A 166,709-nucleotide genomic window follows, 5' to 3' on the forward strand; every position below is an offset into this window, starting at 1 on the left:
GGATTTGCATGTGCGTCAACCCCATCAAATCAAAAAACTCAAAACTCCCATTTGACCTGCCGTGCACCAGGCCTGGAGCCTCTGTGAATCTCTATATATAGAGAAGGGAGCCAGCGCATTGCCCGCACTGGATCCTCCTGACGCAAAAAACAACCTGCAACAAATGCCAGGCTATCAACAGATAGCAGGATTCAGATCGAAGGAAATGCAGCAGAGAGAAAAGCGGATGTCTTGTAGATAGCACTAAACGCCATGGCAGGCGTTCAGTCTATAAAGATGGTGTCCCAGGGCCGGTTCGAACGGCCAACCTTCCCCTTAGGAGGGGGATGCTCTATCCAATTGAGCTACTGGGACAAATGACAAGCGCGTCACGGATGAGACCAGCGACAGACGGCGTGCATATTAACGGTCGAGGTAGTTTTTGTCATGTCGTCCTTAGGCATTTTGCTTGTAGGGCGATCCTTGCACATATCTTTATAGCTTCACCCAGTAAACACGGGGACTTGCAGTGATCGTGCAAATTGCATTACCTCAAAATGCCATCATTGCAAACTGCAACCCGAAACCCCCACATAGGCAAATCAACCAATTGATTTTAAAGGGAAAATAGTTTGGCACGGCATCTGCAATGCTCTTTGCATAAACCAAGCGAACCAAGCACCGCGGAGAACATGACCATGAATAGCATCCTACTATTAGCTCTCAATGCCGTAGCCCTGGCCGCACTGGTGATATTTCATTTCCAGCCAGTCAATACTCAAGATGCCGCACTGGCCAGCCAAGCAGTTCCCCATCATCTGCAACAACGCCCCCAGCTGGCGGTAGCCACTGCTACCGAGCAGTCACCCGTTCTCCTGACCCAAGAAACACAAGCAGCACCTACATCCGAGCACTGGGTTTTCTGAGATAACTATCAATGTCCAAACCTGCCTGGTTTTTTCTATGCTTGACCCTCATGGCAGGCTTTCTGGCCCTCGCTACTGACTCCCCTGGAGTTCAAGCCACCGCTTTCATCGTCAGCGCCGTGTTTGGTAGCTTACTGATGTTGGCCCTCATCGCCGGTCGCCGAATCAAGTTCGATCCATTGCTGCGCTAACCCCCTCCCCCCCTACCTTATGTCGAATCACCCTAGCAAATCGGCAAACTGCCACTAGGCTTAAGACTGAGGGCAAAAGGCCATATTGCGCTGCGCCCTTCAACCCAGATGCGCCGTAGCCCTGCGCGTTGATGGACTAGCACTGCATCAGCGCCAAAGTTTTCAAACCAGTCCGCAAAAATGCAATTCAGTACTGGCACAAAGCCTTTAGGCGGTTCAATATTTGTCACAGAATTGACGCCAATGAAATGGCAAATCTGAGGCATGATGCGGCCTCTTTGCAATTCGGGTTGAACTTTGGTCGTGAGCCTTGTCTTAACACTCATCTTGCGGCCAATTCCAGAAACCGCTCCCCTGAACTAACCGGTTAAATATATGCGCCCATTGAAACAGGCAATTTATTCCAGCCGTACGGCTGACAAATTCGTCGTACGTCTGCCAGACGGAATGCGGGAACGCATTGCCGAGGTGGCTCGCAATCATCACCGCAGCATGAACTCTGAAATCATCGCACGCCTGGAACAAAGCCTTATTCAGGAAGGTGCCTTGGGTGAAGAGTTGAGCATGCGCCTGGATAGCCCGGAGCTGTCACTGCACGAACGCGAACTGCTGCAGCGTTTTCGTCAGCTCTCCCACCGCCAGCAAAACGCCCTCGTCTCGCTTATCGCTCACGATGTTGAGGCGGCCGCAGAAGCCAATTGATTGACACTGAAAGCCGAAGCCAGCCATGTGCTGGCTTTTTTTTGCCTGAATTTTGGAGATGGGAAGCAAAGCGGGGGCAGACATGCCCCCGCAGAAAGGATCAGAGCAGGAAGATCGTTGCCAGGCCCAGGAAGATGAAGAAGCCACCACTGTCAGTCATGGCAGTAATCATCACGCTGGCTCCCATGGCGGGATCGCGACCAAGGCGCGCGAGCGTCATAGGGATCAATACCCCCATCAAGGCAGCCAGCAGCAGGTTGAGGGTCATGGCGGCCGTCATCACTACACCCAAGGACCAACTGCCATAAAGGAGATAGGCCACCACACCAATCACTCCACCCCACACCAGGCCGTTGATAAGGCCCACAGCCAGCTCCTTGCGCAGTAGGCGTGAAGAGTTGGCCGTACTCACCTGATCCAGCGCCATGGCCCGCACGATCATGGTGATGGTCTGGTTACCGGAGTTACCGCCGATACCCGCCACAATCGGCATCAACGCTGCCAATGCCACCAGCTTTTCGATTGAACCTTCAAACAACCCGATGACACGAGACGCGATAAATGCCGTGATCAGGTTAACCGCCAGCCAGGCCCAGCGGTTATGCAGAGAACGCCAGACTGACGCAAAAATGTCTTCCTCTTCACGCAAACCCGCCATGTTGAGGACTTCGGTTTCACTCTCTTCACGGATCAAGTCAACGATTTCATCGATGGTCAGACGACCGATCAACTTGCCGTTCTTGTCGACCACCGGAGCCGAGATCAAGTCGTAACGCTCAAAGGCCTGGGCCGCGTCGTAGGCATCTTCGTCAGGATGGAAGCTGACGGTATCGCTGGCCATCAGGTCAGCTACTTTCTTCTCTGGATCATTTACCAGCAGGCGCTTGATCGGCAATACGCCTTTGAGAATTCCCTCGTAGTCGACCACGAACAGCTTGTCGGTATGGCCCGGCAGCTCTTTGAGGCGACGCAAGTAACGCAGTACCACTTCCAGACTGACGTCTTCGCGGATGGTGACCATCTCGAAATCCATCAGCGCACCGACCTGGTCCTCGTCATAGGACAGCGCCGATCGCACGCGCTCACGCTGCTGCGTATCGAGCGCCTCCATCAACTCATGGACAACATCCCGGGGCAGCTCAGGTGCCAGGTCGGCCAGTTCGTCCGCATCCATCTCCTTGGCGGCGGCCAGGAGCTCATGATCATCCATGTCGGCGATCAGCGTTTCACGGACCGAGTCAGACACCTCCAGGAGGATGTCACCGTCGCGATCGGCCTTGACCAACTGCCAAAGGGTCAGTCGATCATCCAGCGGCAAAGCTTCGAGGATGTAGGCAACGTCGGCGGAGTGCAGGTCATCGAGCTTGCGTTGTAACTCGACGAGGTTTTGCCGGTGAACCAGGTTTTCAACGCGGTCGTGGTTCGGACCTTCCTGGCGGTGCGTGAGGTCTTCGACCACGCGCTGGCGCTGCAGCAGCTCGATGACTTGAGCCAGACGATCCTGCAGGCTTTCTTGTGTTTTCTTTACTTCTACTTCGGTCATAGGCGAACTCCACTCCCAGCAGCGGGGCACGCCGGAAGGATCAATCAGTCAATTCATGATTGGTAAAACGGGGTACTGAGTCACTACTGGGTAAGTCCATGGAGGTATTCCACAAGCCCCGACGGGGCTGACGGGCGCATGATACACCGCCCGGCCGTTTTAAACGTTAAAAAACTGGAAAGAACAAGCGCTTGCGAGCCAATGTTCAGTATTGGCTGCACCTATAGAAATGCGACGACACGCAGGAGAGGGAAAACACATGGGAAAGATAAAAAGACCCACACCAGGATAAAACCTACATAAACCCCAGACGGCAAAAAGCCCGCACTAGGCGGGCTTTTTGTTTGTATGGTGCACTCGACAGGATTCGAACCTGTGACCGCTCGGTTCGTAGCCGAGTACTCTATCCAGCTGAGCTACGAGTGCAGATTGTGTTTTTAGACCAGATCACAACTGGTTGAAGCCGAGTTACCTGCATCGCTGCAACTAACTCTTAAATGGTGCACTCGACAGGATTCGAACCTGTGACCGCTCGGTTCGTAGCCGAGTACTCTATCCAGCTGAGCTACGAGTGCATTTGTTGCCGCGCATTATAGGCCGTTCAATCTCTATGTAAAGCTATTTTTTCGAGTATTTTCAACAACTTACCGAAAAAACCAGATTGCAACGTACTAAGCAAATAATGGCGGAGAACGGGGGATTCGAACCCCCGACACCCTTTTGAGGTGTACTCCCTTAGCAGGGGAGCGCCTTCGGCCACTCGGCCAGCTCTCCGCAACACGGGGCGTATATTAACCACGTTCATCCCCGTTTGCAAACATAAAAAACGATAAAAATTAAAGGCTTGGTTCTTCGTCCTTCTCTTTCTTGATCCGCAGGTAGATTTCCTCGCGGTGAACCGCTACCTCTTTTGGAGCGTTAACCCCAATACGCACTTGATTGCCTTTGACGCCGAGCACGGTCACGGTGATTTCGCCATCACCGATAATCAGGCTTTCTGCGCAACGACGAGTCAGAATCAGCATGCCTTTCTCCTCACGCATTTCAGTTCAGGAACAACAGTCTGCAAAAAAAAGGCATTCGACCTACAACCCAAAAGCCGTAGCCCTACACACCTAAGTATTGTCGAGCCCACGCAAAAGAACATGCGCCCCACAAAAAAATGAAAGGCGCGGTAAACCGCGCCTTCCTGGCAATACATCACTCGCCCTGTCGGGCCGGAGCGTCAAGCTCAAAAGCGGTATGCAGCGCGCGTACAGCCAGTTCCAGGTACTTCTCTTCGAGCACTACCGAGACTTTGATTTCCGAAGTGGAAATCATCTGGATGTTGATGCCTTCCTTGGCAAGGGCCCCGAACATACGGCTGGCAACGCCGGCATGGGAACGCATGCCCACCCCTACGATCGATACCTTGGCAATCTTGGTATCGCCGACCACTTCACGGGCGCCAATCTCGCTCGCTGTGTTCTGCAGGATTTTCAATGCCGCATCGTATTCGTTGCGGTGCACGGTGAAGGTGAAATCGGTGGTGTTATCGTGCGAAACGTTCTGCACGATCATGTCGACTTCAACATTCGCATCGCTGACAGGACCCAGAATCTTGAAAGCCACGCCCGGGGTGTCTGGCACGCCACGGATCGTCAGCTTGGCTTCATCGCGGTTGAAAGCGATGCCGGAAATGATCGGCTGTTCCATGGATTCCTCTTCATCAATAGTAATGAGGGTGCCCGGACCCTCCTTGAAGCTGTGCAATACGCGCAGCGGAACGTTGTACTTGCCGGCGAACTCCACCGCGCGAATCTGCAGCACCTTGGAACCAAGGCTGGCCATTTCCAGCATTTCTTCAAAGGTGATCTTGTCCAGGCGCTGGGCCACTGGCACGACGCGCGGGTCAGTGGTGTAGACGCCATCCACGTCGGTATAGATCTGGCATTCGTCAGCCTTGAGCGCTGCCGCCAGTGCCACACCCGTGGTGTCAGAACCGCCACGCCCGAGGGTGGTGATGTTGCCTTGCTCGTCCACACCTTGGAAACCCGCTACAACTACCACGCGCCCAGCCTTCAGATCAGTACGAATTTTCTGATCATCAATCTGCAGGATACGCGCCTTGGTGTGCGCGCTGTCGGTGAGAATGCGCACCTGGCTGCCCGTGTAGGACACCGCTGGCACGCCACGCTTGTTCAGAGCCATGGCCAACAGCGCAATGGTTACCTGCTCGCCCGTGGACACAATCACATCCAGCTCACGTGGCAACGGCTGTTGATCCCCACTGATAGCCTTGGCCAGGTCGATCAGGCGATTGGTCTCGCCGCTCATGGCTGACAGCACCACTACCAGGTCATCGCCGGCATCGCGGAATTTCTTAACCTTGTCGGCGACCTGCTCGATTCTTTCTACAGAGCCGACCGAGGTGCCTCCAAATTTCTGTACGATCAAAGCCATTTCCAAGCCGCCTCAGCCCGTAAAGGGGCGCCTAATATCCAATCCACCCGCACTGAACAAGCCCGTGACTAGACCACGGGCCGATTAACAGTGCCTTAAATACCTGCCTCGACAAACGGCACGGTCAAGGCCAGGGCCGCATCCAGGGCACCGGCATCTGCACCACCGCCTTGTGCCATGTCCGGACGACCACCGCCCTTGCCGCCCACTGCCGCAGCGGCTTGCTTCATCAAATCACCGGCCTTGAGTTGGCCAGTCAGGTCTTTGGTTACACCGGCAACCAGAACGACCTTATCCTCATGGACACTGCCGAGCAGGATCACTGCGCGGCCGAGCTTGTTCTTCAACTGATCGACCAAGGCCAACAACGCCTTGCCGTCCTGACCGTCCAGGCGCGCCGCCAGAACTTTCACATCCTTGACGTCAACCGCCGAGGCCGACAGATCATCGCCCGCAGCGCTGGCCGCCTTGGCCTGCAACTGCTCCAGCTGTTTCTCCAGCGCACGGTTGCGCTCCAGCACGGCAGACAGTTTGTCGATCAGATTGTCACGGCTGCCCTTGACCAGGCTGGCCGCTTCCTTGAGTTGTTCTTCGGCGGCATTGAGGTAAGCCAGGGCCGCAGCACCGGTCACCGCCTCGATACGACGCACACCGGACGCCACACCACCTTCGCTGATGATTTTCAGCAGGCCGATATCGCCGGTACGGTTAGCGTGGATACCACCACACAGCTCGACCGAGAAGCTACCACCCATGCTCAGCACGCGAACTTCGTCGCCGTACTTCTCGCCAAACAACGCCATGGCGCCCTTGGCCTTGGCGGTTTCGATGTCGGTTTCTTCAGTTTCTACCGGCGTGTTCTTGCGCACCTCGGCGTTGACAATATCTTCCAGCGCCTTGATCTGCTCAGGCTTGATTGCTTCAAAGTGGCTGAAGTCAAACCGCAGGCGCTGGCTGTCGACCAGCGAGCCCTTTTGCTGAACATGCTCGCCCAGCACTTGACGCAAGGCAGCGTGGAGCAAGTGAGTGGCCGAGTGGTTCAATGCAGTTGCATGCCGTACGTCGGCATCGACCTGGGTATCCACTGGCGCGCCGACGGTCAGGCTGCCCAGCACCAACACACCGTGATGCAGGAAAGCACCGCCGGTCTTGGTGGTGTCGCGCACCTCGAAACGGCCGGACGTCGAGCTGAGGAAACCACAATCACCAATCTGGCCACCCGATTCAGCGTAGAAAGGGGTCTGGTCCAGCACCACCACGGCTTCTTCGCCTTCGTTCAATACATCGACCGACTTGCCGTCTTTATAGATGGCAACGATCTTGGCCGAGCCGGCGGTAGCCTTGTAGCCGATGAACTCGGTGGGCACGTCCACCTTGACCAGGGTGTTGTAGTCCAGGCCAAAGGAGCTGGCGGAACGCGCACGCACACGCTGGGCTTCCATCTCACGCTCAAACCCGGCTTCATCGATGGTCAGCTCGCGTTCACGGGCGATATCGGCGGTCAGGTCCATCGGGAAACCGTAGGTGTCGTAAAGCTTGAACACCACGTCGCCCGGTACCACAGAGCCTTTGAGCTCAGCCAGGTCCTGCTCGAGAATCTTCAGGCCATGCTCCAGTGTCTTGGAGAACTGCTCCTCCTCGGCCTTGAGTACGCGCTCGATATTGCTCTGCTGCTGCTTGAGTTCCGGGAAGGCATCGCCCATCTCGGCAACCAGTGCAGCCACGATTTTGTAGAAGAAGCTGCCGGTGGCACCCAGCTTGTTACCGTGACGGCAGGCGCGACGGATGATGCGACGCAGCACGTAGCCACGCCCTTCATTGGACGGCAACACACCATCGGCAATCAGGAAGCCACAGGAACGGATGTGGTCCGATACCACTTTGAGCGACGACTGGCCTTCATTGGTGCAACCAATGGCCGTAGCCGAAGCGCTCAGCAGGTTGGTGAACAGGTCGATTTCATAGTTGGAATGAACGTGCTGCATGACCGCACTGATCCGCTCCAGGCCCATGCCGGTGTCCACCGACGGCGCCGGCAGCGGATGCAACACGCCATCGGCGGTGCGATTGAACTGCATGAACACGTTGTTCCAGATTTCGATGTAACGGTCACCGTCTTCATCCGGCGAGCCGGGTGGGCCACCCCAGATGTCCGCACCGTGATCGTAGAAGATCTCGGTGCAAGGGCCGCACGGGCCGGTATCGCCCATGGTCCAGAAGTTATCGGAAGCGTAAGGCGCACCCTTGTTGTCGCCGATGCGAATCATGCGCTCGGCAGGTACACCGATTTGCTGGGTCCAGATGTCATAGGCTTCGTCGTCCGTCGCGTAGACGGTAACCCAGAGTTTTTCCTTGGGCAGTTTCAGCACGCCGGTCAGGAAGGTCCAGGCGAAGGTAATCGCATCCTTCTTGAAATAGTCGCCGAAACTGAAGTTACCCAGCATTTCGAAGAACGTGTGGTGACGCGCGGTGTAACCGACGTTTTCCAGGTCGCTGTTCTTGCCGCCGGCGCGTACGCACTTCTGGCTGCTGGTGGCGCGAGTATAGGCGCGCTTTTCCTGGCCCAGGAAACAGTCCTTGAACTGGTTCATCCCCGCGTTAGTGAACAGCAGGGTGGGGTCATTGCCTGGGATCAAGGAGCTGGAGGCTACACGGGTGTGACCTTGCTCTTCGAAGAAGCGAAGGAAGGCTTCACGGATTTCTGCGCTTTTCATTAGGTTCTTCCACGGAGGCTGCGGCCAAAGGCCAGTGCGCAACATCATCAGACGGAGCGACGGCAAAGGGCCGCATTATATCGGCCCTTCGCCGGTGGTACAGCGTGTTTATGTGATAGAAACAGTCAATTAGACGGTCTGCACTGTCATTTCTGCGAAAATGCGACGAATGTCTGCACGACTTGCTCGATCTGTGCCCGGCTGACATCCAAATGGGTGACCATACGCAGGCGCGGCGCGGCACTCAACTTGATCCCGCGCTCTGCGGCAAAGGCTTTCAACGCCTGCGCCTGCTCGCCAATTTGTACATAGACCATGTTGGTCTGCACCGGCTCCACCGTGTAACCGACCTTGCGCAGCTCATCACCCAGCCACTGCGCGTTGGCGTGGTCCTCGGCCAGGCGCTGTACCTGATGTTCCAGGGCATACAGCCCCGCTGCCGCCAACGAACCTGCCTGACGCATTCCGCCACCGACCATCTTGCGCAGGCGCCGGGCCTTGGCGATCAACGCCGTGGAACCGCACAGCACCGAGCCGACCGGTGCGCCAAGGCCCTTGGACAGGCACACCGACACCGAATCGAAATGCTTGGCGATGTCACGCGCATCCACCCCCAGCTTGATCGCTGCGTTGTAGATCCGCGCCCCGTCCAGGTGCAAGGCCAGGCCATGCTCACGGGTAAACGCACGCGCCTTGGCCAGGTACTCCATCGGCAGGACCTTGCCTTGCATGGTGTTTTCCAGCGCCAGCAAGCGCGTGCGGGCAAAGTGGAAATCGTCAGGCTTGATCGCCGCCAGCACGTGGTCAAGGTCCAGGGAACCGTCCGCTTGCACTTCCAGCGGCTGCGGCTGGATCGAACCCAGCACGGCCGCCCCGCCGCCTTCGTATTTGTAGGTATGGGCCTGCTGGCCGACGATATATTCCTCGCCGCGCTCACAGTGGGCCATCAATGCCAGCAAATTGCTCATGGTGCCAGTGGGCACGAACAGCGCGGCGGCGAAGCCCAGACGCTTGGCCAGTTCCGCCTCCAGCTTGTTGACGCTGGGGTCTTCGCCATAGACGTCATCACCGCTGACGGCGCCGGCCATCGCGTCGAGCATACCGGGGGTGGGTTGGGTCACGGTGTCGCTGCGCAGGTCAATCACGGTCATGAAGGGGGCCTCTAACGGAATGGATAAGTCCTTTTGTGTGTGATTACTGCGGGCAAAGCCACGCAATATCAAGCCCCCACTGCATTCAATCGAATACCAACCAAACAAACCGATATAGCTTATCGATACGGCAACCGTGCAGTTTTTGAAAAACCGTGTTAAAAACTCTCCGCCGCCAGGGTTCTGGCGGCAACGTTCTCAGGGCGGGGTGCAATTCCCCACCGGCGGTAATTGCACGCAATGTGCATAGCCCGCGAGCGCTTGGCGCCTCGAACTGCTCCGGCAGGACGGCGACAAGGTCAGCAGACCCGGTGTGATCCCGGGGCCGACGGTCATAGTCCGGATGAAGAGAGAACGGGATTGGCACCTAAGGGCCGCGCACTGACCTCATGCTTGCATGACGCCGTTGTGCATACCCTTAAATCCCATTCGATTCATAACGCCCTGTTTTTTTCTTAAACAGGAGTCAGAACATGCAACCCACCGCAATCGACAGCAAAAGCAAAAACCATCACGGCGAGCGCATCGCGTTTGTCCAGGCCTGCTGGCACAAGGATATCGTCGACCAATCGCGCAAAGGCTTTCTTGCCGAACTGATCGCCCAGGGCTATCAGGAATCGGACATCGACTTCTTTGAAGTCGGCGGTGCCTTTGAATTGCCCCTGCACGCCAAGTTGCTGGCCAAGACCGGTCGCTACGCCGGCATCGTCGCCGCCGCGCTGGTGGTGGATGGTGGCATCTACCGGCACGAATTCGTCGCCCAGTCAGTGGTCAGCGGTTTGATGCAGGTTCAACTGGAAACTGAAGTGCCGGTGTTCTCGGTGTCCCTGACGCCGCATCACTTCCACGCCGGCAGCGAGCACACCACGTTCTTCTATGAACACTTCGTGCACAAGGGTCAGGAAGCTGCGCGTACCTGCGCCGATACCCTGCACAAGGTGCGGGCGATCCGCCGTAGTGAGCCGCGTGCTGTAGCGGTCTAAGCAACACTGCAAAACAACATGTGGGAGGGGGCTTGCCCCCGATGGCGGTGAGTCAGTTGCAGATGGGCTGACTGGTATACGGCTATCGGGGGCAAGTCGAAACGTCGCACCGCCCCTCCCACATTTGGATCCAGTTGGGCTTAAGATTTAAGCCAACCCAGCATCCGTGGCAGGCACGATAAGAATCCCTGCGCGCAAACCATTCTTCACCTTCGGGTTGGGGAAGATGATGCGGGCACCCTCCTCCTCGATCACCCAGCGCGTCTTGGCCACGTCTTCGGCCAGCAGATAACCCTTTTCCAATTGCGAAAAGTTTTCCACATCCGCCGGCAGGTGCATCAGGAAGGCGTCGCTGTGCTTGATGACCTCGCGAGAGACGGCAAACAGTTGCAGGCCGTCCAGGCTTTCTGTCGGCGGCTCATCGCCTTCAATGATGTGCTTGAGGCGTGCCTCCAGCCGGGACACGTCCACGCTCTGGTTCTGCCCGAACGGCCGGGCCTTGCCCAGTTCCAGGGTGAAGGCTTCGGCTTCCAACTGTTCGTAGGTAAACGCAGTGAAAGTGATCGAGGTTTTGTTCTGCAGCAATACCGCTTGCATACCGCCGGCGTTCAGGCGCGCCAGTTCACGGCGCGAATGCTGACGCCCCTCCTTCCAAGGGTAGAGGGCAAACTGCTCGATCTTAGAACCACGAATCGCGGTGTGCAGGTCGTAGTGCAGGCGTGATCGACCGGGCTGGCTGAAAAAACTGCGCGCCAGTTGCTCGAGTTCGGCAGCGCGCATGGCCTCGGGGCCAATGTTGCTTTCATGCCGGCCGTTGAACAGCCGGTTGATGTCCAGTTCGAGATAACGCTCGCCGCGGCGCATGGCCTCGGGGTTGCCGAACAGGAACAGAATACGGGAGCGGGGTTTGATTTCCCCACGGGCGATGCCATGCAACAGGCGATCGAGCAGTTCGATCGGCGCGGTTTCGTTGCCATGGATGCCGGACGACAGCAGCAGGTCGCTGCCATTGTCCCGAGCCTCAGGGGGGCGCACTTCGAGCGCGCCCTCGCTGAGCCAGCGCATCTGCACGCCGTCGACAGTCAGTTGAATTTTTTGCGCCGGTTCGCGACCGGCGAGGGTCAGTTCAAGCAGTTTGCCGAGGGCGAGCATAAGCAGCTTCCTTAGTGGTTGCAGCCAGGACCATGGACGTGATCGTCATCATCACCCTCAACGTCGGCCGGTTCCATTTCCAGTTGCAGGCTCATCAGGTTGGTCGCCAAGGGACGCATCAGCAGGTTGGCGTACTCGGCGTCGCCCTCTTCGACGTCCACACCAATCAGCAGTTGGCCACGGCCGTCGTGCTGGATCCAGATCTCCTTGCCCTGCCAGACCACGGCAACGCGAGTGCAGGACGTTTCCAGCTGGGTGCCGTCGGTGTCTTCAAGGATCAGTTTCAGGGTGTCGGTCATAAATAAAATATCTCAGCCGTATGGCGTTAATTGATCTGGAAAGGATAAACCGAGCCCAGTTTAAGGATTTGCGTCAGTTCATCCAGTGCCGTCCGGCACTCAAGCAGCAACTGCGGGTCAGCCAGGTCGGTTTCGCGCAGGCTGTCGCGGTAGTGCTTGCCAACCCATTGGGTCAGGGTTTCGTACAGTGGCGCGGTCATGATAACGCCTGGATTCACCGCCGCCAGTTCGGTTTCGTTCAAGGCGACGCGCAAACGCAGGCACGCCGGGCCGCCGCCGTTCTGCATACTTTGCTTGAGGTCGAAAACGTTGACTTCGCGGATCAGCCCACCGGAGCTGGTCAGGCCCTGCAGGTAGTGCCACACACGCTCATTGCTGCGGCACTCTTCCGGCACAATCAGCAGCATCGAACCGTCAGGGCGGGTCAGCAACTGGCTGTTGAACAGGTAGGAACGCACCGCGTCCTCGACACTGACCTGGGCACGGGGTACGCAGACGGATTGGAAGTTGCCGCCCAGCTTGCCCAACTTGGCTTGCAGCTCGGCGAGCATCTGTTCGGTGTTGAGGAATGCGTCCTCGTGGTAGAACAGCATCTCGCCGTTGCCCACCGCGATTACATCGTTGTGGAACACGCCGGCATCGATCACCGCCGGGTTCTGCTGGGCGTAGACCACGCCGTCATCCTTCAAGCCGTGCAGGCGCGCGACTGCCTGGGATGCTTCAAGGGTCTGGCGCGCCGGGTACTTCTGCGGGGCCGGATAACGGCTGTCGAAGGCACTGCGGCCAAACACGAAGAACTCAACACCCGCCTCACCGTACTCACGGCAAAAGCGCGTGTGGTTGGCCGCGCCCTCATCACCGAACTGCGCCACCGCCGGCAAGGCGGCGTGGTGGGCAAAGTGCTTTGCATCGGCGAACATCGCGCCCAGCACGCGGCTGGTGGTGGGGTGTTCGATGCTGCGATGGTACTTGCAGTTGAGGTTGGCGGCGGTGAAATGCACGCGACCGTCTGCGGTATCAGCGCTCGGGCTGACAGTGGCCGCGTTGGCTACCCACATGCTGGAAGCCGAGCAGCTCGCTACCAGCAACGGCATGGCCTGCTTGGCCGCTTGCTGAATTACCTGGGCGTCGGTTCCGCTGAAACCCAGGTTACGCAAAGCAGCCACATCCGGGCGTTCCTGGGGCGCCAACACACCTTGCACAAAGCCCATGTCCATCAGGGCTTTCATTTTCTGCAGGCCCTGCAACGCCGCTTCCTTGGGGTTGGAATGTTGCTGGCTGTTGCTTTGGGATGCGACGTTGCCGAAAGACAAACCGCCGTAGTTATGGGTCGGCCCCACTAGACCGTCAAAATTGACTTCACAGGATTTCATCGGCGAGGCTCCACGAACATCTGTTTTTATAGGCATCAAATTACTGAATACACCACAGTTCAAATGTGGGAGGGCGCTTGCTCCCGATAGCAGGGTGTCAGTTGACTAATTAGGTGACTGACACACCGCCATCGGGAGCAAGCCCCCTCCCACGTTCAGATCAGTGTAATGCCAGGGGTCAACGTGGCTGGCACCACCAGGCTCGGCGTTTCCAGCGACGCCACCGGATACGCACAATAATCGGCCGCGTAATACGCACTGGCCCGATGGTTACCCGAGGCCCCTACCCCGCCAAACGGTGCGGTACTGGCGGCGCCGGTCAACTGCTTGTTCCAGTTGACGATACCGGCACGGCTTTCCAGCCAGAACTGCTGGTAACGCGCTTCGCTATCCGACAACAGGCCAGCGGCCAGGCCGTATTGGGTGTTGTTGGCCTCTGCGATTGCCTCGGCGAAATCCGCGTAGCGAATCACCTGCAACAGCGGGCCGAACAGTTCTTCGTCTTCGCGCTCGGTTACGCCGGTCACGTCGATGATGCCTGGGGTCAGCAATGCGGCCTGATCCTGTGGCTGGGTCATTTCCAGCAGCGCTACGGCGCCATTGGCCAACATCAATTCCTGGGCGTCCATCAAGGCTTTCGCCGCGCCAAGGGAGATTACCGAGCCCATGAACGGCGGCGGTTGCTGGTCGAACGCACCGACTTCAATCGTTGCGCTCACCGCCACCAACCGCGCCAGCAATGCATCGCCCCAGGCGCCTTCCGGCACCAACAAGCGACGGGCGCAGGTGCAACGCTGACCAGCCGAGATAAACGCAGACTGGATGATGGCGTAGACCGCCGCATCCACATCGGCCACTTCATCCACGACCAGCGGGTTGTTGCCGCCCATTTCCAGGGCGAGGATTTTGTCCGGGCGTCCCGAAAACTGCTGATGCAGATGATTGCCGGTGCGGCTGGACCCGGTGAAGAACAAGCCGTCTATGCCGGGGTTGGCGGCCAGGGCGATGCCGGTTTCCCGCGCGCCTTGCAGCAGGTTCAACACGCCCGCCGGCAGCCCGGCTTCGATCCAGCATTGCACGGTCAGCTCGGCAACTTTCGGGGTCAGCTCGCTGGGTTTGAACAGCACGGTATTACCCGCCAGCAAGGCCGGGACGATATGGCCGTTGGGCAAATGCCCGGGGAAGTTGTACGGGCCGAACACCGCCACCACGCCGTGAGGCTTGTGACGCAATACCGCGGTGGCATCACCCAATGGGCCGCTCTTTTCGCCGGTGCGCTCACGATAACTCTGCACCGAGATGGCGATCTTGTTGGCCATGCTGGTGACTTCGGTAGCCGATTCCCACAAGGGTTTACCGGTTTCCTCACCAATGCAGCGGGCAATTTCATCGGCACGGCTTTTCAGGGTGCTGGCAAAGGCTTCCAGCACGCTGATGCGTTCTTCCAACGGCAGACGAGCCCACGCGGGGAATGCCTGGCGTGCCGCCTGCACGGCGGACTCGACCTGCTCGGCGGTGGCGCCGTTGCCGGCCCACAATACCTGCTGGGTCACCGGGTTGCGCGATTCGAACAACTCACCCTGGCCAGCCAGCCAGCTACCTGCGATATACAGCGAATTCATTACTTGGACTCCCGAGCAGCAGACAACGGTACGGCACGCACTTGATCACCCACCACCAGCTGCAGGCGCTTGGCGGTCTGCGGATCGACCACCAGGGTACCTGCCGCCAGCCGGGCCGGAGCAGCAGTGATACGGCACTCCTCGCGCTTGCGGTTATGGATCAGGAACGGCGTGGCGTCGTCCCCAGGCGTGCCGATGGCCAACACCAGCGACTGGCTGTCGCGCACCGCACGGATTTTGCTGGTTTCACACTCTACCGCTGGGCCTGCATCGAAGATATCGACATAGCCCTGATAGCTGAACCCTTCGCTCTTGAGCATACTCAGGGCCGGCTCGGTGTCCGGATGGACCTTGCCGATCACGTTGCGCGCATCCTCGGACAGGAAGCAGCTGTACAGCGGAAACTTCGGCATCAGCTCGGCGATAAACGCCTTGTTGCCCACACCGGTAAGGTAATCGGCCTGGCTGAACTCCATTTTGAAGAAGTGTCGACCCAGGCTTTCCCAGAACGGCGAACGCCCGGCGTCGTTGGATACGCCGCGCATCTCGGCAATGATCTTGTTGCCGAACAATTGCGGGAACTCCGCGATAAACAACATGCGCGCCTTGGCCAACATGCGGCCGTTAAGACCGTTGCGATAATCGGCATGCAAAAACAACGAGCACAATTCGGAATTGCCGGTGAGGTCGTTGGCCAGAAACAGCGTCGGAATCTCGCGGTAGATATTCAGCTCCTGGGAGGCGCTGACGGTCAGCCCGACCCGGAAGTTGTACCAGGGCTCACGCAGGCCCACGGCACCGGCAATGGCAGAAATGCCGACCACGCGGCCTTCATCGTTTTCCAGCACGAACAGGTAGTCGGCATCGCCGCGCCCGGCTTCGCCGCGAAAGGTTTTTTCCGCCCAGCCAACCCGGTGGGTCAGGCGCTCTTCGTTGGCCGGCAAAGTGGTGAGGCCGGTGCCGGTGCTGCGCGCCAGATCAATCAGGGCCGGTAAATCGCTGCTGCGTACGGGACGAACGATCATGCTATCTCCTCGAACGGGCCGCTGTTGTCAGCCACCCGCGAAACTCTGTTTTTATACCGCAACCAAACGCACGCTCGCGCCTTCGCCAACGCCCAGGGCTTCGGCGGCCGCCAGGTCCAGGGTTACTGGCTTACCAGGCGCATAGTCCAGCTCCAGCATCACCGCGCGGTAATCCTGCAACTGCGCGTTACTCACCAAGTACTGGCGACCGACGCCCTTGACCATCTCGCCGATCTTCACCGGTACCACGCGGCTCTGGGCGATCGAGCGAATACCCGAAACCCGTGCATGTAGCGTCGGGCCACCGTCGAAGATGTCGATGTAGTGATCGGTCTCGAAACCTTCGCGCATCAGGATATCGAAGGTGATCTGCGCACGCGGGTGCACCTGGCCCATGGCTTCCTGGGCTTCGTCCGGCAACAGCGGCACGTAGATCGGGTAATGCGGCATTAGCTCGGCGAGAAAGGTGCGGCTTTTCAGCCCGCACAGGCGCTCGGCGGCAGCATAGTTGAGGTCGAAGAAGTTGCGACCGATGGCGTCCCAGAACGGCGAATCACCGTTTTCGTCGCTGTAGCCGACAATCTCGGTTACCACCGAATCGGCAAAGCGCTCGGGGTGGCTGGCAACGAACAACAGGCGGCCACGGGAGTTAAGTTCCGACCAGGGCGATCCGACCAATTCCGGCACCACGTAGAAACTGGTGAGCAGGCTGTTCCCGGTCAGGTCATGGCACTGGGAAAGCACGTGGATCTTGTTATGGATCTTCAGCTCTCGGGAGGCGTGCACGAAGGTTTCGTTACGGAAACTGTAGAACGGCTCGGAGTAGCCGGCTGAAGCAACGATGGCCGAGCAACCGGCGAGCTTGCCGGTATCGGTGTCTTCAAGCACGAAGAAATAGCTCTCTTCACCGTTGAAGCTTACCTCGGCCGCGAAAGAAGCTTCGCTGGCGGCGATCTTGTCGCTCAGGCGTTCCACATCGTCTGGCAAGGACGTAACACCAATCGGGCTGTCTGCAGCCAGACGCTGTACCTCGCCCAGATCAGCCATTTGCGCGGGGCGCATCACCAGCATGGTGTTACTCCTTAACTCGAAAAACTCATAGAAAAAAATACCGGACAGGTCAGGAACAACACTGTTCCTAATGTGGGAGGGGGCAAGCCCCCTCCCACATTTGATCCGGTCCGGCAGATAGATTTGTATCAGGCTTGGGTCAACGTCTTCACAGCACGCTCAAAACGATCCAGCCCTTCGTTGATATCCGCCTCTTCCACCACCAGGCTCGGCGCAAAACGCACCACGTCCGGGCCAGCTTGCAGGATCATCAGATTCTCTTTTTCGGCCGCGTTGAACACGTCCTTGGCCTTGCCCTTGAAGGCATCGCTGAGCACGCAACCGATCAGCAGGCCCATGCCACGCACCTCGGTGAAGATGCCGTATTGCGTGCCGATCTGCTCCAGGCGCGCCTTGAACAAGTCATGCTTGGCATTAACGCCGGCCAATACTTCTGGCGTATTGATCACGTCGATCACCGCTTCGGCCACTGCGCACGCCAGCGGGTTGCCGCCGTAGGTGGTGCCGTGGGTGCCGACCACCAGGTGCTTGGCCAAGTCTTCACGGGTAAGCATCGCCGCAATCGGGAAACCGCCGCCCAGGCTCTTGGCGCTGGTAAGGATGTCCGGCGTCACACCGTAATGCTGGTAGGCAAACAGGTGGCCGCTGCGGCCCATGCCGGTTTGCACTTCGTCGAACACCAGCAGCGCGTCGTTCGCGTCGCACAGTTCGCGGGCACCTTGCAGGTAAGCCAGTTCAGCCGGCAGTACGCCGCCTTCACCCTGGATCGGTTCCAGCACTACGGCGCAGGTCTTGCCCGACACAGCGGCCTTCAGCGCAGCCAGATCGTTATAAGGAACGTGGGTGATGCCGGTGATTTTAGGCCCGAAACCATCGGAGTACTTGGACTGGCCGCCGACGTTGACGGTGAACAGGGTACGGCCGTGGAAGCTGTTCAGCGCGGCGATAATCTCGTATTTCTCGCTGCCGAAACGGTCAAAGGCCACACGACGGGCCAGCTTGAACGCAGCCTCATTGGCCTCGGCGCCGGAGTTGCAGAAGAACACGCGATCGGCAAAAGTGGCGTCGATCAGCTTGTGGGCCAGGCGCAGCGCCGGCTCGTTAGTAAAGACGTTGGACACATGCCACAACTTGTTGGCCTGTTCGGTCAGTGCACCGACCAGCGCCGGGTGGGCGTGGCCCAACACGTTGACCGCGATGCCGCCGGCAAAGTCGATCAGCTCACGACCTGCTTGATCCCACACGCGCGAACCTTGGCCACGCACAGGGATAAAGGCGGCAGGTGCATAGTTAGGCACCATTACTTGGTCGAAATCGGCACGTTGCACCGGGGCTTGCTCAACGGACATCGGAGTCTCCTGAAGAGGAACGCCTGCCTGGAACTGGCGGGCGATGCAGGGATTGTAAGGACAGTTTTCAGTAGGGCCTTGCCGCCAAGCGACAACTTCTTATAGCGCCAACCCGCGTTTTTAGCGGGTTTACGCCAATGCGACAAATAGCGTCGCAATGGCGCAGTTTAAACGCTGCGCCAGGTTTGCGTCAGGGTTATCCAGTGAAAGGGTTGCGCCCCCTAACTATCTAAAGTCCCCCCTCTGCAACCGGCTGGTTTACTGCGGGCTTCATGACTTGCACGGACCCGCTCCATGACGAACCTCGATTATTCCGATACCCGCCTGCCCGACAGCCACTATCAATTGTTGACCGACACCCTGCCCTCCTGGCTCGGCAATGCCTGCGCCGACAAACGCCAGGCACTTGCCGCCACCCAGCCACAACAGCTACCGGGCAGTGCCGAACAACGCGCCGCGCTCGCGCGACTGACCGGTGCCCACTGGGAGGCACAGAACAGCGTAGATCGGGCATTGCAGCACCTGCAGGACGCCAAGGCGTTCGCCAAGCCGATTCTCGAACAGGCATTGAAAGCCGATTACGGCCTGGACCTGAACGTCGAGACAACCTATTTACGCCTGTATATCCCTGATCGTACCCCCTGGTTCCCGATACGCTCCGGCGCAGCGCGCACCTGGACGGTTTCGCTGCTCGACGCCGCCCTGCATAACTTTGAGCTCAAGGAAACCCTGGCTGACGCCTACGAGCCGGCCTCGACCTTTATCACGCAGCCTTCGGCCAGCGGGCAATTCGACACTTTGCCGCAGATCAAACGCGTGCTATCGATCCAGGCATTCGCCAGCCTGTGCCGTGACCTGGACATGGGTGCCCGCTACGCCCGCTACCTCAACGATGAGCTGGGCATGTCCAACCCGGTTGCCGCTGCGGTATTGCGCCTGAAGGTCGACGCCAGCCAGAAAGCCGCCCTGCATGCAGCCGTGCAACTGGCACGTATCAAGGACGATATCAGCGACGACTATGCTGACTTGATCGAAGGGCTGGTAGCTGGCACGCCCAACCTCAGGCTCAACGGCCAACCGTTGCGCTGTCAGGAGCTGCGCATGATGGACATTGCGCTGACCGGCATTCAACTGTTCTCTCCCGACCTTGAGAGACCGCGCTCGCCGCAACGCCTGGTGGCATACGTTCCAGATGATCCGCAGCACCCGCTCAAGGAATACGCCTCGCCTTTGGCATTCAAACAGGAACTGACCCGGCAACTACGCGACCGCGATTACCAGACCTTCTTCAGCCGCTTTGTACCCCACGCCCAACGCGGGGTGTTTTTTTCCGGCTTGAGCCAGCGCCTGGTGCGCATCACCTGGCACCCGCCGGTCAGGGGCAGCGGCCAATCGCCGTGGCGCAGCACCCCCATCGAAGACCCCAAGCTACAGTTTGATGCGCAGCCTGTCTGGGGCGATCCCTGGTTGCATCTGTACCGTCGCAAACTCGACAAGATTCTCAACGACGCCCGCACACTGGCCGTCTCCACCGCCAGCGTCGATCGTGAGGCGCGCTGGCGGCTTTGGGACTCTTTCGTCGATGTGGCTTCCTCGATCCTCAACGCCGCACTGATGGTGGTCGCCCCCTTCGTGCCGGGCCTGGGCGAATTGATGCTGGGATACATGGCTTATCAACTGCTCGATGACGTGTTCGAAGGCGTGATCGACTGGGCTGAAGGCCTGGGCAATGAAGCCTTCGGTCATCTGATGAGCGTGCTGGAATCCCTGGTGCAGATGGGTGCTTTCGCTGCGGGCACCCAAATTGGCCCGACCGAACTGCGTAAAGTGCTGCCCGAAAACGTCCTCGCGTACATTGACAGCTTCAAACCGGTGAGCCTGGCCAACGGCGCCAAACGCTACTGGAAACCGGACCTGGCGCCCTATGAGTACCCATCATCGTTGCCAACGCGCCTGGGTATCAACGAGCTGGGCCTGCACGAGGTACGCAAGGAAACAATCCTGCCACTGGAAAACAAGCTGTACACCGTGGAAGAAAGTCCGGACAGTGATTTTTACTACATCAAACACCCCAGCCGCCCTGACGCCTATCGCCCGATTGTGCGACACAACGGCGCCGGCGCGTGGCACACCGAACTCGAACAGCCCTTGCAGTGGGACAAGCACACGTTGCTGCGCAGACTGGGGCACAGCGTGCAGGATTTAAGCGAAGCGGACCGGGAACTGGGCTTGCACATCAGCGGCGTGGATGAGGGTGTCGTGCGCAAAATGCACCTCAACAGCGAGCCTCTATCGCCGCTACTGGACGATACCTTGAGTCGTCTGCGCATCGACCGCAGCATCCAGCGGCTGATCGATCAGCTACGCAGCGACGACCCGGCGGTGTACCACCTGATTGACCCACAAGATACCTTGCAAGTGTTGACCACCCACGGCTCGTGGCCGCCCACCAAAGCCTTGCGCATCGTCAACGACAAGGGGCAAACAGCCTGGGAGTTCGGTGATGAGCGCATGCCAGTGATTCAGGTATTTGAGGCCCAACTGGAGAACGGCGACTTGCTGAAGACCGTCCTGCGTGGGATGAGCAGCGAAGAAATCCGTGCGCCGTTCGGTGAGCGCGCCAGCGATCCCGAACTCAGCCTGGATCGCCGCGCCCAACTGCTACGCCATAAGCTCGCGGACATTGCCGATAGCCAGCGCAGCGCGTTGTTCGACTCGCGTTATGCGACGTTGCAAGCCACCACCGAACCGCTTACCCAGCAATTGCTCACCACCACGCCTGAACTGCCTATAAGCGTTGCGAAAACACTTGTGAGCGAGGCCAGCGGTGCAGAACTTGAAGCACTGCATGAACGAAACACGCCCCCGCGCCTGGCCGAACTGGCACGCACCGCGTTGAATGAAGTACGGATCAACCGTGCCTATGAGGGTCAGCACTTGAATACGCCGCCCTCCCTGGACACTGATCGCCTGGCACTGAACTCCCTGCGCGCACTGCCAGGCTGGTCTGGCGAGGTACAGCTAGAGGCTCGTCACCACTCGCAAACCGGACCGAGCTGGCTGCGGATCGGTCCAGATGACGCCCCGATCCAGCGCACGTTGGTGCGTACTGAAGCCGGCCGCTACCAGCCCCACAATGAACAGGGTGCCCTCTCCAGCGAGACCGACCTGTACTCAGCCGTTTTAAGTGCCCTACCCGATAAGCAGCGTGACCAGCTCGGCCTTGGCATCCACGACGGCGCACAACTCAAGCAGCGCCTGCGGCAAGCGCCGCTGCCACGCAGTGAACTGCGCACACTACTCACCCCTGATAGCAAGCCGGAAAGTGTCACTGAAGCCCTGCGCCTGCTGGGCAGCGACAACGGCTATCGTGCCCAGGCGCCGGCGCCGTTAAGACCTGTGAACTTGCTTCAACGCGCGCACGACCTGTACCCCAGACTTCGCGAACGCCAATTGACTACCCTGGTGAACCACTTGCACTCACAGCCTGGCGGTGCACTCGAAGGCGTTGAGGCGCTGCGCATCGAATACAACCAACTGGAACATGACCTGAATGCCTGGCAACGCGACATTCCGCTTCGGCCCCCCGGAAACGGCGCCCTACTCAGCGCACACCAGCGTCTGTACGAGCAACGCAATCGCAGACTCATTGCCCGCGAACTCAAACGCTGCTGGCGCAGGGAGTTACCCCTCGATGACTACTTCGAAGACCCGGCGCGCGACGGCTACCGAATGAACCTGCGTTACCCTATTCGTGGCGAACTGCCGCGACTGTCCGCCAACTTCGATCACGTATCAATGCTGACGCTGTCAGGCAGCAACCACACGCAAGGAGCCGCCGCGTTCCTGGGTAACTTTCCCCGATTGCGTCACTTGATCGTTGACAGTATTCCCTTGGGCAACCTGCCCCCAGCCGTACTTCAGATGCGCAGCTTGAACGCATTGAGCCTGAGCGACTGCGCAATTACCCTGACGCCGCACAGCCAAACCCAGCTCGCCTCGATGACCCAATTGCAAACCCTGGACCTGCATAAAAACCCCTTGGGTCGGGTGCCCACTGTGGAAGCGATGACCGAGCTGAACACACTGGACCTGTCCGAAACCGGCATCGATCGCCTCCCTCCCGGTTTGCTCACCCGCAACGACCTTAGCGCAGCCTTTCTCAGCGGCAACCAGATCGGAGAATTACCGGAAGCACTGTTCGATCTTCCGTCACATACCAGCGCTGCCTTCGACCTATCTGACAACCCACTGTCATCGGCCACCCTCGAGCGCGTTAAAGCCTATTACCAGCAGCACGGCACCTACTGGGAGGCCGATGCTCCGGCAGTGGATGTGCGCGACGCAAAAATGCTGTATCCCTCACTGGACACCGACCAGATCAACCAGTTTATCTACAGCCTCCCAGGCGACCTGGAAGCGGGTAGGCGCGAGCTGGCAAGGTTGGCCGGTGAACTGGATACGCTAAAGTCCGAGCTCAACCACTGGACGCAACAGCCGCAGTTGCAGCCATCGGAAGCCACCCGGCGAAGCGAGCTCAGCACATTACTTGAGCAAAGCTGGCGCAGGGAAACACCCCAGGACACTCAATTCGTCCATTTGCTGGAAATCCCCGCGACGCTCGCAGGCGAGCTGCCCACGCTGAGCGCGCACTTCAAGCATGTTGGCTCACTGACCATCAAAGGCAATGGTAGCCCGATGGGGTCAACCGCCTTTATCGACAGCTTCCCGGCCCTAAGTATCCTGGACATCAACAACGTGAGGCTCGGCGACATCCCTGCCCAAGTGCTCAACCGGCAGGCACTATCCATTCTGGGGCTGCCACGCTGCTCAATAGAACTCAGCCCTACCAGCGTAGCGGGGTTGCAAGGCATGACCAGCCTCGAATATTTATACCTGGACCACAACCCGCTGGGCCGTACTCCGGATTTCAGTCACCTGCCCAATCTGAGCACAATCTCGCTGAAAGACACCGGTTTGACACAGGTACCCCCTAGCCTGCTGGGCGGCCCGCCACGCCAGTCGGTCAACTTGAGCAAAAACGCCATTGAGCAACTGCCCGAGGCACTTTTTTCCATGCCGGCCTCAACCACCAGTGGCCTGGTCCTTTCCGCAAACCCCTTGACACCTCAAACCCTGGAGTCGATCAAACGCTACTGCCAGCGCACCGGGGAGAGTTTCGCCGCCCAGGCATCCGAATCACAACGCATGCGCACGCAGCGGCTATACCCGTCGTTTCTGGATAACGAGGCAGACCGTTTCATCTTCCGCCTGCCCGGCGACATGGCGGCAATCGAACCTACGTTGGCGCGCCTGGAAGCTGAATACGAGCAACTGAACAACGACCTGCAGGTGTGGGTGCAGGCTGTACCGGATCGGCACCCCATCCTGAATGTGCCTATTGACGAACAAACCCGCGCCCAGGACCAACTGAGGCGGCGCAACTTCAAGACACTGCTGGAGCAGGCGTGGCGACGAGAAGCCCCCGAGGATGAAGAAAGCCTGGACGATGAGCTGACCCACCAGGTCTTACTCGACACACCAGTGCTGGGCGACTTGCCGGAATTGAACGCCAACTTCGACCACGTAACCTCGTTCCAACTGGACGGCAACGGCACCACGACTGGTGTCGACGGTACGTTGCGCAGCTTCAGCCATTTGCAAACCCTCAAACTGAGCAAGTGCTCCCTGGGCACCCTGCCTGAGGCGATCCAGCACATGCCCAAACTGTCCACATTGGATATAACGGAATGCGCAATCCGGCTGACACCCGAAACCCGAGGCGTGCTAACGGGGTTGACCGAACTTGAGTTTGTTAATTTGAGCAACAACCCCCTGGGTCACGCCCCTGACGTCGGCTCGCTGAACCAACTGGTTGCGCTGTACCTGAGCAACGCGGCACTGAGCGAAGTTCCAGAGGGCGTATTTGGCCTGGATCAACTGCAAACGCTGGACCTGAGCAATAACGCGATCCGGGAGATACCGCAGGACTTGCTGGAGACGTCAGCAACCTTCAATGGCGACAGCGACTTGAGCGGCAACCCACTGTCGGCGCAAAGCATGGAGCGCTTGCGTCAGTACTACCAACGCACAGGTGTGGACTTCCAGGTCGCGGCCGCCACCGTGGACTCCCAAGGCACGCCGCTGGTGGCAGCTCTGCCAGTGCCAGAAGAAGACTAACTGTTTAATCAGCCGCGCTCTGAGGGCACCGACGACAACTCGAAGGGGCTGCTGCTGCGCCGCTGGTTGCGGTCTTCGCGCGGCGTGGCGCCAAAGAAATTGCGGTAAGCGCTGGAGAAATGCGGCCCCGAGGAGAAGCCGCACGACAGGCCGATCTGGATGATCGACTTGCTGGTTTGCATCAACATCTGGCGCGCCTTGTTCAGGCGCAGTTCCAGGTAGTACTGGCTGGGGACGCGATTGAGGTATTGCTTGAAAATCCGTTCCAGTTGTCGTCGCGACACGCACACGTGCTGGGCGATCTCGTCGGTGGTCAGCGGCTCTTCGATATTGGCTTCCATCAACAGCACCGCCTGGGTCAGCTTGGGATGGCTGGAGCCCAGGCGGTTTTGCAGTGGAATACGTTGGCGCTCACCGCCTTCGCGGATGCGCTCCACCACCAATTCCTCGGACACAGCACCGGCCAACTCCGCGCCGTGATCGCGGGCCAGCACCGCCAGCAGCAGGTCGAGTACCGACATGCCGCCACAAGCGGTCAGGCGATCACGGTCCCAGTCGAACAAATGGCTGGTGGCGATGACCTTGGGGAAGCGCTCGGCAAAGTCATCCTGCCAGCGCCAATGCACGGCAGCACGATAACCATCCAACAGACCAAGCTGGGCCAACGGGTACACACCCGCCGATAACCCACCGATCACGCACCCGGCCCGAACCAGCTGCTTGAGCGCAGTGCTGAGCTGCGACGCAATGACGGTAGGCGGCTCATCCGCCAGCAGGAACAGTTTCTGAAAGCCTTCCAACTTGCCGGCCCACGGCTCGCCCGGCAACTGCCAGGCCCCCTCGGTTTGCGGCTCGGCCTGCAGAAAAGACAACTCGTAGACCACATCCGGATGCACCCGCTGAGCAACGCGCAAGGCCTCCTCAGCCAGCGCAAGCGTGAGTGCTTTTGTGCTGGGCCAAATCAGGAAACCAATTTTGTGGGCGGTCATGGAGTGCTATCCGGAGCGAAAACAGTGAAAGAAGCCGTGGGCCAATGCTAGCCCGTAATCAATTACAAATCCCAAAACAAACAGAGATCAAAAGTGGGAGCTGGCTTGCCTGCGATGACGGTGGGTCAGTTAACACATCATTGACTGATGCATCGCTATCGCAGGCAAGCCAGCTCCCACAAGAGATCGGGGCTAACCTCAAGACTGCGGAGCATGCACTATCCCGGTGCACAAAAGCAGCCTTGACTATTTCAAACTGCCAGAGAGGAACTGCTGCAACCGTTCGGACTGCGGGTTCACCAGCACTTCCCGCGGATTACCACGCTCTTCAACAATGCCTTTGTGCAAAAACACCAACTGGTTCGACACTTCACGGGCAAAGCCCATTTCGTGGGTCACCACTACCATGGTGCGGCCTTCCTGGGCCAGGTCCTGCATGACCTTGAGCACTTCGCCCACCAGCTCCGGATCCAGCGCCGAAGTAGGCTCATCGAACAGCATTACCTCGGGCTCCATCGCCAGCGCACGGGCAATCGCCACACGCTGCTGTTCGCCACCGGACATGTGGCCGGGGAACGCATCCTTACGATGGCCCACGCCGACCTTGGCCAGGTAATGCTCGGCCTTTTCACGGGCCTCTTTCTTCGACATGCCCAGCACGTGCACCGGGGCTTCCATCACGTTTTCAAGCGCGGTCATATGCGACCACAGGTTGAAATGCTGGAACACCATGGACAGGCGTGAACGCATACGTTGCAGTTGCTTTGGGTCGGCAGCCTTCATGGCGCCATCCTTGTTGGCCACCAGTTTCAGCTCTTCGTTATTGAGCAGAATCTTGCCGGCGTGGGGCTGCTCCAGCAGGTTGATGCAGCGCAAAAAGGTACTTTTGCCCGAACCGCTGGAACCGATGATGCTGATCACATCACCGGCCGCTGCGGCCAAGGACACACCTTTGAGCACTTCATGACTGCCATAGCGTTTATGCAGGTCTTGGACTTCAAGCTTGTACATGCGGTCGGTTCTCACAAAAACAGGTGGTCAGTCGTTGAGCAAGCGCCCGTGACGCAGCGCTTCGCGCCCCGCCACCTTGGCCAGCCAGAAACCCGCTTGGGCATAACGTAGCCGTTCAACGGCAAACAACACCCCCGAGGTGCCCGCACAAATGGTGCTTACGCGGTCGGTCAGGGGGTCAATCACTTCAAAAATCTCGTCGCCGGTTTCTACCCAGTCGCCAGCTTTACGCAGATAACTGATCACACCGGCATGGGGGGCGAACAGCAACTCGGTGCCTTCGAAGGGCATGCCTTCACAAGGTTCATGTTGCGGTGCGGGCCATTGGCCCCTGATCAAGCCCTGTTCGGCGAGAAATGCCAGAATGCCTTCGGCGTGGAAGATCGCTTCATCACGGCCGGTGTCGGCCTGGCCGCCCAACTCCAACGTTGTTGCCAGACAGGCCAACGGAATCTGGGCCTCGGGGAACAGGCGCGACAAACGCAGCCACGGCAACGAGCACGCCTCGTCGAACGAACTGCCGCCGGAATCTTCCGCCAGCAGGCCGACCTTCACATTCAAATGCGCTGACAGCGACCGCCACTGCGGCCAGTGCTGCGGCAGCGCATACATGTGCAGCGCAGCTTCGGCATCGCAATGCAGGTCCAGCACCACATCGGCGGTGCAGGCATGGCTCAGCAGAATGCGCTGCATGCCTTGCAACTGGCTGCTCGGCTCGGGCAAGGCGGTGAGCGTATCGCTCATGGCCTGGCGAATCATGCGCACATTGGCGTGCGGGTCATCGCTCAGTTTGTCTTGCAGCAACGCAGCGACCGGCTCGCTCAACTCAACGAAGTCGCGATTGAAATTCTTGCCGCTGCCCACTTCGAAACGCCCCTGATGGCTGCCTTGCAACAGCTGGCCAAGGCCCATCGGGTTGGCCACCGGCACCAGCTCGATCACGCCGTTGAGGGCGCCCTGCTGTTCCAGCTCGGTGAGGCGTTTTTTCAGTTCCCATGCGGCACGCATACCCGGCAACTCATCAGCGTGCAGGCTGGCCTGGATATAGGCTTTGCGCTCGCCGCTGCCGAAGCGAAATACGCTCAGTTGGCGCTCACAGCCCAGGTGCCCCCAGGGCAACAGATGATCGATACGTTCCATATCAGTGCTTCCGTGGAGCCAGATAGCTCAGCCAGCGGCGCTCGGCCAACTTGAACAGGCGCACCAGAATGAAGGTCAGGCACAGGTAGAACACGCCGGCGGTGATGTAGGCTTCGAACGGCAGGTAATACTGGGCATTGACCGTACGCGCGGCACCGGTGATGTCGATCAGCGTGACGATGGACGCCAGGCTGGTGGTCTGCAGCATCATGATCACTTCATTGCTGTACTGCGGCAGCGCACGGCGCAGGGCCGATGGCAACAGGATGCGGCGGTACAGCTTGTAGCGCGACATGCCCATGGCCTTGGCCGCTTCGATCTCACCGTTAGGCGTGGCCTTGAGGCTACCGGCGATAATCTCGGCGGTGTAGGCGCTGGTGTTGATCGCAAAGGCCAGGCAGGCGCAGAAGGTCGCGCTGGACAGCAGTGGCCACAGGAAGCTCTCGCGTACTGTTTCGAACTGCGCCAGGCCGTAGTAGATCAAAAACAGCTGCACCAGCATCGGCGTGCCGCGGATCACGTAGGTGTAGAGCCAGGCCACGCCGTTGACGATTGGCTGCTTGGACACGCGCATCAAGCCCAGGGGCAAGGCCGCGAGCAGGCCGAAGAACAGCGAAATGGCAAGCAGTTTCAGGGTGGTCAGCAGGCCGCCAAGGTACAGCGGCATGGCCTCCCAGATGACGTTGTAGTCGAAGATCATAGATCAGCCGCCCTTACGCCTACCGAGTAGCGCTTCTCAAGATGACGCAAGGCCAGCAACGACACACTGGTGATCACCAGGTACATCGCCGCCACTGCGAGGAAGAAGGTAAAAGGTTCGCGGGTGGCATCGGCCGCCTGCTTGGCCTTGAACATCATGTCTTGCAAACCCACCACCGAAATCAGCGCGGTGGCCTTGGTCAATACCAGCCAGTTGTTGGTAAACCCGGGGATCGCCAGCCGGATCATCTGCGGCACCATCACCCGGAAAAACACCTGGAAGCTGCTCATGCCATACGCCAGGCCGGCTTCAGCCTGGCCCTTGGGAATGGCCATGAAGGCGCCACGGAAAGTTTCCGAAAGGTAGGCGCCAAAGATGAAACCCAGGGTGCCGATACCGGCGGCCAAGGGGTTCAAGTCGATATAGTCGTCAAAGCCCAATAGCGGCGCGACGCGGTTGAGCAAGTCCTGGCCGCCATAGAAAATCAGCAGGATCAGCACCAGGTCGGGGATCCCGCGGATCACCGTGGAGTACAAGTCACCCAGCCAAGCCAACCAGCGCACCGGCGACAGGCGTAACGCGACCCCGATCAGACCCAGAACAATGGCCAAGGCCATGGACGACAAGGCGAGCTGAAGCGTCAACCATGCGCCATCGAGGATAACGGCCCCGTAGCCTTTCAACATGATTCAGGTCCTCGAAAAGGGGGATGAAAAAATGGCGCAAACTTCAGGATGACTGGTGCTTGCGCCATTTCGGACAGACAGCTGCGACTATTTACTTGGCATCAGCGCCGTAAATATCGAAATCGAAGTACTTGTCCTGGATTTTCTTGTATTCGCCGTTGGCACGGATCGCGGCAATCGCTGCGTTGATACGCTCAAGGTTTTCCTTGTCGCCTTTGCGCACTGCGATACCAATACCGTCGCCGAAGTATTTGGCTTCGGTGAACGACGGGCCTACAAACGCGTAGCCTTTGCCGGCGTCGGTTTTCAGGAAGCCGTCCTGCAGCAGGGTAGCGTCAGCCACGGTACCGTCGAGACGACCGGCGGCCACGTCCAGGTAGATTTCGTTCTGGGTGCTGTAACCCTTGATATCCGCACCTTTTGGCGCCAGGACTTCACGGGCGAAACGGTCGTGGATCGAACCGCGCTGCACACCGATCTTCTTGCCCTTCAACTCATCCAGGCTGTCGCTGACGGTGGTGCCTTCCTTCATCACCAGACGCGCTGGGGACAGGTAATAGCGAGTGGTGAAGTCCACGGACTTCTTGCGGTCTTCGGTGATGGACATGGACGACAGGATCGCGTCGATCTTGCGCACTTTCAGTGCAGGGATCAGGCCGTCGAACTCTTGCTCGACCCAAGTGCACTTGACGTCCATCTGCTTGCACAGCGCATTGCCGATGTCGTAGTCAAACCCGACGATGCTGCCGTCCGGTGCCTTCGAAGCAAACGGAGGGTAAGCCGCTTCGATACCAATTTTCAGTGGCTTGCCTTCGGCGAAAGCCTGCATGGACAGCACGGACAGCGCCAGGGCGCCCAACAGCACGAGTTTCTTCATCTTGGGACTCCATCGGTATAGGGCAAAAACAGCAGTATGAGCCATGGCCCACGATGCGCGAAGGTGTAACCGAATAGCGGGGCTGCGTCCTGCGCGGGCGACACCTGCGACGACGAGCGAGTGATCGGCATTCTAACGACAGGCCGGAAGCCGATATTTCCTCAATGCGACAACAATTTACAGAAGCACTGAGAAAGCGGTTCCAGCTCATTGACAGCCTCTGAGATTTATGCAGAGACAAAAGATATTAAACCTGATGATGCTGCAAATTGCGGGCCTATTATTCGCAAACCCTTCTAGCACGGCAAGTGTGGCGTTTAATCTAATTTATCAGGGGGTCTAAAACGCGGTTTTCAGGGGCGCAAGCGTGGTCCATCGCCTCAGGTTTTGATGCGGGGTTACACATTTGCACCAGCCGGTAACATTCTGAAACGTCCCACAGCAAAAACCGATATTTATTGGCTTGGTGGTTAAAATGCGCTCCAAATGTGAGAGGGGGCTTGCTCCCGATAGCGGCGGGTCAGCCAGTATATTTGGCACAGACCTGATGCTATCGGGAGCAAGCCCCCTCCCACACTGGATATCTGGTGATTGTTAGATCCCGTAGAAAAGCCCCATCCGGCTTAAACCGGATGGGGCTTTATTTGACTATCCGCGCTTACGCGACGTTCATGGTCTTGTGCGTCTCAATCAAATGCGCCACCACACTTGGATCCGCCAGGGTGGAAATATCCCCCAGCCCATCGTATTCAGCCGTAGCGATCTTGCGCAAAATGCGGCGCATGATTTTCCCCGACCGTGTCTTCGGCAGCCCCGGCGCCCACTGGATCACATCCGGTGAAGCAATCGGGCCGATTTCCTTGCGCACCCAGTTTTTCAGCTCCAGGCGCAGCGCTTCGTTGGGCTCTTCGCCATTCTTGAGCGTGACATACACATAGATGCCCTGCCCCTTGATGTCGTGCGGCACACCCACCACCGCGGCTTCGGCGACTTTCGGGTGGGCAACCATGGCGCTTTCAATCTCGGCAGTGCCCATGCGGTGGCCGGACACGTTCAACACATCATCCACACGACCGGTGATCCACCAGTAGCCATCTTCATCGCGACGGGCGCCATCACCAGTGAAGTACATGCCGCGGAAGGTCTTGAAATAGGTATCGACAAAACGGTCATGGTCGCCGTACAGGGTACGCGCCTGGCCAGGCCACGAATCGAGGATCACCAGATTGCCTTCGGCAGCGCCTTCAATAATGTTACCGAGGTTGTCCACCAGCGCCGGCACTACACCAAAGAAAGGCCGCGCGGCCGAGCCTGGCTTGAGCGCGTGGGCGCCCGGCAATGGGCTCATCAGGGTCGCGCCGGTTTCAGTCTGCCACCAGGTATCGACAATCGGGCATCGGGATTGGCCGACATTCTTGTAGTACCAGTCCCAGGCTTCTGGGTTGATCGGCTCGCCCACCGAACCGAGCAGGCGCAGGCTGCTGCCGTCGGCGCCTTCGCAGGCGGCAGTGCCGGAGGCCATCATGGCGCGGATCGCAGTGGGTGCGGTGTAGAGGATGTTGACCTTGTGCTTGTCGACGATCTTCGCCACCCGGGTGATGTCCGGGTAGTTCGGCACGCCTTCGAACAGCAGCGTAGTCGCGCCATTGGCCAACGGGCCGTAGACGATATAGGTGTGGCCGGTGACCCAACCAACGTCGGCGGTGCACCAGTAGATTTCGCCGGGGCGGTAGTCGAACACTCGCTCGTGGGTCAGGGCGGCATACAGCAAGTAGCCGCCGGTGGTGTGCTGCACGCCTTTAGGCTTGCCGGTAGAGCCGGAGGTATAGAGGATAAACAGCGCTTCTTCGGCGCCCATCTCTTTTGGCGCACACACGGTGCCCGCCACTTTCATCAAGTCTTCGTACCAGATGTCGCGATGCTGGTTCCACTTGATCGCGCCATTGGTGCGCTTGCACACAATAACCTTCTGGATGCTGCTGGTTTCCGGGTTGGTCAGCGCATCGTCGACGTTAGCCTTAAGCGGAATCTTCTTACCGGCGCGGATGCCTTCGTCAGCGGTGATCACCACTTTCGACTTACAGTCGATAATGCGACCGGCCAGGGCTTCCGGGGAAAAACCGCCGAACACCACCGAATGGATCGCACCGATGCGGGTACAGGCCAGCATGGCGACCACGGCTTCGGGGATCATCGGCATATAGATAGTCACCACGTCGCCGCGATGCACATCCTGGCCACGCAAGGCGTTGGCGAACTTGCAGACTTCTTCATGCAGCTCGCGGTAGGTGATATTGCGGCTCTCGGCAGGGTCATCGCCCTCCCAGATGATCGCGATCTGATCGCCACGTTCGGCAAGGTGACGGTCCAGGCAGTTGTAGGAAACGTTCAAGGTGCCATCGGCAAACCATTTGATGTCGACATGGTGGTCGTCGAAAGAGGTCTGCTTCACCGCGGTGAAAGGCTTGACCCAGTCAAGGCGCTTGGCTTGCTCACGCCAGAAGCCATCGGGGTTGACCACCGACTGCTGGTACATGGCCTTGTAGGTTGCCTCGTCGGTCAGCGTGTTGGCTGCTACTTCGGGGCGAACAGGGTACAGGGAAGCCGCACTCATCTTTCTTACCTCGGTGACATAGTTGTTGTTGTATGGCCCCTGTTGTAGCCGGGGTGGGCCTATAGAACCATTCGACGATGGTAGTAACAAGACCCTACAAATTGCCCTGCTATGCCTGCTTGCTGCTCTGGCCCGCGGCCTGCGGTGCGTTGCGGGTAACTGAAAAAACGTTGATCGACCGATTGTTACAAAAACCGCCAAAGGTGTTTATCAAAAGCACGGGTATATGAATATAACGCGCAGGCTTAGAATCACTTACGCCAACCAAGGCACTGTGATTAACACCGTAACAGCCCCCACGAAGGCACGTTAATCCGAACTTCCCAACTTTTAAGTTACACACGCGGCCTCACAAGGGCCCCGTGACCCCTTTCGCCCTGAAGAAGGTAATGAAGAAATGAAAGCTCTATTAGTTATGGCCCTCAGCAGCTTGTGCGCCACCGCCGCCCTGGCCGACGAAGCCCCGACTGAGCTGGCCGGCCAGAATGCACCGATCGTTGAGGACTACACCTATAGCACTCACTTGGATGTGGCTAAAGTATTGTCCATGAGCAGTATTCCGGAAGTCTGTGAAGTTGTTCCGGTAAAGATGGAATATGAAGACTCCCAAGGTCAACGACACATCCTCAACTATCAAGTGATGGGCAATGGTTGCTCTAACGGATAACAACTTGGTTATTTAGATTCAACCCGGATCTTGGTCGCCGCAAGAAATCAATCTTGCGGCCAAGAACCCACCTCGAATACACCGCAAATCAAATGTGGGAGCTGGCTTGCCTGCGATGGCGGTTTCAGCCACGACGTCCCATACAGCCCTTCTCACCTGCTCCCTCCCCTCCCCATAAAATTTCTCCCAACACCCGCCAGAAATTTCCATCCCCAGCAAAGCCTTGCAAACACTCGCTCTGGCCGAAAACCACGTCATTTTGGCGCGCTCAAGTGACCATCCGCCGCAACACAAACCCAAATTTTTCCCTATAATGCGCGGGTAAATCGGGCCTGCAATATCCCTTTACACTGGGACGAAGAGCCAGACCTGAGGCATCCCGCGCGAGCTTGCACCTACCGCTGCGCACCTCAAGCCTCACGCAGAGCACCCGTAGCCCTATTCCGTTTAATGCGTGCGCTAGCTGCAACAAACGATTCCTTAAGATCCACCGCGGCCATTGGGCCGTGTGAACACCCAACCATCCGGTTTCACACGGGCACCTTTGAGCCCTCACGCAGGAGACGACACGTCATGCTGAGCTGGGACGAATTCGACAAAGAAGAAGAAGGCGAAGTAGCCACCAAAGGCGCCAACGCCGGCCACGCCACCGAAGCCAACATGGACCGCCTTGACGGTGCCGGCGCCGCTGCCGCCATCGAAGCCCGCGCCGTCACCGCCAGTGATTCGGCCGCCATCGTGCGCGCCAAGGCCGCCCTGGACAAACTCGACGTCGCCGAAGGCCTCGCCGAGCTGGAAGGCTCCGCCGCCCGCGTCGCCGTTGACGAAAAACGCATGATCAACTGCCGCGCCGACCTCAACCAACTCGTGCCCTTCAAGTACGACTGGGCCTGGCAGAAATACCTCGACGGCTGCGCCAACCACTGGATGCCGCAAGAGGTCAACATGACCGCCGACATCGCCCTGTGGAAAAACCCTGAAGGCCTGACTGACGACGAACGCCGCATCGTCATGCGTAACCTCGGCTTCTTCTCCACCGCCGACTCGTTGGTCGCCAACAACCTGGTGCTGGCCGTGTACCGCCTGATCACCAACCCGGAATGCCGCCAGTACATCCTGCGCCAGGCATTCGAAGAGGCGATCCACACCCACGCCTACCAGTACTGCATCGAATCGCTGGCCATGGATGAAGGCGAGATCTTCAACATGTACCACGAGATTCCATCGGTCGCTAAGAAAGCGGCTTGGGGCCTGAAGTACACCCGTTCGATCTCCGATCCGAAGTTCGAAACCGGCACCGTCGAGACCGACAAGGAACTGCTGCGAAACCTGGTGGCGTACTACTGCGTGCTGGAAGGCATCTTCTTCTACTGCGGTTTCACCCAGATTTTGTCCATGGGCCGCCGCAACAAAATGACCGGCGTGGCCGAGCAGTTCCAGTACATCCTGCGTGACGAATCGATGCACCTGAACTTCGGTATCGATGTGATCAACCAGATCAAAATCGAAAACCCGCATTTGTGGGATGCCGAGATGAAGGAAGAAGCGACCCAGATGATTCTGCAAGGGACTCAGCTGGAGATCGAGTACGCTCGCGACACTATGCCTCGCGGTGTTCTCGGCATGAACGCGGCGATGATGGAGGACTATCTCAAGTTCATCGCCAACCGTCGCCTGTCGCAGATTGGCTTGAAGGAAGAGTACCCAGGCACCACCAACCCGTTCCCTTGGATGAGCGAGATCATGGACTTGAAGAAAGAGAAAAACTTCTTCGAGACCCGTGTGATCGAGTACCAGACCGGCGGCGCGCTGAGCTGGGATTGATCCCTAAGCCAAGCAACACGATGAAGCCCTGACTTGTTCAGGGCTTTTTAATGCACGGTGAATTGCCACTTTTTGAAGCACATCGCGTCAAGCACCTTGCCCAGAAGGGTTCGGATCGCATCACCAATGCTGTAGCCTTGTGCCCCAACTGCCATCAGCGTTGTCACCGGTCGAGTGATCGGGACGCTTTCACCGAAGGGCTTTACGCCAAAATCGGAAGATTGGCACGGGAGTAGACTCCTGCTGTCACACCTGATGCACGCACAAAAAATACTAGATAGGACCGAGGCCAACCCGTGAACCCAGACATGCTCGAAGCCGGCCCCATCGACGCCAAAGTACTCTCCGTCTTTGACTTCGACGGCACCCTCACCCACCACGACAGTTTCGTGCCCTTCCTCAAGTTTGCCTTTGGCCCCGGTGAGTTTTATGGCCGGATGGTCAAGCTGGCGGTGCCTGGGCTGCGCTTCTTGGTGCGGCAGATCAGCCGGGATGAGTTGAAGGCGCAGTTGATTCGCACCTTTATGACCGGGGTGCAGAAGACGTGGGTGCAGCAGAAGGCCGAGGAGTATTGCCAGCGTAATTGGGCGCGGTTGATGCGCCCGGCGGGCGTGCTGTCGGTGGAGCAGGAGTTGGGCTCGGGCGCGGTGGTGACGCTGTGCTCGGCGTCGCCGGCGTTGGTGTTGCAGCCGTTTGCCGATCGGCTTGGGATCAAGTTGATCGGGACTGAGCTTGAGGTGGTCGACGGGGTGTTGACCGGCAAGCTCACCGGGAATAACTGCCGTTGTGAGAATAAGGTGCTGCGGCTTGAGGCCGTGTATGGCGACCTGGGGGAGTATCGGCTCAGGGCCTGGGGCGATACGCGTGGGGATCGGGAGTTGTTGGCCGCGGCGCAGGATGCGCATTTTCGGCATTTTCACGCGAAGAAGAAAAAGCGGGCTCGGTTGCAGCGGTGATGCGGGTGGGTGGGGTTGGCGGAGGGGACCGAGGCGATCCCTTCGCAGCCTCGCTGGGGCTCGACAGCTCCCACATTTGATCCGTGCATCTCAGTGGAATGGTGTTTACGTTGTGGTTTTGGGGTCTACGCCGAGAGCCGTTGCAGACGCTTTTACCGTCAGGCTTCTTGAGCGGACGACGCGTTGCAGGTTCTTGCTGATATTTACACAGGATCCGGCTATTAATAGCCAAATTCCCACGGACCGAGCCCCATGAAATTCGACACGGCCTACAGCCTGGCTCTCGATGACAAGTTGTCGATCTACGACGTACGAGAGCTGAATTTCGACGAAACCGCTGACTTCGATTCCGACAAGGACCGCTTCCTCTGCCCCAACGACGCGTGCCGCGCAGCGTTCGACGCCGGCAATGTGTTGAGCACCTTCAACGCCAAGAACGTCAATTACCTGCGCACCCCACACTTCAAGAACAAACCCGGCACCCGGCATATCGAAGGCTGTCGCTATGCCAGCAGCCAAAAGACCGCGGCCGGTGAAAGTGAGGACGAGCGCGAGGACAACTTCCCATCGGAATTGGTACTGACACGCCGTCAGTACGAACGTAAAACACCTGCTGCCGGCATCGATGGAGGCGCCCCACAAGAGCCAACGAAAACGCCTTCAAATCGCGTTGAGAAATCCCATGTCAGCAGCGACACAACCCCGGACAAAACCAGCGTGTTCGCCCATCCGGTGGAATGCTATGTGTCGAACATCGATGACAAGGACAAGCTCAAGGCCATGCCCTTGAAGATTGGTGAGCACACGGCGACTTACTGGTCGTTCTTCAAGAAAATCGAATACCTGCAAGACAACAAGGGCCTGATCTACTGGGGCAAGATCAAGGAAGTCAAAGACTACACCAGCAGCTTTCGCATCGATTTCGAAAAGAAAGTGTGGCTCGACAAGAAGCCTTATTCGGTCAACGCCTATCTGAACAAAAAGCTCATCGAAAGCTACCGCAAGCGCACGGTTTTCCTGGAGCAGATCAAGGCAGCGGCCAGCAGCGAGCGACCGCTGTATTGTTTCTTCTACGGAGTGACACCGGAACTCAAGCATGTTCCCAGCAAGAAAAACCCCGAGCAAACGTTCGGGGTATTCAGTGCGAATATCGAGAACCTGGATCATCTGATTATCCGGGAGGCGTCGGGAATGGAATAACTGGGCGTTGAAACAGCGACGAAAAAATCCAGATGATGAGCGGTACAAACAACTGTACAAAAACACAGTATAGTTGCGCCTCCCCCGTCGAACCTGGAGAACCCCCATGTCCTCTCTGGCAATGAGCTCTTTCGTAGAACAGCAGATCGTCCTGCACCAATTCACCGCCAAACACTGCGCACAGGCCCGCGTTATGCTGGGCTGGAGCCGCGAACATTTGGCTCGCCAGGCGGGCGTGGCGGTAGAGGCGATTCAACAATTGGAGGCCCACGGCGAAGTCGACGATGAAACCCGCCTGATCCTGGCGTTTTGCCTGGAGGCGCAAGGGCTGGTGTTCTTCCCGGGGTTTGCGCCGGGGTGGGGCATGAGTGTGCGCCGGTTTGACACCGTAACCGCCGAGCCCACAGCACCAGGCCTCATTTCTCGGTTGATGGGTTCAACAACGGCGTCAGTTGATTCACCAACTCCTCAACCGAATGGTGCGTAGCGTCCAGCCGGATCACCGGGCAGCTCAACGGTTTCAACCAGGTTTCATGCCGACGCAGGCTACGTAGGCTGTGATTGCCAGTATCGTAGCGTGCGGCCCAGGTGAGAAAGGCGACACTGTTTTGATGGCGGCTGCCACCTTCCAGGATCTGCTCCCCGTAGCGCTGCGCTTCTCGCAGGCGCAGGCGTTGCAGGCGCACTTGCGGTTCTACGCGCAGGAACACCACATGGGTGAATAGCGGGATCATCGCGTCGCCCCAGCCGCAGAGTGACCCCGACAATACCCAGCCTTGATGGCCGGCGGTGTGTTCCTGCAGCAGGCGGAGGCGTTCGTCCCGGAGCCGGGCGATGGAAAAGGGTTCGAGGGTTTGCTGCCAGTAATAGAAATCGGAGTCGAAACAGGCAATATTCAGGTGCTCGGCCAATACCTTGCCCAAGGTAGTGCAACCGGTGCCCGCTGCGCCGAGGATATGAATTCTGTATGCCATGGCGTCCCTCCATGGCATTGAGTGTAAACCGTGAAGTTTCAGGCCGGCAGGTTCAGTGCCCGGCACTCCTTTTGCGATGCAAAATGACCTGACCGATCAAAGCCCAGGCTTGGTTGCCGTTTGTGCGGCCTGCTCATACCCGTGGGCCACCGCCAACAACGTGGGCTCGCTCCAACGGGTGCCGAAGAAGTGGGCGGCCGTGGGTAAACCGTCTTCGTTCGTGCCGGAGGGTACGGTGATACCTGGGTAGCCGGCCGCTGCTACGCCGAAGTAACTGTTGGTATCAAAATCCGACACTATGGCGTCCAGTTTATAAGTCTTGATCGGCTCATCCACGCTGCTGCGAAAATCCTCGATCAGTTTTTCCCACGCCCTTTCGCGCTGTTCTGGCGCCAGTGTGGAGGCATTGATCTGCTTGAGCAGGGGCTGATGATCGGTATCCGTGCCGTCACGGTCTTCGTTGAACTTGATCAGCTCAGCCAGTGACTTGACTGGCAATCCCGTGCGCTTGGCCAAGTAGCCATTCAACTCTTCGTTTACATCCGATAACAACAGTTCTTCATAGCGTGACTCATCTGCCATACGCAGGTTAATCGGCACTAAAACCGCCCCTTGTGCCTCAAGCACCTCCAGTGCTTTGCTGAATTGCGCACTATTTTCCACAGCCTGAACTTCACCGTTTGCAGAAAACGTCTTGGGATATCCAATACGCTTGCCCTTCAACGCACCAGGTACCAATAACTGCGTGTAATCAACCCCTTCTGGAGCGCCCACGCTCGCCGGATCGTGGAGGTCGCGGCCAGACATGGCGTTGAGCATCAGCGCCGCATCGAACACCGACCGTGCCATCGGGCCCGGTGTGTCCTGGTGCTGGCTAGCCGGGATAATGCCATTGCGGTCCAACAAACCGACGCTGGGCTTGAGCCCAACCACACCATTGAATGCTGCGGGCACGATGATCGAGCCGTTGGTTTCGGCCCCCACCGCCAAGGGGGCCAACCCTGCGGCGACAGCTGCGGCCGAGCCGGAACTGGAGCCACCCACCTGCGCGTCCGGATGATGTGGGTTGCGAGTCTGACCACCGCGGGTACTCCAGCCATCGGGAGCGCCGCGAAAACCGGCCAGCTCCGTCATGTTGGTTTTACCGAGAATCACGGCGCCCTGGCTGATCAGGTATTCAACTAATGGAGCGTTTTTACCCGCCGCCTCCCCTACCAGAGCAAAGGCACCTGCACTGGTTTGCATGCCTGCAGTCTCAATGGTGTCTTTGAGCAAGATAGGTATTCCGTGCAGTGGTCCGCGCACCCTGCCATTGGCCCGTTCCTGGTCCAGCGTGCGGGCGCTTTCAAGCGCTTGGGGGTTGAGTTCAATAACAGAACTCAGTTGCGGATCCAGCGTGCGAATGCGCTCCTGCAAATAATTGACCAGCCCTTGCGAGGTGATGCCCCCCGGTCGCGACATCTGCTCAGCCAGTTCGCACACACTGGCATATTCCGTCCCGGCGGGGATCGGTTTTGAAATCGCTGGCGACGATTGAACAGGTAAAGTGTTATGCGAGTAGTTAACAAAAAAACTTACACCAGAGCCAATACCAAACATGAAACATCTCCTGCGAGAGGAAGAAATGGCGAAGGATCCCGATTGATCCAGGCGCCAGTCTAAAAACTCCCCTCCCGCCAAGAAGCGCGACATCGGTAGTTCATCCAGTTGGATTGTTCAGCACCTCCTGTACTCCCACAAGACGTCGAGCACTGCGGTACCCCAGTACGAGTGCCGTAAGCGAATCCTTCGACCACCGCGCACCGTAGAACCACAACACTGCACCATCCTCAAGCGGTTCGTTAAGCCTTGGGTAGCCACTCCAGCATGCGTCTTGGAAGGCGGCGTTATGGCTATCGGTCACCAGAGCGTCCAGTTGGTACGTGCGCACAAGCTCATCGATTTCATTGCCGCCAGAGCGCGGATCATCGGCGTGGCGCGCAGGCACCGGCACCAAGTTGGTTCCGGCCCGGCGCAGAACATCCAACGCGCGCAAGAATGCCACCCCGTGTTCGATCGGTGTTTGATCATGCCCCCACCGCTGGGCGAACCCCACGCGCCTGCCGCTCAACGTCGAGGCAGCGCTGAAAGTGCTGTTGTTCTGTACCAGCGGCACCTCGACCATCACCGGCCCTGAGGGCTCCAGGCCGCTCAAGGCAATCAACGACAACGAGGGATCGCGCGTAGGTTTCAGGGGAAGAGCCGGTGCGTTATAGCCGGGGATTGGTATGCTGGTGGCCAAAGCAGGATCGGCACCAAAAGCGATGCTGCGTGAGTTTGTAGGGCCAGTAGCAGGATGGATACTCGCAGCGGGCTCCTCGAGCCCCGGCGCCAATTGCTTGGATGGGCACGCCATGCCGACTCGCCAATATTTGCTACATTCACTTTCCATCGGAACTACCCCGAAAATAGATTCTCGGAGATCATCGCACCCTTGACTGGCGCCTGTCGCAGCCTTGAAACAGCTTGAAAACTCCTTTTTCCGCGGCCATTGCTGTCAGCTGGCGAGGCGCTCCTGCGTACCCTCAGTCTCCACCTCCAACCACCACGCATGGCCGCGCTCGGGCTGGTTCAAGCGAAACGCCTGCCCCATCGCCGGGGTGGTGATCGATACATTGCGCTCCCAGGCCAGGGCCATGATGCGGTCGAAGGGTTCGTGCCAGGCATGGAATGCCAGATCGAAGGTGCCGTTGTGAATGGGCAACAACCAGCGCCCTTTGAGATCGATATGCGCCTGCAAGGTTTGCTCCGGTTGCATGTGCACATGGGGCCAATCGACGTTGTAGGCGCCGGTCTCCATCAGGGTCAGGTCAAACGGGCCATACTGCTCGCCAATGCGCTTGAAACCATCGAAATAGCCAGTGTCGCCACTGAAGAAGATGCGCCGCGCATCGTCGATCATCACCCAGGAACACCACAGGGTCTGGTTGCTATCAAACAGGCCGCGTCCGGAAAAATGCTGTGCCGGGGTAGCGATAAAACGAATGCCATCGACTTCCGTGCCCTGCCACCAATCCAGCTGACGGACTTTATTGGCATCGATCCCCCATTTGATCAGCGTCTCGCCCACGCCCAGGGGCGCCAGGAAGTAGCGGGTCTTACCAGCCAGTTGCACCACAGCCTCGTGGTCAAGATGGTCATAGTGGTTGTGGGAAAGAATCACCGCCTCCAGCGGTGGCAACGCTTCAAGGCTGATAGGTGGGGCGTGGAAACGCTTGGGGCCTGCCCAACTGAACGGTGACGCGCGCTCGGCGAATACCGGATCGGTGACCCAGAATTTACCGCGCATCTTCAGCAGTACCGTCGAATGCCCAAGGCGGAACACCGTGTGGTCGGGTGCCGCCAACAACTGCTCGCGTGTCAGTGGCTGCACCGGGATCGGCCCCACTGGCCGCGTAGTGCGTGGTTTGTTGAACAGCATGTTCCAGAAAATGCGCAAGGTTTTGCCAAAACCGCCGTGTTGCACCGGGGCGTCATTGGTGAAGTGCCCCTGGTCCTGCCCGGCAGGCTGGAGCGCTGCAGGCGCAGGGTCGACACGGGTTGAAATCGTGGCCATTACCGAGTGACTCCTACAGTACGAAGAAGAATTACACTGCACAGTGTAGTTTCTAGATTGCAACAAAATCCGGAGCAAGTAAACTGCTGAGTGTAATTTCCTGATTGAGTCGAATGCCATCCATGACTGCCCCCAAGCGCCTCACCGAGCGTAAACGCGACGCCATCGTGGCGGCGGCGATTGCCGAATTTCGCGAGAACGGTTTCGAGGTCACCAGCATGGACAAAGTTGCCGCCACCGCCGGCGTTTCCAAGCGCACGGTGTACAACCACTTCCCCAGCAAGGAAGAGCTGTTCGCCGAGATCCTGAGCCAACTGTGGGCCAGCAGCGTTGCCCAACTGGACGTGAACTACGCCAGCGACCAGCCGCTGCGCGATCAACTGCGCAAGTTGCTGGAAGCAAAAATGAAGATGATGTCGGACGCCAACTTCCTCGACCTGGCACGCGTGGCCATTGCTGCCACCATCCATTCGCCCGAACGTGCGCAAGATATGGTCAATCGCCTCAGCGCACGGGAAGAAGGTTTTACCCAATGGGTGCGCGCTGCCCAGGAAGACGGCCGCCTCAACTGTACCGATCCAGCTTTCGCGGCTCACCAGATCCAGAGCCTGCTCAAGGCCTTTGCCTTCTGGCCGCAAATCACGCTCGGCCAGCCCACCCTCGATGTGGCCGCCCAGGCCAACGTCATCGAATCTGCAATCGACCTGTTCCTCGCTGGCTACGAAGTGCGCACCCCGCCCCTGCATCAGGACCTGTTGCCGGGGCGACATTAAAGGTCGCTTTTGGCGCATTCACCCGCTGTTTTGCGCAAATGGCCTGAAAGGACACTGATTATTCCTACAGGAATAATCGACAATATCGGCCGCTATTATCCGATCATCGACGCCGACCGTTGACGCACGCTGTCGCACCTGCAAAAACAAAAAACAGCTGACCCAGGACACTATGGAAAACAGACGAGGCAAAGGGCTTTCATTTGCCAGACGTATCTACAAGCCAAGGATCATCGGCCTGGGTATCGGTAGCATCAGCGTAATCGGCGCGTTGTATCCCTTGTCAATGCCAGGCTGGGTATGGGCGTTGTTGTTGTTCAATGGCCTTGCCTGGCCGCACGTGGCTTATCTGATCTCGACCCATTCGCCGTTTCCCTATCAGGCCGAACGGCGCAACCTGCTGTATGACTCATTGTCGGGCGGTTTCTGGGCAGCGGCCACCCAGTTTTCGCCACTGACGGCCGTCACCATTCTTTCGATGATGGCCATGAATAACGTCGCTGCCGGTGGCACACGCTTGCTCCTGCATGGGCTGCTCGCACAAGCCGCCGGCATCGCGATAGCCTGGAGCCTGTTCGGGGTCAAGTTCGATTCCAGCGTCAGCCTTTCCGAGGTCTACACCTGCTTGCCGATGCTGACGCTCTACCCGATGGCCATCGGCATGGTCTGTTATCAGTTGGCAATCAAACTGTCGCAACATAAACGCGCCCTCAGCGCCCTGAGCCGTATCGACAGCCTGACCGGCCTGCTCAACCATGGCTCATGGAAAGACCTGCTGAACCTCAAGTTCCATAAGTGCCAACAGCAACAAAGCCAGGCGACCATTGCCCTGATCGATATCGACCACTTCAAGCGTATCAACGATATGCACGGCCATACCGTCGGGGATGCGGTACTGCGCCAGTTGAGCCAGGAATTACGCCAGCACCTGCGCGAAGAAGACCTCGCCGGCCGCTACGGAGGTGACGAGTTCTGTGTGATCCTTCCGAAAATGCCCTTGCAAGATGCTGCGCGACTCATGGAACAGATGCGCGAAAAATTCAGTAGCTACCGCACTGCGCAGATCCCCGAATTACGCGTGAGCCTGAGCATCGGCCTGGCGGATTTTCAACCGGCCTTCAAGGATGCGGTCATGTGGCTCAACGCTGCGGATCGCGCGCTGTACGCTGCCAAGAACAGCGGCCGCAACCGCGTCAGGACCAGCGATCGAAGATCGCCTGTTCAGCCGCAGTTGTCTGATAACACCTCGTCCGAATCTTCGTCGGCGGGCCTGCCGCAATAGCATAATGCCGCCATTGGTCGGCTACCCGAAAATGCCCCTGCTCAAGCAGCGAACTTCTGGGCCGGCCGATCACTCTGAACCCCTTGTTCCACCCCCTCTGTCAGCATCAGGAAGCTGGCAATGAGCAAGTCAACCGTAAGGCCTGGGGCCCTACGGGGTCAGGCGCAAATACATGGATACCGCATATGCTTGCATGCCCGAGCCCTCTAACATGCTATTTAACACCCACAAGAAAACCATCAGCACCCTGCAACACAGCATTGCCCAACAGGCCAGCCTGCTGGATGCCATCGAGCGCTCCATGGCCGTCATCGAATTCGACCTGCAAGGCACTGTGCTGCGGGCCAATGAGAACTTCTTCAAGACCATGGGTTACCGCGCCGAACAGGTCCTGGGCCAGTCCCACCGGATGTTCTGCACCCCCGCGTTCGCCCGCAGCGCCGAGTACAACCAACTGTGGACGCAGCTGCGCAACGGCCAATTTCAGTCAGGCACCTTTGAGCGGGTGGGTGCCAAGGGTGATTCGGTGTGGCTGGAAGCCAGCTACAACCCGGTACGCGATGAAGCCGGTCACGTGACCAAAGTGGTGAAGTACGCCATGGATGTCACCCCACGCCTGCAAGCTGAAAGTGAAGCCAACGCCAAGCTGCAAGCCATCGACCGCGCCATGGCGATGATCGAGTTCAACCTCGATGGCACCATTATCACAGCCAACGCAAACTTCCTGCAGCGCATGGGGTACAGCCTGACGCAGATCCAGGGCAAGCATCACCGCCTGTTCTGCACACCCGAACTGGCCAACAGTGCAGCCTACAGCGAGTTCTGGAAACGCTTGAACCAGGGCGAGCTGTTCAATGGCCAGTTCGAGCGGGTGGATAAAAACGGCCAGGTGGTGTGGCTGGAAGCCAACTACAACCCGGTGTACGACGCCAGCGGGCGCCTGTGCAAAGTGGTGAAGTTCGCCTCCGATGTTACCGCCCGGGTACAACAACATGCCACCGAGGCGCAGAGCGCGGCCCAGGCTTATCACCTGTCATTGAGCACCCAGGAGATGGCCGAAAAAGGCGCCGAAGTGATCCAGAAAACCGCCACCGGTATGCGCGAAATTGCTCGGGATATCGACACATCCTCGCAACTGATCGCCAAGCTCGGCGAGCGCTCGCAGCAGATCACCGCCATCGTCAACACCATTCGCGGCATCGCCGACCAGACCAACCTGCTGGCTCTCAACGCCGCCATCGAAGCCGCACGCGCCGGCGAGCAGGGCCGTGGCTTTGCCGTGGTTGCCGATGAAGTGCGGCAGTTGGCGGCGCGCACCAGCGGATCCACCGCCGAAATTTCCGGCATGATCGCCATGATCCAGGACGAAACCCGCCAAGCCATCGACAGCATGGACGCCACCCGCGACCGTGCCGCCCACGGCGTAGAACTGGCCAACCAGGCGGGCACAGTGATCCTGCAGATTCGCGAAGGCACCGGCGAAGCGGTCCAGGCGGTGAGCGCGTTCGCCAACGACCGGGGCAATCGCTGACCGGTTCTTCATGTCGGTGGCTGGTGGGCTCGGTCTATAGTGTTGGTTGTCTTTACGCTAAGCACTCGAGCCCGCCATGACCCCAGACAAACCCGAATCCGCCCCCACCGACCACTTGCGTTTCCACCGTGGTCACGCGCACCTGGCGCCGACCTTTGGCAACGACACCTTTGCCCTCAAAGCCGAGGCCTTCGCACGCTTTTTTGGTACCCCGACCTTCCTGGGCGCACAAACCGCGATCGTCGTGTTGTGGGTGGTGCTGAATATGACCGGCGTCACCCACTTCGACGTCTACCCGTTCATCCTGCTCAACCTGGCCTTCAGCCTGCAATCGGCTTATGCCGCGCCGCTGATCCTGCTGGCCCAGACGCGCCAGGCTGCGCGGGATAAAGCTCAGTCCGACGCCGACGCACAGCATCGCGAAGCCCTCGCCACCGCCAACACCGAACGCCAGGCCCAGGCGGCCCAGACCACCAAGCAATTGATGGAACTGCTGGAGCAGAATACCCGGCTGACGGAAATGACCAAGCAACTGACCGAGCGCATCGAGACCCTGACGTGTGAAATGCATGAACAGTTTGTGCGTAAAACCTAACCTCGCAGCCCGCGCACATGCAGCCCCAGTTCATCAAACAGCGTCACCACCGAGCGCAATGCCCGGCAATCAGGCCGCGTCAACAGCCACAGCGCGGTGTCGTGCCCTACCAATGCAGGGCTCAGTGCTTGCAAGCCTTCGCCCATTAGAAAATCCGGCAACGCCGCCACACCCAACCCGGCGCGCACCAGTTCAGTCACCGACTGCATGCTGTTGCAGCAATAACTGGGACGCACACCTGGCAAATGTTCACGGCGCCAGGCTACCGTGGGGTGGTCGGGCAAAAAGTCGTCCGGAGCGATCCAGGCCAGGTCGGCCAGCGCCTGGCCTGCATGCCGATGAGCATAGTCGGCACTGGCGTACACTTGGTACGCAACAGTTCCCAGGCAACGTCCGACCAGATGCTCCGGCGGTTTGCTGGTCAGGCGCAGGGCAATATCCGCATCACGACGGCTGAGGTTGGCGAAGTCATTGGACGTGCTCAGTTCCAGGACCAGTGCTGGATAGGCCGGCATGAACTGCGCCAGGGCCGGCAGCAGCAACCCTTGCAACACCGAGTCGGTGCAGGTCAAGCGCACGGTGCCGCTGATCACTTCTCCACCCTGCTCCACACCAATGCGCGCAGCCTCCAATGCGAGTTCTGCGCGTTCGGCCTGTTGCGCCAGGTTGCTCGCCAGGCTGGTGGGCAAGTATCCGGCGCGGCTTTTTTCAAATAAGGTCTGGCCCAGGGCCGACTCCAACCGCCGCACCGCACGGAACACCGTAGACACGTCCACCCGCAGCAACGCTGCTGCCCGCGCCAGGGTGCCGCCACGCACCAGGGCAAGGATCAATGACAGGTCGGGGTAGTCAAGTTGATAGTGCGTGGCTGCATTGAGCATGTGCGTAAATGCCAATATTGATTGCGCGAACGCCAATTTATAGTGGGTATCAGCACACCACAAGCCATGGGACATACACGATGACAGCCCCCGCCCTGCACCTCGCCCTGGTCGGCGACTACAACCCTGATGTGATCGCCCACCAGGCTATCCCGCTGGCGCTACAGCAGGCCGCCGCCGCCCTGGGTCTGAGCGTCCAGGTGCAATGGCTCGACACCGACACACTCACCTGCACCTCTGCCCTGCGCGGTTTTGACGGATTCTGGTGCGTCCCCGCCAGCCCCTATCGCGACACCGAGGGCGCACTGCGGGCAATCCGTTTTGCTCGCGAGCAAAGACGCCCTTTCCTCGGCACATGCGGTGGTTTTCAACATGCTGTATTGGAATATGCCCGCAACGTACTGGGTTGGGCCGATGCAGAGCATGGCGAGTTGGCTCCAGACGCTGAACGCGCCGTCATCACGCCCCTGAGCTGCTCCCTGGTAGAAGTGAACGACACCGTGCGCCTGGCCCCTTACACCCGTATTGCCCAAGCCTACGCCAGCGTGGATATCCACGAAGGCTATCGATGCCGCTACGGCATCAACCCCACGTTTGCTGGCGCACTGCTTGAAGGCAACCTGATTCCCACCGGCCACGATTCAGCGGGCGATCTGCGCGCCGTGGAGTTGCTCGACCATCCGTTCTTCGTCGCCACCCTGTTCCAGCCTGAACGCGCTGCGCTGAACGGCATCACCCCGCCCTTGGCACTGGCCCTGCTCAAAGCGTGTCGAGGGGCATTGGTATGATCGCCAAGACACCGGCCCCGCCTTATTACGCGGTGATTTTCAGCTCACTGCGTACCGATGGCGACCAGGGTTATGGCGAGGCCGCCTCGCGGATGCTGGCACTGGCGGCGGAACAACCTGGGTTTCTCGGGGTGGAGTCGGCGCGAGAAGATGGGTTGGGGATCACAGTGTCCTACTGGACCAGCGAAGCGGCGATCCTGGCCTGGAAACAGCAGGCCGAGCATCGGCAGGTGCGTGAGCGAGGGCGGGCCACTTGGTACACAGCGTTTCACACGCGGGTATGCAAGGTAGAGCGGGCGTACACCTACCCTCGTTGAAACACTAACCCTCATTTGACCCTCACCGACCAGAAAAAGCTGCGGGCTAGCTCACCAAACTGCGCAACGCACTGATCTGCGGGATCTCCACCCGGCGCATATACACCCGCAACGGTTCGGTGATGTTGATGCGGTCATCGATGTTCTGGTCCAGCAGCAACCGTATGCGTTCGCGGCACAGGGTCATGGTGTGGTCGGCGGCCGGTAGCCAGACGAATTCGGCAGTGGGGATGATGCCGTCATCGGCCACGTCCATGCCGAAGGCATCTTCGCTGAAACGCACGATGTACTGGCCGGTCTTGCGATTGAGGCCGACAAAACCCTGGAGTTGGTCGGCGGCCTGGCAGATAAGTTCTGAAGTGATGCGCATGGTAAACCTCACTGAAAAGTCCCATCGGGACTGGAAAGATGGTTTACACGCGTGGCAAAAAATACTGCCCTCTGACGGGGCAGCTATGGCCAAGAATACTGCAATGCAGCACAAAAAAAACGACAAAATTGGCTCGCGCGCACGTTAATGTCGGTTTGGTGATAGCGCCTTTCGCAATCAATTGTTAAAAAGGACACCTTCTCAAAGTTACCTCCACGAAAGGACTTCGCATATGCCTGTCACGTTTACCAAGAGCGCCTTGCTGCTGGCGTTGATGCTCGGCCTTGGCCAGGCACAGGCTGCCGACCCGGTCAGCCCGGCTGAATTGGCGACAAACGAAGGCATACCCTACCCTGCCGTGATCGCTCACCGTGGTGCTTCCTACGACGCACCTGAATCCACCGCCGCCGCCTACAAGGTTGCACGCGACCTGGGGGCCGACTACCTGGAACTGGACCTGCAACGCAGCAAGGACGGCGTGCTGTTCGCCCTGCACGACAACAACCTGCAGCGCACCACCGACGTGGCCACCAAGTTCCCCGAGCGCAAAGACGCGCCTGCCAACGAGTTCACCTGGAAAGAACTGCAAACCCTCGACGCCGGCAGCTGGTTCAACGCCGCCTACCCAGACCGCGCGCGCCCAGGCTTCGTTGGCCTGAAGATCCTGAGCCTGGACGACATCATCAAGATCGCCGAAGGCAACCCCTCGCACAAACCCGGCCTGTACATCGAGACCAAGGAGCCCAAGCAGTTCCCGGGGATCGAAGCCGACCTGAAAAACAAGCTGCTGGACAAGGGCTGGCTGAGTTCCGCCGGCTCCAAGCTGGGCAAGAGCAACACCGGCGTCGGCCAAGGCCGTGGCCGCGTGGTGCTGCAAACCTTTGAAGTTGCAAGCCTGCAAGAGTTGCAGAAAGAAATGCCCAACACGCCGAAGATCCTGCTGTTGTGGGTGGGTGAAGGCAGTATCGAGCCCAAATCCAAAGTGACCTTCGCCGAGTCCGGTGAAACAACCAAGGCTGCCTACTACGCCAAGCAAGAGCCGAAAGACGCCGCCGAATTCGAAAAATGGGTCGACCAGGCCAAAAGCCTCGGCGCCATCGGCACCGGCCCGTCGGCTGAGCTGACCGACCACGGCGACCAGAGCTACACCGACCTGGTGAAGCCTGAAATGAACAAGCTGACCCACGACAAGGGCCTGTTGGTGCATGTGTACACCGTGGATGAGCCGGTGGATTTCGAGAAAGTCATGAAGGCCGGCGTCGATGGCATCTTCACCAACCGTGCCGCCGAGCTGCTGAAGTTCTACAAACGCTGGCCGTCGTCCAGTGTTCAGGACCTGCTCAACGACCATAAGTACTAAGGGCGTTGGTGTCAGTGGGCCATTAAGGATGAGTTAAGTTGCGCCGGTTAATCTGGCGCCACTTAAACAGCTCAACCCAAGAAGGACACACACCATGAAAACCTTGACCGCTTTGTTCGCCGCCACTGCCTTGACCCTGACTGCCGGCCTGGCACAGGCGGATGTTCGTCCGGATCATATCGAGGGCCTGCTCAAGTCCGGCGCCGTGATGCCTTTCGACAAACTCAACGCTGCCGCCTTGGCCAAGCACGCGGGCGCCACTATCAATGACACCGAGTTGGACCACAACAATAGCGGCGTCCTGGTCTACGAAGTTGAACTGACCGACACTGCCGGCAAGCAATTCGAAGTGAAGCTCGACGCCAAAACTGGCGCAGTGCTCGCAGACAAGCTCGACACTTGAGTCAAATCTCCCAAAAAACGCGCCACCTTCGAGTGGCGCGTTTTTTTATGCGCGCCTCAAACCGTCACATAACCGTCATACAGCCTTGCAATGATTCGCCTAGGAACCTGTGAAACGTCCTACAGGCCCTTTCTCTGCGAGCCGCCATGAATCACAGCATCGACCACGCCCATCAGGACCCCGACCTGTTTGGCCTGCTTTACGGTTTCCGCTTTCGCCCCGGCGAAAAAGGCCAGCAGATTGACTCAGCCACCGCCCTCGCCGCCTTGCAGCAGCCACAAGATCCGGAAGAGTTTCTGTGGCTGCACTTGAACCTCGCCCACGCCGCGTGCGAGCGCTGGATGCAGGCGCATTTGTCGCTGCCGGAGGAATTTTTTGAAGCGCTGCATGAAGGCTCGCGCTCCACACGCATCGAGCATGTGGACTCGGCCTTGTTGGCGGTGGTCAACGATGTGGTGTTCAACTTCAGCAGCATGGTGTCGTCGGATATTTCCACGCTGTGGGTGTGCGCGCGCAGCCGCTTGCTGATCAGTGCGCGCCTGCAACCACTGCATTCGGTAGACAAATTGCGCTCGTCGGTAAAAGCCGGTGAACACTTTCGCTCGCCTCTGGAACTGCTGGTGCATTTACTGCGCGACCAAGGCGAAGTGCTGACCCAGATCGTGCGCAAGACCAGTATCAGCGTCGACCATATCGAAGATCAGTTGCTGTCCTCACGCCTGTCTACCAACCGCGCCGAACTGGGCGCTGCACGCCGCGTATTGGTGCGCCTGCAACGCCTGCTGGCGCTGGAGCCAGGCTCGCTGTTACGCCTGCTCAACCGTCCGCCGCAATGGCTGCAAAAGGAAGACGTGAAGGAGTTGCGCAAATCCACCGAGGAATTTGCGTTGATCATCAACGATCTGACGGCCCTGGGCGAACGCATCAAGCTGTTGCAAGAGGAAATCGCCGCCAACCTCAATGAGCAAAGCAACCGCACGTTATTCACCCTTACTGTGGTGACAGTGCTGGCGTTGCCGATCAATATCATTGCCGGTTTTTTTGGCATGAACGTGGGTGGAGTGCCGCTGTCCCAGGACCCGGAAGGCTTCTGGATATTAGTGGCGCTGGTCGCGACTTTTACCTTGATTGCCGGGCGTTGGGCCTTTCGCAAACGCAAAGACTATTGACTTAAAAGTTTGCGCAACCGCCCTAAAACAGCAGGTTTTAATTAAATTTCGACGCCCAAAGCAGCACCACACTGGAAGACAAGTAAACTACCTGAGTTAAAATACAGAAGAGCACCAACCTAAGTTGGCGCCCTTCAAAACCTGAAAATGCCCGCAGCATAATGAATCACTCACACAACTATGCCTAAGCACAAACCACCGATATTTCGATCTTCAGCCGCATGTACGTTACCCACTTCAACATTCACCTCAGCCTCAATTACCTTACACGCCGTCATTGAGAACCCTGAGCGTTTCTGAATACTCCGTACCATTGACAGTGGTCACCAAGTATTCGATTGTTTGCCAACAGCAACGTAGCGCATAGGGCGGAATATCAATTGAAACAGGGGCAGAATCCCCTGGCTCTACCCAAGCCTCTTGGGCTGGTTTTCCATCAACAATAACCGAGACAGTAATAAACCCAAAAGGCGGGACTATTGTAATTGGAGGAACAATAACTTCCAACGTATCAAAATGCCCTAATTGGATGGTGACACCGTGCGGATTGGGGGAGCCTTGAGGAATTTCAATTTTCGGAAGACTGGGAAAACTCATCGCATTCACCCTTTAAGTATTAAAAAATTAGACCTGCACCTCGATTAAACTATGCCTTCTGACATTCATCTACTGTCAAAACTAACAGGTACAGACGAGTATCATGAGGTCATGAAAGTAACATTACTAACGAAACCGGACATCAGACCTCAAAGCACTGCAAGGCAAGCCCTTCGAGATGTATTGACCTTGAGGATGGAATGCTGGACGTTTAGAAAGCGCAAAGATAACTGACCAGCGGCACGCTCGATCCTATAAACACTGACCTGTGACAGCCCCCTTGTAACATTCTGCAACGACTATGAATGACATCCTCCTTACCCTGGATGCTCCGGCATGGCCACCCCTTCCCTGACTGCCTCTACCCACGCTTCATCCGCTGGCCCCAAACCCCGTCTGGACACAAAACCTGGCCTGTTGACGGTAATCATCTTCTTCACCGTACTCGCCATGGGCTTGTTGTTCACCGCCTACAGCCTGATGCACGACATGCACGAAATGGGCGCCCAGCTCACCACCTGGACGCCATTCCTATTGCTCGGCGTGGCGTTGTTGATCGCTCTGGGGTTTGAGTTTGTCAACGGCTTCCATGACACCGCCAACGCAGTGGCGACGGTGATCTACACCAACTCGCTGCCACCGCATTTTGCGGTGGTGTGGTCGGGCTTTTTCAATTTCCTCGGCGTGTTGCTTTCCAGTGGCGCGGTGGCGTTCGGCATCATTGCCCTGCTGCCGGTGGAGCTGATTTTGCAGGTCGGTTCATCGGCCGGGTTCTCCATGATCTTCGCCTTGCTGATCGCCGCGATCCTGTGGAACCTGGGCACCTGGTGGCTGGGCTTGCCAGCCTCGTCGTCTCATACCCTGATCGGCTCGATCATTGGCGTAGGCGTAGCCAATGCCCTGATGCACGGACGTGACGGCACCAGCGGTGTGGATTGGAGCCAGGCGATCAAGATTGGTTATGCCTTGTTGCTGTCGCCGCTGATTGGCTTTGCGTTTGCCGCCTTGCTGTTGCTGGCCCTGCGCGTCTTTGTCAAAAACCGCGCGCTGTACAAGGCACCCAAAGGCGACACGCCGCCGCCCTGGTGGATTCGCGGGATGCTGATTGTTACTTGCACCGGCGTGTCGTTCGCCCACGGTTCCAACGATGGGCAAAAGGGCATGGGCCTGATCATGCTGATCCTGGTGGGCACCTTGCCGATGGCCTACGCGCTGAACCGCACCATGCCTGCCGATCAGTCGCTGCAATTTGCCGCCGTCGCTGAAGTGACCCAGGCTGCCTTGGTCAAAGCAGCGCCGCAGCCGGCACCGGGCGATTCACGTGCCACCTTGTCGACCTACGTTCGCACCAAAGAGGCCACGCCGGAACTGGTGCCCGCACTCGCCGCCATCACCGGCCATATCGGCGAAGAAGTGAAAAGCTATGGTTCCCTCGCCGCCGTACCGGCCGAAGCCGTCGGCAACGTGCGTAACGACATGTACCTGACCAGCGAAACCATCCGCCTGATGGACAAAGGCAAGGTCGGCAACTTCGACGCCGACACCCAGGGTAAGCTGCAACTGTTCAAGCAACAGATCGACAACGCCACGCGCTTTATACCGCTGTGGGTGAAGATCGCCGTGGCCATTGCCCTTGGCCTGGGCACCATGGTCGGCTGGAAGCGCATCGTGGTGACGGTGGGCGAAAAAATCGGCAAGACTCACCTGACTTACGCTCAAGGCGCTTCGGCCGAAACGGTGGCGATGCTGACCATCGGCGCGGCGGATATGTTCGGGCTGCCGGTGTCGACCACCCATGTATTGTCCTCGGGTGTAGCCGGGACCATGGTCGCCAATGGCGGGGGGTTGCAGATGAGGACCATCCGCAATTTGTTGATGGCGTGGGTGTTGACCTTGCCGGCGGCGATTTTACTGTCGGGTAGCCTCTACTGGCTTTTTACCCAATTGTTCTGACACACAGAAAATCAAAATGTGGGAGCAAGCCCCCTCCCACATTTGGTTTTGTGTTTCTTCAGGGTGTGAAGAGTCCGGCCATGGCCTTCAGGCGCTTTTTGTAGACCCGCCGCGCTTCCAGCGCTTGCTCCAATGTCACCGCCACGAACCCCGCTCGCTGATTGGGCTGCATCTGCCCGATCAAGTCCAGGTCGGCGCTGATCACCGTGCCGATCATCGCGTAGCCACCGCCCGACACCGCATCGCGATGCAGCACAATCGGTTCCAACCCCGCCGGTACCTGAATCGAACCAATCGGGTAGCAACTGTCGACGATGTTGGAGGGGTCGGAGCCCGCGCCAAACGGCTGTTCCCGCGGCTGGAAGCTCAATGCGCTGCCGCCCTTGAAGCGATAGCCGATGCGATCGGCCTCGGAGCCCACCGTCCACGGTTCGGCAAAAAAGCTGCTTTTCGCCGCGTCGGTCAAGCGCTCGTAGTACAGCCCCGGCACTACGCGCAACGTGACATCACCGCCCACCGAACGACGCAACGCCATCGGCAAGCTGTTGCCCGCACGCCCCGCACCGCTGGCCGTGCCGATAGGCAACAGATCGCCCTCCTGCAAGCGCCGCCCGTGAAACCCACCGAGAGCACCAAGGGTGTAGGTGGAGCGGCTGCCAAGCACCAACGGCACATCGATGCCCCCGGCAACGGCGAGGTAAGTCCGCGCGCCGGCCACGGGAAACTCAAAGCGCAGCACCTGCCCAGCGCGCACGGCGAAGGCGGTGTCCTGATGCACCACTTCGCCGTCCAGGCGCGGCGACATCAAGGCGCCGCTCAACGCTACCAGCGCGTCTTGCTGGAACTCCAGCTCAGGCCCGATCAGCGTGCATTCCAGGCCAGCCACGCCCACTGGATTGCCGACCAGATGGTTGGCTGCACTCAGCGCGTATTGGTCCAGCGCCCCCGATGGCGGAATGCCCAGGTGGTAATAACCTTCGCGCCCCAGGTCCTGCACGGAGGTGGCGAGGCCGGGTTTGAGCACCTTGATCATGCCAGCGCCTCCTGCAGGGTTTGCGGATAGCCAATGGGATCGGCGAGAAAGGCATCGAGGGAAAATTCGACCGGGCGAATGCGCAAATCGAAACGCCCGGCTTCCACTTCGGCGACGGCCAGGTCGTAAGCCTCCCGGTCCATCGGCTTGAACTGCACGATGTCGCCAGGACGGAAGAACACCATGTGCTCCTTGAGGTAGGCCAACTGCTGCTGCGGGTCGTAGATCGGTGCCGGGGTCACGCCGAACATCTGGTAACCGCCGGCACCGCGAACCGAATAGATACACCCAAAGCAGCCGCCATGGCCCAGGGTCAGTTTCGGCGTGTCGGTGCGCGGCCGCAGGTACTTGGGCACCTGCAATTGCCTTTCGCGCTCGACCATCTGGAACATGAACGGCAGCCCCGCGACAAAGCCGACCATCGACACAAACCAGGGTGCGCCACTGTGGGCGGCGATAAACGCGTCCACGTCGGCCAGGCCGTTGATACGGGCGGCGTATTCAAGGTCAGTGCCGCCGGGGTCCTGGTGACGGTCACGAAAACGCATCAGGGTTTCGTGGGTCCAGGGGTCGTTATAGAGCACCGGGATCTCGATGATGCGCGTGTGCAGCGTGCGCTCGGCCACCGCCTGGGCTTCGGCGCTTTGCACCGCGTCGAGCAGCACGTGGGGCGCGATGCGGTCGGGGTCGAAGCGAATCTGGAAGGATGCATTGGCCAGGCACACATCCAGCACGCCTTCCAGCGCCAGGCGTTCCACGGCGCGGGTCACCGCCATGCCCTTGAAAAAAGCCTCCAGGGACATGCTGTCGCTGACCTCGGCAAACAGGTGTTCATCACCGCCGAAGCTGTAGCGGATGGGGGACGTTTCAGCCATGTCTGTTCCTCTTGGAATCATTGTAGAAAGGCAGGCAAAAAAGTGAGGTACAGCTCTTATTGGGGGGGCCGGACTTCAATACCGGCCTGGTCCAACGCTTCGCGGGTGGCTTGCACCAAGTCCAGCGCGCCAGGGGTATCGCTGTGCAGGCAGATGGAATCGAATTCAATCACCAGGTCTTCGCCTTCCACGGTACGTACCAGCCCGCTCTGACAAGCGCGCAGGACACGGGCTGCAACGGTGGCAGCGTCCAGTGCACGCACATTGCGGGTGAACACGATGGAGCCGCTCAGATCGTACTCACGGTCGGCATAGAACTCGCGCACGACCGGCTGTCCCAGTTCCTTGGCAATGCGCCAGATCACCGAATTGGGCATGCAGTACAGCAACAGCGTCGGCTCGATGATTTGCAGGTTTTGCACCAATAGCCGCGCAGCCTCTTCATCGCGGGCCAGGTGCATGTAGAGCGCGCCGTGGGGCTTGATATGTTGCAAGGTCGCGCCTTGGGCGCGGGCCATTTCACGCAGCGCGCCAAGCTGGTAGAGCATATCGTCCACCAGCTCCTGGGCCGGTGCATGGATATGCCGACGACCGAAGCCCACCAGGTCGCGAAAACCCGGATGAGCGCCGATAGCCACGCCCAATTGCTTGGCGCGCTCGACAGTGCGGCGCATAGTGCCGGGGTCGCCGGCGTGAAAGCCGGTGGCGATATTGGCCGAGCTGATGTGAGCCATCAGCTCTGCGTCGACGCCGTCGCCGATAGTCCAGGGGCCGAAGCTTTCGCCCATGTCCGAATTGAAATCCACTGCCCGCATCAAGATTGCTCCGCCATAAGTGATGCCAGGAAAGTAGGCTCGGGCTTGACCCCTTGGGAAGATCTATTATCAGATAGCCCATCTTCTGAAAATCAGATACTGACTATGTCCCTTACCTTGCGCCAGGTTCGCTACTTCGTCGCCACCGCTGAAATCGGCCAGATTTCCCAGGCAGCGATTCACCTGAATATTTCCCAGTCGGCGGTGACCACGGCGATCAAGGAGCTGGAAGCCATGCTCGGCGTGCAGTTGTTCGTGCGCTCGGCCCAGGGCATGAACCTCACCGACGCCGGTCGACATTTTCTCAACCGCGCCTATGTGATTGTGCGCAGCGTGGAAGACGCCCTGAACAGCCCGCTGCCGGATTACCGCGCCAGCGGCGTGCTACGGGTGGCGGCGAGCTACACAGTGCTGGGTTATTTCCTGCCGCACCATTTGCAGCGCATGGAGCATTGGCATCCGGACGTGACTATCGAGGTGTTCGAGCAGGAACGTCAGGCCATCGAACAGGGCCTGCTCGATGGCCAGTTCGACATGGCCGTGGTGCTTACCGCCAACCTCACCCACGCGGATATCGTCTCTGAGATCCTGTTCAACTCCGAACGCCGCCTGTGGCTGCCCAGCCATCACCCATTGTGTGAACGCGGAGCCGTCAGCCTGGCGGACGTGGCGCAAGAGCCCTACATCCTGCTGACCGTCGATGAAGCCGAACACAGTGCCATGCGCTATTGGGAACAGGCCGGGCAAACCCCCAGGGTGCGGCTGCGCACCAGCTCGGTGGAAGCGGTGCGCAGCATGGTTGCCAATGGCAGCGGCGTGGCGATTCTGTCGGACCTGGTGCACCGGCCCTGGTCGCTGGAAGGCAAGCGCATCGAAACCCTGACCGTCACCGACCCGGTCACGCCCATGAGCGTCGGCCTGGCCTGGCACCGCGAGCGCGCGTTTACCCCGGCGATGCAAGCCTTCCGCGATTACTTCCACGATGCGTTCCTGGCGCCGCAGCAGTTGTCGGCGCGCCGTTAAAGGTGGGCTTGCAGGGTGGCGGTCAACCAGTCCATGAACACCCGCACCCGCAGCGGTAAATGCCGCTGGCCGGCGTACAGTAAATACACGTCCAGAGGCGGTGCCTGGTAAGCCGGCAGCACCGCAACCAACTCGCCACTGGCCAATAAATCGCGGATCCCGAGTTGGGGCACTTGGGTAATGCCAAAACCCGCCAGGCACGCCGACTGATACGCATCGGTGCTGTTGACGGTCACCCTTCCTGCCATCGGCAAACGTTGCACCTTGTTGCCCACCAGGTATTCGAACCCTGCCGAACGTGCGCCCAGGGGCCGCACGTAATGTACCAATTGGTGATTCGCCAGGTCAGCCAATGTCGCAGGCATGCCGTAACGGTGCAGATACGCCGGGCTCACGCAGTTGACCATCGGCATGCTGCACACCCGTCGCGCCACCACTGTTTGGTCTGGCTGGGCACCGACGCGCACGACACAATCGAAACCTTCCGCGATCAGGTCCACCTGGCGGTCCGAGCCGCTGATCTCGATGTCGATCAGGGGATGGCGAGTCATGAACGTGGGCAAGTTCGGCACGATCAAACCCCGCGCCATGACATTGGGCATATCCACCCGTATGCGCCCGGCCAGTTGGGTTTCATCCTGGCGAAACAACCCTTCCAGTTCTTCCATATGCGCCAGCAGATCCTTGCTGCGCTCATACAACACACGCCCGTCTTGGGTCGCCTGCACCTTGCGCGTGGTGCGTTGCAACAGCCGTGCGCCGAGCAACTCCTCCAACGCCTGCACATGCTCGGATACCGTAGAGCGTGGCAAACCCAGGCTTTGGCCGGCCTGGGTAAAGCTCGATAACTCAGTGACGCGTACGAAGGTGCGCAGCAGCTCAAGCTTGTTCATTAGATTGTTCGCCTTATCCGGCCAGTGATTCCGATATCAGCCTGTTTATCACGTCATGACCGGACAAATACACTCAGTTCCACTAACTATCACTGAGGACTGCACCATGACCCGTAAAATCGCACTCATCACCGGCGCCAGCCGTGGCCTGGGCAAAAGCGCTGCGCTGCACCTGGCTGCGCAAGGCGTAGACATTATCGGCACCTACCACAGCGCCGCAGGCGAGGCCCAAGCCGTAGTTGCCCAAGTGGAGGCATTGGGTGGCCGCGCCGCCATGCTGCAACTGGACGTCAGCCAGAGCGCAAGCTTCGATGGGTTCGTCGGCCAGGTCGGCGCGTTGCTCAAGGATGTTTTCGCTCAGGATCATTTCAACTTTCTGATCAATAACGCAGGCATCGCTGCCCACGCCAGCTTCGCCGAGACCACCGAAGCCCAGTTCGACCAGTTGGTGGCGATCCACGTCAAGGCGCCGTTTTTTCTCACGCAAAAACTGCTGCCGTTGATCAGCGATGGAGGACGCATCATCAACATTTCCAGCGGCCTGGCGCGGTTCAGCCTGCCGGGGTATGCAGCCTATGCGTCGATGAAAGGAGCGGTCGAAGTGCTGTCGCGCTACCAGGCCAAAGAGCTGGGCCCACGCGGTATTACCGTGAACACCCTGGCACCGGGCGCGATTGCCACCGACTTCGGTGGCGGCGCGGTGCGCGACAACAGCGATGTGAATGCCATGGTCGCCAATAACACGGCCTTGGGCCGCGCCGGTTTGCCGGACGACATTGGCGGGGCGATTTCGACATTGCTGGCCGATGGCAGCCATTGGATCACCGGCCAGCGGATCGAGGCGTCGGGCGGGATGTTCCTGTAGGCGCCCACCTACAGGGCTACTGGGGTTTTACCGACGATTTTCTCGCGCAACACGTCATAACCCCAGTGGTACACATAGGTGTACGGCAGGAAGAACAGCAGCACACCAATGTCGAGGATGAACGCCTCCAACAGGCTGATCTTCATCAAGGTCGCAATCAACGGCACTGCCAGCAGGATCAGGCCGCCCTCGAACAGCAGCGCGTGCAGCACCCGGGTCCAGCCACTGTTGGCCAGTTGCAGGTGTGTTTTGAGGCGGTCGAACAGGCTGTTGAAAACCACGTTCCAGCTCAGGGCCAGCAGGCTGATGCCCAGGGTCACTGCGCCCATCTCCAGTGCCGGCCTGCCGGTGATCCACACCAACAGCGGCGTACAGATCAACAAGGCCAAGCCTTCAAAACCCAGGGCTTGGAAAACACGTTCAGTAATCGACTTGGTAGGGTTCATAACCCGGCTCCGTGAATGACGATGGTTGCCATGATCAGGCTTTGTCTCGATACTTCATAACCAATAACCATCGAGCAAGGCGATAGTATGGCCTCCCACGAAGTACTCCAGGCATTTGTCCAGGCCGCCACCCAAGGCTCGTTTTCCGCCGCTGCGCGCAAGCTGGGCAAAAGCCAGTCGACTGTCAGCGCGGCGGTGGCCAGCCTTGAGATTGACCTGAACGTTGTGCTGTTTGATCGCAGCAGCCGCAAACCCACCTTGACTGCGGCGGGGCAGGTACTGCTGCAACGGGCCGAACAGGTGCTGGAGGCCAGCAGTCGCCTGGAGTTGGCCGCCAGTCAGTTATCCCAGGGGTTGGAGCCGAAGTTGAGTATCGCCATGTCCGATACTTACCAATCGGATCGATTCGAAATCGCCCTCACAGCCTTCGAGCAACGCTATCCGGACCTTGAGCTGGAATGCCTGATCGCCGAATGCGAAGACCTGATCGCGCTGGTACAAAGCGGCCGGGCACAGATTGCGTTTATCGAGAAACAAGAGATTTACCCGCCGGATCTAACCTTCTCCTGCGTGGAAGAACGCACGGAAATCGCGCTGTTCGTTTCGCCTGAACACCCATTGGCTGGCCTGGACAGGGTGCTTGCGCACGTCTTGCAGCAACACCGGGAACTGCGCTTGGCGAGCATCATCAACCCCAATGAAAACCGCAGCACTCAGCGTGTGTGGTCGGCACCGAGTTACCTGATGTTGATGGAGATGGCGCAACTGGGTTTTGGCTGGGCACCGATTCCACGCTGGCTGGTGGAACGTTTTGGCGGCAATCAGTTGGTCGAACTCAAGGTTCGCAGTTGGCCGCGCTCGGTGGCGGTGGATGCGTTGTGGTCACGCCAACACCCACCGGGGCCTGCTGGGAGTTGGTTGCTGGGCAAGATGCTCGACTGAGCCCCTCCCACATTTGGATAGTCATTGTCTGGGGGAATTGAGTTCGGCGAGGCGGCGCATGATGAAGCGTTTTTCCGGGGTTTGCTGGGTCAGCGACAGGGCTTTTTCGTAAGCTGCACGGGCCTCTTCAACCCGTCCCAACTGCCGGCAAAACTCCCCGCGGGCCGAATGCGCCAAGTGGTAATCGTGCAAGTCACCGCGTTGCAAAATGCCCTCCACCAGCGCCAACCCCACCAATGGCCCCTGCTCCATCGCCACCGCAACTGCCCGGTTCAATTCGATCACCGGCGAGGGTACCGCTCTGAGCAGTACATCGTAGAGCCCGATAATCTGTCGCCAATCGGTTTCCCCGGCGCAGGCAGCCTCGGCGTGCACCGCCGCAATCGCCGCCTGCAAGCAATACGGCCCGAAGCGCCGGGTGCTCAGCGCCTGCTCCACCAGGTTGCAGCCTTCAGCTATCAGAGATCTGTCCCACAGCCCACGGTCCTGAGCATCCAGCAGCACCAGTTCGCCGTTGGCCGAGGTGCGTGCGGGCCTTCGCGACTCATGCAACAGCATCAACGCCAACAAGCCCATCACCTCCGGCTCCGGCAGCAATTGCATCAGCAAACGGCACAGGCGAATGGCCTCCAGGGTCAAGTCTTCGCACGTCAGGTCCGCCCCAGTGGAGGCCGTGTAGCCCTCGTTGAACACCAGGTAAATCACGCGCAACACGCTATCCAATCGCTCGGGCAATTCGGCTCGGGACGGCACTTGGTAAGGAATTTTCGCATCGCGGATCTTGCCCTTGGCGCGCACGATGCGCTGGGCGATGGTGGCAGGTGTGGCCAGGAACGCGTGGGCGATTTGCTCGGTGCTGAGGTCGCAGATCTCACGCAGGGTCAGCGCGGCCTGGGCATCAGGGGCCAGCGCCGGATGGCAGCAGGTGAAGATCAGGCGCAGGCGGTCATCTTCCACGTCGTCATCGCTCCAGTCAGCTGCCTGCAGCGTGTCGGCCTGCTCTTGCAGCAACGGGGTAAACCGCGCCTGGCGGCGCAGGCGATCGATGGCTTTGAAGCGGCCGGTCGATACCAGCCAGGCCCGTGGGTTATCCGGTATGCCGTCCTCGGGCCAGCGCTGCACGGCGACAAAAAACGCCTCATGCAGCGCCTCCTCGGCCAGGTCGAAATCACCCAGCACGCGAATCAGCGTGGCAAGCACACGCCGTGACTCGCTGCGGTAAATGGCTTCGACCTGACCACTGAGCGTCATTGCGGCACGTTCAGTTCGCGCACCGGGCGCACTTCCACACTGCCGACCCGGGCCGCCGGAATGCCACCCGCCACCTGGATCGCTTCGTTAAGGTCCCTGGCGTCGATCAGGTAGAACCCGGCGAGCTGCTCCTTGGTTTCGGCAAACGGCCCGTCGGTGATCGACAACTTGCCATTGAGCATACGCACGGTGGTGGCGGTGGCCACCGGCTCCAGCGGCTCGGCGGCCAGCATCCGCCCGCTGGCCTGGATGGCCTGCGCATAGGCGAGACACTCCGAGTCGTGGGGGCTGTCGGGCGAGGTATGCAACACCTGTTCGTCACTGTAGATCAGGCACAGATATTTCATGGCGTTCTCCGTGTTCGGATGACTGACTATAGTTCGCGGCGCTCAGGGTTCCAGGTCAAACAGCGCCGTGCCGCTTTGCATATCAAAGGGCGCCGACCAGTGTTCATGCACCACCTTCCATTGGCCATTGATGCGCTGGTACCCGGCGGTCACGCGCATCCAGCAGGCTTTCACCTCACCATCGGGCCCGGCACCGCCGCAGTGGGCCAGCCAGTGAGCGAACGCGCTGTCTGGCGCTTGGACGATATGCAGCTCATGAAACTCGAAGATACCGGGGCCGGGGCAATGCTTCATGCATTCTTCCCAGTGCGCGCGGTAGGCCGCCCTGCCTTTGAACTGCAAAGCGGTTACGGCATCGAACGAGACGATATCGTCGGCGTAAAAGCTGACAATCTTGTCGATATCGCGACTGACGACGGCTTGTTTCCATTGTTCGATCAGGTGGTTGATGGCAGTGCTCATGGCGATGACTCCTTGGGGTGGAAAATCACGTAGGACACTCTTAGTCGAATGGCCTTCGTGCCAATCGACACACCACGGAAAAATAATTCCCCATAGGTCAAACCCGATAAACTGAGCCCTTCTTTGCAGCCGTTCGGATAGCCCGATGCAAACCCGCCTTGTTGCCTACGAGGCGCTCAATGCTGTGCAACAACAGCAAGTGGGCGCCATCGAAGTTCATCCTGAACAATTGCCGTTTAGCGGAGATATCTACTGCGCCCTTAATACCTTGCTGGCCAACCCAAGCCCTGGGGTCAAAGGCTTTGCGTTTTTGGCAGACGACATTCCCGTCGCCTTTCTCCTGCTCAAGCGCCCACCGTGCCTGCCCCATTGGGCCAATGAACACAGCGCCACACTGCACGCGTTGCAGGTGGATCGACATCAGCAAGGGCGCGGGTTCGGCAAGGCGTGTTTGCAGGCGCTACCAGCCATGGCGCTTGAGGCGTGGCCGCAGATCAAAGGGTTGGAGTTGTCTGTGGACACGCACAACCTGGCGGCGATGGGGCTGTATCTCGGGGCGGGATGGGTGGACAGCGGCGAGGCCTACAAGGGACGGGTCGGGTATGAGCGCCGGTTGCGCTGGATATTCAGTTCATAACGGTAATGTCACGTAAACAGGACTTTCACGCGCGCCTGTCGTGTTTACGTGACATCGAATGCGGAGTCAGCCCCGCTCTCCAACCGGTAGCCAGATTTCCACCGTCCCCGTGCCCTTCCTCCCATCGAAATCTGCGCTATAGCGCTCGAAATCCGCCCCCATCACCTTGTAGCCCGAATGCGGCAGCCATTCGAACATGATGCGTTCGTAGGTTTGCTCAAGTGCCTGCACCGGCCCGTAATGGGGGAACACGGCATAGTTGAGCGGGGGGATTTCGATGAACTCGAAGTTGCTGGGCACGTTGCCCTTGGTCGGGACTTCAACCCCCGCCATGTAATCGAATTCGCCGTGGTGGGGGTTGTAGCAAACCCCGTACGTCACGCCGCCGACGCGCGTTTTGATGTCTTTAATGCACGTGTCAAACAGCTCCCATAACTTGGGGATATCGCCCACGGTGGCCTTCGAATACCGCCCTTGCACACCGGCGATCACCAGCGCTTTGCCGGCTTCCATGCGTGGCTCCAACGGTTGTTTTGTCTGCTGATCCATACGAACAGTCTCCTTCTTATGAGGGAACAAACCCGCATCGAGTATAGGGGCATATCCGCGCCACACTCCATGTAGAAATTTTTCCTACGCATCTGGACAACTTGCCATCATCGCCCGTATTGTCTGCCTCGCAGGCCACCGCAGTGGCCGACGTCGCTCGGACGGTTCCGGGCGCTTACGTACTCTCGAGGCAACAATGGCCGACCAAGGTTCGCCGCGCCGCTTTGCGCGCATAGATCGACTCCCCCCTTACGTTTTCAATATCACTGCCGAGCTGAAGATGGCTGCGCGTCGGCGCGGCGAAGACATCATCGACTTGAGCATGGGTAACCCCGACGGCGCCACGCCACCGCACATTGTGGAAAAAATGGTCACCGTCGCCCAGCGTGAAGACACCCACGGCTACTCCACCTCCAAAGGCATTCCGCGCCTGCGCCGGGCGATTTCGCGCTGGTACAAGGACCGTTACGAGGTGGATATCGATCCCGAGTCGGAAGCCATCGTCACCATCGGTTCCAAAGAGGGTCTGGCGCACCTGATGCTGGCCACCCTGGACCAGGGTGACACCGTGCTGGTGCCCAACCCCAGCTACCCGATTCACATCTACGGTGCGGTGATTGCCGGTGCCCAGGTACGTTCGGTGCCGCTGGTGCCGGGCGTGGACTTTTTCGCCGAGCTGGAACGGGCAATTCGCGGCTCGATCCCCAAGCCAAAGATGATGATCCTGGGCTTCCCGTCCAACCCCACTGCGCAGTGCGTGGAGCTGGACTTCTTCGAGCGAGTGATCGCCCTGGCCAAGCAATACGACGTGCTGGTGGTGCACGACCTGGCCTACGCCGATATCGTCTACGACGGCTGGAAAGCCCCCTCGATCATGCAGGTACCCGGCGCTAAGGACATCGCGGTGGAGTTTTTTACCCTGTCCAAGAGCTACAACATGGCCGGCTGGCGCATCGGGTTCATGGTGGGCAACCCCGAACTGGTCAACGCCCTGGCGCGGATCAAGAGCTACCACGACTACGGCACGTTCACACCGCTGCAAGTCGCGGCGATTGCTGCGCTGGAAGGCGATCAGCAGTGCGTCAAAGACATCGCCGAGCAGTACCGCCAGCGCCGCAACGTGCTGGTCAAGGGCCTGCATGAGCTGGGCTGGATGGTGGAGAACCCCAAGGCGTCGATGTACGTCTGGGCAAAAATCCCCGAACAGTATGCTGCCATGGGCTCGCTGGAATTTGCCAAGAAGTTGCTGCTGGAGGCGAAGGTGTGTGTGTCGCCGGGGATTGGTTTTGGCGAGTATGGTGATGATCACGTACGCTTTGCGCTGATCGAAAACCAGGACCGGATTCGCCAGGCGGTGCGCGGGATTCGTGGCATGTTCAGGGCGGATGGGCTAGTACCCAAAGCCAGCGTCTAACTCGGTCAAAATGTGGGAGGGGGCTTGCTCCCGATAGCAGTGGTTCAGTCGATACATCTGGTGACTGATCCACCGCCATCGGGAGCAAGCCCCCTCCCACATTTGATTGGGTTTTCACCCCAGACTGTGCGGTGTGGCTTACACCACCAACGACAGCAACATGATGAAGATCAGCGCCACGATCGACAGGATGGTCTCCATCGCCGTCCAGGTCTTGAACGTCTCGGCCACGGTCATGTTGAAGTACTGCTTGACCAGCCAGAACCCCGCATCGTTGACGTGCGACAAGATCAACGAACCCGCGCCCGTCGCCAGCACCAGCAACTCGCGGTTGACGCCCGGAATCATGCCGACCACCGGCACCACAATGCCTGCACCGGTAATGGTCGCGACCGTCGCTGAACCGGTGGCGATACGAATCACCGCCGCCACCAACCACGCCAGCAGGATCGGGTTGATCTGTGCGTTGACTGCCATATGGCCGATCACATCACCCACGCCGCTGGTCACCAGCATCTGCTTGAAGCCACCACCGGCACCGATGATCAGGATGATCGCGGCGGTCGGCGCCAGGCTGGCGTCGAGCAGCTTGAGGATCTGCTTGGAATGGATGCCCTGGCGATGGCCAAAGGTGTACAGCGACAGCAGCAACGCCAGCAGCAAGGCGGTGATCGGGTGACCGATCATGTCCATCCAGTTGCGCACCACGTTGCCTTCGGCAAAGGCGATGTCGGCAAAGGTTTTGAGCAGCATCAGGAACACCGGCAAGAGCACGGTGACCAGGGTGATGCCAAAGCTTGGCAGCGACTTGTTATCCGTCTCGCGGGCCAGTTGATCGACCAGTTCCTGGGACGGGTTGCCCGGAATGTACTTGGCGATAAACGTACCGAAGATCGGGCCGGCGATGATGGCGGTTGGCAGTGCGACGATCAGGCCGTACAGAATGGTTTTGCCGATATCTGCGCCAAACACGCCGATCGCCAGCAGCGGGCCCGGGTGCGGTGGCACCAGGCCGTGTACCGCCGACAGGCCGGCGAGCAGCGGGATGCCGATCTTGATCAGCGACACGCCGGTACGCCGTGCCACGATAAACACCAGCGGGATCAGCAGCACAAAGCCGATTTCAAAGAACAGCGGGATGCCCACCAGGAACGCGGCGAACATCATGGCCCACTGGACCTTCTCTTTGCCGAAGGCGCGGATCAGGGTCTGGGCGATCTGATCGGCACCGCCGGATTCGGCCATCATCTTGCCAAGCATCGTGCCCAGCGCGAGGATAATGCCGACAAAGCCGAGCACGCCGCCGAAACCGTCCTGGAACGCCTTGATGATCTTGTCCACGGGCATGCCCGAGGTCAGGCCGAGGAAACCGGCCGCGATGATCAGTGCAATGAACGGGTGCACCTTGAACTTGGTGATCAGAACGATCAACCCGATGATAGTGACCACTGCATCTAGCAGCAGGTAAGACTCGTGGGACATGCCAAACATGGGGGGTCTCTCCTGTTTGTTGTTGTTATTAAAGCGGGTGTTGAATTTCCTGCCGGGGATAGCGCTATCTTTTCCGGCAAAAAATTAATGAGTTGGTTCAAAGCCGTGCTTGAGCCACCAGGCGTTGGTCTGCTCGGCCAGCTCCTCGACGCTGTCTTCACTGGCATTGAGGGCCAGGGTCAGCGGTTCGCCCTTGGGCGATTCGAGGGTGGCGAACTGGCTGTCGATCAGGCTTGCCGGCATGAAATGGCCGGGGCGGTGGGACACGCGGTCGGCGGCCACTTCGCGGGTCAGCTCCAGGAAGACAAAGCCCAGGCCCGGCGCGGCTTCGCGCAGGTGGTCGCGGTATTTCTTTTTCAGGGCTGAACAGGTGAGCACAGGATGCTCGCCCGCTGTGAGCGACCGGCGCAGTTCATCGCACAGGATGTCGAGCCAGCCGGCGCGATCGTCGTCGTTAAGGGGGTGGCCGGCGCTCATCTTTTCGATGTTGGCGGCGGGGTGAAAGCTGTCGCCTTCAATGGCAGTGGCGCCGTTCAGGCGGCACAGGGCTTCGCTGACGCTGGACTTGCCACAGCCGGAAACACCCATGATGACCAGGGCGGTAACAGGTTGACTCATGAAACACCTCAGGACGCAGATAGCGCTACCTTTGCACAGCATAAGGCTAGTGCAAAAACAGGCTTTTCCCGCGCCGACTTGTCATTTTTATGGAGTGACGCGTGCATCTGCTCCAATCATTCGAACCGGATCAGGCAACCCTAGGTTCAATAATTTGCAGCCCTTTGGAGACAGCGCTACCTTAGTGCCTCGATTTTTGTTTGGCAAGCCGCCTGATGACCTCCAAGAACGATAAAAATACCCGCACGACGGGCCGCCCTACCCTCAATGAAGTTGCACGCCTGGCCGGGGTCAGCCCAATCACCGCCTCCCGCGCCCTGCGTGGCATCAGCACGGTCGCCCCAGAACTGGTGGAAAAAGTCCAGCAGGCCGCCGCCGAACTCAGCTACGTGGTCAACCCCGCCGCTCGCGCCCTGGCGTCGGCCCAGAGCCAATCGGTGGTGGTGCTGGTGCCGTCGCTGTCCAACTTGTTGTTTATCGAAACACTGGAAGCCATCCATCAGGTACTGCGGCCCAAGGGCTTTGAAGTGCTGATCGGCAACTCCCATTATTCGCGCGATGAAGAAGAAAACCTGTTGCGCAACTACATGTCTTACCAGCCACGGGGGTTGCTGTTGACCGGATTCGACCGCACCGAAAGCGCGCGACGAATGGTCGAGACCAGCAATGTGCCGTGCGTGTACATGATGGATCTGGACCCCAATACCGGGGTGAACTGCGTGGGTTTCTCGCAACTGGCAGCAGGCGAAACGGCGGCGGCGCATTTGCTTTCCCGCGGGCGCAAGCGCCTGGCCTACATCGGCGCGCAGTTGGATCAGCGCACGTTGTTGCGCGGTGAAGGTTTCCGCCGCGCCTTGCAGCAGGCGGGCATGTACGACCCAGCGCTGGAACTCTTGACGCCACGGCCCTCTTCCGTGGGCCTGGGCGGCGAACTGTTCCTGCAATTGCTGGCAGCGCATCCGGATGTGGATGCAATCTTTTTCGGCAACGACGACCTGGCCCAGGGCGCCCTGCTTGAAGCCCTGCGCCATGGCATCAAGGTGCCGGAGCGGGTGGCGGTGCTAGGCTTCAACGACTTGCCTGCATCGTCATTCATGGTGCCGCGCCTGAGCAGCATCAGCACGCCACGAGAAGCCATTGGCCGCAGGGCGGCGGAGCATTTGTTGACCATCATGGCGGGCAACAAGATCGCCAAGCCGGTGGTGGATATGGGGTTTGAGTTGCAGGTGCGGGAGAGCACCTGACCCGCTCGTTCCCACGCTCTGCGTGGGAACGATCAGAAGTCTGCCTGTGTTAATGGCGGCTGTGCGTAGGGCACTTTCGGGTGCGCCGGCTTTGAGTGTCCACCGGTCTACTAACCTGCGTACAGCTGCCACCCTCATTTAACTCGCTGCTCGGCAAGGCCATGGACCAGCACACACCACGCTGCTGAGACCTTACTCGGTCCAAATGTGGGAGGGGGCTTGCTCCCGATTGCAGTGGGTCAGCTATATGTAAGTTGACTGACCCACCGCTATCGGGAGCAAGCCCCCTCCCACATTTTTTAACCGTGCCCACTTTACCCCTGCTAGATTGACCACTTTCCATCGCCAGGGAAGCACCATGGGACATTCACTGAAAATCTTGGGCCGCACGTCCTCCATCAACGTGCGCAAAGTGTTGTGGACCTGCCAGGAACTGGGCATCGACTACGTGCGTGAAGACTGGGGCATCGGCTTCAAGCCCACCCAGTCCACCGAGTTCCTCGCTCTGAACCCCAACGCGCAGATACCTGTGCTGATCGACGACCACGGCGTGCTGTGGGAGTCCAACACCATCTGTCGCTACCTCGTCGGCCTGTACCAACGCCACGACCTGCTGCCTGTCGAGCCCGCCCCCCGGGCGCGTGTCGAGCAATGGATCGACTGGCAAGCCGTGGAACTCAATCGCGCCTGGAGCGACGCTTTCACCGCATTGGTACGCAACAACCCCGACGGCCTCGACGCGGCGCAAATCGCCGCCGCGGTGCAGCTATGGAACGACAAGATGGGCATTCTCGAACAGCAACTGACCAAGACCGGTGCCTATGTGGCCGGCGAGGAATTCACCCTCGCCGATATCTTGATCGGCCTCTCGGTACACCGCTGGCAGGCAACGCCCATGCAGCGTCCGCCCTACCCAGCCATTGCCGCCTACTATCAGCGGCTTAGCCAGCACGCCGGTTTCAAGACCTTCGCCCTCGACGGCCACAACTAAGCACAGGGACCCCACGTGAACGGACTCAACGTACTACTCACCGGCGCCTGCGGCAGAATCGGCAAGACATTTTTCCAGGCCTCACAAGACCGCTACCGCTTCACGCTCACTGACCGTATCGCGCCGGATTTCGACCTGGGCGGGCACCGCTTCGTACACGCCGACCTCCGCGATAAATCCAGTCTCGCAACGCTGCTCGAAGGCATCGACGTGATCGTGCACCTGTCGGGCATCCCCCACGCCACTGCCTCGTTCGATGAACTGCTGCCCAACAACATCCTCGCCACCACCTACCTGTTCGAAGCCGCCGTGGCCGCCGGCGTGCTGCGCCTGGTGTTCGCCAGCAGCGCACAAACCATCGAAGGCTACCCGGTGGACCGGCAGATCACCCCTGGTATGCAGGTGATGCCCGCCAATATGTATGGCGTGAGCAAATGCTATGGCGAGGCGTTGTGTGGCTACTACGCAGCCAAGACGCCGCTGTCGACCATCGCCCTGCGCATCGGCGCTTTTGAATTCCCCGAAACCCACGACCTGAACAACGCCCGCGACCTCAGCGCGTGGCTCAGCCCGCGGGATGCCGTGCAACTGCTGCAACGCTCAGTGGAAACCGTCGGCGTGAAGCACCTGATCGCCCACGGCATCTCCAACAACCGCTTCAAGCGTCTGGATTTGAGCGAAACCACACGTGTGCTGGGCTACCAACCGCTGGATGATGCATTCCAGGTATTTGAAATCCCCATCACTTACTGAGTTTTCACCATGCCCGCCCAATCCACCACCGACGGTATCGACCCGCTCCGCGCCGCCCATATCAGCGCGCGCATCGATCGCCTGCCCGCCGTGGCCACCATCTGGCGCCTGGTGGCGCTGCTGTCCATCGGTGGTTTTTTCGAGCTGTATGACCTGTTCCAGACCGCCTATATCAGCCCCGGCCTGATCAGCGACGGCATTTTTAATACCGGCAGCCAGGGCGTGTTTGGCTTCTCGGACCAGGCTGCGTTCGCCTCGGCAACCTTCCTCGGCCTGTTCCTCGGCGCCAGCCTGCTCAGCCCCATCGCCGACCGCTATGGGCGCCGGGCGATCTTCACCTTTGCATTGATCTGGTACACCGTCGCCACAGTGCTGATGGGTATTCAAACCTCCGCCCTGGGCATCATCTGCATGCGCTTTGTGGTGGGCATCGGCCTGGGCATCGAACTGGTGACTATCGATGCCTACCTCTCGGAACTGGTGCCCAAGCGCATGCGCAGTTCGGCGTTTGCCTTTGCGTTTTTCATTCAGTTTCTGTCGGTGCCCGCCGTGGCCTTGATGTCGTGGTGGCTGGTGCCCCAGGCGCCGTTCGGCATCTCCGGCTGGCGCTGGGTGGTGTTGAGCAGCGCGGTGTTTGCGCTGTTTATCTGGCAATTGCGCAAGCGCCTGCCTGAATCGCCGCGTTGGCTGGCACAGAAGGGCCGTTTCGAAGAAGCCGGTGCGATCATGGACAACCTGGAAACACGCTGCCTGAAAGATCACGGCAAGCCCTTGGATGAGCCGCAACCCGAAGCCGTCAGCGTTCAAGGCAGCGGCCGTTTTGCCGATATCTGGCAACCGCCCTACCGTCGCCGCGCCTTGATGCTGATCGTGTTCCATGTGTTCCAGGCCATCGGTTTTTTCGGCTTCGGCAATTGGTTGCCGGCGCTGCTGTCGGGCCAGGGTGTCAGCGTGACCCACAGCTTGATGTACGCCTTTATCATCACCCTCGCCTACCCGCTGGGGCCGTTGCTGTTTGTGAAGGTGGCCAACCGCTTTGAAAACAAATGGCAGATTGTCGGTTCCGCCATGGGCGCGGTGATTTTCGGTAGCCTGTTCGCCCTGCAAACCAGCGCACTGGGGTTGATTTTCTGCGGGGTGATGATCACCTTCTGCAATGCCTGGCTGAGTTTCAGTTATCACTCGTACCAGAGCGAATTGTTCCCCACCAATATCCGCGCACGGGCGGTGGGGTTCTGCTACTCGTTCAGCCGCTTGTCCACGGTGTTCAGCAGTTTGCTGATCGGCTTTATCCTCGAACACCTGGGCACGCCGGGGGTGTTGGCGTTTATCGCCAGCAGCATGCTGATCGTGATGATTACCATCAGCTGGTTCGGGCCGCGTACGCGTAACCTCGCGCTGGAAAATATCGCCCACTGACGGCAATGCTTGGCCGCCAGCGGCAGCATGCTTGCCGCGGCAGCCAAGCCATTCTCAGTAAACCTTGGGGTTTGCACACACGGCACGCTATTTGCTCCAGCTGTGGCACCGACCATTTGCACAGGTGACCGATCATGCTGGTTAACAACAATACCCAAGCCATGTCGACCGTCCAACAGATCAAGCGACCCGACATGGACCCCGCCAACGCCGCCGCCAGCGCGCTATACAGCGGCGCCCTGCAGGCTGCGCAGCAGAGCATCACGGTGCCATCTGCGCACAAGGAACTGGACAAGGCCAGTGATCGCATTGACGAAGCGTTCGCCAAGACCCGTGTGCAACTGCAAGCCACAGCGTCCAGCGACGTGCCGGCATCCAGCGCTGCCGGCTCAGCCCGCAGTGAGTTCACCGATTACATGACCAAGACCCCGGCCGAGCGCATTCGCGATCAATTGCTCAAAGAACGGGGCCTGACCCTGGAGCAACTGAACGCCCTGCCGGTGGAAGAGCAAAACGCCTTTGCCAAGCAAGTGTCCGAGCGGCTTCAGCAGCAGCAACAGCAGCAGGTAGCAGCAAAGACGGTTGACCCACAGGCGCAGACGGTGAAAGAGACCCTGGCTGCTATCTAAGCTGCACAGTAGACCAATGTGGGAAGGGGCTTGCCCCTGATGGCATTGGGTCAGTCACCCAATGCAGTGACTGACACTCCGTCATCGGGGGCAAGCCCCCTCCCACATTTGGATCTCCTTTGACATGGGATCAGCAGAGTTTTCGACTATTGCAGTTGCAGCGTCGAATTGAACTGACTGATTGCATCCACCACATGCCGCGAGCCTTCCTGAATTTCAAGAATCACCTGCCCCGCTTCGTTGGCCAGTTCCACCCCAAGCCCCGTGCGGCTCAAGCTCGACTGCATGCTCGTCACCGCACTCAATGACAGGTCGTGGTTCTTGCGCACCACATCCACTATCTCCACCGTCGCCTGGCTGGTGCGGGCCGCAAGGCTGCGCACTTCATCGGCCACCACCGCGAACCCACGTCCATGCTCACCGGCTCGCGCCGCTTCAATCGCGGCGTTGAGCGCCAGCATATTGGTTTGTTCGGCAATGCTGCGGATGGTCTGCACGATGGCGCCGATGATGTCGGACTGTTTGTTGACCGCATCGATGCTGTGGGCAGCCTGGTTCAAGTCGCTGGAGATGGCCTCGATGATCTGTACCGTTTGCTGCACCACCTGCGAGCCCTTGCGGGCGCAGGCGTCGTTTTGTACGGAGGTGGCGTGGGCCGAATCAGCGGCGGTGCGCAGGGTGGTGACCTGGTCGGTGATGTCGCTGGCAAATTTCACCACTTTGTACAGGCGCCCATTGGTATCGAAGATCGGGTTGTAGGACGCCTCCAGAAACAAGGTCTTGCCGTATTTGTTTTTACGCTCGAAGCGATGGGAGTGGTATTCGCCGCGATTGAGGGAGGCCCAGAATGCCTTGTAGGCCGGCGACTCCACTTCACTGCGATGACAGAACATGCTGTGGTGCTGGCCGATGATTTCCTCCCGTGAGTACTGCACGGTGCGCAGGAAATTGTCGTTGGCATTCAGGATCTGGCCCTGGGGCGTGAACTCGATTACCGCCATGGAACGGCCAATGGCGTCGATCAGGCTCTGGTTTTCGTGTTCATGGTGCACCCGTGCAGAAATATCCGACGCCACTTTGATCACACTTCGCACCTGATGGTCGCTGTCCAGCACCGGCATGTAGCTAGCTTCAAGCCACACTTCCTGGCCACGCTTGTTCAGGCGCATGAAGGTGCCACTGAGCGCCTCGCCCTGCGCCAGGTCACGCCACAACTTGCTGTATTCGTTGGTGTGGGTGTAGGCCTCATCGCAAAAAATGCGGTGATGTTTACCGCGGATCTCATCGACGCTGTAACCCATGCTCTTGCAGAAATTTTCGTTGGCTTCAAGGATCACGCCTGTGCGATCAAACTCGATCATCGCCATGGAACGGCTGATGGCTGCGAGCTTGGCATTGGCTTCGGTGAGGGCACAGGAAAAACGCTGGATTTCTTGCAGGTCGGATTTGTGCTGGCGGTTGAACATGGTCAGATCACCCTTGAGTCCCGGCGCCTGAACGGCGCATTCCATTCTTGTGTTGGTAAACCTTCACGGGGAAATAACCATTCAAAACGCTTTATAGGCCAAGCATCATTAACGGTCCTGGGTGAGCATAGACAGGGGTTGGCGCTATGCAAGGCCACTAATCAGCCAGCATTGCCAACCGGGCGCTGGCGGCGCGCACCCCATGTTCTGAAATGCGCTCAATCGATGAGAGGGGCTTATTCGGGCTTGAAGACAATCTGCTGCACGTCGACCTTTCTAGGGATCAGGCCGTTGGCAAAAAACAGGTCCGCCGTGCGCTGCTGATTGGCGACGTCGATCGCCTGCAACGGACGGATCGGCGCGGGCGAGCGATGCTCGAAGTAGCTTTTGACCACCGCCGGTGGCAGGCCAAGGGTGCCGGCCATCAGCGTGATGCTCTGGTCGGGCTGGTCGAGTGACAGGCGCTGCGCTTTGCCGAGGGTCTGGATAATGGTGGCAATGGCTTGGGGATGTTGCTGGGCGAACGGGCCGTTGACCACAAAGAAGCTGCCGGCCGGGTTGAGGCCCTGACCATCGCCCAGCACGCGAGCGGAGCCGTCGACTACGGCGGCCGAGTAGTACGGGTCCCAGACCACCCAGGCATCGACCTTGCCTTGTTCGAAGGCCGCACGGCCGTCAGAAGGCGACAGGTACACCACGTTCACGTCCTTCCATTGCAAACCGGCGCGCAGCAGGCTCTTGAGGAACAGGTTGTGTGCACTGGAGCCCTTGAGCAACGCCACGCGCTTGCCCTTGAGCTCCGCGACGTTCTGCACGGTGCTGGCCTTGGGCACCAGCACCGCTTCGGTCTTGCCCTCATTGGGCTCGACGGCGAAGTACTGCAAGTCGATGCCTGCCGCCTGGGCAAAGATCGGCGGGATGTCGCCGATATTACCGATGTCCAGACTGCCGGCGTTGAGTGCCTCGATCAACGGCGGGCCGCCGAGGAATTCGGTCCATTGCACCTGGGTGCCGGGCAGCGCAGCTTCGAAGAGCTTGTGCTCACGGGCGAGCACCATACTCACCGAGCTTTTCTGGTAGCCGATGCGCAGGGTGGGAGGTTCGGCGGCGAGCGCAGGCTGGGCGAAGACGGTGAGCGCCAGCAGCGAACCCCCTAGTAGTTTTTTCAGTTTTTTCATGGGTTGCCTCATGGTCGTGATCGTGAGCGGGTTGGCCGTGTGCAGTGAGTCAGGCGTGGCGTTCATTCCAGGTACAACCGCAGGCGGCCGTTAAGGGCGCGGGCCATGTAATCACTGACCGAGCGCTGGGAAACTCCTAGTTCGGCCGCGATCGCGGGGTACGTCAGGCCATTGAGTCGGGACAACAGGAACGTCGCCCTGACCTTGGCCGGCAGGCAGTCGAGCCACTGGTCGACGGCCTGCAGCGCCTCGCACGCCTGGGCCAGGTTTTCGGGGGACGGCACGCTAAAGGCTTCATCGTTATCCAGGGCGTCGAGATAGGCGCGCTCCAGGTCACGTCGCCGCCACAGCTGATACATCAGGCGCTGGGCAATCGTGGTGAGCAAGGCGCGAGGCTGACGGATCGGGGCGACGTCGAGTGCGCTCAGGAGCTGGACAAAGGTGTCGGCGGCGATGTCTTCGGCGTGTGCACGGGAATCGAGTTGACGATACAAGCGGCTGCACAACCAGGCGTAATGGCTGCGGAACAGTGCGCCCACGTAGGCGGGGTGAGAGGTGTCGGCGCCGGACATAGTGGCTCCTGTCGGGTAGGGTGCGCGTTATGTCCGGTGTTCCGGTAGAGCGATCCTAGCAAGGCCTATTATTCTTTAATAATATTTAAAATGCATTTTTATATAGCTTTATTGAATATCCGTATAGCCAAGGCTGGCGGCTTGCCGTTGGTAATCCAACAGCACCTGATAGTCGTCTTCGCTAGCGGGGAGCACGGCTTGCACACCAAGGGTTTGCACAACCTGCGGCAGGTCTTGCAACGCCAGGTTCATCGCTTCGCGGACCTGCTTCAGCTGCACATCGCTCAAGCCCAGCGGGCCGATATAGGGCAAGGTCGGGCTCGGCGCGCTGCGGGTAACCATGCGCAAACCCGCGACCTCTTCGGGCGCGAAACGCGCCAGGTAGTCGTAGGTCACGCTGTCGATGGCAGCAAGGTCCGCGCGATCTTCACGCAGCCAGCGCAGGCTCTCACGGTGGGTACCGCTGACGGCGACGCTGGCGAAGAAACGCCCGTCGCGCTGCAACGGTGCCAGGCAGTGGCGTAGTAGGTTCATGCCACTGTTGGAGTCGTGGCCGTTGATCACCCCGCGGCTGTTGTAGAACTGCGCCAGGATAGTACGTGGGTTGTCAGCGCGGCTCAGCAACAGGCTGCAGTGTTCGCCATTGCTGCTATGGGGCAGCTCGTAGCGGGGGCGACCGACGACGCGAACCTGGCCACGCATTTGGGTCATCAGCGGGTAGCCGCAGGTTTGGGTGACGAGCAATTCTGGCGCCAGCCACAGGCCGGGCAAGTCGAGGTGGTCGGCGTTACGCCGATGCAGGCCCAAGCGTTCAAGGATGCGCGCAAGCCACTGTTGATTGGCTTGCTCGATAGGCTCCGGGGCGACATACATGCGCAACTCGGCATAGCGCTCACTCATGGGCATCTCTCAGGCAAAAGGGTGCCGGGGGCTGTCGATGGCCTTGAGGCCGTGGCGGCTGATCAACTGGCCGTAGCCCTTCACCAGGAACCCACCGCTGCGCGCGAGCCACTGTGCGCGACGGGCGCGATATACCGTAGGTAGCAGGTACCAGGGTAGTTTCGGCAGGTCGTGGTGCACCAGGTGCAGGTTGTTGTTGAGGAACAGCCAGCGCCAGGGCCAGGACGCTTCGTTGAGCACCGTGCGCTGTTCCGGCCGCGGATGCGGGCGATGTTCATAGTAGGAACGGATCGACGCCAAGGACAAGGCCGGCACGCTCACCAGCAGCAGGTAATGCCACACCGGCAAGGCACTGTAATGGGCGATAAAACCCAGCATCAACAGGGTCACGGCGCCGTGGGCCAGCCACATCGGCCAAACCTCTGGCAGGCGTTGCCATTGATCGCGCAGTAAGCGGCTGATGGCCAGGGGTGCCGCCAGCAGCAAGCGACCGAATACGGTCTTGGTCAGCCAATGCACGCTGCGTTGCAAGCGCGAGCTGGCGTCCCACTGCTGTTGGTTAAGGTAGCGGCTTTCCGGGTCGATGCCGGGCAGGGTCAGGTCTTCGTCGTGATGATGCAACAGGTGGCTGTCGCGATACAGGGTATAGGGGTACCAAACGGCAAACGGCGCGTAACCGAGCAGTTTGTTCACCAACGGCAAACGGGTGGGATGGCCGTGCAGCAACTCGTGTTGCAGCGACAGCCAGAGGGTCACCAACGGGATCAGCAACAAGGTGCTGCACCACAGGCCCAGCCAGTGGCTGGCAAGCAACACACCGAACCAGCCGGCATACACGCCGAGCAACAGCAGCCAGGTCGGCCATTCGGTCTTCGCGGTAAAACCTGCAGCCAGGGCTTGAATTTCCCGGCGGTGGCTCAGGTCAAGGTAGTTGGCCATCGGCAGCTCAGAGCAGGTGTTTCCTACTCTGTGCCGCGAGACGCGCCAATCTTGCAGATCCTTTGGTTCTAAGCTTGTAACTCAGTGACCGAACAGGCCAGTCTCGGACTTCTTGGCTTTCTTGTCCGCACGCTTTTCATCGGCGGTCTTTGCCGGTTTTTTCTTCGCGGCTTTCTTTGAATCCATACCTTTGGCCATGATGCATGCTCAACTTAAGGGGATGTAGCACTGGGTATACCACCTATTGCCCGGCAGAAGGCGCTTATAATCCCCAGCCCTGACCCCGCTGGCCCAAAGACCATGCCCGAACTGCACATCGAACCGCTGGCAGAGCCTCTGTGGCCACTGTTGAACAAGTTTTACCGCAGCCACAACTCTTCGATGAAGGCCCTCAAGGGCGGCCGTTTGTGGGTAGCTCGCGACGGCGAGATCGTGGCTGGGTTGTGCTTGAGCCCGGTGGTGGGTGGGCAGTGGCTGACGGGGGTGTTTGTCGATCCGGCCTATCGCGGCCAGGGGTTGGCGGCACGCTTGATTGAGCAGGCGGTAGCCGGAGTGGAGGGTACGGTGTGGCTGCTGTGCCATCCGGATCTGGAGGGGTTGTATCAGCGTATGGGGTTCAGTCAGGACACGCTGCTGCCGCAGTCCCTCAGCGAGCGGTTGGTGCGCTACAAACGGAACAAGCCGATGATTGCGATGGGGTACTCAATCACCTGAATGATGCCGGATAAAAATGTGGGAGGGGGCTTGCTCCCGATGGCGGAGTGTCCGTCGCTGAAATGTCGACCGGTCCACCGCTATCGGGAGCAAGCCCCCTCCCACATTGGGACCTCAGGTAGCCTGGTGTTTATTCGTCAGCTGTCGGATCCAATTCCGGAAACATCACTTCGATAAACCCGAACTTGCTGAAATCAGTGATCCGCGACGGGTACAGCCGACCGATCAAATGGTCGCACTCATGCTGCACCACCCGTGCATGAAAGCCGTCGGCAAAACGCACAATCGGCTCGCCCTTGGGGTCGAAACCTTCGTAGCGGATCTGTTGATAACGGTTCACGGCGCCGCGCAAACCCGGCACCGACAGGCAGCCTTCGAAGCCCTCTTCCAGCACCGGGCTCAGGGGCGTGATAAGCGGGTTGATCAGGATGGTCTGCGGTACAGGCGGCGCCTCCGGGTAACGCTCGCTGGCCTCGAAACCAAAGATCACCAGTTGCAGGTCGACACCAATCTGCGGTGCAGCCAGGCCAACACCGCCAACGTGTTCCATGGTCTGGAACATGTCGTCGATCAGTTGCCACAACTCGGGGCTGTCGAACATTTCCGGTGGCACCGGCGGGGCGATACGCAGCAGGCGCTCGTCGCCCATTTTCAGGATTTCACGGATCATCGCGGCACTTCTTCAGGAGTGGGCTTGGAGTGGTCCCGGCCTAGGCCCGAGACGTGCTGTTTTTCATCGGTGTGACCGGGTTCGTCAAACTCCTTTTCACCTGGGTCCTTGCCTTCGGCCGACATGTGTTCGATCACGGCATTCATCTCCGCACCCAGCAGTAACACGGCGGCGGAAATATAGAAGTACAGGAGCAGGACAATGATCGCGCCGATGCTGCCATACATGGCGTTGTAGTCGGCGAAGGTCTTGACGTAATAACCAAAGCCCAGGGAAGCCACGATCCACACCACCACGGCCAACACCGAGCCTGGGGTAATGAAGCGGAATTTCTGCTCGACGTCCGGCATCACGTAATACATGAGCGCCACGGCGAACATCAGCAGGATCACGATCAATGGCCAGCGCAGGATGGTCCACAGGGTGACGACGAACTCCTGCATGCCGATCTGCCCGGCCAGCCACTCCATGACCTGCGGGCCAAGCACCATCAGCGCAGCGGCGGCCAGCAACATGCCGGCAATGCCGACGGTGTAGAAAATCGACAGGGGGAAGCGCTTCCAGATCGGCCGGCCTTCGACGACGTCATAGGCCGCGTTCATCGCACTCATCATCAGGCGTACGCCCGCAGAGGCGGTCCACAGCGCGATGACGATACCAACCGAAAGCAGGCCGCCCTTGGACTGTTGCAACTGGTCGATGACCGGGTTGACCTGCTCCAGCGCCTGGGGCGGCAACACCAGCTCCGACTGCAGGCGCAGCCAGGTGAAGAAGTCCGGCAGATGCAGGAAACCGATCAGGGCAATCAGGAACAGCAGGAAGGGAAACAAGGAGAACAGCATCTGGTAAGCCAGTGCCGAAGCGTAGGTAGGCATCTCGTCATCGACGAATTCCTTGACGGTGCGTATCAGCACCTTGTGCAGCTTGAGACCATCGAGTACCGGAAAAATCATAGCGTCTCCTTTCGCCGCAAAGAGGTTGAGTTCGTGGGCGACTCAGGGGCCGTTTTCTACATCAAAGTAGCCCATTTGGCGACTTTGAAACAATTTCCAAAATTTAGTTGCAACAGTTCACACAAAAACGGCCATCCGTGGATGGCCGCCATACTGCTGGGCAAACCCAGGAGAACGCCTTATTCGGTGGCTTTTTTCACCGCGTCCTTGGTTTTCCCGACTGCTTGCTGCGCTTCACCTTTTTTCTCTTGGATCACGCCTTCAGCACGCAGCTTGTCGTTGTCTGTGACTTTGCCGACACCCTGCTTGATGTTGCCGACCGCTTCGTTCGCCAAACCTTTTGCCTTATCCGATGTGCTGCTCATGGTATTTCTCCTGGAACAATCGAGGGTTTTGGTCATTACGTAGAGGTTGACCCAGGGCGCTTCGGCAGAGTTTCAATTATTTTCGCGAGGCATTTTATCGCCTGCCGCAGGTTTGGCTTTATGTTTTGCGGCCAACCCACGAGAATGCCCGGCACATTCAGGCTGCAACGCTGAATAACAGATCCCGTAGGAAGGTTATGAAACTCAATAAAGCACAGGCTATCGCCCGCAGAAACCAGGAACTGGGCGGTGCCGTACTCGGCGTCAACAACTGCCATTTCACCGACCTGGACCACAAGCGCAACATCTGGTGGTTCGACCTGCCCGTTGCGCGGATTGCCGTGGGCCAGTACGAGTGGATCCATCTGCTGATGCATAACGCCGAGACGGACCAGTTGTTGCACCTGAAGGTGCCGACTGTGTTTCTGCGCGAAAAGCTGGAAGGGTTGGTGGTACGCAATGCGGGCAAGCGCAAGCCGGAGATAACCCTGGAACTGAGCGCCGACAAGGACTCGTTCCTCAAGGATGTACGCCCGGCGGGTGCCGGCGTGAGCTTTGCCCAGTTCACTCTGTAACCATCGCCCCTAACTGGCGAGAGCGTGACTGCTGTGCCAGCAGTCACGCTCTCGCGCACTTTCAGGCGGTTGCCACTGACCGACCGGCAATACGCTGAGCCAGGGCGATGGCGAACAGGCAAAACAGCGACATGACCAGTATCCCCATCATCAGCCCCATGGCGGTGCTGGTGTGCCCCTCAGAGAAAAAGAACAGCGCCAGTGCCGCGCCCGCCATCTTGATCGCGCCTTGCAGCGCACTCCCGGTACCGGCATGTTTTGCCTGGCCATGCAGACTGATCCCCAACAGCAAGGGTGAGGACAGGCCACAGCCGAGAGCGACCAAAAAGCCATACGCCACCAGCGCCGGGGCCGTGACCAGTTGGAATGCCTGGAGAACCAGCGGAGCGAGCGCCGCCAACACCGTCAGCGCCACCAGGGACGTCATCAGGATGCGCTCAGGCGAGTAACGATTCAAAAACCGCTTGGTCAGGTAAGAACCCAAGACGATACCCGCAGAGTAGCCAACGAACAGCAGGCCGTTTTCCTGGCTCTGCAGATGGAACTGCAATTGATAGATGAATGGGCTCGCGGTGAAGTAGCCGATGGTGATCGCAAACAGTACCGCAGAGACCAGGCTGTAAACCATGAAGTTGAAGTCGCGCAGCAGTACTTTGAAACCCTCAAGCCGTTTGGAAGGCACGCCCTGCAGCGGAGCTGTTTCAACCAGTGTGGCCTTGATAAATACGGCGCCGAGCAGCGTGATCAGGGTCAGTGCGTAGAAATTATATTGCCAAGGAAGTGCAGCAGTTATAAAACCACCCAGCACCGGCGCAAGCGCAGGCGAGACCTGGGACGCCATGGAGAACACCGTCAGCGATTTGGACAACTCGGTTTTATCTTTGAACGTATCGCTCAATATTGCCCGGCTTATCACGGGGCAACCGCCAGCACCGATGCCTGTTAACAAACGAAACAGATAGAGCGCCTGAATACTGTCCGCCGTCGACGTCAGGTAATTGCCCAAGGCGCCGAGGGCAAGGGAGACCATAATCACCGGTACCCGCCCTTTTCTATCGGAGATCGGCCCATACACCAACTGGGACAGTGCAAAGCCTGCCAGATAGAAGACCACCAGGTTTTGGGACTGCGCGTCAGTTACCGAAAATACCCGTGCAATCTCCGGCAAGGCGGGGTTGTACAAGTCAATGGAAAACAACCCCAATACCAGGATCAGGCAGGAGTTGGTGATCACCATTCTAGAATTCACGACAGGCTCCTTAGAGTAATGGATGGTCTTTCAAGCGTGTGCCGTATTCGCTATTGGGCGTGGTATGTCGCCCGTCGCATTTGATTTCAATCAGATGAGGTGCAGCGGTGCTCATGATGCTTTCAATACAATCTTGCAAGGCCTCTGGGGAGTCCACGCACGTCGCGCTCACGCCCAGGCTCTGGGCAAACAGGCACCAGTTGTAATCGGGAATTTGCGTCAGCGCGGGTAAGTTGTCTTTGTTATTGAAGTAACTTGCCGAATAGGACCGGTTATTGAAAACGACGAAGACGATATTCAACCCATGTTTCGCGGCGGTCGATAGCTCAAGGCCCTGCATCAGCATGCAGCCATCACCGGTAATCACCATGGTTTTGCCATCGGGGCGGGCGAAACTTGCACCGATGCCTGCCGGGATACTCCAGCCCATCGGGCCTAATGTGGTTGCCGATAAATAGGCCGCCGCTCCCCGCGCGGTCCAGTAGTGGCCGAAGAAGGATCGATGGGAGCCCGAATCGACACACACCACGCCATCACTGGGGAAAAACGCTTGCAGCACCGGGATATAGGCGGCGGGATGGTCGGCAAGATTGCCCGTAGCTTTGGCATCGACCGGGTAATGCAGCGGCACCCGTTGAAGATCATTCGACCATCTGGAGCGACTCTCCTGGCTGGCCTCCAACTCTTGTGCGTGAACCTCGCTGACCAGCCTCAGGAAACCCTCCCCCGTCGCCACCACACCGTGATCAATATCAAGATACCGTCCCAGATAATCTGGGTTCTCATCCACCTGGATCGCGCCAAATTGAGGCCTTAGCTCATGGGACCAGAGCATGGTGCTCCATTGAGTGGTATCGAGCCCAAGGAGAATCACACCGTCCACACCGCCCTTGAACGCCTCGATAGCGCGCTTGTTTCCCGAATAACCGTAAACGCCCAAAGCGTTGGGATGGTCCTCCGGGAACAGCCCTTTGGCGCTCAAGGTGGTCGCGACCGGAATCGAAAAGCGCTCGGAAAATGCCAGGAGCGCAGCGCCAACCTTTGAGTTTTTGCAACGTAGCCCCGCGAGAATGACGAGATTGGTCGAGCGCTTGAACACGGCCTTGATCGCCGCGCTTTTGATCTTTTCAACGGCAAGCGCTTGGTTGCTCCACGACTCCAGTACGTTGGCGGCGATATCGGCGCGGCTCGTGGATTTCTCGTACAGTGCTTCCTTGCTGACGGCCAAGTAGGTCGGGCCTTTTTCCAGGCCTTTCAACAACCGCACCGATTCGCGCAAAAACGCCGACAAGGGTTGCCCTGCCTTGACCTCGAGGGCACTGCGGGTGATGGGTTTGAATACATCACACAGATTCACGCCGGTTTGGCTCCCGTCCTGCAGCACGTTTTGCATTTCCAGCGATGACGCAATCTGGCCCGACAAGAGCAAGACCGACTGGTGGTCCGTGTAAGCGGAAGCGATCCCGGTCAGCGCGTTGGTAACACCCGGCCCGCCTATCACCAGGCACACCCCGAATGTTTCACTGGCACGCGCATAGCCTTCGGCCATATAGGACGCGCCTGTTTCACACGCTGTAACCACCGGTTCAATGTCAAGCGTTGTAGAGCCATCACTGGGATAACAACGCATAAACGCATTGATCAACTTGCCAGGCACCATGAAGAAGTGCGTAACCCCCAAAGACTGAAGTTGGCGAAGAATGTAATGTGCACCGGTTTCGCCAGTACTTTGCAATTCCATTGCAAATCCCCTGTTCAGATCTCGATAAATGTGATGTTCTCGCCCTTCATCTTCAACACGGCATCTTGTGAAAAAGAAGAGGGGTAGCGCACATTGGGCATATCGGCAAAATATGGCTTGGGGCTGTTGGGCAAATAGTCCGAAACATGCAGGCTGCGCTCAGCCCGGGCACGCAGGTAGGTAATGTAGGATGCGTTATGTTTGGTCGAAGCAGAAACAGTCCATTGAATGGCCAGCTTTGTTTCCACAGGCGTCTGATCCGGCGCACTGCTGCGATGAGTTACTCGATTATCCCAAATAACCAGATCGCCGGCCTTACTCATGATCGTGCGCTCGAATTTTACCGGTTCGGCGAGCCTGATCTTGACTTCATCTTTACTGAGCTTGTGCGATCCCGGCAGTAAGGTGATGCCGCCGCCCGACACAGGATCATTATCTTGAAGATAATAAGCACACTGTAAGAATTCGGGAAATGCGCTAGGCGAAATCACTTCGTCGGGAAGAAAGTACGCATCATTGTGCCATGGTATATAAACGCTCTCGCGCACCGTAAAATTCGGTAACAGCGAAAAATCCGACTGAAAAATATCCTTTATCGCCTGAATAGCACCAGGATGGAGCAGTGCATTGACCATATCACTAAATTGCAGAAACGCCGTTGGCAACAGCGTGCTCTGCTCGGTCTCTGCCAAACTATGGACATACGTTTTACGCAACTTTTCCACCTGCTCGCTGCAGAGTACTCCTGGAATAACGACGTATCCATCCCGCTCAAGCTTTTCTCGAAAATTCATGATCTATAATCCGTTATATAGAGGGTGACCCAGGCCACCCTCCCTTTAATTCAAAGATAAAAAGTCAGACTTCAACATGCTTGGCGGCTGTCGAGCTTTCTTCAAACGACACGCCCAGACGTTCAAACTCCTGGAAGAAATCCGGAAAGGAACAATGAACGTCCTGATAACCATCCAACTCATTCAGCTGTTGGCACCGCAAGGAAGCCACAAACAATGACATGAAAATTCGATGGTCACCCCAGGCTGACAACACTGCATCACCGGCGTAACTCGGTTCACCACGAATAACGAAGCCATCGTAGACGCCGTTTTTAAACAACGGCTGTATGTCCACACCCATTTTCACCAGCTCGGTCACCATCGCCTCAATGCGTGGCGACTTGTGCAAGCGCGTAATGGAGCCGCCGGTCACTTTGAACTCACCCTGCACATAAGCACCGATCGCCGCCAGTGTCGGCACAATATTGGGGTAATCACTCGCATCGAAATGATACTTGCCTTTTAACTCAGCCAACTTATTAACAATGCGTACTTCATTGGCAGCGTCATTGAACTCAACATTGACGCCCAGCGCCTCGGCCACTTTGAGAATCGCACGCTCGCCCTGCAAACTCTTGCTGTTCATGTTCTTGAGCGTCAACTCGCCCGGAAAGATGATGCCGGCCGCGATCAAATAGGACGATGAGGTGTAGTCACCGACGATCGTATAGTTCGCGCTGCGATAGTGGCCGGGATACACCGTAATTTGTGAATAGTCAGCGTTCACGTCATAGCTGATCCCCGCAGTGCTGAGGGTTTCCAAAGTCTGCTTGATATACGAAAGCGACAGAATTTCACCGCGGATATTCACCACCGTAGGTTGTTTGGCGAGGGGGGCGCAGAACAGAATCGCAGTGATGAATTGCGAGCTGATATTGCCCTCAATCGTACACTCTCCCCCTTTATAACCCCCCCAGTTCACAATCGGGGCCTTGCCACTGTGGTTGATGCATGAAATATGGGCCCCCAGCCCTTCCAGGGCGACAAACAAAGGCTCCATGACACGCCCCCGCAGAACTTCATCACCGGTAATAACCGCCGGCGTCGTTGTAAAGCACGTCAACGCAGCAAACACTCGAAATACCAACCCGGAGCCTAGAGCGTCGATCACCTTCTTTTCGGGCTTGATCAAGCCGCCTGTGCCAGTTACCACTAATCTGCCTGGTTGCTCCTCAATAATTGCACCAATACTACGACATGCCTTTTTCATTGTTTCGGTTTCAAGGCAACGAAGGTCGTTGTAAATATAAGAAGTTCCCGAGGCGAGGCTGGCGGCAATAATTGCCCGTTGTGTTTCAGGTTTTGAGGACGGGATGGTGGCGATAGTGCCGATCGATGAGGTAGGAAAGACTTTCAAGCGTTTTTGGGTCGACATGCATTGCTCCCTAAGACAGTAGATCCAATGTGATCGGCGAGCGGGCATTACGCTCACCGACGCGACAGAAATATCTTGTTACAACCACTAAAAACCTATCCTAGGGTTTAACGCGTTTCAAATAACAAAATGGAATAAGATTGGATCCAATCTATGACTCATTGAATTTTTTCGTTTTACTTCAGTCCGTTACGGCACACAAGAAAAAGCAAAACCCATAAAAAAACCGCCATCGCTGGCGGTTTAAATTTTAAAAACCCTACTATTTCATATGGCACAACGACATCTTTGGCTATCCATTAGAAGATACCCGGGTAGGCGCCGCCATCGATAAGGATGTTCTGACCGGTCACATAGGCAGCCTGATGACTGCATAAAAAAGCGCACAATGCAGCGAACTCAGCCGGGTCACCAAAGCGCCCCGCCGGAATGGTTGCCAGTCGACTTTCAGCCATAGCGTTCACTGTTTTTCCTGAACGCTCTGCCGCCACTTGAAAGGTATTTTCCAATCGCTCGGTTTTGAACGCACCGGGGAGAATATTATTGATCGTGGTGTTTCTCGACGCGAAGTCTTTCTGACGCGCCAAGCCCGCCACAAAACCGGTAAGCCCACATCGGACTGAGGTTGAAAGCCCCAATGCATCCAGGGGCGCTTTAACCGCGCCGGAAGTTATATTGATTATCCGGCCGAAGCCTCGACCTGCCATGGAATCGATCACTGATTTGATGAGTTCGATAGGTGCCAACATATTGGTATCAATTGCTGCACGCCACTCTTGATCGGTCCACTCACGAAAGTTCCCAGGCTTGGGCCCCCCGGCATTATTGATCAATATATCAACTTGCGGGGCAGCATCGACCAATGCCTGGCGAATCGAAGGGTCAGTAATATCACCTACCACCGTGATGACTTCTCCCTCAGGGTTTCTGAGTTTCAAACGCTGTGCGGCAGCCTCTAAGTCAGGCGCCCCCCGTGCGTTAATCACGATGTTTACCCCCTCGTCCGCAAGCGCCTGGGCACAGCTATAACCCAACCCTTTACTGGCAGCGCAGACGACAGCCCATTTACCTCTAATCCCTAAGTCCATCATCACTCCTCGATCAGCCGTCAACTTGCAAGCGTCGCGTATTTAGCGAGCGTGCGTCGTTATTAGTCGATATCACACAAGCCCGTGGAGTGACAAGCCGGGCATTACGCCGCGCCAGAGGCAAAAAAATACCCCTCAGCGAGGGGTACTTTTCAATTCACGCTTTACCGGGCTATTTCTTCACACCCAGCTTTTTCAGTTCTTCATCACGCAATTCACGCCGCAGAATCTTGCCGACGTTAGTTGTAGGCAACGCATCACGGAACTCAACAGCCTTGGGCACCTTGTAGCCGGTGACGTTGGCGCGCATGTGCTCCATCACCTGGTCCTTGGTGAGGGTGGCGCCTGGCTTGACCACGATGAAGATCTTGATGTGCTCTCCGGACTTCTCGTCCGGCACACCGATGGCTGCGCACTGCAACACGCCCGGCAGGCCTGCCAGTACGTCTTCCAGTTCGTTGGGGTAGACGTTGAAGCCGGAGACCAGAATCATGTCTTTCTTGCGGTCGACAATGCGCATATAGCCGTCTGGCTGGATGATCGCGATGTCACCGGTTTTCAGCCAACCTTCGCTGTCGAGCATCTCGGCGGTGGCGTCTTCGCGCTGCCAGTAGCCCTTCATGACTTGCGGGCCTTTGACGCACAGCTCGCCGGTTTCACCCAGCGCCAACTCGGTACCGTCGTCGGCGATGACTTTACACACTGTGGACGGTACCGGAATGCCAATGGTGCCGATCTGGATATGCTGGATCGGGTTCACCGTGGCCACCGGGCTGGTTTCGGTCATGCCGTAGCCTTCGCAAATACCACAGCCGGTCACGGCCTTCCAACGCTCGGCGGCCGCCAATTGCAGGGCCATGCCGCCCGACAGGGTGACTTTGAGCGCGGAGAAATCGAGTTTGCGGAAGGCTTCGTTGTTGCACAGCGCCACGAACAGGGTATTCAAGCCGACGAACCCGCTGAACTTCCACTTCGACAGTTCCTTGACCATCGCCGGCAGGTCACGCGGGTTGCTGATCAGGATGTTGTGGTTGCCGATCAGCATCATCGCCATGCAGTGAAAGGTGAAGGCATAGATGTGGTACAGCGGCAGCGGTGTGATCAGGATCTCGCAGCCTTCGTTGAGGTTGGACCCCATCAGCGCCTTGCATTGCAGCATGTTGGCGACGAGGTTGCGGTGGGTCAGCATCGCGCCCTTGGCCACACCGGTGGTACCGCCGGTATATTGCAACACCGCCACATCGCTGCTGGCCGGGCTGACATCATTCACCGGCTGGCCATGGCCCTTGGCAAGCACGTCATTGAACGTGATGGCCTGGGGCAAGTGATAGGCCGGGACCATCTTCTTCACGTACTTGATCACGCTGTTGATCAGCAGGCGCTTGAACGGCGACAGCAGGTCGGCGACTTCAGTGACGATCACATGCTTGACGGCGGTCTTGGGCACGACTTTTTCAGCCAGGTGCGCCATGTTGGCCAGGCAAACCAGGGCCTTGGCCCCGGAATCATTGAATTGATGTTCCATTTCCCGCGCGGTGTACAGCGGGTTGGTGTTGACCACGATCAGGCCGGCACGAATGGCGCCGAACACGGCGACCGGGTATTGCAGGACGTTGGGCAGTTGCACGGCGATTCGATCGCCAGGCTTCAAGTCGGTATGCTGTTGCAGATACGCGGCAAATGCCCCGGACAATTCGTAGAGTTCACCGTAGGTGATGGTCTTGCCCAGGTTGCTGAAAGCCGGTTTGTTGGCGAAGCGCTGGCAGGACTGCTTCAGTACCGCCTGAATATTCGGATACTCGTCTGGATTGATCTGTGCAGCAATCCCGGCGGGGTACTTATCCTTCCAAAAGTCTTCATTCATGGAAGCCCACTCCTCAGCGACGCGAATTCATCATCGCATTTGATGCGATTATTATTGGTGTATGTTTTTAGGTGAATCTGGCGCTTTCAAGCAGGCCGAGACGTCACAAAGCGCGCCGAGAGTAGCAGCTTTGCCGAGGGCCGCCTAGAGCCAAAAGAGGGCCCTACAGTCATAAACATGACTCAAGAATATCCAATGGTCACTTTTAGAGCAAAAATTCTATATCAATGAAATACGCTCTGGAATGGGCTTTCCTGGGCGACGGATAACAAATGTGGGAGGGGGCTTGCTCCCGATAGCGGTGGATCAGCCAAAGACTCTGTTGACTGACACACTGTTATCGGGAGCAAGCCCCCTCCCACATTTTGACCCTATTTCAATTCAGGCGATGTCGCGAAGCTCGCGCCGCAGAATTTTCCCCACCGGCGTCATCGGCAAAGACTCCCTCAGCACAATGTGCTTGGGCACCTTGTACCCCGTGAAATTGGCCTTGCAGTACGCCTTCAGCTCCTCAATGCTCACCCCTTGGGCCCGCGCTACCACGAACAGCTTCACCGCCTCCCCCGTGCGCTCGTCCGGCACGCCGATCACCGCGCAGCTGGCTACGGCCGGGTGGGCCATCACCACATCTTCGATTTCGTTGGGATAGACATTGAAGCCGGAGACGATAATCAGGTCTTTCTTGCGATCAACAATGCTGACATAGCCGTCGGTGTCGATCACGGCAATGTCACCGGTCTTGAGCCAGCCTTCAGCGTCCAGGGTTTCGGCGGTGGCCTGGGGTTGCTGCCAGTACCCCTTCATCACCTGCGGGCCCTGGATGCATAACTCGCCGCGCTCACCCAACGGCAGTTCGTGCCCTTGATCATCAACCACTTTCATGGCTGTGCCCGGCACCGGAATGCCCACGGTCCCCAGGCGCGACAGGCCGCCGTACGGGTTGGTGCTGGCCACCGGTGAGGTTTCGGTGAGGCCGTAGCCTTCGCCGATGGAGCAACCGGTCAGCGCCTTCCACCGTTCCGCCGTGGCCTTGACCAGAGCGGTGCCGCCTGAGTTGGTGATCTTGAGATGGGAGAAATCCAGGCTCTTGAAATCCGGGTGATCCATCAACGCCACAAACAGGGTGTTGAGCCCCAGCAGCCCGGTGAAGCGCCACTGCTTGAGCTCCTTGATAAAGCCGCCAATGTCCCGTGGGTTGGTGATCAGCACGTTGTGGTTGCCGGACACCATCATGCACATGCAGTTCGCCGTGAATGCATAGATATGGTACAGCGGCAGCGGTGCGATCATGACCTCCTGCCCTTCCTTGATCAGCGGGTGGCCGTCTTCACCCAGTTGCGACATGCACGCCCGCACCTGCTGCATGTTCGCCACCAGGTTGCCATGGGTGAGCATCGCGCCCTTGGCCAGGCCGGTGGTGCCGCCGGTGTATTGCAGCACGGCAATATCGTCCAGGGTTACCGGATGGCGCATCACCCCAAGGCCCGCGCCCATGCGTAACGCACGCTTGAACGACACGGCCCGTGGCAGGTGGTAGGCCGGGACCATCTTCTTCACCTTGTCGACCACGGTGTTGACCAGCCAGCCTTTGGCGGCGGGCATGAAGTCGCCCATCCTGGCTTCGATCAAGTAGTCGATCTCGGTGTCGGTGCAGACCTCCTGCACCCGCGAACCGAACAGGTTGAGGTACACCAGCGCCCGCACACCTGCGTCCTTGAACTGGTGGCGCATCTCGCGGGGGGTGTACAGCGGGTTGGTATTGACCACGATCAGCCCGGCGCGCAATGCGCCGAATACCGCAACCGGATAATGCAGCACATTAGGCATTTGCACCGCGATGCGCTCGCCAGGCTTGAGGTCGGTGTGCTGTTGAAGGTAACCGGCGAACGCCGCACTCTGGCGTTCAAGCTCGGCGTAGGTCAGGGTAATGCCCATGTTGCTGAACGCCGGACGGTCGGCAAAGGTCTTGCAGGAACGCTCGAAAACTTCGATCACCGACTTGTAGGTGGTGAGGTCGATGTCATTGGGAACGCCCGCTGCGCGTTTGTCATTCCAGAAATCAGGTTGCATTATTCTTGTCCTCTTACCTGAGTATGTCCGGCCGCTTTAAGCGTTTATAAAAAGCGGAGCTTTGGGGACGTTAGCAGCTATGAGCAAACAGGCAAATACGCTAAATCGTGTCATTGATTGTATGAATCTTGCGTCTAACGTGTAGGCAGATACCCCGCAACTCTGCGAATGAGCTATACACTGCAACGACCCTGAGCAAAGGAAGCCGCCATGACCCACAGCACCTTCTGGCTGACCGCGAATGACCACAGCCGCCTGTACGTCAATCAATGGCTGCCAGACACCCCGCTCAAGGCGGTGGTGATGCTCTCCCACGGCATGGCCGAACACAGTGGTCGTTATGCTCGCCTGGCCGACGCCTTGTGCAGCGCCGGCTACGGGGTGTATGCGCTGGACCAGCGCGGTCATGGGCGTACTGCCGATGAGGGCACCCTAGGGCTGTACGCTGAAAAGGATGGCTGGAACAAAGTGGTCGGCGACCTGGCCAGCCTCAACCAGCATATCGGCCAGCAAAAACCGGACCTGCCGATTATTTTGCTCGGCCACAGCATGGGCAGCTACATCGCCCAGGGCTATTTGCTGCACCACAGCGCCAGCCTGCATGGCGCGATTCTCAGCGGTTCGAATTTCCAGCCGGTAGCGTTGTATAGCGCGGCACGGCTGATCGCACGTATCGAACGCATGCGCCAGGGGTTGCGCGGCCGCAGTGCGTTGATCGAGTTCCTGTCATTCGGCTCGTTCAACAAAGCGTTCAAACCCAATCGCACCGCCTGCGACTGGCTGAGCCGCGACCCGGACGAAGTCGACAAGTACATCAACGACCCGCTCTGCGGTTTTCGCTGCACCAACCAGTTGTGGATCGACCTGCTGGGCGGCTTGCAGCAAATCAGCAAAGCGTCCAATCTCGCGCAGATTGACCCGGGCTTGCCGATCCTGGTGATGGGCGGCGAATGTGATCCGGTAAGTGAAGGCAAGCGTCTCAAGGACCTGGCCCATGCCCTGCGTGAGGCCGGCTGCCAGAACATACAATTGAACCTCTACCCGCAGGCGCGGCATGAAGTATTCAACGAAACCAACCGTGATGAAGTCACCGCCGACCTTCTGAGCTGGCTGGAACAGGCGCTGACGTTGCGCAGGCCAACCCGCTGCGAATAGTTTTTGCTTTAAAATCAGCCGATTAATTACCGATAAGCCACAGGATGCACCTTTAGATGACCCAGGTAACCAACACCCCGTACGAGGCGCTCGAAGTGGGCCAGACCGCCAGCTTCAGCAAGACCGTCGAAGAGCGTGATATCCAGTTGTTTGCCGCCATGTCCGGCGACCACAACCCGGTGCACCTGGATGCCGAATACGCCAAGGCAACCATGTTCAAGGAGCGCATTGCCCACGGCATGTTCAGCGGTGCGCTGATCAGTGCGGCCGTAGCCTGCGAGCTGCCTGGGCCGGGCACTATCTACATCGGCCAGCAAATGACCTTCCAGAAGCCGGTCAAGATTGGCGATACCCTCACCGTGCGTTTGGAAATCCTTGAAAAACTGCCGAAGTTTCGCGTACGCATCGCTACACGCGTATTCAACCAGCGTGATGAGTTGGTGGTAGATGGCGAGGCAGAGATTCTGGCGCCGCGCAAGCAGCAGGTGGTGACGTTGACCGAGTTGCCGCCGATCAGTATTGGCTGAGGCTGACTGCAATCTCTGCATTTACACAATACAAATGTGGGAGGGGGCTTGCCCCGATCGCGGTGAGTCAGTCACTCAACAGGTCGACTGACTTACCGCGATCGGGAGCAAGCCCCCTCCCACAATTGTTACTGTGCAGGTCTCAGGACTGAGCACGAGCCTGGTTACGCAGGGCTTTTACCTGGTCGTGGTTGCGCTGTACGCCGTGGTACTGACGCTCCACCAGGTCACGAATGCCCAGCAAGTTGTGCTTGTTGATCTTCTCGATCGCTTCACGGTAAGCCTTCAGTGCGTGGTCTTCACCGCGCTCGGCTTCGTTCAGTACCGCTTCTTCATCCTTGCCAGTGACCATCGACTTCACGTCGACCCAGCCACGGTGCAGAGCACCCGCTACGCTGCCGGAATCTTCCGGATCGCCACCCAGGGCACGCACGGCGGTTTTCAATTCAGCGGCAGCAGTGGCGCAATCAGCAGAGCGCTTGGCAAACAGGCCCTTGAGTTCCGGATGCTTGATATCTTCAGCGCATTCCTTGAAACCCTTTTGGCCGTCGATGCTGGTTTCGATCAGGTCGTTCAGTACGGAGATCGATTCTTTATTGATGTCAGTCATTTTTCAATTCCTTGTACGGGTTAGAAGGGTGTCTTGGTTATTGCAGCGCCCGTGCCAGGTTTTTAAAAATTAACTTATCCTTTAATTTCAACAAGTTATGAAATATTGAACCATCTGTATGTGCGTTATTTGCATGATCTGTCATTTGGCCTTCATGCAGAATGCCTGTATTTTCGAAGACCTCGCCTCAATCCCGCGAAGCTCATGAATCCTGAAAAACTCGAACTGCTGATCACCCGCGAAATGCCCTTCGGCAAATACAAGGGCCGGATCATCGCCGACCTGCCTGGCCCCTACCTGAACTGGTTTGCCCGTGAAGGTTTCCCCCACGGCGAATTGGGCGGTCTGCTGGCCTTGATGCAGGAAATCGACCACAACGGCCTGGCCGAACTGCTCGAACCACTGCGGGCCAAACACGGCAAACCTGCCCCCCGCCATTAAGAGACTCGCCATGCCAAGGAATGCCGACAACGAACGCCACTGGCACACCATCGCCCAGCGCTATGAGCTGCAACCCGGGCCGATCAACCTGGAAAACGGCTACTTCGGGCGTATGAGCCGTGCAGTGCAAGCGCAATACCTTGAGCACATCAGCTTTATCAACCGCAGCAACTCGGTGCATGTGCGCCAACGTTTCGAGCAAGGTGAAAACGTCGAGATTCGCCGCACGCTGGCGGCATTGATTGACGTCGACCCCGAGTCGATCGCCTTCACGCGCAACGCTACCGAAGCATTACAGTCGCTGATCCGCAACTACAACCGCCTGCAACCCGGCGACCAGGTGCTGATCAGCGATTTGGAGTACGACACGGTCAAGGGCGCCATGCGCTGGCTTGCCGATGTTCGCGGCGTGGAGGTGATCGAGGTGTCACACACCCACCCGGCCAGTTTCGACAGCCTGGTGCAGACGTATAACAAGGCGTTCACGCAGTATCCGCGTCTTAAACTGATGGCCCTGACGCATGTCACTCACCGCACCGGCCTGGTGATGCCCGTTGCGGCCATCGCCCAGGCTGCGCGGGAACAAGGGATCGACGTGATCCTCGACGGCGCTCACGCCCTCGGCCAGATCGAGTTCAACCTCGCAGAACTGGACATCCAATTTGCCGGCTTCAACCTGCACAAATGGATTGGCGCACCGCTGACGCTGGGCTTTATGTACATCGCCCCGGAACGCCTGGCCGATATCGACCCGGACATGGGCGAGTTTCACTACCCCGCCACTGACGTGCGCGCTCGTACGTCCTACAGCACACCCAACTTCCCAGCGCTGATGACTTTGCCGCTGGTATTTGAAGAGCATCGAGACCTGGGTGGCGCGGCGGCCAAGGGCGCACGGGTCAATTACCTGCGGGATCTGTGGGTAAACCAGGTGCGCCCCTTGCCGGGCATTGAAGTGCTGACCTCGGATGATCCGCGGCTGTATTGCGGGATCACCGCGTTCAAGTTCCTCGGGCGGGATCAGCAGGTGATGGTGGATCGTATGCTCAGGGACTACGACTTGTTTACCACCACGCGTGTGGGTGCGTCGTTTGGCACCTGTATTCGGGTGACACCAGGGTTGGTGACATCGGCAGCGGACATCGACGTGCTAGTCAACGCCATTAACCAGTTGAGCACAGATTAAACATGTGGGAGCTGGCTTGCCTGCGATGGCGGTGTATCAGCGCAAGAGATGTCAGCTGAGCCACCGCTATCGCAGGCAAGCCAGCTCCCACAGTTGAACATCGGTGTTCTTGAGGTTTCTGCAGGCAAAAAAAAGCGGCACACCGACCAAGTGCACCGCAAAAATGCCGTTAAGCACAGCAACAACGATTCTGTAAATCCGCTCAGTCCAGCAGCGCCAGCGCCTGTGCGGTAACTTCCTGGATGCGTGCCCAGTCGCCGTTCCTGACCCACTCAGGATCAAGCATCCAGCTACCGCCCACGCACATCACGTTTTTCAACGCCATGTAGCTTTTGATATTGGCCGGGCCAACGCCGCCGGTCGGGCAGAATTTCACTTCGCCGAACGGGCCGCCAAGGGCCTTGATCGCGGCAACGCCACCGCTGACTTCCGCCGGGAACAGCTTGAAGCGGCGATAACCCAGGCCGTAGCCTTCCATGATACCGGAGGCGTTGCTGATGCCCGGCAGCAGCGGGATCGGGCTGTGTACCGAGGCTTCCAGCAGGTCGCGGGTAATGCCAGGGGTGACGATAAATTGCGAGCCCGCCACTTCGGCCGCTTCGAGCATGTGACGATCAAGCACAGTACCGGCACCGGTGCACAGCTCAGGACGTTGCTCGCGCAAGACCTGAATGGCCTTGAGGCCGAACTCGGAACGCAGGGTCACTTCCAACGCGGTCAAACCGCCAGCTGCCAGGGCATCGGCCAGCGGCAGGATGTCCTGCTCGCGGGCGATGGTGATCACCGGCAGGATCCGCGCCTTGGCGCAGAGACTGTCGATCAAGGCAACTTTATCCGCCATGGACACGGTCGGTTGAGGGCTTTTCATAGCGGCTGATCCTTGGCTCATGGGCACCAGTAAATCTCGAGAGTAGGTTGCAAAAACGCGCGAATCGGCATGGCAGCAACATCGTCGCTGGCCAGCGCGGCGCTCAAGGTGGTCAATTTCGAACTGCCGGAAATCGACAGCACGGTGTAGTTGGCCGTCGCCAGCAGCGCACGACTCATGGTCAGGCGCTGGTGCGGCACGGTTGGCGCCAGCATCGGCCAGCAACGGCGAGTACCGTCGGCCTTCAGTGCCTCTGCCAGGTTGGGGCTGTTGGGGAACAGCGAGGCGGTGTGGCCGTCATCGCCCATGCCCAGCACCAGCACATCAATGCCGGGCAGTTCGGCCAGCAGGCGATCGGCCTGCTCGGCAGCGTCTTCAAGGTTGGCGGCGGCACTGTACAGGCTGAGGAACCTGGCCGCGGCTGCCGGGCCTTGCAGCAGGTGCTGCTTCAACAAGCCGGCATTGCTGTCGGCGTGTTCGACCGGTACCCAGCGTTCATCGGCCAGGGTGACGGTGACCCTGGACCAGTCCAGCCCCTGCTTGGCCAGGTTCTGGAAAAACGCCACAGGGCTGCGTCCACCGGACACCACCAGCGTCGCCTCGCCACGGGCGCTGATGGCAGCGCGCAGTTGTTCGGCCACGTCATGGGCCAGGCCATCGGCCAGCAGCGTGGGCGTACGGTACTCATGGGCAGTAACGCCCTGAGGCAGTTTCAATTCAGATATCGCCATACCACGACCTCCCATCCCGCGTAATCAGTGCAATCGAGCTCATCGGCCCCCAGGACCCCGCCGCATACGGCTTGGGTGCATCACCGGACTTTTTCCAGCCGGCGATCAACTGGTCACACCACTTCCACGCAGCTTCGATTTCATCTTTGCGAACAAACAGGTTCTGATTGCCGCGCATCACTTCCAGCAACAACCGCTCGTAGGCATCCGGGATGCGTGCGCTGCGATAGGTGTCGGAAAAATTCAGTTGCAGTGGCCCGCTGCGCAGTTGCATGCCCTTGTCCAGGCCCTGCTCTTTGGTCATCACGCGCAAGGAAATACCTTCGTCCGGTTGCAGGCGAATGATCAGCTTGTTGCTGATCTGCAGGCGCTGCTCGGGGGCGAAGATGTAGTGGGACGGTTCCTTGAAATGGATGACAATCTGCGACAGCTTTTGCGGCATACGTTTGCCAGTACGCAGGTAGAACGGCACCCCGGCCCAACGCCAGTTGCGAATATCGGCACGCAGGGCGACGAAGGTTTCGGTGTCGCTCTGGGTGTTGGAATTGTCTTCTTCCAGATAACCCGGCACGGCTTTGCCCGCACTGTAGCCGGCAATGTATTGGCCGCGTACCACCTGGGTGGTCAGGCCCTCGGGGCTGATCGGCGCCAGGGCCTTGAGCACCTTGACCTTCTCGTCGCGGATACTGTCGGCGGACAGGTCGGCCGGCGGGTCCATGGCGATCAGGCACAGCAACTGCAGCAGGTGGTTCTGGATCATGTCACGCAGCTGGCCGGCCTTGTCGAAGTAGCCCCAACGGCCTTCGATGCCGACCTGCTCGGCCACGGTGATTTCCACGTGGGAAATGTAGTTCTGGTTCCACTGGGTTTCGAACAAACTGTTGGCGAAACGCAGGGCGATCAGGTTCTGGACGGTTTCTTTGCCCAGATAGTGGTCGATACGGTAGGTGCGGTTTTCCGGGAAAAACTGCGCCACCGCATCGTTGACCTTGCGCGAGGATTCCAGGTCAGAACCGATGGGCTTTTCCAGGACCACGCGGGTGTTTTCCGCCAGGCCCACCTTGGACAGGTTCTCGCAGATAGCCCCGTACACCGCCGCGGGGGTGGCGAAGTAGGCGATCAGGCGTTGTTCGCCGCCGACCTTCTCGGCAAGGGCGACGTAGTCGTCAGCCTTCATGAAGTCGACATGCACGTAGGCCAGGCGCGCAAGGAAGCGCGCGGCCACGGCCTCGTCGAGTTCCTTGCCGACGTATTTACGCAATTCTTTTTCGATATGGGCCAGATGTTGCTGCTCGCTTCCGGCTTCACGGGCCAGGGCCAGGATGCGCGTATCGTCGTGCAGCAGCCCGGCGCCATCGAGTTGATAGAGGGCAGGAAATAACTTGCGCAGCGCCAGATCACCCAAGGCGCCAAACAGGGCAAAGGTGCAGGGTTCTACGGTTATCGAAGGCATGATGTTTGTTCTTTTATCAAGTTAAGCTACAAATACCTTTTTTCAAGGCATCACTCAAGGAAAAATGTAGTAATAACCACAACATTTTCCGGAAATACGCATTGCGAGTGGTGGTGTTCAGCTACCCTCAGTAGGATAGGCCACCGCGAAAAGCCAGTCGTCGATTGGTTGCCGCCCTTTATTTGCATCGTCGCCCGAAGGAAAGACTGAATGGACCGCGTGCGAAATCTTCTGGAACAGATCCGGAACCGCCTCGAAGAATTAAACAAGGCCGAGCGCAAAGTCGCTGAAGTCATCCTGCTCAACCCGCAGCAGGCTACACGCTTCTCGATCGCCGCCCTCGCCCAGGCCGCCTCGGTCAGCGAACCGACGGTCAACCGCTTCTGCCGTTCGTTCGGCGTCAGCGGTTACCCTGAACTTAAATTGCAGTTGGCGCAAAGCCTGGCCAGCGGCGCCGCGTATGTCAGCCGTGCCGTGGAGGCCGATGATAACCCCGAGGCCTACACCCAGAAGATCTTTGGCAGCGCCATTGCGTCCCTAGACAGCGCTTGCCAGGCCCTGGACCCGGCGCTGATCAGCAAGGCGGTGGACTTGTTGATCCAGGCGCGCCAGATCCACTTCTTCGGCCTGGGCGCCTCGGCGCCGGTGGCCATGGATGCGCTGCACAAATTTTTCCGCTTCAACCTGGCAGTGACCGCTCATGCGGACGTGCTGATGCAGCGCATGATCGCTTCGGTAGCTCATACCGGCGAGCTGTTCGTGATCATTTCCTACACCGGACGCACACGCGAACTGGTGGAAGTGGCGCGTATCGCCAGGGAAAACGGTGCGTCAGTGTTGGGCGTGACCGCCGAAAACTCGCCGCTTGCCAAGGCCAGTACAGTAAGCCTGAACATCCCGTTGCCGGAAGACACCGATATCTACATGCCGATGACTTCTCGGATCATCCAATTGACCGTGCTGGATGTGCTGGCGACCGGCATGACCCTGCGTCGCGGGGTGGATTTCCAGCCGCATTTGCGCAAGATCAAAGAGAGTTTGAATGACAGCCGGTATCCGGTGGGGGATGAGTTCAACTAAGCCTGGACCTGTGTTGGCTGCACTGGCCTCATCGGGAGCAAGCCCCCTCCCACATTTGAAGGTATTCACAAATCAAACTGTGGGAGGGGGCTTGCTCCCGATAGGGCCCTCAGCCATACGCCTAAGCTCCGCCCTGGCCTGCAGACTCAAATGCGCCCTCTCCCCCGGCGCCAGGCTCGCACCGGCCATCGCCGACTCCACGCACACAAACCCCGACGCCTCGTTAAAGCTCACGCCCAACAGCGGTCGGCTACCTGGATGCCACACAACCGTGTCGGCGCTGTCGCCGGTGTCGATGCACAGTTCACGCTGCCAGGCGTGGTCCTTGAGCTGTAGTTCGCCCTCATGCTGGAACACCCGCTGGCAACCGCCATCGACCCGCAGTTCACCTTCCTGCTGGCAGACCTGACGGTTGAGCTGATCATAACCTTGCGCGCCGTCGAGCCCAGACAGCGCTACCTCGTCAACGTGACCAATACGCCAGTAAGCGTGCAAAGCATGGCTCAACTGGCACGGCAACTCGTCCTGGTGCTCGGTGCTCAGGCGCAGTTCCAGGGTTTCGCCCAAGTGCGCGTGCAAGTCCACCTGCCAGTCGCACAATTGCAATTGCCAGTGCAGGCGCACGCCATCGTCATCGGTGCTGCTGTCGAGCAGCTTCCAGTCAATCAGGCGCGCCCAGCCATGGGACGGCCATGCGTTTTCGCTGGGGTGACGGCCATACCACGGCCAGCACACCGGTACGCCACCACGGATAGCCCCGACTTGCGGCCATTTGGCGGCACACCACAGCCACGGCTTCTGGCCCGTAGGTTGAAAGTGCAGCAATTGCGCACCCTGGCGACTGAACACCGCCTGGCACAGGGGGTGGTCGATCACCAACACATCGCGCATCTGAAAGCGCTCCCAGGCGAACACCGGTCGCTCGCGCAGGGATTTGAAAAAGCGTTGCAGCGGTTGCTCATGCATGTGCACAGGTTCCGAATATCACAGTGCAAGCCAAAAAAAAGCGGATAGCCATGGCTACCCGCAAATGCGCACAGAGAGAGGAGCTTATCGCAACAGCGTTAGAAGGTAGACTGAATTTTCAGGCCGGCGACCAAGGCGTTGTCGACTTGATCCACACCACCTGGGTGGGTGATGTATTGCAGGTTAGGGCGTACGGTCAGCCAATTGGTGACATGGAAGCCGTAGTTGATTTCGTAGTTGTATTCGGTACCTTGCAGCGGCATGTAACCGGCCTGGCTGTAGTCAGTGAAACCACCTGCCGCGTTACGTAGCTCTGCGGTTTTCTTCACGTCATCGTTGACATGGATACGGGCAAAACCGATGCCGATGTCATCCTTTGGACGCGCATCGAACGGGCCCTTGTACACAAACATCAGCGACTGATAGTTGTCGATGAAGTTGGTGTCCTTGTCGTGGAAGGTGACGTTAGCCGCAACGTTCAGACCACGGGAGGCATCACCATTGTGAGTGGTGAGTTGCTGTTGCACCACGCCCCAGTAGCCGCTTTTGCTGTTGCGAACGCGCAGGGCATCGCCAGTGGCGCCAGCGTCGCCGCCGTTGACGTCTTCGCGCACATCATCAGCGTCAGCCGTGCTCTTGTAGTAACCCACGCGGTACTCGCCCGGCAGGCCATTGACCTTCGGCGACCACACCAATTCAACTGGCAACACGGTGCCCTTGGTGCCGCTGCCGCTGAGCTTGAAGCCGTTGCCCATTTCGGTTTGCGATGGGTTCTGGTTGTACGCGCCAATTTGCGCATACAGTTCAGGCGTGATGTGGTATTTCACACGCAGAGCGGCCTGGCTGACGGGCCAGTTGTACCAGATGTTGGTGGCCCAGTTACCCACTTGGGAACCGCAGAACGCCAGGTTCTGGAACTCGCAGGGGAAGGTGTTGAAGTCTTCGCCTTCACCGAAGTAACCGGCTTTGACGTCCAGCTTGCCGTCGAGGAACTGGTGCTGGATCCACAGTTGGGTCAGACGCACCATGTGGCCACGGCCATACACTTCCTGCGATGAACTCAAGGTGCCAGCACGCGGGTCACCAACACGGTCGTTGGAGATGTTCTCGCCATTACGATTGGTCAACTGGATCTTGGCCTGGGTGTTATCCCAGCCCCACAGTTTTTGCAGGTCCAGTGCCACGCCAAGACCAAACTGGTCAGAGTAGCGACCGGTCTTGTCGTCGTTGTAGCCACCGTGAGCGTTGTAGCCCATCTCCCCAACGTAGTCGGCCTTGATGTCGATACCTTGCTCGATCAGCTTGGTACGCTCGCCGCCCCAATCGCCGGTCATCCACTTGGAATCGGCACTGAAGGCTTCATCCGCCATCGCATTGGCGGACAAAACCAGGGCTGCTACCGCTGACAGCTGGCAGATCAGCCGGGTGTTGTTGTGTTGCTTTTTCATCCCTACATCCTCGTCTTTATTGTTATTAAACTGTTTTTATCTAACGCGGGTTACATTTTTTAATTAAAACAACTGGTTATCTTCTTTTTCCTGTGGGAGCCGGGCTTGCCCGCGATGCAGGCGCCTCAGTCCTGCAGTTACAACGCGGTGACACCATCGCGGGCAAGCCCGGCTCCCACAGATGCCCCCAGTGAGCCAGCAGTCCCCAATCGCTCACCGGTCTTGGCGTCAAACAGCAACACCTTGGCCGGGTCGAATTGCAGCGTCAGTGTCTCACCCACCTGCGGCGCGACGTCCGGCGCCAAACGGCAGCAGACCTTGGTGTCGTTGAGCTGCACAAACACCAGCGTGTCCGGGCCGGTCGGCTCGGTCACCTGCACTTCGGCACGAATACTCGACGAGCCATTGCCCTCGCCCGCCGCCAACACGATCTGCTCCGGGCGCAGGCCGAGGATCACATCGAGGTCTTCAAGCCCGGCGTCATTCATGCTCAGCGGCAACTCGCAACGGGCCTGGCCGCTGTCCAGCAGCGCGACCAGGCGACCGTCCTTGCGTTGCAGGCGCAAAGGCACGAAGTTCATCGGTGGTGAACCGATAAAGCTTGCCACAAACAGGTTGGCCGGGTCGTTATAGATTTCTTTCGGCGTGCCGAATTGTTGGATGATGCCGTCCTTCATCACCGCCACTTTGTCGCCCAGGGTCATTGCTTCGATCTGGTCGTGGGTGACGTAGACGGTGGTGGTTTTCAGACGCTGGTGCATCAGCTTCATTTCGGTGCGCATCTCGACGCGCAATTTGGCGTCGAGGTTGGACAGCGGTTCGTCGAACAGGTAGATCTTCGGCCTGCGCGCCAGCGCTCGGCCCATGGCCACACGCTGCTGCTGGCCACCGGACAGTTGGCCCGGCTTGCGGTTGAGCAGGTGTTCGATCTGCAGCAGCTTGGCCACGCGTGCGACTTCGGCGTCGATGTCGGCTTGCGGCATCTTGCGAATCTTCAGGCCGAACTCGATGTTCTCGCGCACGCTCATGGTCGGGTACAGCGCATAGGACTGGAACACCATGGCGATGTCGCGGTCCTTGGGGCTCATGCCGCTCACGTCTTGATCACCGATCATGATCGCGCCGCCGGTAATGGTCTCAAGCCCGGCGATGCAGTTCATCAGCGTGGACTTGCCGCACCCCGAAGGGCCGACCAGGATCAGGAATTCGCCTTCCTTGATCGACAGTTCGATGTTCTTCAAGGTGTCGGGCAGGCCGGCGCCGTAGGTTTTGTTTACATTGCGAAGTTCAAGCGTAGCCATGATTACCCCTTGACCGCGCCGGCCGTGAGGCCGCGCACGAAATACTTGCCTGCGATCACATAGACCAGCAGGGTCGGCAGCCCGGCGATCATCGCCGCCGCCATATCCACGTTATATTCCTTGGCCCCGGTGCTGGTGTTGACCAGGTTGTTCAGCGCCACCGTGATGGGCTGGGAGTCGCCACTGGAGAACACCACGCCGAACAGGAAGTCGTTCCAGATCTGGGTGAACTGCCAGATCAGGCAGACCATGATGATCGGCGTCGACATCGGCAGAATGATCTGCCGGAAGATGGTGAAGAACCCCGCACCGTCCAGGCGTGCCGCCTTGATCAGCGCATCCGGGATGCTTACGTAGTAGTTACGGAAGAACAGCGTGGTGAACGCCAGGCCGTAGACCACGTGGATAAACACCAGGCCGGTGGTGGTGCTCGCCAGGCCCATCTTGCCGAGGGTGAACGACGCGGGCAGCAGCACGGTCTGGAACGGCAGGAAGCAGCCGAACAGCAACAATCCAAAGAACAGTTGCGAACCTCGGAAGCGCCAGAACGACAACACATAGCCATTCAAGGCCCCGATGGCGGTGGAAATCAGCACGGCTGGAACGGTGATCTTGATCGAGTTCCAGAAGTAGCCATCCACAGTGGCCCAGGCCTTGACCCAGCCGATGCCACTGACCACGGTCGGCCAGCTCAGCAGGTTGCCGCTGCTGATGTCTTCGGGAGTCTTGAAGCTGGTGAGCAGCATCACCACCAGCGGCACCAGGTACAGCAGCACGGCGAGGATCAGCACCGCATAGATCGCGATACGACTCAGGCTGATGGCAGGTTTGGAGGCGAGACTAGTCATTACGTTTGGTCCTCAGCTCGGAATAGAGGTACGGCACGATGATCGCGAGGATCGCACCGAGCATCAGGATTGCACTGGCCGAGCCCATGCCCATCTGGCCACGGCTGAAGGTGAACGAGTACATGAACATCGCCGGCAGATCGGACGAATAGCCCGGGCCACCCGCGGTCATCGCCGCCACCAGGTCGAAGCTCTTGATCGCAATGTGCGCCAGGATCATCACTGCACTGAAGAACACCGGACGCAGGCTTGGCAGCACCACGCTCCAATAGATGCGCGGCAGGCTGGCGCCGTCGATCTGGGCGGCGCGGATGATCGATTGATCAACCCCACGCAGGCCAGCCAGGAACATCGCCATGATAAAGCCCGAGGCTTGCCACACAGCGGCGATCACCAGGCAGTAGACCACGCGGTCGGGGTCGATCAGCCAGTCGAGACGGAAGCCTTCCCAGCCCCAATCCCGCAGAAGTTTGTCCAGGCCCATGCCCGGGTTGAGCAGCCATTTCCAGGCGGTACCGGTGACGATCATCGAAAGCGCCATCGGGTACAGGTAAATGGTGCGGATAAAGCCTTCGCGGCGGATTTTCTGGTCGAGGAAAATCGCCAGCAGCACACCGATCACCAGGGTGATGCCAATGAACATGCCGCCGAACAGCGCCAGGTTTTTGCTCGCCACCCACCAACGGTCGTTGTCGAACAAACGCTCATACTGAGCCAGGCCCGCCCATTTGTAGCTGGGCAGGAACGTGGAAGTGGTGAACGACAGCACGAACGTCCACAGGATGTAGCCGTAAAAGCCTACCAGCACGATGAACATGCTCGGCGCCAGCACCAGTTTGGGTAGCCAGCGTTGCAGCACATCGAACGGCGAGGCCTTGCTGAACACAGCAACAGAACTCATGGGAAAATCCACTACAGGGAAAAAGGACTACAAGGTGAGTCTCTTGTCGAACGCGGTTTGTGTGGGAGCTGGCTTGTCGAATCGTCGCACCGCTGCGATGGCATCACCTCGGTGTAACCGGTACACCGAGTTGCCTGCATCGCGGGCAAGCCCGGCTCCCACAAAAATCCGCTACCAAGTATTACTTGGCCGACTTGATCGCAGCACCCAGCTTCTTGGCGGTGTCGGCCGGGTCGGCTTTCGGGTCGTTGATGTAGTTGGTCACTACGTCAAAGAACGCACCTTGCACCGCCAGGGTAGTGGCCATGTTGTGCGCCATGCTTGGCTGCAGGCCGCCGGTCTTGGCATCGGTCAGGAAGTCCTTGGCGGCGGTCTGGGCGCAGGAGTCGAAGCCGTAGGAATCCATCTTGGTCAGCATGTCGTTACGCACAGGGATCGAGCCCTTGTTGATGCTGAACACTTTCTGGAAGTTTTCACCCAGCACGACTTTGGCGATGTCCTGCTGACCTGCGGCAGTGCCTTTGTCTTTCTGCTTGAACACCGCCAGGGAGTCGATGTTGTAGGTGAAGGCTTTGTCGGTGCCAGGGAACGCTACGCACTCGTAGTCCTTGCCAGCGACTTTCTTGGCGGCAGTCCACTCGGACTTGGCCCAGTCACCCATGATCTGCATACCGGCCTTGCCGTTGATGACCTTGCCGGCTTCGAGGTTCCAGTCCTGGCCTTTGCCGTCCACGTCCATGTAGGTCGCGACTTTCTTCAGCTCAGTGAGGGACTTGACCATTTGCGGACCGGTCAGGGCGTCGTTATCCAGGTCGACCAGGGCTTTCTTGTAGCCATCAGCCCCCATGACCGAGAGCACTACCGCTTCGAAAACAGTGCTGTCCTGCCAAGGCTGGCCGCCGTGGGCAAGCGCAATGAAGCCTGCAGCTTTGAGCTTGTCGCCGGCTGCGTAGAATTCTTCGAGGGTGGTTGGGTTCTTGGTGATACCGGCTTTCTTGAAGACTTCCGGGTTGATCCACAGCCAGTTCACACGGTGGATATTCACCGGTACGGCCACGTAGTCACCGTCGTACTTCACGGTGTCGGAGACTTTCTTGTCGAGCAGGGAATCCCACTTTTCTTCTTTGGCGACGTCTTTGAGCACGTCGGTGTCGAGCAGGCCAGTGGACGCCCATTCCTGAATGTCGGGGCCTTTGATCTGGGCTACGCCCGGTGGGTTGCCGGCAACCGCACGGCTTTTCAGCACGGTCATGGCCGTGGCGCCACCGCCACCTGCAACGGCACCGTCTTTCCAGGTGAAGCCGTCTTTCTCAACTTGGGCCTTCAGGACATCCACAGCCGCTTTTTCACCACCGGAAGTCCACCAATGCACCACTTCCACCGTACCTTTGGAGTCGGCGGCAAATGCACTGAGGGGAAACAACGAGGCAATGGAAATAGCAACGGCGAGGCGATTAATCGCGTTCATCTGAGTACCTTTTCTTGTTGTTATGCATGCAAGTCTAGAGCTTGCGCTGCACGGAGTTTAAACAGGGATTTTCCAGGCGCAGGTAACAAAGGGACGCACAAATGTCACCACTTGGTGACATAACGTCCGCTGCCCAATGCACTGGCCAGGCTGGGTGCCAAGGGTAACGCCGGCAGCACGACCGCTTGCCAGGCATGGTACAGATCAGGTTTGCCGCCCCAGATTTTGCTGCTGGGTTGGTTGTGCGGGCTGAGTTCGTGGTGCCAACTGCCATGGAGCCGATCGATGAAGTGGGTTTCACAAAACTCCCAGATGCGTCGATACCAGATCTCGTAATGCAGTTCACCCGTACGTTTGAGCAGTGCCTGAGCAGCGGCGCTGGCTTCTGCGTGGGTCCAGTGCAAGCGCTCGCGTACAACCGGGCGCCGGTTCCAATCCAAAGTGTAGACAATGCCCGGTGCACCATCCACGGCCCAGGCATATTCACAGGCGCTGGCAAACAGCCCTTTGGCGTCGTCAACCAACCAAGCCGGCGTATCCAGCCCGGCCTGCAGGCGCGCAGCTTCCAGGTGCAGTAGCAGCCGCGCCCATTCGAAACCGTGCCCAGGGGTGATGCCGTAGGGGCGAAACCCATCAGCGGGGTTATCTTCGTTGTAGCCCAGTAGAGGTTTCCACTGCGCGTCAAAGTGCTCGATCACCATGAACTGGTTGCTGGCGGCGTGGGTGTGGATCACCCGCTCGACGATGCGCAGCGCACGGTCCAGCCAACGGCTGTCAGCAGTGACATCGGCCAGGGCCAGGAAGGCTTCGGTGGCGTGCATGTTGCTGTTGGCGCCGCGATAGCCTTCGACACCACTCCAGTCCCGGGCGAAAGATTCAAGCATGACGCCCTCCTCCTCGCTCCAGAAGAACTGGTCGATGATATGGATGGCGTCGTTCAACAAGGTTTGCGCACCCGGCGCGCCAGCCACCACCGCAGAGCTGGCGGCCAGGGCCACGAATGCATGCAGGTACGCTGCTTTGCCGGTGTTGCCATCCAGGGCTTGGGGCGCGGCGAACCAGCCACCGTGCTCACTGTCGCGCAGCGGGCCGCTGAGAGCCGTCACGCCATGCGCCACCAGCTCGGCATAACCGGGCAGCCCCATGACATGGGCCATGGCGAAACTGTGGGTCATACGGGCGGTGTTCATGGTTTCGGCGCGGGCATCGGCGGGCAACTGGCCTTTATCGTCGAGGTTGCCGAACCCGTCCGGCAGGCGCGATGCCTTGGCGAACGCCAACAGGCGCTGGCCTTCAGCGGCGAGCCAGGCGTGGTGGGCAGGTGCGTTCAGCCAACTGCTGGCAGGCAGTGGATGGGTGGTCATGGGTGGCCCTTATTGTTTTTTGTGGGATGACCGGAGTCTAAACAAGGGCGCGGTAGGGGCAAGTAACGAAGGGGAGAAGAAATGTCACTATCTGGTGACAATCAATCTCCAAGTGAAAATCCAAAATGTGGGAGGGGGCTTGCTCCCTCCTACATTTAGATCTCATTCAAAGGCCATAACTTCGTTCATTGACCCAGCGGTGTGGCCGCAGCAGGCGCATTGAGGCGCTGGTTCAGATTCTGCACCTGGCTCTGCAAGGTGGTGATATTGCGCGTGGTCTGGATGCGGAACACATCAAACTCCTTGTTGGTCGGCGCATCGACGTTGGCAGGCTGGTTTTCCTGGGCACTCTTGAGTACCAGCAAATCCTGCTCAAGACGGGCGATGGCGGCGCCTGGATTGCCCTGCTTCTTCAAGGCTGCCACATCAGTGGACAAGTCCTTGATCTCACCTTGGGCCGCCTTGAGGCTGGCGACAGCGTCGGTCAGGGCCTGCACCTGGCCTTGCAGCTTGGCATTGGCAGCCGTCAGTTCGGTGGTACTGGCGCTCATCTGGGCCAGGCGACTATCCAGCTCGGTGGCTTGGCCGGCGACGCCCAACTGTTGCTTGCCCTGCTCCTGCAACTGGGCTTGCAACTGCTTGATCTGCAATTTCAGCGCCTCGCTGCCGTTGTTCACGCTGGCTTCGCTGGCCACGACCTTGCCGGAAATATCCTGCAGGCGCCCCGCCGCTTCCTCGCTGATGCGGGCGAAGCTTTCCTGGGTGGCGACCAGTTGCTGGCCCATCAGGGAAATCTGCTGGAAGCTCCACCAGGCCAGGCCGGCGAAAGCAATCAGCAATGCGCCTACCAACGCCCACAACGGGCCGGTGCTGGCACTTTTAACTTTGACCACTGGTGTGGTTCGCGAGCGCACCGAAGTGGCGGCAGTCGGCACGAAATCATCGTCGTCCCCGAGGTCTGCCCGCAGGCTGGGCACGTTGTCGAAGTCGTCTTTTGCATCGTTACGCATGAATCTACCTTGAATCAATGAGGTGGCTGCTCAGAGGCCGAGCGGCGCAAGTATAAACCGTGCCCCAGACGCATAGGTCGACACGGTCCGGCGAATTCGGTTCCCGATGTGTTGCTGGTTATGAACTTACTTGAGGCCCGGATCCTGGGCTTTCCACCAACTGCAGAACTCATCGAGCGCGGCCCACAGGGTGACCTTGGGGTCGTAGTCCAGATAATGCCTGGCACGGCTGATGTCGAGGGTGAAATCTTTGTTCATCACCTGCATGCCCAAACGCGATAACGAAGGCTCCGGCCGCCCCGGCCACATCGCACAGAACGCCTCATTCAAGGCCGCCACGCTGTAGGACAAACCGTAAGACCGATAACGGGTAACTTGGGGCAGCTCCATTTGCCGCATCACATAATTGACCACATCCCATATAGGCACCGGTGCGCCGTTACTGATGTTGTACGCCTTGCCCAGCGCCGAGCCGGGTGCGAGCAGGCTGCTGAGCAGCGCTTCATTGAGGTTGTGCACGCTGGTGAAGTCGACCTTGTTCAGGCCGTCGCCGACAATGGCCAGGCGGTTCTTGCGCTGCATCTTCAACAGCCGCGGGAAGATGCTCATGTCGCCGGCACCGGTGACAAAACGCGGGCGCAACGCCAACACCTCAAGACCGAACTCCTGGGCACCGAAGACCTTCTGCTCGGCCAGGTATTTGGTGGCGGCATAAGGATGCTTGAAACGCTTGGGCACCTGCTCTTCGGTGATGCCTGAATGGTCGCGGCCGTCGAAGTAGATCGACGGCGACGACAGGTGCACCAGGCGCCCCACGCGCTGCTTGAGGCAGGCTTCGACCACGTTTTCAGTGACCAGCACATTGCCTTGGTGAAAGTCCTGATACTTGCCCCACAACCCGACGGCGCCGGCGCAATGCACCACGGCTTCAACGTCGCGGCACAGGTCACGCACCAGGTCGGCATCATTCAAGTCACCCTGGATAAACTCGGCACCGCGCCGAACCAGGTGTTCGACACCCTCGGCGCGTCGCCCGTTGACCCGCACATCCAGGCCCTGTTCAAGGGCAAAACGCGCAAAGCGCCCGCCGATGAAGCCGCTTGCGCCGGTGACCAGAATTTTCATGTAGTACTCCGTGTTCTTTCGTTTTTCATCGCTGTGGCCTTGACGCCCGCCATCACTTCAACGGCACCAACCAGTGGCCACAAACCTGGGCCAGATGGTCGGTCAACAAGCCCAACAGTTGCCCGCCACTGCGCCAATGATGCCAGTACAGCGGCACATCGATGGGCTTATCTGGCAATAACTCCACCAATACGCCGGTTTCCATCTGGTCGCGCACCTGTAACTCGGGCACCAGGCCCCACCCAAGACCGGCTTCCGTCAGGCGAATAAAACCCTCGGACGACGGGCATAGATGGTGCTCAAAACCTCCGTCCACCCCGAGGGAAGCCAGGTAACGGTGTTGCAGGAAATCATCCGGGCCGAACACCAGCGCCGGCGTGCGCGCCAATTGATCGGCGCGCACGCCCGCCGGAAAATGCCGGGCAATAAACGCCGGGCTGGCCAGCGCCCGATAACGCATGGCGCCCAGTAACAGGCTGCGAGCACCGGCCACCGGGCGCTCGCTGGCACAGATACAGGCCGCAACCTCACCGGCACGCATACGCTTGAGGCCCACAGTCTGGTCTTCGACCACCAGGTCCAGCAGCAAGTGCTGTTCGGCGCAGAAGTCGCTGATGGCCTCGGCCCACCATGTGGCCAGGCTGTCGGCATTCAGGGCGATGCGCAAGCGCTCGGGCATACCCTCCTCGTCCAGCGCCGGCACCTGGCTTTGCAGGTCACGCTCCAGCAAACGCACCTGTTGCACATGGTTGAGCAGGCGTCGGCCGATGTCGGTCGGGGTTGGGGGCGAGGCCCGTACCAGCACCGGCTGCCCGATACGCGCCTCCAGCAGCTTGATGCGCTGGGAGATCGCCGACTGCGACAGCCCCAGCACCTGGGCACCGCGCTCGAAGCCGGCTTGTTCCACCACCGCCGCCAGGGCGGAAAGCAACTTATAGTCGAACATCAGTTTTCCTAATGAGCGATCAGCAATATTGGTTTTTCTTATACAGGTCCGACCCGCACCATAGCCAGCATCGTTTAAGCATCAACAAGGATCCTTCAGTATGTGGCAGAGCTATATGAACGGCTTGCTGGTGGCCCTCGGGCTGATCATGGCAATCGGCACCCAGAACGCGTTCGTCCTCGCGCAAAGCCTGCGCCGCGAGCATCACTTGCCCGTCGCGGCCTTGTGCGTGATCTGCGATGCGCTGCTGGTGGCCGCCGGGGTGTTCGGCCTGGCCACCGTGCTGGCCCAGAGCCCGATACTGCTTGCGGTGGCACGCTGGGGCGGCGCAGCGTTCCTGCTGTGGTATGGCGCATGTGCGCTACGCCGGGCCTGTTCGAAACAAAGCCTGGATCAGGATGCCACTCTCAAGACCCGCTCATTGCGCGCGGTCCTGTTGAGCGCGCTGGCGGTGACCCTGCTAAATCCCCATGTGTACCTGGACACCGTGCTGCTGATCGGTTCCCTGGGCGCGCAACAAACGCAGCCGGGGGCTTACGTGGCCGGTGCCGCCAGCGCTTCGTTCCTGTGGTTCACCACCCTGGCACTCGGCGCGGCGTGGCTGGCACCCTGGCTGGCACGCCCGGCCACCTGGCGCCTGCTGGACTTGCTGGTGGCAGTGATGATGTTCTCGGTGGCCTACCAATTGATCAGCGCCTGACCAATAGTTGAAAACGCGCTGGAACCTCTATCCCACACAGTTGTTGCGTGGTTATGCCGCACCCCCGGTGCTATGATCGGACCCCTGCGCCGCAAAGAGTACAAACTCCCCGGCGCATGTTTGGCCGCCCGTGATCGGCCTTGCGCTCACCGCAACTGACCTGATTAGGAGAATCATCATGGCTTTCGAATTGCCGCCGCTGCCCTACGCACACGATGCCCTGCAGCCGCACATCTCCAAGGAAACCTTGGAATACCACCACGACAAGCACCACAACACCTATGTCGTGAACCTGAACAACCTGGTGCCTGGCACCGAGTTCGAAGGCAAGACCCTGGAAGAAATCGTCAAGTCTTCCTCGGGCGGCATCTTCAACAACGCCGCTCAGGTCTGGAACCACACCTTCTACTGGAACTGCCTGGCGCCAAACGCCGGCGGCCAACCAACCGGCGCACTGGCTGAGGCCATCAATGCGGCGTTCGGTTCGTTCGACAAGTTCAAGGAAGAGTTCACCAAGACGTCCGTCGGCACCTTCGGTTCCGGTTGGGGCTGGCTGGTGAAAAAGGCTGACGGTTCCCTGGCCCTGGCCAGCACCATCGGCGCCGGCAACCCGCTGACCAGCGGCGACACCCCGCTGCTGACCTGCGACGTATGGGAACACGCCTACTACATCGACTACCGCAACGTGCGTCCAAAGTATGTGGAAGCGTTCTGGAACCTGGTCAACTGGAAGTTCGTGGCTGAGCAGTTCGAAGGCAAGACCTTCACTGCCTAAGCAGCGCGTTCAGTAAAAAGAGCCCGGCGATTGCCGGGCTTTTTTGTGCTCGCCAGGCAGACCGCCCGGAAATAGCGGAACTCAACAGTAACAATTCACCACACAAACGCCAGGAGGAATAAACCTCCTAAACCAATGTGGAGAATGACGATGGATCCTATTTCGATGGCAGCAGGGGTTATGGGTGCAATCCCAATGGTGGCGGGTATTGCTGATAAAGGGATGGATCTGGCAAACGGCGCAATGGGCGCGGGACACAAAGTCCTGGACATGGCAAACAAAGTCCTGGACATGGTCGGTGAAGGCGCCAGGATCGGTGGGGAACAGCCAAAGCCCCAGGGTCAGATCAATTTTTCTTAAATCGTCACCCACTCGAAGGCGGATCTCCTCCGCCTTCTCTCCTGCCGAGCGTGCAGCCCCCTAGCCTTTCCTGTTTACGACAAGCCCGAATATCCGCGGGCGCCCACCTGCGTTTATCCAGCTCAAACCTCAATTGAGCTCAGCCCCCAATGTCCCTTTGACTGCCATCCTCAGATTGCCAATACTCATGGCATATTGACGGCCACCCGCATGAGACAAGGAATGCCCCTTTGAAGCTGGAACTCAAAAACAGCTTGTCGGTGAAGTTGCTACGGGTTGTGCTGCTGTCGGCCTTGATCGTCGGCGTGGCGTTGAGCGTGGCGCAGATTGTTTTTGATGCCTACAAGACGCGCCAGGCTGTGGCTGGCGATGCGCAACGTATCCTCGACATGTTTCGCGACCCCTCGACCCAGGCCGTCTACAGCCTGGACCGCGAGATGGGTATGCAAGTGATCGAAGGGTTGTTCCAGGACGACGCCGTGCGCATGGCCTCCATCGGTCATCCCAACGAGACCATGCTGGCGGAAAAAAGCCGCGCGTTACAGCAATCCCCCAGCCGCTGGTTGACCGACCTGATTCTGGGCCAGGAACGCTCCTTTACCACCGCATTGGTCGGCAAAGGCCCCTACAGCGAATATTACGGCGACCTCAGTATCACCCTGGATACCGCCACCTATGGCAGAGGTTTTCTGGTCAGCTCGGTCATCATCTTTATCTCGGGCGTATTGCGCGCCCTGACCATGGGGCTGGTGCTGTACCTGGTGTATCACTGGATGCTGACCAAACCGCTGTCACGGATTATCCAGCACCTGACATCGATCAACCCGGACCGCCCCAGCGCACACAAGATCCCTCAGCTCAAGGGCCACGAACGCAACGAACTGGGGCAGTGGATAAACACCGCCAACCAGTTGCTCGAGTCCATCGAGCGCAATACCCACCTGCGCCACGAGGCCGAATCCAGCCTGTTGCGCATGGCCCAATATGACTTCCTGACCGGCCTGCCCAACCGCCAGAAGCTGCAGGAACAGCTGGACAAGATCCTCACTGACGCCGGCCGCAGGCAGCGCCGGGTGGCGGTGTTGTGCGTTGGGCTGGATGATTTCAAGAGCGTCAACGAACAATTCACCTACCAGGCCGGCGACAAACTGCTACTGGCCCTGGCCGATCGCCTGCGCGCCCACAGCGGACGCCTCGGCACGCTTGCCCGCTTGGGAGGCGACCAGTTCGCCCTGGTGCAGGCCGATATCGACCAGCCTTACGAAGCCGCCGAACTGGCGCAAAGCATTTTGGATGACCTGGAGGCGGAGTTCGCACTTGAGCATGACCTGATCAGGCTGCGTGCCACCATCGGCATCACGCTATTCCCTGAAGATGGCGACAGCACCGAGAAGTTGCTGCAAAAAGCCGAGCAGACCATGACCCTGGCCAAGAGCCGCTCGCGCAACCGCTATCAGTTCTACATCGCCAGCGTCGACAGCGAAATGCGCCGGCGCCGCGAATTGGAAAAGGACCTGCGCGATGCGCTGAGCCGCGACCAGTTCCACCTGGTGTACCAGCCGCAAATCAGCTACCGCGACCATCGCGTAGTCGGCGTAGAGGCCCTGTTGCGCTGGCAACACCCGGAGCACGGCCTGGTACCGCCGGATCTGTTTATTCCGCTGGCGGAACAGAACGGCACCATCATCCCGATCGGCGAATGGGTGCTGGACCAGGCGTGCCGGCAACTGCGCGAATGGCATGATCAGGGCTTCACCACGCTGCGCATCGCCGTCAACCTGTCCACCGTGCAACTGCACCACACCGAGTTGCCGCGGGTGGTCAACAACCTGATGCAGATCTATCGCTTGCCGCCCCGCAGCCTGGAACTGGAAGTGACCGAGACCGGCCTGATGGAAGACATCAGCACCGCCGCCCAGCACCTGCTGAGCCTGCGTCGCTCCGGGGCGCTGATCGCCATTGATGACTTCGGCACCGGTTATTCATCCCTGAGCTACCTGAAAAGCTTGCCGCTGGACAAGATCAAGATCGACAAAAGCTTCGTCCAGGACCTGCAGGATGATGACGATGACGCAACGATCGTGCGCGCCATTATCCAACTGGGCAAAAGCCTGGGTATGCAGGTGATTGCCGAAGGCGTGGAGACCGCCGAACAAGAGGCGTACATCATCTCCGAAGGCTGCCATGAGGGTCAGGGTTATCACTACAGCAAACCGCTGCAGGCGCGGGAGCTGGCGGCTTATTTGAAGCAGTCCGAGCGTAATAACGCGGTGAGTCTGTGAATTAACCAACCAATACCAAATATTTCCCGCGTATAAGCCTTTACACAAAATGCAAATCTTTCGCATTATGTCGCAGCTTTTGCGCTCCCCGCGCGCCCTATTCACACTCGAAGCAGGATGTTCGCCATGATTCGTATGCCCTTGGCCACCGCCAGTCTGCTGGCCATTGCCATTTCTCTCGCCGGTTGTGGCGAAGGTAAAGACAAGGCCGCCGCGCCTCAAGCACCCGCCGCCGCCAGCACAACCGCACCGGCTGCCGGCCAGGTCGACGAAGCAGCCGCCAAGGCGGTTGTCGCGCACTACGCAGACATGGTGTTTGCGGTATACAGCGATGCCGAATCCACCGCGAAAACCCTGCAGACAGCGGTCGACACCTTCCTCGCCAACCCGAACGACGAAACCCTGAAAGCGGCCCGTACCGCCTGGATCGCCGCGCGCGTCCCGTACCTGCAAAGTGAAGTGTTCCGCTTCGGCAACACCATCATCGACGACTGGGAAGGTCAAGTGAACGCCTGGCCCCTGGACGAAGGCTTGATCGACTACGTCGACAAATCCTACGAGCACGCACTGGGTAACCCGGGCGCCAACGCCAACATCATTGCCAATAGCGAGATCCAGGTCGGCGAAGACAAGATCGACGTCAAGGAAATCACCCCGGAAAAACTCGCCAGCCTCAATGAGCTGGGCGGTTCCGAGGCGAACGTTGCCACCGGCTACCACGCCATCGAATTCCTGCTCTGGGGCCAGGACCTCAACGGCACCGGCCCAGGCGCGGGCAACCGTCCGGCCTCGGACTACCTGACCGGTGACGGTGCCACCGGCGGTCACAATGAGCGCCGCCGCACTTACCTGCGCGCAGTGACTCAACTGCTGGTCAGCGACCTGGAAGAAATGGTCGGCAACTGGAAACCCAACGTCGAAGACAACTACCGCGCCACCCTGGAGTCGGATCCGGCTACCGACGGCCTGCGTAAAATGCTGTTCGGCATGGGCAGCCTGTCTTTGGGCGAGCTGGCCGGCGAGCGCATGAAGGTGTCCCTGGAAGCCAATTCGCCGGAAGACGAACATGATTGCTTCAGCGACAACACCCACAACTCGCAGTTCTACGACGCCAAGGGCATCCGCAACGTTTATCTGGGTGAATACACCCGCGTTGACGGCACCAAGCTGACCGGCGCCAGCCTGTCGTCCCTGGTAGCCAAGGCCGATCCGGCTGCCGATGCCGCCCTCAAGGCGGACCTGGCGGCAACCGAAGCGAAGATCCAGGTCATGGTCGACCGCGCCAACGCCGGCGAGCACTACGACCAGTTGATCGCCGCAGGCAACGACAAGGGCAACCAGATCGTACGCGACGCGATTGCCGCCCTGGTCAAGCAGACCGGTTCGATCGAGGCCGCTGCCGGCAAGCTGGGCATCGGTGACCTGAACCCGGACAGCGCTGATCACGAGTTCTGATCCCTGCGGTACTGAAAAAGGCGACCTTGTGGGAGGGGGCTTGCTCCCGATAGCGGTGGATCAGCAGATACATTCTGCGCTGATCAGCTGCTATCGGGAGCAAGTCCCTCCCACATTTTGCTCCGTGTAACCTCAAGCACTCTGGTTTACATGCCCAGCACCGTCGGTAGAATGGCGCCTCTGCCCAATCACCCGAGCGAACTTCATGGCGTTGCCGACCCTACGTATCATCGGTTTCATCATCGGCATCTTCCTGATCACCCTTGCCGTCGCCATGGTCATCCCGATGGCCACCCTGGTGATCTTCGAACGCACCAGCGACCTGCCCTCATTCCTGTGGGCCAGCCTGATCACCTTTATCGCCGGGTTGGCCCTGGTCATCCCCGGTCGCCCGGAGCATGTGCACTTGCGCCCCCGGGACATGTACCTGCTGACCGTCAGCAGTTGGGTGGTGGTGTGCATCTTCGCCGCCCTGCCCTTTTTGCTGACCCAGCACATCAGCTACACCGACTCGTTCTTTGAAAGCATGTCCGGCATCACCGCCACCGGCTCCACCGTGCTGAGCGGCCTGGACAGCATGTCGCCGGGCATCCTGATGTGGCGTTCGCTGCTGCACTGGCTCGGCGGTATCGGCTTTATCGGCATGGCGGTGGCGATCCTGCCGCTGCTGCGTATTGGTGGTATGCGCCTGTTCCAGACCGAATCCTCGGACCGCTCGGAAAAGGTCATGCCCCGCTCGCACATGGTGGCGCGGCTGATCGTGGCGGCGTATGTGGGCATCACCATCCTCGGCAGCCTGGCATTCTGGTGGGCCGGAATGGGTTTGTTCGATGCGATCAACCACGCAATGTCGGCGATTTCCACCGGCGGGTTCTCCACCTCGGATGAGTCCCTCGCGCACTGGAAACAACCGGCCGTGCACTGGGTCGCGGTGGTGGTGATGATCCTCGGCAGCTTGCCGTTCGCCCTGTATGTGGCCACGTTGCGCGGCAACCGTCGAGCGCTGATCAAGGACCAGCAGGTGCAAGGCTTGCTCGGCCTATTGCTCGTGACCTGGCTGGTGCTCGGCACCTGGTACTGGTGGACCACCGACCTGCATTGGCTCGATGCCTTGCGCCATGTGGCGCTGAATGTGACTTCGGTAATGACGACCACCGGATTTGCACTGGGGGACTACAGCCTGTGGGGCAACTTCTCACTGATGCTGTTCTTTTACCTGGGCTTTATCGGCGGCTGCTCGGGCTCCACGGCCGGCGGCATCAAGATCTTCCGTTTCCAGGTCGCCTATATCCTGCTCAAGGCCAACTTGAACCAGTTGATCCACCCACGTGCGGTGATCAAGCAAAAGTACAACGGTCATCGCCTCGACGAAGAAATTGTGCGGTCGATCCTGACCTTTTCATTTTTCTTTGCCATTACCATCTGCACCATCGCCCTGGCCTTGTCACTGCTGGGCGTGGACTGGATGACCGCGCTGACCGGTGCCGCCAGCACCGTGTCCGGCGTCGGCCCGGGCCTGGGTGAAACCATCGGCCCGGCCGGCAACTTCGCCACCCTGCCGGATGCAGCCAAGTGGATTCTGTCGCTGGGTATGCTGCTGGGTCGACTGGAGATCATTACCGTGTTTGTGCTGTGTATTCCGGCATTTTGGCGCCACTGACCGACGACATTTCCTGCAGCCGTGCCCGGTACTCGCCGGGCGTGGCATTGAACCAGCGGCGAAACGCGCGGAAGAAGTTGCTCGGGTCGGCGAACCCCAGCAGGTAGGCAATTTCCAGCAAGGTCATGTTTGGCTGCGCCAGGTATTGCTCGGCCAGCTCGCGGCGGGTGTCATCGAGCAAGGCCTGGAAACTGGTGCCCTCCTCCTGCAAACGTCTTTGCAAGGTACGTTGGGACAGATGCAGTGTCTGGGCCACCGCTTCGCGCTTGGGCTCCCCCTGGGGCAGCAGGCGGCACAACACCTGTCGCGCGTTGTGGGTGACGCGACTTTCGGAGAAACGCGCCAGGTATTCACCGGCAAAACGATCATGCAATAGCGCCATGGCCTCGTTGGCCGTGGGCAGCGGTGCATCCATGTCGGCTTGCTCGAAGATCAGCGCGTCATAGGGCGCATTGAATTGCAGCGGCGCATGGAAGGCCTGTTTGTACGGCGCCAGGTCCGCTGGTTGATCGCCCTGCAGCAGCACTTTGCGCGGTTGCAGGGTGCGCCCGGTAAGCCAGCCGCACAGCGCCAGCGCACTGGCCAGCGAGGCTTCGGCGCTTTGCCGGGTCGGCGGCAGATGATCGCCATGCACTGTCAGAATCAACGCATAGCCTTCGGGTAAGAGTCGGAAGCTCAAGTCGGCGCTTTCGGCGATGATGCGCTGGTAGCGCACCAATCGCATAAAGCCTTCAGCCAGAGTGTTGCTGGACATCAGCGCATAACCGGCAACATGGAACGAGGCCGGCCGCACCACCTTGCCCATGTTCAAGCCAATCGCCGGGTTGCCTGACACCTCCACAGCCCGCTGCCACAGGCGGGTCATGGAATCCTGGGGAAAACGCGCGTCCGGGTCACTGAGGGCGGCATAGTCCAGGCCCAGTTGCTTGCACAACGCACGGCAATCCAGGCCGTCCATTTCCAACGCCTTGACTATCCCCATCGCCCAGCTTGCAGAAGTTGTTCGTTCGCTCATGGCGTCTTCTTATTGAAAGCAGGCTCAAACGGCAGCCAGGAAGCCAAGGATACTAAAGTGGCATCTATTGTCACTGGCTGATACCACTGATCACTCTAGACTCAAATAAGCTCCCCGCCGAACACCTGTTGGGCGGTACAACAACCAGAGGGCCGGCCACCGTGGAAAACACCAGGAAATTCAACAGCTTTGCCGAGTTTTACCCGTACTACCTGAGCGAACATGGCAACAGCACCTGCCGGCGCTTGCATTTCATCGGCACCACCCTGGTGATCGGTATCCTCGCGTACGCCATAGGCCGGGGGTCACTGCTCCTGTTGCTGGCCTTGCCAATCGCAGGCTACACCTTTGCCTGGATTGGCCACTTCTTTTTCGAAAAGAACCGTCCGGCGACCTTTCAGCACCCGTTCTATAGCTTGCTGGGGGATTTCGTGATGTACCGCGACATGATCCTGGGCAAGGTACCGTTCTAGGGGGCGTTCTCATGTCACTTGCGTCGCAAGTATGAAAAATTATGCATCCGCCGAGATAAAAGTCTTTTTGTCATTTACGGTGCTGTATCCTGCCAAGGCTTTTTGAGAGCGCGCAATCACCTGCGATTGAAAACAGACCTTGCGAGGAGCGACGACGATGCACGAGATACCTAATCTCCCCTTCCCAAGCCTGCACCCAACCGAGCAGCCAACACCGCAGCAGGCCAGCAACAAGCAGCCTGCGACCAAAGAAGCAAAACCAGTCGACAGCAAACGCCAAGACTGACGCCGTACCAGACCGTGTGGAAAGCGCACCTTTGAGCGCTTTCCACACTGCCTGAATCATTCGAGACGCTCATCATGACCACAACCCTTCCCGATACGCCGGACGCCGCCGTGCTCGACGCTGCCTTGCAGATGGTCGAAGTCTGGAACCGCCTCAGTGCAGACAAGCAAGCCGCACTGCTCAAGCGCTTCGGCACCCAGGAAAATGCCCTGGCAGCCCTGGTGACGACTCAATTGCTGGCTCCCGCCCAAGCCTGATGCATCTTTGATCCGAGGTTTTACATTTTTGCCGCCCTGCCCGGCCTGCGCGCCGGTATCATTAGCAGCCTATCTTTACCTGCTGCGACAGTGGACCTCTCCCATGCCAGATACCCAGCGACCCATGGCCGTCACGCTGCAAGTCGTTTCCATCGTGCTGTTTACCTTTATCGGCTACCTGAATATCGGCATCCCCCTGGCTGTACTGCCGGGCTATGTGCATAGCCAATTGGGCTATGGCGCCGTGATCGCCGGGCTGGTCATCAGCGTGCAATACCTGGCGACCCTGTTGAGCCGCCCCTATGCCGGCAAGATTATCGACAACCTGGGCAGCAAGCGCGCCGTGCTGATTGGCCTGGTGGGCTGCGGTTCAAGTGGCGTGTTCATGTTGCTGGCGGCGTGGTTTTCCAGCCTGCCGGCAGTGAGCCTGGGCAGCCTGTTGATCGGTCGACTGGTGCTGGGCAGCGCCGAAAGCCTGGTGGGTTCAGGCGCGATCGGCTGGGGCATCGGCCGCGTTGGCGCGGCGAACACCGCCAAAGTCATCTCCTGGAACGGTATCGCCAGCTACGGCGCGCTGGCGGTCGGCGCACCATTGGGGGTGCTGTTGGTCAGCCGGTTCGGGCTGTGGAGCATGGGCGTGAGCATCATTCTGCTCGCCGTGCTGGGCGTGTTGTTGGCCTGGAAAAAACAAGCCGCGCCGATTGTACCCGGCGTACGTCTGCCGTTCATGAATGTGCTGGGCCGCGTGTTGCCACACGGTTGCGCGCTGGCGCTGGGCTCCATCGGCTTTGGCACCATCGCCACCTTTATCACCCTGTATTACACCACCCAGCACTGGGATAACGCGGTGTGGGCCTTGAGCCTGTTCGGCGCCAGTTTTATCGGCGCACGCTTGCTGTTTGGCAATTTGATCAACCGCATTGGCGGCTTTCGCGTCGCGATTGCCTGCCTGTCGGTGGAAGTCCTCGGCCTGCTGTTGCTGTGGCTGGCGCCGGATGCCCAACTGGCGCTGGCTGGCGCGGCGTTGAGCGGCTTCGGCTTTTCTCTGGTATTTCCGGCGCTGGGCGTGGAGGCGGTCAACCTGGTGCCCGCCTCCAGCCGTGGCTCGGCGGTAGGCGCCTATTCGCTGTTTATCGACTTGTCCCTGGGCATCACCGGGCCACTGGCAGGCGCCGTGGCAGCAGGTTTCGGCTTTGCATCGATCTTCCTGTTCGCCGCCCTCGCCGCCGCCGCCGGTTTGCTGCTGAGTCTGTACCTGTACCGCCAGGCACCCAAGGCCCGGGAAACGCGCGACGCCTAGAAGTCGACCTTGCCACGCCCGGCCTTGATGCTGCCGCGCTTGGTCTTGGACTCCAGGCGGCGCTTCTTGGACCCCAGGGTGGGCTTGGTCGGACGGCGCTTTTTCTCGACCTTGGTGGCGCTCTGGATCAACTCCACCAGGCGCTCCAACGCATCGGCACGATTCTGCTCCTGGGTACGGTATTGCTGGGCCTTGAGCACCAGCACACCTTCGCTGGTAATACGGCTGTCGCGTAGCGCCAGCAAGCGTTCCTTGTAGAACTCCGGTAATGAAGACGCCGGAATATCAAACCGCAGGTGCACTGCGCTCGACACCTTGTTGACGTTCTGACCACCGGCGCCCTGGGCGCGGATCGCGGTCAGCTCGATCTCGGCATCGGGCAGCTGTACGTTATTGGAAATCACCAGCATGAGTAACACGGTCCTCCGGAAGAAGCCCTAGGATACGCGAATGCACCTTGGCCATCCCCTCAAACAACAAACCCGGCACAAGGCCGGGTCTGCTTAACAACATTGACGCTTACTTCACCGCGGGGACCGCCATATCCACGGACTGCTGCGCCCGCTTGTTCTTGATCCAGTAACACACCCCCATGAACGCCACCCACACCGGGATCGCGTACACCGAGCGGTCAATGCCTGGAATCATCAACATGGTGCCCAGGATAAACACCACGAACGCCACACAGATAATGTTGCCATACGGATACCACAGCGCCTTGAACAGCGGCACCTGGCCGGTGCGATTCATGTGCTGGCGGAACTTGAAGTGCGAGAAGCTGATCATCGCCCAGTTGATCACCAGCGTGGCCACCACCAGCGACATCAGCAGTTCCAGCGCGTTATGGGGCATCAGGTAGTTCATCAGCACCGCCACCAGGGTGATCGCCGCCGAGGCCAGGATCGAGCGCACCGGCACGCCACGCTTGTCGATCTTCGCCAGGGCCTTGGGCGCGTCGCCCTGCTCGGCCATGCCCAGCAACATACGGCTATTGCAGTAGGTGCCGCTGTTGTACACCGACAGCGCCGCCGTCAGCACCACGAAGTTGAGGATATGCGCGGCGGTATTGCTGCCCAGCATAGAGAACACCTGCACGAACGGGCTGCCACTGTAGGCATCGCCAGAGGCGTTGAGAGTCGCCAGCAGGCTGTCCCACGGCGTCAACGACAACAGCACCACCAGGGCACCGATGTAGAAAATCAGGATGCGGTAGATCACCTGATTGATCGCCTTGGGGATCACGGTGCGTGGTTGATCGGCTTCGGCGGCGGTAAAACCAAGCATTTCCAGGCCGCCGAACGAGAACATGATGATCGCCATGGCCATCACCAACCCGCCAACACCATGGGGGAAAAACCCGCCGTGGTCCCACAGGTTGCTCACCGAGGCTTGCGGGCCGCCGCTGCCACTGACCAGCAGGTAGCTGCCCAAGGCAATCATGCCGACAATTGCCACCACCTTGATGATGGCAAACCAGAACTCGGCTTCACCGAAGACCTTGACGTTGGCCAGGTTGATCACGTTGATCAGCACGAAGAAAGCCGCCGCAGACACCCAGGTCGGGATCTCCGGCCACCAGTAGTGCACGTATTTGCCGACAGCGGTCAGCTCCGACATACCCACCAGAATGTAAAGAATCCAGCAGTTCCAGCCCGACAGAAAGCCGGCGAAACCGCCCCAGTATTTGTGGGCAAAATGGCTGAACGAACCGGCTACCGGCTCTTCGACGATCATCTCGCCGAGCTGGCGCATAATCATGAAGGCGATAAAGCCGCAGATGGCATAGCCCAGGATCATCGACGGGCCGGCGGATTTGAGCACCCCGGCCGAGCCCAGGAACAGACCGGTGCCGATGGCGCCACCGAGGGCGATCAACTGGATATGCCGATTTTTCAGGCCGCGTTTCAGCTCGCCTGAAGAGGAATGGGTTCCACTCATGAAAGGGTCTCACGCAAGGTTTGAGGATATGAATGCAGGTTGCTGCCTTGAATTACCGACTCAAGCAGCGCCGTTCAAACCCCAGCGCAGGCACCAGGAGTACAGCGTCTTTCTAACGGTCATGCGTCACCTGTTTGTTTTTATCTGTGACGAAATCGAACCCGTCCGGCTCGTGGCCAGGCGGAATGATCAGGGGGATCGAACCCTGAGGTCTTGGCCTTTTGCGTGGGTACGCAAGGGGGGTCACAGTAAAACGCGGCGCATTGTACACCGCTCGACAGCTTCGGCACGCCCCAACAGAGTGCACGCGACAAACTGTCAGCCAATCCTTACAGCTACAGGTCGCCCAAGACTCTCGGGGCAAATTCGTAAACTTATCGTTACAATGCGGAAACACTGCGTTACAGCCAGGTTTTATGGACAGCCAACGGAAAATTGTCAGTGGGGATTTTCTGAATAAACGGTTCAGCCAATACGCTGTTTTTTCTGAATAAAAAATAGCTCGCCAAAAACAGAAGAAAAAATCCAAATGAAACCGTGTCAATATTTTTTTTGCATTTCGAAACACTCTCTTCTAGGTTCTTTCCACTTGCCCACGAAGCCCGCGGGCAAGCCGTTCTCAATCAACGTCCTCTAGGAGATACACCATGCAAGCACTGGAAAAAGACCTGGAAACCGAACTGCAACTCGACGATTGGTTTGAAGCGCCGACCCATGAGGCCGCCGTTGAAATGATGCAAGCCGATGCCGTTGTGCCTTTCGGCACCGCGATGTGGCCTTTCTAATACCCGGCAGGCATCCGGCAGGTGCTGTGCACGGCACCTGCCCCCTTACCCAAGGCACAGAAGGACACCCGTCATGGACAAGGCCCGCGCCGTCGACCACTTTCTCTACTATCTTGCTCACCATCCGGCCCTCCAGGGCCTGAGTCGCCCCACCGTGCTGCTGGGCCATACCGAGCGCTACGATGCCATTGCCCAGGCCATCACCCACGGCAGCGCCGCGCGCTTCAACTTCCAGTTGCAACGCCTGGACCTGGCTCCCAGCGAAGCCCTGGTGCAAGCCATCGAAGCCTGCGACCTGTACCTGTTTCTCTACGACTCCTCCACCCTGCCCCACCCACGCGCCGAAGGCCCGGACTTTATCCGCGCCCTGCACGGCGTGATGGCCGAGCACTGGAAGAAATCCCTGCTATTCAAGGATTATGGTGATTACTTCTACGACACCTTCAGCGTCGAGCCACAGCGTATTGCCGACCTTAACGCCACGCTGATCCGACGCATGTCCCAGGCCAATGTACTGAGCTTTACCGACAAGCACGGTTCACGTCTTGAAGCGCCGATGAGCAGCATCAAGAAGTGGACCAATATCAACGGCGTCGGCAACCACGACCTGGCCCCCGGCGAAATCGCCACCCACAGTGAAGCCATCAACGGCCAGGTGCGGTTTGTCGGTACCTTCCTCAGCACTATTCCGTTTGCGCGCAAATACGGCGTGCTGCAATCACCGCTGGAATTGTGGATCGAGAACTCGACCATTTGCAGCGTGGCCAGCGACGTGCCGGGGCTGGCGGATGATTTCAACAAGTACCTGAATGCCAACCCGTCCAACCGTCGGGTGGAGGAGTTGGGCATTGGCACCAATGAAGGGGTCAAGGATCTGTATGCGCGCAACGCCGGGTTCGAGGAGCGCCATTGCGGGTTGCACCTGGGCCTGGGCGGCGGGCAGAAAGGCAGTCATCACTTGGATTTGATCTTTGCCAGTGGAACGTTGGCCTTGGACGATAAACCGGTTTTCGATGGAACGTTTGCCTTCTGAACACAAGACTCAAAAACACCGCAGACCAAATGTGGGAGGGGGCTTGCTCCCGATAGCAGTGTGTCAGTAAGAGATACTTAGGCTGATATACCGCTATCGGGAGCAAGCCCCCTCCCACAGTTGATTGCATTTCAAATTCAGATCAAAAAAAACGCCAACCCTAGGGTTGGCGTTTTTATGCAGCGCTTAACGCATCACTGCGGCTTCTTGCGACCAAAACCAGGACGCTGACCCGAACCTGCCGGGGCGCCACGACGCTTGCCCGACGGCTCATCAGCTACCAGTTTCGGGCCAGGGCGCTTGTTCGCCGCTGGCTTGGCTGGACGCTTGGTACTGGCATTATCGGCCGGGCGATCGGCTTCACCACGGTTGCTGCGACCGCCGCTTGGCGCTTCGCCACGGGCCGGGCGCGGTGTGCGTGGTGCACGATCACCTTCCTGGCGGGACGGTGCGGTTGGGCGACGCTCACCTTCGATCTGCGGCTCGCGAGAAATACGACCGCCGGTTGCCGGTGCATTCAGCGCCGGGCGCAAGGTGCGAGCCACGCGCTCGGTACGCGCAACAGGGCGCGACGACTTACGCTGCATACGCTCGAGCTTGTCTTTGCTCTTGGCGTTCATCTGCGGCATGGCGACCGGCGTCAGGCCAACTTCGGCGCTGAGGATGTCGACTTCGTACTGGCTCATTTCGCGCCAGCGGCCCATCGGCAGGTCGGAGTTCAGGAACACCGGGCCGAAACGCACGCGCTTGAGGCGGCTGACCACCAGCCCCTGGGATTCCCACAGGCGACGCACTTCACGGTTACGCCCTTCCATCACCACGCAGTGGTACCAGTGGTTGAAACCTTCGCCGCCTGGCGCCTGCTTGATGTCGGTGAACTTGGCCGGGCCGTCTTCCAGCACCACGCCGGCCTTGAGGCGTTCGATCATCTCGTCATCGACTTCACCGCGTACACGCACGGCGTATTCACGATCCATCTCGTAGGACGGGTGCATCAGGCGGTTGGCCAGTTCGCCGTCAGTGGTGAACATCAGCAAGCCGGTGGTGTTGATGTCCAGACGACCGATGTTGATCCAGCGGCCTTCCTTGGGCTTGGGCATCTTGTCGAACACGGTCGGACGGCCTTCCGGGTCGTCACGGGTGCAGATTTCGCCATCGGGCTTGTTGTACATGATCACGCGGCGCACCGATTCGGCGGCCTCTTCACGCTTGATGACCTTGCCATCAATGGTGATTGCATCGTGCAGGTCGACGCGCTGGCCGAGGGTAGCCTCGACGCCGTTGACCTTGATGCGCTTCTGGGTAATCCAGGCTTCGACGTCGCGGCGCGAGCCCACGCCGATACGCGCCAGCACTTTTTGCAGCTTTTCGCCTGCTGGGCCGATTTCCTGGTCTTTCTGGTCTTGGTCATTCATCGTAAGCACCTCCCGGTGGGTCGATTCAGGCGTGGCCTGAGGGGTCTTGAAAGCGGGGCCTTGGCCGAATAGGTCGGCAAGGGGTCGCGAATCATACGCGCATGGCGCGTGTTGCGCATCACAGACTAGTCGATAACGTCCAAGTCATTTGCTTTTCCGCCGACCGGTGGCACCAAGCGCCAGCAATCGCAGCTCGGCTTCAGCCAGCACCGTGCGCTTGTCGACTTTGTCGAGCTTCTTCCAGGCACGGATTTCGCGCTTGCTGCGGCCACAGCCGACGCAGATGTCGTCGGCGAACTTGCAGATGCTGATGCACGGGTCTTTGGTGGAACTCATGTTTTCTCCCAGACAATCCAGACCAATGGAGACAATGGAGATCCAATGTGGGAGGGGGCTTGCTCCCGATAGCAGTGGATCAGTTGATGCATCTGCTGCCTGACACTCCGCTATCGGGAGCAAGCCCCCTCCCACAGTTTTTATTGCGTCAGTCTTCGAGTTGGCGGCGTTCGTTTTCGATGGCTTCGGCCAGCGCCCGGGCTTCGTCTTCTTCGTCGCTCAGCGGCGGCTGTTCCAGGGCGGCGACGGCGGCCAGCAGTTTTTCCCGGGCATCGGCGACGCCGAGGATGTCTTCTTCGACTTCGGGCTCGGGTTCAACGTTCACCTCGGTCTGCGGCTCGTCGGCAGCATCACGCAACAGGTCGTCAAAATCAGTCTTGATCCCTTGCTCCATATCATCGAGCTCCAACAACAGCGTATGGAAGCTGGTTTCGTCCTTGGGCTCCTCCGGCTCGGCGCTGGCATCGGCCAGTTCCTGCAGGCTTTGCGGCACCGGCGCATCGTCGAAGTCGAGCACCGGCTCGGCCTCCATTTCGCGCAGTTCGGCCAGGGGCGGCAGGTCGTCGAGGTTTTTCAGGTTGAAATGATCGAGGAACACCTTGGTGGTGGCGAACATCGCCGGTTTGCCGGGCACGTCGCGGTAACCCACGATGCGGATCCACTCGCGCTCCAGCAGGGTCTTGACGATATGGCTGTTGACCGCCACACCACGCACGTCCTCGATTTCGCCACGGGTAATCGGCTGGCGATAGGCGATCAGCGCCATGGTTTCCAGCATTGCCCGCGAATAACGCTGCGGCCGCTCTTCCCACAAGCGCCCCACCCACGGCGAAAACTTCTCGCGGATCTGCAGGCGATAACCCGACGCCACTTCGCGCAACTCAAAGGCACGGCCGTCGCAGGACTTGCGCAGGATCTCCAGCGCCTTCTTGAATATCGGCGGCTCCGGGCGTTCAGCTTCTTCAAAGAGTTCGAACAGGCGCTCCAGGGATTGCGGTTTACCCGAGGCCAGGAGAAAGGCCTCCAGCAAGGGTGCCAGTTCGCGGGGTTCAGTCAGATTCATCGATTCAGCTCGTTATTCGGCTCGCGCCCGCACGTGGATAGCCGCAAAAGGCTCATTCTGCACCAGCTCGACCAAGGATTCCTTGACCAGTTCGAGGATCGCCATAAAGGTCACCACCACACCTAGTCGGCCTTCTTCGGCGGTGAACAGCTCCACAAACGGCACAAACCCACCACCCTTGAGGCGCTCCAGCACATCACTCATGCGCTCGCGGGTAGACAGCGCTTCGCGGCTGACCTGGTGGCTTTCAAACATATCGCCACGGCGCAGCACCTCGGCCATGGACATCAGCAATTCTTCCAGGCTCACGTCCGGCAGCAATTTGCGCGCACGGGCCTCGGGTGCGTCGAGCTTGGGCACCACCACATCACGGCCCACGCGGCTCAGGCCGTCAATGCCTTCGGCGGCGGCCTTGAAGCGTTCGTACTCCTGCAAGCGGCGGATCAGTTCGGCGCGCGGGTCATCCTCTTCGGCTTCGACGGTCTCCGAACGCGGCAACAACATGCGCGACTTGATCTCGGCGAGCATGGCGGCCATCACCAGGTACTCGGCGGCCAGCTCCAGGCGCACCGACTGCATCAGCTCGACGTAGCCCATGTACTGACGGGTGATTTCTGCCACCGGGATGTCGAGGATATTGATGTTCTGCTTGCGGATCAGGTACAGCAGCAAGTCCAGCGGGCCTTCGAAGGCTTCCAGGAAGACCTCCAGGGCATCCGGTGGAATGTACAGGTCCAGGGGCATTTCCATGACCGCCTGGCCATAGACCATGGCGAACGGCAGTTCCTGCTGGGCGCCGGCCTGGGGATCAGCGGTTTCCACGGCCGACATTCAGGCCTCGACCATAAATGGCGCCGGATCGCCACAGCCCACACGCACCACTTCAGGCTCGCCGTCAGCCAGGTTGATCACCGTCGAGGCTTTGTTGCCGCCGTAGCCGCCATCGATGATCAGGTCGACATGCTTTTCCAGCAGGCGCCGCATTTCGTAAGGGTCGTACAACGGTTCGGTTTCACCGGGCAGGATCAACGACACGCTCATCAGCGGCTCACCCAGCTCGGCCAACAGCGCCAGGGCTATCGGGTGTTCCGGCACGCGCAGGCCGATGGTGCGCTTCTTGGGGTGCAATAACAGGCGCGGCACTTCGCGGGTGGCATTGAGAATGAAGGTATAAGGCCCCGGCGTATGGGCCTTGAGCAGGCGGAACGTACCGGTGTCGACCTTGGCGAACAGGCCCAGTTGAGACAAGTCGCTGCAAATCAGTGCGAAGTTGTGCTTGTCGTCCAGCTGGCGCAGGCGCCTTACACGCTCGACCGCGCCCTTGTCGCCGATCTGGCAACCGATGGCGTAGGACGAATCAGTTGGATAGATCACCACGCCGCCGGCTCGGATGATCTCCACGGCCTGTTTAATCAGGCGCGCCTGAGGGTTTTCCGGATGAATCTGGAAGAATTGACTCACGTGCTCTACCTGTTCAGACGGTGGCAATAATGGGGTCATGCTTGAATCGCCCCCACAACAGCGGCAGATCTTCCGGGACCTGGCGATACTCGCCAATCTCGGACCAGCCGCCTGGGCCATGAAAATCACTGCCGGCACTGACCAGCAGACCAAATTCGCGAGCAAGGATCGCCAGGCTGCCGACCTGTTCCGCCGGTTGATGCCCGTTGACCACCTCGATCGCGTGGCCACCCGCACCAATATAGTCGCTGATCAGCTTGCGGCGCTTGCTGCGGGTGAAATCGTAATGCCAGGGATGCGCCAGGCTGACCCAGGCCCCGGAAGCCCGCAAGGTCTGGACGGTGTCTTCCAGGGTCGGCCAATGCAGCTTCACATCGCCCAACTTGCCGGCCCCCAGCCATTTGCGAAAGGCTTCGGCGCGATCCTTGACATAGCCTTCGCGCACCATCCAGTCAGCAAAGTGCGGACGGGCCGGTGCGTTGCCGCTGTCACCCAGTTCCTGCTGGATGGCACGAGCGCCGTCGAGGGCGCCGGGCATACCTTTAAGGCTGAGCTTGCGGCTTATTTCTTCGGACCGCAGCCAGCGGCCATCGTGCAATTGGGCAATGGCCGCCACCAACGGCGGGGCATTCTGATCGAAACCGTAGCCAAGTACATGAATGGTGGCGCCGCCCCAGGTGCAGGACAATTCCACCCCGTTGACCAGTTGCATGCCCAAAGAATGCGCGGCTTCGCGGGCCTCATCGAGACCCTCGAGGGTGTCGTGGTCGGTCAACGCCAGCACTTGCACGCCTTTTTCAAACGCACGCGCAACCAGTACCGCGGGCGCCAGGGCGCCGTCGGAGGCCGTGCTGTGGCAGTGCAAATCAACATTCACGTGGGTATGTAACCTCAAGTCAGCTGGCGCTATCGCAACCAAGGATGTTTGTTATTATGCCGCCACATCCAGCTTCTGGCTCTTACTGTGAAACAATTCATCGACTTCATCCCGCTGTTGCTGTTTTTCATCGTTACCAAACTCGACCCCAGGGTCATCGAAATCGCCGGTCACGAGCTGTCGTTCGGGGGTATCTACAGTGCCACTGCCGTACTGATCATCAGCTCCATCGTGGTCTACGGCGCCATCTTCATCTCCCAGCGCAAGCTGGAAAAAAGCCAATGGCTGACCCTTATCGCCTGCCTGGTCTTTGGCGGACTGACCCTGGCCTTCCACAGCGAAACCTTCCTTAAATGGAAAGCCCCGGTGGTCAACTGGCTGTTTGCCCTGGTCTTTATCGGCAGCCACTTCATCGGTGACCGTCTGCTGATCAAGCGGATCATGGGCCACGCGCTGACCTTGCCGGAGCCGGTGTGGGTGCGCCTGAACGTGGCCTGGATCGTGTTTTTCCTGTTCTGTGGTGCGGCCAACCTGTTCGTGGCCTTTACCTTCCAGGACTACTGGGTCGATTTCAAGGTGTTCGGCAGCCTGGGCATGACCGTATTGTTCCTGATCGGCCAGGGGATCTACCTGTCGCGTCACCTGCATGACACCGCGCCTACCACGCCGAAAACCGAGGACTGACATGCTCTACGCCATCATTGCCACCGATATTGCCAACTCGCTGGAAAAACGCCTGAGCGTACGCCCCGCCCACGTCGAGCGCCTTAAACAGCTGCAAGCCGAAGGCCGTATCGTACTGGCCGGCCCGCACCCGGCGGTCGACAGCAATGACCCCGGCGACGCCGGTTTCACCGGCAGCCTGATTGTCGCCGAGTTCGCCTCCCTGGCCGACGCCCAGGCCTGGGCCAAGGCCGACCCCTATGTCGCCGCAGGCGTCTACGCTGATGTGGTGATCAAGCCGTTCAAGCAAGTCCTGCCTTGAACCCGGCTGCGTCGAACCTAATCGTTTCGGCGCACTCCTAATGGCTCACGGCGTCACCGGTGGGGTCGTCGCCGTCGACAATGGCTAAATCGAGTGAGTCATGAGCGAGCTGTTACTGATAGATGATGACCAGGAGCTCTGTGAGCTGCTGAACAGTTGGTTGAGCCAGGAAGGCTTCCAGGTGCGCGCCTGCCACGATGGCCTGAGCGCCCGCAAAGCCTTGGCCGAAGCCGCCCCGGCGGCGGTGGTGCTCGACGTGATGTTGCCCGACGGCAGCGGCCTGGAGCTGCTCAAGCAACTGCGCAACGACCACCCGGAACTGCCGGTGCTGATGCTCTCGGCGCGGGGCGAACCCCTGGACCGCATCCTCGGCCTGGAGCTGGGCGCCGACGACTACCTGGCCAAGCCTTGCGATCCGCGCGAACTGACCGCCCGCCTGCGTGCCGTATTGCGCCGCAGCCACCCGACCGCGGTCTCGACCCAGCTTGAGCTGGGCGACCTGTGCTTCAGCCCGGTGCGCGGCGTGGTGAGCATCGATGACCAGGAGTTCACCCTGACCGTCTCCGAAAGCCGCCTGCTCGAAGCCTTGCTGCGCCAGCCCGGCGAGCCCCTCGATAAACAGGAACTGGCGCAGATCGCCCTGGGCCGCAAGTTGACCCTTTACGATCGCAGCCTGGACATGCACGTCAGCAACCTGCGCAAAAAGATCGGCCCGCACCCGGATGGCCGGCCGCGGATCGTGGCGCTGCGCAGTCGCGGTTACTATTACAGCCTTTAGAGGCAGCTATAAGTGGCAAGCTACAAGCGGCAAGTGAAAAGCTGTTACTTGCCGCTTGTAGCTAAAAACTTGCAGCTGCCGCCATCTTTACCGAAGCTTTACTCTCCCCTGACCGCCGCTGACCTTGCTCTGCGTAACCTACTCACATCCGGACTCACCGGAATAGAGACAGGAGAATCACCATGCGCAAGACCCTTATCGCTTTGATGCTCGCCGCTGCACTGCCTACCGTCGCCATGGCCATGCCTGAAGGCCCGGGCCCGATGGGCGGTCACGAAGGCCACATGATGGGCGGCCCTGGCCACGGCGAACACGGCCCGCGTGGTAAAGGCGGCCCGTTCAGCCAGTTGGACTTGAGCAAGGAACAGCGTGAGCAGATCCGCAAGCTGATGGGTGACCAATGGCACGCTCGCAAAGACCTGACCCAAAAGTACCTGGACAAACTCCCGGCCGCTGACCAGAAAGCCATGCAGGACGAGATCGCCGCCGGCAAGCAGAAAACCCAGGCCAATATCCGCGCCGTGCTCAAGCCTGACCAGCAGAAGCAATACGACGAGATCGTCAAAAAGCAAGCCGAGCGCCGCGCCGAGTGGAAGCAATTCCAGGAATGGAAAGCCCAGCAAGCGCAAAAAGCGCAATAATGCGAACGTAATGCCTACGGCCCAGTGGTTCACACCACTGGGCTTTTCCTGTTTGAGGGTTTCCTGTGCGTTCATTGTTCTGGCGTATCCTGGCGAGTTTCTGGCTGGCCATCGCCCTGGTTGGCGGGTTGTCGATTCTGCTTGGGCATATGCTCAACCAGGACGCCTGGATTCTCAGCCGCCACCCAGGCCTGAACAACCTGGCGCAAGAGTGGACGCAACTCTACGAAGCCCAGGGTGAGGACGCCGCCCAGGACTTGCTGCAACAGCGCAAACGCCAGTACCACATCGATGTGCAAGTGCTTAACGAGAGCGGCGAGCCGGTGGTGCGCGGTACCTTCCCGCGTCGCGCCGCCGCCTTTGAAGCCCGGCAGAATGACAGCCAGGACGGCCACCTGCCCTGGCGGCGCCTGACCGCCGAGTACACCAGCGACAAAACCGGCGACACCTACCTGCTGATCTACCGCATTCCCCACCCGGAGTTGGAAGCCTGGCACCGCAGTAGCCTGCTGTGGCCGCTCAGTGCCCTGGCAATCACCCTGGTGGTGTTGACCCTGTTCAGCCTGCTGGTGACCTTGTCCATCACCCGCCCACTCAGCCGCCTGCGCGGCGCGGTGCATGACCTGGGGCAAACCACCTATCAACAAAACAGCCTGGCGCAACTGGCCAACAGGCGCGACGAATTCGGTGTGTTGGCCAATGACTTCAACCGCATGGGCGCGCGCCTGCAAAGCCTGATCGGTAGCCAGCGCCAGTTGCTGCGCGATGTGTCCCACGAACTGCGCTCGCCCCTGGCACGCTTGCGTATCGCCCTGGCCCTGGCCGAGCGCGCCAGCCCCGAAGAACGGGAAAAACTCTGGCCACGCCTGACCCGCGAATGCGACCGCCTGGAAGCCTTGATCAGCGAAATCCTGGTCCTGGCGCGGGTCGACGCCGACAACGCCAGCGCCGAAGACATTGACCTCAACCCATTGCTCAAGACCCTGCAAAAGGACGCCCAGCTCGGCGCGCCGGAGCAAGTGGTGCACCTCAGCACCGACGTCGACCTGCGGCTCAAGGGCTGGCCGACCATGATCGAGCGCGCCGTGGATAACCTTCTGCGCAATGCCCAACGCTTCAACCCGGCCGGCCAACCGATTCAATTGCAGGCCCAGCATCAAAACGGGCGCATTCTGATCAGCGTACGCGACCACGGCCCCGGCGTTGAAACCGAACACCTGGGCCAACTGGGCGAGCCGTTTTACCGTGCGCCGGGCCAGACTGCACAAGGTCATGGCCTGGGCCTGGCCATCGCCCGCCGTGCTGCCGAGCGCCATGGCGGCACCCTGATCCTGGCCAATCATCCCGACGGCGGTTTTATCGCCAGTATCGAACTGCCCTTGATCCCAGGGGCTGCCACACCGGTGTGATGTTCTTCTATAGTGGCCCTTCTCTTACGGAGGGCCTTAGATGACTGACCTGCTGACTCCCATCCAAGCTGCACTCGATTTACCGCACATTGCGCTGCCCGAGACCTCGGCAGGCGCGCTGCCCTCGTCCTTCGCCGTGACCGACCTGGCCGTCGCCAGCATCGGCGCCGCTGGCCAGGCTGTTGCCCAATTGATCCAGCAACAGACCGGGCGGCTGCCCAGCGTCAGCGTGGATCGGCGTCTCGCCTCGCTGTGGTTTTCGTCGTCGATTCGCCCCGTGGGTTGGCAAGTGCCGCCGCTGTGGGACCCGGTGGCCAGCGACTACGCCAGCGCCGATGGCTGGATTCGTCTGCACACCAACGCACCCCATCACCGTGCAGCGGCCGAACGGGTGCTTGGGCCTGTGGCCGACCGCGCCGAGATGGCGACCAAAGTCGCTACATGGAACGCCGCAGAACTGGAACAGGCCATTGTCGACGCCAGCGGTTGTGCGGCGCAGATGCGTACGTGGCAAGCCTGGCAGCAGCATCCGCAAGGCTTGGCGGTGAATGCCGAGGAGTTGATACAGCGTCAGGTCTTCGACACTGGTATCGACAAACCCTGGCCTGGCTCACCTGCGCGCCCGCTGGCCGGTATCAAGGTGCTGGACTTGACCCGCGTATTGGCCGGCCCCGTGGCCAGTCGTTTCCTCGCCGGATTGGGTGCAGATGTACTGCGCATCGATTCGCCAACCTGGAACGAACCGGGCGTGGTACCGGAGATGACCCTGGGCAAGCGCTGTGCCCGCCTCGACCTGAAAAGCCCTGAAGGCCGGCAGGTATTCGAAGCCTTGCTCAAGGACGCCGACGTACTGTTCCATGGTTACCGCGCCGATGCACTGGAACAGCTGGGTTACACCCTCGGCGAGCGCCAACATATCGCCCCCGGGCTGATTGACATCAGCCTCAATGCCTATGGCTGGAGCGGTCCGTGGCGTAACCGTCGCGGTTTTGACAGCCTGGTGCAGATGAGCAGCGGGATCGCCGAGGCGGGCATGGCCTGGAAGCAGGCGGATAAGCCCGTGCCGCTGCCGCTGCAGGCGCTGGATCACGCTACCGGTTACCTGATGGCCGCCAGTGCGCTCCAGGCCTTGAGCGAGCGGTTTGCGTCAGGTCGTGGCAGTTCGGTGCGGTTGTCACTGGCGCGCACGGCCAAGTTGCTGGTGGACGCAGGGCAGGTGCCGCAGCAGGCAGCGTTGCGCGACGAAGACATCAATGATCAAGGCTTGGTGGTAGAGCAGACCACCTGGGGCCAGGCCCATCGGTTACTGGCGCCGCTGAGCATCAGTGGCACGCCGTTGCAGTGGGATTTGCCGGCAGGGGAATTGGGCGCGCACCGGCCTCAGTGGTGAACTGAAGACCGCCATCGGGGGCAAGCCCCCTCCCACTTTTGAATGTATTCACACATCAAATGTGGGAGGGGGCTTGCCCCCGATGAGCATGGGTATCTACACAACTTCGTAGCAGTCACCAGTAACCACGATGCGAAGCGAGCCGCTCTTGATCTTGATCTGCTTTTGATCTCAGGCGCCCCGTTAAACCACGCTGGCCGGAATTCGACATGGATTTGGGGGGTAAACCGGCAGGGATGCCGGTTTAGCCGCCCCGCGCCATGAATGGCGCGTGGCGGCGGCCCCCCAAATCCCTGTCGGATTACGGGCACACCGAGCCTGAGCGAGGTGCCGAGTGGTGGGGCGAGGACCTTTTGCTTACTTTTGGCTGGGCCGGCATTCCGGTCCTTCCAAAAGTGAGCCGCTGTAAGAGCGGAACCCTAAGTGGCCGTGACCTAAATAACGGATATGTACTCGGTTTGATCCGGCATCCTGGTCGGCCCTAAGGCCGCCATCGCGAGCAAGTCGAATCGTCGCACCGCCCCTCCCACAGGGACAGCGCCATACCAGAAGTTGTGTAGATACCCATGCCCCGATGAGGCCAGTACAGCCCCCATCAACCCCCGCGGTTCAACGACGTCCACAAATACTGCGCCGCATACGCCCTCAACGGCCGCCACGCCTCGGCCCGCGCCAGCAACTGCCGTGCCGACACCGGCCCGCCTTCCAGCGCCGTCAGCGCATTGATCAAGCCGATGTCCCCCGACGCAAACGCATCCGCCTCGCGCAACTGGCGCATGGCGATGTACTGCGCGGTCCAATCGCCAATCCCCGGCAATGCCACCAAGCGTGCAACACCGTCCTTGAGACTGGCCTTGGGCTCGAAAATCCGAGGGTCATCCAACAACGCCTGGGCCACACCGGACAAGGTGCGACCTCGCGCCTTGGGCATGCCCAGGGCCGCCAGGTCCGCCGCCGCCAGCACCTCGGGTGCCGGGAACAGGTGAGTAATACCGGCGTGGGGGGTTTGCAACGGCTGGCCATACTGCGCCACCAACTTGCCCGCCAACCGGATCGCCGCCGCCACCGTGATCTGCTGGCCCAGCACTGCGCGAATGGCCAACTCCAGGCCGTCCCATGTACCCGGCAACCGCAGCCCTGGTCGAGCCGCAACCAGTTGCGCCATCAACGGGTCCCTGGCCAATTGCAGGTTGATCACGGCGGGCACGGCATCCAGATCAAACATCCTGCGCAGGCGCCGCTCGATCTCGGGCAGCGCGGCCGGCTCGGGAAAGTCGACCGTCACTTCCAGCCAATCCCCCGCCCCCGGCGCGACGCTGATCCAGCCATGCCGCCCGGCCACACTGATACTGCGTCGATACACACCGGCCACCACGGTTTCCAACCCGGTGATTGCCCGCGCCGATAAGAACGCCACCATCGCCGCCCAGTCATAAGGCGGTTGATACGCCAACCTCACAGCGACAATACCCCGCTATACAGCCCGTACGCAGCCAACCCGGCGCCCGCGATCACACAACCGAAAATGCCTTTTTCAAGCGAGGTAAACAACGGGCGGCCCTGCTCCCGCTTGGCCAGGGCAAACAGGATCACACCCGGTGCATACAGCAGCGCCGACAGCAGCAAATATTTCAAACCGCCCGCATACAACAGCCACACCGCGTAACCGAGGGCAATCAAGCCTACCAGCAGATCTTTCATGCGTCGGCGCTGAGCGCCTTGATAGGTTTCTCCGCGCGCGCTCAACAGCACCGCATAGGCCGCCGACCACAGGTACGGCACCAGAATCATCGAAGACGCCAGGTAGATCAGGGTGGTGTAGGTACTGGCCGAAAACAGCGTGATCACCAGAAATGCCTGGATCATCACGTTGGTCAGCCACAACGCGTTAACCGGCACCTGATTGGCGTTTTCCTTTTTCAGGAACGCCGGCATGGTCTTGTCATGGGCAGTGGCATAGAGGATTTCCGCGCAGAGCAACGCCCACGAAAGCAATGCCCCGAGCAGCGAAACCGCCAGGCCGAGGCTGATCAATATCGCTCCCCAGGGCCCGACAATGTGTTCCAGCACGCCCGCCAGCGACGGGTTCTGCAACTGCGCCAGTTCCGGCTGGCCCATGATGCCCAACGACAGCACATTCACCAGCACCAACAGCGCCAGCACGCCCAGGAAACCAATCACCGTCGCGCGCCCCACATCCGAGCGTTTCTCGGCCCGCGCCGAGTACACACTGGCGCCTTCGATACCGATAAACACAAACACCGTGACCAGCATCATGTGGCGCACCTGCTCGACCACGCTGCCCATCTGCGGATTGCCCAGGCCCCAGATATCACGGGTGAAGATGTCGGCCTTGAACGCCACGGCGGCAATCAAGATAAACATCAACAGCGGCACGATCTTCGCCACGGTGGTGATCTGGTTGATGAACGCCGCTTCCTTGATCCCGCGCATCACCAGAAAATGCACTGCCCACAGCAACAGCGATGCACAACCGATGGCCAGTGGTGTATTGCCCTGACCGAACGCCGGGAAAAAGTAACCCAGGGTGCTGAACAGCAACACGAAGTACCCGACGTTGCCCATCCACGCGCTGATCCAGTAACCCCAGGCCGATGAGAACCCCATGTAATCGCCGAAGCCGGCCTTGGCGTAGGCGTACACCCCGGAATCCAGTTCCGGTTTGCGGTTGGCCAGGGTCTGGAACACAAACGCCAGGGTCAACATGCCAACCGCGGTAATGGCCCAACCGATCAGCACGGCGCCCACTTCGGCGCGGGCTGCCATGTTTTGCGGGAGCGAGAAGATCCCGCCGCCGATCATCGAACCTACTACCAGGGCGATCAGGGCACTGAGCCGAAGTTTCTGGGCTGGTTGGGACATGCAGGTTCCTCGCAATAAATGTTTGAGCCGACTACCGCGCACTCAACTAATTCAATTTAATGACGCTAGCGTTTCATAACATAAGGGTATGTAAACGCAGGAAGTTTAGGCTTATTTAGAATTTAAATACGGCAATTATGAAGTGCTCGTCAGACAACGTACAAAAACTTTGCACATTCGCAAATACCAACTAGCTTCAACATCCAGCCCCCGGCCACATGATGAACCACACTGCAGTAGACCGCTCTAGCTAGCGCCTTTTCACAGGCTCTGTCGCCCGCAACTTCCACTCTAAGTCGTTAATTCACAATGGAATGTGCCAATGAACTGATCTGAGTCAGCTGTTTTATTAGCGCACGGAATTATTCTGTGATCTCTCTTCTCCTGCATTGGAGTCACGCAATGTCTGATTCTCCCGGAAAACTTAGGCTTGGTGCGCTGGTTGCACTTGTCGTGGGCTCAATGATTGGCGGCGGGATCTTTTCACTCCCGCAAAACATGGCCGCCAGTGCCGACGTAGGCGCCGTGTTGATTGGTTGGGTGATCACCGCCATCGGCATGTTGACCCTCGCATTCGTGTTCCAGACCCTCGCCAACCGCAAGCCCGATCTCGACGGCGGGGTGTACGCCTACGCCAAGGCCGGTTTTGGCGATTACATGGGGTTCTCATCGGCCTGGGGTTACTGGATCAGTGCCTGGCTGGGCAACGTCGGGTACTTCGTACTCTTGTTCAGCACCCTGGGTTACTTCTTCCCGATCTTTGGCGAAGGCAACACGCCAGCGGCGGTGATAGGCGCCTCGGTACTGCTGTGGGCGGTGCACTTTCTGGTGCTGCGCGGCATCAAGGAAGCAGCGTTCATCAACCTGGTGACCACCGTTGCCAAGGTGGTGCCGCTGCTGCTGTTCGTGCTCATCGCCCTATTCGCGTTCAAGCTGGACATCTTCACCGCAGACATCTGGGGCGTAAAAAACCCTGACCTGGGCAGCGTGATGAACCAGGTGCGCAACATGATGCTGGTCACTGTGTGGGTGTTCATCGGCATCGAAGGCGCGAGCATCTTTTCCTCCCGTGCCGAGAAACGCAGCGACGTGGGCAAGGCCACCGTGATTGGTTTTATCACTGTGCTGCTGTTCCTGATGCTGGTGAACGTGCTGTCTTTGGGGATCATGACCCAACCGGAACTGGCCAAGTTGCAGAACCCGTCGATGGCTGCCGTGCTTGAGCACGTGGTGGGCCACTGGGGTGCGGTGCTGATCAGCGTCGGCTTGATCATCTCGCTGCTGGGCGCGTTGCTGTCGTGGGTGCTGCTGTGTGCGGAGATCATGTTTGCCGCCGCCAAGGACCACACCATGCCGGAGTTCTTGCGCAAGGAAAACGCCAACCATGTGCCGGTCAATGCCCTGTGGCTGACCAACGCGATGGTGCAGATATTCCTGGTGATCACGCTGTTTTCCGCCAGCACCTACCTGTCGCTGATCTACCTCGCCACCTCGATGATCCTGGTGCCTTACCTGTGGTCGGCGGCCTACGCCCTGCTGCTGGCGGTGCGCGGCGAGACCTACGAAAACGCGCTCAAAGAGCGCAAGAAAGACCTGTTCATCGGCGCCGTCGCCCTGATCTACGCGATCTGGCTGCTCTATGCCGGCGGCACCAAGTACCTGCTGCTCTCCGCCCTGCTCTACGCCCCCGGCGCGATCCTGTTCGCCAAGGCCAAGCGTGAACTGGGCAAACCGATTTTCACCAACGTCGAGAAGCTGATTTTCGCCGCAGTGGTCATTGGCGCCCTGGTGGCGGCCTATGGGCTCTACGACGGCTTCCTGACTCTGTAATTGTATGTTCACTGGAGGATCTGTAATGACCACGGAAAAAGTTAAGTACGGCGTACATTCCGAAGCCGGCAAACTGCGCAAAGTCATGGTGTGCTCCCCAGGTTTGGCCCACCAGCGGCTGACCCCCAACAACTGCGACGAGCTGTTGTTCGATGACGTGCTGTGGGTAGCCCAGGCCAAACGCGACCACTTCGACTTCGTGACCAAGATGCGCGAGCGGGATATTGATGTGCTGGAAATGCACAACCTGCTCACCGATATCGTCGCCATCCCCGAAGCGCTGGACTGGATCCTGCAACGCAAGATCACCGCCAACACCGTGGGCCTGGGCCTGGTCGACGAAGTCGGCTCGTGGCTGCGTAGCCTGGAGCCGCGCAAGATCAGCGAGTTCCTGATTGGCGGTGTCTCGGCCGATGACCTGCCGAGCAGCTTTGGTGGCAAGACCATCGAGATGTTCCGCGACTTCCTCGGCCACGCCAGCTTCATCCTGCCGCCGCTGCCCAACACCCAGTTCACCCGCGACACCACCTGCTGGATCTATGGCGGCGTAACGCTCAACCCGATGTACTGGCCGGCCCGACGCCAGGAAACCCTGCTGACCTCCGCCATCTACAAGTTCCACCCGGAGTTCACCAACGCGGACTTCCAGATCTGGTACGGCGACCCCGACCAGGAGCACGGCGCTGCCACACTGGAAGGCGGCGACGTGATGCCGATTGGCAATGGCGTGGTGTTGATCGGCATGGGCGAGCGCTCGTCCCACCAAGCCATCGGCCAACTGGCGCGCAACCTGTTCAAGAACAAAGCGGTGGAGCGCGTCATCGTGGCCGGCCTGCCCAAATCCCGCGCAGCGATGCACCTGGACACCGTGTTCAGCTTCTGCGACCGCGACCTGGTCACCGTCTTCCCGGAAGTGGTCAACCAGATCGTGCCGTTCACCCTGCGCCCTGACGAAAGCAAGCCTCACGGTATCGACATTCAACGGGAGAAAACCAACTTCCTCGAAACCGTCGCCGCAGCGCTCAACCTCAAGGCCCTGCGCGTGGTCGAGACCGGCGGCAACAGCTTCGCCGCCGAACGCGAGCAGTGGGATGACGGCAACAACGTAGTGGCCGTGGAACCCGGCGTGGTGATCGGTTACGACCGCAACACCTACACCAACACCTTGCTGCGCAAGGCCGGTGTGGAAGTCATCACCATCAGCGCCGGTGAGCTCGGCCGTGGCCGTGGCGGCGGCCACTGCATGACCTGCCCGATCATCCGCGACCCTATCGACTATTAAGGAGATTCCATCATGGCTTTCAATATGCGCAACCGCAGCCTGCTGTCGCTGATGCACCACACTACTCGCGAACTGAACTACCTGCTGGACCTGTCCCGCGACCTCAAACGCGCCAAATACACCGGCACCGAGCGTCCGCACCTGCAAGGCAAGAACATCGCGTTGATCTTCGAAAAAACCTCGACCCGCACCCGCTGCGCCTTCGAAGTCGCGGCCCATGACCAGGGCGCCCACGTCACCTACATCGACCCGGTGTCGTCGCAGATCGGCCACAAAGAAAGCATGAAAGACACCGCCCGCGTCCTGGGCCGGATGTTCGATGCCATCGAGTACCGTGGCTTTGAACAGGAAATCGTCGAAGAGCTGGCCAAGTTCGCCGGTGTGCCGGTGTTCAACGGCCTCACTGCCGAATTCCATCCGACCCAAATGATCGCCGACACCCTGACCATGCGCGAACACAGCGACAAGCCGCTGCATGACATCAGCTACGCCTACCTGGGGGACGCCCGCTACAACATGGGCAACTCGCTGCTGATGATCGGCGCCAAGCTCGGCATGGACGTGCGCATCGGCGCGCCGAAAGCGCTGTGGCCGCACGAGGACTTCATCAAGCAGTGCCAGGCATTTGCCGAGGAAAGCGGCGCACGCATCACCATCACCGAAGACCCGAAAGAAGCAGTGAAGGGCGTGGACTTCATCCACACCGATATCTGGGTGTCCATGGGCGAGCCGGTGGAAGCGTGGGACGAGCGTATCGAGCAACTGCTGCCGTACCAGGTCAACGCCAAGATGATGAAAGCCTCGGGCAACCCCCGGGTGAAATTCATGCACTGCTTGCCGGCGTTCCATAACAGCGAAACCAAGGTCGGCAAGGACATCGCTGCGCGCTATCCGCACCTGGCCAATGGTGTGGAAGTGACCGAGGAAGTCTTCGAGTCGCCGGCCAATATCGCGTTTGAGCAGGCGGAAAACCGCATGCATACCATCAAGGCGATCCTGGTGTCGGCGTTGGCAGATATCTAACTCTCACTGTCGGAACAGGGTTCAAAAATGTGGGAGGGGGTTTGCTCCCGATAGTGGTGGCTCAGCTATAGATAGATTGACTGTCCTGCCGCCATCGGGAGCAAGCCCCCTCCCACATTGGGCTCTGCTCACACCCTAAAAGGATTGCATTATGCGCATCGTCGTAGCCCTGGGCGGCAACGCCCTCCTGCGCCGTGGTGAACCCATGACTGCAGACAACCAACGCGCCAATATCCGCATCGCTACCGAACAGATCGCCAAGATCCACGCCGGCAACGAGCTGGTGATCGCCCACGGCAATGGCCCGCAAGTCGGCCTGCTGTCGTTGCAGGCGGCGGCCTACACCAGCGTCTCACCCTACCCGCTGGACGTACTGGGCGCTGAAACCGAAGGCATGATCGGCTACATCATCGAACAGGAACTGGGCAACCTGCTGGACTTTGAAGTGCCGTTCGCCACTCTGCTCACCCAGGTCGAAGTGGACGCCAAGGACCCGGCCTTCCAGAACCCCACCAAGCCTATCGGCCCGGTGTATACCAAAGCCGAAGCGGAACAACTCGCCGCCGAAAAAGGCTGGGCCATCGCACCCGATGGCGACAAATACCGCCGTGTGGTTGCCAGCCCGCGCCCCAAACGCATCTTTGAAATCCGCCCGATCAAATGGCTGCTGGAGAAAAAAGCCATCGTGATCTGCGCCGGCGGCGGCGGCATCCCGACGATGTATGGCGAAGACGGCAAGCTGCGCGGCATTGAAGCGGTGATCGACAAAGACCTGTGCTCGTCGCTGCTGGCCGCGCAACTGGACGCCGACCTGCTGGTAATCGCCACCGACGTCAATGCCGCTTTTATCGACTTCGGCAAGCCAACCCAGAAGGCCATCGGCCAGGCCCACCCGGACGACATGGAAAAACTCGGCTTCGCCGCGGGCTCCATGGGCCCCAAGGTACAGGCAGCCTGCGAGTTCGCCCGCCAGACTGGCAAAACCGCGGTGATCGGTTCACTCTCGGACATCGAAGCCATCGTCCAGGGCAGCGCCGGCACCCGCATCAGCACGGCCACACCTGGCATCACCTATCTGTGAAGTAGAGGAGAAACGCCTATGGCTATCTTTGAACCCGGTCACTTGCACGTCGAACGTCACGCGCTCAACAAGGACGACTACAGCTACAACCTGTGCATCGACTATGAAGTCAGCCAGGACCCCAAGGAAGGCAAAGGCATGTTATTCAAACTGCACGGTTCGGTGCAGGGCAAGGACCTCAAGGAGGAGTTCTTCCTGCCCAAGGACCAGGCATTCGACTTTGCGCGGCATGCGATGAACATCGCGCAGAAATATGGCATGCCGAAGGTCGCGGTGTTGAACGGCTCGATGCACAAGCAGTACGACTTGATGTTCGAGGATGTGCGGCATCAGCTGGATGTGAAATCAGGTGATCCAGTCAAACCCGAACACCTGGAGTAAGTTCGAAATGTGGGAGGGGGCTTGCTCCCGATAGCAGTGTGTCAGCCACAGGTTGATTGGCTGATCCACCGCAATCGGGAGCAAGCCCCCTCCCACATTTTGATCTCCATCATTTGTCAGATTTCACCTGCGCCCCGCGCCAAGGCATACTTGCCGCCTCTGCTCTCCAGAATTGCCAATCGCCCCATGCGTATCCACGTCAGCTTCATCGACCGCGTCGGCATCACCCAGGAAGTCCTGGCCTTGCTCGGTGGGCGCAATCTCAACCTGGATGCGGTGGAGATGGTGCCGCCCAACGTCTATATCGACGCACCCACCCTCAGCGCCGAGGTGCTTGAAGAACTGCGCGATGCGTTGTTCAGCGTGCACGGCGTGCAAGCGGTGAAGGTGGTCGACATCCTTCCGGGCCAACGCCGCCACCTGCAACTGGACGCCCTGCTGGCAGCCATGACCGACCCGGTGCTGGCCCTGGACAGCGCGGGCAAGATTTTGCTGGCCAACCCGGCATTGATCGCGCTGTACGGGCGCGAACCGGCCGGCGAAAGCATCGCCGAGCTGTTCAACGACCCCGCGCTGCTGGAGACCTTGCTGGAGCATGGCTTTCGCTTGCCGTTGCGCGAGATCAGCGTCAATGGCCAGACCCTGCTGCTGGACGCCACGCCGATCACCGACGCCGGAGCCCTGCTCACCCTCTACCAGCCCAACCGCATCGGCGAACAGCTATCGGCGCTGCACCACGACCATGCCGAAGGTTTTGATGCGCTGCTGGGCGAATCCCCGGCGATCCGCACCCTCAAGGCCCGGGCACAACGGGTGGCGGCGCTGGATGCACCGCTGCTGATCCAGGGCGAAACCGGCACCGGCAAGGAGCTGGTGGCCCGCGCCTGTCACGCGATCAGCACGCGCCACAGTGCACCGTTTTTGGCGTTGAACTGCGCGGCGCTGCCGGAAAACCTCGCCGAAAGCGAGTTGTTCGGTTACGCCCCTGGCGCCTTTACCGGCGCCCAGCGCGGTGGCAAGCCAGGGCTGATGGAACTGGCGAACCAGGGCACGGTGTTTCTCGATGAGATCGGCGAGATGTCACCCTACCTGCAAGCCAAGTTGCTGCGTTTTCTCAATGACGGCAGCTTTCGTCGGGTGGGCGGTGACCGTGAGGTGAAGGTCAATGTGCGCATCCTCAGCGCCACCCACCGCGACCTGGAAAAAATGGTCAGTGAGGGCACCTTTCGCGAAGACCTGTTCTACCGCCTCAACGTGCTTAACGTTGAAGTGCCGCCGCTGCGCGAACGCGGCCAGGACATCCTGCTGTTGGCCCGCTATTTCATGCAGCAAGCCTGCGCGCAGATCCAGCGCCCGGTCTGCCGCCTGGCGCCCGGCACTTACCCGGCGCTGCTGGGCAACCGCTGGCCGGGCAATGTGCGCCAGCTGCAAAACGTGATCTTCCGCGCCGCCGCCATCTGCGAGGGCAGCCTGGTAGACATCGGCGACCTGGACATCGCCGGTACGTCGGTGGCGCGCCAGAGCGATGGCGAAGTCGACAGCCTGGAACAGGCGGTGGAAGACTTCGAGCGCGATCTGCTGGAAAAGCTCTACGCCAGCTACCCCTCGACGCGCCAGCTCGCCAGCCGGTTGCAGACTTCCCACACGGCGATTGCCCATCGCTTGCGCAAGTACGGCATCCCCAACAAGCCCTGATTCAAGTTGGAATACAAACAAATGTGGGAGGGGGCTTGCTCCCGATAGCGGTGTGTCAGCCATAAATCTTTGACTGATACACCGCTATCGGGAGCAAGCCCCCTCCCACATTTGGAGAGCATTCCAAAATTTGGTCCAGGAACGACATTCAGTGTACTGAAAGCGCTACAGCGTAACGATATCGCTACAACCCTGTTTTTTACGCGCCATGCAAGGCTTTGATCCACATAGGCTTTTTTTCAAGCACTCGACTGTAGCGAAATCGCTACAGCTAAATGCACTAACGTCATAACCGATTTTATCAACCTATTGATTTATAACGAATTAATAACCTTGGCCGCAATATTGCTAAGCAACTCCCCATTATTCCAATCCCGTCCACCAGACGATTCTGGCCCTGAGGAGTTTCCATGAGCGAGTTGCGTTTCACTGAAGATCACGAATGGCTGCGCGCCGAAGCCGATGGCAGCGTCACCGTGGGTATCACCGCTTTTGCGCAGAACGCGCTGGGTGATGTGGTTTTCGTGCAACTGCCGGAGTTGCAGGCTTACGACAAGGGCGCCGAAGCCTCCACCGTGGAATCGGTCAAAGCCGCCAGCGGCGTCTACATGCCGCTGGACGGTGAAGTGCTGGAAGTGAACGACAAACTCGAAGGCAGCCCGGAACTGGTCAACGAAGACCCGATGGGCGAAGGCTGGTTCTTCCGCTTTAAACCCGCCGACGCCGAGGCAGTGGCTAAGCTGTTGGATCAGGATGCGTACGACCGTCTGATCAAAGCCAACGCTGAAGCTTGAGGAGCGCGCCATGACCGTTAATCTGACCACCGCCAACGAATTCATCGCCCGCCACATCGGCCCGCGTCAGGAAGATGAGCAGCAAATGCTCGCCAGCCTGGGCTTTGATTCCCTCGAAGCCCTCAGCGCCAGCGTGATCCCGGAAAGCATCAAGGGCACCAGCGTGCTCGGCCTGGAAGACGGCTTGAGCGAAGCCGAGGCCCTGGCCAAGATCAAGGCCATTGCCGGGCAGAACCAACTGTTCAAAACCTACATCGGCCAGGGCTACTACAACTGCCATACACCGTCGCCGATCCTGCGCAACCTGCTGGAAAACCCGGCCTGGTACACCGCCTACACCCCGTACCAGCCAGAGATTTCCCAAGGCCGCCTGGAAGCGCTGCTGAACTTCCAGACCCTGATCAGTGACCTTACCGGCCTGCCGATCGCCAACGCCTCCCTGCTCGACGAAGCCACCGCCGCCGCCGAAGCCATGACCTTCTGCAAGCGCTTGAGCAAGAACAAGGGCAGCAACGCCTTCTTCGCCTCGGTGCACAGCCACCCGCAAACCCTCGACGTATTGCGCACCCGTGCCGAACCTTTGGGCATCGATGTGGTGGTCGGCGATGAGCGCGAACTGACCGACGTCAGCGCATTCTTCGGCGCCCTGCTGCAATACCCGGCCAGCAACGGCGATGTATTCGACTACCGCGAACTGACCGAGCGCTTCCACGCTGCCAACGCACTGGTAGCCGTGGCCGCCGACCTGCTGGCCCTGACCCTGCTGACCCCGCCGGGTGAATTCGGCGCCGACGTCGCCATTGGCAGCGCACAACGCTTTGGCGTGCCGCTGGGCTTCGGTGGCCCGCACGCGGCGTACTTCTCCACCAAGGATGCATTCAAGCGCGATATGCCAGGCCGTCTGGTCGGCGTGTCGGTAGACCGCTTCGGCAAGCCGGCCCTGCGCCTGGCGATGCAGACCCGCGAGCAACATATCCGCCGCGAGAAAGCCACCAGCAACATCTGCACCGCCCAAGTGCTGCTCGCCAACATCGCTAGCATGTACGCCGTGTACCACGGTCCCAAGGGACTGACCCAGATCGCCCAGCGCATTCACCAACTGACCGCGATCCTGGCCAAGGGCTTGACGGCCCTGGGCTTGAAAGTCGAGCAGCAACACTTCTTCGACACCCTGACAATCAACACCGGCACCCACACCGCCGCCCTGCATGACAAGGCCCGCGCCCAGCGCATCAACCTGCGCGTCGTGGACGCCGAGCGTGTTGGCCTGTCGGTCGACGAAACCACCACCCAGGCTGATATCCAGGCCTTGTGGGCCATCTTCGCCGACGGCAAAACCCTGCCGGCCTTTGCTGCAACCCAAAGCACCCTGCCGAGCGCCCTGCTGCGCCAGTCGCCGATCCTCAGCCACCCGGTGTTCAACCGTTATCACTCGGAAACCGAGCTGATGCGCTACCTGCGCAAGCTGGCCGACAAGGACCTGGCCCTGGACCGCACCATGATCCCGCTGGGCTCGTGCACCATGAAACTCAACGCCGCCAGCGAAATGATCCCGGTGACCTGGGCCGAGTTCGGTGCCCTGCACCCTTTCGCCCCCGCCGCGCAAAGCGCCGGCTACCTGCAACTGACCACCGAACTGGAAGCCATGCTCTGCGCGGCCACCGGCTACGACGCGATCTCCTTGCAGCCCAACGCTGGTTCCCAGGGTGAATACGCAGGCCTCCTGGCCATCCGCGCCTATCACCAGAGCCGTGGCGAAGAACGTCGCGACATCTGCCTGATCCCGTCGTCGGCCCACGGCACCAACCCCGCCACCGCCAACATGGCCGGTATGCGCGTAGTGGTGACCGCTTGCGATACGCGCGGCAACGTGGACATCGAAGACCTGCGCGCCAAGGCCATCGAACACCGCGAGCATCTTGCCGCGCTGATGATCACCTACCCGTCCACTCACGGTGTGTTCGAGGAAGGCATCCGCGAAATCTGCGGGATCATCCACGACAACGGCGGCCAGGTGTACATCGACGGCGCCAACATGAACGCGATGGTCGGCCTCTGCGCACCGGGCAAGTTCGGCGGCGACGTGTCCCACCTGAACCTGCACAAGACCTTCTGCATCCCCCATGGCGGTGGCGGCCCGGGTGTTGGCCCGATTGGCGTCAAGTCGCACCTCACGCCGTTCCTGCCCGGCCACGCGGCCATGGAACGCAAGGAAGGCGCGGTATGCGCCGCACCGTTCGGCAGCGCGAGCATTTTGCCGATCACCTGGATGTACATCAGCATGATGGGCGGCGCCGGCCTCAAGCGCGCGTCGCAGTTGGCGATCCTGAATGCCAACTACATTTCCCGTCGCCTCGAAGAGCATTACCCCGTGCTCTATACCGGGAGCAACGGCCTGGTGGCCCACGAATGCATCCTCGACCTGCGCCCGTTGAAAGACAGCAGCGGCATCAGTGTGGACGACGTGGCCAAGCGCCTGATCGATTTTGGTTTCCATGCGCCGACCATGTCGTTCCCGGTGGCCGGCACCTTGATGATCGAGCCGACCGAAAGTGAATCCAAGGAAGAACTGGACCGCTTCTGCGACGCCATGATCGCCATCCGCGAAGAGATCCGTGCAGTGGAAAACGGCACGTTGGACAAGGACGACAACCCGCTGAAAAACGCACCACACACCGCGGCTGAATTGGTGAGCGAGTGGACGCATCCATACACCCGCGAACAAGCGGTGTACCCGGTGCCGTCATTGATCGAAGGCAAATACTGGCCACCGGTTGGCCGGGTCGACAACGTGTTTGGCGATCGCAACCTGGTGTGTGCGTGCCCGTCGATCGAGAGCTATGCATAACTGAAGAGGTACTCAGTCTAAATGTGGGAGGGGGCTTGCTCCCGATAGCGGAGGGTCAGTTATTAGATCTGGTGACTGACGCACCGCCATCGGGAGCAAGCCCCCTCCCACACTTGACCGAGTACGGCCTCAAGAATAATAAGAAACCGGAGAACAACCATGTCCCTTAGCGTGTTCGACCTGTTCAAGATTGGCATCGGCCCCTCCAGCTCCCACACCGTCGGCCCGATGCGTGCGGCGGCTCGATTCGTCGAGGGCCTCAAGCGTGACAACCTGCTGAGCGCCACCACCGGCATCAAAGTGGAACTCTATGGCTCGCTCGGCGCCACCGGCAAAGGCCACGGCAGCGACAAGGCCGTACTGCTGGGCCTGGAAGGCGAACACCCGGACACCGTCAATACCGAAACCGTGGCTACCCGCCTAACGCAGATACGCAGTGACGGGCGCCTCAACCTGCTCGGTGAACACAGCATTGCGTTCAACGAGAAAGAACACCTGGCGATGATTCGCAAACCCCTCGCCTATCATCCCAACGGCATGATCTTCCGCGCCTTTGACGCCGCCGGCATCCAGATTCGCAGCCGCGAGTACTACTCGGTCGGTGGTGGGTTTGTGGTGGATGAAGACGCTGCCGGCGCCGACCGGATCGTCGAAGATGCAACGCCCTTGACCTTCCCGTTCAAGCACGCCAAGGACCTGCTCGGCCATTGCACCACCTATGGGCTGTCCATCAGCCAGGTGATGCTGACCAATGAAAGCGCCTGGCGCCCGGAAGCGGAAACCCGCAGCGGCCTGTTGAAAATCTGGCAGGTCATGCAGGACTGCGTCGACGCCGGCTGTCGCAACGAAGGCATCTTGCCCGGAGGCTTGAAGGTCAAGCGCCGGGCGGCGGCGCTGCACAGGCAGTTGTGCAAGAACCCCGAGTCCGCCCTGCGCGACCCGCTGTCGGTGTTGGACTGGGTCAACCTCTACGCCCTGGCGGTCAACGAAGAAAATGCCAATGGCGGGCGCGTGGTCACCGCGCCCACCAACGGTGCAGCGGGGATCGTGCCGGCGGTGCTGCATTACTACATGCGCTTTATTCCGGGCGCTAACGAAGACGGCGTGGTGCGCTTCCTGCTCACCGCCGCCGCCATCGGCATCCTGTACAAGGAAAACGCCTCGATCTCGGGCGCCGAAGTCGGCTGCCAGGGTGAAGTGGGCGTGGCCTGTTCCATGGCCGCGGGCGCCCTGTGCGAAGTGCTGGGCGGCAGCGTGTCCCAAGTGGAAAACGCCGCCGAGATCGGCATGGAACACAACCTCGGCCTGACCTGCGACCCGATTGGCGGGCTGGTGCAGGTGCCGTGCATCGAGCGCAATGCCATGGGCTCGGTGAAGGCGATCAATGCGGTGCGCATGGCCCTGCGGGGCGACGGCCAGCACTTTGTGTCCCTCGACAAGGTCATCCGCACCATGCGCCAGACCGGCGCCGATATGAAAAGCAAATACAAGGAAACCGCCCGTGGCGGTTTGGCGGTCAACATTATCGAGTGCTGACGCCCACAAGCGCGTCGGCACGTTTTTCAGGAGCTGAATATGTCCACCGAAACCCTGTTGAAAACCCCTCTGCACGCCCTGCACCTCGAACTGGGCGCACGCATGGTGCCCTTCGCCGGCTACGACATGCCGGTGCAGTACCCGCTGGGTGTGATGAAGGAACACCAGCACACCCGTGATCAGGCCGGGTTGTTCGACGTGTCGCACATGGGCCAGATCCGCCTGACCGGTGCCAATGCCGCCAAGGCCCTGGAAACCCTGGTGCCGGTCGACATCATCGACCTGCCGGTGGGCATGCAGCGCTACGCCATGTTCACCAACGAGCAAGGCGGCATCCTCGACGACTTGATGGTGGCCAACCTGGGCAACGACGAACTGTTCCTGGTGGTCAATGCCGCCTGCAAGGACCAGGACCTGGCACACCTGCGTCAACACATCGGCGACCAATGCACCATCGAACCGCTGTTCGAAGAACGCGCCCTGCTGGCACTGCAAGGCCCGGCTGCGGTGAAGGTGCTGGCGCGGTTGGCACCTGAAGTCACCCGGATGACCTTTATGCAATTCGCCACCCTGCGTTTGCTGGGCGTGGACTGCTATGTCAGCCGCTCCGGCTATACCGGTGAAGACGGCTTCGAAATCTCCGTGCCGGCTGAAAATGCCGAAAGCCTCGCACGCAGCCTGCTGGCCGAAGCCGAAGTACAGGCTATCGGCCTGGGCGCCCGCGATTCGCTGCGCCTGGAAGCCGGCCTGTGCCTGTACGGCCACGACATGAACACCGACACCACCCCGATCGAAGCCAGCCTGTTGTGGGCGATCTCCAAGGCCCGGCGTTCGGATGGCCCGCGTGCCGGCGCTTTCCCCGGCGCCGACCGGATCTTCACCCAGCAACAAGCTGGCGTCAGCCGCAAGCGCGTGGGCCTGCTGCCTCAGGAGCGCACCCCGGTGCGTGAAGGTGCAGAGATTGTCGACGAACACGGCACCGTGATCGGCACCGTGTGCAGCGGCGGTTTTGGCCCGAGCCTGGGGGGCCCGCTGGCCATGGGTTACCTGGACACGGCCTTCACTGCACTGGATACCGAAGTGTCTGCGTTGGTGCGTGGGAAAAAGGTGCCACTACGTGTAAGTAAAATGCCATTTGTGCCGCAACGTTACTATCGCGGCTGACGGATTGTTTCTATAAGTAACGCGGTTGCGTTAACGTGCACTAAACTGTAACGCAACCGCCATAAAACAGTGCATTTACGATAGTCATTTTTATAGGAATATCCCTATAACAAGTGAACTACTCTATCGAATAAGCCAGCCGTTCAGCATTCAACAAAGTGTCATGCACCCCAGCAAAACCGGGGCCTTGCGCAGGGCTTGTTTTTTTCATATTAGTTGGCGTAGAGTTTGCTCACTGTGTTTGCATGGGTCGCTTGGAACCTGGACCTGGGCAGTAGCTGAAGTAGTTGCTACAACCCGTTCGACGTCTCTTACTTTCCTGCAACCCAGCCCAGTACTCTTTCGTATGAAAGGGGCTGTCATTAATTTTTAGCGTCAAAGGAAAGAAGAAAATGTCCCAACGTCAGAGCGGTACCGTCAAGTGGTTCAACGACGAAAAAGGCTTTGGTTTTATCACTCCTGAGAGCGGCCCGGATCTGTTCGTGCATTTCCGCGCTATTCAGGGCAATGGCTTCAAGAGCCTGAAGGAAGGCCAGAAGGTCACCTTCGTTTCAGTTCAGGGCCAGAAAGGCCTGCAAGCTGACGAAGTGCAAGCAGAAGGCTGATCCTTGCTGCGACAAAAAGCCCCTGATATGACATCAGGGGCTTTTTTATGGGCGCCATTGCGTAAACTGCGTGCTTTCTCCAGAGAGCCCTGCCATGTCCAAACCCCTGTTGAGCCCCCAGGGCGAATTCCCCGCCGTTGGCCTGGGCCGTCGCCTGGCAGCGATGTTCTATGACTTCCTGTTATGCACCGCCCTGCTGATCGTCACGGCGTTCATCTACAAGCTGGTGTGGATCGCCTTCATCGGCGAAGCGAAGATGCGCACACTCACCGAGTCCGGCGCGCTGGACGGTGACCCGTTGTTGTCGACGATCCTGTTGTTTGTGCTGTTTGGTTTCTTCGCCAAGTTCTGGACCCATTCGGGGCAAACCCTGGGTATGCAGGTGTGGGGCGTACGCGTGCAAAACGCCGACGGCTCGCGGATCAGCCTGTGGCAGGCGTTACTGCGTTTTGTGGTGTCGATTGCGTCGTGGTTGTGCGTGGGGTTGGGGTTTATCTGGTCGTTGTTCGATAAACACAAACGCAGCTGGCATGACATCTATTCGGATACGCAGCTGGTGCGGATCCCGAAGCAAAAGAAGTAATCGCTGACCAAGTGAAGATCAAAATGTGGGAGGGGCGGTGCGACGATTCGACTTGCTCCCGATAGCAATCTGTCAGCCAACAGAGATGTTGAATGTACAACCGCTATCGGGAGCAAGCCCCCTCCCACATTTTTTACCCCGCCAGCCTGAGGATCAGGCGTTGCCGGCCAGCTTCAACCGCGCAGCCTGGGTGAAGTCCAACATCCGCTTGAGCGGCCGCACCGCCTGCGGAATCACCGAAGGCTCGACGAAAATCTCGTTACTGCCGTCACGCAAACACTGCAATGTACGCTCCAGCGTATTCATCGCCATCCACGGGCAGTGCGCGCAGCTGCGACACGCGGCGCCGTTGCCGGCGGTGGGTGCTTCGATGAAGACCTTGTCCGGACACAGCTGTTGCATCTTGTAGAAGATGCCGCGATCAGTCGCCACGATAAAGGTCTTGTTCGGCAAGCGTTGCGCCGCAGCGATCAGTTGGCTGGTGGAACCCACCGCGTCGGCCAATTCGATCACCGAAGTCGGTGACTCCGGATGCACCAGGATCGCCGCATCCGGGTACAGCGCCTTCATGTCTTCCAGCTGCTTGGACTTGAACTCTTCGTGCACGATGCAGGCACCGTCCCACAGCAGCATGTCGGCGCCGGTCTGGCGCTGGATGTAGGTGCCCAGGTGTTTGTCCGGGCCCCAGATAATGGTCTCGCCGTTGTCCATCAGGCTCTCGACGATTTCCAGCGCGCAACTGGAGGTCACCACCCAATCGGCGCGGGCTTTGACCGCGGCCGAGGTGTTGGCGTACACCACCACGGTGCGCTCGGGATGCTGATCACAAAATGCGGAAAACTCATCCACCGGGCACCCCAGGTCCAGGGAGCACGTCGCTTCCAGGGTAGGCATCAGGATGCGTTTTTCCGGGGTGAGGATCTTGGCGGTCTCCCCCATGAATCGCACACCGGCCACCAGCACGGTCTTGGCTGGGTGGGCAGCGCCGAAGCGGGCCATTTCCAGGGAGTCGGAAACACAGCCGCCGGTTTCTTCGGCCAGGGCCTGAATCACCGGGTCGCAATAAAAGTGGGCGACCAGCACCGCGTCCTGAGCCTTGAGCTCGGCGGCGATGGCAGTACGCAAGCTTGCCTCTTCAGCAACGCTGAGAACCTTGGGCTGTTTGGCGTCGAGGTGGGCTTGAACCAGTAGGCGTTCGGAAATGTGCGTCATGTTCGCAAGACCTGCAGGCGCAGTAGCGCGAAAGTCGAGTGTACCACCGGCTCGGGAGCCCTTCGGGCGCCGCCGGACGAAGTGTTTTTGTTCATCAAGCACGGGTAAAGCGGAAGCTGCGCAAGGCTACAGAATATCCAATGGATTCAAAAGCCTAATCTGGCAACGAGGCAAGCTGCCGTCCCTTGATCGGGCCGAGCCGATTAGGCGACGTCTTGACAACAATCCAAACCATCCCTCCGCCACTTACACGCCTTTAAAGGCAGGAATGACGGGCCTGCACACCTCAAACCGCACCAAAAATGTGCATAAAAGCACTTAATTACGCGACCTTTCTTACGTATTGTGTGATAAATCCTACAGCGATGTAACAAACCGTCTACCACTCACTCAAGTGTGGCAAGTCCCGCTGAGTTCACTGTTTGGCATCGGGCGGATGCATCGCGTGTATTTCTACGTTTAAGGAAGTCGAGTGCCACATCAGCTCTCAACCGCACACCTGTGTTGTACCCGAAAACTGGGCATCGCCCTGCTCTGCCTGTGGGCGCTGCCGGTGGCTGCCGCCGATAGCCCACAGCCCGGCCAGGAAGCCCTGCGCTTGCAGCAGCAACAGCAGCGCGATTTGCAGCAATTACAATTGGAGCAACGCCAGCGCCAAATGCAGCGCGGCAGTTTCGGCACGCAACCGGCCACGCCGGCCATGCCAAAAGAGACTGCCAAGGATGAAGGTTGCTGGCCCCTGAGCGGTACGCGTCTGGCCGGAGTTACGCTGTTCACCCGCAGCGAGCTGGACAAACACATCGAACCCTACGTGGCCCCGTGCATGGGCGTCACGCAGATCAACCGCCTACTGGCGCAGATCACCCAGCTGTACGTCGAGGCCGGTTACATCGCCAGCCGCCCGTACCTGATCAGTGCGCCGGCCGCCGGGCAGCCATTGGATATTCATGTCGAAGAAGGCTACCTGGAGGCCATCGAGTTGGCCGATCAGAGCCTGCCGGTGGCGCTGGGCGGGGCATTCCCCGGGATGCTCGGCAAACCACTGAACCTGCGCGACCTGGAGCAGGGCCTGGACCAGCTCAACCGCCTGCGCTCGGTGGACCTGACCGCCGACATCGCCCCCGGCAGCACGCCCGGCGCCTCACGCATCATCCTGCGCTCGCGCAGCAGTGCCTCGCGCTGGGCGCTCGGGCTTGGGGTCGATAACCTCGGCAGCGCCGGCACCGGCCGTGATCGCAACGCCATCAGCGTGAGCCTGGACAGCCCGTTGCAAATCAATGACTCGCTCAACCTGAGCTTCAGTGACACGCTCAACCATGGACCACGCTACAGCCGCAGCCACAGCCTGTTCTATTCCATCCCTTACGGTTACTGGACCTACAGCCTGTTCGCCAGCCATGCCGAATACCGCTCACCGTTCAAGCTCAGCCGCACGACGCTTTACAACAGTGGCCGCACCGATCAGCTCAGCCTGCGCAGCGACCGCGTGCTGTGGCGCGACCAGAGCCACCAACTGAGCGCCAACCTGCAACTGGCCTACAAGGACGTCGACAGTTACCTGCAAAAGGTCCATCTGGACATTCAGAGCCCGACGCTGACGGTGGCAGAAGCGGGCCTCAACCTGTTCTGGCTCAACAGTGCGGTGTGGAACCTGGACGTCAATTACGCCCAGGGCCTGACGTGGTTCGGCGCCGATCGGGATGCCGACCAGGTGCAAAAAAAACACCCCAAGGCACAGTTCCACAAGTACCGCGCCAACCTCACCCAATGGCGCAACGGCCAATGGTCGGCGCAGCCATGGCAGTGGCAAAGCCAGCTGTCGGTGCAGTACAGCGAGGATGCATTGCCCGCCATCGAACAACTGCTGATCACCGATGACTCGGCCGTGCGTGGCTACCGCGAAAACAGCAGCTCCGGCGCCATTGGCGCGGTATGGCGCAACACCTTGCGCCTGCCGCTCAACACGGGCTTGCCGGTGAAGCTCACCCCGCGCCTGGGCCTGGACAATGCGTGGGTCAAGCACGAACACGGCGCCCAGAGCCAACGCCTGAGCGGTGCCAGTGCTGGGCTCAACCTGAGCTGGAAGAACGTGCAACTGGACATCGATTACCAACGCAACCTCAACACCCCCACAGGCTTTCGCCAGGAGCCGGAGGTCTGGCTGACACGCCTGAGCCTGCAAATATGAACCACCGCTGTTTTTAGCCTGAGACAACCGCCGTACCTGACCACCACAGCAGCGTTGCAACGAACAACGCACGTCGCGGATCAGCCAACACAGAGCGAAATTATTTATGCCGACTACTTCACACAGCTTTCACCTTTCTCCCCAGGGCAAACTGCGCTGGGCCATTGCCAGCCTGTTTCTGCTGCCACAGTTGGTACTGGCTGGCGGCGTGACCGTCGTCACAGGCCCCGGCGGCACGCCGCAACTGCAAGACCAGGGCGGTGTGCCCATCGTCAACATCGTCGCGCCGAATGCCGGCGGCCTGTCCCATAACCAGTTTCTGGACTACAACGTCGACCGCCAGGGCCTGGTGTTGAACAACGCCTTGCAGGCCGGCCAATCCCAACTGGCCGGGCAACTGGCGGCCAACCCGCAGTTCCAGGGCCAGGCGGCGAGCGTGATCCTCAACGAAGTGATCAGCCGCAATGCCTCGGCCCTCAACGGCGCCCAGGAGATTTTCGGCCAGGCCGCCGATTATGTGCTGGCCAACCCCAACGGCATTTCGGTCAATGGCGGCAGCTTCATCAACACCCCGAATGCCAACCTGGTGGTGGGCCGCCCGGAACTCAACGACGGCAAGCTGCAAGCCTTGAACACCCGCGATGCCAACGGCCAACTGACGATCCAGGGCCAGGGCCTGCACAACCGCGAGGGCTCCATCAAGCTGATCGCGCCACGCATCGACAGCGAGGGTCGCCTCAGTGCCCGTGATCAATTGAACCTCACGGTCGGTCGCAACCAGGTGGATTTCGCCAGCGGCGAAGTACGCCAGGTCGACCCGGCCGGCAAGGCCGAGGAGCAACGCATCGACGCACGCCTGTTCGGCGCGATGCAGGCCGGGCGCATCAATATCATCAGCACCGCCGAAGGGGCGGGGGTACGTGTGGGTGGTGTGCAGGTGCAAGGCACTGACGGTGTAAAGATCAGCTCGGCCGGTGACCTCGATGTCAGCGGCCAAGTCCACGCCAACAGCCTCGACGCCACCCGCGCCGGGGTACAGAGCCGCCAGGGCGACGTCGACTTGCGCAGCGCCAAGGACTTGAACCTGGCCGCCACTGACGTAGGCGGGCGCAACGTCAAGCTGGATGCCGGGCGCAACCTGACCCTCAGCAGCCTGGAAAGCCGCAAGCTTCAGGAAAAACGTGAGCAGTGGAACAACAGCAACTTGCTGTTCACCTACGAAACCTACGACCGCACCACCACCGACAAGGATTCCCGCCAGCACGGCAACACGCTCGTCGCCCAACAGGATGCGGCATTGTCTTCCGGCGCCAAGGCCGACATCAAAGCCAGCCACGTCGAAGCGGGCCACGCCTTGCGCGTCAACAGCGGCGCCGACCTGCAGGTGACCGCCGCTACCGAAACCCATGAGACCCGCGACCAGGGCAACCACCGCAAGCACCTGTGGAAAGCCAACTGGGACAAATCCAGCAGCGAACAGCGCAGCATCACCAGCAGCCTCAAGGCCGGCCACACGCTGGAGCTGACCAGTAAACAGAAACTGCAATTGCAGGGCGCCGAGCTGAAAACCCCAGGGGACATCCAATTGGCAGGCCGCCAAGTGGACATCGCCAGCGCCAGCCGCACCCAAAGCAGCAGTGACAACACCTACGCAGGCGACCTCACCGGCGGCAGCTTCTTCGGCAAGAACGGCGACGGCAACCAGGGCAAGACCTTGAACACCGCCAGCAAGGTGAATGCCGACGGCAAGCTGATCGTCCAGGCAGACGACGTGCGCATCAGCGGCAGCCAGGCCCGAGGCGGCAAGCAGGCCAGTGTCATCAGCGACAAAGGCTCGCTGGTGATCGACGGCGTACAAGACACCTCCCACGACAACCGCTACAGCAACGACAGTAAGTTCTTCGGCATCTCCAAGGATGAAAGCCGCAAGAACCTCAAGGACAGCACGGTGGTTGCCAGTAACCTGCGCTCGGACAGCAACCTCAAGCTGCAAAGCGCCAAGGACATCACGGTGAGTGGCTCCCAGGTGTCCGCCGCAGGTGAACTGCAAGCGAATGCCAAGGGCGATATCAAGGTCGCTGCAGCGCAGAACACCGCCCACGACACCACCAGTACCCATACCCGCGGCTTCGATGGCTACGCCAAGGAAACTGAGGGTGTCAGCCGCCAGTACCGTGCGGGCCTGAGCTATGAAGACCAGCAGCAAACCCGCCAGACCGACACCACCCGACAGCAGGCTTCAAGCATCAACGGCGCCAGTGTGGCGATTAACGCCGGTGGTGACGTCAGCATCAGCGGCTCCAACCTCCAGGCAACCAAAGGCGATGCAAGCCTGAGCGGCAAAAACGTCGAGCTGTTGGCCGCCCATGACCAACGCACCGAAGCCGTCGACAAGACCACCACCGGCGGCAGTTTCTACTACACCGGCGGCATTGATCGGGCAGGCAATGGTGCTCAGTTCAGCCACCAGAGCAGCCACGACACCGCTGAAAAAACCACCGCGCAAACCAGCACCGTGGCCGCGACCGGCAAGCTGACCATCAATGCTGGCAACACCTTCACCAGCGAGGGTGCCCAGGCCAAGGCCGGCACCGAGCTGCGAGTCAACGCGGGCCAGATCGACAACCTGGCCGCCCATTCCACCGAGACCAGTACCCACAAGCAAAACGGCTGGACCGCCGATGTCGGCGCCAATGTGGAATACAAAGGCATTACCCGCCCGATCGAAAAAGCTGTTGAAGGCGTGGCCCAGGCCAAGTTCCATCAGCCGGGTTTGCTGGATGCATTCGAACAACCCAATGTCGGGCTGGACGTGGAAGTCGGGCATACCCACAGCACCCGCACACAACAGGACAACACCGCCGTGGTCAGCCAATTCAGTGGCGCCACGGTGCAGGTCGATAGTGTCGGCAAGTTGCAGGATGAGGGCACGCAGTACCGCGCCACCGAGGGCGGGCTGACCATCAATGCCGGCGAGCATATCGCCAAGGCGGCAGCCAATACCCACAGCAGCAGCGAGCAAGGCGTGGACGCCAAGGTCGGCGTGCGGGTCTACACCACCACTGGCGAGGACGTGAATGTACGCGGCAGCGGCAGCGGCGGCAGCCGTGATGTACGCCAAGCCAGCAGCACGGCAGTGGTCGGCAGCTACGCGGGCACCCAGGGCGTGAGCCTCCAGACCAAGGGCGATGCAAGTTATGAAGGCAGCCAGTTCAACGGCGGCCAGGCAGGCGTCAACCTCAAGACCGGCGGTGAGTTGGCGCTCAACCAGGCTAACGACACTCAGAGCAACACCAGCAGCACGTTGCGCGGTAACGCGTCATTGACCGTGGGCACAGCGCCCGGCGCCAATGGCACCAACATCAACCTCGGTGCCGGTGTGCAATTGGATAACCAGCGCCTCGACACCCAGGACAGCCAGGCCCGCGTCGCGACGCTCCAGGGCAACGGGCCGATCCAACTCGGCAGCGGCGGCGACATGACCCTGCAAGGCACGCAGATCGGCTCCGGCACCGCCAAGACCGGCGATATCAGCCTCAATGCCGGCGGCAAGCTGGACCTGCAAGCCGCCACCCACCGTCACGTCAGCAACGGCAGCAACCTGGGCGGCGGCCTGACCCTTGGCGCCGGCAAAACCAGCAGCGCCGAAAGCAGCAGCAAGACCGGCAACCTCAGCGCCAATTTCAACATCGGCAAGGTGGCCGAAGATGACCAGGGCGTAGTCGTCGGGCAACTGCACAGCAACGGCAAGGTCAGCCTCGCCAGCGGTGCCGATGCAGCCGATGCCATTCACTTGCAGGGTACTCAGGTCAGCGCGGCCAGCGTCAACCTCGACGCGCAAAACGGCGGCGTCCTGCAGGAGTCGGCACAGTCGACCCAGGCTCATGACAGCTGGGGCGTGACCCTGGGCGCGGGCGCCAGCGTGGGCAAGACCACCTTGGCCGACGCCGGTGAACACGAAACACCCAAGACCCAACGCGGCATCAATGCGCGGGCCAAGGTCGATGTGGATCACGTGCAAGGCACCACCCAGCACGACAGCCTGATCAAGGCCGATACCGTGGTCATCAACAGTGCCGGCGATACCCGTCTGGCGGGCGCACGCATCGACGCCGAGCAGGTGAGCGGCAAGGTAGGCGGCGACCTCGTTGTCGAAAGCCGCAAGGACCAGGTCAACAGCACCCAGGTTCATGTCGATGCCAAACTGGATGTCGAGAAAAACCAGCCTGGCGTGGTCGATAAACTCGCCAAGGCCAGCGGCCCGCTCAAGGACACCGTAAAAGCCAAGGCCGAAGGCGCGTTCGACAAGCATCGCGACAAATTGGAGAACGTGGTCGACAAGGGCACCGGGCACCTGGCTGCGGCCAAGGACAAAGTGCTCGACAGCGTGGTCAACGCCAAGGAACGCCTCGAAGAAAAACTCACCCGCAGCGGCAGTTACGACGTGAACCCCGAACCCCGCGGCGCCTTCGGCACCCGCGTGGACAAGGCCAAGGCTTACCTGGCAGACAAGAAGGATGCGCTGGGCACGCGCCTGTCGGGCTTCAAGGACAAGGTCTGGCCAAAAACCAGCGACAGCTACGTTGTCAGCGGCAAGAACACCACCGGCAGCAAGGTGGCCGATACGGCTGAAAGCGTGTTGTTCGGTGACAAGAGTGGCAACACCAACTACACCCCGACCCTGAACCTGGACGTCAGCCATGTGATCAAGGACAGCGTCGCTCAGGCGTCAGGCATTCGCGGCAGCCAGGGCGTCAGTCTGCAGGTCGGTGGTGATACGCGCCTCACGGGTGCGCGGATCAGTGCCGAGCATGGCAAGGTCGAGCTGGGCGGTTCCAGGGTCACCGCAACCACACTGGCAGGCAGCGACTACCGCGCCGATGTCGGGCTGAATGTCTCCAAATCACCGGTCAACCTCGCACTCGGGGCCAAGGACGAACTGACCCAGAAACAGGACGACGCCACGCGCAAGGATCAAGCCTTGAACCTGGGCCTTCTGCGCGCCGGTGGCCATCGAGAGAGCCAGGCCTTGCAGGCGGGGATTGATCAGACCGTCAACTAACGCTTAAAACAGCAGAATGCTTCTGTGGCGAGGGAGCTTGCTCCCGCTGGACTGCGCAGCAGTCCTATTCTCAGGGCCGCTTCGCGCCCCAACGGGAGCAAGCTCCCCCGCCACGGAATCAGCCACTGCCTGCTCGTTCTATGTCAGTTGAACAGCGCCTGCAGGTTCTTCATCGCATCATCGGCAAAGCCTTGCAGGAACGCTTCGAACGCCGGCAGATCCACCTTGCCGCCAGTGTAGGGCTGGCCAATGATGGTCCAGGTCACCAGGCTCTGGTTCGGGCCTTGCGGCGCCACTTCCATCAGCGCCCACAGGTTGCCGATATTCAGTGAGGTGTAAATCAGTGACCAGGTCATCGTCATGGCTTGGTCGTCACGGGTGTTGAGTTGCTCAATCACCACATTGCCGTCCTTGAACAGTTTCTTGCGGACCGAACGCACGCCCTCGCCCGTCATTTCGATATGGGACAACGCCGGAATGAATTTCGCGAAACCAGCGAAATCTCCGACGATACTCCACACGCTGCGCGCATCGCCATTCACGGTGACGCGGGCGACTACAGGGTTGCCGAGCGGGTTACGGACCAGGGTATCGGGTTGTTGCATGAGAGAGCTCCTCTTTTCCGGGGGGCAGATAGTGGGCTCCAACCAAACGCAGTGGGCTGTACAAGTTCAACACCTCCTTGGCGTGGTTAAGCGTTCTTGGCTGACTGCCGTAATGCCAAGGCCGCGACACCACACAAGATCAACGCGATACAGGACACATAGAACGCATCGCTATAGGCCATCAGGTACGCCTCGCGACGCACGGTGTGGATCAAGCCCTCGATAACCTGCTGTTGAGCGGGCAACAGTTGGTTGAAGATAAAACCCTCGCTGTCAGCCATGCTGGCGCGCAGGCGTTCCTGCAAGGACGGGGAAAACAGTGTGATCGACTCCCCTACCCGCTCGGAGTGAAAGCGTTCGCGCAGGGCGACGATCTGCGTCAGGCCCGCCGTACCCACGGCTCCGCCAAGGTTGCGCAGCATGGAGAACAACGCCGAGGCAGAGCCGGCTTCGTCTTTGGCCAGCCCGGACACCGCCAGTACCGAAAGCGCCACCATGATCAGCGGCTGCCCGATACCGCGTACCACCGTGGAAGGAATGATCACGTTGGCAGCGCTATCCACATCCAGGTGCGCACCGAGGTAACACCCCAGCGCCATGATGAAAAAACCGCTGGCGACCATCAGTTTCGGGTTGAGCCACTTCATCAGGCGCGGCATGAACGGCGCCAGTACCAGTTGCACCATGCCGTAGGCGATCAGACTGATGCCAATCTCCCGAGCGTTGTAACCCTGCAACTGGGAGAGGTAATTGGGCACCAGGAACACCAGGCCGAACGTGGCCCCGCCGAAGATGAACATCGCCGCGCTGGCTACTCCGAAGTTGTAGCTCTTGAGCAGACGCAGGTTGATAAAGGAGCGGCTGCCATACAGCTGCGACAGTACGAAGTACACCAGGGCAACGCCTGCGACCAGCGACATCCACACAATGAAATCGGAGCCGAACCAGTCCTTGCGCCCACCTTCTTCCAGCACGATCTGCAAGCCCCCCAGGCCGACGATCATGGCGATGATGCCGCCCCAGTCGCCGCGCTTGAGCAGGCTCAACTGCATGGGTTTGGCATCGATGGACCATGCCACCGCCAGCAGCAAAAGAATGCCGGGAGCCAGTTGCAAGTAGAAAATCCAACGCCAGGAATAGGCATCGGTCAGCCAGCCGCCGATGGACGGCCCGGCGGCCTGGGCGACGCTGTTGGACAGGGCGAACAGGGCCATGCCCATCGCGATCTTGCTGGGCGGCAACTCGGTGATAATCAACTGGAATGACAACGGGATCAGCACCGCGCCGGCTGCGCCCTGGATCACTCGAATGATGATCATCACTTCCAGGTTGGGCGCCCAGGAGCAGGCAATGGACGCCACCAAAAACACAAACGAGCCCACGAGCATCACACGCCGCAGAGAGAACACCTGCACCAACCAGGCGGTCAGCGGGATCATCACGATTTCCGCGACCAGGTAGGCGGTGGAAATCCACGAGCCTTCTTCGAACGTCGCCCCCAGGGAACCTTCGATCTCCGGCAGCGCGGCGCTGGTCACGTGCACGTTCATGCCGGCCATGAAACAGCCGAACAGCCCCCCGATCACCGCCACCCAGGCGCGAAAGGACACGCTCTTTTCAGCGGCTTCAGTCATGTGCAGCGTCCTGCTTATCTGGGCGAGTGTCCACCGTGGTGATCACCGACATGCCCGGCAGAATAGGTCCGCCTTCGTCATGCTCATCAATGACGATCTTCACTGGAAAGCGTTGCACGATCTTGGTGAAATTGCCGGTGGCGTTGTCCGACGGCAACAGCGCGAACACTGCCCCGGAACCTGGCGAGAAACTCATCACATGGCCCTTGAGCTTGCGTCCTGAATAGCTGTCGATGCTGATGTCCACGGGTTGGCCGGCACGCATGTCGCGCAACTGGGTTTCCTTGTAGTTGGCCACCACGTAGGCCTGCTGCAAGGGCACCACTGCCAGCAGCGGCAAGCCTGGCGCGACGTACTGGCGGGTGCGCACTTTGCGCTGCCCCACCACGCCGTCGATGGGTGAGCGGATCAAGGTGTCTTCCAGGGCATGGGTCGCCAGGTTCAACTGCGCCTGGGCCTGACTGCGCCGGGCAATCTGCTGCTGGAGCGAAGCTTCGGCCAATTGGCGTCGGGTGACGGCCACGGTCAAGCGGGTTTCCTGTTGGCGTTGCATGGCCTTGGCAATTTCTACCGCGGCATTGGCCTGGGTGTAGCTGGCGGCGGCCGTTTCCAGACGCTGGGCGCTGGCGGCGTGGTCGCGCACCAACCCTTCGTAGCGGCGCTGGTCGAGGCTTGCGCGGCGCAATTCTGCGGCCACACTGCGGGCGTGAGCCTCAGCCTGGGCAACGCCGGCTTTTTGCTGGGCGATCAGGCTGTCAGTGACTTTCAAGTTGGCCTCTTGCGCTGCCACCGAGGCCTGGGTCTCGGCCAGTTCTGCACGAGCTTGTGCCAAGCGGGCCTGGTAGTCACGGTCCTCGATGCGCACCAGCACATCCCCTGCCTTGACCGGCTGATCGTCCTCTACCACCACCTCGGCCACATAGCCTGAGACCTTCGGGCTGATGGGAATCCAGTCGGCGCGCACATACGCATCATCGGTCTGTTCCAGGTAGCGGCCGACCGTCATCCAGTACACGCCGAACACCACCGCAGCGATCAACAGCGCAGCGCCGCCCAGCAGGAGCAGATGCCTTTTGCGGCGTGGGCTGCGCGTATGCGCCTGTTCATCCTGGACAGCAGTTTTTTCATCAACGGCGATATTCATGGTTGGGTACCGGAAAAAGTGGTGTGAGCGTGGGTGGGCGCTGAAGGCTGCCAACCACCGCCAAGCGCCTGAAACAGGCTGATCTGGCGTTGCAGCAACTGGCCGTCGGCGTCGGCGCGAGTGGCCTGCAAGCGGATCAGTTCACGCTCGCTGTCCAGCACGTCCAGAAAGTCGATAGACCCGGCGTCATAGTTGAATTCGGCCAACCTGTAGGCGTGGCGGCTGCTGTCCAGTGCCTGGCTCAAGGCCGCGTGGCGCTGGCGTTCGCCGTCATACAAGGCCAGGGCCTGGCGCACCTCCTTGAGCGCCTTGAGTACGCTGGCCTCGAATTGCGCCACCTCCACCTGCTCAAGCGCCCGCGCCTGGTTGACCCGTGCGCGGTTGGCGCGCCAATTGGGGAACTGCCAGGTGATCAGCGGGCCGATGCCGAACATCACCGCGCTGCTGTCGCCCAGCTCATGGGGCCTGTTGGCCGATGAAGACACCGAGGCGCCGAAGGTCACCTTCGGGTACAGGTCGGCCTGGACGATATCCACTTGCAGCGTGGCCGCCTGCAACGCTCTCTCGGCCTGACGGATATCGGGGCGGCGCGCCAATAATTGCCAGCCATCGCCCACCGGCAGTTCGGCATTGAGGTGTGGAACCACCTCACAGCTCGCAGCGCCAGCGCCTTGTTCCAAATCAGCCACGCCGGTCAGCATTGCCAGTTCATACAGCGCAGCCTGTCGACGCGCCTCCAGCATCGGCAGCAAGGCCTGGGTTTCGCCCTGCAAGGCTTGCATACGCGTGTATTCAAGGTCCGTCACCACACCGGCCTGGCGCTGGCGATCGATCAACACCAGGCTGCGCCCGACCACGTCCAATGAATGACGCTGGACCTTGGCACGAGCACCGAGGGCACAAGCATTCACATAGGCGCGGGTGGTTTGCGCCACGACCGTGATGCGCAACAGGTCCTCGGCGTCCTGCGCCGCCGCGGCTTGCACCTGGGCTCGTTCGATCGTGCGCTGGACCTGGCCCCACACATCCACTTGATACGCCAGCTCGAAGCCCGGGTTGAACGCCCATTCTGACGGTGCATGGCTATCGGTGGCCTTGGCCAGGGTCTGATCATCGGCGGTCTTGCCGTAAGCGGCACCCAATGACGCTTGGGTGGACGGCCAGCGCTCGGCATCAGCCTGCATGATCCCGGCCAGCATCGCCTGCACATGGGACTGGGCCGCCGCCAGGTCACGGTTGTGCAGCAATGCCTGCTGCACCAGCCCATCGAGCTGTGGATCGTTGTACAACTGCCACCAGCGCTCGGGTAATGCCTGGGCCGAAACACCTTGCGGCAAGTGGCTCAGGGCATTGATGCGCTCTGGATGTGACTGTGCAGGCGGGTGAGCAACCCAGGACGAACAACCCGCCGACAACGCCAGCGCAATGCCCAGCAGCGCAACACGGCCATGCCATGGGGGAAAAGAAGGCGAACCCATCGAAGAAATCCAGAAGGCCAAGTAGAGACCCAGGGTAAGAGCGCGACGGAGTGCGAATCTCCCGAGTTCCGGACAACCATCGTTTTGATTGGGACAAGGTGCGGGGTGGCTTGGCAGTACTCGGGGCAAATGTGGGAGGGGGCTTGCTCCCGATGAGGGAGTATCAGTTAGCAAATCTGTAACTGACCCACCGCCATCGGGGCATAGGTATCTACACAACTTCTGGTATGGCGCTGTACCTGTGGCGAGGGAGCTTGCTCCCGTGGCGGCCTGAAAGCCGACCGGGAAGTGGGATCAGATCGCATACATATCCGTTATTTAGGTAACGGCTACTTAGGGTTCCGCCCTGACGGCGGGTCACTTTGGAAAAGCC

The 166,709-nt window shown here is 59.6% G+C and carries 150 protein-coding genes, 4 tRNA genes, 2 pseudogenes and 1 riboswitch; of the genes and pseudogenes, 69 read left to right on the top strand and 87 right to left on the bottom strand.

The genetic code is table 11. From position 1 onward, the window contains the following. Window positions 1-277: 277 nt before the first annotated feature. Window positions 278-354 (bottom strand) — tRNA-Arg (locus FW800_RS19580). 323 nt (window positions 355-677) lie between these two features. Between FW800_RS19580 and FW800_RS19585 the strand changes: the two genes are divergently transcribed. The 3 genes from FW800_RS19585 to FW800_RS19595 all read left to right on the top strand — a co-directional run bounded on the left by FW800_RS19585 (window position 678) and on the right by FW800_RS19595 (window position 1,798). Continuing rightward, window positions 678-905, top strand: a complete 228-nt coding sequence (locus tag FW800_RS19585; RefSeq protein WP_446438273.1) for a hypothetical protein — start codon at window positions 678-680, stop codon at window positions 903-905. An 11-nt stretch (window positions 906-916) separates the two neighbouring features. Next, window positions 917-1,096: a PA3371 family protein gene (locus FW800_RS19590; protein ID WP_446438274.1), complete on the top strand. Its 180-nt coding sequence runs from the start codon at window positions 917-919 to the stop codon at window positions 1,094-1,096. Between the two features lie 375 nt (window positions 1,097-1,471). Continuing rightward, window positions 1,472-1,798 carry an Arc family DNA-binding protein gene (locus FW800_RS19595; protein ID WP_003193592.1) on the top strand — a complete coding sequence of 109 codons (327 nt, stop codon included), beginning with the start codon at window positions 1,472-1,474 and terminating at the stop codon, window positions 1,796-1,798. Between the two features lie 100 nt (window positions 1,799-1,898). Here FW800_RS19595 and mgtE read toward each other — a convergent pair whose 3' ends face one another. The 8 genes from mgtE to ltaE all read right to left on the bottom strand — a co-directional run bounded on the left by mgtE (window position 1,899) and on the right by ltaE (window position 9,648). Beyond that, window positions 1,899-3,341: a magnesium transporter gene (gene mgtE, locus FW800_RS19600; RefSeq protein WP_005790606.1), complete on the bottom strand. Its 1,443-nt coding sequence runs from the start codon at window positions 3,339-3,341 to the stop codon at window positions 1,899-1,901. 349 nt (window positions 3,342-3,690) lie between these two features. Then, window positions 3,691-3,767: transfer RNA gene (locus FW800_RS19605), tRNA-Arg, on the bottom strand. Between the two features lie 72 nt (window positions 3,768-3,839). Continuing rightward, window positions 3,840-3,916: transfer RNA gene (locus FW800_RS19610), tRNA-Arg, on the bottom strand. A gap of 108 nt (window positions 3,917-4,024) precedes the next feature. Continuing rightward, window positions 4,025-4,115: transfer RNA gene (locus FW800_RS19615), tRNA-Ser, on the bottom strand. A 62-nt stretch (window positions 4,116-4,177) separates the two neighbouring features. Next, window positions 4,178-4,366 carry a carbon storage regulator CsrA gene (gene csrA, locus FW800_RS19620; RefSeq protein WP_003175645.1) on the bottom strand — a complete coding sequence of 63 codons (189 nt, stop codon included), beginning with the start codon at window positions 4,364-4,366 and terminating at the stop codon, window positions 4,178-4,180. Between the two features lie 175 nt (window positions 4,367-4,541). Continuing rightward, the gene (locus FW800_RS19625) at window positions 4,542-5,783 is read right to left on the bottom strand and encodes an aspartate kinase (RefSeq protein ID WP_005790609.1); all 1,242 of its coding nucleotides are present in this window, start codon (window positions 5,781-5,783) and stop codon (window positions 4,542-4,544) included. A 95-nt stretch (window positions 5,784-5,878) separates the two neighbouring features. Continuing rightward, window positions 5,879-8,497, bottom strand: coding sequence for an alanine--tRNA ligase (gene alaS / locus FW800_RS19630; protein WP_446438275.1), 2,619 nt, complete (start codon window positions 8,495-8,497; stop codon window positions 5,879-5,881). 146 nt (window positions 8,498-8,643) lie between these two features. Further along, complete coding sequence (gene ltaE / locus FW800_RS19635; RefSeq protein WP_446438276.1) at window positions 8,644-9,648, bottom strand: low-specificity L-threonine aldolase; 1,005 nt, start codon at window positions 9,646-9,648, stop codon at window positions 8,644-8,646. Between the two features lie 190 nt (window positions 9,649-9,838). Beyond that, a riboswitch (FMN riboswitch) is annotated at window positions 9,839-10,008 on the top strand. 113 nt (window positions 10,009-10,121) lie between these two features. On the opposite strand from ltaE, the gene FW800_RS19640 reads away from it, so the two are divergent. Continuing rightward, complete coding sequence (locus FW800_RS19640) at window positions 10,122-10,631, top strand: 6,7-dimethyl-8-ribityllumazine synthase (protein ID WP_446438277.1); 510 nt, start codon at window positions 10,122-10,124, stop codon at window positions 10,629-10,631. A 147-nt stretch (window positions 10,632-10,778) separates the two neighbouring features. Here FW800_RS19640 and astE read toward each other — a convergent pair whose 3' ends face one another. The 7 genes from astE to FW800_RS19675 form a co-directional block, all read right to left on the bottom strand. Further along, entirely contained in the window at window positions 10,779-11,783 is a 1,005-nt protein-coding gene (gene astE / locus FW800_RS19645; protein WP_032879833.1) for a succinylglutamate desuccinylase, read from the bottom strand. An 11-nt stretch (window positions 11,784-11,794) separates the two neighbouring features. Next, window positions 11,795-12,082, bottom strand: coding sequence for a hypothetical protein (locus FW800_RS19650; RefSeq protein ID WP_003175651.1), 288 nt, complete (start codon window positions 12,080-12,082; stop codon window positions 11,795-11,797). Window positions 12,083-12,108: 26 nt separating this feature from the next. Next, window positions 12,109-13,455 (bottom strand): N-succinylarginine dihydrolase, encoded by a 1,347-nt coding sequence (gene astB, locus FW800_RS19655; RefSeq protein ID WP_148853737.1) that lies wholly within the window; start codon window positions 13,453-13,455, stop codon window positions 12,109-12,111. Between the two features lie 155 nt (window positions 13,456-13,610). After that, window positions 13,611-15,077, bottom strand: a complete 1,467-nt coding sequence (gene astD / locus FW800_RS19660; protein WP_446438278.1) for a succinylglutamate-semialdehyde dehydrogenase — start codon at window positions 15,075-15,077, stop codon at window positions 13,611-13,613. Continuing rightward, entirely contained in the window at window positions 15,077-16,102 is a 1,026-nt protein-coding gene (astA, locus tag FW800_RS19665; RefSeq protein ID WP_005790626.1) for an arginine N-succinyltransferase, read from the bottom strand. Before astA ends, astD begins: the two co-directional genes overlap by 1 nt. 51 nt (window positions 16,103-16,153) lie before the next feature. After that, a complete protein-coding gene (aruF, locus tag FW800_RS19670; RefSeq protein ID WP_005790628.1) occupies window positions 16,154-17,173 on the bottom strand; it encodes an arginine/ornithine succinyltransferase subunit alpha in 1,020 nt (339 codons plus the stop codon). Between the two features lie 128 nt (window positions 17,174-17,301). Next, complete coding sequence (locus FW800_RS19675) at window positions 17,302-18,522, bottom strand: aspartate aminotransferase family protein (protein ID WP_032879829.1); 1,221 nt, start codon at window positions 18,520-18,522, stop codon at window positions 17,302-17,304. 294 nt (window positions 18,523-18,816) lie between these two features. Here FW800_RS19675 and FW800_RS19680 point away from each other — a divergent pair, with 294 nt between their 5' ends. Beyond that, window positions 18,817-24,702 carry a dermonecrotic toxin domain-containing protein gene (locus FW800_RS19680; protein ID WP_446438279.1) on the top strand — a complete coding sequence of 1,962 codons (5,886 nt, stop codon included), beginning with the start codon at window positions 18,817-18,819 and terminating at the stop codon, window positions 24,700-24,702. A gap of 8 nt (window positions 24,703-24,710) precedes the next feature. Here the strand turns inward: FW800_RS19680 and FW800_RS19685 are convergent, their stop codons facing one another. The 7 genes from FW800_RS19685 to acs form a co-directional block, all read right to left on the bottom strand. Continuing rightward, window positions 24,711-25,691: a GlxA family transcriptional regulator gene (locus tag FW800_RS19685; protein WP_005790635.1), complete on the bottom strand. Its 981-nt coding sequence runs from the start codon at window positions 25,689-25,691 to the stop codon at window positions 24,711-24,713. Window positions 25,692-25,937: 246 nt separating this feature from the next. Beyond that, complete coding sequence (locus FW800_RS19690; RefSeq protein WP_005790637.1) at window positions 25,938-26,702, bottom strand: ABC transporter ATP-binding protein; 765 nt, start codon at window positions 26,700-26,702, stop codon at window positions 25,938-25,940. Window positions 26,703-26,729: 27 nt separating this feature from the next. Continuing rightward, window positions 26,730-27,842, bottom strand: coding sequence for a succinylglutamate desuccinylase/aspartoacylase family protein (locus FW800_RS19695; RefSeq protein WP_103734780.1), 1,113 nt, complete (start codon window positions 27,840-27,842; stop codon window positions 26,730-26,732). A 1-nt stretch (window position 27,843) separates the two neighbouring features. Beyond that, window positions 27,844-28,542 (bottom strand): ABC transporter permease, encoded by a 699-nt coding sequence (locus FW800_RS19700; RefSeq protein WP_103734779.1) that lies wholly within the window; start codon window positions 28,540-28,542, stop codon window positions 27,844-27,846. Beyond that, window positions 28,539-29,228: an ABC transporter permease gene (locus FW800_RS19705; RefSeq protein ID WP_032879821.1), complete on the bottom strand. Its 690-nt coding sequence runs from the start codon at window positions 29,226-29,228 to the stop codon at window positions 28,539-28,541. Before FW800_RS19705 ends, FW800_RS19700 begins: the two co-directional genes overlap by 4 nt. 91 nt (window positions 29,229-29,319) lie before the next feature. Next, entirely contained in the window at window positions 29,320-30,105 is a 786-nt protein-coding gene (locus tag FW800_RS19710; RefSeq protein WP_034128472.1) for an ABC transporter substrate-binding protein, read from the bottom strand. A 658-nt stretch (window positions 30,106-30,763) separates the two neighbouring features. Beyond that, window positions 30,764-32,719 (bottom strand): acetate--CoA ligase, encoded by a 1,956-nt coding sequence (gene acs, locus FW800_RS19715; RefSeq protein WP_005790645.1) that lies wholly within the window; start codon window positions 32,717-32,719, stop codon window positions 30,764-30,766. Window positions 32,720-33,116: 397 nt separating this feature from the next. Here acs and FW800_RS19720 point away from each other — a divergent pair, with 397 nt between their 5' ends. The 6 genes and pseudogenes from FW800_RS19720 (at window position 33,117) to FW800_RS19745 (ending at window position 37,853) form a co-directional block, all read left to right on the top strand. Next, window positions 33,117-33,386 carry a DUF2790 domain-containing protein gene (locus FW800_RS19720; RefSeq protein WP_014719601.1) on the top strand — a complete coding sequence of 90 codons (270 nt, stop codon included), beginning with the start codon at window positions 33,117-33,119 and terminating at the stop codon, window positions 33,384-33,386. Between the two features lie 573 nt (window positions 33,387-33,959). Further along, window positions 33,960-35,210 (top strand): ribonucleotide-diphosphate reductase subunit beta, encoded by a 1,251-nt coding sequence (locus FW800_RS19725; protein ID WP_005790649.1) that lies wholly within the window; start codon window positions 33,960-33,962, stop codon window positions 35,208-35,210. A gap of 62 nt (window positions 35,211-35,272) precedes the next feature. After that, a pseudogene (locus FW800_RS19730) lies at window positions 35,273-35,446 on the top strand (HNH endonuclease); the annotation flags it as partial. 72 nt (window positions 35,447-35,518) lie between these two features. Continuing rightward, on the top strand, window positions 35,519-36,166 hold the full coding sequence (locus tag FW800_RS19735; RefSeq protein WP_032879816.1) for an HAD-IB family hydrolase: 648 nt from the start codon (window positions 35,519-35,521) through the stop codon (window positions 36,164-36,166). A gap of 252 nt (window positions 36,167-36,418) precedes the next feature. Beyond that, window positions 36,419-37,366, top strand: coding sequence for a hypothetical protein (locus FW800_RS19740; RefSeq protein ID WP_446438280.1), 948 nt, complete (start codon window positions 36,419-36,421; stop codon window positions 37,364-37,366). Window positions 37,367-37,472: 106 nt separating this feature from the next. Next, complete coding sequence (locus FW800_RS19745; protein ID WP_032803685.1) at window positions 37,473-37,853, top strand: helix-turn-helix domain-containing protein; 381 nt, start codon at window positions 37,473-37,475, stop codon at window positions 37,851-37,853. Here the strand turns inward: FW800_RS19745 and FW800_RS19750 are convergent. The 4 genes from FW800_RS19750 to FW800_RS19765 all read right to left on the bottom strand — a co-directional run bounded on the left by FW800_RS19750 (window position 37,783) and on the right by FW800_RS19765 (window position 41,935). Further along, window positions 37,783-38,340 (bottom strand): AAA family ATPase, encoded by a 558-nt coding sequence (locus FW800_RS19750; RefSeq protein ID WP_032879814.1) that lies wholly within the window; start codon window positions 38,338-38,340, stop codon window positions 37,783-37,785. The genes FW800_RS19745 and FW800_RS19750 overlap by 71 nt on opposite strands. Before the next feature lie 96 nt (window positions 38,341-38,436). Continuing rightward, the gene (locus FW800_RS19755) at window positions 38,437-39,939 is read right to left on the bottom strand and encodes an amidase family protein (protein ID WP_446438281.1); all 1,503 of its coding nucleotides are present in this window, start codon (window positions 39,937-39,939) and stop codon (window positions 38,437-38,439) included. A gap of 100 nt (window positions 39,940-40,039) precedes the next feature. Continuing rightward, window positions 40,040-40,549, bottom strand: coding sequence for a hypothetical protein (locus FW800_RS19760; RefSeq protein WP_446438282.1), 510 nt, complete (start codon window positions 40,547-40,549; stop codon window positions 40,040-40,042). 327 nt (window positions 40,550-40,876) lie between these two features. Then, complete coding sequence (locus FW800_RS19765) at window positions 40,877-41,935, bottom strand: MBL fold metallo-hydrolase (protein WP_078822123.1); 1,059 nt, start codon at window positions 41,933-41,935, stop codon at window positions 40,877-40,879. A gap of 122 nt (window positions 41,936-42,057) precedes the next feature. Between FW800_RS19765 and FW800_RS19770 the strand changes: the two genes are divergently transcribed. The 4 genes from FW800_RS19770 to FW800_RS19785 all read left to right on the top strand — a co-directional run bounded on the left by FW800_RS19770 (window position 42,058) and on the right by FW800_RS19785 (window position 46,116). Next, window positions 42,058-42,708 (top strand): TetR/AcrR family transcriptional regulator, encoded by a 651-nt coding sequence (locus tag FW800_RS19770; protein WP_032879809.1) that lies wholly within the window; start codon window positions 42,058-42,060, stop codon window positions 42,706-42,708. A 172-nt stretch (window positions 42,709-42,880) separates the two neighbouring features. Then, a complete protein-coding gene (locus FW800_RS19775) occupies window positions 42,881-43,990 on the top strand; it encodes a diguanylate cyclase (protein ID WP_248133389.1) in 1,110 nt (369 codons plus the stop codon). 211 nt (window positions 43,991-44,201) lie between these two features. Continuing rightward, window positions 44,202-45,521, top strand: a complete 1,320-nt coding sequence (locus tag FW800_RS19780; protein ID WP_078822126.1) for a methyl-accepting chemotaxis protein — start codon at window positions 44,202-44,204, stop codon at window positions 45,519-45,521. Window positions 45,522-45,597: 76 nt separating this feature from the next. Continuing rightward, window positions 45,598-46,116, top strand: coding sequence for a DUF1003 domain-containing protein (locus tag FW800_RS19785; protein WP_446438283.1), 519 nt, complete (start codon window positions 45,598-45,600; stop codon window positions 46,114-46,116). On the opposite strand, the gene FW800_RS19790 is transcribed toward FW800_RS19785, so the two are convergent. Continuing rightward, on the bottom strand, window positions 46,113-46,997 hold the full coding sequence (locus FW800_RS19790) for a LysR family transcriptional regulator (RefSeq protein WP_446438284.1): 885 nt from the start codon (window positions 46,995-46,997) through the stop codon (window positions 46,113-46,115). The genes FW800_RS19785 and FW800_RS19790 overlap by 4 nt on opposite strands. Before the next feature lie 80 nt (window positions 46,998-47,077). On the opposite strand from FW800_RS19790, the gene FW800_RS19795 reads away from it, so the two are divergent. Next, entirely contained in the window at window positions 47,078-47,785 is a 708-nt protein-coding gene (locus FW800_RS19795; RefSeq protein WP_446438285.1) for a CTP synthase C-terminal region-related (seleno)protein, read from the top strand. Further along, window positions 47,782-48,102 (top strand): antibiotic biosynthesis monooxygenase family protein, encoded by a 321-nt coding sequence (locus FW800_RS19800; protein WP_446438286.1) that lies wholly within the window; start codon window positions 47,782-47,784, stop codon window positions 48,100-48,102. The genes FW800_RS19795 and FW800_RS19800 overlap by 4 nt, the downstream gene beginning before the upstream one ends. 46 nt (window positions 48,103-48,148) lie before the next feature. Here the strand turns inward: FW800_RS19800 and FW800_RS19805 are convergent, their stop codons facing one another. Next, complete coding sequence (locus tag FW800_RS19805) at window positions 48,149-48,472, bottom strand: DUF2025 family protein (RefSeq protein WP_078822129.1); 324 nt, start codon at window positions 48,470-48,472, stop codon at window positions 48,149-48,151. Window positions 48,473-48,704: 232 nt separating this feature from the next. Here FW800_RS19805 and FW800_RS19810 point away from each other — a divergent pair, with 232 nt between their 5' ends. The 3 genes from FW800_RS19810 to FW800_RS19820 all read left to right on the top strand — a co-directional run bounded on the left by FW800_RS19810 (window position 48,705) and on the right by FW800_RS19820 (window position 51,404). After that, entirely contained in the window at window positions 48,705-49,832 is a 1,128-nt protein-coding gene (locus tag FW800_RS19810; protein ID WP_032879803.1) for a glycerophosphodiester phosphodiesterase, read from the top strand. 94 nt (window positions 49,833-49,926) lie between these two features. Then, on the top strand, window positions 49,927-50,235 hold the full coding sequence (locus FW800_RS19815; protein WP_122733677.1) for a PepSY domain-containing protein: 309 nt from the start codon (window positions 49,927-49,929) through the stop codon (window positions 50,233-50,235). Between the two features lie 146 nt (window positions 50,236-50,381). After that, the gene (locus FW800_RS19820) at window positions 50,382-51,404 is read left to right on the top strand and encodes a transporter (protein WP_032879801.1); all 1,023 of its coding nucleotides are present in this window, start codon (window positions 50,382-50,384) and stop codon (window positions 51,402-51,404) included. 264 nt (window positions 51,405-51,668) lie between these two features. Here FW800_RS19820 and FW800_RS19825 read toward each other — a convergent pair whose 3' ends face one another. Beyond that, window positions 51,669-52,001, bottom strand: coding sequence for a hypothetical protein (locus FW800_RS19825; RefSeq protein ID WP_446438287.1), 333 nt, complete (start codon window positions 51,999-52,001; stop codon window positions 51,669-51,671). A gap of 336 nt (window positions 52,002-52,337) precedes the next feature. On the opposite strand from FW800_RS19825, the gene FW800_RS19830 reads away from it, so the two are divergent. After that, entirely contained in the window at window positions 52,338-53,954 is a 1,617-nt protein-coding gene (locus FW800_RS19830) for an inorganic phosphate transporter (RefSeq protein ID WP_446438288.1), read from the top strand. A gap of 58 nt (window positions 53,955-54,012) precedes the next feature. On the opposite strand, the gene FW800_RS19835 is transcribed toward FW800_RS19830, so the two are convergent. Genes FW800_RS19835 through FW800_RS19845 form a run of 3 tightly spaced genes read right to left on the bottom strand, consistent with a single transcriptional unit; the run spans window position 54,013 to window position 56,677 of the window. Next, complete coding sequence (locus FW800_RS19835; RefSeq protein WP_446438289.1) at window positions 54,013-54,987, bottom strand: 5-oxoprolinase subunit C family protein; 975 nt, start codon at window positions 54,985-54,987, stop codon at window positions 54,013-54,015. Further along, window positions 54,984-55,862, bottom strand: coding sequence for a 5-oxoprolinase subunit B family protein (locus FW800_RS19840; protein WP_032879798.1), 879 nt, complete (start codon window positions 55,860-55,862; stop codon window positions 54,984-54,986). Before FW800_RS19840 ends, FW800_RS19835 begins: the two co-directional genes overlap by 4 nt. A 56-nt stretch (window positions 55,863-55,918) precedes the next feature. Further along, window positions 55,919-56,677, bottom strand: a complete 759-nt coding sequence (locus tag FW800_RS19845) for a 5-oxoprolinase subunit PxpA (protein ID WP_446438290.1) — start codon at window positions 56,675-56,677, stop codon at window positions 55,919-55,921. A 105-nt stretch (window positions 56,678-56,782) separates the two neighbouring features. Between FW800_RS19845 and FW800_RS19850 the strand changes: the two genes are divergently transcribed. After that, window positions 56,783-57,700 carry a LysR family transcriptional regulator gene (locus FW800_RS19850; protein WP_005790687.1) on the top strand — a complete coding sequence of 306 codons (918 nt, stop codon included), beginning with the start codon at window positions 56,783-56,785 and terminating at the stop codon, window positions 57,698-57,700. Here the strand turns inward: FW800_RS19850 and FW800_RS19855 are convergent. Then, complete coding sequence (locus FW800_RS19855; protein WP_446438291.1) at window positions 57,697-58,593, bottom strand: LysR family transcriptional regulator; 897 nt, start codon at window positions 58,591-58,593, stop codon at window positions 57,697-57,699. The genes FW800_RS19850 and FW800_RS19855 overlap by 4 nt on opposite strands. Window positions 58,594-58,699: 106 nt before the next feature. Here FW800_RS19855 and FW800_RS19860 point away from each other — a divergent pair, with 106 nt between their 5' ends. Then, window positions 58,700-59,458 (top strand): SDR family NAD(P)-dependent oxidoreductase, encoded by a 759-nt coding sequence (locus tag FW800_RS19860; RefSeq protein ID WP_005790690.1) that lies wholly within the window; start codon window positions 58,700-58,702, stop codon window positions 59,456-59,458. An 8-nt stretch (window positions 59,459-59,466) separates the two neighbouring features. Here the strand turns inward: FW800_RS19860 and FW800_RS19865 are convergent, their stop codons facing one another. After that, on the bottom strand, window positions 59,467-59,904 hold the full coding sequence (locus FW800_RS19865) for a multidrug/biocide efflux PACE transporter (protein WP_005790692.1): 438 nt from the start codon (window positions 59,902-59,904) through the stop codon (window positions 59,467-59,469). A gap of 87 nt (window positions 59,905-59,991) precedes the next feature. Here FW800_RS19865 and FW800_RS19870 point away from each other — a divergent pair, with 87 nt between their 5' ends. Beyond that, window positions 59,992-60,846 (top strand): LysR family transcriptional regulator, encoded by an 855-nt coding sequence (locus tag FW800_RS19870; protein WP_103734762.1) that lies wholly within the window; start codon window positions 59,992-59,994, stop codon window positions 60,844-60,846. A 21-nt stretch (window positions 60,847-60,867) separates the two neighbouring features. Here the strand turns inward: FW800_RS19870 and FW800_RS19875 are convergent, their stop codons facing one another. From FW800_RS19875 to FW800_RS19885, 3 genes are read right to left on the bottom strand one after another with little or no spacing between them, the layout of a single operon-like run. Continuing rightward, window positions 60,868-62,097, bottom strand: coding sequence for an RNA polymerase sigma factor (locus FW800_RS19875; protein WP_446438292.1), 1,230 nt, complete (start codon window positions 62,095-62,097; stop codon window positions 60,868-60,870). Next, window positions 62,094-62,444 (bottom strand): YciI family protein, encoded by a 351-nt coding sequence (locus tag FW800_RS19880; protein ID WP_446438293.1) that lies wholly within the window; start codon window positions 62,442-62,444, stop codon window positions 62,094-62,096. Before FW800_RS19880 ends, FW800_RS19875 begins: the two co-directional genes overlap by 4 nt. A gap of 42 nt (window positions 62,445-62,486) precedes the next feature. Beyond that, complete coding sequence (locus FW800_RS19885; protein WP_032879792.1) at window positions 62,487-62,906, bottom strand: YybH family protein; 420 nt, start codon at window positions 62,904-62,906, stop codon at window positions 62,487-62,489. Window positions 62,907-63,051: 145 nt separating this feature from the next. Here FW800_RS19885 and FW800_RS19890 point away from each other — a divergent pair, with 145 nt between their 5' ends. Next, a complete protein-coding gene (locus FW800_RS19890) occupies window positions 63,052-63,543 on the top strand; it encodes a GNAT family N-acetyltransferase (protein WP_446438294.1) in 492 nt (163 codons plus the stop codon). 66 nt (window positions 63,544-63,609) lie between these two features. On the opposite strand, the gene FW800_RS19895 is transcribed toward FW800_RS19890, so the two are convergent. Beyond that, window positions 63,610-64,092 carry a GyrI-like domain-containing protein gene (locus FW800_RS19895; RefSeq protein WP_216092004.1) on the bottom strand — a complete coding sequence of 161 codons (483 nt, stop codon included), beginning with the start codon at window positions 64,090-64,092 and terminating at the stop codon, window positions 63,610-63,612. A 196-nt stretch (window positions 64,093-64,288) separates the two neighbouring features. Between FW800_RS19895 and alaC the strand changes: the two genes are divergently transcribed. Further along, window positions 64,289-65,506 carry an alanine transaminase gene (alaC, locus tag FW800_RS19900; protein ID WP_032879786.1) on the top strand — a complete coding sequence of 406 codons (1,218 nt, stop codon included), beginning with the start codon at window positions 64,289-64,291 and terminating at the stop codon, window positions 65,504-65,506. 138 nt (window positions 65,507-65,644) lie between these two features. Here alaC and FW800_RS19905 read toward each other — a convergent pair whose 3' ends face one another. Beyond that, complete coding sequence (locus FW800_RS19905) at window positions 65,645-66,997, bottom strand: GntP family permease (RefSeq protein ID WP_005790708.1); 1,353 nt, start codon at window positions 66,995-66,997, stop codon at window positions 65,645-65,647. Window positions 66,998-67,081: 84 nt separating this feature from the next. After that, window positions 67,082-67,615 carry a gluconokinase gene (locus tag FW800_RS19910; protein ID WP_032879784.1) on the bottom strand — a complete coding sequence of 178 codons (534 nt, stop codon included), beginning with the start codon at window positions 67,613-67,615 and terminating at the stop codon, window positions 67,082-67,084. Between the two features lie 212 nt (window positions 67,616-67,827). Here FW800_RS19910 and FW800_RS19915 point away from each other — a divergent pair, with 212 nt between their 5' ends. The 5 genes from FW800_RS19915 to FW800_RS19935 all read left to right on the top strand — a co-directional run bounded on the left by FW800_RS19915 (window position 67,828) and on the right by FW800_RS19935 (window position 72,651). After that, the gene (locus FW800_RS19915; RefSeq protein WP_446438331.1) at window positions 67,828-68,859 is read left to right on the top strand and encodes a LacI family DNA-binding transcriptional regulator; all 1,032 of its coding nucleotides are present in this window, start codon (window positions 67,828-67,830) and stop codon (window positions 68,857-68,859) included. Between the two features lie 358 nt (window positions 68,860-69,217). Then, entirely contained in the window at window positions 69,218-69,850 is a 633-nt protein-coding gene (locus tag FW800_RS19920) for a glutathione S-transferase family protein (RefSeq protein WP_032879782.1), read from the top strand. A gap of 15 nt (window positions 69,851-69,865) precedes the next feature. Further along, entirely contained in the window at window positions 69,866-70,603 is a 738-nt protein-coding gene (locus FW800_RS19925; RefSeq protein ID WP_446438295.1) for an NAD-dependent epimerase/dehydratase family protein, read from the top strand. Between the two features lie 9 nt (window positions 70,604-70,612). Next, window positions 70,613-72,022 carry an MFS transporter gene (locus FW800_RS19930; RefSeq protein WP_223017839.1) on the top strand — a complete coding sequence of 470 codons (1,410 nt, stop codon included), beginning with the start codon at window positions 70,613-70,615 and terminating at the stop codon, window positions 72,020-72,022. A 134-nt stretch (window positions 72,023-72,156) separates the two neighbouring features. Then, window positions 72,157-72,651 carry a hypothetical protein gene (locus FW800_RS19935; protein WP_446438296.1) on the top strand — a complete coding sequence of 165 codons (495 nt, stop codon included), beginning with the start codon at window positions 72,157-72,159 and terminating at the stop codon, window positions 72,649-72,651. 146 nt (window positions 72,652-72,797) lie between these two features. On the opposite strand, the gene FW800_RS19940 is transcribed toward FW800_RS19935, so the two are convergent. The 6 genes and pseudogenes from FW800_RS19940 to FW800_RS19965 form a co-directional block, all read right to left on the bottom strand. Further along, on the bottom strand, window positions 72,798-73,367 hold the full coding sequence (locus FW800_RS19940) for a methyl-accepting chemotaxis protein (protein WP_372804198.1): 570 nt from the start codon (window positions 73,365-73,367) through the stop codon (window positions 72,798-72,800). Beyond that, window positions 73,341-74,162, bottom strand: a pseudogene (locus tag FW800_RS19945) (PAS domain-containing protein); the annotation flags it as partial. The gene FW800_RS19940 and the pseudogene FW800_RS19945, both read right to left, overlap by 27 nt. A gap of 191 nt (window positions 74,163-74,353) precedes the next feature. Beyond that, a complete protein-coding gene (locus tag FW800_RS19950; RefSeq protein ID WP_446438297.1) occupies window positions 74,354-75,295 on the bottom strand; it encodes an aliphatic sulfonate ABC transporter substrate-binding protein in 942 nt (313 codons plus the stop codon). 62 nt (window positions 75,296-75,357) lie between these two features. Continuing rightward, window positions 75,358-75,867, bottom strand: coding sequence for a sigma-70 family RNA polymerase sigma factor (locus tag FW800_RS19955; protein ID WP_446438298.1), 510 nt, complete (start codon window positions 75,865-75,867; stop codon window positions 75,358-75,360). 108 nt (window positions 75,868-75,975) lie between these two features. Beyond that, complete coding sequence (locus tag FW800_RS19960; protein WP_446438299.1) at window positions 75,976-76,767, bottom strand: phosphate/phosphite/phosphonate ABC transporter substrate-binding protein; 792 nt, start codon at window positions 76,765-76,767, stop codon at window positions 75,976-75,978. 9 nt (window positions 76,768-76,776) lie between these two features. Continuing rightward, window positions 76,777-77,706, bottom strand: a complete 930-nt coding sequence (locus FW800_RS19965) for a fatty acid desaturase (RefSeq protein ID WP_446438300.1) — start codon at window positions 77,704-77,706, stop codon at window positions 76,777-76,779. Between the two features lie 300 nt (window positions 77,707-78,006). Here FW800_RS19965 and FW800_RS19970 point away from each other — a divergent pair, with 300 nt between their 5' ends. Next, window positions 78,007-78,420 (top strand): GNAT family N-acetyltransferase, encoded by a 414-nt coding sequence (locus tag FW800_RS19970; protein ID WP_446438301.1) that lies wholly within the window; start codon window positions 78,007-78,009, stop codon window positions 78,418-78,420. A gap of 130 nt (window positions 78,421-78,550) precedes the next feature. On the opposite strand, the gene def is transcribed toward FW800_RS19970, so the two are convergent. From def to FW800_RS19985, 3 genes are all read right to left on the bottom strand, one after another. Then, entirely contained in the window at window positions 78,551-79,090 is a 540-nt protein-coding gene (gene def, locus FW800_RS19975) for a peptide deformylase (protein WP_005790734.1), read from the bottom strand. Then, window positions 79,087-80,043 carry a YihY/virulence factor BrkB family protein gene (locus tag FW800_RS19980; protein WP_078822151.1) on the bottom strand — a complete coding sequence of 319 codons (957 nt, stop codon included), beginning with the start codon at window positions 80,041-80,043 and terminating at the stop codon, window positions 79,087-79,089. Before FW800_RS19980 ends, def begins: the two co-directional genes overlap by 4 nt. 179 nt (window positions 80,044-80,222) lie before the next feature. Beyond that, a complete protein-coding gene (locus tag FW800_RS19985) occupies window positions 80,223-80,408 on the bottom strand; it encodes a CsbD family protein (protein ID WP_032879770.1) in 186 nt (61 codons plus the stop codon). 197 nt (window positions 80,409-80,605) lie between these two features. Between FW800_RS19985 and FW800_RS19990 the strand changes: the two genes are divergently transcribed. After that, entirely contained in the window at window positions 80,606-80,983 is a 378-nt protein-coding gene (locus tag FW800_RS19990; RefSeq protein ID WP_005790741.1) for a hypothetical protein, read from the top strand. A gap of 61 nt (window positions 80,984-81,044) precedes the next feature. On the opposite strand, the gene FW800_RS19995 is transcribed toward FW800_RS19990, so the two are convergent. The 7 genes from FW800_RS19995 to fadD2 all read right to left on the bottom strand — a co-directional run bounded on the left by FW800_RS19995 (window position 81,045) and on the right by fadD2 (window position 91,206). Further along, a complete protein-coding gene (locus FW800_RS19995; protein WP_446438302.1) occupies window positions 81,045-82,232 on the bottom strand; it encodes a multidrug effflux MFS transporter in 1,188 nt (395 codons plus the stop codon). 10 nt (window positions 82,233-82,242) lie between these two features. Next, complete coding sequence (locus FW800_RS20000) at window positions 82,243-83,973, bottom strand: thiamine pyrophosphate-binding protein (RefSeq protein WP_446438303.1); 1,731 nt, start codon at window positions 83,971-83,973, stop codon at window positions 82,243-82,245. A gap of 14 nt (window positions 83,974-83,987) precedes the next feature. Then, on the bottom strand, window positions 83,988-84,767 hold the full coding sequence (locus FW800_RS20005) for a phytanoyl-CoA dioxygenase family protein (RefSeq protein WP_148852596.1): 780 nt from the start codon (window positions 84,765-84,767) through the stop codon (window positions 83,988-83,990). Between the two features lie 64 nt (window positions 84,768-84,831). Continuing rightward, on the bottom strand, window positions 84,832-86,184 hold the full coding sequence (gene aroA / locus FW800_RS20010) for a 3-phosphoshikimate 1-carboxyvinyltransferase (RefSeq protein ID WP_005790750.1): 1,353 nt from the start codon (window positions 86,182-86,184) through the stop codon (window positions 84,832-84,834). A gap of 299 nt (window positions 86,185-86,483) precedes the next feature. Next, window positions 86,484-87,272: an SDR family oxidoreductase gene (locus tag FW800_RS20015; RefSeq protein WP_103734752.1), complete on the bottom strand. Its 789-nt coding sequence runs from the start codon at window positions 87,270-87,272 to the stop codon at window positions 86,484-86,486. Window positions 87,273-87,444: 172 nt separating this feature from the next. Then, window positions 87,445-89,136 carry a long-chain-fatty-acid--CoA ligase FadD1 gene (gene fadD1 / locus FW800_RS20020; protein ID WP_005790755.1) on the bottom strand — a complete coding sequence of 564 codons (1,692 nt, stop codon included), beginning with the start codon at window positions 89,134-89,136 and terminating at the stop codon, window positions 87,445-87,447. 381 nt (window positions 89,137-89,517) lie between these two features. Next, window positions 89,518-91,206 (bottom strand): long-chain-fatty-acid--CoA ligase FadD2, encoded by a 1,689-nt coding sequence (gene fadD2 / locus FW800_RS20025; RefSeq protein ID WP_446438304.1) that lies wholly within the window; start codon window positions 91,204-91,206, stop codon window positions 89,518-89,520. Between the two features lie 210 nt (window positions 91,207-91,416). Between fadD2 and FW800_RS20030 the strand changes: the two genes are divergently transcribed. Continuing rightward, complete coding sequence (locus FW800_RS20030) at window positions 91,417-92,361, top strand: alpha/beta hydrolase (RefSeq protein ID WP_446438305.1); 945 nt, start codon at window positions 91,417-91,419, stop codon at window positions 92,359-92,361. 56 nt (window positions 92,362-92,417) lie between these two features. After that, window positions 92,418-92,888 (top strand): MaoC family dehydratase, encoded by a 471-nt coding sequence (locus FW800_RS20035; protein ID WP_003193747.1) that lies wholly within the window; start codon window positions 92,418-92,420, stop codon window positions 92,886-92,888. Window positions 92,889-93,030: 142 nt separating this feature from the next. Here FW800_RS20035 and FW800_RS20040 read toward each other — a convergent pair whose 3' ends face one another. Beyond that, the gene (locus FW800_RS20040) at window positions 93,031-93,498 is read right to left on the bottom strand and encodes a ferritin-like domain-containing protein (protein WP_446438306.1); all 468 of its coding nucleotides are present in this window, start codon (window positions 93,496-93,498) and stop codon (window positions 93,031-93,033) included. A 204-nt stretch (window positions 93,499-93,702) separates the two neighbouring features. Between FW800_RS20040 and FW800_RS20045 the strand changes: the two genes are divergently transcribed. Next, window positions 93,703-93,939: a DUF3820 family protein gene (locus FW800_RS20045; RefSeq protein ID WP_005790761.1), complete on the top strand. Its 237-nt coding sequence runs from the start codon at window positions 93,703-93,705 to the stop codon at window positions 93,937-93,939. A 10-nt stretch (window positions 93,940-93,949) separates the two neighbouring features. Continuing rightward, window positions 93,950-95,125 (top strand): aminotransferase class V-fold PLP-dependent enzyme, encoded by a 1,176-nt coding sequence (locus FW800_RS20050; RefSeq protein ID WP_446438307.1) that lies wholly within the window; start codon window positions 93,950-93,952, stop codon window positions 95,123-95,125. Between the two features lie 202 nt (window positions 95,126-95,327). Here FW800_RS20050 and FW800_RS20055 read toward each other — a convergent pair whose 3' ends face one another. Genes FW800_RS20055 through zwf form a run of 3 tightly spaced genes read right to left on the bottom strand, consistent with a single transcriptional unit; the run spans window position 95,328 to window position 98,177 of the window. Next, complete coding sequence (locus tag FW800_RS20055; protein ID WP_032803689.1) at window positions 95,328-95,993, bottom strand: bifunctional 4-hydroxy-2-oxoglutarate aldolase/2-dehydro-3-deoxy-phosphogluconate aldolase; 666 nt, start codon at window positions 95,991-95,993, stop codon at window positions 95,328-95,330. Window positions 95,994-96,010: 17 nt separating this feature from the next. After that, on the bottom strand, window positions 96,011-96,724 hold the full coding sequence (pgl, locus tag FW800_RS20060; protein WP_032879760.1) for a 6-phosphogluconolactonase: 714 nt from the start codon (window positions 96,722-96,724) through the stop codon (window positions 96,011-96,013). Then, entirely contained in the window at window positions 96,711-98,177 is a 1,467-nt protein-coding gene (gene zwf / locus FW800_RS20065) for a glucose-6-phosphate dehydrogenase (protein WP_032879759.1), read from the bottom strand. The genes pgl and zwf overlap by 14 nt, the downstream gene beginning before the upstream one ends. A 219-nt stretch (window positions 98,178-98,396) precedes the next feature. On the opposite strand from zwf, the gene FW800_RS20070 reads away from it, so the two are divergent. After that, the gene (locus FW800_RS20070; protein WP_169856377.1) at window positions 98,397-99,257 is read left to right on the top strand and encodes a MurR/RpiR family transcriptional regulator; all 861 of its coding nucleotides are present in this window, start codon (window positions 98,397-98,399) and stop codon (window positions 99,255-99,257) included. 72 nt (window positions 99,258-99,329) lie between these two features. On the opposite strand, the gene FW800_RS20075 is transcribed toward FW800_RS20070, so the two are convergent. From FW800_RS20075 to FW800_RS20120, 10 genes are all read right to left on the bottom strand, one after another. Continuing rightward, window positions 99,330-100,223 carry a D-hexose-6-phosphate mutarotase gene (locus FW800_RS20075; protein WP_446438308.1) on the bottom strand — a complete coding sequence of 298 codons (894 nt, stop codon included), beginning with the start codon at window positions 100,221-100,223 and terminating at the stop codon, window positions 99,330-99,332. Window positions 100,224-100,321: 98 nt separating this feature from the next. Beyond that, the gene (locus FW800_RS20080; protein WP_078822158.1) at window positions 100,322-101,671 is read right to left on the bottom strand and encodes a carbohydrate porin; all 1,350 of its coding nucleotides are present in this window, start codon (window positions 101,669-101,671) and stop codon (window positions 100,322-100,324) included. A gap of 137 nt (window positions 101,672-101,808) precedes the next feature. Next, entirely contained in the window at window positions 101,809-102,972 is a 1,164-nt protein-coding gene (locus FW800_RS20085) for an ABC transporter ATP-binding protein (protein ID WP_446438309.1), read from the bottom strand. 2 nt (window positions 102,973-102,974) lie between these two features. Next, window positions 102,975-103,820: a carbohydrate ABC transporter permease gene (locus tag FW800_RS20090; RefSeq protein ID WP_005790778.1), complete on the bottom strand. Its 846-nt coding sequence runs from the start codon at window positions 103,818-103,820 to the stop codon at window positions 102,975-102,977. Continuing rightward, window positions 103,813-104,721 (bottom strand): carbohydrate ABC transporter permease, encoded by a 909-nt coding sequence (locus FW800_RS20095; protein ID WP_446438310.1) that lies wholly within the window; start codon window positions 104,719-104,721, stop codon window positions 103,813-103,815. Before FW800_RS20095 ends, FW800_RS20090 begins: the two co-directional genes overlap by 8 nt. A 181-nt stretch (window positions 104,722-104,902) precedes the next feature. Then, complete coding sequence (locus FW800_RS20100; RefSeq protein WP_078822160.1) at window positions 104,903-106,189, bottom strand: ABC transporter substrate-binding protein; 1,287 nt, start codon at window positions 106,187-106,189, stop codon at window positions 104,903-104,905. Window positions 106,190-106,293: 104 nt separating this feature from the next. Further along, window positions 106,294-107,553 carry a D-mannose isomerase gene (locus FW800_RS20105; protein ID WP_446438311.1) on the bottom strand — a complete coding sequence of 420 codons (1,260 nt, stop codon included), beginning with the start codon at window positions 107,551-107,553 and terminating at the stop codon, window positions 106,294-106,296. 185 nt (window positions 107,554-107,738) lie between these two features. After that, the gene (locus FW800_RS20110) at window positions 107,739-108,563 is read right to left on the bottom strand and encodes an ATPase (RefSeq protein ID WP_032879754.1); all 825 of its coding nucleotides are present in this window, start codon (window positions 108,561-108,563) and stop codon (window positions 107,739-107,741) included. A gap of 126 nt (window positions 108,564-108,689) precedes the next feature. Beyond that, window positions 108,690-109,688, bottom strand: coding sequence for an NAD-dependent epimerase/dehydratase family protein (locus tag FW800_RS20115; RefSeq protein WP_032879753.1), 999 nt, complete (start codon window positions 109,686-109,688; stop codon window positions 108,690-108,692). A gap of 52 nt (window positions 109,689-109,740) precedes the next feature. After that, window positions 109,741-110,634: a LysR family transcriptional regulator ArgP gene (locus FW800_RS20120; RefSeq protein WP_446438312.1), complete on the bottom strand. Its 894-nt coding sequence runs from the start codon at window positions 110,632-110,634 to the stop codon at window positions 109,741-109,743. Between the two features lie 100 nt (window positions 110,635-110,734). Between FW800_RS20120 and FW800_RS20125 the strand changes: the two genes are divergently transcribed. The 6 genes from FW800_RS20125 (at window position 110,735) to FW800_RS20150 (ending at window position 117,866) form a co-directional block, all read left to right on the top strand. Further along, window positions 110,735-111,334: a LysE/ArgO family amino acid transporter gene (locus tag FW800_RS20125; protein WP_032879749.1), complete on the top strand. Its 600-nt coding sequence runs from the start codon at window positions 110,735-110,737 to the stop codon at window positions 111,332-111,334. 178 nt (window positions 111,335-111,512) lie between these two features. Further along, a complete protein-coding gene (locus tag FW800_RS20130; RefSeq protein ID WP_003212997.1) occupies window positions 111,513-112,109 on the top strand; it encodes a superoxide dismutase in 597 nt (198 codons plus the stop codon). 150 nt (window positions 112,110-112,259) lie between these two features. Continuing rightward, window positions 112,260-112,469, top strand: a complete 210-nt coding sequence (locus tag FW800_RS20135) for a hypothetical protein (protein WP_146097885.1) — start codon at window positions 112,260-112,262, stop codon at window positions 112,467-112,469. Window positions 112,470-112,699: 230 nt separating this feature from the next. After that, window positions 112,700-114,751, top strand: coding sequence for a putative bifunctional diguanylate cyclase/phosphodiesterase (locus FW800_RS20140; RefSeq protein WP_446438313.1), 2,052 nt, complete (start codon window positions 112,700-112,702; stop codon window positions 114,749-114,751). A 126-nt stretch (window positions 114,752-114,877) separates the two neighbouring features. Then, window positions 114,878-116,206 (top strand): imelysin family protein, encoded by a 1,329-nt coding sequence (locus FW800_RS20145; RefSeq protein ID WP_032879743.1) that lies wholly within the window; start codon window positions 114,878-114,880, stop codon window positions 116,204-116,206. Window positions 116,207-116,411: 205 nt separating this feature from the next. Further along, window positions 116,412-117,866, top strand: coding sequence for a TrkH family potassium uptake protein (locus tag FW800_RS20150; RefSeq protein WP_032879741.1), 1,455 nt, complete (start codon window positions 116,412-116,414; stop codon window positions 117,864-117,866). Here FW800_RS20150 and FW800_RS20155 read toward each other — a convergent pair. Then, on the bottom strand, window positions 117,823-118,881 hold the full coding sequence (locus FW800_RS20155) for an AraC family transcriptional regulator (RefSeq protein ID WP_446438314.1): 1,059 nt from the start codon (window positions 118,879-118,881) through the stop codon (window positions 117,823-117,825). The genes FW800_RS20150 and FW800_RS20155 overlap by 44 nt on opposite strands. A gap of 161 nt (window positions 118,882-119,042) precedes the next feature. Between FW800_RS20155 and FW800_RS20160 the strand changes: the two genes are divergently transcribed. From FW800_RS20160 to FW800_RS20170, 3 genes are all read left to right on the top strand, one after another. Further along, the gene (locus FW800_RS20160) at window positions 119,043-119,354 is read left to right on the top strand and encodes a DUF962 domain-containing protein (protein ID WP_005790802.1); all 312 of its coding nucleotides are present in this window, start codon (window positions 119,043-119,045) and stop codon (window positions 119,352-119,354) included. A 360-nt stretch (window positions 119,355-119,714) separates the two neighbouring features. Next, complete coding sequence (locus FW800_RS20165) at window positions 119,715-119,897, top strand: hypothetical protein (protein WP_032879737.1); 183 nt, start codon at window positions 119,715-119,717, stop codon at window positions 119,895-119,897. 103 nt (window positions 119,898-120,000) lie between these two features. Further along, window positions 120,001-121,197, top strand: a complete 1,197-nt coding sequence (locus FW800_RS20170; RefSeq protein WP_005790807.1) for an MFS transporter — start codon at window positions 120,001-120,003, stop codon at window positions 121,195-121,197. On the opposite strand, the gene arfB is transcribed toward FW800_RS20170, so the two are convergent. Beyond that, window positions 121,194-121,607 (bottom strand): alternative ribosome rescue aminoacyl-tRNA hydrolase ArfB, encoded by a 414-nt coding sequence (gene arfB, locus FW800_RS20175; protein ID WP_003193787.1) that lies wholly within the window; start codon window positions 121,605-121,607, stop codon window positions 121,194-121,196. The two genes, FW800_RS20170 and arfB, sit on opposite strands and share 4 nt — an antisense overlap. A 109-nt stretch (window positions 121,608-121,716) precedes the next feature. Further along, entirely contained in the window at window positions 121,717-123,135 is a 1,419-nt protein-coding gene (locus FW800_RS20180) for an amino acid permease (RefSeq protein ID WP_032879735.1), read from the bottom strand. A gap of 647 nt (window positions 123,136-123,782) precedes the next feature. Here FW800_RS20180 and FW800_RS20185 point away from each other — a divergent pair. Together FW800_RS20185 and FW800_RS20190 are read left to right on the top strand one after the other, a co-directional pair. Next, window positions 123,783-123,920 (top strand): hypothetical protein, encoded by a 138-nt coding sequence (locus FW800_RS20185; RefSeq protein ID WP_003237751.1) that lies wholly within the window; start codon window positions 123,783-123,785, stop codon window positions 123,918-123,920. Between the two features lie 73 nt (window positions 123,921-123,993). Next, window positions 123,994-124,953: a leucyl aminopeptidase gene (locus FW800_RS20190; RefSeq protein WP_446438315.1), complete on the top strand. Its 960-nt coding sequence runs from the start codon at window positions 123,994-123,996 to the stop codon at window positions 124,951-124,953. A 194-nt stretch (window positions 124,954-125,147) separates the two neighbouring features. On the opposite strand, the gene rluB is transcribed toward FW800_RS20190, so the two are convergent. The 6 genes from rluB to FW800_RS20220 form a co-directional block, all read right to left on the bottom strand. Further along, window positions 125,148-126,368, bottom strand: coding sequence for a 23S rRNA pseudouridine(2605) synthase RluB (rluB, locus tag FW800_RS20195; RefSeq protein ID WP_005790814.1), 1,221 nt, complete (start codon window positions 126,366-126,368; stop codon window positions 125,148-125,150). A gap of 144 nt (window positions 126,369-126,512) precedes the next feature. Beyond that, window positions 126,513-126,704 carry a DUF1289 domain-containing protein gene (locus FW800_RS20200; protein ID WP_032879732.1) on the bottom strand — a complete coding sequence of 64 codons (192 nt, stop codon included), beginning with the start codon at window positions 126,702-126,704 and terminating at the stop codon, window positions 126,513-126,515. A gap of 148 nt (window positions 126,705-126,852) precedes the next feature. Next, the gene (gene scpB, locus FW800_RS20205; protein ID WP_446438316.1) at window positions 126,853-127,767 is read right to left on the bottom strand and encodes an SMC-Scp complex subunit ScpB; all 915 of its coding nucleotides are present in this window, start codon (window positions 127,765-127,767) and stop codon (window positions 126,853-126,855) included. A gap of 12 nt (window positions 127,768-127,779) precedes the next feature. Next, window positions 127,780-128,478 carry a segregation and condensation protein A gene (locus FW800_RS20210; RefSeq protein WP_164365898.1) on the bottom strand — a complete coding sequence of 233 codons (699 nt, stop codon included), beginning with the start codon at window positions 128,476-128,478 and terminating at the stop codon, window positions 127,780-127,782. A gap of 120 nt (window positions 128,479-128,598) precedes the next feature. Then, the gene (locus FW800_RS20215) at window positions 128,599-129,228 is read right to left on the bottom strand and encodes an L-threonylcarbamoyladenylate synthase (RefSeq protein ID WP_003193796.1); all 630 of its coding nucleotides are present in this window, start codon (window positions 129,226-129,228) and stop codon (window positions 128,599-128,601) included. 13 nt (window positions 129,229-129,241) lie between these two features. Next, entirely contained in the window at window positions 129,242-130,105 is an 864-nt protein-coding gene (locus FW800_RS20220; protein WP_103734738.1) for a PHP domain-containing protein, read from the bottom strand. 87 nt (window positions 130,106-130,192) lie between these two features. On the opposite strand from FW800_RS20220, the gene FW800_RS20225 reads away from it, so the two are divergent. From FW800_RS20225 to FW800_RS20250, 6 genes are all read left to right on the top strand, one after another. Next, window positions 130,193-130,789: a septation protein A gene (locus FW800_RS20225; RefSeq protein WP_005790819.1), complete on the top strand. Its 597-nt coding sequence runs from the start codon at window positions 130,193-130,195 to the stop codon at window positions 130,787-130,789. A 1-nt stretch (window position 130,790) separates the two neighbouring features. Beyond that, entirely contained in the window at window positions 130,791-131,090 is a 300-nt protein-coding gene (locus tag FW800_RS20230) for a YciI family protein (protein WP_005790820.1), read from the top strand. Between the two features lie 100 nt (window positions 131,091-131,190). Further along, the gene (locus tag FW800_RS20235; protein ID WP_078822169.1) at window positions 131,191-131,868 is read left to right on the top strand and encodes a response regulator transcription factor; all 678 of its coding nucleotides are present in this window, start codon (window positions 131,191-131,193) and stop codon (window positions 131,866-131,868) included. A gap of 182 nt (window positions 131,869-132,050) precedes the next feature. After that, window positions 132,051-132,509, top strand: a complete 459-nt coding sequence (locus FW800_RS20240; protein WP_005790823.1) for a hypothetical protein — start codon at window positions 132,051-132,053, stop codon at window positions 132,507-132,509. Between the two features lie 65 nt (window positions 132,510-132,574). Further along, on the top strand, window positions 132,575-133,918 hold the full coding sequence (locus FW800_RS20245; protein ID WP_248130834.1) for a sensor histidine kinase: 1,344 nt from the start codon (window positions 132,575-132,577) through the stop codon (window positions 133,916-133,918). A 40-nt stretch (window positions 133,919-133,958) separates the two neighbouring features. Next, window positions 133,959-135,308 (top strand): CoA transferase, encoded by a 1,350-nt coding sequence (locus FW800_RS20250; RefSeq protein WP_446438317.1) that lies wholly within the window; start codon window positions 133,959-133,961, stop codon window positions 135,306-135,308. A 595-nt stretch (window positions 135,309-135,903) separates the two neighbouring features. On the opposite strand, the gene FW800_RS20255 is transcribed toward FW800_RS20250, so the two are convergent. Together FW800_RS20255 and arcD (FW800_RS20260) are read right to left on the bottom strand one after the other, a co-directional pair. Then, on the bottom strand, window positions 135,904-136,767 hold the full coding sequence (locus tag FW800_RS20255; protein ID WP_446438318.1) for a DNA-3-methyladenine glycosylase family protein: 864 nt from the start codon (window positions 136,765-136,767) through the stop codon (window positions 135,904-135,906). Continuing rightward, on the bottom strand, window positions 136,764-138,191 hold the full coding sequence (gene arcD / locus FW800_RS20260) for an arginine-ornithine antiporter (protein WP_446438319.1): 1,428 nt from the start codon (window positions 138,189-138,191) through the stop codon (window positions 136,764-136,766). The genes FW800_RS20255 and arcD (FW800_RS20260) overlap by 4 nt, the downstream gene beginning before the upstream one ends. 402 nt (window positions 138,192-138,593) lie before the next feature. On the opposite strand from arcD (FW800_RS20260), the gene arcD (FW800_RS20265) reads away from it, so the two are divergent. From arcD (FW800_RS20265) to FW800_RS20320, 12 genes are all read left to right on the top strand, one after another. Then, window positions 138,594-140,021, top strand: coding sequence for an arginine-ornithine antiporter (gene arcD, locus FW800_RS20265; RefSeq protein WP_032879725.1), 1,428 nt, complete (start codon window positions 138,594-138,596; stop codon window positions 140,019-140,021). A 25-nt stretch (window positions 140,022-140,046) separates the two neighbouring features. Continuing rightward, on the top strand, window positions 140,047-141,303 hold the full coding sequence (gene arcA / locus FW800_RS20270; RefSeq protein WP_122733621.1) for an arginine deiminase: 1,257 nt from the start codon (window positions 140,047-140,049) through the stop codon (window positions 141,301-141,303). A gap of 12 nt (window positions 141,304-141,315) precedes the next feature. Continuing rightward, complete coding sequence (locus FW800_RS20275) at window positions 141,316-142,326, top strand: ornithine carbamoyltransferase (protein WP_005790837.1); 1,011 nt, start codon at window positions 141,316-141,318, stop codon at window positions 142,324-142,326. A 151-nt stretch (window positions 142,327-142,477) separates the two neighbouring features. Next, entirely contained in the window at window positions 142,478-143,407 is a 930-nt protein-coding gene (gene arcC / locus FW800_RS20280) for a carbamate kinase (protein ID WP_446438320.1), read from the top strand. An 18-nt stretch (window positions 143,408-143,425) separates the two neighbouring features. Then, window positions 143,426-143,788 carry a DUF5064 family protein gene (locus FW800_RS20285; RefSeq protein ID WP_194439052.1) on the top strand — a complete coding sequence of 121 codons (363 nt, stop codon included), beginning with the start codon at window positions 143,426-143,428 and terminating at the stop codon, window positions 143,786-143,788. 186 nt (window positions 143,789-143,974) lie between these two features. Beyond that, window positions 143,975-145,483 (top strand): sigma-54-dependent transcriptional regulator, encoded by a 1,509-nt coding sequence (locus FW800_RS20290; RefSeq protein WP_005790844.1) that lies wholly within the window; start codon window positions 143,975-143,977, stop codon window positions 145,481-145,483. A gap of 410 nt (window positions 145,484-145,893) precedes the next feature. Continuing rightward, window positions 145,894-146,277, top strand: a complete 384-nt coding sequence (gcvH, locus tag FW800_RS20295; protein WP_446438321.1) for a glycine cleavage system protein GcvH — start codon at window positions 145,894-145,896, stop codon at window positions 146,275-146,277. Window positions 146,278-146,287: 10 nt separating this feature from the next. Beyond that, window positions 146,288-149,125 carry an aminomethyl-transferring glycine dehydrogenase gene (gene gcvP / locus FW800_RS20300; protein ID WP_446438322.1) on the top strand — a complete coding sequence of 946 codons (2,838 nt, stop codon included), beginning with the start codon at window positions 146,288-146,290 and terminating at the stop codon, window positions 149,123-149,125. Window positions 149,126-149,284: 159 nt separating this feature from the next. Then, a complete protein-coding gene (locus tag FW800_RS20305) occupies window positions 149,285-150,661 on the top strand; it encodes an L-serine ammonia-lyase (protein WP_446438323.1) in 1,377 nt (458 codons plus the stop codon). Window positions 150,662-150,700: 39 nt separating this feature from the next. Beyond that, entirely contained in the window at window positions 150,701-151,825 is a 1,125-nt protein-coding gene (gene gcvT, locus FW800_RS20310) for a glycine cleavage system aminomethyltransferase GcvT (protein WP_446438324.1), read from the top strand. A gap of 392 nt (window positions 151,826-152,217) precedes the next feature. Next, window positions 152,218-152,430 (top strand): cold-shock protein, encoded by a 213-nt coding sequence (locus tag FW800_RS20315; protein ID WP_446438325.1) that lies wholly within the window; start codon window positions 152,218-152,220, stop codon window positions 152,428-152,430. A gap of 94 nt (window positions 152,431-152,524) precedes the next feature. Next, the gene (locus FW800_RS20320; RefSeq protein WP_005790850.1) at window positions 152,525-153,013 is read left to right on the top strand and encodes an RDD family protein; all 489 of its coding nucleotides are present in this window, start codon (window positions 152,525-152,527) and stop codon (window positions 153,011-153,013) included. 153 nt (window positions 153,014-153,166) lie between these two features. On the opposite strand, the gene nadA is transcribed toward FW800_RS20320, so the two are convergent. Then, window positions 153,167-154,225, bottom strand: coding sequence for a quinolinate synthase NadA (gene nadA / locus FW800_RS20325; RefSeq protein WP_446438326.1), 1,059 nt, complete (start codon window positions 154,223-154,225; stop codon window positions 153,167-153,169). 472 nt (window positions 154,226-154,697) lie between these two features. On the opposite strand from nadA, the gene FW800_RS20330 reads away from it, so the two are divergent. Next, window positions 154,698-156,413, top strand: coding sequence for a ShlB/FhaC/HecB family hemolysin secretion/activation protein (locus FW800_RS20330; RefSeq protein WP_446438327.1), 1,716 nt, complete (start codon window positions 154,698-154,700; stop codon window positions 156,411-156,413). A 106-nt stretch (window positions 156,414-156,519) separates the two neighbouring features. Beyond that, window positions 156,520-161,475 carry a hemagglutinin repeat-containing protein gene (locus tag FW800_RS20335; protein WP_446438328.1) on the top strand — a complete coding sequence of 1,652 codons (4,956 nt, stop codon included), beginning with the start codon at window positions 156,520-156,522 and terminating at the stop codon, window positions 161,473-161,475. A gap of 143 nt (window positions 161,476-161,618) precedes the next feature. Here the strand turns inward: FW800_RS20335 and FW800_RS20340 are convergent, their stop codons facing one another. From FW800_RS20340 to FW800_RS20355, 4 genes are all read right to left on the bottom strand, one after another. Then, entirely contained in the window at window positions 161,619-162,080 is a 462-nt protein-coding gene (locus FW800_RS20340; protein WP_148852614.1) for an SRPBCC family protein, read from the bottom strand. Between the two features lie 86 nt (window positions 162,081-162,166). Beyond that, window positions 162,167-163,714 (bottom strand): MDR family MFS transporter, encoded by a 1,548-nt coding sequence (locus FW800_RS20345; RefSeq protein ID WP_148852615.1) that lies wholly within the window; start codon window positions 163,712-163,714, stop codon window positions 162,167-162,169. Further along, entirely contained in the window at window positions 163,707-164,858 is a 1,152-nt protein-coding gene (locus tag FW800_RS20350) for an HlyD family secretion protein (RefSeq protein WP_446438329.1), read from the bottom strand. The genes FW800_RS20345 and FW800_RS20350 overlap by 8 nt, the downstream gene beginning before the upstream one ends. Continuing rightward, on the bottom strand, window positions 164,855-166,336 hold the full coding sequence (locus FW800_RS20355; RefSeq protein ID WP_446438330.1) for a TolC family protein: 1,482 nt from the start codon (window positions 166,334-166,336) through the stop codon (window positions 164,855-164,857). Before FW800_RS20355 ends, FW800_RS20350 begins: the two co-directional genes overlap by 4 nt. Window positions 166,337-166,709 lie beyond the last annotated feature (373 nt).

The organism is Pseudomonas sp. 910_23 (assembly GCF_052850795.1).

Excerpts from the sequence above, each read along its gene's own strand:
- FW800_RS20035 (WP_003193747.1), top strand. The coding sequence starts at position 92,418 with ATGACCCAGGTAACCAACACCCCGTACGAGGCGCTCGAAGTGGGCCAG.
- FW800_RS19835 (WP_446438289.1), bottom strand. The coding sequence starts at position 54,987 with ATGATCAAGGTGCTCAAACCCGGCCTCGCCACCTCCGTGCAGGACCTG.
- FW800_RS19710 (WP_034128472.1), bottom strand. The coding sequence starts at position 30,105 with ATGAAGAAACTCGTGCTGTTGGGCGCCCTGGCGCTGTCCGTGCTGTCC.
- FW800_RS20005 (WP_148852596.1), bottom strand. The coding sequence starts at position 84,767 with ATGAATTTTCGAGAAAAGCTTGAGCGGGATGGATACGTCGTTATTCCA.
- FW800_RS20315 (WP_446438325.1), top strand. The coding sequence starts at position 152,218 with ATGTCCCAACGTCAGAGCGGTACCGTCAAGTGGTTCAACGACGAAAAA.
- FW800_RS20150 (WP_032879741.1), top strand. The coding sequence starts at position 116,412 with ATGGCGTTGCCGACCCTACGTATCATCGGTTTCATCATCGGCATCTTC.
- FW800_RS19685 (WP_005790635.1), bottom strand. The coding sequence starts at position 25,691 with ATGACCGCCCACAAAATTGGTTTCCTGATTTGGCCCAGCACAAAAGCA.
- FW800_RS19640 (WP_446438277.1), top strand. The coding sequence starts at position 10,122 with ATGCAACCCACCGCAATCGACAGCAAAAGCAAAAACCATCACGGCGAG.
- def (WP_005790734.1), bottom strand. The coding sequence starts at position 79,090 with ATGATCCGTGAAATCCTGAAAATGGGCGACGAGCGCCTGCTGCGTATC.
- FW800_RS20030 (WP_446438305.1), top strand. The coding sequence starts at position 91,417 with ATGACCCACAGCACCTTCTGGCTGACCGCGAATGACCACAGCCGCCTG.
- FW800_RS19910 (WP_032879784.1), bottom strand. The coding sequence starts at position 67,615 with ATGAGTCAACCTGTTACCGCCCTGGTCATCATGGGTGTTTCCGGCTGT.
- FW800_RS19930 (WP_223017839.1), top strand. The coding sequence starts at position 70,613 with ATGCCCGCCCAATCCACCACCGACGGTATCGACCCGCTCCGCGCCGCC.
- FW800_RS19720 (WP_014719601.1), top strand. The coding sequence starts at position 33,117 with ATGAAAGCTCTATTAGTTATGGCCCTCAGCAGCTTGTGCGCCACCGCC.
- FW800_RS19880 (WP_446438293.1), bottom strand. The coding sequence starts at position 62,444 with ATGAAATATCTGTGCCTGATCTACAGTGACGAACAGGTGTTGCATACC.
- arfB (WP_003193787.1), bottom strand. The coding sequence starts at position 121,607 with ATGCTGGTGATTTCCAATAACGTACAGCTGCCCGATGCCGAGATCGAG.
- FW800_RS19815 (WP_122733677.1), top strand. The coding sequence starts at position 49,927 with ATGAAAACCTTGACCGCTTTGTTCGCCGCCACTGCCTTGACCCTGACT.
- mgtE (WP_005790606.1), bottom strand. The coding sequence starts at position 3,341 with ATGACCGAAGTAGAAGTAAAGAAAACACAAGAAAGCCTGCAGGATCGT.
- FW800_RS19920 (WP_032879782.1), top strand. The coding sequence starts at position 69,218 with ATGGGACATTCACTGAAAATCTTGGGCCGCACGTCCTCCATCAACGTG.
- gcvT (WP_446438324.1), top strand. The coding sequence starts at position 150,701 with ATGTCCACCGAAACCCTGTTGAAAACCCCTCTGCACGCCCTGCACCTC.
- FW800_RS20350 (WP_446438329.1), bottom strand. The coding sequence starts at position 164,858 with ATGAATATCGCCGTTGATGAAAAAACTGCTGTCCAGGATGAACAGGCG.
- FW800_RS20305 (WP_446438323.1), top strand. The coding sequence starts at position 149,285 with ATGTCCCTTAGCGTGTTCGACCTGTTCAAGATTGGCATCGGCCCCTCC.
- FW800_RS19780 (WP_078822126.1), top strand. The coding sequence starts at position 44,202 with ATGCTATTTAACACCCACAAGAAAACCATCAGCACCCTGCAACACAGC.
- FW800_RS20090 (WP_005790778.1), bottom strand. The coding sequence starts at position 103,820 with ATGACTAGTCTCGCCTCCAAACCTGCCATCAGCCTGAGTCGTATCGCG.
- FW800_RS19885 (WP_032879792.1), bottom strand. The coding sequence starts at position 62,906 with ATGAGCACTGCCATCAACCACCTGATCGAACAATGGAAACAAGCCGTC.
- FW800_RS19700 (WP_103734779.1), bottom strand. The coding sequence starts at position 28,542 with ATGATCTTCGACTACAACGTCATCTGGGAGGCCATGCCGCTGTACCTT.
- FW800_RS19980 (WP_078822151.1), bottom strand. The coding sequence starts at position 80,043 with ATGATTTTTCCGGTACTCGATGGTCTCAAGCTGCACAAGGTGCTGATA.
- FW800_RS19785 (WP_446438283.1), top strand. The coding sequence starts at position 45,598 with ATGACCCCAGACAAACCCGAATCCGCCCCCACCGACCACTTGCGTTTC.
- FW800_RS19800 (WP_446438286.1), top strand. The coding sequence starts at position 47,782 with ATGATCGCCAAGACACCGGCCCCGCCTTATTACGCGGTGATTTTCAGC.
- FW800_RS20145 (WP_032879743.1), top strand. The coding sequence starts at position 114,878 with ATGATTCGTATGCCCTTGGCCACCGCCAGTCTGCTGGCCATTGCCATT.
- FW800_RS20345 (WP_148852615.1), bottom strand. The coding sequence starts at position 163,714 with ATGACTGAAGCCGCTGAAAAGAGCGTGTCCTTTCGCGCCTGGGTGGCG.
- FW800_RS19585 (WP_446438273.1), top strand. The coding sequence starts at position 678 with ATGAATAGCATCCTACTATTAGCTCTCAATGCCGTAGCCCTGGCCGCA.
- aruF (WP_005790628.1), bottom strand. The coding sequence starts at position 17,173 with ATGCTGGTGATGCGCCCCGCGCAAATGGCTGATCTGGGCGAGGTACAG.
- FW800_RS19960 (WP_446438299.1), bottom strand. The coding sequence starts at position 76,767 with ATGAGTGAGCGCTATGCCGAGTTGCGCATGTATGTCGCCCCGGAGCCT.
- FW800_RS19825 (WP_446438287.1), bottom strand. The coding sequence starts at position 52,001 with ATGAGTTTTCCCAGTCTTCCGAAAATTGAAATTCCTCAAGGCTCCCCC.
- FW800_RS19695 (WP_103734780.1), bottom strand. The coding sequence starts at position 27,842 with ATGGAACGTATCGATCATCTGTTGCCCTGGGGGCACCTGGGCTGTGAG.
- alaC (WP_032879786.1), top strand. The coding sequence starts at position 64,289 with ATGGCCGACCAAGGTTCGCCGCGCCGCTTTGCGCGCATAGATCGACTC.
- FW800_RS19955 (WP_446438298.1), bottom strand. The coding sequence starts at position 75,867 with ATGTCCGGCGCCGACACCTCTCACCCCGCCTACGTGGGCGCACTGTTC.
- FW800_RS20200 (WP_032879732.1), bottom strand. The coding sequence starts at position 126,704 with ATGAGTTCCACCAAAGACCCGTGCATCAGCATCTGCAAGTTCGCCGAC.
- FW800_RS20230 (WP_005790820.1), top strand. The coding sequence starts at position 130,791 with ATGCTCTACGCCATCATTGCCACCGATATTGCCAACTCGCTGGAAAAA.
- FW800_RS19740 (WP_446438280.1), top strand. The coding sequence starts at position 36,419 with ATGAAATTCGACACGGCCTACAGCCTGGCTCTCGATGACAAGTTGTCG.
- csrA (WP_003175645.1), bottom strand. The coding sequence starts at position 4,366 with ATGCTGATTCTGACTCGTCGTTGCGCAGAAAGCCTGATTATCGGTGAT.
- FW800_RS19875 (WP_446438292.1), bottom strand. The coding sequence starts at position 62,097 with ATGACGCTCAGTGGTCAGGTCGAAGCCATTTACCGCAGCGAGTCACGG.
- FW800_RS20235 (WP_078822169.1), top strand. The coding sequence starts at position 131,191 with ATGAGCGAGCTGTTACTGATAGATGATGACCAGGAGCTCTGTGAGCTG.
- FW800_RS20250 (WP_446438317.1), top strand. The coding sequence starts at position 133,959 with ATGACTGACCTGCTGACTCCCATCCAAGCTGCACTCGATTTACCGCAC.
- FW800_RS19770 (WP_032879809.1), top strand. The coding sequence starts at position 42,058 with ATGACTGCCCCCAAGCGCCTCACCGAGCGTAAACGCGACGCCATCGTG.
- FW800_RS20085 (WP_446438309.1), bottom strand. The coding sequence starts at position 102,972 with ATGGCTACGCTTGAACTTCGCAATGTAAACAAAACCTACGGCGCCGGC.
- FW800_RS19650 (WP_003175651.1), bottom strand. The coding sequence starts at position 12,082 with ATGACCGACACCCTGAAACTGATCCTTGAAGACACCGACGGCACCCAG.
- FW800_RS19590 (WP_446438274.1), top strand. The coding sequence starts at position 917 with ATGTCCAAACCTGCCTGGTTTTTTCTATGCTTGACCCTCATGGCAGGC.
- astE (WP_032879833.1), bottom strand. The coding sequence starts at position 11,783 with ATGCTCGCCCTCGGCAAACTGCTTGAACTGACCCTCGCCGGTCGCGAA.
- arcD (WP_032879725.1), top strand. The coding sequence starts at position 138,594 with ATGTCTGATTCTCCCGGAAAACTTAGGCTTGGTGCGCTGGTTGCACTT.
- ltaE (WP_446438276.1), bottom strand. The coding sequence starts at position 9,648 with ATGACCGTGATTGACCTGCGCAGCGACACCGTGACCCAACCCACCCCC.
- FW800_RS20340 (WP_148852614.1), bottom strand. The coding sequence starts at position 162,080 with ATGCAACAACCCGATACCCTGGTCCGTAACCCGCTCGGCAACCCTGTA.
- gcvH (WP_446438321.1), top strand. The coding sequence starts at position 145,894 with ATGAGCGAGTTGCGTTTCACTGAAGATCACGAATGGCTGCGCGCCGAA.
- FW800_RS20105 (WP_446438311.1), bottom strand. The coding sequence starts at position 107,553 with ATGACCACCCATCCACTGCCTGCCAGCAGTTGGCTGAACGCACCTGCC.
- FW800_RS20120 (WP_446438312.1), bottom strand. The coding sequence starts at position 110,634 with ATGTTCGACTATAAGTTGCTTTCCGCCCTGGCGGCGGTGGTGGAACAA.
- arcD (WP_446438319.1), bottom strand. The coding sequence starts at position 138,191 with ATGTCCCAACCAGCCCAGAAACTTCGGCTCAGTGCCCTGATCGCCCTG.
- FW800_RS19735 (WP_032879816.1), top strand. The coding sequence starts at position 35,519 with ATGCTCGAAGCCGGCCCCATCGACGCCAAAGTACTCTCCGTCTTTGAC.
- FW800_RS19625 (WP_005790609.1), bottom strand. The coding sequence starts at position 5,783 with ATGGCTTTGATCGTACAGAAATTTGGAGGCACCTCGGTCGGCTCTGTA.
- FW800_RS19985 (WP_032879770.1), bottom strand. The coding sequence starts at position 80,408 with ATGAGCAGCACATCGGATAAGGCAAAAGGTTTGGCGAACGAAGCGGTC.
- astD (WP_446438278.1), bottom strand. The coding sequence starts at position 15,077 with ATGAATTCGCTGTATATCGCAGGTAGCTGGCTGGCTGGCCAGGGTGAG.
- FW800_RS19750 (WP_032879814.1), bottom strand. The coding sequence starts at position 38,340 with ATGGCATACAGAATTCATATCCTCGGCGCAGCGGGCACCGGTTGCACT.
- FW800_RS20320 (WP_005790850.1), top strand. The coding sequence starts at position 152,525 with ATGTCCAAACCCCTGTTGAGCCCCCAGGGCGAATTCCCCGCCGTTGGC.
- FW800_RS20240 (WP_005790823.1), top strand. The coding sequence starts at position 132,051 with ATGCGCAAGACCCTTATCGCTTTGATGCTCGCCGCTGCACTGCCTACC.
- FW800_RS19970 (WP_446438301.1), top strand. The coding sequence starts at position 78,007 with ATGCCCGAACTGCACATCGAACCGCTGGCAGAGCCTCTGTGGCCACTG.
- FW800_RS20130 (WP_003212997.1), top strand. The coding sequence starts at position 111,513 with ATGGCTTTCGAATTGCCGCCGCTGCCCTACGCACACGATGCCCTGCAG.
- FW800_RS20285 (WP_194439052.1), top strand. The coding sequence starts at position 143,426 with ATGGCTATCTTTGAACCCGGTCACTTGCACGTCGAACGTCACGCGCTC.
- FW800_RS20080 (WP_078822158.1), bottom strand. The coding sequence starts at position 101,671 with ATGAAAAAGCAACACAACAACACCCGGCTGATCTGCCAGCTGTCAGCG.
- FW800_RS19865 (WP_005790692.1), bottom strand. The coding sequence starts at position 59,904 with ATGAACCCTACCAAGTCGATTACTGAACGTGTTTTCCAAGCCCTGGGT.
- FW800_RS19855 (WP_446438291.1), bottom strand. The coding sequence starts at position 58,593 with ATGAACAAGCTTGAGCTGCTGCGCACCTTCGTACGCGTCACTGAGTTA.
- FW800_RS19850 (WP_005790687.1), top strand. The coding sequence starts at position 56,783 with ATGTCCCTTACCTTGCGCCAGGTTCGCTACTTCGTCGCCACCGCTGAA.
- alaS (WP_446438275.1), bottom strand. The coding sequence starts at position 8,497 with ATGAAAAGCGCAGAAATCCGTGAAGCCTTCCTTCGCTTCTTCGAAGAG.
- FW800_RS20100 (WP_078822160.1), bottom strand. The coding sequence starts at position 106,189 with ATGAACGCGATTAATCGCCTCGCCGTTGCTATTTCCATTGCCTCGTTG.
- FW800_RS20075 (WP_446438308.1), bottom strand. The coding sequence starts at position 100,223 with ATGCATGAGCAACCGCTGCAACGCTTTTTCAAATCCCTGCGCGAGCGA.
- FW800_RS19745 (WP_032803685.1), top strand. The coding sequence starts at position 37,473 with ATGTCCTCTCTGGCAATGAGCTCTTTCGTAGAACAGCAGATCGTCCTG.
- FW800_RS20095 (WP_446438310.1), bottom strand. The coding sequence starts at position 104,721 with ATGAGTTCTGTTGCTGTGTTCAGCAAGGCCTCGCCGTTCGATGTGCTG.
- FW800_RS20125 (WP_032879749.1), top strand. The coding sequence starts at position 110,735 with ATGTGGCAGAGCTATATGAACGGCTTGCTGGTGGCCCTCGGGCTGATC.
- FW800_RS20155 (WP_446438314.1), bottom strand. The coding sequence starts at position 118,881 with ATGAGCGAACGAACAACTTCTGCAAGCTGGGCGATGGGGATAGTCAAG.
- arcC (WP_446438320.1), top strand. The coding sequence starts at position 142,478 with ATGCGCATCGTCGTAGCCCTGGGCGGCAACGCCCTCCTGCGCCGTGGT.
- FW800_RS20115 (WP_032879753.1), bottom strand. The coding sequence starts at position 109,688 with ATGAAAATTCTGGTCACCGGCGCAAGCGGCTTCATCGGCGGGCGCTTT.
- pgl (WP_032879760.1), bottom strand. The coding sequence starts at position 96,724 with ATGGCGATATCTGAATTGAAACTGCCTCAGGGCGTTACTGCCCATGAG.
- FW800_RS20335 (WP_446438328.1), top strand. The coding sequence starts at position 156,520 with ATGCCGACTACTTCACACAGCTTTCACCTTTCTCCCCAGGGCAAACTG.
- FW800_RS19775 (WP_248133389.1), top strand. The coding sequence starts at position 42,881 with ATGGAAAACAGACGAGGCAAAGGGCTTTCATTTGCCAGACGTATCTAC.
- FW800_RS19935 (WP_446438296.1), top strand. The coding sequence starts at position 72,157 with ATGCTGGTTAACAACAATACCCAAGCCATGTCGACCGTCCAACAGATC.
- FW800_RS19680 (WP_446438279.1), top strand. The coding sequence starts at position 18,817 with ATGACGAACCTCGATTATTCCGATACCCGCCTGCCCGACAGCCACTAT.
- FW800_RS19990 (WP_005790741.1), top strand. The coding sequence starts at position 80,606 with ATGAAACTCAATAAAGCACAGGCTATCGCCCGCAGAAACCAGGAACTG.
- astB (WP_148853737.1), bottom strand. The coding sequence starts at position 13,455 with ATGAAATCCTGTGAAGTCAATTTTGACGGTCTAGTGGGGCCGACCCAT.
- FW800_RS20045 (WP_005790761.1), top strand. The coding sequence starts at position 93,703 with ATGAATCCTGAAAAACTCGAACTGCTGATCACCCGCGAAATGCCCTTC.
- FW800_RS19820 (WP_032879801.1), top strand. The coding sequence starts at position 50,382 with ATGAATCACAGCATCGACCACGCCCATCAGGACCCCGACCTGTTTGGC.
- FW800_RS19805 (WP_078822129.1), bottom strand. The coding sequence starts at position 48,472 with ATGCGCATCACTTCAGAACTTATCTGCCAGGCCGCCGACCAACTCCAG.
- FW800_RS19795 (WP_446438285.1), top strand. The coding sequence starts at position 47,078 with ATGACAGCCCCCGCCCTGCACCTCGCCCTGGTCGGCGACTACAACCCT.
- FW800_RS20135 (WP_146097885.1), top strand. The coding sequence starts at position 112,260 with ATGGATCCTATTTCGATGGCAGCAGGGGTTATGGGTGCAATCCCAATG.
- FW800_RS19705 (WP_032879821.1), bottom strand. The coding sequence starts at position 29,228 with ATGTTGAAAGGCTACGGGGCCGTTATCCTCGATGGCGCATGGTTGACG.
- FW800_RS19725 (WP_005790649.1), top strand. The coding sequence starts at position 33,960 with ATGCTGAGCTGGGACGAATTCGACAAAGAAGAAGAAGGCGAAGTAGCC.
- FW800_RS20040 (WP_446438306.1), bottom strand. The coding sequence starts at position 93,498 with ATGACTGACATCAATAAAGAATCGATCTCCGTACTGAACGACCTGATC.
- rluB (WP_005790814.1), bottom strand. The coding sequence starts at position 126,368 with ATGAATGACCAAGACCAGAAAGACCAGGAAATCGGCCCAGCAGGCGAA.
- FW800_RS19840 (WP_032879798.1), bottom strand. The coding sequence starts at position 55,862 with ATGGCTGAAACGTCCCCCATCCGCTACAGCTTCGGCGGTGATGAACAC.
- FW800_RS20000 (WP_446438303.1), bottom strand. The coding sequence starts at position 83,973 with ATGGAATTGCAAAGTACTGGCGAAACCGGTGCACATTACATTCTTCGC.
- FW800_RS19810 (WP_032879803.1), top strand. The coding sequence starts at position 48,705 with ATGCCTGTCACGTTTACCAAGAGCGCCTTGCTGCTGGCGTTGATGCTC.
- nadA (WP_446438326.1), bottom strand. The coding sequence starts at position 154,225 with ATGACGCACATTTCCGAACGCCTACTGGTTCAAGCCCACCTCGACGCC.
- FW800_RS19890 (WP_446438294.1), top strand. The coding sequence starts at position 63,052 with ATGCAAACCCGCCTTGTTGCCTACGAGGCGCTCAATGCTGTGCAACAA.
- FW800_RS19675 (WP_032879829.1), bottom strand. The coding sequence starts at position 18,522 with ATGTCCGTTGAGCAAGCCCCGGTGCAACGTGCCGATTTCGACCAAGTA.
- fadD1 (WP_005790755.1), bottom strand. The coding sequence starts at position 89,136 with ATGAATGAAGACTTTTGGAAGGATAAGTACCCCGCCGGGATTGCTGCA.
- FW800_RS20290 (WP_005790844.1), top strand. The coding sequence starts at position 143,975 with ATGCGTATCCACGTCAGCTTCATCGACCGCGTCGGCATCACCCAGGAA.
- FW800_RS20015 (WP_103734752.1), bottom strand. The coding sequence starts at position 87,272 with ATGGACTTAGGGATTAGAGGTAAATGGGCTGTCGTCTGCGCTGCCAGT.
- FW800_RS19950 (WP_446438297.1), bottom strand. The coding sequence starts at position 75,295 with ATGAAAAAACTGAAAAAACTACTAGGGGGTTCGCTGCTGGCGCTCACC.
- FW800_RS19595 (WP_003193592.1), top strand. The coding sequence starts at position 1,472 with ATGCGCCCATTGAAACAGGCAATTTATTCCAGCCGTACGGCTGACAAA.
- FW800_RS19845 (WP_446438290.1), bottom strand. The coding sequence starts at position 56,677 with ATGCGGGCAGTGGATTTCAATTCGGACATGGGCGAAAGCTTCGGCCCC.
- FW800_RS20110 (WP_032879754.1), bottom strand. The coding sequence starts at position 108,563 with ATGCGTAACGATGCAAAAGACGACTTCGACAACGTGCCCAGCCTGCGG.
- FW800_RS19870 (WP_103734762.1), top strand. The coding sequence starts at position 59,992 with ATGGCCTCCCACGAAGTACTCCAGGCATTTGTCCAGGCCGCCACCCAA.
- FW800_RS20055 (WP_032803689.1), bottom strand. The coding sequence starts at position 95,993 with ATGAAAAGCCCTCAACCGACCGTGTCCATGGCGGATAAAGTTGCCTTG.
- zwf (WP_032879759.1), bottom strand. The coding sequence starts at position 98,177 with ATGCCTTCGATAACCGTAGAACCCTGCACCTTTGCCCTGTTTGGCGCC.
- FW800_RS19860 (WP_005790690.1), top strand. The coding sequence starts at position 58,700 with ATGACCCGTAAAATCGCACTCATCACCGGCGCCAGCCGTGGCCTGGGC.
- FW800_RS19895 (WP_216092004.1), bottom strand. The coding sequence starts at position 64,092 with ATGGATCAGCAGACAAAACAACCGTTGGAGCCACGCATGGAAGCCGGC.
- FW800_RS19690 (WP_005790637.1), bottom strand. The coding sequence starts at position 26,702 with ATGTACAAGCTTGAAGTCCAAGACCTGCATAAACGCTATGGCAGTCAT.
- FW800_RS20180 (WP_032879735.1), bottom strand. The coding sequence starts at position 123,135 with ATGAGTGGAACCCATTCCTCTTCAGGCGAGCTGAAACGCGGCCTGAAA.
- FW800_RS19830 (WP_446438288.1), top strand. The coding sequence starts at position 52,338 with ATGGCCACCCCTTCCCTGACTGCCTCTACCCACGCTTCATCCGCTGGC.
- arcA (WP_122733621.1), top strand. The coding sequence starts at position 140,047 with ATGACCACGGAAAAAGTTAAGTACGGCGTACATTCCGAAGCCGGCAAA.
- FW800_RS19790 (WP_446438284.1), bottom strand. The coding sequence starts at position 46,997 with ATGCTCAATGCAGCCACGCACTATCAACTTGACTACCCCGACCTGTCA.
- FW800_RS20050 (WP_446438307.1), top strand. The coding sequence starts at position 93,950 with ATGCCAAGGAATGCCGACAACGAACGCCACTGGCACACCATCGCCCAG.
- fadD2 (WP_446438304.1), bottom strand. The coding sequence starts at position 91,206 with ATGCAACCTGATTTCTGGAATGACAAACGCGCAGCGGGCGTTCCCAAT.
- FW800_RS20185 (WP_003237751.1), top strand. The coding sequence starts at position 123,783 with ATGCAAGCACTGGAAAAAGACCTGGAAACCGAACTGCAACTCGACGAT.
- gcvP (WP_446438322.1), top strand. The coding sequence starts at position 146,288 with ATGACCGTTAATCTGACCACCGCCAACGAATTCATCGCCCGCCACATC.
- acs (WP_005790645.1), bottom strand. The coding sequence starts at position 32,719 with ATGAGTGCGGCTTCCCTGTACCCTGTTCGCCCCGAAGTAGCAGCCAAC.
- aroA (WP_005790750.1), bottom strand. The coding sequence starts at position 86,184 with ATGTCGACCCAAAAACGCTTGAAAGTCTTTCCTACCTCATCGATCGGC.
- FW800_RS19905 (WP_005790708.1), bottom strand. The coding sequence starts at position 66,997 with ATGTTTGGCATGTCCCACGAGTCTTACCTGCTGCTAGATGCAGTGGTC.
- FW800_RS19765 (WP_078822123.1), bottom strand. The coding sequence starts at position 41,935 with ATGGCCACGATTTCAACCCGTGTCGACCCTGCGCCTGCAGCGCTCCAG.
- FW800_RS20275 (WP_005790837.1), top strand. The coding sequence starts at position 141,316 with ATGGCTTTCAATATGCGCAACCGCAGCCTGCTGTCGCTGATGCACCAC.
- FW800_RS19965 (WP_446438300.1), bottom strand. The coding sequence starts at position 77,706 with ATGGCCAACTACCTTGACCTGAGCCACCGCCGGGAAATTCAAGCCCTG.
- scpB (WP_446438316.1), bottom strand. The coding sequence starts at position 127,767 with ATGAATCTGACTGAACCCCGCGAACTGGCACCCTTGCTGGAGGCCTTT.
- FW800_RS20355 (WP_446438330.1), bottom strand. The coding sequence starts at position 166,336 with ATGGGTTCGCCTTCTTTTCCCCCATGGCATGGCCGTGTTGCGCTGCTG.
- FW800_RS20170 (WP_005790807.1), top strand. The coding sequence starts at position 120,001 with ATGCCAGATACCCAGCGACCCATGGCCGTCACGCTGCAAGTCGTTTCC.
- FW800_RS19755 (WP_446438281.1), bottom strand. The coding sequence starts at position 39,939 with ATGTTTGGTATTGGCTCTGGTGTAAGTTTTTTTGTTAACTACTCGCAT.
- FW800_RS20190 (WP_446438315.1), top strand. The coding sequence starts at position 123,994 with ATGGACAAGGCCCGCGCCGTCGACCACTTTCTCTACTATCTTGCTCAC.
- FW800_RS20165 (WP_032879737.1), top strand. The coding sequence starts at position 119,715 with ATGACCACAACCCTTCCCGATACGCCGGACGCCGCCGTGCTCGACGCT.
- astA (WP_005790626.1), bottom strand. The coding sequence starts at position 16,102 with ATGATCGTTCGTCCCGTACGCAGCAGCGATTTACCGGCCCTGATTGAT.